The following is a 177,010-nucleotide window of genomic DNA, read 5'->3' as shown; positions in this document are numbered from 1 at the left end:
TCACCCGTTCGCCACTAATCCACTTATTTTCATTCCGAAGAAATCAAATGAGTTTCATCGTTCGACTTGCATGTGTTATGCACGCCGCCAGCGTTTATCCTGAGCCAGGATCAAACTCTCATGAAAAAATATTTTTACTACTTTTTTGTAGTTTTTATTTCTTATGAAAGTCATTTTAATCATGACTCTTTCATTTACACTGATTTTCATCAATGCGTGATTTTTGTTTTTGAAATCAACTTGGTTTAAATTGTTTAATTTATGGTTGATTATATTTTTTTATAATCATTGATATTATGTTTTGGGATATCTTTTTGATATCCGGTTCCTTGCGGTTCTTTGGGAACCGACTTTTATAGTCTACTACTATTTTGTTTGCTTGTCAAATCTTTTTTGTGTTTTTTTACAAAAGTTTTACTTAGCTTACAAATTTTTGTAGTGACTTATTTAATGATACGCTTTATTTTCTATTATGTCAAATGTTTTTTATGCTCTTTCTAATATAAATTGAGCTGTTTTTATACCATCAATTGCTGATGATACTATTCCTCCAGAGTAGCCACTTCCCTCACCGATTACATATAAGTTATTTATTCCCAAGGATTTGTTGTTTTCGTCTCTAAGCATTCTTATTGGGGATGATGATCTGGTTTCTGCTGCTGATAAAATTGCATCATCATCGTTAAATCCTTTGATTTTTTCTCCCATTGATTCTATTGCTTCTATTATCATTTCTTCAATTTCTCTCGGATATATTCCTCTTAAATTTGCTAATGTATATGGACTTTGTACTGATGGCTTAATTTGACCTAGTTTTTCTGTTGAGGTATCTTTCTTGTAATCAGCAAATCTTTGGACTGGGACTTTTCCATTTCCTAATTTGTAGGTCCTCTTTTCTATTTCTCTTTGAAATTTCATTCCGTCTAAGACCTTAGAACCATAGGTTTTTCCATCTATTGTAACAATTATTGCGGAGTTTGAATTTTCGCCATCCCTATCGTGGTAGCTCATGCCATTTACACAAAGCTTTTCTTCTTCGCTGCTTGCGTTTACTACATATCCACCTGGACACATACAAAATGTATAGGCTGATAAGTTTTTTTCTTTATTATTGTAGCTTAAGTTGTAGGAAGCTTGTGGGAGTAATTTCCCTTGATTATCGGTTTCTTTTCCATTATATTGGGCCATGTTTATCGTTTGTCTTTTGTGTTCAATTCTTAGTCCAACGGCAAAGTTTTTATTTTCCATTTGGATTTTTTGACTAAGCATTTCAAATGTATCTCTAGCTGAATTTCCTAGAGCAAGAACATAAGCTCCGCTTTGTTTACCTTTCCCATTAATAATAATATTTTCTACTTCATTTGATTTTATCTTTATGTCATCAAGTCTATTGGAAAAGTAAAATTCACCACCATTTTTTATTATTTCTTTTCTCATATTTATTATTACATCTCTTAGCAGATCAGTTCCTATATGAGCCTTATTGTCGATTAATATTTCATCTGGTGCGCCATTTTTGTGGAAAGTTTCTAGGACATATCTAACTCTTGGATCTTTGGATCTTGCTGTAAGTTTGCCATCTGAATAGGTCCCAGCTCCTCCTTCTCCAAATTGAATGTTACTTTCTGTGTTTAATTTTCCACCATTTTTGAAATTTTCGATAGTTTTTATCCTATCTTTTATTTCCTCTCCTCTTTCGTAAAGTTTGACTTTTACCTTGTTTTGCGCTAAAACATAAGCACAAAATAGTCCAGCAGGTCCAGTGCCAACGATACTTACTTCTTTTGGAGGATTTTTAATCTTTATTTCTAAATCCTTGACCTCGTATATTTCAGCATTTTTTATTTTCTTTACTTCTTTTTCTGAAAGCTTTAAATCAACCAAAACCTGGAAATTATATTTGATACCTTTTCTTGAATCGATGGATTTTCTATAAATTTCATAGGAAAAATCATCTCGTTTTATAAGTTTTTCTATTTTTTTCTTCAGTTTTTTGGGATCATCACTTTCTTGTATTATGTTTCTTATTATTATCATAATTCCTCATTAAAAAAGACCTCGCAAGGTCTTTAAATTTTAAATTGTTCTTTTATTATTGATAAATTTTCTCTTATTTCATCACTTAGATCATCAAAGCTAAGAAGCTCTTCTATGTCTTTTTGAGCTTGTTTAAGATTTCCTGATACCAAATTTATTTGTATTTTGTTATAGCTAAGCCTTGGATCAGACGGGTATAATTTTAAGCCTTTATCTATTACTTCTAGGGCTTGATGAAGTTCTTCGTTTAGATACAAAGAAATTGCATAATCATTATAAAGTTCTCTAAAATTTGCCCCTAGATCTATTGCATTTTCAAAAGCCATTATAGAGTTTTCATATTGACCAAGGTTTTGGTAGGAAACTCCCAGATAATAGTAGGCATCTGCTCTTTTTTCATTTGATAAAAGATGAGTAAGAGTTGTAATTGCATCATCATATCTGCTTTTGCCTATTAAATACAAGGCTTCTTCTATTTGAGCATTATCTTCAATTTCGCTTATTTTTTCTCTTATTTCGTCAATCGCTTCTATGGAGTCAGTTTTTTGCAAAGCTTTGTTATAATAACTTTTAGCTTTAATGTATCTTCCTAGATTTGCATAAATATTTCCTAATTCATAATAGGCTGGAGCAAAATTTTCATTTCTTTTTACAATATCTTCAAGAATTTTTATCGACTGTTTTATAAATTCGTCTTTGCAATCTTCACTTATTTCAAATGCTAGCGGCCAAAGATTTCTAGCATAAAGATAAGAATTATATGAATCTATAGGATTTAATAAAAATCCACCTCTTAAAAGAAGTATTGCTTTTGTCCTATCTTTTGCTTGTAGAGCTTGATTAGTAGTATAATTGGCTAAATCTTCGATATAATTGTCTAAAATCAACTTGTATTTGTCATTGTAGATAAAATCAGGATCTATGGCTAAATTTATGATCATTCCATCAAAAAAATTTTGCGCTTTAATCTCTTCTTCCATAGCTCCCGATAAAATACCTTCTTTTACTTCGTCGATATAAACAGGCAATGAAACGCCTTTTAACATTTGGAAATTTGACGAATCTTTAAGTTCTAAATAAGCCAAATTTTTGGAAAATTTTTTAAAATAATTATCTAAAGTCATCTTATGATCTCATAAACTTTCTTTGACGATATGGGTGATCGTTTAGATATTTAAACATATGACCTCTAACAACATAGAAAAACAACTGAATAATTGCAAACAATAAGATATATGCTGCTTTTTCCAAACCAAAAGCTAGTTGAAAAGTAAAATTATAGGAGAAATAAACTTCTATAATAATAAATATTAGCGAAAATAAACCATAAGGAATTATATTATCACATACAAACTTAGCTGATGATCTTATTGCATCAAATCCTGCTCTACTATTGATATAAACTTCTTCTAGCATAGCTGAAAATAAAATTTCAAAACCAACTAGCAATAACATATATAGGCTAAAGGAAAATCCACTTTGGAAAGTTCCAATTAGCATTTGCAAAAGATAGGTATAAAAAACCGTTCTTAAAATTGGATTTAAGAAATTGTTTAAGGAACTTCCAATAGATTTTTTTCCGGAATTTCCATAGACAACTATGGATCTAAGTGCTTGAGCTACAAAGCAAAGCATGGCTGCGTCTATAAAATAATTTAAAAGACCGCCAGCCATTGATCTAGAAAACATACCTGTGAATCGATAATTTTGATAAAAGGCCCTAATCAAAATAACAATAAATGCTATATAAACTTTATTTAACTTAGCAAAGCTTTCTTTTAAAGCTTTGCCAGTTACTTCAAAAAAGTCCTTAAATCTATCATTCATTACATTTTCTCAACAGTCTTTATTCCAAGTAGAGCCAATCCTTCTTTTATAACTATGGCTGCTGCATAGGTTAATGCTAATCTTTCATTTTGCAATTGTTCATCTTCAACATTTATTTGATAAGCATTGTAAAATTTGTTGAAGTTTTTGGCAATATCCATGATTGCTCTTGAAACCATTGATGGTTCATATTTATCGTGAGCTTTTATCAAAGCATCTTCAAAAGATCCGATTGATTTTATTAAAGCCATTTCTTCTTGCGAGTTTAATTTAGAGAAATTCATTTTCCCAAATTCTTCTTTGCCTGATTTTTTCAAAACAGATTTTGCACGAGCATATGTGTATTGTACATAAGGTCCTGTTTCACCGTTGAAATTTAGTAGGTTATCCCAGTTAAATACATAATCTTTAATTCTATTGTTATATAATTCTTGGAATTTCACAGCACCAATTCCAACTATTTGAGCTGTTTTATCTATATCGTCAATATCTGCATTACGTTCAATCATGATATCTTTGGTCTTTTCAATTGCTTTGTTTAAAACATCTTCTAGGAAGATAACATGGCCTCTACGTGTTGAAAGTGTTCTATCTTTCATTGAAACCAAGCCAAATGGTATATGGATACAATTTTCCCAGTATTCATGACCCATTTTCTTTAGAATTTTTCTAAGTTGTTGGAAGTGTAGATTTTGTTGACTTGCAACTACATATAAATTCTTATAGAAACCATATTCTATGTCACGATTTTCTGCTGTTGCTATATCTCTTGTAATATAAGCGCTTGAACCATTAGATTTTAGTATTATTGCTGGTGGAAGTTCTTCATCAGAAAGATCCATTATTTGAGCTCCTTCGCTATCAATCAATAAATTCTTATCTTTAAGTTCTTTAATTACTCTTGGTTCTGCCTTTGCGTTGTAGCTTTCACCGTGATAATTGTCAAATTTTATATCAAGTATTTCATATACTCTATCAAATTCTTTTAAGGATAAGTCTTTAAACCATTGCCAAAGTTCTACCGCTTCTTCTTGACCTTCTTCAAGATTTCTAAATTCAGCACGAGCGGCATCCATCATAGAAGGATCATCTTCAGCTTCAGTATTGTATCTTACATATAATTTTAATAATTCATTTATTGGATCAGCATCAATTGCCTTTTTGTCTCCCCATAGTTTATAAGCTGCAATCATTACACCAAATTGTGTTCCATAGTCTCCTATATAGTTAATGCCAATTGTGTTGTAACCAAGGGCTTTATAAATATTTCTAATAGCATCTCCAATTACAGTTGATCTTATATGACCAATGTGAAATGGCTTTGCAATGTTTGGTGCAGAGAAATCTATTGTAACATTTTTGCCTGTTCCAATTTGTTTTTTACCATAATTTTCTTTTTCTTCTAAAACTTCATTTAGTATTTGGTTTTGGATAAAACTTTTGTCAGCAAAAAAGTTTATATAAGCATTTAAAACTTCGATTTTTTCGATAGTTTCAATTTCACCAATTTCTTCTTTTAGTTCACTTGCTATTTGTGCTGGATTTTTTCTTTTAATTTTTGCAAGTGAAAAGCATGGGAAAGAATAATCTCCCATGTCATCTTGAGGCGGAATTTCAATTAAATTATAAATTTCATCATAAGATAAGCCAATATTTAAGCTCTCTAATTTTTTTGCAATTAATTCTTTTTGATCTTTCATAAATTTATCTCCTTTTATTTAAGACTAACTATGGTAACGCCAAAGCCACCTTCTTTATCATTTCCCGTTCTGTATGATTTTATAGACCTACTATTTTTTAGATAATCGGTTACTCCACTTCTAAGGGCACCTGTGCCCATGCCGTGGATGATTTTCACTTCATCTAGGCCAGTTAACATAGCATCGTCAAGATATTTATCTACATTTATTAAAGCTTCTTCAAGTCTTTGTCCCCTTAAATCTAGCGTAGGAGAAAAGTTTGCTACTTTCTTTGCATTATACACTTTTTTGACATTTTTTCTAGTTGGATCGGGCCTTGAAATTCTTGTTAAATTTTTAATGTTTGCATCCATTTTTAGTATGCCCATTTGAACTTTTATATTTCCCTTATTGTCTGGTAAACTTATGACTTCTGCTTTTTCATCAAGGCCAGCTATTATTACTATATCTCCTATCTTTAGCTCATCTGGAGCTTTATTAGATTTTTTCATTTTTAAAGACTTATCTTTTCTTTCTATGATATTATCTTTATATCTATTTCTAATATTATTTAAAGTTCTGTCTATATCTGAAGTGTTTGCATTTTTGGATTTTTTGGCTTCTTTTAGCATTTCTTGAGATTCTTTATTTGCTTTTTCTAAAATCTCATTTGCCCTATCTTCTGCTTTTCTGATTATTTCTTCTTTTTGTTTTTCAATTTCTTCTGATTTTTCTTTTAGTTTTAGCCTTGTTTGTTGAATTTGTTCTTTGTAAATGTCAATCTCTCTATTTTTTTCTTCTAGAGAGCTTTTGTCTTTTTCGATTCTTTCAAGCATTTTGTTGACATTTTTTGTATCTTCCGTAAGAAGACTTTGTGCGTTTTTTAAGATTTTTTCATCTAAGCCAAGTCTTTTTGAAATTTCAAAGGCATTTGACTTTCCAGGAGTTCCTATCACTAGTTTAAAAGTTGGGGAAAGAGTATTTACATCAAATTCTACTGATGCGTTCATAACTCCTTTAGTTTCCACAGCGTAATATTTTAGCTCGCTATAATGGGTTGTTGCAAAAGTCATAATTTCATCTTCTCTTAATCTTTCCAAAATAGAAATGGCTAGAGCTGCTCCTTCTGTAGGATCAGTTCCAGATCCGATTTCATCAAGGAGGACTAATGAATTTTTACTAACTTTTTTTAGGATATGAACAATATTTGTAAGAGATGCCGAAAAAGTTGAAAGACTCATTTCTATTGATTGAGTATCTCCTATATCCACAAATATATCGTCAAAAATATTTACCAAAGATTCTTCTTCTGCAGGAATAAAAAAACCCGATTGTGCCATAAGAGTAATTAGTCCAACTGTTTTTAGGGAAACTGTTTTGCCCCCAGTATTAGGTCCTGTAATAATTAAAGTGTGATAGTCTCCTCCAATTGCCACATCAATCGGTACAACTTTTCCCTTTAGTAAAGGGTGGCGAGCTCCTTTTAGATTGATGATTTTTTTATCATTTATATTAGGTCTTGTATGTTCATTTTGCAAGGCGTATTTTACTTTAGCGGATAGGAAATCAATTCTTGATAGGATTTTTTGATTTTCCAAAATTTCTAGGTCAAAACCTTCTACAAATCTTGAAAGTCTATCTAAAATTCTCCTAATTTCATCTTCTTCTTTTAATTCTAAATCTCTAAGATTATTATTAAGTTCAACTATTGCCTGAGGTTCTACAAATAAGGTGTTTCCGCTTGATGATTTGTCGTGAATAATTCCACCGATTATGGATTTCTTGTTGGTTTTTACTGGAACAACATATCTGCCATCTCTCATTGATACAACTTTATCTTGTAAAACATCATCATATCTTTGGTTAGTGATATAAGAATTAAGCTTTGCCTTTATTTCAGCTTCTTTTTTATCTTTTTGGCGTCTAATGTTTTTTAAATCCACTGAAGCGTTGTCGGCAATCTCATCTTCGCTTAAAATAGACCTTTCTATTTCATTTCTGATAAAATCATTAGTTGAAATTCTGTAAAAAAGATCTTTTATATATGGCTCTTCAATATTTTTTCCATATTCTTTTAGATACTCGCAAGCTCTTAATAAATCGCCTACCCTTAGTAATTCATAAGTTTCTAAGATTCCTTTTTTCCTTACATAAGTTATAAGATCCGTAAAATCATAAAGACCAAATATATCGATATTGCCAAATCTACTAATAACTTTTAACATTTGGCTAGTATATTCTAATTCATTGTAAATTTCTCTAAAATCCGTCATTGGTTTTAGCTTTAATATTTTTTCTTTTACTATTTGTGAACGAGCTTCGTTGGATAGACTTTGTAAAATTTTAGAATATTCAAGCACTTCTAAAGTTCTATCATCCATTAAATAACTCCTTTCTCATAAGAGTTTTTTATCCTTGTATTTTCTATATTTAAAATATCCTCATCACTGATAACAGAATATAAAAATGACACTTCTTTAGCAAATTTATCCCTCTTGTAATTTTGAATTTCCTTTGGATAAATTTTGGAATAATTACCATAGCGTATGACTTTTAGATAATGATCATCGAAAGATTTCATGTAAGCATTGTTAAATTTGCAGCTTTCACAGCCCTTTAGTCGGCATTTTTTTATAAGAGAAAATGGACAATGTCTCATAGTCATAAGCTCAATTCTCCCATAAACAAGAGCTTCGACTGGAAAATTTTTGCTATTTTTATTGATATTTGTAAGATCATTTTCAACACTTGAACAAATTCTTTGGGCAAATTTCCCATAAAAATCAAAGCTATAAGAATTAAAAACGTTTAAGTATCTTCCAATTCTAATTTCTATATTATTTTCTCTAAAGTCTTTTATGAAATTTAGATCTCTATAATTGTTGAAAATTACACCTTTTATCTTATTTTCTCTGATGTGCTCAATAAGTTTATCAATTTCATAATCTTCATGTGAATCCAAAATTAAATATATGTTATTCCCCTGGTATTTTTTATCGTAGGTTCTTAGATATATATTATCGAAATCTTTTAACAATTCTGGAGAAATATCGTTGGTTAGTAATTCAATATTTCTCTCTCTTTTACCAGTATTTACTTTTTTTATATCTGGCAAGGAAATTTTTACAGCATTTCTTTTATAATCTTTTAAAATCTCATTTTCTAAGAGTTTTATGGCGGATCTGCGACATTGGTTGATTTCTTTTTTTCTTATAAAAATATTTTCATCAATGTCTATTGCAATCTTTGTTGGACTAAATATTTCATCGGTAAATTTCTCTAGGTTTTCTTTTATATCTTCCTTATTTACGGCGATTTTTTCTGCTTTTTCAACTTTGATATCGCCTTTGTAACTTACGCTTATATCCTTATAAGTTAAAGTAATTTGTGGATATTCTCCAATATTTGCTTTAAAATAAAGGCTTACTGGCAAATTTCTATAAGAATTTAAGTCATCCTTTAAAGTATTTGACAATTTTTTCGAGTTTAATAGTAAGACATTTGATCCAACTAGGGCATCCTTATATTTTTCAAGGAAAATTTTTTCATTTTTCTCATAAGTTTTTGTGGTTGTAAAGGGTAGTTTTTTTCCTTTATCGGTTGTGATTTCTAAGATATCTTCTTTTTCTAGGGAAGAATTACTGATAAAATATTTTTCCCCTTTATCGCTTTGAACTTTGCCAATTATTCTATGCTTATTACTATCTTTCAAGCTTATATAATCATTTTTTTGGTCAAAAATAAAACCTTGTGTAAATTGTCTGTTTGAAGAATCAGATAATTCATCTTCATCATAAAAATCTTCATCTATTTTTGATCTATAATTTTTTACCACACTATGGACATATTCAGGTGTTTTCATTCTGCCTTCAATTTTTATAGAATCTACTTCTAATTCTATAAGCTCATCTAACTTATCGATAGTGTTTAGATCTTTCATATTCAAATAGTAATCATAAGGAAATTTTTTCCCGTCTGAAATCAGCTGGTATTTTTGCCTACATGGACCAGCGCATCTTCCCCTATTAGCAGAACGTCCTCCAAAGTATGAACTCATTAGGCATTCTCCTGAATATGCAACGCACAAAGAACCATGAACAAAAACTTCAATTTCTATGGGAAGACTTTTAATTTTCTTAATTTCTTCTATGGGACATTCACGAGCAATTACAATTCTGTCAAAGCCAATAGAAGAAAGATATTTTGCGCCATAATAATCTCTGACAGCCATCTGTGTTGAAGCGTGTAATTTTAGATTTGGAAATTTGTCTTTTATTATAGAAAAAAGTCCAATATCTTGAATTATAAGTCCATCCACACCATATTTATAAAGTTTTTCAATATTAGAAATGACTTTTCTCATTTCCATATCTTTTATCAAAGTGTTAATGGTAATATAAATTTTTTTACCAAAAAGATGGATGTAATCAATTATTTCTTCTATATTTTCTATGGTAAAATTTTCTGCATAAGCTCTAGCAGAAAAATCATCAAGTCCAAGATAAAAACTATCGGCATTAGCGGCAATCGCCCCATAAAGCATGGACAAATTGCCAACTGGTGCCAAAATTTCAGGTTTTTTCATTAAAGAGATTCCTTGAATTTTTCGTTTTCGGCTTTTAAGCTTATCAATTCATTCTGGAGTCGTTTTATTTCAGATCTTAATTTATCGAGATTTTTGTCTGCTTGATCAAAAGAATTAATTTCTCTTTTTAGGTTGTCAACCTTGTCTTTAAGTTCTAAATTTTCTTTATTAAGGTCGTTAATTTTTATGAGCAAATCATTATTTTTATCTATAACGTTTTTGTAGTCGTCTTTTAGCTTTGGATAATTTTCTCTAGCTTCTTTAGTTTCTTCTTCAAAGTTTTTTTGATCCTCATGAAGTTTGTAAAGATCATTTGCTATATTTAAAGATGCTAAGACCAATTCTCTTTCGTGGCTTAAACGATCAGATTTGACTTCTTCTATCTTTTTTTCTACAAATTTTGCTATCTTTTTAATTTGCTCTTCATTTTCCTCTGTTAATAGGGTGTAGCTTATACCATCTATTTTTACTATAATTTTATTTACGGACATTTTTGCTCCTAACTACGTAAAATAACATCAGACTTAGAAAGATTTTCTAAAATTTCTTCTTCTATATCCTTTATATCTTCTTCTTTTAAGGTTTTCTCATTTGACCTATAAGTTACTTTATAAGCAACGGATTTTTTGTCTTTTTCAATTTGATCTCCAGTATAAATATCAAATAATTCTATTTGAGAGATCAAATCACTGCCCTTGTTTTTGAAAGTTTCTTCGATAAATTCAACTTCCATATCTCTATTTGTTACAAATGCATAATCACGGCTTATAGCTGGATATTTTGGAAGAGGCTTATACTTTCTATCTGTAATCCTCTTATCTCCTATCATTGAAAGATTTACTTCAAGGATTAAACAACCCTTATTTATTCCGTAGGTATCTCTTAAATCGTAAGAAATTTCTCCAATAAGGCCGATTTTTTCACCATCAAAATAAATATCAGCACATCTTCCTTTGTGAAAACTCTTTAAGGTTTCATTTTTCTTATAGGAAAATCCTTCAAATCCTACATTTTTCATAACTTCTTCGAAGTAATCTTTCATATCGTAGAAATCATAAGCTCCAAAAAGTCCCACGGTTAATGTATCATTTTCTTTTGGCAATTTTTCTTTTGTTTTTTCAAAAGTTTTACCCAATTCAAATAATCTTAGATCTTTTGCACCTCTGTTGATATTTTTGCTAATTACATCTAGCATATTTGGTATTTGGGTGGTTCTCATTACGGAAAAATCTTCGCCCAAAGGATTTATTAAGCTTATATAATCTCTTATTTTGGAATTTTCATCCACTTGCATTTTATCAAATTCTTTTGGAGAAATAAATGAATAAGTTGTTATCTCCATGAATTTTTGGCCCTTTAGTTCATTTTTAAGATCATCGCGCAATAAACGAGCCTTGCAGCGAATTCCTCTTTGTAGGGTTGATTTTAATGGTTTTGATTCAATTTTTCCCATGCCATAAAGTCTTACAACTTCTTCTATTAGGTCTGCTTCTATATCAATATCCAATCTAAAATATGGAACTTTTGCCAAAATTTTATCTTCATCGATTTTTTCTACCTCAAATTCCAAAAGTTCTAGATTTTTAATTGCTTGATCCATTGTAAAGTCTACACCAGTTAGGGCGTTAAGTCTTGATATTCTAAGTTCTACTTCTTTTTCTTTGCTTTTCTTATCACCCTCATCAAAAGATCCACCGATAATTTCGCCGATTTTAAGATCTTCAATTAGTTTCATAGCTCGCCTTGACGCAAAATCTGCCATTTCTATGGCAATGCCTTTTTCAAATCTGCTTGATGCTTCACTACGAAGTCCTAATTTCTTTGAACTTTCTCTGATATTTGTGGAGTTGAAATTTGCAGCTTCTAATAAAATATTTTTACTTTCATTAGTTACTTCTGTATCAAATCCACCCATGATTCCAGCTAAGCCAATTACCTTGTCTTCATCAGCAATAACTAGCATCGAAGAATCAAGTTTTCTTTCTTCTCCATCTAAGGTTTTTAAGATTTCACCATCTTTTGCATCTCTTACGATGATTTTTTTGCCAGCAAGCTTGTCCAAATCGTAAGCGTGAAGTGGTTGACCAGTTTCAAGCATTACAAAATTTGTAATATCTACGATGTTATTTATTGGGCGCATGCCTGCTAAGATTAGATAATTTTGTAACCACTGTGGAGATTTGCCAATTTTCACATCTTTTACGACTCTTCCTGTAAATCTATTGCATGATTTGCTTAATATTTCTACACCATTGGCAAATTCTTTTATATCTTCATCATTATTTTGGTAATTAATTTCTGGAAGGCTTATTTTTTCTCCAAAACTTGCCGCACTTTCTCTTGCCATGCCTATAATTGAAAGACAATCTGGTCTATTTGGAGTTATTTCATATTCTATAACTGGAGAATTTGAAGATAAAACTTCACTAACAGAACTTCCCAATTTGTAATCATCATCAATTATAATTACCCCATCTCTAAATTCTTTAGGAATTACGCTATCGTCATAGCCAAGTTCCCCATAACTTGTTAGCATGCCAGATGAATTTATTCCAAAAAAATCATGATCGCCAATATGATTTCCATTATCTAGAGTCGTTCCGCTTTTTATTACAAAAACTTTATCGCCTTCATTTGTGTTTTTTGCTGCAGTTATTATTGTTGTCGGATTTTCTTCCCCTATATCAATGGTTAAAACTTTTAGCCTGTCTGCATTTGGATGTTTTTCTTGTTTAATAATTTTTCCTAAAACAACGCCTTTTAAATCGCTAGTTTTTCTTGTAACTTCTTCAACGTGACTTCCAGTTTCAGAAAGTCTATCTGTAATTGTCTTTATATCTTCGTTAATTTTTACATATTCATTTTGCCAAATTAAAGGTACTAACATAATTTCTCCTAAAATTGTTCTAAAAATCTCTTGTCATTATCATAGAGTAATCTGATATCATCAAGTCCATATTTAACCATGGCTATCCTATCTACCCCAAGTCCAAAGGCAAAGCCAGTGTATTTTTCGCTATCGATACCACAAGCTTCCAAAACGTTTGGATGAACCATTCCTCCACCTAAAAGTTCCATTGACCAACCAGTGTTTCCACAAGCAGGACAGCCCTTGCCTTTACAAATAGGACAAGTTGCATCTACTTCCAAGGATGGTTCTGTAAATGGAAAATGATGAGGACGATATCTTAATTTTATGTCATCTCCAAACATTTCTTTGATAAAAGTTTCAAGAGTAGCTTTAAGATTTGCCATTGAAACATTTTCATCTACAACTAGACATTCCAATTGGTGAAACATTGGTGAATGTGTTGCATCAACTTCGTCGTTTCTAAAAACTCTTCCTGCTGATACCATTTTTATTGGAAGTTTGCCCTCATTCATTACTCTAATTTGCATTGAAGAAGTATGTGGTCTTAGGAGAACATCATCTGTAATATAAAATGTATCTGAAGTTGATCTTGCAGGATGATCTGCAGGTGAATTTAAGTCATCAAAGACGTTTTTTACTGTATCAATTTCTGGTCCTTCAACTACATCAAAGCCCATATTTTGAAAAATTGCTTCCAAGTCTTCTAAGGTTTGATTGATAAGAGCAAGATGCCCACTAGTTTTTCTATCAAAATGTGCTGTGACATCAATTTTTTCTTCTTCTATTTTTTCTTCAAGAAGTTTTTCTCTTATGGCCTTTGTCTTTTCTTCCAAAGCTTCTTCTATTTTTACGCTAGTTTGGTTGATTAATTTTCCTGCTTGTGGCTTTTCTTCTTTTGGCAATTTTGCTATATTTTTCTTTAGATCTGTTATTAATCCTTTTTTTCCAAGGTATTTTACTCTAAGTTTTTCCAGCTCTTCAAGACTAAGACTTAAATCTATTTCATGGATTGCCTTAGCAATGAGTTCTTTTAAGTTTTCTTCCATAATTTCCTCCTAAAATTTTGTATAAAAAAATTCCATCCTAAAAGGACAGAATATAGTAACATTTAATCTGCGGTACCACCTTAATTGATTTTAAATAAAATCCGCTCATTGGTCTTTTAACGCAGACTAGACGTTTCAGCTACTTAATTTCACATCTTGCTTCATCGATGAATTATTTGACCGTTACTTAAAAGGCTCTCATCAACCCTTCTTTCTGTATAAGGATAGCCAAACTTTTTTTCGAATCATTAGCTTAACTTATTCATTATTATGCTTGCAGCTATTGCCGCATTTAAAGATTCAATTTTCCCTTGCATAGGAATCTTTACAAAAATATCGGTAAGATTTCTTACTTCATCAGATAAGCCATTTGCTTCATTTCCAATAGCTAAAATCAAATCTTCATCACTTTTAAATTCATTAATATCATACCCACTCATATCAGCAGATACAATCTTATATTTTTCTTTTAAATTTTTGATATCGTCTATATTTTTGTAGACGAAATTTAATCTAAATATAGAGCCCATTGAGGCTCTTAAAGTTTTTTCATTGTATATATCACAAGTATTAGCAAGTAAAATTATATCAGAAAATCCAAAAGCTTCTGCCGATCTTATTATGGTTCCCATATTTCCAGGATCGTTAATTTGATCTAACATTAGGACTTTTTTACCTTTTATATCTTTTTGCCTTGGTTTTTTGACTACTGCTGCAAAACCATCAGGATTTACAAGATTTGTTAATTTATTAAAAAGATTGTTTGAAAAAACTATTTTTTCTAAATTACTTTCGTAACCCTTATTGTCTTCGCTTAAAAAAATAAAATCAACATCAGCAGAAGAGATTGCCTCTTCTACTAATTTTTTTGATTCTATGATAAAGGAATTTTCCTTATCCCTAAACTTTTTGCTTTTTAGCTTTGATATATACTTATATTTTTGATTATCACTTGAAGTTATAATCATCTAGATTTATTAAGCGTTTTTGTTAGCTAATTCTACTAATTTGCTAAATTCTGCTGGATTTTCAACTGCAATTTCTGCAAGCATTTTTCTATTGATGTCGATGTTTGCTTTTTTAAGGTTGCCCATAAGTTTAGAATAGCTTGTTCCGTTTATTCTAGCAGCAGCATTGATTCTTGCAATCCAAAGTTTTCTAAAATCTCTCTTTCTATGTTTACGACCGATGTAAGCATAGCTTAGTGATTTCATTACAGCTTGGTTAGCTGTTTTGAATAGAAGGCTCTTGGATCCGTAATATCCTTTAGCTTGTTTTAATACTTTCTTATGTCTTTTTTTAGCGTTTATTCCTCTTTTTACTCTTGCCATTTTTTCTTAACCTCCTATTACATTCCAAGTAATTTTTTAACATTTGATAAATTAGCACTAGATACTGTAGTAGCTTTTCTTAATCTTCTTTTTCTAGCTGGTGATTTTTGAGCTGTCTTGTGGCTTTTGTAAGCTTTCATTCTCATTATTTTTCCACTTCCAGTAACTTTAAATCTTTTAGCAGCTGCTCTTCTTGTTTTATTTTTGTTAGCCATTTTTTACTCCTTATTTTCATTTGGTTCTAAAAACATTACTAGAGATCTACCTTCCATTTTAGGTTTTTGTGCAACTACACCTACATCACCTATAATTTGGGTAAATTTATCCATCAATTCATAACCTGGTTCTTTACGTCCAAGCTCACGACCTCTAAATCTAATAGAAACTTTTACTTTATCCCCGTTGTTTAAGAATTTTATTGATTGGTTTGCTTTAGTTTGCAAATCATTATCTTCAATATTTAAAGAAAATCTCGTCTCTTTTAGTTGAGCGTTTTTTTGTTTTTTCTTATTTTCTTTTTCTTTTTTCTCTTGATCATATTTAAACTTACCATAGTCCATAATCCTGGTAACAGGTGGTTTTGCATTAGGGCTCATCAAAACTAAATCTAAGCGTTTTTCATCAGCTCTATCTAAAGCATCATTTAAAGAAGTGATGCCAATCTGGTTACCATTTTCATCTATTAACCTAACTTGGTCAGCTCTAATTTCATCATTTATTCTTAAATCTTTTATAGTTATACCTCCATGTATAATTTCATAAAAAAAGCGGGCACAAAGTACCCGTTCAAATTTTAAATAAAAATTTATTAACCTACAAATCTTAATCGGCAGGTGAGTATTGGGTACTTCTTTGTTGTCTACGTCATATATATTACTATTATAGCTTTAACTTGTCAAGTAAAATCTTGTTGAAATTTGAATTATAAGATTTTTAAGCTTATTTTTATTTAAAATCTCTAATCAAGCTTAAATATACCAAATCCATATAAACCAGGACCAGTATTTGCTCCAAGTGTTGGAGAAATTTGAACTTTAAAACATTCCTTAGCACCAGCAATAATATCTGATAATTTTTCTTCTAATTTCCCGATTCCTTCCTGATAGCCACCATGACCTAAAAACATATAATAATCTTTAACATTTTCAATTTCATTTTCTGCAAATTTTCTAAGCTCATTAAGAACCTTTTTTTCACCACGAGCTATCTTTACTAGTTTAAAGGCTGATTCTAGAGGATTTACACTTATTATTGGTTTAACTGAAAGTGCATCTCCAATCTTTCCAAAAGTTTTTGGAACTCTTCCACCTTCAACAATGTATTTAAAAGAATCTATTGTAAAATATACAAAAGAACTATCTTTTTTCTCATTTAATTTATCAATTATTTCCTCAAAAGAAAATCCTTTTTTTATTAAATTATCAGCATATACGGCAAAAAATCCTTCTGCCATAGTAAGATTTCCACTATCAAAAACATAAGTTTCTAAGCCCTCAATCTTATTTGTATTTAACAAGCTGTAGGTACTGGAAAATTTCGAACCTATTGAAATTGCAAGGACTTTTTCATAACCATCTGCTTTGATTTTTTCATATAAATTCGTTACGTCTCCTGGAGATGCTGCTGATGTTTTTGGTAAAGAATTATTTTCTCTTACCCATTTATAGAATTCATCTGAAGATATGTCAACTCTATCTTTTAGGTATTCTCCATCCAAATTTACGTATAAGGATAGGGTGTATATATTAAGTCTTTTTGCTATTTCATTACTTATATCACTTGCACTATCTACAAGTATCGCAATTTTTTCCATAAAACCCCCCTCTCGGAACAGACCCATTAGTTATAATATTATACCATAAAATCATAAAAAATTTACAAAATTTATTTATATTTAATAGATTTATTAGCTTATTATGTCTAAAAATTTTTTCTCTTTTATTTTACTTTGATTAGGAAATTATAAAATAGTAGTATAATTACAAAATAGGAAGTGATTATATGAAAAAATTAAAAACTAATGCTATGAGAGCCTTAGACAAATTAAAAATAAACTATGAGCATATTGACTATGAATTTCAAGGAGATTTCGTTTCATCAGTCGATTTATCCGAAAAAACACACACTGATATTTCAACAATTTTTAAAACTTTAGCGACCGTTGCAAATAATGGCGAGATTTATATTTTTGTAATACCAGGGGCTGAAAGTATAGATTTTAAAAAAGCAAGTGTTGCTGTTGGAGTGAAAAGTCTTGAAATGCTACCGCTTAAAGATTTAAAATCAAAAGTCGGTTATGAAAGAGGAGCAACAACTTCTCTTGCTATGAAAAAAGATTATCCAGTTGTAATTGATGATTCTGCTTTAAAAATGGATTTTATTAAAGTATCTGCTGGCAAAGTTGGCCACAGTCTAAAAATTAAAGCCCAAGACTTAGCCAAGGCTAATGGTGCAAAATTTTTTGATGTTATACAATGACTTTAAAAATAGAAAAAAATAAAGACTATGTAAAAATAATTTTTCCTAATGATTTGGAAAATAAGAGATTAAGGCTTCTAGTTACTTTTTCTCCCATACTAATAGCTTCTTTTGATAATGGTTGCTATGAGCTTGAATTTCTAAAAAATTCAATTGAAAAGTCAAAATATCCCTATGGACTTTATCCAAATTTTTTCCAGGGTCTTTCCATTGATGAATACAGAAAATCTTATGATAAATACAATCCAGTTGAGGATATTTTTTTAAATAAGGAAAATAATATAGAATTTTTAATTAATCCTATGGAAAATCAATATTTAGATGCCTTGGTGAGTATAATAGAAAATGTAATTATTGATCCAAAGGCAAATTACTACTATACGGATTATTTTAAAGAAATAAGAAATGATATCGTTATAAATGGCCGAAGATCAATTCTTGCCAACGGAATACAAGGATTTTATCTTTCAAAATATGTAGTGGTTTGGATGATCGACATTATTAATTTTATCAAAGAAAATAATCCAAAGGCATATGAAGATTTAAAAACAATCGAATTTCTAGCAAATAATTTAAAAACTCCAAGAATTTCATCTACAAAATTTAACCCTTAAGCTAAATTTTAACTTAAGGGTTAATTTTTTGTGTATTTTATTATTCTCTTTCTACTACTACAGCAGTTCCCATACCGCCGCCTATGCAAAGTGTTGCAATTCCTTTTTTGGAATCTCTTTTTTGCATTTCATATAATAATGTGGTTAGTATTCTTGCACCAGATGCTCCAACTGGGTGACCAAGTGCTATTGCTCCACCGTTTACGTTTACTATATCTGTGTTAAGTCCTAGTTCTTTGATTACTGAAAGAGCTTGTGCTGCAAATGCTTCGTTTGCTTCTATTAGATCTATATCTTCTAGTTTTAATTCAGCTTTTTCTAAGGCTTTTCTTACTGTTGGTATTGGGCCTGTTCCCATGATTGCAGGATCAACACCTTCTGTTGCGTAAGAGATGATTGTTGCTAGAGGTTTTACGCCTAATTCTTTTGCTTTTTCTTCGCTCATTACTACTATAGCTGCTGAACCATCATTAAGTCCAGATGCGTTTGCTGCTGTTACTGTACCACCATCTTTTTTAAATGCTGGTTTAAGTTTTGATATTCCTTCAGCTGTAACGCCTTCTCTGATGTGTTCATCAGTATCTACTACAGTTACATTGCCTTTTCTATCTTTGATTTCTACCGCTACGATTTCATCTTTGAATTTGCCCTCAGCTCTTGCTTTTTCTGCTCTATTTTGGCTCATAGCTGCAAGTTCATCTTGTTCTTGTCTAGAAAGGTTGAATTTTTCTGCAATATTTTCTGCAGTAATTCCCATGTGGTAATCGTTAAATGCATCCCAAAGACCATCTTTGATCATTTCATCAACAGCCTTTTTATCTCCCATTCTTGCTCCCCATCTTTCATTTTGTAATAAGTATGGAGCATTAGACATTGATTCTGTACCGCCTGCTACTACTACATCAGCATCACCAGCTTTAATCATTTGAGCTGCAAGTGAAACTGTTCTAAGTCCAGAACCGCAAACTATATTTACTGTCATTGCTGGTTTTTCTTTAGGGATGCCAGCTCCCATAGAAATTTGTCTAGCAACGTTTTGTCCTAAGCCAGCTTGAAGTACACAACCAAATACTGTTTCGTCTACATCTTCAGCTTTGATTCCTGCTCTTTTGATAGCTTCTTTAACAGTTATAACGCCTAAATCTTTGGCAGATAATGATTTTAATGATCCTCCATAAGATCCTACTGGAGTTCTTACTGCACTTGCTATTACTACTTTTCTTGTCATTTGATATCCTTTCTTTTATTTATTTTTATTTACTATAATCGTAGAAACCTTTACCAGTTTTTCTTCCAAGTTCGCCTGCTGCTACTTTTTGTCTTAATAAAACTGGAGCTGCGTATTTATCTGAACCTATTGTATCTTTTAGATAGTCCATGATGTTTAAAACTATATCTAGACCTATTAAATCTGCAAGGGCAAGAGGTCCCATTGGGTGGTTTGCACCAAGTTTCATTGCTGTATCAATACCTTCAGGGCTTGCAAGTCCTTCTTGTAGACAATAGATACCTTCAGATATCATTGGAATTAGAATTCTATTTACTACGAATCCAGGAGCTTCATTTACTTCTACTGGTGTTTTGCCTATTTCTTCTGTGATTTCTATAACTTTTTTAACTGTTTCTTCGCTTGTTGTGATTCCTTTGATAACTTCTACAAGTTTCATAACTGTAGCTGGGTTAAAGAAATGCATTCCTATTACTTTATCAGGTCTATGTGTTGCTGCTGCTATTTCTGTGATAGAAATTGAAGATGTGTTTGAAGCAAGAATTGTATCTTCTTTACAAATTTGACATAATTCTTCAAAGATAGATTTTTTGATTTTTGGATTTTCGCTTGCTGCTTCAACTACTAAATCACAATCTGCTACATCTTTTACATCTGTTGTAAATTTGATTCTTCCAAGGTATTCATCTTTTTGTTCAGCTGTTATTCTTTCTTTTGCAACTGATTTGTCTAAAGATTTTGTTATAGTTTTTTTGCCTTTTTCGATAAATTCATCAGAAATATCTCTTACTACTACTTCATATTTTTTGCTCATTATTTCAGCAATTCCAGCACCCATTGTACCTGCACCGATTACACCAATTTTCATGAATATCTCCTTATTTATTTTCAAATTCGCATTTTTCTTTGTTGATAAAAGCTTTTGTTCCATTTTTCATATCTTCTGTTGAAAATGTTAATCCAAAAGCCAATTCTTCGATTCTTAAAGCAGAATCTATATCAACTTGAGCTCCTGTATTGATTGCTTCTTTTGCAAGTTTTACAGCTATTGGAGCTTTGCTAGCTATAGCTTTGGCTAAGCTATTTACTCTTTCTTCTAATTCTTCTACTTCTACAACATCTTGTACTAAACCAATTTCTAAAGCCTTATCAGCTTTTATATTTTCTGCTGATAGTATTAGATATTTTGCCCATCCTTGACCTACTAGTCTTTGAAGTCTTTGGCTTCCACCAAAGCCTGGCATAATTCCAAGACCAACTTCTGGTTGACCAAATAAAGCTTTTTTGGATGCGATTCTTATATCACAAGCCATTGCAAGTTCACAGCCACCACCTAGAGCAAAGCCATTTACTGCTGCTATTACAGGCATTGGAAGTTTTTCGATTTTTCTAAATACTCCTATGCCCTTTTTGCCAAATTTGTTAGCTTCTATTGGACTTAACTCGCTCATTTCTTTAATGTCAGCGCCTGCTACAAAGCTTCTGCCTGCACCTGTAATTATTAAGCATCTTAGATCCTTATCTTTTTTGATTTCTTCTAAAAGAAGGTCTAATTCATCTAAAACTTCAGAATTTAGTGCATTTAAAGCTTCTGGTCTGTTAATGGTTAGTTTACCAATGTTTTCGTTAACTTCATAGCTTATAGTTTTATAGCTCATATTTTCCTCCATTAATCTAATACCCAATTTATCAAAAATTATGAAAATGTTTTTAGACAAGGAGCATTATAAAATTATTTATAATGCTCTCCTTGTTTATTAATATTTTTTAGCTTTTGCAGCTTTTATTTTTTTGATTAATTCTGGAACAACTTCGTTGATATCGCCAATTATTCCAACATCTGCTACGTTAAAGATGTTTGCATCTGGGTTTTTGTTAATTGCTACTATTAGATCTGATTCTTCCATACCAGCTAAGTGTTGGATAGCTCCAGAAATTCCCAAGGCAATATATAAATTTGGTCTTACAGTTTTACCAGTTTGACCTACTTGACGGTCTTTTTCAAGCCATCCTGAATCAACTACAGCTCTTGATGAAGAAACTTCACCTTCTAAAACTTCTGCTAGGTCATAAGCAAGTTTCATATTTTCTGCTGAACCGATACCGCGGCCTACTGAGATTAGTACATCTGCATCTTCAATTTTGATTTTTTTCTTATCAGCAACTTTTTCTTCGATTATATCGACATTGATATCTTTATCTTCAAATGTTATATCATATTTTTTAACTTCACCAGTTCTAGTTTTGTCATCTTCTTGTTTTGGCATAACGCCTGGTCTTACTGTTGACATTTGAGGACGAGCTTCTGGAGATTGAATTGTAGCTAGTAGATTACCACCAAAGGTTGGACGAGTCATGTTTAGTAGACCAGTTTCTTCGTCTATTTCTAGTTTTGTACAGTCTGCTGTTAGTCCACAACCAATTCTTGCTGAAACTCTTGGAGCTAGGTCACGGCCTATTGATGATGCACCAAATAAAACGATTTGAGGTTTTAAATCTTTGATTATTGTGCTCATTGTTTTTACATATGGCTCTGTTATATATTTTTCAAGAATTTTATCTTCTACATAATAAACCTTGTCAGCACCGTGTTCAATTAAATCTCTTGTTAATCCTTCTACCTTGCTGCCTGCTATTACTGCTATTACTTCTTCATTTAATTTATCTGCTAATTCGCGCGCTTTACCGATTAGTTCTAATGACACGCTTTGTAGGTTGCCATCTCTTTGTTCGCAAACTACCAATACATTTTTATATTCGCTCATTAAAAACTCCTTAAATCAAAAATTCTTCGGCTAACTTATCAACTATGATAGTAGCGCCATCTTGTGCATTTACATCAAATACTTTACCAGCTTGTTTAGCTCCCTTGGTAAATGATTTTTTAACTCTTGTTGGAGAACCTTGTAAACCTATATTAGTTCTGTCAACTTCTATATCATCAACAGTCCAAGTTTTTACTAAATCTTCTCTGTTAACATCATAAATTCTTGATACTCTCATATATCTTGGGCTGTTCATTTCGCCTAAAGTTGTGATTAGTACTGGGAATTTTGCTTTTATGATTTGATATCTATCTTCAAATTGTCTTTGAACTGTTATGCTATCTTCTGTTATTTCTTTTACATCTTCTACATAAGAAATAGATGGAATTCCAAGGTGTTCTGCTGTTTGTGGTCCTACTTGAGCTGTATCTCCATCGATTGCTTGACGACCTGCTATTATCAAATCGTAATCTAAAGAGTTTATTGCTGCTGCAAGTGCTGTTGATGTTGCCCATGTATCAGCTCCACCAAAAGCTCTATCAGTTAACAATATTACATCATCTGCACCCATAGCGTAAGCTTCTTTTAGAGCTTCTGCAGCTTGTGGAGGTCCCATTGATAAAACGGTTATGTGTGCTCCGTTTTCTTCTTTTATCTTTAATGCCTCTTCAATACCAGCTTTGTCATCAGGATTTATGATTGAAGGAAGACCTTCTCTCATAATTCTTCCTGTTTCTTGATCAATTTTTACTTCATTGGTATCTGGTACTTGTTTAATTAAAACTATAATATTCACTTTAAACTCCTATTATCTAAATAAGCTTCCACTTATTACCATTCTTTGAACTTCTGATGTTCCTTCGTAAATTTCTGTGATCTTTGCATCACGCATCATACGTTCTACTGGGTAATCTCTAGTATAACCATATCCACCATAAAGTTGTACGCATTTTGTTGTTACATTCATAGCAGTTTCTGCTGCAAATAATTTAGCATGAGCTGCGCTTACTGAGTAAGGTCTGCCACAATCTTTGTCATTTGCTGCTTTGTAAACTAATAGTCTTGCTGCTTCAATTTGGTTTGCTAGGTTAGCAAGTTGGAATTGTGTATTTTGGAATTTTGCCAAAGGTCTACCGAATTGTTCTCTTTCCTTAACATATTCGATTGTCTTATCTAATGCACCTTGAGCTATACCAAGAGCTTGTGCAGCAACTCCTATACGTCCACCATCAAGTGTTGTCATGGCAATTTTAAAGCCCTTACCTTCTTTACCAAGTAAGTTTTCTGCAGGAATTTTACAATCTTCAAATATAAGTTCGCAAGTTAGTGAACCGTGGATTCCCATTTTTTTCTCAGGTAAACCAACTGTAAATCCTGGAGTATCTTTTTCAACTATAAATGCTGAAATTCCGTGAGTTCCTTTTGATTTATCGGTCATTGCTATGATTATAAAAGTATCAGCCAATGTAGCGTTAGTTATAAATATCTTTGAACCATTAAGTATATAATTTTTTCCATCTTCTGTTAAGTGAGCTGTGGTTTGTTGCATTGAAGCATCGGTACCAGCCATTGGTTCAGTCAAAGCAAAAGCTCCAATGTGTTCTCCTGAAGCTAATTTCTTAAGATATTTTTCTTTTTGTTCTTCTGTTCCATAAGTTTCGATCGGCCAAGCACAAAGAGATGTGTGAGCTGAAATTATTACACCAGAAGATGCGCAAGCCTTTGAAATTTCTTCAACTGCCATTACATATCCTAAATAATCTCCGCCTTCTCCACCATTTTCTTTAGAAATTGGAATTCCAAATAAGCCTGCATCGCGCATTTTTGGAATATTTTCAAATGGCGGTCTTTCTTCTTCATCAATAGTTGCTGCAAGAGGTTCAACTTCACGAGTTGCAAAGTCTCTATACATATCTCTTAGCATTTTGTGAGTATTGTCTACACTAAAATCCATACTATCTCCTTACATAAAATCTTTTCATCTTTACGACTTTCACATCTATTATATTGCAAAATCGCGACTTTGTCAAAAATTTATTTATCTTTTTTAGTTCTATATTGTTAATATATTTACAATAATAGATAATTATTAGTAATTATTGTCAATTTAATTTATTTTATTAAATCCATTTCGCGAGAGTTTCTAAATGCTTAAATAATATAAATTTTGAAAATTTGAAAACAAAAATTATAAATAAAAAAGGCTTCTTGTTAAGCATTAATAATGTTTAGCAAAAAGCCCTTATTTTTAGTTATTGGTGAAGTAATCTTCTACTTGGTCGAATTTTATTGTTTCTTGATCTGATTTTGACAAATCCTTTATTGTGATTTCCTTATTATTTGCTTCTTCTTCTCCGATTATAAGAGCATATTTGGCATTTATTTTATCGGCGTAAGCAATTTTCTTTTTAAATTTTCCACTTTCAAAGTAAATATCTGCGTTTTTACCTGCTGCTTTTAATTTTTTTAAAAGATCTATTGCGTAAAAATTGTATTTTTCATCCATTGGAAGGATGATTATTTTTTCAGTAGTTTTCGCTTTTTTATCGACAATTCCTAGTTCTTGAAGTTGGTAAAAGAGTCTAGTTAGTCCAATTGACATTCCAACTCCCGGCAGATTTTGTTTTGAAAAATTGCTTGCCAAATTTTCATATCTTCCGCCAGAGCAAACTGAACCTATTGATTCATAGCCATTTATAAATGTTTCATAAACTGTCGATGTATAGTAATCTAGGCCACGAGTGATGCTTAAGTCGATTTTTATATTTTCTTTTGGAATATCTAGGTAGAGCATATATTGGTAAACTGTTTTTATCTCAGATAGACCTAATTTATATTTTTCATTTGCTTCGAATTTTTCAAGATCTTCCAACAATTCTAGACCTTCTAATTTATTTTCTAGAAATTCTAAAATTTGTGTGGATTTTTCTTCTCCAACTATTTCTTCAAGATAAGATTTAGTTTTTTCTAGTCCAATTTTATCTTTTTTATCTATTGTTCGTAAAATTTCAGTTGTATCTACTATTTCTAAAGATTCAAAAAATCCATTTAATAATTTTCTGTTGTTTATGTGAAAGGTAACTTCTGGTAAGTTTAGCCTGCTAAAGGCTTCAAATATTACTTTTGCAAGCATAGCATCGTTGTAGATTGATAGGTCGTTGTTGCCAATTATATCAATATCTGCCTGATAAAATTCCTTGTATCTTCCCTTTTGGTTGCGCTCTCCACGATAGACTTTTCCAATTTGATAGCGCTTAAATGGAAAATTAAGATTTGAAAAATGTTCAGATACATAACGAGCTAAGGGAACTGTTAGGTCAAATCTTAGGCTCATATCTTTTGATTCGCTTGCAATTTCAAATATTTGTTTTTGTGTTTCGCCACCGCCTTTAGCAAAAAGAATTTCGTTTTTTTCTATAAGCGGTGTGTCAATGTTTGCAAATCCAAATTCCGCAAAGGTGTTTTCTATCGTATTTTTTATTTGATCAAAGACTACTTGCTCTTCTGGTAAAAGTTCCATAATTCCAGCTATAGTAGTAGGTTTTATAATTTCCATCTAATCCTCCATACTTTAATTTATTATAACACAAAATTTTTCTAACATTATAAAGATTCACATTTCTTTTGATTTGACGACATAAATAGACCAATTACAAAGATTATCAAAAATGGCACAATCCATGGAAATCCATAATCATAAAAAGGTAAAAATGAAATAATCTTAGAAAAATTTTTAGCAAGATTTTCGTTTGCCATAGCTATGTAGGATATCAAGGATTGGATAAATGATATAATTCCTACAATAGCAAAATTCATATGTCTGTATTTCTCAGTCATCTTTGGATTACTTAAGTTAAATATTATCATAAGTATTACAATTGGATAGATAAAAGTCAAAAATGGTGATGTGTAATTAACTATCTTATCAACTCCAACCAAGGATAAAATTATGGATATTAAAGTTATTGTAATGGCAAAAGTTTTATAACTTATCTTTAAAAAATCCTTATGTAATATTTCTGCAATGGAGCTTATTAGTCCAACAGCTGTTGTAAAACAAGCCAAAACGATTATAGCAGATAGGACGTATTTGCCAAAAGAACCCAAGGTCGAATTAGAAATTTTTATTAAAAGTTCAACTCTAGAATTAATATCTTGATAAAGCAAAGAAGAGCTTGCTCCCAAATATGTAAGTGATATATAAACCAAGATCAAACTGCCAGCAGCTATTAGCGTAGCTTCCACAGTCTTTTTTACAATATTTTCCTTACAGCCCTTATCAATTAAAGATTTTATTATAATTGGAGCAAAAGCAATAGAAGCAAGAGCATCCATGGTGTTGTAACCTTCTATAGCAGAATTTGTAAAGGTATTAGCCTTACTTATATCAGATTTTATAAAAGAACCTATAGGATTTATAATGCCTGCAACAATCATAATCATAAGAACTATTAAAAGACTAGGAGTTAAGTATTTGCCGATGATATCGATAATTTTACTATCAGTTAAAATTAAAGTTAAAGCTAATCCAAAGAACAAAAGTATAAACAAAGCATAGGAAATATCAATGCCACTTGCAATAATAACCTCGCCACTAGTAGCGCCAGTTCTTGGTATTGCTCCCAATGGTCCGATTGTCAAAGCAATAATTAAGGTTATTGTATATCCTAATTTTTTGCCGGCAACTTCAGTAAAAACTTTTATATCTCCAGATTTTTTAGCCATGGAAAAAATAGCAATTGACGCAAGTCCAACTCCAGTTAAAATAAAACCAAGGCTTGCAATTAACCAATTTGAACCGTAAATTTTTCCCAAAAATGGAGGAAATATCAAATTTCCAGCGCCAAAAAATAAAGAGAAAAGAGCAAAGCCAACAACAACAACTTCCATAATTTAAACTCCTTAATAGAATAGCTAAGATAACGCTTAGCACCATAATATAGATCCAGTATCCAACAAATCGCATGATTTTGGATAAAGTAACTTAATTTTTGATTTATCTGCCTCATTTTTAATAATTTCAAAACTATTTAGCTTTTCAATATTCCCATTAAAAATTAAGGTATTATCAAAAAATCCGCAGCATCCACCGATAAATCCATAATCAAAACCATCAAGTTCAATTTTTTCTTTTTCAAGCAAAATAACTTCTATTTTATCTTTCAAAGATTTATAAATTCCAAAATCACTTGTTAAAATTTTTTCACCCAAAGGAATAATAGAACATCTGCTGTAGCCTTGTTTGACATATAAATGCTTGATATTATGAGCTTTCATATACAAAGATATATTCTTTTCAGTAAAATCATTGTGAATATAATAGCTATCAGCCATATAAATGTTGTAAATAGCATCTTCTGGATAAGATTTGCAAACGGACTCCCCTGGAATGATATTTTTATCTAACAAACGTTTTCTATATTCATATTTTACACTATTATCGATAAAAATTGTATCTTTATTCAAAATAAAAATGGATAAATCTGGATGATCTGCTATCCTCTTATCTAAATTTGGATTATCTATTGTCTTTATATAAGTTAAATTGTTTTCTTCTAAAAATTTCACAAATTCAACTCTTGATTTATGACTGATAATAAGCATAAAAACTCCTATAAAAAAAGCTCTCCAAAGGAGAGCAGGGTTGGAGGCGCCACCCAGATTTGAACTGGGGGTAAAGGTGTTGCAGACCTCTGCCTTACCACTTGGCTATGGCGCCGGATATTAAAAAAATCACCAAGTACCAATACATGGATCTGGCGATTAGTATCGCATTAAATAATTAATAGCAAAATATGCGCTCAAGAAGCTCGTGCTTCTTTCGCTTAATTCTTCGGATTCGCTTCGCTCATCTCGAAGATTTTAAATGCTTCGCATTTAAAACACTACATGTGACTTGGAGCGGATGACGAGATTCGAACTCGCGACCCTCGCCTTGGCAAGGCGATGCTCTACCACTGAGCCACATCCGCAAATACATTTGTTATTATACATTAGAAAAATAGTTTTGTAAAGTTTTTTTATAATTTATTCTTTGTTTTTTTTCGATTACTTTAATATTTTAAATCTATATTTCTTTTTTGTCAAATATTCTTTTCTTTAAGATTCTACAATTTATTATATGGTATAATATTTTTATTGTGAAATAATTTTTTGGAGGTTTTTTATGTTTCAATTTCATGATGTCACTTTTAAGGACATCATTAAAATAGATGAATTACAAATTAATCATAATGAAGTTACTTGCATTATTGGTCCTAGTGGCTCTGGGAAGTCTACCATGCTAAAGCTTATAGATAAACTCATATCCCCAAGTTCAGGTTATATAACTTATAATGGAAAAGATATTGCAAATATCGATCCTGTTTCTTACAGGCGCAGGGTTCCAATGCTCGCCCAAAATCCTCTTACTTTTAAGGGAAGTATAAGAGATAATTTATTAATTGGTAGAAAATTTCAAGATAAAGATCCAGTAAGCGATGAAATTCTAAATAAGGCTTTGGCTTCTGTAAAATTAGATAAAAGTTTATCTACCGATATGGAAAATCTTTCTGGTGGCGAATGTCAGAGGGTCTCAATTGCAAGGCTTATGCTTTTAGATTCTCAAATTTATTTACTTGATGAACCATCTTCAGCTCTTGATGATATTACTGAAGATTTTGTAATTGGTACCATGGTTGATATGGCAAAAAGAGAAGATAAAACTATCATTTATGTAACCCATTCTAGCGAAATTTCAAAAAAATATTCCGATAGGATAATAAAAATTGTAGATGGAGAAATTAGCCATGAATAATTCTGTAATAAATTTAAGTAACCAGCAATTAATTTTAACTTATATATTTACTGCCATAGCACTTTTATTGACTTCCTTAAATGGCATCAATAGGAATAAGGATATCATTAATGGAACAATAAGAATGACCATTCAGCTTTTTATAGCAGGTTTTATCCTTGTTTATGTCTTTGACAGTTCTTCTATAGTTTTGTCAACTTTGTTGATTTTACTCATGGAAAGTTTTGCTGTTTTTAATATAATTTCACCTAAGAAAGATAGGTTAAATAGTAAACTTAAAAAAACTATAGCAATTGCGCAAATTTCTGGAACAGTTTTTACCCTAATATTTTTTCTATTAGTTGTTATTAGGCCAAAACCAATTTATAATCCTCAATATCTAATTCCTCTTGGTGGAATGATTATTGGAAATTCAATGACAGGAATAAATTTGGCATTAAACGGTCTTTTAGATGCAAGTGAAAATAATAGATCCAAAATTGAGGGATCTTTAATGCTCGGAGCAAGTCCTCGTATGGCCATGGATAAATTTATACAAAAATCTTTTGACACCGCCATTACTCCAACCTTAAATTCCATCAAAAATATTGGCATAATTTCTTTGCCAGGAATGATGACAGGGCAGATTTTAGGTGGAGTTTCACCTCTAATTGCAATTAGATATCAAATAGCAATAATGACAGCAATATTGAGTTCTGTTAGTATTTGCGACTTTGTTTTCTTGCATTTAGGTTATAAAAATTTCTTTAATAAGCAAGAGCAACTTATTTGACTTTGTTAAAAAAGTGGCTAGAGTAAAATAATAATTTTACTTCAACCACTTTTTTGTGTTTTTTAATCTATAAGTTTTTTTAAATTATCATCTTTTATCTCTTCTTTTAGCCATGAAATAACAGCAAAATTGCCCTTGGTGTGTTGGTCAATTTTGTTTATCCACTTGATTTCTTCGTTGGCTTTTGATGATAATACTTTATTTGTCGAATTTGTTAGATACAAGGATGAGTTAATTACCCACCATTTGCTATTTATATTTGCTCTTTTTAGATCTTCTTCAAGCCTATAAGCTTCATAATATGGGGTTGGTTCTGCAAGTGTAACAATTATTACTTCAGTTAAGTTCTTATCTCTTAATTTTGGCAATAATTTCTTAGTTGCTTCTGGAACTTCTCCATTGGATCTTTCAATTTCTTTGTTATAGCTTTCTGTTGAATCTAATAATAAAAGAGTATGACCAGTTGGAGCTGTATCAATGATTACAATTTCATCTTCAGATTTTTCGACAATTTCTGCAAACGCTCTAAAAACAGCTATTTCTTGAGTACACGGGGATCTTAAATCTTCCATTAAGTATTCTAGATCTTCTTTGGACATAGTTTCTCTAGCCTTAGAGAGGACTTCTTCTTGATATTTTTTAAGTTCTAACTGTTCATCTATATGGCTCATGGAAATATTTTCATTTTCTTTAATTACATATCTTAGATGATCAGCAGGATCCGTTGTGCTTAAATGAACTTTTTTCCCTTTTTCTGATAAACCAAGAGCAATTGCTGCAGCAACGGTGGTTTTTCCAACGCCACCCTTGCCCATAGTAAATATTATCTTTTTATCGGTCGAATATAGGTCAGAGATAACATCTTTTAATTTTTTGATAGACTTTGCATCTAATTTTTGCTCGTCTTCTTGGTAATCATCCCTGGTAAATAAATTTCTAATTTTTTCTATACCACTTATATTGTATGATCTTAGGGCAAGGCTATATGTTTCTATGCTTTTTAGGTAATCAGACATATTTTCCATAGCTTGCTTTTGCTTTTGGTAAAGTGAATTAGAAATTTCATCATCAAAGGATGTTAATATTCCATTAATTATTAAAATTTGATTGTTAATACCAATATTTTTTAGCTCTTTTGATGCTCTTTCCGCCTCATTTATTGGGCCTATTTCAGGTCTTGTAACTAGAACTAGCCTTGTCATTTCTCCATTAGCTAAAGTATCTACAGCGGTTTTATACATCTCTTTTTTATCTTCCAAACCTGCAAGTTGACCAAGGCAAGATGCACCATGGGTGCTTTCGCTAATAAAGTTAGTCCAAGCAGAAGGTAATTGTAGCATTCTTAAAGTATGTCCTGTTGGTGCAGTATCGAAAATTATATGATCAAATTCTTTTTGCATATCAAGATCTGTTATAAATTTTGAAAACTCATTAAAGGCTGCAATTTCAACAGTACAAGATCCAGATAACTGCTCATACATATTTTCTATAGCAAAATCGGGCAATACTCCACGATAAGGAGCTATAACACTGTCCCTATATTCTGCTGCTGATTCTATTGGATCAAGATTTGCTACAAAAAGTCCCTTTATTTCTTCAATTTCTTTAGCTTTGCTAGTTAATTTTACTTTGAATATATCTTCTAAGTTTGAAGCCGGGTCAGTACTTATCAAAAGAACTTTTTTACCATTATCAGCAAGATTAGCTGCAGTAGCTGATGCTATGGAAGTTTTGCCAACTCCTCCTTTTCCTGTAAAAAATAAATACTTAGTTAGTTTGATATCGCTAGGATTAAAATTATTCATTACCTTACTCTTTCTAATACTTAACAACAAGATGACTTGCTATCAGAGTTATTTTTACTTTCTTCATTCTCGCAGTCACAAGTTTCTCCATCTTCACATTTACAAGCATCTTCTTCATCTTTTTTGGAAATTAAATCTACAGAAATCCCTGAAATTTCAGCAAATTCTTCATTTGTCAAATATCTGCCAGTCATAATAATTTCATCGTCAACAGTTGTAATTGGAAGTGCATATTTGCCTTTTTCCTTTAATTGCTCTTTAATTTTTTCATTTTTTGCAAATTTATCTGGAAAGCTTGATAAATTGTATCTATCGATATCGACCTTGTTTTTAGTCATATTATCTATAGCTACAGAAATTCTTATTAATTCTGGATCAAGTACAGGCCCACAAAGTCCCGTTGGACAACACATAGCTTTTTCATAAAGTCTTATTTTTTTCATAAAATCCTCCTAAAATTTAACTTTTACCGGCAAAAACTTAAATAGATATATATAAATGTTTCTATATGTATGACAAAAAAATTATTTAAGACAAATTTTTCCCTTCTTATGGCAAATGCAATCAGGGCTATCTTTAAATATATCTTCAATAGAGTTTTCGATTTCATTTAAAGTGTCAAGGTTTAGAGAGTAAAATACATTTTTCCCTTCTCTTCTACTAATTACAATTTGACAAGCTTCTAATTTTTTCATATCCGCTGATAAAGTCGGCTGTGTAATATCAAATTTTTCTAGAATCTGACAAGCACAAAGTTCTCCACAAGAAAGCATATCTACTATTTGTAGACGTTTTGGATCTGATAAAACTTTTAATTTTTTTGAAATATCTATATAAATATTATAATTTTTCGCCATCATAAATTACCTCTTTATTACTATATCATATACATAGAAATATTTCAATATATCTATGTATATTTTTTAGATACTTTTCCATTTTTCTACTCTTTAGAAAATAAACTATTTACTATTATTTACAAAAAAATAATGTAATATCTTTTAATCGATAATACATTATTTTTTTTAAATTCAATTTTAGTCCAATTCTAAGGCACCCGTATATAGACCGTAGTAAGTTCCTTTTTCTTTTATAAGTTGGTCGTGACTTCCTCTTTCGATAATCCTTCCATCTTCCATAACCATTATCACATCGGCATTTTGTATAGTTGAGAGTCTATGGGCTATTACAATTGATGTTGATCCTTCCATCAAATTATCCATGGCCTTGGTTACTTTGATTTCTGTTGAGGTGTCAATTGAGCTAGTGGCTTCATCCAAAATTAGCATTGGAGGATTTGCTATGGCAGCTCTTGATATTGAAATTAATTGATTTTGTCCATCTGATAATGACGAACCATCTCCATAAATTTCTGTTTGATAAGTTTCTGGTAGTCTATGGATAAAGGAATCTGCTCCAGCTAGTTTTGCAGCATCAAAAATTTCTTTTTCACTTGCACTTAGTTTTCCATATCTAATATTTTCACTAATGGTTTCTGTAAATAAATTTACATCTTGAAGTACCATGCCAAAAGCTTTCCTTAGATGATCTTTTTTGATATTTCTTATATCAATTCCGTCAATTTTTATAGAACCACTATCAATTTCATAAAATCTTGTAATTACATTTGTAATTGTGGTTTTACCAGCTCCAGTAGATCCAACAAAGGCAATTTTTTCGCCCGGATTTGCATAAAATGTTACATCTTTTAGGATCTTATCCTTGCCATTGTAGGAAAAATCTACGTGTTCAAAATCTATTCTTCCTTTTAGCTCTTTATAAATTGTTTTTCCATCTTCTTCCCATTTCCAAGCATAGCATCTATCAGCAGAGCAAGGACTTGCATTGCCATTAGCATCTACTTTTACATGGTCAAGTTCTATATATCCACTATCTTTTTCAATTGGCATATCGATAATTTCAAAGATACGACTTGCTCCTGCCATTGCAGAAAATACAGCATTTGCTTGTTGAGAAACGTTAGCTATAGGATTTTGCAATTGGCGAGCGTTAGTTAGAAATGTTGCCAAAACTCCTATTGTAAGATTGTCATTTATGGCCATAATTACGCCAACTATTGCTATTATTGCATACATAATATTTATGGAATTTACCAAAAAAGGCATAAGTTTTCCAGCATTTATCATAGCCTCTGCCATTGTAGATCTTAAATTTTCGCTTTTTTCATCAAATTCTTTTATAGAATCTTCTTCTTTGTTAAAAACTTTGATGACTTTTTGTCCTGAAAGCATTTCTTCGTCAAAGCCGTTTAGGATTGATACATTTTTTTGAGCTTCCTTAAATAATTTGCCAGTTCTTCCTACAATGTTTTTTAAGACAAAAATCATTATCACAAGACCAGCAAACATTACAATTGTAAGGATTAAAGATAATTTAATCATAACAATTATAGTTCCTATAAACATCAAAAGCGATCTTATAAGAGTTGGCAAAGTTGAGGATAAGGATTGGGATAAAATATCCGTATCGTTGGTAAATCTACTCATTATTTGCCCGTGCTGGTTAGTATCAAAAAAGTTTATTGGCATTTTTTGAATTTTTATAAAAAGATCATTTCTCAAATTTCTAATTGATCTTTCGCCAATTCTTATCATAAGTCTTGTGTAGATGAAGGTTGTTATGGTTGAAATTAGATACACCAAGGCCATATTTATTACAGCAGTTTTAAGTCCACTAATATCAGATTTTAAGATATAGTTATCTATTATTGGCTGCATCATCGAAATTCCAATAACTTGCGTAATAGCAGATACAATTACACAAACAAAGACAAGAGCTAATTGCCATTTATGAACAAAAAGATAAGAAAAAAGTTTTTTTAGAGCATTTATATCCAAATTTTTTTGATGTTTATCTTTGCTAATTTGAATTTCATCTACTTTAACATCGTCGATTTTTTTACTCATCTTCCCCTCCTTTGTGTTGAATATCGTAAGTCATCTTGTAAATTTCTGATCTTTGGTAAAGTTCATCGTGACTACCTATATCAGAAATTCTTCCATCATCCATAACCACAATTCTATCTGCATTTTCAAAAGAAGATAATCTTTGGGAGATTATAATTTGTGTCATGTTATGGTCTAAATTCTTAAAGCCTTCCAACAATTTTGCTTCAGTTTTGGTATCGACAGCTGAAGTTGAGTTATCAAGTATTAGAATTTTTGGTTTTTTTAGTAGAGACCTTGCTATTGTAAGTCTTTGTTTTTGTCCACCAGAAACTCCCGTTCCCTTTTGTCCCAAAACTGATTGATAGCCATCGGCTCTCTCTTTAATAAATTCATCTGCTTGGGCAATTTTTGCCATTGCTAAAATCTCATCAAAATCAGCATCAGAATCCCCCCATCTAATATTATCTTCAATTGTTCCGCTAAAAAGCGTGTTTTTTTGTAAAACTATCGAAACTTCATCTCTCAAAACTTTTAGGTCATAATCCTTAATATCATTGCCTCCAACTTTAAGATTTCCTTCTGTTATATCATAAAGTCTTGGGATTAGTTGGACAAGGGTAGATTTTGATGAACCAGTTGGCCCTAAAATTCCTATTACTTCGCCCGATTTGATATGAAGATTAATATCTTTTAGCTGATAAGTTTCACTTTCTTTTTCATATTTAAAACTTACATTTGTAAATTCAACAGAACCATCAGCAAGTCTAAGACCTTCGATTTTATCATCATTATCCATAGAAATTTCACGAGTTAAAACTTCCTTTACTCGTATTACAGATGGAGATGCACTCATAAGCATAGTCAATACCATAGAAAGTCCGATTAAGGAGCCTAAAAGCATCATCGCATACATATTAAAGCTTACAAGATCTCCCACGCCAAGATTGCCTTTGATGATTTCTATTCCACCAAAATATGTTAGGCCTATAAAAGTTAGGTACAAAATAGCATTGGCCGATGGAAATATAAAACTCATTAATCCTTGAGAAGAATCTGACAATCTAAACATTTCTTCGTTGGCTATGCCAAATTTTTCTATCTCATATTTTTTTCTTACAAAAGCTTTAACAACACGCATATTATTTAGATTTTCTTCTACAACTTGGTTTAACTTGTCGTATTGCTTTCTGAATTTCCTAAATTTTGGAATAGCTTTTGATGCAATTGTTATAACGATAATAACTAAAATTGGCATTATAAATAAGAAAATCATGGATAATTTTCTGCTAGTCTTAAAGGCAAGACTAAAAGAAACTATCGCCATAACTAGAGTTTTTATAACAAAACGAGTGGTCATAAAAGATGATTGAGCTATTTGTTGCATGTCGTTAGTAATTCTTGTGATGAGCGAATGTACGCCAAAAAATTCAAAATCTTCAAAAGAAAATTCTTGAATTTTTCTAAATTCTGCTTTTCTTACATTATCTGTAAGTCCAGTTGAAGTCAAACCAGCATTTTTTGAAGCTTTCATACCGGTAAACATAGCAAGAGCTGACAAGATAATTATTATAAGTCCATATTTTATGGCTTCTTTTGGATCTTTTTGATAAATTACTTTATTTAAAATAATTCCCATGACTGCTGGTATTAGCAATTCAAAAACTGTTTCTAAGACAGTCATCAGCATAGAAATATTTCTATTTTTCCTATATTTGCCCAGATAATTATTAATATAGGAAAAAGCCTTGTTAAATTCTATTAATCTGTTCATATTACCTCCTTCTTAATATTCGTTTCTAATGCTTTTATAAGTTCATTTAGGTTATTTTCAATTTCTCTTATTTTATCTTTGCCCAAATAATTATAAATTTCTCTATCAGATTTTGATAAATATGAGGAAATTTTATTGATTTCTTCCTTACCCTTATCAGTCAGAGTCATATTTTTTTGTCTTTTGTCATTTTCGTCTGAAACCATAGTCAAAAGATCTCTTTCTTTTAGGCTCATAACTATCGAATTTATAGTTTGCTTGGGAGCCTTTAGTTTTTCTACCAAATCTTTTTGACTAATGAGTCTATTTTCGTAAATATCGTATAAAATAAAAACCTCATAATGGTTTAAGCCAAATTGACCGACTCTTTCTTTATTTAAAGCTCCTAATTTTTTTAAAAGAGCAAATATATTAAAAATTTGACATGATTTATCATTCATTAATGGTCCTCCAAAATAATAACTATAATAATATAGTCTATTTACGGACTTTGTCAAGTCGAAAAATCTTTTATAAATTGTATAATATATAAGCTTAAAGGAGTACTGATGATTGAATATTTACAAAAACAAAATGTCGATAATAAATTAATTGAAAAATTAGAAAAATATAGAAAAGAAAATGGACTTTTTGATGATCCTAGAGTTATAAAACCTGAGTTTAAGTATTATGGCAAAGAAGTTTTGGAAGAATCTATTTCAGCCTTGCTTGCCGGCAAAAATATTTTGCTAACAGGTGCAAAGGCTACTGGAAAAAATGTTTTGGCAGAAAATTTATCCTATCTTTTTGCTAGACCATCATGGAATGTATCTTTTCATGTAAATACAGATTTTTCATCACTTATAGGAGCTGATACTTTCAAAGATAATCAAGTTACTTTTAGAAAAGGCCCAATTTATGAAGCAAGCACGCGTGGTGGTTTTGCAGTTTTAGATGAGATAAATATGGCAAAAAATGAGGCGATTTCTGTTCTTCACGCAAGTCTTGACCACAGAAGAATTATAGATTTGCCAGGCTATGAAAAAATAAAATTAGATCCAAATACTCGATTTATTGCAACTATGAACTATGGTTATGTAGGAACTCGCGAAGTAAACGAAGCTTTGGCATCAAGATTTATGATTATTCATATGCCAAATATAACAAAAGAAAATCTCGACAAACTTTTGGCTGATACTTTTACAAAACTAAAAGAAGAATACAGAAAAGCCTTTATAGATATGTTTATTTCTCTTCAATTTAAGAGTGAAAATAACGAAATCTCAACAAAATCTGTCGATCTTCGCGGACTAATTTCTGCTATAGAAACTATGCAAATAGGATTAAATCCTTATGATGCAATCCTTATGGGCATTGCCAACAAATCTTTTGATGAATTTGAAAGAGAAATTGTAATTGATACCATAAAAACAAAAATTCCAAGTCAAATAAAAGAGAGCATTTTCAATGACTGACCAAAGGGAAAAAATAAGAGAATTTAATATAATTTGGGATTTTTCGCACAATTATAAATTTACTCCCAAAAAAACTTATCCTATGGACGAAGTCTACAAAAATATGGTACAAGGCTTTATTATAAAGACTTTCGATCTCAAAATGCTGGATTCCTTTTTCGCATATCTAAAAAAAGATAATCCCTTTTATGAGGACTTTGTCTTTATAACAAATTTGCTAATAGAAGAAATTTCCTATAAAGAATTAGCCAAAGAAAATTTGGTAATTGAAGATTTTAAAAAAGATTATGCAAGAAAAAAACTTAGAAAATATAGCTACCACCAGCCAAATAATCTAAAAGAACAAATTGAAAAAGCTTATTATGACAAAGTTTTTGGAAAGCCGATTATTGAAGGAGCTTTGTTTAGAGAAATTTATAGAGAAATTTTTGCAATAAATACCACCGACACAAATATCCTAATAGATAAGCTAAATAAGGTTTTTAAAAGTCATTTCAAATTTGAAAGAGGCAAAAAAGACCAAGGTCTTTTTGAAGAAATGGTAAAGGAAAATAAGGCTAAAGATTTTAAGGATAGTGAAAAATCTAAGGAATTTTCTGAAGATTTGATAAGAGAGCAATTTGCCATCGGCTCAGCAGAATTTACCGGAAATATTTATCTTGCTGAAAAGAAAAAAGATTTAGATAAAAATCTCTTGTTTTTAAATTCTTCTGATGATAATTACCATTCCTCAGATCAATTTATAGAAGATTTTTTTGGTAAATCTATATTAGCCAAAGAAAAGCTTCACGCCATTGAAAAAACTGTTGCAAAAGGCATACATTCTGGCAAAAAATTATATTTTACCAAGGGAGAATACTCTGACAAAGCTAACGCCAAATTTTACAAAAAAAATCGTCAAAAGCAATATGATAAAAACAAAAACTATATAGAAAATAATTTTGCAATCAACAACAGAAATATCAACGAACTTAGCCTTGCCATCAAAAATTCTCTTTTAACTTATGAAGATTTTGTCGATGTTAGGAAAAATTATGGAGAAATTGATTCTAGTAAAGTTTGGAAAGCCCCAATTCTTAACGACTACGATGTATTTAAAAATCAAGAATTAGACAATGTAAATAAATTTAAAATCGATTTATTAATAGATTCATCAGCCAGCCAAATAAAAAGACAGGAAATTCTTGCAAATCAAGCCTACATCATAGGAAAATCAATGGATAAAGTTGGAATACCAATTAGAATCATGGGCTTTTCAAGTCTTAGAGATCATACTATTTTTAATTTGTATAGGGATTATCAGGAAAAAAATAAAAATTTAGAAATTTATAATTTCTACGCTGCAGGATCCAACAGAGATGGATTTGCTTTTAAAACTATCCATGAATTGATCAAAAAAGAAAGCGATACAAAAAATATTCTAATAATTCTTTCAGATGGCAAACCCAACGACAAGAGATCTAATATCAATACCAAAAAACTAAAGGAAAAAGACCAATATCAGGGCAAAATCGCCGTAGATGATACTGCTTTTGAGATAAGAAATCTAAAAAATGACGGGATTTCGATACTTGCAGTCTTTACTGGCGAAGATGAAGATGTCAAAAATGCAAAGCTCATCTACAACAAAGATTTTGTGAGAATAACAAAATTAGAAAACTTTTCAAAAATAGTTTCAATTTTTATAAAAAATGAGATACTCAATAATTAAAGATGCAAAAAAATGAACTGACCTCTAATTTGAAAAAGTCAATTCATTTTCTAGCATCTTTTTATTTTTCTTTATTATTTTCTCGAGCTTTTGCAGATTTGTTGTTGGAATATAAATGTTTAGTAGCTTTTCTTTTTCTAAAATATTTATGGTAAATTACATTTATCAAATCCATAACTTCGTTAATTCTTGCAAGGAGAATTATTATTGCATAAACCAAGGCTGCAAGAGCTATGGATATTAGGATTGCAAGAACGTGGACCATAATCGGAGAAAGCAGGTTATACATTATATTTGCGACAAAGGCCATGGCAAAAGTTGCAAGACTAATCTTAAAAATAGAAATTACTGTGGTTTTAAATTTAAAACTTCCAAAATTATCCCTAAATTTATAGATCATAAGTGCTGAACCAATTATGGTTGAAATAACTGTTGCGTAAGCTAAGCCGTTAATAGCGAAAAATTGTATCAAAATTACGTTTAAGGCTATATTTATAACTTGTTGAATTACTACTATTATTACTGGAGTTTTGGAATCTCCTACTGAGTAAAATCCCCTATCCACAACATCTGTCAAAGATTGGAAAATTACAAATGGTGCGTAAGAAAACATAAGACTTGCAACTGCTATCGTATCTTCTGCGCTAAAAGCTTTTCTTTGATAAACCAATTCTATTATAGGATTTGCTAAAACCATCATGCCAATAGTTGCAGGAATTACCAAAAGCATAGTTGTTACAACAGCTGATGAAATTGTTTTTTTCATCGATTCAATTTTTCCAGCTTGACCAAGTTCGGCAATTTTTGGAAATAGAGCTGTTGTTATTGAAACTGTAATAACTCCAGTAATTAATGTTAGCATGGTTTTGGCATAAAATATTTTTGCTATAGAAGCTTTGCCAAAAAAAGCTGACGCCATAGAATTATCTACAATAATAGAAATTTCTCCAGCAGCTGATGAAATTATTACAGGAATTGCAATAATCATCAAATATCTTACATATTTATTTGAAAAATCGATTATCTTTTTGTGCTTGTAACCACTCTTTCTTGCTGCTCTTGGAAAGAAAATATATTGAAGAACATTTCCCAATAAACCACCGATAATTAACAAATAATAATCACCAGTAATCCCCGTTAGGACTGTAAAAATAATTATTATGATGTTCATTATAATACCGGTTATGGCTGGATTAAAGAAATCACCCTTAATGTTTAAGTATCCCCTAAAAACTGCGGAATAAAGATAAGCATAAACTGCAAGCATCATTATTCTAGTATAATCTGTTGCAAGATCTAGCCATTGACCGCTAAGATCAAGAGAAAGAATTTTTGCAAAAGGTCTGGCGAAAATAATACCAATTATCACAGCAATCGTGCCAAATAACATCAAAATATTAAAAATATTTGAAGTAAATTCCTCAGCTTCTTTTATACCAGCTTCGTTTTTTGCTCTATTGTAAATGGGAATAAATCCTGAAATTATGCCGACAGCTATGAAATTTGCCACAACTACTGGTAGGGTATTGGCTGTTGTATATATTGATTTTAGATCTCCTGCCCCAATATATGATGCCATAACAGCTTCTCTAACAAAACCAAATATTTTGGAAATAATTGTTATAAACATCAACATAAACGTCGTTTGACCCATAAAAACCTCACTTTTTGTTTTGTCTTTTTATTATATCTATTAATTTCTCATTTACAACATTTTACAAAAAAATTATATTTTTATCAAAAATTTCAAAGGTTTTAAAATCATCTTTATTGTGGGAAACTAAAATTATAGATTTTCCCTTAAAGTCTTCTTTAAAAAGTTTAATGATTTTAGCTTTGTTAGTATCATCAATTCCTGTAAAAGGCTCATCTAAGATCAAAATCTCTCCTTTGTAAAGAAAGGCTCTTGCTAAGCTAAGCCTTCTTTGGGTTCCTCCGCTTAATTTTTTGACAACTTGTCCATAATCTTTTATAGCAAATTTTTCTAAAACATCAATAGCCAAATTTTTATCATTTGTAAGCATTTTTAGATTATCAATAGCAGAAATTTCATCTACTAATCTATTTTCCTGAAAAACTACGGATATTCTTTTATAATCATTATAAATTTCCCCAGAATCTGGTTTTACAATTCCTAATATCATATTTATTATGGTAGTTTTTCCTATGCCAGATTTGCCAAAAAATCCAAAATTTTCGCCCTGCTTTATTTTAAAAGAAAGATTTTCGATGATTTTTTTATCGTAACTTTTGCTAATATTTACAAATTCAATCATCTTTTGCCTCCAAAAAGTGTCTTAATAATTTTTCTACAAAAATTGCTATAAGAATAATTGAAATTGTCCAAGCAAATAAAGATGGCATATCCAAATAAATTTTTGAATTGTAAAGATTTTTACCTATGGAGTTATCGGTTAGGGCTATTAGTTCAGCTGAAACTCCAGCCTTAAATATTAAGCCCGATATGGTTATTAGACTTGATGATAAAAATGGTTTTATTTTAACTTTATAGATATATTTGATTCTTTTAAGCTCTCCTATTTGATATATATCAGCCATTTGCAAAAGTCTTTTGTCTATGCTTTTTAATCCAGTATAGATATTTTGAAAAATAATTGGCATAGCCATTATAAAGCCAATATAAATTGATAAGTATTTTTTGTTTATCCAAAAAAGTAGAAACAAAACTATACTTGCTATCGGCGTTGACCTAAGAATTCTAATTATTGGATTTATAAAATCGTAAAAAAAATTAACTTTGTAGGAAAAATAAGCTAGAAAAATTCCTCCTATTATTGAAATTACAAATCCAAATAAGATTTTACTTGTCGAATTAAATAGACTTATATAAAATTCTTTTTCTCTTAATAATTGTAAAAATCTATTAAATACAAGAAGAGGAGATGGTAAGAGTATCTCCTCGTTGATCAAACTAGCAAGTATTTGCCAAATTATTATCCAAATAATTGGAATTATAAATTTTTTTAACTTATTTTGTGTAATAGAAGTCATCTTCTGGTAAAGATCCACCCACTAATTTAGGATTAAAATCATATAAATCTTTTAAGTGTTTTTCCATCATAGTTTTCATTTCTTCGCCTGCTATATATTTTAAAGCAAGCTTTGGCAAAGCATTTTTTGCAACTTCTTCTGGCATTATCTCGTATTTGCCTAGTAATTTTGCTGTGCCTTCCACATCAGAATTTGCTTTTTCAATTGAAGCCTTGTAGGTTTCTAGGAATTTATCAGCATCTATATTTTCTAAATATTCACTTCTTGCTACTAATACAGCAGAAATAAGTGGTGAACCGGTTGCTTTTTCATATAAATCATTTATATCAATTGCTACTTTTGATCCTTCTAATTTCATCAATACCTTTGTAACCATTGGTTCTGGAAGCAAAGCCACTTTAGCTTCTTTTGCTATCATTTTTTGGGCAACTTCACTAGCTTCAGATAAAAATTCTATCTTAAGATCATCTTCACCATAGCCATTTGCTTTTAAAACTTCCTGTATTGCTATATCTGGAGTTGCACCTTTTGCTGATGCATATAAAGTTTCGCCACTTTTTACTAAATCATCAAGGCTATTTATGTTCATATCAGGACTTTCTACAATATACAAAACACCAAGATTATTGATAGCTAAAACTTTGATTTTGCCTTGGGTTTTGTTATAAAGAGCTGCTGCTAAATTTGGAGGAATTATTGCACTGTCAACTTCTCCAGAAACTATTTTTGGAATTACTGCATCTGGTGCTCCATCTACTGATTCGTTAAAGCTAAAAGTCCCTTCACCATTTTTGGATTCTTCTACCATATTTATGGCACCAGCACTTGTTGGACCAGCAAGCATGGCAAGGTTTACATCATATTGCTTAGCTTGTTTATCAGGCTTTTCTTCTTTTTTATCTTCAGTAGTATCGGCAGTTTCTTTTTGCTCTACTTTTTCTTCTTCTTTACTTTCTTCTTGTTTAACTTCATTATTGCTTTGGTCAGCTTTATTTGAATTTTGATTAGCACATCCTATCAAAGCTAGGGATAGCAATATTATTAATGATTTATTTTTAAATTTCATTTTTGGCTCCTTCTTTAATTATCTTATTTTTTTATTTTTTTTGAAATTTTTTATCATCTGGTCTATCAGCTTCTGGAATATTTATATTATCAGCAGGAGATTTGAAATCAGATTTTTTGGCAAAGGCTCTTACTTCTTTGGCAGTTTTTGTTTCTGATCTAACCACTCCAGGTCCACCAACACAACCACCACTACAAGCCATTCCTTCTATTAATTTTCCGTTCATTTTGCCAAATTTTGCCATTTGTGCAAGCTTAAAACACTCATGTAGGCCTTCAGCTTTTTCTATATCCAATTTGATATCTGGATTTATTTCTTTGGCTCTTTTTTCTACAGCATCGGCAACTCCACCGCTTACTGCATAAGCTCTTCCAGTTTCTGATGCATCCATCATCTTATCAGAAATTTCTATTTCTGATGGTTCTATGCCTTTTGCCAAAAACATTCCTAAAAGTTCTTCATAAGTTATTACAAAGTCAATTACTTCAGCCACTTCTTTTTCTAAAGCTTCAAGTTTTTTAGAAATACAAGGACCTATGAATACTACTTTTGATTCTGGATCGCGTTTTTTTAGCTGTAAACCTGTATAAATCATTGGAGTTGAGGATTCTGATATATATTCATTTATTTCAGGGAATTGATTTCTAACCATCATTTTCCATGAAAAACAACAGCTAGTTCCCATAAAAGGAAATTGACCAGTTGGTACTTTTTCAAGATATTCATGAGCTTCGTTCATTGTTGTTAAATCAGCTCCAAGACCAACTTCTATAACATCTCTAAAACCTAAAAGTTTTATTGCTTCTTTTATTTGTTCTGGGCTAACATTTACGCCAAATTGGCCTACAAAAGAAGGCGCCAAAATTGCATAAAGGTGTTTATCTGCTTGAATTGCCTTTATTAGTTGATATATTTCTGATTTATCTGAAATTGCACCAAAAGGACAAGTGCTTATGCATCTACCACAAGCAACACATTTTTCTTCATCTATATCTGCTCTGCCAAGTGTATCAGATTTTATAGCTTTTACTCCGCAGCTTTCAGCACAAGGTCTTTTTTGATGATTTATAGCATTATATGGACAAGCATCTACGCATTTGCCACACTTGATACATTTTTCTTGATTTATAATTGAACCTTTAGCGGTGAAAGTCACAGCATTTTTTGGACAAACATTTACGCAAGGATGTCCTATACATGCCTTACATTGATCAGTAACTGTCACCCTGTTTTCTGGACAAGCTTCGCAAGCTATTTTTATTACGCTTACCAAAGGAGGATGATAAATTCTTTGATTTACATCCATTTGATCAAGTCCATCTGTTACAGCGTCTGTTTTATCAGCAGTTCTTGCATCAAGACCTATTCCCATTCTAAGTCTTTCGCCCATTACTGCTCTTTCTCTAAAAATATTTTCCCTATATGTTGCAGATTCTCCTGGCAAGATATTATAAACTTCTAGGGCAATATCTGTTATAGGCCTATTTTCATAAGCAATTTTTGCTATATGCTCGAAAGCCATTCTTCTAATATTTAGTATGTCTATATAGGATTCTTTCATCTTTAACCTCTTTAGTTTTCCCCATCATTAGGCTTACATTCGTTAAAAATATGTTCCATCAAAACTTCAGGCTTTGCTTTTTTGTAATATGTATCGTCGATTTTTGCAAAAGGTGCAGATCTTTCTGGATTCTCACACTCTTTCATTATGTTTTTGTATTCTATGTCAATTTCTGGTGGATTCCCCAAATTTTCCATTTCAAAAGCAATTTTCAAATCTTCTTTTACCAAATTAACTGAATCGTATAAAAATTCATTCCCTGCTGCAGTGCATCTGGCACACGAACAAATTGTAACTTTCATTTTCGCCTCCTTCTCTCCTTAAATTGTATCAAAAAAAAAGCCCACTAGCAATTAAATAATTTTTTGCTAATAGGCTAAATATTACTTGTCTTTTTTTAGTGGAATCTCTATTATAAATTTACTTCCCTTATTTATTTGAGATTTTATTCTTATTTGGTAACCTAAATGCAAGCAAATATGCTTTACAATAGATAGGCCAAGACCAGTTGATTTTTGATTTCTTTTTCTGGATTTATCCACGACAAAGAATCTTTCAAAAATCCTTTCTGTATCTGCTTCTTCAATTCCAATTCCCGTATCTTCTATTATGAGATCATAGTGATTTTCTTCTAGTTTGTAATCGACTATTATTTTTCCTGCAAATTTGTTATATTTTATGGCATTTTCATAAATATTTGAAACTAGGTCATAAAATAAATATTTTGAGGTTAATATTCTAAAAGAATCTATATTATTTGTTATTTCTATATTTTTTTTGTTGCTTATGCTCTTAAATTTTTCTATTGTTGCTGTTACAACTTTTGAAATATCAACTTCTTTATAATCTTTATCAAAATCTTCTTCATCAAGCTTTGAAATTTTTAATATATCATCTATTATTTGTAAAAGCCTGTTCCCCTCATCATAAATGATATTGGCAAATTTACTTATATCTTCATCTTTTGCCAAGCCATTTCCTATAAGCTCTGCATAACCATTTATAGATGTTAAAGGACTTTTTAGCTCATGACTAACATTTGCCGAAAATTCTCTACGCATTTGTTCTGCTATCTTATCCTTGCTATTGTCAACAATTATCATAGATATAGATTTTTTTCTAGCACTTATTAATGGATCTATATAAATACGCAAATAATATCCATTTATTTTTATATCAAGATATTTACTTCTTTTTAGTATTAGTGACTCTTTTAAGGCTAAGACATATTCTCTATCATCTATAAGATCATAAAGTTTTACATTTTTATCAACAGACAAATATTTTTTTGCAGAATCATTTATTAGTTCAATATTCCCCAAATCATCAAAAAGAATAAAACCCTCTTTCATATTGCTAGTGATACTTATAAAACCAGTTAGTCTTTCGTAAAGACTTGATTTTTCTTCTTTCAAATCATCAATTCTTTGAATGTAAGGGTTAAATATATCTACAAGATCCATATATTTTTTATCATCAATATTTTCCCTAATATTATAGATTTTAAGACCATCAAAATAATTATCTATATCGCTATCAATCGTATCGTCGATATAAATAAACATTACAAATCCAAGGAATAGAAAACATAAAAATATTGGTAAAGAAAAATAAAAGCTTAAATTATAAACTCTTGTAATTGCTAATATGCCCTCGTTTTTACCTGTATAAGTAAGCCTATATGTCAAAAAACCTTGATTTGTTTTTAGTTTTTGGTATGGAGATTCTTCTTTTTTTGCCTCAAAATTATTTACAATCCTCCCCATATTTAATTTCTCAGGATTATAGTAAATATCTTTGTTTTCGTTTACATAAACTAATTTATAGATCTTTGACGTATTATTAAATTGTTCTAAAGTTGATATAAAATCAGCACTAGTTTCTCTAGGTAAAAGAAAACTCAAAGTATTTTCACAAAAATTACTTTGAGCATCTTTTTTATTTTTTACTTGAAAAAAACTGCTAATTAAAAATGAAAACAAGAGTGTTACTATCAAAAGAGTTTTCATTTTTTTACTTGCTAGATTTTTCATATTTCTCCAAATTTGTAGCCTAAATTTCTAATCGTCTTGATTAATTTTCCAGCATCTAATAATTTGCTTCTTAAAGATGCTATATGAACATCGACTGTTCTTGTCTCACCTTCGTAATCATAACCCCAGATTTTTAATAAAAAATCTTCTCTTGTTATTACATTACCGATATTATTCATTAAAAACAAGAGCATTTCAAATTCTTTGTATGTTAAATCTATCAATTCGCCGTCAACTTTTACGGTTCTTTTTTTGGTATTTAGACTTATATTGTTGTACCTAATATGGTCAGTATCTTTTTTACTTGAACGTCTTAAAATTGCCTTTACCCTTGATAAGAGTTCAAGAATTGAAAATGGCTTGGTTATATAATCATCAGCACCAGATTCTAAGCCCATTACCTTATCAAATTCATCGGTTCTTGCAGTTAATAGAATTATTGGAATATCAGAAAATTCTCTAATTTCATTTAGAATTTCAATTCCATCTTTACCAGGAAGCATTATATCAAGAATAATAAGCTCACCAGCATTTTCTCTTACAACATCAACTATATCTAGACCATCAGCAAAAGTTTTTACCTGGTAAGATTTTTCGCTTAATGCGTATTCTATAAGATTTCTAATTGACTTATCATCCTCTACTACATATATCATTTATAACCTCGTTGCCAAATCTCCAACTCTTGCCAAGCGATCTCCTAGTCTTTCAAAATATTTATACAATAAGACTTTCTCAGATAATTCAATCGCATCAATTGAGTTTTGCTTATTTAATTGTGCTATATAATTTATAGCTTCTACAAACAAATGATTGTTAATTTCATCATCTTCCATGGATTTTAAGGCCAAATCATTGTCTATAGTAACAAAACTTGTTATTGAATCTTTTGCCATTTTCTTTTGATTGGCTAAGAATCTTTTAATAAAATCTTCTTCTTTGTCATCAAGTTTATATTCTAACATAATATTGGAAGCTTGGGAAAGGTGACTTGCCATTCTCTTGTAGGTGCTGGCAAGTTTTATACTCATTTGTAAAAATCTTAAATCACTTGCAACTGGTTGTTGTAAGGCTAGTAATTCAAAGCAAAATCTTTCTATTTCGGAAGCATTCATGGTTATATCATTATCCAGATCGACAACTTCTTTAAGATTTCTATTATTATTATTTTCCAAATATAGATCAATTTTGTCATAGCATAGGATAATTAGCTCCATTAGCTCCTTATCCATATCTTTTAATGAATTTAAATCGTTATTATATCTATTTCTCATAGTATCAACCAAACCTTCCTGTAATGTAATCTTCAGTTCTTTTATCTCTTGGATCTTCAAAAATCTTTTTTGTTGCATCCATTTCAATAACTTCTCCAGTTAAGAAAAATGCAGTTTGATCAGAAATACGAGCTGCTTGTTGCATATTATGGGTTACTATAACTATGGTATAATTGCTTTTTAGACTATCCATCAAATCTTCAATTGCAGCTGTAGATATAGGATCTAGGGCGGAAGTTGGCTCATCCATTAGTATGATTTGTGGTTTTACAGAAAGAGTTCTTGCTATGCAAATTCTTTGTTGTTGACCACCTGAAAAAGATAGGGCATTTTGATCTAACTTATCTTTTACTTCATCCCAAATAGATGCTTGCTTTAGGGAAGTTTCAACAATTTCATCTAAAGTATCTTTATCCTTTATCCCATCAAGCTTTGGTCCATAAGTTAAGTTATCATAGACTGATTTTGAAAAAGGGTTTGGAGATTGAAAAACCATTCCCACATTTCTACGAAGTTTAACTACATTGACATCTTTTTTGTATATATCATTGCCGTTAATTTCTATAAGACCTTCAATTTTGCAATCATCAACAAGATCATTCATCCTATTAAAACATTTTAAAGTTGTTGATTTACCACATCCTGATGGTCCTATAAAGGCTGTTACTTGACCTTTTTTTATATCCATATTTACTTTCTTTAGTGCTTGGAAATTACCATAGTATAAATCTAAATCTTTTACTAATATTGAAGTTTCAAGATCTGAAAACTCATTTTTCCTATCTAAAGTATGGACTGATTTTTTATTGTTTTCACTTGTTTGATCAACAACGTTTGCTGTCGATGTATTCAAAGTTTTATTTTCCATTTTATCTCCTATATCATTTTCTATTTTACTAAAGACTTGGTTATTTTACTAGATATCCAGTTAATTAGAATAACAAATACCAATAGTAATACCGCTGTAGCATAAGCTTCATTTACATGAAATCCTTCTGAAGAAAGCATAAACATGTGTACAGCTAGTGTTCTTGCAGAGTTTCCTATTGTCTTTGGTATGGAAGGTTCGCTGCCCATGGTATAAATTAGGGCTGCAGATTCTCCAACAATTCTACCGGTAGATAGAAATATACCACCTAAAATTCCATCCATTGCTTCTGGTATTACAACTTTAAATATTGTTTGAATCTTAGTTGCTCCTAAAGCTAGGGAGGCGTGTGCTTGCAAAGGATTAACTGTTAATATTGCTTCTTCTGTCGTTCTAATAATAGTAGGCAAAATCATTATCGCCAAAGTTAAACAACCAGCTATTAGTGAATAATTTAAACTAAGAGTTTTTACAAAGAATAAATAACCAAATAGTCCATATACAATAGATGGTATAGAAGATAAGATCTCGGTTGCAAATCTAATTGCCTTTATAAAAATTTTATTTTTTGCATAGTTAGATAGATAAATTGCTGTAAAAATACCTATAGGCAAAGTTATTAGCAAAGTTAATATAATTGTAAACAAGGTTGATATTAATGCTGGCATTACCGAAACATTGGTAGATGTATATTTCCATTCAAAAATAGAAGGTGAAATATTCGGTATACCTTCAAATAAGATATAAATTATAATTATCCCAGCAAAAGTATATGCCAATATTGTGAAAATCCACACAAAAAATTTATAAGCTTTTGTCATAAATACTCCTAGTCTAATTATAATTTTTTATTGCTTCTATCTCTTATGATATTAAAGATAATATTAATCAATAATATAAAGAAGAATAGAACCATACCAGTTGCTATTAGGGATTGTCTGTGCATTCCTGATGCGTAGCCCATTTCAAGGACTATATTTGTTGTAAGTGTTCTAGCTCCTTGAAAGATTGAAAGAGGCATTCTTGGTTGGTTACCAACTACTAAATATACTGCCATTGTTTCACCTATAGCTCGTCCTATGGCAAGAATTATTGATGAGAAAATTCCACTTTTTGCATAAGGTACCATAACGTGATGGATGGTTTCTTCTTTTGTTGCTCCCAAGGCCAATGATCCATGATAAAAAGATTTTGGTACTTGACGAAGAGAGTTTTCTGATATATTTACCATAGTAGGTAAGATCATTATGCTAAGTAATAATGAAGCTGTAAACATATTGTATTGATCTTTAATATGCAAACCATTACTAACGATTGGTGCTAATACTACCATAGCAAAAAATCCATAAACTACTGATGGTATTGCCGCTAATAAATTTACTAATGCTTTGAGAAACTTATAACTTTTATCAGCATAATAAGCCATAAATATTGAAACAGCCAAGCCAAAAGGCAATGCTATGATGGTTGATACTACTGTTACAATAATTGATCCTACAATCATTGGCAAAATTCCAAAACTTGCAGGCTTTGCTATAGGAGCCCATTTATCTCCTGTTATAAACGGAACAAGTCCGTATTTACTTATAAAACCAAATCCTGCTCTAAAGATGAAGAATATGATCAAGGCAATAAGTACTACGGACATTGCTGCTGATATAAGGAATAAGATTTCTCCAAATCTTTCCTTAAAACTTTTCATTTTTTATTTTAATTCTCCAGTATTTTTAATTTCTCCAGCAAAGATTTGTTTTAATTGATCCATTGTTAGATCCTCGACTTTGCTTTCTTTGTTAACAACAACTGCTATACCATCTGTAGCAATTACTTCTGCTTTAAGTTGTTCTTTTTCTTCATCTTTTAATTCTCTACTTGCCATAGCAATTTGAGCTACATCATCTATACAAGCTTCAATACCTGCAGAAGAACCGTTAGATTGAATTTCTATTGTTACATCTGGATTTAGTGCTTCATAAGCTTCTTTGAATTTTTCCATTAAAGGAGTTACTGATGTAGAACCAGCTACTGTTAGTGTTCCTTTTAGTCCTTCAGTTTTGCTATATTCTTTAGCATCCTTAATTGCTATATATCCTTCATCTGTTACGATTTTTTGAGCTTCAGTAGACATGCAATATGCTAAGAAATCTTTTGCCAAATCATCAATCTTATCTTCTTTGTAAGCAAGGTTAAATGGTCTAGAAATTTTGTAATCACCTTTTACAATGTTTTCTTCTGTTGCTTCAACGCCTTCAACTTTAACAGCTTTAATTGTATCATTTAGTGAACCTAAAGAAATATAACCTATTGCTTTTGGGTCTTGAGCTACTGCTGTCATAACACCATTTGTTGAATTTTGTACTATAGCATCAACTGTTGTATGATCTTCTTTGCTTCCATCATCTTTCTTTTCTTCAAGACCAACTAATTCGATGAAAGCTCCTCTTGTTCCTGAGCCTTCTTCTCTTGATACTACTGCAAAATCATAATCTTCTGCGTTAGCTGTATCTTCTGTTTTTGCATCTTCTGTTTTTGTATCTTCTGTTTTTGCATCTTCAGCTTTAGTATCTGTTGATTCTGTTGCTGGTTTTTCTTCTTTATTTTCTGTTTTAGCATCGTTGTTACCACAAGCACTAAGAATCAATCCTAATGAAAGTGCTGCTACAATAATTTTTGAGTTTTTGATTTTCATAAAATCTCCTTATAGTTTGATTTATTTTTTTCTTTCTTATTGTAGTTTACAATTCATATATATAAATTGATTAAAGCTTTTGTAAAGTTTATGTAAAATTTTACATTTACATAATTATCTAATCTTTTTTTATTCTAGACTTAGGCATGTAGAAATTACTTATCTTCTTCCTTTTCTGGAATTAATAGATTCATGAAAAATGCAAATATAGTTGTCAAAACTACTGGTGATGAGCCTATTGCTACTTCTAAGGATTGTGGCATAAAAGTTACTCCTGCATTGTGAGCTGCTGTAACTACTTGTGTAAAACCAAAGCCTATGGCAACAGAAACTCCTACTATATAAGTATTTCTCATAGAAAGTGGTTGGCTTGTTATCATTCTAATTCCATTCATTGTTATAGCTGCAAATACAGAAATTGTAGCTCCACCTATAACTGGGAAAGGAATTGTAAGTAAAAGTGATGAAAATTTTGGTACAAGACCTGCTATTAAAATCATTATTGATGCTGATATAAAGACTTTTTTGTTAATAACTTTATTTATTGATACAATTCCTGCATTTTGTGAAAAAGTTGCAGTTGGCAAAGTTCCTATGAAAGATCCAATAATATTTGCAACAGAAAATCCAATTATTCCGCCACGTAGTTCATCGCTTGTTGCAGGTCTATTCATTCCACCTACAGTTGTTGAATTCATATCACCAATTCCCTCTATACAAGTAACTATAAAAATAATTATAAAGGCAGCTATGGCAGATCCTTCAAATCTAATGCCAAAATGTAGAGGACTGGCAATTGAAAACCATCCTGCATTTGCTACAGGGGATAAATCTACGTAGCCCATAAAAAACGCTAAAATATAACCAACTATCATTGACAATAGTACAGATGCTAGAGAAATCATACCTTTGCCAAAATGAGTAAAAATAATATTAGTCAAAAGAGTAACGGCAGCTATAAGCCAATATTGCCAAGCTCCCCAACCAGCCATGCTTAGATCTCCACCACCGCCCATGTAATTTAGGGCAACTGGATAAAGAGAAAGTCCAATTGATAAAACGACCGTTCCAGCTACAAGTGGTGGAAAATATGGCAAAACATATTTTAGAGCATAACCAAAAACTAAAGAAACAATTGAAGCAATAAGCTGAGCTCCAAGAACAATTGCTACAATATTTATAGGTCCTAAAGTTTGAAATTGCCCTGATAGAGCTATCATTGTCGGCACATAAGAAAAACTAACTCCATAAATCATAGGAAGTTTGCTGCCAACAAGCTTAATTGGCCCATACAAAATAAGTAGGGTTGTAAGTGCTGATCCTATCAAAGACATTTGAACTAACAAAATTGAATCGCTATTATCAAGTCCTGCAGCTCCTGCAAAAATAAGAGTTGGGGCAATACAGCCTGCGATCATAGCTATCAAATGCTCAAAAGCAAGTGGTAAAGATTGTTTTAAGCTGACATCTTTATCATAAGTAAATAAATTCGAATAAGACTTTTCCATTTTCTCTCCTAAAATAAAATATTAATTTCTTAATGAAATTATGATATCATTTTAATACAAGTAGGATTAATATTTTTTAATTTTATTGGGATTTTAAAAAATATTTTCTTATTTTCTATGCTTTCTCTTCAAAAGCTTGACATAAGCTATTATAAAATTATAATTTATTAGTAAAATAAAAGTTAAAGAGGTTATATGACAAGAATTAAAATTCCAAAAGGATATGAATCTGATAAGGATTTATATACTACACAATTATTGATAAAAGAAATAAAAGATTATTTTCAAATAAATTTAGCAAACAATTTAAACTTAAAGAGAGTTTCTGCTCCCTTGTTTGTTTCCCACAATTCTGGACTAAATGATAATTTAAATGGCTATGAAGGTCCGGTTATTTTTGATCTGCCAAACGCCAATAACCAAGAGTTAGAAATAGTCCATTCTCTTGCAAAATGGAAACGCTATGCCCTTAAAAATTACAATTTTAAGATGCACGAAGGTTTATATACAGATATGAACGCCATTAGAAGATGTGAAATTCCCGATAATACCCACTCATTTTATGTTGATCAATGGGACTGGGAATTAATCATTGACGAAAGTGATAGAAATGAGGAGTTTCTAAAAAAAATAGTTAATATTATTTATAGAACGCTAAAATCTTTAGATGAGTATTTATCGACCCTAGTTCCTACTAGAAGAAAACTATTAAAAGATCAAATTACTTTTATTACAAGCGAAGAACTCTTACAAAGATATCCAGACAAAACTCCAGAAGAAAGAGAAAGGCTTGCCGTTAAGGAATTTGGAGCAATCTTCCTTATGCAAATTGGAACAACTTTAAGTAACGGAGAAAAACACGATAATAGAGCTCCAGATTATGACGATTGGCTTTTAAATGGAGATATTATCGTCTATGATGAAGTTTTAGATGACCAATTAGAATTATCCTCCATGGGCATTAGAGTAAATCCTAGTAGGCTAAATGAACAGCTAAAACTTTCTGGGAATTTGGAAAGATTAAAATACGATTACCACAGAATGCTATTAGACGGCGAACTTCCACTTACAATTGGTGGAGGAATTGGTCAATCAAGAATTTGTATGTTTTTCTTGCAAAAAGCTCATATAGGCGAAGTTCAAGTTTCCTATTGGCCAGATGAAGATAGGAAATTATTGTCAAATAAGGGTATATATTTGTTGTAAAATAAAATGGCTGAGCATTTCATTATCAGTGCTTGGCCATTTTTAACATTAATTTTATTTACTCAAAATTTTGTATTTCTTCTATAAATATATCACCATACTGGATTAATTTTTTATCTCCAACTCCTTTTACTCTTAGAAATTCTTCCTTATTTTTTGGCTTTATTGTCGCCATTTCTTTTAGTGAAGCGTCAGAAAAAATGATAAAAGGTGGGATATTTCTTTTTCTTGAAAGATCTAACCTCACTTTTTTTAGATGGATAAAAAGTTTGTCGTCGTAGATTTTATCCATATTATTATTTTTTGCTTTTTCTTCTTTTTGCCTATCTTCTTTTACGTTATTTATATAAATCTTAGCCCCATCAAATAAAATATCCTTGGATTTTTCTGTAAGTTTTAGTATTGGATAAGTCATCCCTGAAACTTTTATAAATCCATCAGCTACCAAAACTCCTATTAGATCTTTGATATATTTGTCAGAACTTTCTTTCATAAGTCCAAAAGTAGAAATAGCTTTTAAATTTTTATCTCTTGAATTTTTGTTATTTTTTCCTCTTAGACAGTCAATAATGGTATTTTGTCCATATCTTTGGTCAAGTCTATATATAGTGGATAAAATTTTTTGGCTATCGATACTTGCATCGATTTTTTCGACATCTCCCAAGCAATTTGAGCAATTATTACAAGTTTTAGGGGCTTTCTCGCCAAAATATTCCAAAATAAAAGATCTTAGACAAGAAGTTGTATTGACATAATTTATAATAATTTGCAATTTTTCCAGCTGATATTTTTTAAATTTTGCATTATTTGTTTGATTTATGAGAAATTTATTTAAAATTATATCTTGAGAATTATAAAGCAAAATACAATCGCTAGCTTCCCCATCTCTACCTGCTCTACCTGCTTCTTGGTAGTAGGATTCTATATCTTTTGGCATATTAAAATGGATTACATATCTAACATTACTCTTATCAATGCCCATGCCAAAGGCGTTGGTTGCAACAATTATCTTTTTTCTTTCAAAAATAAAGTCATCTTGGCTTTTGTTCCTGGTTTTTTCACTTAAACCTGCATGGTATTTGCTTACATCAAAACCCAAATTTTTTATAAATTTATAAAGGCTATCTACTTTTTTTCTTGTTGCTGCATAAATTATCCCAGAATCATCTTTGTGATTTTCTAAATATTCTTTGATAAAGCTTAATTTATCCTTGGGTTTTTTTACCAGAAATCTTAGATTTTCCCTATCAAAGCCTGTAACTTTTACAAAAGGATCTGCTAATTTTAGATTGTTGATAATGTCATCTCTAACTTCTTTTGTCGCAGTTGCAGTAAAGGCAGCTTTGGGAATATTTGGCAAATATTCGTAAATTTCTGGTATTAATTTATAAGAAGGCCTAAAATCATGACCCCATTGGCTTATGCAATGAGCTTCATCTACTGCCAAAAAGGAAATTTTTATTTTTTTGATAAATTCTCTGAAAAATTCATTTTCTAATCTTTCTGGAGAAATATATAAAATTTTAATTTGTCCATTTTCTAATTCTTTTAGGCTATTTACATATTGGTCAAAAGATTGGCTGGAATTTATATAGCTTGCCCTAATCCCATCTTGACAAAGGGAGTCAACCTGATCTTTCATTAGCGAAATTAAGGGTGAAATTACAAGTGCAGTCCCTTTCATCATAAGTGCCGGCAATTGATAGCAAATAGATTTGCCTCCTCCAGTTGGCAAAACTCCCAAGACATCTCTTTTTGCCAAAATATTTTCTATTATTTCCTCTTGACCAGACCTAAAAGAGTCAAAGCCAAAGTATTTTTTTAAATTTTCTTTTAATAAGTTTTTTTCCATAGTGCTAAAAAAAATAATTAACTTCCTTAGAAGCTAATTATTTCTTCTCCATTTTAATTTGTGCCTTGATTATTTGAAGGTGTCAAAGAGTCATTAGAATCTTGATTTTCTTCATCGTCTTCGACATTTATATAATCGTATTTTGATTCTTCTTTTTTCTTTGGTTTGTTGGTAATATATTCTTCTTTTTCCAAGATTGCTCCCTCGCCTTTGTTAAAGACAATATTTCCCACCTTGGTTTTTAGAGCAATATCTTTTTCAACTTTATTATCCTTAGTAAACCCATCTTTTATATTTCTATAAGAAACATTGCCAAAGATAAAATTACCTATATCCAAACTTGCTTTTACATTGTAATTATCAAGGCTATCAGTTGATTTTATTATAATATTGCCAGTTTGAGTGGAAAAATCGGATCTTGGCCCAAGTTTTCCATCTTCTATAATTATATCTCCAACATTTGTGGCAAGTTTTGTATTTAACAATTCTGTTTTAACAAGGCTAATATCGCCTGCTTGGTTAGATACATTGCCGCCAAAAAACGAATTTTCAAAACTAATATTGCCACTTTTTACATTCAAATCCAAATCTCTAACTTCAAGATCGGTTATTTTTACATCTCCAGCTCCAATATTTGCTTTGATTTCATCAATTGCCTTATCAGATGGTAAGAAAATACGAACTATTTGAGTTTTGTTTTTCATATTAAGTTCTTTGCCGACGATATTGCTTTTAAGTTTTAATTCTCCCTTTTCATAAGAAACATCAAGAGTGTATTGGTTTTCATCTCCTCTGTAAAGGTGAGTGTATTCCACATAAGGATTTGTTGTTGATTTTTGTATTCTTAAATCGGCAGTTTTTAGATCGATATTAATTTTTTTAATCTGACTTAAATCAACTCTCATAATATTTGAACCATTATAAGAATTTTCATCTATTATTTTGCTTGTTGCAGGATTATTGTTTTTTGCTGCTTCATGCTTATTAAAATAAAATAGTCCAACTATTGCGATAATTGCGACAATCACAAGTATTGCAATATTTTTCTTTTTTCTTCCGCTAAAAAATTTTTTATAATTTTTTGCTTGAACTCTTATTTTTTCTTCGTCATTATTTTCTAAATTTTCATCTATTATTTCTTTATTTTTATTATCTTCCATAACTTACCTCTGGGCTTTTCTGGCTTGATATTCCATAATCATTAAAAAACTTGTTAGGGAAAAAATCCAAATTATATATCTTTCATTAATTTTATCATTTGTGATAAAAACTTTGTATATATAAGTATAAATTTGGCTTATTTTTCTCTTAAATATGTATTTTTCTAATAAAAATCCTATTGATGCGATATTAAAAAATGCAAGTCCTAAATAAAATATAGTTTTTGCAAGCTTTAACTTTTCTTTTCTAATATAAATTGATAAAAGAAATATTACAAGACTTACAAAACCAGTCAAAATAAGAATATTTGACCCCTTAGAGAAAAAATATAAGGAAATCGCCGAAAACATTAGCAAAATCGCCTTCATTTCGCTTAGTAAATTGCCCTTATTTTCACTGGTCTCACTCATAATTTATACTCCAAAGATAAAGTCCATTTGGACTTAAAGTAGGATTTGCTCTTTTTTTGTTTGTCGGCAGAAAATATTCCTTAAATTCATCAAGGCTAATCCTTGATCTTCCAAGCTCTATTAGGCTTCCTGCCATTATCCTCACTTGATTGTGTAAAAAACTATTGGCCCTAAAATAAAATATTAATTTCGATCCTTCTTCTTCTAAATAGCAATCATCGATAGTTCTTATTGTATTTATTTCTAAATCCTTATCAACTCTCATAAAAGCCTTAAAATCGTGTTCTCCTTTTATAATTTCAAGACCATCTTTAATTTTTTCTAAATCAAGTTTGTAGGTTATTTGCTCCATATAATTTCTATATACTGGGTGCATAATTTTATCCCTACATATAACATACTTGTAAGTCTTATCTTTTGCAGAAAATCTTGCATGAAAATTTAAATCAACTTCTTTAGCAGAAATTGCAAGTATATCATCTGGTAGATAGGGATCTAAATGAAAATTAAAAGAAGATGGATTTATCTTACTTGCAGTTAGAAAATTTACATATTGGCAAAAAGCGTGAACTCCTTTGTCAGTTCTTCCAGCTGCTATTATTCTATTGTTTTCACCTGTTACCTTATGGATTGCTTTTTTTAGTTCGTCTTCTACATTTCTATGGTCATTTTGTGATTGATAGCCGTGAAAATTGCTCCCATCATAGGCTATTTCTAGCAAAATATTTTTTATCATATATATCTTAAAATAATAATTACAAGACAAAATCCTAAAAACAAGAATAAAGTCAAATAATCAGTTTTTTCCATAAATATTTCATTAAGCTTAGTTCTTTCTTCACCAATTCTATAAAGTCTTGCTTCCATGGCAGTTGCCAATTCATCAGATCTGTTAAAAGAATTTAGAAACAAAGGAACCAAAAGAGGAACCATAGATACTGCCCTATTTATTATATTTCCAGATTCAAAATCAGCGCCTCTTGCCATTTGCGCCATTTTGATTTTGTTAGCTTCATCAAAAAGAGTTGGTATAAATCTTAAAGATATAGAAATCATCATAGCTAGCTCTCCTGCTGGAAAGCCAAAGCGTTTCAAAGGCGAAAATAATTTTTCCAAACCATAAGTTAACTCCATTGGACTTGTCGTATAGGTTAAGATCGATGTGGAAATTATAATTAGAATAAGTCTTAGCATAGTAAAAGCAGTTCTATATATCCCCTCATCTGTGATATTTAATGGCCCAACTTTTAATAAAACATTTCCTGGTGTTGTAAATAAATTTATTACAGCGGTAATTACTATAATAAAAATCAAAGGTTTTAAAGATTTTACTACACTTTTTATAGGAATTTTTCCAATGTGAACCATCAGGCCTACAAGTATTACGAATGGAATGAAGTTTATTAAATTATCTACAAAAAATATTGTTATAATAAAGGCGAATACGCCTATAATTTTTACCCTGGGATCTAATCTATGAATAAAGGTATCATAGGGTAAATATTGACCAATGCTAATTTTATTCATTTTTAACTCCCAAATATCTGGACAATTCTTCTACTGCATCGTCGATTGTGTAAATATCATCTGCTATTTCATGACCCTTTTTTTTATAAGCTCTCATAAATTTTGCAATTTGTGGTATATCTAAGCCAATTTTTTCAAGATCTACTTTATTGAAGGTATCGTAGGTTGAATTATCGCTATAAAGTTCTCCCTTGTTTAAAACAATTACCCTGTCCACGTAATTTGCCACATCTTCCATAGAGTGGCTAACCAAGACTATGGTAAGTTCTGGGTCATTGTTGTAAATATTCATAATTTCAGCAAATATTTCCTTACGTCCAACCGGATCAAGACCTGCTGTTAGTTCATCTAGGACAAGAACTTTTGGATTCATAGAAATAATTCCTGCAAGAGCTACCCTTCTTTGTTGACCGCCAGAAATTTCAAATGGAGAAATATCCTTATACTTCTCATAGTTAAGACCAACTTTATTCATGGCAAGTTCAACTCTTTTTTGAATTTCATCTTCCGAAAGTTTCATATTTTTAGGACCAAAGCCTATGTCTTTTTCTATTGTTTCCTCAAATAGTTGATGTTCTGGATATTGAAATACAAGGCCTACCTTAAATCTTATATCGCGTCTTTTTTCCTTATCTTTGGTGGATATACCATCAACAATAACCTCGCCATTTGTTGGAATTAATAGTCCATTTAGTAGTTGGACTAGGGTTGATTTTCCAGATCCTGTTTGACCTATCAAGCCTATGATTTCATGGCTTTTTATATTTAGATTGATATTTTTTAGAGCGTAAACTTCTCCAGGAGAGCCTTGATTATAAATATAATCTACATTTTTAATTTCTATATTCATATGCTTTGCAAAAACTCCTCAATATTAAGAGGTAGATGTTTAAAATCTACCCCTCTTAGTCTTAATTCATAAGCAACTTCTGTAACTTGAGGAACTGACAAACCCAAATCTTTCATGCGTTTTACTTGACTAAATACTTCTTTGGCACTTCCCTCTAAGGCTTTTTTGCCCTTATCTAAAACTATTATCTTATCTGCGATTATCGCTTCTTCCATATAATGAGTTATATAAATTATTGTTTTACCATAATTCTTATTTAGATCTTCTACTAATTTTATAACATCTTTTCGACCTTGTGGGTCAAGCATTGCCGTCGGTTCGTCAAAAACTATATAGTCAGATAGCATGGCTATTACTCCAGCTATTGAAACTCTTTGTTTTTGTCCGCCGGAAAGTGTGGCTGGACTTCTTTTTTTATAATCTATCATTCCAACTTGTTTAAGTGCACTGTCTACACGATTTCTAAGCTCTGGATTAGGAATTTTTAGATTTTCAACTCCAAAAGCAACTTCTTCTTCAACAGTTGTCGCAACCATCTGGTTATCAGGATTTTGAAAAACCATGGAACATTTTTTTCTTACATCCCATATCTTGTCGTGATCTTTGGCATTAATCCCATCAACGTAAATATCTCCAGATGTTGGTACAATTTGAGCGTTGATTAATTTTCCCAAAGTTGATTTTCCTGATCCATTGTGGCCTAAGATTGCCACAAATTCACCCTTATTTATATCTATATTTAATCCATCAAGGGCAAATTTTTTATTTTCTTCATCACTTGATGGATATGCATAAGTTAAATTTTCTATCTTAATCATTTTTTCCCTTAATAAAGCATAGCTGGAGAATAATTTGTTGATGATTCATATACCACAACTGGTGTCATAAAATCTGCATTTTGAAAAATAAATTTCGCAACACTAGGTGGAAGATTCAAACATCCGTGAGAACCACTGTAGGTATAAATATTTCCTCCAAAAGCTCCTCTCCAAGGTGCATCGTGGAAGCCTTCTCCGTCCCAACCAATTGGCATCCAATAGTTTACTGGGGTTTCGTATTTGCTTTCTCTATCAAAATTTATTCCCTTTAGAGTAACTTTGTGGTTTTTCTCCAAAATTGCACCCACGCCTTTGTTTGTAGCCCAATTTCCTTTAGGAATGCCTGAAACAATGTTAGATTCTAAGATAACTTGACCATTTTTGTAAAACCACAAATATTGACGAGATAAGTCTACTTCTATATAGGTATCTCCTATATCTCCACCGGTAGATGTACGAGTTAATCCAGCCTTACTATAAACAGGCTCAATTTCTCCACTTTCTCTTTTATTTACTTGTTGGTAAATTTTATCAATCATAGCTTCAATATTTAATTTAAAACCATAAACTCCAGGTCCTACGGTAATTTGGCCAATTCCTGTGGCATTAAAAGTTCTATTTTTGCCATAGGTATTAGTTTGATCTGCTAAATATTTCACATATTCTAAAACTTTATCGTAGTTAAGTTCATAACCATTATCGGTAAAATCCATCACATCAATTAATGAATTGCCTGCCAATTTCAAATCAAAGCCATTGAAATTAAATTTTATAGTCATATTTACTAATTTTTCTATATCAGCTAAAATATCTTTTATTTTTTTGGAATTAGATCTAATTTTTGGGGCATAGTAAAAGCTATCATCTAGAGTAATATCTTTTTTGCCAGTATTAATCCCGTCAATAATGGCCTTTTCTAATTTATCCTTATAGATTTTATTACCCTCTACCTCTTTTTTTATTTCATAGGTCTTATCTTTGATTTCAAGCTTGGCATTTTCTGGTTCTGTGATTCCATTCATTAAAGAAGAATCTTTGATGATTTTATCAAGTTTTTCACTATTATAAAAACTTTTAATTTCAAAATCAAATACTTCTTTTCTGCCAATTATATAAGACATTGGCCAATAAAATGGATTTTGATCTAATTTTGCATTTTTTGGTAATTCAATCTTATAATCTATATCTTCTGGTTTTATTTGTAAAGACCTATCATCTCTACCTTTGATATTTAAGTGAAAGTCATTAGGTACATTTCCCAAGGCACTAGCTTTAGATGCATAGGAAATGTCTCTACCATTTAAAAAGGTATTTGGTAAAGCTATGTTGGTAAATATAGCTGCTCCTATTAAATATATAGCTAATAATAAAACTATTATCAGTGTAACTATTCTTATTGTGTTTTTATTCTTACTGTCATTAGAAGAAGTCAAGTTTGCCTCCAAATTATTTTACTTTAGGTTTTTCACCAAAATATTGGTAAAAATCAACCTTTTGTCCACCATTGTACAATTTACGTTTTTTTGATAATTTTCTTTTAAATGTTTTGTCGAATTTTTCATCGCTAGTTATGAAATATAAAGACCAAGTCTTTAAATTACTAAACTCATCGTTGATTTTCTGATAAATTTCCTTTGTATCCATCAAAGATAGTCTTTCCCCATAGGGAGGATTTGAAATCATAATTCCATAATCATCTTTTAGGGCTACATTTTTTATGTCTCTTGTTATAAAAGAAATATCCTCGCCAACACCTGCATTAATAGCATTTTGCTTAGCTAGGCTTATGGCTTTTCCAGAAATATCAGAACCCAAGATATTTAATTTTGCCTTATAATCAATAGCTTCTAAGGCTTCTTTTTTGGCTTCTTTCATAAATTTCGGATCGATAAATTTGAAATTTTCAAAATCAAAAGACCTATCCAAGCCACTTGCTATATTTCTAGCCTTTCTTGCAGCTTCTATAAGTATAGTTCCTGATCCACAAAATCCATCAAATAAAAATCTATCAGCCTTGTAAAAAGACAAATCAACAAGCCCTGCCGCTAAGTTCTCACGAAGAGGAGCTTTTACTGTACCTTCTCTGTAGCCTCTTTTGTGAAGACCATCTCCAGAAGTATCAATTGCAAGGCTTACCATATCCTTATCTATCATAATTTCAAATAAAACTCTAGGTCCACTTTTCTTGAAAAGATTAATCTTATATTTTCTTTTTAAGGATTCTACAATGGCTTTTTCTGTTACAGATTGAATTGTTCTTATGGAAAAAAGCTTGGATTTATAGCTTCTCGCATTTACTATAAAATTATCATCCTTATCTAAGAAATCAGCAAAATCTATTGCCTTTACATTTTCAAAGAGCTCATCAAAATCTAAAGCCTTAAAAGATTTTATTTGCAAAAAAACTCTATCAGCTTCCCTTAGATACAAATTAAGTTTGCAAACATCCTCCAAAGCTGCATTAAGAATTATCTTTCCATCTTCAACAATAAAATCATCATAGCCCATATCCTTTAGTTGCCATTTAACCAAAGATTCTAGGCCAAAACTTGTTGTAATAATAAATTTAGTCATAAGTATATTATAACAGTAAATTCAAATATTTCACCCGAATTTACTAATCTTTTTGATATTTAAAATAATTTTACAAAAGAGATTAAAATTAGTTTTTATTTGCTTCTCTAAGTGCAATTTTTAAATAAATTCCATCTACACCAGGATTTTCTTTTAAATATTCTTCCATAGTTCCATCTTTAAGATTTATGCCAGAAAGACTTTTATTATCTGTTGTAAGATAAGTAAATAAAAGTTGTTCCTTATCATAGTCTAAAGAAAAATCTTCAGCCCAATTAATGGTGGATGCTGTTTTAGGATTTACAGAGCTTGTATAAAGGCAATCACAAATTTTGATATCTCTTCCAGTTTTTATCTTATAAATATCTAGTTTCCTGTTTGTAAAATCAAAATTCAATATGTCAGAATTTGAAATATCTAGATTAATAATAAATAAATTTTCGACTTTTCCATCCTTAAAAGCATTTAAACTTAATTCTAATATGCTGTCTTTTTGTAGATTATTGATCTTGTAGGTAACTGGAGTCTGGGAAAAAACAACTTCTTCATCTTCTAAATTTTCATCGCCCATTCTTAACTTACAGATGTTGTTATCTTCTAAAGAATCTTCTTTTTCTTCAATTTTTGTAAATTTCACAGCTTGATCATCACAAGATGATAAGGAAAAGATAAAAACTAAAACAAAAAATAATTTTGATATTTTTTCTATTTTATTTGATAAATTTTTACTAAGAAACATGGCAAATTCTCCTTTTTTTCTTATTATAAATCTTTTATTATTAGATTTACAAGAGCTTTAAGGCACTTGCTTTTAGAATTTGAGATTAGTTAGATATAAATCTAAGTGTTTGCTATTGCATTTAGATGGCTATCATTATATAATGAAATTACTAAAGTACATATCTAATTAAATTTTATATGGTTAGATGATTGTCTAAGAAAGGATTGATTTATGGAAAAAAATATTTTTTATTTGAATTATAAAGCAAGTTTCATTAGCGAAGCTGGTTTTCTTATTTATAATTATATAAATTTTCTAAGCGCTAGCAAAAATTCTTCAATAAACTGGCAAGATTCTTGGGTTAAAACTTCTGGAAACGAAAATATCCTTGTAAGAATCGAGGAAAGATTATCTGATTTTCCCAAATATATGAATTTTCTAAGAGAAGTTAGGACCGAGTCAGTCGGAATAATCAAGGAATTTTTTGACGATAAAAACAAAGATATTATGGATCTTTTTTCAATTTATGAAAAAAATGATAAATCTAACTTAGCTTTACTCACAATTGTTTTTATGAATTTAGATGAGGAAAAAGACGATGAATTTTCTTATGATTCTTTTAAGAAAGCCTATGATTTATTTTTTTATAAACTCATAGACATAGATTTTTTTGACCTAAACGAAAAGGATGTAAATTCTTATGAAAAGATCAAAAATCAGGTGAAAGATTTAGATATCATGGCCTATATAGCAAAGGCAAAATATTCCGATAAGGACATGATGATGCTGATTAGAGCTTATAAAAATACTTTTGACCTTTATCAAAGACTTTTGCCTCTTGTAAATAAATTAGGAAAAATTATTGCAAGTAAATTTTATCTAATCAAGGAAATTTTTGATCAAAATCTAAAAGATTTTGAGGAGACTTCTTATAAAAGAGCTTTTGAATTTGCAAAGCAAGTTGGTTTTGAAGATTGTTTGAATATTTCACAGGAAATTGAGATTTCAATTCTTCTTTTATTGCCATTTTCATGTACATTCACCTTTTGGGATTCAGATGATATGCTGCCATTTATGAAATTTGGAATTCTAATGAGTATGTATGAAAACCAAGATGAGAAGAACAAACTTACTAATATTAGCAATGAGCTAAAAATAATCTCAGATCAGACGAGGATAGATATTTTAGATTTGCTTAATAAATCAGATTATTATGCTAAAGAACTTTCAGATAAACTTTATATAACCCCTGCAACTTTGTCCTACCATATAAACCAACTACACGCAGCAGGACTTTTGAGAGTTTATAAAAAAGGGCGCAGGTATTACTACCAGCTTAAAAAATCAGGTTTTGATAAAATAATAGAAAATTTAAGAGAATTTTCCAAAAATATCAAGGAGGAAAATCATGAATACGACCAATAAGTACAATTTGGGAGAATATTTGACAAATGAAGATACGATAAAAAATTATCTTCGTAAGGACAAATTATCAATTATAGAACTTTTAAAATACGCCTATGCTCCCTTTAAAGACGACCTTAAAATAAAATTATCTCTAATAATTTATCCAATTTTTAATGGGATTGTACCAGTTTTGCAAGCTTTTATTATGTATTATTTGGTAGATTTGATAGAAAATAATACCAGCCTTAAATCCATGCTTTTAACGATTTTAGCCTATGGACTTATAGTTTTCATCTCATCTATGATTTCAAATCAAATAGAATATAAAACTTACGCCAAATATATGGGAGTTAGGCTTGAATTTTTTGAAAAAGCAGCTTCTAAGATTATGGATATGGATTATTCTCTTGGAGAAAATTCGATTTTTATGGCTGAATTTACCAGAGGTTTTGAATCTTTTTCTAATAATGTCACAGGACTTGAGGGCATATATCACGATATGTATCCGCTCTTATCAAGCCTTTTGTCATTTATAATCATTTCTGCGATTATGGCAAAACTTTCTCCTCTAATTTTAGCCTTTGCCCTTGTTTCAATAGTTTTACAACTAATAATTAGAAATTACACGACTTCTTATAGACACGACCGTGAGGGCGAGCGTAACAAAGTTTCTAGGAAAATTGATTCATATTATTCCAAAGCTTCTGATTTTTCTTTTGCTAAAGATATAAGACTTTTTTCTTTTAAAGATACTTTTATAGAAGGTTTTAAGCCTTTAATTAGGGATATTTATGAGATTTGTGGGAAATATGTAAGGCCAGAAATTTATTTTTCTCCAGTTCTTGCAATTTTGCTTGTAGGAATTGAAGCTTTGACTTTTTATTTTCTAGGTCAAAGAATTTTTAATCAGACCATAAGCCTTAAAAACTTAACCTTAATGATAACTTCACTTACTGTTTATGCTGGAGTATTAAATTCATTGGTTGTAAATATCGCCAAAACTAAATCCAATCTCTTATATGTGGCTGATGGCTTTGACATGATTAGAGCCGACCTAAAAAGTACCACTGGCGATAAAAAAATATCTGGACCAGTTTCAATAGAATTTGATAATGTGTCTTTTTCCTATCCCCTATCAGATAAAAAAGTTTTGGAAAATTTATCTTTTAAGATTAAACCAGGCGAAAAAATTGCCATTGTTGGAGTAAATGGAGCTGGCAAATCTACCATAGTTTCACTAATTCTTGGTCTTTATAAGCCAAGCTTTGGAAAAATTTATATAAATGGAATCGATAGCGAAGAGCTTGATCTTAAAGAAAGATTTGCAGCTTTTGCTACAGTTTTGCAAGATGTTGAGCCTCTAGCTGTTACAATTGCAGAAAATGTGGCAGCAAGTTCTACAAATATCGACAGAGATAGGGTCATCAAAGCCTTAGATGAAGCAGGACTTTCTTATAAACTTGACCAACTTCCAAAAGGAATTGATACGCCGATGACAAAAAATATAGATGATTCTGGAACGCTTTTTTCTGGCGGAGAAAATCAAAAACTTGCCATAGCTCGTGCCTTATACAAGGAGAATTCCAGCGCTCTTATAATGGATGAGCCAACAGCAAGCCTTGATGCTCTAGCAGAAGAGAAAATTTATAAGCAAATAGAAGAAATTTCTACTGACAAAACTTTGGTTTTTATCTCTCACAGACTCGCATCAACAAGATTTTGTGATCAAATTTTGCTCTTAGATGGTGGAAAAATCAAAGAATTTGGCAGCCACGAGGAACTTCTAGCTAAAAATGGCCTATATAAAGAAATGTTTGATAGTCAGAAAAAATATTATAAGGAGGAAAAAGATGAAAAATAAATACAAATCCATGATGCTTTTACTAAAGCTCATAGCAAAAAACGATCCCTTATATATTGTTCTTATCATATTAAATGCGATAATACCAGCAATAAACACCATAGTTAATGTATTTGTTCCTATGATATTTATTAACCAACTAACCAATCCAAGGGAATTTTCTTATTTTGTAAAATTAATTCTTATAATAGTTTTGGCAAAATTTATCCTTACAACTCTTAGTAGAATATTTTCTATGAAAGAATTTGTAAGACGCATGGCAATCAATAATTCAATTTCCTTTGAAATTGGCAAAAAAGCCATGGATTTAACCTATCAAAATATTGAAAACCCTAATGTTCTTGACCTAAAAGAAAGAGCCAATGCTGCCTTGAATTTTGGATCCTTGCACCAATTATTAGCATGCCTATCAGAAATAATCAAAGGCTTTACTACAATTCTTGCAACAGCCATAATTATAATAAACTTTTCTCCTTATTTGGTAGCTTTTTCCATGATAATATCGATACTAATAATCCTAGTCGACAAAAAAATGTCATCATATACTCAAGAATTTGACCAAGGAAATGTTGCTGTAAACAGAAGATTTTCATATTATTTCTCCCTAATGGCAGGTAAGCCACAGCAAAAAGATATAAGAGTTTTTGACTTAGGAGGCTTAATTTACGACAAGACCCAATCTTATCTTGACAAGATGATGGCAAGATATCATGAAAAATTTTCCTACGAAACTAATATGAATGCCATAAAAATTTTCCTAGAATCCATAATAAGATTAGTTTCCTACGCTTATGTGGCAATGAGAACTCTATCAGCTAATTATGGAAGCCAAATCACTTTTGGAGAATTTTCAGTGATAATTTCTGCTAACGAAAATTTTATGAAATCTTTTCAGGAAATATTTTCTGAAACAGCTGGTTTTCTAATAAGTCTTAAAAATCTAGAACCTCTATATGAATTTATGATCTTAGATATTGAAGATGAAAAAAGCCTAAAAATAGCAGAAGATTTCCAATCTTTGGAATTTAGAAATGTTTCCTTTGCCTATCCGGGAAATGATAGACTAATATTAGATGATATTTCTTTTAAAATAAATAAGGGAGAAAAAATTTCAATTGTAGGTGTGAATAACGCTGGAAAAACAACCATGGTAAAATTGATACTAAGATTTTTTGAAATCAACAAGGGAGAAATCCTCTATAACGGCAAAAATATCAAAGAGTACAAAAAATCTTCTCTATATGATAAAATTTCAGCAGTCCTTCAAGATTTTTCAATTATGCCTTTTACAATAAAAGAAAATATAATCGCCAATAAAGATTACCAAAAAGAAAAAATGGATAAGATTTTAGAAGATCTTGATTTAAAAGAAAGAATTCAAAGCTTAAATTCTGGAATTGACACTTATTTGGACAAAGATATTTTCGAGGATGCGACAGATTTTTCTCTTGGTCAAAAGCAAAAACTTGCCATCGGCAGATGTCTTTACCAAAATCCAGATTTGATAATCCTTGATGAACCAACTGCAAGCTTAGACCCACTTTCAGAAGCTAAGATTTATGAGCATTTTAACCAAATGACAAAAGGGAAAACTGCCATATTTATTTCTCACAGAATGAGTTCTTCAAGATTTACCGACAAAGTTTTGGTAGTTGACGACGCAAAAATAATGGCCTTTGATAGCCATGAAAATCTTATGAAATATGATAATATCTACCGAAGATTGTATCAAGCTCAAGCAAAATATTACCAATAAATTATAAAAAGCTAATCCAATTTAAGGATTAGCTTTTTTATATTCCAAGATATGCTGCTTTTACGTCTGGATCAGTTCTTAGATCTTTCGCAGATCCTTCTTTTACAATTTTTCCTGTTTCTAAAACATAACCTCTATCTGCTATTTCTAGGGCAAGGTTGGCGTTTTGTTCTACCAAAAGTATTGTTCTTTTTTGCTTTTTTAATATTTCAATAGTTTTAAATATTTTATCAACAAATATAGGAGATAGTCCCATTGAAGGTTCATCTAATAGCAACACTTCAGGCCTTAGCATCAAGGCTCTGCCCATAGCTAACATTTGCTGTTCTCCACCAGAAAGAGTTCCTGCTTTTTGCTTTTTTCTTTCTTTTAATACTGGAAAAAGTTCGAAAATTTTATCCATTTCAATTTTGTCATCTTCGCTACTAGCATTTACTGATATCGCCCCTAATTTTAAATTATCTTCAACCGAAATCCCTTGAAAAATTCTCCTGCCTTCTGGGACTTGAGCTATGCCCATTCTCGTTCTTTTGAAAGCTTTTTGTTTTAGAATAGAATTATTTTTAAAAATGATATCGCCTGCTTTTATTGGCAATAGTCCAGAAATTGCTTGCAAAGTTGTGGTTTTTCCAGCTCCATTTGCTCCAATAAGAGAAACGACTTCGCCTTTTTCAACTTCCAAAGAAATTCCCTTTAGAGCGTGAATATTTCCATAATAAACGTTTAAATCTTCTACTTTTAATAAACTCATAGACTAATTCCTTTCACTACCTAGATATGCTCTAATAACTTCTTGATTGTTTATAACATCGCTAGGTTTGCCCTTTGCTAAAATTTCTCCATGGTTAAGGACTATTAATTCTTCGGATATTCCAAGAACTAAATTCATATCATGCTCTATCAACAAAATTCCTATATTGGTTTTATCTCTTATCATTTTAATTGATTCCATCAAATCTTTTGTTTCTGTATCATTCATACCTGCAGCCGGCTCATCTAAAAGCAAAAGTTTAGGACGAGTTGCCATAGCTCTTGCTATTTCAAGTTTTCTTTGTGCTCCATAAGGAAGAGATCCTGCAAAGGCCCTGAAATATTTTTCTAGATCAAAAATCTCAAGGATTTCTCTCGCTTTTTTACTGGCTGATTTTTCCTCGCTCCAATATTTAGGAAGTCTAAACATTCCAGTTAAAACTCCATAATCCATATATTGGTTCATGGCAAGTTTTACATTATCAAGAACTGTAAGATTGTCAAAAAGTCTGATATTTTGAAAAGTTCTCGCAATTCCTTCCTTAGAAAGCTTATCAGGTCTTAGACCGTTGATTTTTTTATCTTCAAGAAATATCTCTCCTTCAGTTGGGGTATAAACTCCTGAAAGCATATTAAATAAGGTGGTTTTTCCTGCTCCATTTGGTCCTATTAAGCCAAGAAGCTCTCCTTTTTTCATGGTAAAGTTAATATCATTTACAGCCTTTAGTCCTCCAAAGGAAATGCCCACATTTTTTACTGTTAATAAATTTTCAGTCATTTTCCACATCTCCTTTTTCGTACTTATCCATCTTTAAAAATTTTCTTATAGAAAATTCTTTTCTACCAAGCAAACCTTGTGGCCTAAAAATCATTACAAGTATAAGGATTACAGCATATATTACCATTCTCCATTCAGCCAAAGGTCTTAGAATTTCCGGCAAAATCGTAAGTCCAACTGATGAAATCATAGCTCCTGTTATTGAGCCAATTCCACCAAGAACTACCATTACCAAATAATCAAAGCTTTTGTTGTAGTTAAAAATATTTGCAGCTATAACACCTATACTTTGTGCATACAAAGCTCCAGCAATGCCTGCAAAAACTGCAGATAAGGTAAAGGCAAAAGTCTTATATTTTGTTATGTTTATTCCGCAAGCTTCAGCTGCCAATTCATTATCTCTAATTGACAAAACAGCTCTACCATGTCTACTGTCAGCGTAGGTAAAAATCATTGCAATTGTTAAAACTGTTACAAAGAAAAATATAGCAAAGCTTTTTATTGTTGGTATTCCTGCCATACCCTGAGCTCCACCAGTTATATCGACATTTTCAATTACAACTCTAATAATTTCTCCAAAGGCCAAAGTTACAATTGCTAGATAATCTCCTCTTAATCTTAAAATTGGAAGTCCAATCAAAACCCCGAAAATTCCAGATGCAAGGGCTGCTAGAACTAAGCTAATTAAAAATCCTAAAAATCCATTCATATTTGTGCTTTTCAAAAAAATTCCAGCTGTGTAAGCTCCAATTGCCATAAAACCTGCGTGTCCTAAGTTAACTTGCCCCAAAACACCAACGGTAAGGTTAAGGCTTGTTGCCATTATTATATTGATGCAAATTAAAATAAGAATGCTTTCCCAATATCTGCTTATTATTTTTCCTCTTATCAAAACTTCTAATATCAAAAATAAGGCTAAGACTAGAAGAGTTGAGATTATATACGAAAGTCTTTTTTCTCTTGACATATCAAACTTTCTCCTTATCCATCTTACCAAGTAGGCCATTAGGTTGGATCAATAAAACCAAAATTAAAACCATAAATACAATTGCATCAGCATAGGCACTTGATAAATAAGCCCTTGTTAAAACTTCTATCATTCCAAGAATAAGTCCACCAATAACCGCTCCAGGAATTGAACCTATTCCGCCAAGAACTGCTGCAGTAAAGGCTTTAATTCCAAGCATGGAACCCATAAAAGGTTGAATTTGCGGATAACTTGATACATAAAGAAGTGAAGCAATTCCTGCAAGAGCAGAACCAATGGCAAAAGTCATAGACATAACTTTGTTTACATTAATTCCAACAAGCTCGCTTGCTCCATAATCTTCACTAACAGCAATCATTGACTTGCCTTCTTTGGTATTATTTATAAACAAATGCAAAATGTAAGTTAAAACAATCGTTGAAACTATAGTAATTATAGTTGCAAATGATAAGTGAACTGATCCAAAATCCAATGATTTATTATCAAAAATTGCTGGAATTGGTCTTGCAGAAGATGTGAAAATTTTTACAAATAGATTTTGCAAAAACAAACTCACTCCTATTGTCGTTATTAGCAAAGAAACTGGAGAAGAATTTCTCAAAGGTCTGTAGGCAACTCTTTCTATAGTAACTCCAAGCAGAGTACAAACTATTACAGCTGGTATAAAGCTAAGCCACAAAGGTAGGCCAAGGCTTATAGCCATAGCTTGTATAAAAATTGATATTACATAGGAACCAACCATAATAATATCTCCGTGTGCAAAATTAACTAATTTGGCTATACCATAAACCATAGTATAGCCTAGAGCAACTAGGGCGTAAATACTACCTAGCTGCAAGCCATTAAACAATTGACTTATAAAATCCATATTTTCTCCTATCTTGGATTTACAATAGAATCAAATCTATATTCTCCATTTTCTATCCTCATTATTGAGGCAGCTTTTTGAGGGTTGTTATTTTCATCAAAACTAAATTTGCCAGTTATACCGTCAAAATTTAGTTCTTTTAGTGCTTTTATCCTATCTTCATTAGAATCGCTAGATGCTTTTTCAAAAGCTTCTTTTATCATATAAACTGTGTCATAGCCAAGTGCAGAAAAAGCTGTAGGATCTTCTTTATAGAATTCCTTATAATTTTTTACAAATTCAGATACTTTTTTATCTTTATCTTCTATTGAGAAATGGTTGGTAAAATATGATTTTTCTATCACATCCATACTTGATTTATCCATTGTTTTGATAATTCCATCCCAACCATCGCCACCCAAAAAGTAAGAAGTAATTCCGGCATCTCTTGCTTGAGGGGTTATAAGTGCTAATTTCTCATAATATTCTGGCAAAAGCAAAACATCGGCCTTAACTTTGGCAATTGATGTCAATTGAGCTTTAAAATCTGTGTCATTATCCCCATAATTTTCCTTAGCCAAAACTTCTATTCCAAGTTCTTTGGCCTTATCTTCAAAAGCTTGGGCAATTCCTGTTGAATAATCTGATGAAGTATTAACTAAAATTGCTGCAGTTTTTGCTTTTAGGGTATCTTTGGCAAAAATCGCCAATAAATTTCCTTGATAAGGATTGGTAAAGCAAGCTCTAAAGACATTTGCTTTTCCAGCTGTTATGCTTTCTTCTGTTCCCGTTGGAGTTATAACTGGAATTCCATCTTTTTGAGAAGCTTCTGCTATGGCATTTGACGGAGTTGAAGTATTAGTCCCAATAACAGCGCTAACTCCATCTTCAACTAATTTGTTATAACTTGTTACAGAATCGGTAATTTCTCCCTTGTCATCCATAGATTCGAGGTTAATTTCTTTGCCCCCAATTCCACCATTTTTATTAATTTCATCAATTGCCATTTGTATTCCATTAAGGGTCGAAGTCCCATAATTTGAGTATTGGCCTGTAAGTGGAAATGTTGAGCCGATTTTAATTGTCGAATCGTCTTCTGATTTTTGATTCTCTCCATTGGCACAAGCTGTAAAAATTGTAAATGCTGCAAGTACGATTGATAAAAGTTTCATTTTGTTTTTCATTTTTTTCCTCCAAATTTGGTAGAAAAAACCCTCCGTCTTTCCTACCATAGGTAGAAGAGACGAAGGGTATTATTATACATATTTAAAACCATCTCCGCGGTACCACTCTTCTTCATCATTTGATGCTCTCTAATCAATTTAATGAATAACTCTGTAACGGGAGTTCCCGAAAACGCCTACTACTATTTCAACGCTTGGCTTGGTGGCTAGTTTCTAAGAGTCTATTTAGTATCTTCCAGCTTACGATACCTCTCTGTAAAATAAATTTCTTATACTTGCTCCACTTCATTGCTTTGTTTGTATTATAGTATCATAAATAGGCTTTGTCAATGATTTTTTTATAATAATACCTAAATTTGTATTTTTATTATTAGAATCAGCAAGATTTGCTTACTTTTTGCTTTCTACTTCTGAGTCGAATTTATATTTTCCATCTTCTATTTTTATAATTTTTGCTGTCTTAATTGGGTTGTTGTTTTCATCAAAAGTAAAAGATCCAGTGATTCCTTCAAACTTGATAGCTTTTAAGGTTTTTACAAGTTCATCCCATTTGCTAGTTTTGGCTTCTTCTACGGCTTGTTTATACAAGTAAACAGTGTCATAACCTTCAGCTGCAAAAGTTGTAGGGTCATCTTTGTATTTTTTCTTGTAAGCTTTGATGAAATTTTGGTTTTTCTCAGATGGATCATCTAATGAAAATTGATTAGAAAAATATGATCCTTCTATGTCTTTATAAGATGATTTATCCATTACAGAAAGCACTCCATCCCAACCATCAGCACCTATAAGAGTTGATTCAATACCTGCATCTCTAACTTGTGAAGCTATTAGAGCTACTTTTTCATAATAATCAGGTATTAATAAAACATCTGGGTTAGAAGATTTTATTTTTGTAAGTTGAGCCTTGAAATCTGTGTCGTTATCTCCATAAGCTTCATCAGCTACAATTTCCATACCATCTTCTTCTGCTTTTTGCTTAAACACATCGGCAATTCCCATAGAATAATCCGAAGATTGATTTTTTAGGATAGCAACTTTAGTTGCCTTCAAATTGTTTTTTGCAAGATTTGCTAAAACTTCCCCTTGGAAAGGATCTGTAAAGCAAGTTCTAAATACATTATCTTTACCCTCTGTTATATTTGCTTGAGTCCCAGTTGGAGTTATATAAACAACTTCATCTTTTGCTGCAGATTCCGCCATAGCTAGAGCAGGCTTTGATGGAACGCCACCTAAAATAGCATTGGCTCCATCTTCCATAAGTTTGTTATAATTTGTAACAGCTTCTGTTATCTCTCCCTTATCGTCAAGACCTGTCCATTCTATTTTTTTGCCGTCAATTCCGCCTGCTTCGTTGATTTCATCGATGGCAAGTTTTATTCCATTTTCTGTAGTTATACCATAAATTGACAAAGGACCTGTTAGTGGACCAGAATTTCCTAATTTTATTACATCTGATTCTTCTTTTGCCTTATCATTTGTATCATTACCACAAGCTGTAAAAGTAAACATTGCCGCAAAGGCTAGAGCCAATAACTTTCTTTTTAACATTTTTATTTCCTCCTAAATGTATTAATATTGGCAGAAAAAAACCTCCGTCTCTTCTGCCTATTGGCTAAAGAGACGAAGGGTAAATTTAATAATAATATACCATCCGCGGTACCACTCTTTTTCATCGTTTGATGCACTTAGATCAAGTTAATGATTAACTCTGTAACGGGAGTACCCGAAAGCGTCTACATATCGACGTTTGGCTTGGTGGGGATATTCATTGAATTTATTTTAGTATCTTTCACCAACTGATACCTCTCTATAAAAAATAATAATCAATTACTCTTCCACTTCATCGCTTTTAATTGATAATAGTATTATAACCACTAATAATGTAAATGTCAAATAATTTTACAAAATAATTTATAAATATTTATATTTCAAGTAAAAAATAAAAGCTAAACTTGATAAATTAGATCTTTCAGGAATTAATAATAAAAAATTAAAGCATAAAAAATCCTAGCATTTAAGCTAGGAAATTATTTATTAATAATTGAATTAATAGCAGCTTGGACAGCCTTATATCTATCCTCATTTGTATGAGATGCCAAACAAGTTATTAAATATTTCTCACCATTTTTCTCATACAAGGCAATTAGATTATAGGATGAAGCCATAGTTCCAGTTTTGACACCCTTGATATCTTCATTGTAAAATGCTGATTTTTTATCCAAAAATTCATTAGTATTTTTCCAAGTAATATCCCCTTGGTCAGTTTTTATGGTAAAAGAACTTTCTCCCATACATTCTTTGACAAAATCATAATCAATAAGTTTAAGAGTCACTCTATTAATATCATCTAAATTGGTATCAGCTTGAGTTGAAAATCCACTCGGATCAAACAAATGTGTTTTACTATAACCCTCATTTGCTAAATATTGGCTGAGATTTTTTACAAAATAATCTACATATTCTTTTTCACTATAGCCATCTCCCAGGTCATTTTTGCCAATATTATATGCCAAAGCATAAGCAGCATCGTTGCCAGATGGGACAAGCATAGCTTGCATTATTTGCTTAGTTGTGTATTTGCCAACTTTTAAATCAGCTAAAGATGAGTCACTAGGAACAAGGTCTAAGATATCTTGATTAACTTCAATAGTATCATCCAGTTTTACCTTAGTCATAGCATAATCAATGGCAAAAAGTTTAGACAAACTTGCAACAGTAGGCAATTGTCCAGCACCTTCATAAAATAAATATTTGTCCTTATTTATGTCATAAACCGAAAATGAAAGAGCATCTTCAGGAATTTTTAGCTCCTTAGTGTCAAGTGCAAAATCAATTCTATCATAAAATTTTCTAAAAGTTCTAGATTTAAAAATTCTATTCTTATATAGGCCTAAAATAGCAAGCAATAAAACTAAAACAATAGCCCCAATAATAAAAATAACTTTTCCTTTATTTTTAACTTTTTTCATTTTGAATCCACCTATTTATATAATTATTACTATATAATTATACAATGTTAAAATAGGTTTGCAATATATTAAAATAATTATACAAAAAATTAATTAAATTGATTTTGAACTTTCTCTAGTAAACATTTGTATAATTCAATTATATGTGATTTTTAACTATCAAAATTAAAATAGTTAAAGTAGAATAAAACCCGCGTGTGCGGGTATTACATAACTTTCTTATCCCAAGACCCAGAATAAATAGGATCACTCCCGCGTGTGCGGGTATTACGTGAGTTTTACTCTTTCGATTGAGCCTGTGTTGGGATCACCCCCGCGTGTGCGGGTATTACGCAATTAAAACGTGATAGTGAGGGTGAAAATCAGGATCACCCCCGCGTGTGCGGGTATTACAAGGTATGGAGTGGATATTTATCGCTCTGAATGGGATCACCCCCGCGTGTGCGGGTATTACTGATAATAATTTCAATCTTGCTGAATATATGCAGGATCACCCCCGCGTGTGCGGGTATTACTGATTAGTAGTTTTATCAGCCTAAAAACAAAAGGGATCACCCCCGCGTGTGCGGGTATTACTGGATTATATGATCTAAATGATAAAAATATATAGGATCACCCCCGCGTGTGCGGGTATTACCTGAAGCTTTAAACACTTGATTGTCAAAGGCTAGGATCACCCCCGCGTGTGCGGGTATTACTCAAAATATTGTTTGCTTTCGCATGAATGGCGAGGATCACCCCCGCGTGTGCGGGTATTACATTTTGACGATTTGAATCATAGAGTGGATAGGAGGATCACCCCCGCGTGTGCGGGTATTACGTAGAGCATTCTTGATCTCACCTTTCATACTCAGGATCACCCCCGCGTGTGCGGGTATTACTTTAGTGCATCGGTACGTCTTAAGTGTTTGATAGGATCACCCCCGCGTGTGCGGGTATTACGATAAGTTCTATACGAGTCTTACCAGTTCCATAGGATCACCCCCGCGTGTGCGGGTATTACAGTAAAAAATCCCTCTTATTAGCTTATTTTACGACCTGCTTGTTCTAATTTTTATTCACTTTATGAATTTAATTTACTTGCCAATTCATCTATTTTACTTAAAAGCTTTTGTATTATTTTTGCATCTGCTAAGGCTCTATGTGGTACTTTTTCATCTATCCCATATTCTTTTAAGACCGTTTCTAATTTATAATTATTTAGAAAGATTTTTTCATTTTTTACATATTTCATTAGATCATAAGTTTTGTTTGGTATTTTATTTTTTGATTGGCGTTTTAATGCTTCGTTAATGAATTTAAGGTCAAAGTTTATATTATAGCCAAGTATTGGGTAATTTCCGACAAATTCTACTAGCTTATTTATAGCTTCTGATTCTTCTTTTCCATTTTTTAGTTGATCTTCATCTATTCCTGTCAAATTTTTTATTGTTTGTGATAATTTTATATCTTGTTTTACAAAACAGCTATATTGCTTAGTTTCTTTGGAAACTCTGATTGCAGCTATTTCTATTATTCGATCATTAATTGGGTTAAGACCGCTTGTTTCTAGGTCAATTATAACATAAGGCTTTGTGTTTTCTTTTGTTAGTTTAGAATTAGTACTATATTTCTTTGCTTTTCTAATTTTAGAAGCTTTGGAAAACCCGTGCTTAGTTTCTAATTTCTCACTAGAAATCTTTTTTGGGCTTAGTACTAGTGGGATCCCATCAAAATTTATTGGTATTTTTGAACAATTGTGAGTTTGGAAATTGTATCCTATCTCATTTCTATATGCATAGCTCATGGTTGCTTCGCCTATTCCAACACTATCAACGACACGCTCCCGAAGTTTCTCCCTGATTTTGCTGTTGAAATTTCCAATGTATACACCAGTTGATATTTCTTGCATCCATTTTGTCAAATCTCCTCTTAGGGAGGGAGGGCAATTTTTCAAAGTTATTACTGTAAGTGGCATTTTTTACTCTCTATAACTTATTCCATATTTTGCATTTTCATTTTTATCATCCCAGAGTTCTATTATATCCAAAGAAATTTCCTCATCTTCAGACATATCCATTAGATATTGTAAGTCTTTGACAATTTGTTGCATTATTTTCCCATCGACCAACTTATCTCGCAATTTTAATCTTGCAAGTTTTCCAATTTCATCTTCTTTTTCTTCTTTTGCAGCTAATTCAAATGCTAGTGGTATGGTTAAATCTGCCTTATACAAATCTGCTATATCATATACGAAAGATTTGTCATGACCCGTATGGACAAAGCCAAGTCCAGGACTCATTCCTAGGGCAACTATTATGCTATGACAAAGTCCATATAAGCAAACATTTGCTGAGGATAGTGCTTTGTTGACATCATTTGATGCATCAAAATCATCAACTTTATAATCTCTACCATCCCATTGGACTTGGTATTTTTTGGATAGGTCTCGATAAATTTTTCTAATCCTTGATCCTTCTCTACCACGAAGTTGTTGCATGGTTAGTTTTCTTACATCTTCATTTATAAATCGCATAGCGTACATTTTTCTTGCAACTTTAAGCCTAGTTCTAGTATTTGAAACTAGTTTTGCTTGTTTTTCTAGTAATTTTGTTGAGTGGGCAAGACTTCTGCCATTTGCGTAATATCTTACTCCTCTTTCTCCTACCCAAATAACTGTTGTTCCAACATCTCCCAAAATTTCCATAGCTCTATGACTTATTTCTGTACCTGGTCCTAGCATAAGAACTCCTATTATTGAGCAAGGAATATTTACCATTCCTCGATAGTCGCTAACAGTTATTGCACTATCAATTCTGTTGATTTTTGAATGTTCTACATATATAAAACTTACTCTATCGGAAATTCTTGGAAGTTCATTTAATTGGGTCTTTTTTGCTCCTGATATTTTTTTCATTTTATTGGTATTATGGTCAAAAATCCACAACCATAAGCTTTTTTCTTGCCGATTCCATTTACAAGCCCTTGCTTAAATTTTTCTAAATCGGTGATTTTCAAAATTCCCTCGTAAGTTGCACTTAAAATGGTTTGCTCGGATTTTTTCTTATCATTTTCATCGCCATGCATAAAAAATTCTTCATCTCTTTTTGTTATGGAAAATTCATCATCTTTTACAGCAAAGCCATTTTTTAATGCTTTTTCAAGGAAAAATGAATTGAGTTCATCCAAGGCAACTGGTAAGATTCTGCCACGTTTTTTGTATTTATTTCTATCAGAATGAGATTTTACTGTATTAAGTTTTATTCTAAATCTTGCTCTAGTACCTTCTTCTAAAGAGTCTAGAAATTGGTCATAATCTTTGCTAGTAGCAGAATTTTTAAGTCCATATTTTTCAAGCTTTTCATAGTCAGGTTTTTTTTCGCTAAGAATCAAAAGAAAATATTTTTGATCAACTTTATCTATTCTCCATAATTTTCTTGCGCGTTTATCCTTAGTTTTTTCTCTCTCATTTGGAAAAGAGTCTTCAATCCAGCCATGATAGCAGCCAAGGTGTTTTAAATCTCTCATTTTTTTGCGATTATTTATATCTATTTCTACTTTTGATAAATACATTTTTCGCCCCTATATACTTTCAAAAAAGTCCAGTGATTTTTCTTCACCACTTGCCATTTCTATGTTTTTTCTAACTTCAAATCTTGGTGCAAATTTACGTTCTTTTTGAGAGAAAGAAATCACTCTGTCATTTCTTTTGCTAGCTTGTTTTTCAGTAATTAAATTTTTATCTGCGTAAATATCTGCTCGGTAATTTTTGTGTTTATTTTTATACCAAGCTGCTGCCTGCCATTCTAAGTTTTCTAAAGCTTTGATTGGATCTTCATCACTTGTTTTGATTATAAAATCAGCTGGAATTGGACAAGAACGTCTACCCATGAAAACTTGAAAATACGGATATTTTAGACCATTAAGGATTTCATCAATCCAAATATCATCTTCATTAGAAATTGCCACAACAAAAACAGCATCTTCCATGTAATAACGCTTAGTTACATAAGTTCTATCAATATTGCCATTAGCCTTATAACTTCTTGCAATATGATAATCTTTTTGCAAAATTCCTTCTTGGTCTATGCGGACTGCAAAGTCCAAATCATTTAACTTTTGAATTTTTTCATTTTCATCTCGCCTATATCCAAGGCTTGCAGCTATTATCCCTATTACTGCAGATTTTGACGGATAATAATCGCTAGTTCTAGTTTCAAAACGCGATGAAGTGCCCCATGATTGCATGGGACCTTTAAGTCTTAATAATATAGTTTTCAAAACTATCACCTAATCTTCTAAATTTTTATTAAGTTCTGTTTCTAAGTCAGCTATTAATTCCTTTAAATTTTCTTCTGCCTTTCCGATTTCATTTACTCTTTGGTCATTTACTAGTAAATATCCTGTAAATATTGGTTTATCAAGAATTTTATCGTATTTTGTATATTCAGAAAAAAGTCTTTCAATAGATTTTTCTACATAACCATTTTCTGATTTGATTGGCTCTTCAAAGGCACTTACCATATTTAAAGGTCTATCAGTTCTTAAACTTACAACTACAGCTTGAGGTAGGGTTTGGTTGGCAAAAGTGTTAATTTTCCCAGTAGGCATTGATTTTACAAAAGCTTCTAGGAAAAGTTTTGTTGCATTTATAGTTCCTTCCTTGTCAGATAGCTGCCTATAAAAATCATGAATTGCAATATTGGCATAACGGTAGAGAGTTGACGAATTATATTCAACTGTGCCGAGCATACCTGCACCTTGATTATCTTCTGGAGCTAGGTCATCAACAGCAGTAAAGAAATCAAATTCACTTTGGATGGCGTGAGTTGAGATTGCATGAGCCACTTGAGATGAAGCATCTTCATTTAGTGAAGGATCATCAGCAACCATTCGTCCAAACAAAGCTATATCAATAGAGCAATCTTCATTTAAAATATCTTGCAAAATTTTTCTATCAGTAATTTGGTCAATGCTTGCCTTTGCAAGTTTGTTCGCTTGCTTATCGCTTATAAAAAACAGTGCCTTTGCTTTTTGGTCTTTGGTTGAAATTTTAGCAGCATTTAAGGTTTTTTCAGCCATATCCATAGCATTTTCTAAAGATATTGATTCATCTTTTTCAATTATTTTATTGGCAATGTACTTTACAATTTCAAGAGAACGAATTCCAACATTCCCTATATCTCCATTATCGTTAAAATATTTTCTCATAGCTCTTTTAAAGCTTTGAGAGCTAACTCTTGCTCTTGTAACTCCACCATATTGAGCAGTCTTTGGACTTCCTGTGTCGTCCCTATTGATATTTGCTGGTGGCATAGTTTGGATAGCGTGAATGTCTAGAAATAGTCTTTGGTTAATTGTTTTTTGCATTTTGATTTTCTCCTTCATTTTTTCTATATTTGTAATATGATCTTGACCATTTAATCTTTACTCCGTCTTTTTGATTTTTTAAAAACCAATACAAGTCGTCAGCAAGACTTGCATAATCGACCTTGACATCTGATTTTGCTTTCAAAAGCTTTATCATTTGTCTAAGGTGGTTGGTAAGTTCACTAAAATTGCTAGATGTAATCATGGCATTGAATCTTCTATCGATAGCTTTACTATCTTCATCCCTCAATGATCTTAAAGCATGACCTAGATTTTCTCTACTTTCTCCATCCTTGTAATCAAGTTTTAATACCGAATCAATTTTTCCTTGTTGATGAAGAGCATACATCTGAACAGCTGTAACAATCGCTCTTTCATAATCATTTAACTGTTTCTTATCTCCCAAAAAATCCTCAGAAATATTCTGAAAAACAAAGCTTAATACTTCAATATTTGCTAAGGAATCTTTGTTAATCGAATTTCTAATATTGGCTAAGATTGCTCTTGTACTTGGCTTATCTCTTGAATTATCAAGAATTCTTAAAATCCTCGACGTTTCATTGTAAAGCTTTATTTTGGAATTTTCCATCGATATCTCCTTTTAAATTTTTATTAATTCGTACCATAAAACCATTAAATGCCGTTGCTATATTTTTTATAGAATCATTTTCAACAATTCCCATAAAATCTCTAAGTCCAGCGTTTTCTACGATTTTATAAGCTTCATTAATTACAAGTTTTTTTAATTCTTTCTCCCAAATTTCTATCTTTTCATCTTTATTATCCTCATAATCAATGCTTACAAGCCAGTCTCTAAAAGCTTTATCTAATTCAAAATACATTGATTCTATATAATTTGATACATAGTCAGAAGATTCTATATTTCTAATTTTTTTTATGTCAATTACAAATGACCTAAAAATTTTGTCAACTACTTCTTTTGTTTTATCTATTGTTTGATTAATTCTTACAACCCATCCATAATCCTTTAAATCATTGATAATATCTGCTTCAATAGATAAGCTATCAACCACTTCATTTGTAGGAAGCCATGAGGTTGCATTACCATCATCTTCCATGCTTATTGCATTTATCTTTACAAGCTCATCTTCTAGATAGTCTTCAATGTGATTTAGCCATTCGATTATGCCAGGCTTTCTTTTTCCTATATTTAAATTACCTTCATTTGCATCTTCAGTTTTTGTTATCAAACCAAATGATCTCCATAAAGACTTTTGTATCTGGTGCTTTCTCGGGGTGAATTTTTCTTTATATGGACCTGCATTGTTGTATCTGTACACTGTCATCGGCTCCAAGAAATTATCTTCGTGCGAAATATCCGGTAATTTTACAATTCCCATAGCAAATGGATTTTTAGGATTATGATCATTTATATAAATAGCCCTGCTCCAATTTGTATAAAGCTCTGATATATTATCAATAATTGGCGATTTGAAATATTTATCTACTATTTCCAAAGGGCTATATTCCCAGCAAGGTTTTTGAATATTTGTGTTGTATTGAGTATCTACACTATTAACCAGCAGTAAATTTAAAAGCAAAGTTTTATATAAATTATCTGAAGAGAGATAAACTCCTCCTAAGTCAAAAAGCCAACCTTTAGAAGCTCTATATTTTTCTTTGCCAAATATAACCTTATCTGATAGACTTGTGTAAGACTGAAAAGTTATAAGCCATCTTGTTAGCTCATAGTAATCTAGGATATCTTTATTATTATCTTTGTCATATTTGGGTGAAAAAATTGCAACTTTGTTCCCACTTTCAGATATAAGTCTATTTATATTCTTTCCAGAAATCATGCTAGGATTAGCTTTACTAATCTTTGAAACATTAATTTCATCTTTCGTCACCTGATAAAAAGGATATTTACCATCAAAAAGATAAAATCTATCGTGCCAAGTTTCTAAATATTTTTCTACTCTTTCTGGAAATTCGCCTACTTGCCATAGATTTTTCCAAGTATCCATAAGCAAATCTTCATAATCTTCCTCATCTTCATCGTGAATTTTTTCTATCTGCTGCATTTTCTCATTTAATTTGATCATTTCATATGGATTGCCACTTGAATCATATCTCGAAAAAACCGTGTGAAGAATGGCTAGTAAAAACCTCATTACTGCAAAATCTTGAGTCGGCATCTCTCCAGCAAGGTCTAAGTAAGTGTGGGCATTTTTAAAAAATTCTTTTAGTCCAACAAGCTTAGTATTTCCCTTATAGTCAGTTACAACCGATATCCAAGGCTCATCTATTAAATTAAATTCGCTCATTTTCTCCCTCCTTTTTTACTATTAATCCAAATTTTTTATCGTAGCTTAATATTTTATCCAAAATTCTAAATTCATTGTTTTCATCAAAAATTATACCAAGAGAATTTTTTAGCCAGCTTTGCTCGTCCCAACTGGACAAATTTGCTAGATAATAATCCTCAAGCTCTTCTATTATCTTATCAATTATATACCCACCATTACTGTAATATACTGAATTTGGTAGTTTTATAGTTCTTTTTGCAATTTCCATGGCAGTTTTATTGTCATTTGGATCTAAAAGTCCTGGTCTATCAAAAAATTCATAGCCCCCTTGACAAGTCTTTAGAGCAATAACTTCAATAGAATCATTACTATCACGCACATAAGCGGAGGCTCTAACATCTGACGATTCGGCAATTTTGTTAGAGTTTTTTAGAAAATCCGAAAGATTTTTGCTTTCATCTATCTTTTTTAAAGGTTTTGTAAGTCTATAAACTTCTGCCTCAGATTCTTTTCTTAAAATTTCTATAAAATTTTTATTTTTATAATCCTCATATGTTTTTTTAAAATCTCCTTCTAAATCCAAATCCTCATCGGAATAAACAAGCTGGACTAAGTGGGAAATGTCATTTGGCAAATTAATTTTATCTGGCAGAAAATATTCGCTCCTAAATAAAATATATTCCGAATAGACAAAACTACTTCCCTTATCAAAATCATAGCCTCCGCAATTTAAGACATAAACTATTGGATTTTTAAGATTTTCTGGCCTTTTGGTTTTCTCATGTCTGTAAAGCCTTCCCATTCTTTGAAGAATTAAGTCCATTGGGGCAAGATCTGTAATTAAGATATCGAAATCTATATCAAGAGATTGCTCAATAACTTGGGTACCAATTACAATTTTAAAACTTGGCCTCTTGCCATTTTTACCTATAGTTTCTATCAGATTTTTTTCTTTTTGATATCTGTCAGTTGCTATAAAAGACGAGTGCAAGATTTCTACATTTTCCGCTTTAAATTCTTCTATACATTTTTTGGCAAAATCTTGAGCCTTTCTAACTGTATTTACTATAACTCCTACAATACCTCCATTTGGAACAAGTTCTTTTATCAGGCCAACTATATCTTGGCTTTGATCTTTTGCTTTCTTAATAATTTGATAATTCGTGCCTTCTTCTTTCTTAAAATCAGCAAATTGTTTGATAGTCTTTCCATCATTGTAGGTTAGAAGTGGGTAAGACTCATTGGTTTCAAAGCCCTCTGGCTTTACTAATCTCCTATAACCTAGATCTGCGCCAATCATATAGGCTTCTAAAAGTGCATTTCTTTTAGAAATTGGAAGGGTTGCAGAAAGAATTACAACCGGTACCTTGTAAGCACCCAACCATCTTATGGCTTGGCTTAAATAAACGTTCATGTAAGAATCGTACGCATGTGCTTCATCTATAACTACCACCTTATTTGCTAAGCCCAAATGCCTTAGCATCAAATGTTTTTGCTTTAAGGCTGCAAGTAAAATTTGGTCGACAGTTCCCACAGTGAAATCATCAAGAATAGATACTTTTCTTCCGGAAAACCACTCATTTACAGAAACTACATCTTCTCCATGGATATTCCTACTCTTAGGAAGCTTTGAAAACTCATCATTTAACTCTGCCTTGCCATGGATTAGCCTAAGAGATTTTTCCCCTTCTATATGATTAAGCCAATCTTTAACACGTAAGAAAATACCATTTGAGCTAGCTTGAGTAGGCAAGGCAAAAAACATACCAGTGCGATTGGTCTTTTGGGCAAGTTCTTCAACTGCAACAAGAGCCGTCTCTGTTTTTCCCATGCCCATAGGAGCTTCTATAATAATAATCCCCGGTTCATTAATTTTTGAAATCTCTTCGGAAATCTTTTTTTGTGCATCTCTTGGATTGTTTATGAAATCAAATCTTTTTTGGTAAATATCGTCAAAATAAGGATCTGCTTGCCAAGCTCTTGTCCTTTGATAAAGCCATTTTTTAAAACCTTCTTCAACTCGACTAGAATCTGTTTCAAATTGATCTATGGGAATTAAAGGAAAATAACTTTCGTTACTAACAATCCAGTCTGCCATAATTAAAAGCCCAGACAAAATAACTTGGCCAGGCTGAGAAATTAAGGGCAAATCTTCTGCTTTAGAAAAATCAGAAGCTGAAATTGCCCAATCAAAAATATTTTTTTGTAAATTTTGCCAAAATATGGCTATATCAGAATTAATATTATCTACTTGGTAAAGACTAGATGAAAAATAAGAAGATTCTTTAGACTCACTATCAGAGATAGGTTTACCATGGTGGGCACCAACTATGTTTGCTAGACAAAAATTCACACCAAAATTTGACAAAAAATATTGCCCACTAATATTGTGGCCTATATTTTCCTTGTGATTTATGGCATAAGTATCAAGATCTTTAAAACCTGCGTTTTTAAGATTATCTAAAATTAAATTATCAAGTTCAAAATCGCCATCAAATGATTTTTTGACTTGAAAAATTGGCGTTGCTTTTCCAATATCATGACTTGCCCCCAAAAACTTGCATAGGTTTTTGACAAGTTCATCCTTATCTTCTATATCGCTTATGACAGATTCCATCAAAAAATCCTTAACTCCATCAGAAAGCCAGTGATCATACAAAAGTCCACATACTAAACTACAATCTTGTAAATGCATCATTAAAGGCAACCACATAGGAGCATTGTTAACTCTATTTTTCTTAGCCCACAAATATTTTTCCATAAGCAAAAATCCTTTCTCCTACCATTATATAATAAAATAAAAACTTATGGAAACGTTTTTATAGGGCTTTGGTTTTTCCACTATGATATTTTTATACCTAAATTTTTTTTAAAAAAAATGAACCTCCATATCCAGCTACTAATGCCAGATATGAAGGTTCATATCATTTTTAAAATTTGGAAAAGTCAATGATTTTAGACTTTCTCAATAATATATTATTTTTTACTTACTATCTTACTCTAACTGTCAATGTTGTTTTATTAGTACCATTAGATGCACTTATTTTTACCTTTTGACCTTTAACTAAATTTGAATTTAATTGTATTTTATCTCTTTGTGCTTGTTGAGTGTAAGTCATGGTTAATGCTTTGCTCTTATCAGGGTTTATAACTTCTATTTTTAGTACTGTCCCAGGATCAGCTTTAACAAAGATATAATTCTTGCCACTAATTGGTCTATCTGCATTTATTACAAGACTTTGAGTTTTTGGCTGGAGATTTTGTGTGACTATGTTTTTGTTGCCAAACTTATCTACTGCAGTTACTTTATATTCTTTTTCTTTTGCTAGTTGATCTTTAATAGTTTCTGGAAGACTTGCACTTGCTAATTTTGAATCTTTATCGTAGTAGCCAGAATCTTTATCTTCTAAGGCATAAAGTCTTAGTATACCTGAATCGTCACTAGCCTTAGCTGCTATTTTTACCTTGTAAGTGTAGATATCTTGAGCTAAAGAAACTCCAGATTTTCCAAAAGTCGGAGCTTCTTTATCAATTTTAACTGGATTATTTGAATATGCTGGATTCCTTCCTGGTTCTGTTATTGCAAAATAATATACTCCATCATGGACAATGTTACTGTTTTTAACATCAACTGTTAATTTGTTATTTTCTGTTGACACTGGCACGTCAACTTTTACAAAATCCTCGCCAACTTTTTTGACAAGTTCAACAGTTGAACCATCAGGTAGAGTTTTTCCTTCTGGTAAAGTTCCTTCGATATATTGCTTATCGGTATCTTCGTCATACTTTTGAATCGGGTCAGATCTTAGTCTTTCTGGTTCAATAAGCAATGGTACATGGTCAACGTGATTTTCTGCCACTAAAACTTGATTTCCCAGATCATTTGTTCTGTAGATGTCATAGGTAACTTCTACGTTAGGTCCGGGATCGTCATTTAAAATATCTTCTGTTGCATTTGCAACTTCTGTCGGAGTTCCAGATATGGTAAATCCATTTGTAGTGTCCCCTGTTATTGATAATCCATCTATTGAAATTTCTTGGTTATTTTTATAAGATTTAAATTTAACACTTTTCAACTTATAGACATAATCATTTTCTTTTTGGTCTTTTTTCGGTATTGGTATAACTTTTTGGCTATAAGCTACACCTACTTCACCTTTAGCAAGCGGTGAATCTGTTACTGTGATGTAGCGTTCTCTTGTTCCTTCAATATTTCCTGACTTATCTGGTAATACTGTCTTAAAGTTTGACGTATACACTCCAGGAGTTTTAGTTGCCTTGCCTGTAATATCACCATTTGTAGCATCAATCTTAATATCTTCAGGCAATCCTGTTGCAGAATAACTTGCACCTGCCATTTCTGGGTCTTTAGCTTTTGGATTTTCAATCTTAACATCATCGTAAAGAGAAACAAACAAATGATTTACTTCTACAGTAAAGGAGTCTGCGGCTATTGGTTGTGCTTCTAAAGAGTCATCTGGTTTAACTCTATAAAGTTTTGCTGTATATTCGGTTGTTTTAGTGATAGTAAGTTTGCTCGTATCCAGTGGTGCCGAATCTATCGTGCCTATACCACTTGGTGTTTGTGCCTTTCCTCTTCCTACTTCTTTCCCATCTGGGTCATACCATACTATTTGAAATCTATCAGTTGTGTATTGATAAGGAAGTCCTGTTGTTTTTGTTTGCGCAACATCTCCAGGAATAGCTGTATTTATCCCTGAGTCATAGTTAGTAATATAAAAGTTTATTTTTGATGATCCTAAGCCAAAGTCTGCTCTAATTTTATTTGCAGCTTGTGCTGTTGTGACACCAAAAGCAGTTTGAGCCCACCCATTATGAAAACCCCAGTTACCTGTAAGTCCACTAATACCTGTAAACCAGTTGTTATTAAAAGGTGTCATAACACGTAAGTCTTCTGTACCTACTGCAGAAATAAACATCCAATCGATGTTAATATGTTTTGCGTTTCTTGGCAGAGCTGCTAGGGCAAATGATCCATCTGTCGCATTATCTGCAACTGTACCTATTCGATCTTTTAGATTTTGAGACCAATCTGAAGGAGGCGAGTAATTTGCTGCATCTTTATTTCTCGCAGGTCCCCAAGTTCCATTGAATTGAATTTTGTAATCACCGTTGGCATCAGTTTCAGAAGATTTTGTGGTTACAGTTTCAGCTATCCAATTTTCTGGATCTTTCTTTACTTGTTCTTGTATCCAATCTTGAAGCTGTCTTTCTAATGCATAAGTCCATCCATTACCACGAATATCATCAGGACTTGATAAGCTCATCATTATTGCTGTTTGAGGACTATATATTTGTTTCATAGCATAATCTGATAGATAAGAAGCTTTGATTTGAACTCCTGGTGCTGGAGATGATGGTGTTGCTACAATACCCCACTGGACACCGCCAGATGGAGATTCATAGTCCCATGTCACTTTACCCCATATATATCCTCCATTTACAGTATCTGATGATACAGTAGCTGAGTCTTTGTGCATAAAAGCCTTCGGTTTTTCCATGAAGAGAATTTTCATGTCACTAATGGTATTAGGTACTACATCAATCGTTGCTCCTCCTTGAGATATCCAAGCATTGTCTGATGGAAATACGACGTTTTCTCCTGTAATATATTGAAGTTGATGGCTATTTTTAATGCTGTCAGGAAGTTCATTTTCGTCAATCCAGAATCTGTACTTTTCATTACCTCCTGAAACAGTTGTGTCTGCATCAAATTTAATAATCTTTCCATCTGCAGCAACGTAAGGCTTACATCCTATATTAAGTCTACCGTTGGCATCTGATACTGCGTAATATACCGGCGATGCGTAACCACCATCTTCAAACCATTGAAAATAAGCTTTTACGCCTGCTATTGGTTTGAATTGTTGATCTGTTGCAGTGGAAAGTGGCAAATTAAGGTCTCCACCAACTTGTACGCCTACAAAAGCGTGGATTGCATTCTTTGCATCATTACCAACATTTGATTCTTCTGGTTCTGCGGCATCTCTTGTTGAAATGGGTACGCCTAGCGGGCTCATTTCAAAGTCATTATCTGCAAAAACCTTTGCAGGAATCATTCCTAAAATCAATGTTAATGACAAAAATATTGCCCGAAATCGTTTTAGCATGGTATGTTTTTTCATGATTTTTCCCTTCTTTTCTCGCCTTAAACATATGGCTTTGCCTGTTTTATCGATTATCATTTTCCTTAGTTTTAAATAAAATCATCTGTCATTTTTATAAGCTTTTACTATTCTTATAAAAAAAGGTCAGCCCAAAAGGACAGACCCAACAATTCAAAAATTAAGCTAGATTTTATAAAGTTTTCAACTTCTAAAATAATAATTTTTGCCTAAAGTTTCTAATTTATTGGATTCTAGTTTATTTCAAGTCTTATTTTTGGTAGTCTTAAAAAAATATACACGTATCCACTCTATATTATTATAATATTTACTGAAAAATTAATCAAGACTAATAATACAAAGCCAATTATTAGTATTTTGAATCTTCAAGGCCTTGGATCTTTATTTTTATATAAAGTAGTAAACTTTTAAATTTCTTCTACTTATATTCTCGAGATTATTTATATTTCCCAAAAAATTTCCAAGCAAAAAGACCCAAGTCTTAGCTTGAGTCTTTTGATTTCAGATTATTATAGATTAATTTTCTTCTTTTTTCTTGCTAACAAACATTCCAGTAGTTGCTGCTAGTAATGTTACTACTACTCCACTAATAGATGATACGGATGTTCTTGGATTTCCTTTCATCTTCTTTGTTTTTGAAGAACTTACTTTATTGTTATCTTTCTTTATTTGATAAATAAGCTTATCAGAAGGTATTGTGTGTTTTTTACCATTTTCATAGATTAGGGTTGCATTTCCTTTTTTGTCAACTACAACATCTACTACATCTGGATTTACCTTTTTAATCTTATCAATAATCTTTTTCTTTTCTTCATCAGTTAGATGATTTTTGTCCTTAACACCAGTTTTATCAGGAATTACCACTTTATTTCCATTTTCTGGTTCATTTCCTGGTTTATCGCCCGGTTTTTCACCTGGTTTTTCTCCTGGTTTTCCTGGTTCTTCGCCTGGCTTCTCACCTGGTTTTTCGCCTGGCTTTTCGCCTGGCTTCTCACCTGGTTTTTCGCCTGGTTTTTCGCCTGGTTTTTCGCCTGGTTTGTCGCCCGGTTTTTCGCCTGGTTTGTCGCCTGGTTTTGGTTCCGGTTTATCGCCTGGTGTTCCTGGCTCTTCGCCACCTGGGTTTCCTGGTTCTTCGCCACCTGGGTTTGGTGTCGGCTTATCTGGATCTGGTGTCGGTTTGTCTGGATTCGGTTTCGGATCTGGATTCGGTGTTGGATCTGGATCTGGTTTCGGATCTGGATTCGGTGTTGGATCTGGATCTGGTTTAGGATCTGGATTCGGTGTTGGATCTGGATTCGGTGTTGGATCTGGATCTGGTTTCGGATCTGGATTTGGTTTCGGATCTGGATTCGGTTTCGGATCTGGATTCGGTTTCGGATCTGGATCTGGTGTTGGTTTTTGTTGATAAGTGTTAGTTACTGTTAGGCCATCTTCGCTATAACTTGCGGTATAGTCTGTTGGTACATTTTCTTCTTTAACGTAGTAAACAAATTCTCTGCCACTTGGATCGTGTTTAGCAAGGTCTTTAAATTCTTTACTTTGCTTATCATCACCCATTTCGGTTGTTATAAACTGGTCTACTTTTTGCTCATATTCATTTCCACTTAAATCATGACCTTTTCTCCAAAGCTCAATTGTAGTGGCAGGTTTCTTACCGCCTTTCCAAACTTTATTGATAGTTACATCAACAACTTGTCCACTTGGTTGGTTAGGATTTTGTGGATCAGCTGGCTTAATATTTTTGTTAGTAACTATAATAGTTCCATTCGGACTATTCTTTGTCAAGGTTTCCTTATCTTTTGAATAATAAGCTGTATAACCTTTAGAATCAATTTCTTCAACCTTATATTCACCATAAGCTAGGTTTTCTAAAGTCTTTGTTTCATTTGCAGCTAGTTCAAATTCTTCGCTTTCGTAACCATAAGGTCCTGTTACTTTAAATTTAAATTTCAATGGGTCAGATGCTTTAGGTGCACGCATCATTGACATTGAGGCCTTAGCTGTTGCTGGTTCATTTTCAAGGACTTTCTTGATGGTCAACTTGCCTACAAAATGCTTAGCTGGATTAGCTGTTTCACCTTGTCCTGGTACTGTCTTTAGCTTGTTGGTAATGGTTTTATTACCCTTGTCATCAGTTTCTAGGCTTCCAAGAATCCAGTTGTCATTTTTGGCATCAAGATCTTTGAATGATTCTTTTGCAAAATAAGTGTAAGCATTACCGTTACTATCTTTTTCTGGAAGATTTTCCCATTTGGCACTTGTATTAGTCTTTGTAATTTCTATTACATCTTTACCTGATACTTTTTCTTCAGCTCCGTCAGCAACTTTTCTATAAAGAGTGAAATTCATTGTAGGAACTTCAGTCATATCTTCTGGCCAAATCTTTTCAACTTCTAAGCTTGTTCCATTTGTAGGTCTAAAGACTGCTATATATAAAGCTGCTAGTTTTTCACTAGGTATGAAATTAGCTTCTTTACTAACTTCCTTACCATTTTCATCTGTCCAATTAACAAATTCATAGCCATCTTTAGCTGTTGCTGTTGAACCTTTTAGATTTTCACTAGTGATATCTTCACTTGCTAGGCTTACTGTTCCCATACTTTCATCATTTGATTTGTACCTAATTTTTGTCGTGCAAAGTTTATCATAGTTTGCAGCATAGGTCATATCTTTATTTATCTCTAAATCATCAGAGAAATCTGGGTTCCAGTTTGGAGTTTTAACTACAAATCCGTCATTAGCTTTGATAGTAGGAGCTTTTATATCTCTCATAGTCTTGTTAGCATTTGGATTTACATAATAAACTGTTTGGCCTTCTAGACTTCCATTTACATTTGAAACAAATTTAACAGTTACATAACCATCTGGTTTTTCGTTTAGACTTCCATCATCCTTTGTTCCTGGAATAATATCATCTAGTTTAACGAAATTAAATGTGTAATCCTCATCTTTTGTGTAAGTCTTACTTGAAATTTCTTTATCCCAAGTACCACCTTTTGCTGTATAACCAACATTTGGATTTTTAGTAATAGCTTCTGCTTGGCTTGTTAAGTCAACTTTTACATTTGGATTTACATAGTAAACTGTTGTGCCTGATAGTGAACCGTTGGTATCAGCTTTAAATGTTACTGTAATATATCCTTTTGGTTTATCAGAGCCATCTTTATTTTCTTGAGGGATTACATTCTCAAGTGGAGCATATTGAGCTGTGATAGTTGTATTTTCATCTGTAAATGTTCTAGTTAATTTACTGTCCCAAGCTTGTTCTCCGTCTTTTTGTTTCCAACCAACATTTGGAGTGACTGTTGGTGCAGGTACTGTTACTTCTTTGTTTGGTTTTACATAGTAAACAGTCTTTCCATCTAATTCACCATTAGCTCCCTTATCAAAGGTTACTGTTAGGTAGCCTGCTGGCTTGTCAGATCCGTCAGTCTTTTCTTGTGGGATTACATCGCCAAGTTCGTTATAAAGAGCAGTGATTTTATCGCCGTCTTTATATTGGATAGCTTTGTTTATACTTGTGTCCCAACCTGCTGAAATATATCCAGTGTTTGGTTTTATAGTTGGAGCTTTATCCTCAAGTACTACTGCCTTATTAGGATTTACATAGAAAATAGTATTTCCTTCTAATTCTCCATTAGCACCCTTGTCGAATGTGACTGTGATGTAGCCTTCTGGTTTTTCGTTTTCTCCACCTTGTGGATTCTCCTTAGGAATTACATCGTCAATTGTTTCATATTGCGCAATAACTGTTTTGTTATCTTTTATTTCAAAATCATCTTTAGTGTCCCATCCAGTAAATTTATAGCCAACTTCTGCTTTTACTTCTGGTTTAACTATTAATTTGTCGCCTAAAGTTTTTGTTGGGTCTGCTTTTGGATTTACATAGTAAACAGTTTGTCCTTTTATTTCTTTTCCATGCTCACCCTTATCAAAAGTTACTGTTACATAACCTTCAGGTTTAGCATTTTGATCTCCTTTGTCATCGGTTGATGGGATAATGTCATCAAGCTTTTTAAAGTTTCCTTTAACTGTAGTGTCTTGTTCGTATTTCTTTGCCTTACTTGTATCTTGGTCCCACTTTTCAAAGACGTAGCCTGTGTCTGCCGCTGTCTTTGGTTGAGGAACTGTTACTTCTTTAGCAGGATTTACATAGTAAACTTTAACTTCGCCATCTGCAATCTTGCCGCCTGTGGCTGGGTCAATTACAAATTCGACTTTCTTGTATCCAGCTGGTTGTTTATTTTCTGTGCCATCTGAATTTGTTTTCGGAATGACTTCATCTAATTCGTTGAATGAACCTGTGATTGTTGTGTCTTTATCATAGACTGTTGGAGTAGTCGCATCCTTATCCCAAGCACCAAATTCATAACCTGTGTTGGCTTCTGTAGCTGGTGGATTAATTGTTACATATTCATTTGGGTTTACATAGAATTTAGCAACCCCAGTAATTGAACCTTTGTCTTCATCACCAGTTTTTACAACAAATGTAACTTCCTTATAGCCTTTTGGCTTTTCATTTGTATTACCCTTGTCATCTTTTTCCGGAATAACATTATCAAGCTTTGTAGCCTTTGCTGTTACTACTATATCAGCAGCTTCAATTACAAGGCTGTCTTCCTTATCCCACTTATCGAACTTGTAACCAGTTTGTGCTTCGTATGCTGGTTTTACAAGTTCTGCATTTCCAAGTGTAATGCCTGCATTTTTCTTTACGTAATATGCTTTTTGCTCAGTTAATTTTAATCCTGGGTCTGCTGCGAAAGTTACTCTTACATAGCCCTCTGGTCTTACCATTGGATCAGATACGCTTGGATCGTAAGGAATTATGTTCTTTGTTTCCTCATAAGTTGCAGTGATTACTGTTAAATCTGCAGTAAACTTTTGTGCAGTGCTTGGAGTATAAGCTGCTCCATCTGCATTTGCTCCCATCTTCCATTCTTTAAATGTATAGGTAGCCTTAGCTTCAGGATTTGCAATTGGAATTGTTACATCTCTTTTAGGATTTACATAGAAAATCTTTTCTGTTGTGTCTTTTGCCTTATCTGTTGGTACGAATTTTACCTCAACATAGCCGTCTGGTTTTTCATTTGGATTACCAGATCCATCTTTTGCCGGAATGACATCAGGAAGTTTTTCGTAGTAAATCTTAATAGTAGCCTTGTTATCCATAGCGTATTTTCCATTTGCTGGATTTAGTTCAATCCTGTTAAACTTATAACCTATAAGCTTAGGTGCTGTATCTTTAGTAAATACATCAGATGCAATCGCTTCGTCTAATTTGCCTTCTTTTTCTGTTGGATATTCTACTCCGTCGATCTTAAAGTCATCAGCAATAGGCTTACCATCTAGGTCAAGGTATTTAACAAGAGCGCTAGCTTGTTCATAGTGGGCGTAGAACACTTCTGGTGCATAACCGTTATCAGGGTCTGCGTCCCAATCCCAGCCTTTGAATTGAATTTCGTAATTATCGGCAACTGCTGAGCCTTTATCTGCCTTGTCTTGCCATTCTTTAAAATCAAATCCATCTTTTGTTGGATTGCTGTATGCTTTGTCAAATTCATCCTTGACTTCTTTAAAGGTTACTTTTTCAACAGTAGCGTTGTTTCCGTCAAAGTATACATAGACAGTTTTTTTATCTTTAGGATCTGATTCAAATTTACCTTCATTAGCATCAAATATAACTGGGAAGTAAACATTTTTATTTGTCGGTTCTTCTGTTGTTACTTTTTTAAAGTAAGAGTACTTAACAATATCTAGATTATCAGGATCTTTTGCATCCTTATAATATTTACCCTTTATTGAATCTCTACTACTATAGATATATCCCTTAAAATCAGGTCCTGTGGTCGCAAAGTCAATATCTTGAGCCTCTCCACCAAGACCACCAGATTTTTCTGTAGGATAGTCTTGTCCGGCTATCTTATATTTCGCGTCGATTTCATTGCCGTTTTGGTCAACATAGACAATCTTTATTATTCCAGTTCCATATTGGGCAGTAATTGTGGAATCCTCTTTGTAAATCTGTCTACTTCCAAATGTATAGTCAGTGCCAGCGCCACTAGCACTATCTTCCTTTATTGTCCACTTAGAAAACTTATTGTCACCAGCTCCCACTGGATCTTTTCCTGGAACTATAACTTTGGCTTTAGGATTTACATAATAGTAGGTCTTATCTGGGTTTTGCGCCTTATCTGTCGGGTCAATGGTTACCTTTACATAATCAGCAGGTATATGTGGGTATTTGTTACCATCGTCAGTTCCCTTATAGATATTTTTTAAGACCTTGATAGGTATATCTATCTCACGTGTGGTACCGTCATCGTATGTGATCTTTGCTTTTACTGTTTCAGTTCTTGAGACTTCGTCTGTCCTATTTTCTTTGACCTTTTCATAAATAAATTTCTTTAGGTCATCGCTATCTTTATCATATTCGGTGCCCTTATCATCTACTATAGAGAATTTTACATCATTAGGTAGTGGTACAAAATCTCCATTAGCATCTTTAACCTTAACTTGGGCCTTTAAATCATCAAACGTAGGAACAAAGTCATTTGTAATTATTGGGGGTCTATTATTTCTAAATCTTATTAGTGACTCACTTGTTACAAGTTCTTCAGCTTGAATGTCTTCGTCGGACCAAATTGCATAGAAGGTCTTTGCAGCTTTAAGGTTTGCATAGTCGCTATCAGTTGCAGGAGTCGTTCCATTAGCATCAGTAGCCCAGCCCTTAAAAGCCTTGCCTGGTTTTGTTGGAGTTTCTGCCTTTTCAATTAAAGTGCCATCATATTCAACTTCTTTTACTATCTTTGTTTCAGTATCAGGAGCTGTAAAATTAGCAAACTTTCCACCATTAGCATCAAAGGTCACAGGGATAATCTCGGTCATGGTAAGTTTTCCGCCGTTGATTACATCGTAAGTGAAGTCGTATTTGAATTTATGGTCGCCTGACTTAACAGTCTTAACTCCATTGTTTTCTTCAAAAGTTAATCCTGCAGTGTTAGTTTTAACTTCCACTGTTTGAGGAGTTGTTTCAAGTTCAGAAGAATTGAAAGACCATGGTCCATTGTCTTCATCTTCATCAAAGTTTTCTACAAAACTCTCTCTTAATATTGTTCTTGTCGTATCGTTTTTAGGAAAATTAAAAGTATTGTCTGTCTCATCATCTGCCTTAAAATATCCTTCAATTTGAGGTCTGTTAGATTCTTCTAAGCTTGTGTGCCATTCAGATACAAATTTTGTAGAAGCTACTTGTTGAATATTAATATCTAGGAAAGATATGGTTGCAACTTGTTTTTCCCCTTCTTGTCTCCATTGAGATTTAGGTGTACCATTAGACTCTTGGATAATAAGTTGTATTTCTTTACTATAATTTCTTTCTATTTGGACATTATAGGTATATGGTTTTCCTTCTACATCATATAAAGGTAGGTAGGTCGGTTTTCCATCACTACCTTGCCAAGTATAGGTTCCTTCTTTATCTACTAATAGGGTATATGTTACACCTGTCATAACATTCCCATTTGTTTGGGTAAACAAAAGCTTAACCTTTTGATCTTTGCCTAGGACCTTATCCCAATCAAAGGGACTACCATCAATTCCTCTTGTTGTAAGTTCTCCCTTTACATTTGCCCAATACTTTGGTTTGTCTGGATCAGCTGGTTGCTGACCATTGATGTATGGGGATTTGGTAGAGAAGAGGGTTGCCTCTCCTCCTTTTTTCCCAAATTTCTTTTGTTTTTTTTCTTTTCCTAGCTTTGCTAGGTCTGCAGGGTCTATTTTTGGATAATCCTTTGCCGTTAACTCTCCAATCTTTATTAGATTCGCGTTGGAAGGATTATTCTCTTTAGCGTATGCTGTGCCAAATACAAAAATTTGTATGACAAAGATAAGTGCTAAAATCCCTGACAATAGTTTTTTCTTCATTATTGTTAACTTACTCCTTTCTGTTAATCAATGAGGTCTTCCGTTGAGTCTGTTATTCTAGATGAACTTTCTTGCCAATATCTGATTACATCTCCAGATTGTAAAGGCTCACTTAGATTAAATACTTCAAATTTTCGTCTAAACTTAGAATTGGTTACTGTTTCGATAACTTCGCCATCTCTTATAAGCTCTAATTTGCCTATTGAATCAGCAGACATTTGTTTAATGTAGATTCTCTTATCTCCTGCAAAAGGTTTTTTAATCAAAAGTTTAATTTCTTCTGCATTTTCATCACTAATAATTGTATCTTCACTAAATGCTTGTTTTACCCATATGAATTTTTCTGCTTTAGGATCTGTATCATCTGGATCAAGAGTTTCTTCTACTAGTGTTACTTTTTGCCAGCCATTAAATATTGCATCAATGGTCTTTTCCAATACAACTGGTGTTGGTATCCTTACTTCTGTATTCTTTTTGACATAGTATTTATCATTGTTTGGAATGTATAACTTATCATCATCAGATACTTTGAAGGTTACTAGTACCATTTCTTCAGGTTTTTCATTTTCAATCTGTGTTTCGTCTGTTACTTCTGGGTCTACTGGTATAACATCAGCGATCGGTTCATATTGGGCTATGAATGTTATATCTTTGCCCTTTAGTTCAAGTGTTTGATCCCAGCCTTTTTTGTCCTCAACAGCCTTGTAGTATTTTGCTGGACTTATAGTTGGAACTTTTAGTCCTTTCTTAACTGCATCTTCAAAGCTTAAATTTTTGGCAACTTTGTAAGTTGTTTGTCCCTCAAGATCTCCATGTTTGCCTTTGTTAAAGGTAACTTTAATAAATTGAGCTTCAACAGGGTCGCCCTCGTTTATCTCTTGAACTGGGTCTTGCCAGATTGCTATTAATGTTTTATCTTCTGTTATTGGACTTGTTAGGTCAAAGTAAGCTTCTTCATTTTCTTTGCCTTTTTCTTTCCAACCCATAAAGACTTTTCCATCCTTTGTTGGTGGTGTAAATTCTTTTAATTTACCTTGGTGAACAACTTCTTGACTATCAACATCGCTTCCGCCCTTTGAGTCGAAAGTTACTTTATGTTTGGATGTTGTCCATTGAGCTGTTGCTGTTCTTGCTTTTTCAAGTTTAACTTGATCGCCTGGTTGGTAAATTTTCTCATCATCATCTAGCTTCCAGCCTGCAAATTTTGCGTTTGGTTTTTTAAGATTTCCAGGTGCTGCTAGTCTGACTGTTTTACCATGGTTTACTGTTACAGATTCTGGTAAATCTCCAGTAACATCTTCTCCACCTTTTTCGTAGGTTAAGGTTACTTGACCAGCTTGGAACATGGCTACATGAACTTTTTCATCTGTGATTGGATTTTCTTCATCGATGTTTTCTTGCCATTTATCAAATACATAGTTTTTCGCAGGAAGTGTTTCTGGAACTTTTAGTTCTTTTTCGCTAGCTTTCTGATCTTTTTCTAAAACTTTTAGCTTAATGCCAGCTTTTGGATTTACATAGTAAATTATTACATCTTTATTTCCTTCAAGCTTGCCCTTATTTGCATCTTCTGTTTTGAATGTAACCTTAACATAACCTTTTGGTATTTCTTGGTTAGGGTCATCGGTTTTTTCTACTATGTCAGCAGATTTTTTAAAGTTAAATGTAAATTCAGTTTCTTTAGCGGTGAATTTTGCTTTTAGTTTTTTACTTTCGCTTGTATCCCAATCTCCGTTGATAAATCCAATATTTGGAGTTTTTGTAATACTATCAGCAGATTTACTCATATCTACTTCAACTTCTGGTGATACATAGTAAACTAGGTTGCCTGATAGGCTTCCACCTGTGCCTGCCTTGAAGATTACTTTTACATAATTTTCAAGAGCACCATCTGGTCTCTTACCAGGTTTTTCTTCTGGAATTATGTTCTCGTGAACTTCTACTGGTACTTCTAACGGTTTTTCCTTTGTTCCAACTTTTGAACCGTCAGTGTATTCAACTATTACTTTTGCCTTACTCTCTCCTGGGTTATTTACATCTGGATTTTCAACTATCGTCACTGTCTTAATAGTTTTTCCTTCTGGAGGAGTAATCTTTTCTTTGATTTCATCTTTTGTTGGAGTTTTTCCTTGTGGGGTGTGAACTTTGTCAGTTGTTGGTAGTAATTCTTTGATTGTTTCAGCTTTTATAGAATACTTTGCAATGATTGTTGTATCTTTTACAAATTTTCCTTCTATCTTATTATCCCAAGTTCTGTCTTTTCCTTCACTTTCCCACTTAGAGAAATTCATAGTGTATTTTGTAGTATCAGTTGTTATTGTTTTACCAGTTGGATTTTTTACATCTATAGTAACTTCCTTAGTAGGATTAACCCAGAATGTCTTTTCGAAGGCTGTTATATCTGTTGCCTTATCTGTTGTTTTAACTATAACTTTTACGAAAGTATCTGGAACTGGTGGTTTTTTATTTGGATCGGTTTGTTCTACTACATCTTTAGCGTCAACTGGTTTAATGACTGTCTCTTCTGTAAATTTATGACGTTTTCCAAAGTCGTAGTTGCCATTTTCCTTACCGTCATCATTTTGTTTTACTATATCAGCTGTCCAATTTATAAAACTTGATGAGCCATCAGCTTTAACTTCTGGAATACTTACCCAAGCTTTTGGATTTACATAGTAAACCTTGTTGTCCTTGGAGTTCATATCTCCAGTAGGAGCTACTGTTACTTTTACATATTCTCCAGTAATGTCTTTTAAATCGCTTGATTCAGCATCTTTTAGGAATAGTGGTTTTGCTGTTCCTGTAAGGGCTTCGTAAACATTCTTGTAAATTTTTACTGGTATTTCAAGTTCTTGAGCTTCTGTTCCATCTTTGAATGTAGCTTTTGCCTTGATATTTACTGTGCGAACAAGTTCGTCTTTGTCAGCTTTGTTTTGTTCATTTACTAGTTTAAATACATCTTCATCTGTTGTTAATTCTTTTCCATCTTCGTCAAAGAATTTTATTTCAGTTCCATCTGGTAGTGGTTTTTCTTGGTCTTTTTCTTTCCAAACAAGTTGTTTCTTTAAGTCCTCAATCTTTGGAGCAAAGTCGTTTGTCCATTTACCATTAGGATCTTTGTAGGCTTCTGTTCTTACTAGTCCACTTGCGCTTAATCCTGACCAATCAAAGTAAGCTGTGAATGTGTAAGCTTCATTAATAATTGTATTATCATTTAATAAAGCTCTATTGTCCCATTTAGTAAATTTCTTACCATTTTCTGGCCTGATGTAATATTTGTCAGCTTCTTTGCTTTCGCCTTCCTTTAGTTCTTTAGGAACTGGAAGTAGGTCAGATTTTAGTCCCTTAATTACATCATAATAAAGTTCTGTAACTTTCTTTCCATCTTTGTCGGTAAATGCTCCACCCTTGTCTGCCTTGTAAGTTACTCTTACATATCCATCTGGTACCGGGTCATCTTTATTCGGTACGTCGATTACTCTTACGTCTTTATAATAGAAGGTAATTTCATCTTTGCCTGTACCGTTGATGCCTAATAATTCGTTTGTGTCTTCGTTAACATCAAAGAAAAGTTGTTGTTGTGGGGCACTTGTTAGCACCCAACCTGGTATAGGTCGGTAGTTTCTTGCGTCATAATGACGGTTACCATTTTTAACTAATTCTTGGTCTATTATTTTACCATCTTTTTCGTTTGTGCTTCCTTTAAACCTTTCATCTATATAGTTGACCTTGTATTCTCTCTTTCTAAAAGGTCTGTAGAAGAATTTAAAGACATTGTCTTTGACCTTTGGATTATCTTCCAATTGGTTGGTTTCTGGATTTAAAATCTTTTCAGGCTCTACTTTAAATGTTTGGAAGAAAGAGTTATTTAGATTGTTAACTCGTTTGTTATAGTCATCGTATTCTTTCTTTAAGTCGCCTGTTAATTTTTCCTTAAGTTCACCATGTGGAGCAAGTAAATACTTTTCGTCTTGTCTATATCCAGTTGTTGCAACTAGGTATCCAGAACGCTTATCTTCAAGGGTATCTTTCTTTGGATTAGGTCTAACTTTTTCATCTAATTTGTAATCATCGTCTAAGAAATAATGTTCTACTTTAACATCCACTCTTTCGTTTGGAACCCAAATTGCCTTTAGATAGATTGGGCTTACTACATCGTTACCGAAGGAATAAAGTTCTGGAACCTTATAGGTTTCTCTATAAGAGTTGTCGATTTCATCGGTGTAGTCGCCTTTTGCATTTTTCTTGAAGCGAATGACTTCCCAGCCCATAAAGTCGTAGCCTTTTCTTGTAGGCTTCTTAGGTTCTACAAGTTTTTGTCTTTGAATAACGGTAAAGACTTGCTTGTCGCCGTCATTGGCTTCTTTTTTCGCATAGGTGTTTATTTCTTCTTGACCTATGTCGCCTTCTTGTATCTTTTTGCGGCTTGTAGTTAAGCCTTCTTCCTTTATATTTCTTAAAGATCCACCGTTTGGATCGAAAGTTACCTTCCACTTGTAGTCTGGTTCGCCCCACTTAGCATAGAGGTTGACTGGGTGGTTAGGCATGATTTCGCCAGGGTTTTCCCAAATAAGCTTAGTGCCGGCAGGGTCTAGTGCCCAGCCCTTAAATACCATTTGGTCTGAAAGATTGTCCGGTCTTTTAACCTTTAACTTGCCATCAGTATCTGTAAATACTAAGTCTGTAAGCTTTAATTCTTTTAACTTTTCCGGATCATCCAATATGTTAGCAGGATTTTCTTTTTTATATTCTTCGTTGCCAGCTAAATCAGGGCTTAGAGCCTTTAGAGGAAATTCGTAGAAGGTATCCAATTGGTTGGTTGAGTTAAATTCATTGTCACCTTTAATCTTTGATGGGTCGTAGTTAAACCTTAGTGGGTACTTGTTACGAGTGTATTCAAATTTAAGGTAGCCGTTATTATCAAATCCGTCCCAGCCGTCAGGATCGCCCCATTCATCGCCATTATTAAAGAAGGCCTTAATAAATTGCATCTGACCTACAGGACGTGTTCCATACATATCTGTATAAGTCTTAGCAGGGAATGGAGTTACTGCTGCACGCTCTTCGTTTTTAGCATCTATGCCCTCTGAATTAAGATATTCCGGTGTTTCATTAGCTCTCTTACCAGTAAAGCCTTGAACCTTTGGGTATTTAGGCGCATAAGTGTCAGAATTTGTATCTGCCTTATACCTATATAGGTCGTAGCGAATAATTGTTTCGTCATCCTTAAAGCCGTCCATCCAAAAGTCCATGTGGTGTGGCATAGAGTCTTTATCTTGTTTTATACCAAAGGAGAGAATTTTATAATCGTACCAATTTAAGTTTATGCTTGTTCCATCACCCTTATCTATATTTTTCACATAGCCGCCCTTAGTATCGTAGCTTGCCATGTCCAGGAATTCATCGGCATTTAATCTATAAGGAGGTGTGTCTAAGTGAGTAGGCCAATATGGATTAGCATAGTTTGGTCCCCAGCCGAAGGATTGCATGCCTTCGCTAAAGCCTTTGGTTTGCATGGCGTCGTTTGGCCAGTCTAGCATTAGCTGGTTAAACCTTGCCTTGTAATGGTAAAGATTACCAGGACCGCCCTTCTTCACTATCTCGCCTTGATCTTCATCATATCCCCAAATTTCAGGGTAGAAGGTGTTTTCAGAACCTAGGGCATTAGACTTAGTGAAGTAGAGGTCATAGACTTGTCTGTCGTAGTAGATATTGTAGACAGTCTTACCTGTTGCATCAACAGACTTAACTAGGTTTACATTTTTAGGGTCCTTGTTTTGATCGGCCGTTAAGGCTTGGTTGTAGACATAGAACTTGTTTAGATAAAGATCTTTCCCACGATTAAATCTTGCGCCGGCCCATATCTTATTTAGACGAGCATGGTCTAAGTCAGTAAAGACAATGTCTTTTACAGGTTCATTATCTAGATCTGGTCTAGAACCTGTGGCTTGGTCTTTATATACACGAGTGCCTATAAAGTCGTACTTATCTGCTAGAGAAGCACCATCTGCATGGTCTGCCTTTTCTGCCCAGAATTGTACAGCGTAGCCTGCCTTGTCCTTGTCCTTCCATACTGCTGTGAAAGTAACATTGCTTGCCGGCATTTTTATTTTTGCATCTAGATTTAAAATAGCCTTGCCAGTACTATCTTTTATGATTTCGTCTGCTTTAAATTTACTACCATCTTGAGATTCTAATTCTACAGATGGCTTCCAGCCTTGAAACTCTCCGCCTACTTTTGTAGGAATATCTGCATCTACAATACTAGGCATCACTTGTTCATAATAAAGTGTACGAGCTGGAACGGATGTGCCACCTGCAGTATCAAAGTTTACATCGTAGTGAGCACGGTTATAGCGGTATTCCAATATGAAGTCTTCAGCATTTTCCGGAACCTGCATAGTTATGGATCCAGCTTCAGGAATAAAGCCCTTTCTATCTTTTTCTTCCAAAGGTGTTACTTCCATGGTTGAACCAGTGTTACCACTTTGTATAGTGATGCGTTCTCCTTCTTTCCCAATGCTTCCATCTGGATTTGCATATTGGGTGAAATCGTCTAATTTTTGGAAAACGTGTTTAACTTTGATTTTATTTGTTTTAGCCTTATATTTGAAATCACGATTATTTTCATATATAAATCCGTTTTTCTCATTGCCAGTTTTTTCACCACTTTTTGCTTCTTTTACAATATCATCATAATTATTTGTAAAAGACTCATCGTCAGGTTTTTCATAACCTGAAAAATCTGGTAGTTTTATTTCTTTGTTTACCTTATCTTTTTCTGCTTGTGTAGCAGCCTCACCTACACTTGCAATATAAGGTTGATAGTTTATTCTATATCTTTCTCCATTTTGTACCTTATAATCTGTACGTAAGGTGTAAATATCAGGCTGTTTAGGATTTTTGATTAAATTCGCTGCGCTCTGACCTTCTTTTAGTTTTGCAGGTTTTACAGGATCCAATTTGTTTATGATTTCTGACTTATCTTTAGTAAGGTCATTATAATTAACCTGTGCAAAAATCTCAATTGGAGTTGAAAAAACCATCATTAGAACTAGATTCCATACTAACAGTTTTTTAAAAAAGTTCTTCATTTTGCCCTCCATAATTTAGTTTTTTTATATTTATAATTAGTAAAGTTTTGAAATGTTAACTAGTACCATATGAAATATCTTTAGTAGAAGTTTTTCTGAGATTCTAATTAAAAAAATTTACTTATATAATGCTAAATAAAACACTTATATATGTTGTTGAAATTTGTATATTATCCTATAAAATTTCAAATTACATTTTCTTTACAAAGCATATACATATGTAATTTTTTATAAATATATTTAAGTTATTATCAAGAAAACTTTGTAATTACAAGAATAGATCAAAAATTATACTTTAAGTACAGTTTGCTTTTCTCTCCTTTCTTTTTTATTAGATTTGATCATTTCTTATATAATTTCTAATTTTTTCTCTTATGGATTTTATTGTCCGAAAAGATTTATAAGCTATGAAAATCCGACTAAAAGGGTCGAATATCAAGTCAGAGTCTTCCTTAGCTTTAAAATCAAAATTTTTTCTTAAATTTTCAAACTTACTTCCTTATTATCTTTACAAATTCTTATTAATTCATTATAGTTTTAAAAAAATATACAAGTATCCACTTTATATAAATATTATAGTATTCTTTGACATATTAATCAATATCTTTATAGAAAATCAAATAATGGTTTCTAGTATTATCAACGAATTTTAGATTTTTGTAATAGAAAAAAAGGTCATGAAATAGACCTTTTTTATTTTAAATTATAAATGCTCCTTTTTTATCGATTTCTAGTGCCATGACCTTGTAAGAATTTGATAGATTTTCTAATTTTTCTCTTATTTCTTTTTCAGAAGACTGATCTTTTGATTTTAAAATTACCATAATTGTCGAGCCGGCGCCACTTAGATAGTGGCCTAAAGCTTTTGATTCTTCGATAATTTTTTCAATTTTTTCTATTTCTGGAATGAGTTTGTATCTGTAAGGCTGGTGGATCTTATCTTTTAGGGCGATTTTTAAATTTTCTTCATCGCCAGAAATTAATGATAAGATCAACATTGAAACTCTTGAGATGTTGAAAACTGCATCTTCCTTGCAGTATTTTGTAGGAAGTGCGCTTCTTGCATCTTTTGTTTGAAGTTTAAATTCTGGAATTATTGCCAAAAATTTAAAATTATTTGAAATTTCAAATTTTTCCACATAAACTTTATCATCTTCAAGTATTGAAGCATTTGCTCCTCCAAATATTGCTGGAGATACATTATCTGGGTGGCCTTCTATTTTACTTGCGAGTTTTAGGATTTCTTTTTTGTTTAAATCTCTTTTCATTAGAGAAAAGGCTGCAATTATTCCCATTACTATGCAAGCTGCAGAAGACCCAAGTCCTCGTGATTGGGGGATATTGGTATCAAGGTCAATTTCTATTGGAATTATCTTTTCTTTGTAGTAATCAAAGGCGTATTTGTAAGCCTTATAGATTAAATTTTCTTTTAGATTGTCTTTAAATCTATCTTCGTCAGTTGTTAAGTTGATTTCACAAGTATTATATAATCCTAAAGTAAGACCAAGTGTATCAAAGCCTGGCCCAAGATTTGCTGAACTTGCTGGCACAGAAATTCGCTTGCCACGTTTTGCAAATTTTAAGACTTCTGTTTCTATTTCATTTTTTGAAATTTTATTATTATGAATAATTTTTTTATCTTTTAATTTTTTTATTTCACTTGGGATTTTTACTTTGGTTTTTTCGTAAAGTTTCTTTATATTTTCAAATTCGTCAGCTGAAATCTCTTCACCAAGGGCTTTTAGTACTGAAGATGAAAACTTGTATGGACTTGCTGTTGATAAAATTACAGTTTTTTCTAGACCTAATTTATCTACGATATTTTTTGCGACCGCTGTGTGGGGATCGATCAAATAGCCTTCTTCTTTATAAACTTTTCCTATGGTTTTTTTTGTTTCTTCATCATTGGCATAGCCACAAAAAAATTCGTCAAAATCGCCATCAAAGGAAAAGATATTCGAATTTTTTAGCTCTCTCATCTTTTCTTTAACAAGATCATCGGTAGATTTATGATAAATTAATCTTTCTAAGTTAGATGAAACCAGTATATCCATTGACGGAGAAATTGTCTTTTTAAGCGCTCTATTGGCATCGTAAGTTCCGCTTGTAAAAAAGTCTGTTAGAACATTATTTGCATTTGATGCAATTACAAGTTTTTTTATTGGAAGACCCATCTTTTTTGCGTAATAGCCAGCCAAAATATCTCCAAAATTACCCGTTGGTACACAATAACTTATCTTTTCTCCACTAGAAATTTTCTTATTTTTGAGTAAATCGGCATAGGAATAAAAATAATAAACTATTTGTGGCAGCAATCTTCCGATATTTATTGAATTTGCAGAAGAAAGATAGATATTTTCTTTTTTTAGTTCTTCTTTGATTTTTTTATCATTAAATATTTTTTTTACGGCTCTTTGAGCATCGTCAAAATTTCCATCAATAGAAATAACTTTGGAATTTAGCGAAGCTGTTGTATCCATCTGCATTTTTTGAATTGAGCTTACACCTTCTGTTGGATAAATAACCAAGATGTCTATTCCCTCAGTATTATAAAATCCTTCAAGAGCAGCCTTTCCGGTATCGCCAGATGTAGCTGTCAAAATTAGAGTCTTTTCCTTAATTCCTAGAGTTCTTTTGGAATATGACAATAAATTTGGTAGAAGGCAAAGGGCAAAATCCTTAAAAGCAGAGGTTTTTCCATGGAAAAGTTCAAGATAGTAATCTTTGTGATAGGAAACTTTTACGATCTCATCCTCAAAACTTCTGTATGATTTTTCTATAAGCTCTAAAAGCTCATCTTTTTCAAAATCTGTAAGATAAAGTGATAAAATCTCAAGAGCAAGGTCGGTATAAGATAAATCCAAGTGCTTCATTATGTCAAATTCCGGGAAAAACTCAGGTATAAATAGTCCTCCATCATCAGAAATTCCTTTAATAATGGCTACTTTTGAGGAGATTTTTAAATTTGAATTTCTTGTCGACGAAAATTTCATATTTCCCCCTCTATTTCTGCAATAAAAACCTCGTCAATATCTAAAAGAGCAGATTTTAGCTTATCAAGACTAGTTTTTTTTGTAATTATATGGTGGTCACCAGCTAAAATTTCATCTTGATCGATTAAGTTTTCTAATTTTGAAGAAATCTTCCCAGTTCTTAGATAGTATTTCCCAAGACAATTATTTTCGACCTTGTAGGAATTTCTCCAATCATAAAATGTTTTTATTTCTCTAGCTGAAAAAATTCTTAAAAGGTCACGGATAATTGCATCGGCAGTTTCTAATTTCCCTGCTCCTGGTCCCTTTAACTCATAGGAAGAAAAATTTTCTCCCCAAACTTTTATAGCATTTGATCCTTTGAAAGTCTTTGCAAAAAAATTGTCCTTTAAGAAAGTTGGAATCACTGAAATATTTATCTTTCCACCATCCAACTTTGACTTTGCAAGTAGTCTAATTGAATAACCCATTTTCTTTGCATAATCCAAATCGGATTTTTTTATAGTTGAAATTCCAAATGTCAAAATGTCTTCTTCGTTGATTTTTGTATTATATAATAAGGAAGATAAAATTCTAATCTTTCTCATGGCATCAAATCCACCAACATCGGCTGTAGGATCTGCTTCTGCATAGCCCAGATCTTGGGCTTTTTTTAAAACTAAATCGTAGGATAAGCCTTCTTTTTCCATCATTGATAGAATATAATTGCTAGTTCCATTTAATATGCCACAAATTTTATTTATATCATTAAAGAAAACTTCTTCCATCATTGGGTGAATTATTGGAATTGCAGCAGCAACTGAAGCTTCATAAGAAAAATAAACATTATTTGCTCTTGCAAGTTCGTTTAATTTTTCAAAATATTTTGAAACAACAGCCTTATTTGCACTAATTATGTTTTTTCCAGCTTTCATCAGACTAAGGATTCTCTCATAAGTTTCTTCAAGGCTTGAAGTAACGTCAATTACTGTGTCCACTACTGAATTTAAAATTTCCTTGAAATTATCTGTAAAAATTAAATCTTTATTAAGCGGAGATCTCTTTTTGGATTTATCTTTTATTAAAATTCTATCAATTTCTATGTCAAAATTGTTTTTTAAGAGGGATTTTCTTTTTTTATAAAGGATTTCTTCTACACCGCTTCCTACAGTGCCAAAGCCCATTATTGCAATTTTCAAATTAATCCTCCAAGACTTTCTTAGCAATCTGCACTGCGTTAGTTGCAGCTCCCTTTCTTATATTATCGGCACAACACCAAAGATTTATGCCATTTTCAACTGTAAAATCACGTCTAATTCTGCCAACGAAAACTTCATTTTTGCCAGCTGAATTAATGGCCATTGGATAGATTTCATTTGCTATATCATCTTGGAGAACCATGCCAGGATATTCTGAAATGGCTTTTTTTACATCAGAAATTTCAAAAGGTTTTTCCACTTCAACGTTAATTGATATTGAGTGAGAATATTTTACTGGAACACGAACTGTCGTTGCAGTTACTAAAATTGAATCGTCATGAAGAATTTTCTTTGTTTCATTAATCATCTTCATTTCTTCTTTTGTGTAGCCATTTTCCAAAAATACATCTATTTGTGGGATGCAGTTGTTGATAATTGGATATTTGTAGGCAAGTAAAGTTCCATTTTCCAAGTCAGATATTCCCTTTAGGCCAGATCCTGATACAGATTGATAGGTTGAAAAAATGACTCTTTTTATTTTGTATTTGTCGTGAATTGCTTTAAGTGGTAAGACAGATTGGATTGTTGAGCAATTTGGATTTGCGATTATTCCCTTGTTATTTTTTATATCTTCTGGATTTATTTCAGGAACTACTAATGGAACGTCTTTATCCATCCTAAAAAAAGAGCTGTTGTCGATAACTGTTGCCCCAGCCTTTACAGCAAGAGGCGCAAATTTCTCACTTACAGAACCACCTGCCGCAAATAGGGCAATTTTTATATTTTTCTCCAAAAAAGAATCTTCTTTTAATTCTTCAACAATATATTCTTTACCACAATAATTTATTTTTTCGCCGTCTGATTTTTTTGAGCTAAATAAAAATAAATTATCAACCGGGAAATTTTCCTCACTTAAAACCTTTAGCATCATGCTACCAACAAGACCAGTAGCACCAACTACTGCAACATTAACTTTCATCCTTAATCCTCCTTGTAAAATTCTTGGTAAATAGAACGTATTGCCTTTTCAAAATCTTTAGTTTCAACACCGATAATAATATTAATCTCGCTAGATCCTTGGCTTATCATCTTGATATTTACACCTTCCCTCGCAAGAGCGGTAAAAGTTCTTGAAGAAACACCCTTTTCATTTATCATGCCACGACCAACAACAGCGATAAGAGAAATATCTCTTTGCCAAGAAATATTGTCAACATTTAAGTAAATTTTAAGCTCTTCAAGCACCTTGTTTAACTTTGGCGTGATATACGAATCAGAAACGATTACAGAAACAGAGTCGATGCTTGATGGCATATGCTCGATTGAAATATCGTTAGACTCAAAAACTGTGGTTAGTTTTCTAAAAAAGTCCTTTTCAGCATTCATATTTATTTTTTCAATATTTATAACTGTAAAACCTTTTTTGCCAGAAATTCCAGTAAGAATATTTTTATTTTTACTATCACACTTAGATAAAATTAAAGTTCCTTCTTCATTAGGTGCATTGGTGTTTTTAATATTAATTGGAATATTTTTCTCCCTTAGAGGAAATATCGCCTCCTCGTGAAGAACCTTAGCTCCCATATAGGAAAGCTCGCGCAGTTCGTTGTAGGTAATAATTCCCATTGGAGCAGGATTTTTTACGATCTTTGGATCTGCAACCAAAAAACCAGACACATCGGTAAAGTTCTCATACATTTCGACATTGACAGCAGAAGCAATAACAGAACCTGTAATATCAGAACCACCACGTGAAAAAGTCTTTATCTTCCCATCTTCACAAGCTCCGTAAAAACCAGGTACAACTGCCCTTTCGTGTTTGGATAAAATATTTCTAATATTTTCCTGCGATTTGGCAAGGTCTAAAGATCCATCAGCAAAAACTATCAAATCCTTTGCGTCAACAAAATCATATCCCAGATAGCAAGCCAGAACTTTGGCGCTCATAAACTCCCCACGACTTATAACAAAATCATAGCTTTCACCATTTTCGATTTCTTTTTTAATCTCAGCAAGGATGCTGTCAATATCAATATCCAAAACAAGATCATCAACAATATTTTTATAAACATTCTCGATGATCTTGTAAACTTCGTTAAAATTTAAATCATGGTCACTTAGCTCGTGACACATAGCCAAAAGGTCAGTAATCTTGTGCTTGTTTTGGCCACCTTTTCCGGGCGCAGAAACTACGATGTACTTTCTGGCCTCATCGTCAAGTATAATATCCCTAACTTTATTAAGTTGAATAGAATCAGCAAGTGAACTACCACCAAATTTTGCAACTTTCATTTCTTCTCCTTTATAATATGTAAATTTTGCCTAGGCAAATGGATTTTTATATTCACTTTAACGTAGTATTGTAAATGTAATTTTATTGACTATACAGTATTTAATCTTATATGTCAATTATTGAATAACTTTGATAAATCAATAAATAAAGTAAGCTTCATCGAAAAATTCATTACTACTAGCAAATAAAAACCAATGCTCTTTTCAAGTCTAAGTATTAAAATTTAATAAATAAATTCCATGGACAAGTTAACCAATCCATGGAAAAATATTCGTTAATAATTTTTATCAAAACAATTTCTAAAAAACTTCACTTATTTGCTAGTTTTAAGTCCTTTAAGCTTGTTATATTGACCTGCACACTCTTAAGTATATCTAGGCTGCTTTTTTGAGCTTTCTCGCTAGTTGCCCTACAGAGATCTTCGATTACTATCACTTCTGTATCCAAAAGTGCATTTTTAATCATTACAGCATTAGAGATCACACAAATATCTGTACAAATCCCAACCATATAGATATTGTCAATTTTTTCTCTTTTATTTAAATCGCAAAGATAATTAACAAGATCATAAGATCCAAATGATGGCTTATCTATAACCTTATTTCCCCTAGTATCTATCCTAATCTCCCAGCCAAAAGTTCCCTTAACGCAATGCTTTATATTTAAATGCTTGCCCTCAAGAGTTTCTAAATAATTTTCATCGTGAGTATCTCTAGTAAAAATAACCTCTCCATTAAAATCTTCCACCAATTTATCAATAGGCTTAACTATCTCATAATTAGTTTCATTGCCCAATGCTCCATCTATAAAATCATTTTGTAAATCAACCACTATTAGTACGTCCATATTTCCTCCTTTATAATTATTTTTGTATACTTTAATAACTTTGCTATAACTTCAATATATCTATCTTATCTGATATAAGTTTTAATTTCCCGTAAGATAGGTCAACATTATTATATTTTACTTTTTGATTAATTCACTAACTTTCCAGTAGCCATTCTTAGCAGTATCCACATAATCTATTATTTTTTTATCTATAAGAACTTTTAAATCTCTTTTTATAGTTCTATCGGTTACATTAAATAAATCCTAGCAGATGCATCCTCATTTATATAATCATCTCCTTCTTAAAATTTCGAAATTTAACTTCTTTAAATAAATTTATATTAATATTTATCATTTCTCTATCCATTAATTTCTTCTCCCTAATCTATAAACTTCAATTAAAAAAGCGACTGAACTATTAATTCAATCGCTAAATGTCTTATATATTAAACTTGTCATTATAACTTTTCTCTAGAAAATGAATTGTGTTTATAGAATTTTTTCTTCAAAATTTCTGCAACTAGGGCATAAATGATTGATATACAAAGCATGGAAATAAATGCCTTTAGTGGAAGTGCAATCAAACCTAGATAGGAATTAATAGGGCTGTATATTATTGAAATCAAACACAAACTTACAAGTACAATGGATATTATTAAATTCTTACTTGGTTTGCTTTTTATAACTGGTCTTGCAGTTCTAACTATTAGCATAACAACCATTGCAGAGATTACGGATTCTAACATCCAGCCAGTTTGAAAAAATTTCTCATCGGCTTTAAAAATAACCATCAAAACAAGAAATGTTATATAGTCAAAAAGAGAAGATGTTATTCCAAATACTATCATAAATTTTTTGATAAATTTCATATCCCATTTTACAGGAGTCTTTAACCAATCTTCATCTACCGAGTCAGATGCAATTTGTAAAGAAGGAAAGTCTGTAAATAAATTTGTAAGAAGAATTTGTTTTGGCAATAGTGGCAAAAATTTTAAAAAAAGACTTGCTCCTGCCATTGAAAACATATTTCCAAAATTTGCACTTGTTGCAACAAATATATATTTCAAAGTATTTATAAAAGTTCTTCTACCCTCTTTTATTCCAGATAATAATACTTTTAAACTATTTTGCAAAAGAACAATGGAGGCTGCATCCTTGGCTGTATCAGCTGCCGTATTTACTGATATTCCTACATCTGCTTGCTTTATTGCCGGTGCATCGTTTATACCATCACCCATATAGCCTACAATTTCCCCAGCTTCTTTATAGGCTCTGATTATTTTTTCTTTTTGGTTTGGACTTATTTCAGCAAAAATATCAATATCTAAAACTTTTTTATTTAGTTGACTTATGGAATATGAGTCTAAATCTTGGCCAAGCAAAATTTTTTCTGGGTTAAGCCCTATTTGACTTCCAATGTTTTTGGCAATTTCTTGATTATCGCCTGTTATCATTTTTAGAGAAACTCCTAAATTATTCATTTGATTTATAACATCCTTGACATCGTCTTTTAATGGATCAATAAATAATAGGAATCCTTTGAAAATCATGTCTTCAGCCTTTTCTTTTTCAAAATCAGAATCATCACTTAAAACTTTATAAGAAAGACCTAAGACCCTATAACCCTGACTTGAAAACTTTTCAAATAAATCAAATATTTGACTTTTAATTTCATTGATATTTCCAATAGAAGCATCAGATTTTTCATAAGAACTACATATATCGACAATGTTTTCAAAGGCACCCTTTGTAATCATCAAATTTTTATTTGAAAAATCAGAGTCCGACTTTACCATTATGCTCAAAAGTTTATTTTCAAAGGAGTAGGGAATTTCAAAAAGCTTTTTATAAGAAGAAAAATCAAATTTGCTTGAACTTAGAATAGCTTCATCAATTGGATTTGAATATCCTTCTTGGAAGAATGAATTAATAGCTGCAAATTTATTTAAAGTCTCAGATTTTTCGCCATTAAAATTTAATGTTAAATCAAGTTTGACTTTTCCCTTTGTTATTGTGCCAGTTTTGTCAGAACACATAATTGTCATAGAACCAAAATTTTCTATAGAATTTAATTTTTTTACTATTACGCCCTGTTCGGACATTCTCTTAGCCCCTTTTGACAAATTCACGCTAATTATAGCAGGTAACATTTGAGGAGTTAAGCCAACAGAAAGAGCTAATGCAAACATAAATGATTCTAAAAAAGATTTATTTAAAATAATATTAAAAATAAATATTAAACCAATTAAAACAGTTGTAACATGTAAGATTAAATTTCCAAAATCCTTTATGCCTTTTTCAAAATCTGTATCGGTGTCCTTTTGGCTAAGAGATGAAGTGATTTTACCAAACTCAGAATCCTTTGCCAGATTAACTACGATTGCTTTTCCAGAGCCGCTAATAACATGAGTACCCATCCAAAGAGAATTTTTTCTTTCAGATAAATTAGCCTTGGCAGATATTTTTCCTACTATCTTTTCAACAGGAAATGTTTCACCTGTTAAACTTGACTCATCAGTAGAAAGAGAATTATCCTCAATAAGCAAACAATCAGCAGGTATCATGTCTCCTGTTTTTACATTGATAATATCACCAATCGTCAAATTTGCATTGTCCATCTCTTGGAAAGTGCCATCTCTTAAAACTGAAGACTTAACACTTACAGAAGAAAGGAGTTTTTTTACAGAGTCATTTGCCTTGCTTTCATGAAGATAACTCAAAATAGAAGAAAGAAAGATTATTACCAAAATAATGACGCCATCAGAATAATCATTTAAAAAGATAGATAGGACAGCTGCAAAGATAAGTATCATAGTTATTGGACTTTTGAATTGAGACAAGAAAACCATAAATTTAGATGTTGATTTCTTTTCGTAAAAAATATTCTTCCCATAATTTGCAATTCTATCGCAAGCTACTTTATTTGTAAGACCAGCTTCACTAGAATTTAATTGTTTTAAAACATCATCTTTATCATATGACCAAAAATCTTTCATACCTGCCTCCTAGTTATTCCAATATATATCAAGAAAGATTAAAAAACAATAGAAAATATAAAAATCCTATAGAAAAATAAGGCTTTTTCATTATTTTCTCTCGGATCTATTTTATATAGGAGCATAAGTTATTCTATGTGATTTTGAAAAAAAATATAAAAAATAAACAAAATAAAAAAAACATGAGGGCTTTTAAAAACGAGTACATATAGCAATTTTTACCACAAATAATTCCCATTCTTCTTTTCCAAATGTACGATATATCCCAAACCATTCAAAATACTAGATTCTATTTTTTAGAGTATCACCAAATCCATCTAATTATAGGATGTTTTTAAATTTTTAGTCCCGTACCAGTCCCGGTACCGGAGAATTATAATTTGTAGATCTGTAATTATTAAATCTATCATATAGATTTTTTGGTTTGGAATCATTTTCTATTTTTTTTAAAAAATTGTCCCATTTTCCTTTAATATTGAGACAGGTTCAAAATCATTGTTTTTCAATAGTAATTTTTCGTATTTTTTATATAAAGATATTTATTTCTTGCTTATATTAAATGCATTAGGCTCAAACGTAAATATTTAATCATGTAAATGTCGACCGAAAATTGATCCAGAGTAATTATCGAAAAGTGGTCAACAAACAGTAGACTAATTGACCACTTTTTTAATTTATTCTTGAACGCATTTAAAATTAAATGGATTCAGATGTATTTTCCTATAGGCTTATGTGCTCTTCCATATTGTTTTTTATTTTTTTAAAAATATCCAAATGAATTTCGTGAGTAAAATTTTCTATTAAAATTTCATAGCTATCATCAAAAAATTTTTTTATGCTTTTTTTAACACTTATATCTGCCATTGTGTATATGATAAAAATTCCTTGTAAAATCGCTTTGGTAACCAATGGATCACCTGCTGAATAGGAAATTATCTGGCTGAAACCAAGATATAGTTCATCCTCCACAGAATAACTTTGATAAATTATTTTTACATCTTCGTCCTCTTTCATGATTATAAAATGATTGCCTGCAGATAATAGTTTCCCTAGCAATGATGACATTTTATTTATACACATTATTGCAGTATTTGGATCATTTGTGCCAGGGCTTAGGGCCATATTCGCGATTTCGGTTAAGTTTACAATTCCACGGTGATAATCTTCTTCTCTATTATTGTAAGCATTTATTATAAACAATGGACTTAATTTTTCTTTTAATTCTTTTTTATCATTATCATCTAACTCGCATTGGAATATATTTAATTCCCCTACGCTTTCTCCTTTGGTTGTGTATTCACCAATTCTCTTGTTTATAGCAAGTTCTGCTTTTATGCCATTAAGCTCTTTAAAAATCTCATCTGCTTTTATTTCAAATAAATAACCTGAACTCTCAGCTAAAATTGATAACTTTGTAGATTCGTCGCCTTCTTCATAATGCTTAGCTTTTTTTCTTAGTTCTACCTCTTTATCAATAAGTTTCTCGCAATCATTAAAAATATTTTCTATAATATTTGATACTTTTAGATTATCAAGAACCTGTCTTGAGAAAGCGATAAAACTTAGCATCGCAATTATGGAATAAGCAATTCCAAGACTTCCAGCGACAACATGTTGGTCTGGAGCAATATCTTGCAATAATAGGATACTGATTACTGAATAGAAAAAACCACTGACAAATATACCATATAAACCAAGAACTCCGGTCCTATCTATGAAACTCTGAAGCATCCTAGGTGATATGCTACTGCTATATTTATTAAGTACAGTGACAATAATTGTAAAACAAAAAGTACTTATAGTCAAAAATATTCCAGATATATTAGAAAGGAAATTAACAGAAACTTCAACAGACAACAACAATTGTTTTGGTATATAGGATTTCATAGTAGGGTATTTTAGATCAAAAATCCATGTAATTAAAAGTAATGATATGGTTAGTAATATGAATTTTGACATCTTTAAAAGATTTTTTTGATTGAAAAACCATAATTTAATTTTAGAAAACATATTTTCTCCTTCTTATAATTATTCTCTTACAGCAAATATAAAATCCGCAATTCCTTTTGTTTCTATAACTTGGTTTATTTTAAAATAATCTTACCTAAGTTTTTCATAAAATTTTAATTGTAAATCATTTATTACATTATATCACTTATTAACATCTTCTTATAGGTCTAAAAATTATTGGAAAGTTTATTAATTTTGCACAAAAAAATCGCAAGTTTTTAGCTTACGATTTTTTTTAATTATTTTGTATTGTGTTAAGGAATTTTTTTCGTTTCTTTGTGCTATTTTCCGAGTAAAACTCCCACACAGGGGATAATCCTCTCAGAAACTCTTTTCGAGTTTCTTCGCTTAGTTCTCTGGATTCGCTTGAAGCTCCGCTTCTTCGCTTATCTCAGAGATGAAAAATGCTTAGCATTTTCCACCCAATATGGTGGGACTATTCCCATTCTTCTTTTCCAAATGTACTATATATCCCAAACCGTCCAAAATACTAGATTCTATTTTTTAATGTACCACCAAATCCACCTAATTATAGGGCGTTTTCAAATTTTTAGTCCCGTCCCAGTCCCAGTACCGTACAAAAACTAATAATATTTATGAAGGTAACATAGGATACGCATCACTTGCCAACTCTTTCTTATAACTTATTATTTATTCTTATTTATTAAATAAATAACACAAAGAAGGCTCTATTAAAATAAAATATTGCAGAAATTTCCCTCATTAATCAAAAGTCACCGGTAAAAATTCTGACATGAAAATTTTCTCAGTGACATTTTTGTTGCATTTTAAGTTATCTTTTATATTTTGTGTTGTAGCCTTCATTCTCTTTTGGTCTAAAGGCGTTAGGATAGGCTTGATCTGTTGCAACATCGAGAGATACTTTTTTAAGAAGTTTGTAGACATCGTAGGGATCTTTTATGGAAATAAATTTATCTGCGTCAGTCTTAAAGCTGTAAGATGAATTACCACCTTCGCCATTATACATTAGGATAATTGTGCCACGTCTCTTGATGTTTTCCATAAAATTTACATCTACTTTCAAGTTTGTAAGCTCTCTGTGCTCATAATTATTTACATCTCTTCCAAAAATCCCCTGGCTGATGTAAACTCTCTTGTCTGTAATTGCATATTCTATAGTCCCATAATTGAAAACCCTGTAAATCGGCATTAAAATTGCAAACCATACAGGAAAAAGATGAATTATAAAGAAAATTATAAAAAATCCATGCATAAAGCTAAATTCTCTAAAAAAATTAGAAATAAAAAAGAAGTCAAAAATCCCCCAAATTAATGCAATTAAATAAATGCTTGGATTGCCTACAATATAAAGAAAGGCATTGGGCTTTCCTCGCCACAATATATTTTCATTGTCGTCAATAATTTTTTCAATCATAATTTCCTCCATTGCTTTCTCTTTATAAAGATAAAGCATTCTTACCTAATATTTTATCACAAATATACTTGTGATAAAATATTTGAATGGCTGAATCTCCTCTCATATCTGTAAATTTTTCTTTACATTTTTTTAATTAAAATTTTAAAGATCTATAAAATTTAGTAACATAATTTTTGCTAATACCAAGCAACTATATATTCATCTTTGTAATTATTAGTTTCAAGAAATTCTTCAAGTTTAAACATAGCTTTTTCTGCATATACATAACCACCATAATCTTTATCAGGATCACAAAGGGACAATTCTTCTTCAATATACGGCTCTTCACCATTTTCAATTTGCATATTATTTATGCTATCCCTCATATCATTAAGTTCTGATCCAAGTATTTTTCGATAGAAATCCTTTTGTGAGTTTTCTTTAAGAAAAACCTTACCTTCTTTTAATTCTGTCACGATTTTCCCTGGAAATTCAGTTTTCCCTTCCGGATAATATTGATAAACAACTTCCTCATTTGAAAATGAAATCTTCTTTAAAATAACCATTGCATACCTCTTTTTATATTATAATCAAAACTACCAGCTGAGCTGGTAGTTTTGATTTGCCCATTTATATATTGATTATGAAATGATCTTAATACTTTATTATTTGTTCATTAGTTCGGACATAAAAATACCCCCATAATATAGCAAAGTATTCAATAGAAAAATTATGAAGTTATAATATTAAATTTTATTAAGGTTTATATAGCAAGACTTATTTTCCAATGAATCAATTGCCAGAGCGATCTCGTTTAGCATGGCTATAAGCAGAGATTTATCATTTACTGACAATTGACTACCGATACTTTTATCTGACATATCTATGCCGACAACGCCATAGACTGCACTATTTTTTCTAATGGCAAAATATAAGCCATTAGCATTAGTTAGAGTATTTGTGCCTGCACCAGCACTATCATTATTTAAAAATACCCATTTTGCTACAGTTTTCTCGGAGTCTTGCAAATATATTTCTTTCATATTTGCGACGTTTTTTGGGTTATAAATTATTGGCGACAAAAGCGAGCTTTTGAAAACAGGATAAAATATTATTACCTTGTTTAGGAGCTTATGTAGTTGATAGCAGGTTTCATACATTACTTCATCATAGTTTTTGCTTAGCTGCAATCTCTGGCTTGTTTTAAGCAGAACCTCTAAGCTGTGTGACTGCTGAGTTGTTAGTATATTTTCCTTTTTTAGTCTATTTTGCATTAGGCTAATGAAAAAAGAAACTATGATCATTATTATAAATATCATCAGATACTCTTTTGAGTAAATCCTCAAAGAATAATAGGGTGGTATAAATATAAAATCTATAATAAATATATTTAGCAAGAGAGCAAGCATATTGTATATAGGGTGTTTTGTTGTGTATCCAACTATGCAGGATGATAGAGTATAAAGCAAAACTATGTTAGTTGTATTAAAATCAAAAATAAATAAGGCATAAGATAGTACAGTTGTAGCTAACAGTATGAGCAAAGTTACTATCAGATCTTCTCTATCAAAATGCACAAATTCATCTAGCCTTATATTTTTTTTCTTATACTCACTGTTGGCATCAGGGATTATGAATATATCAAGATTTGGAGCATCCTTAGTAATCTCATCAATTATAGTTGTTTTATTCAAAAATGATATTTTCTTTGAGGATCTTCCCAAGACAAGCTTTGATACTCCACTAAGTTTTGCATATTGGCTAATTTGAAATGATATATCATCACCATAAGAAGAAACGATATTAGCTTTTAGATGTTTAGCCAAGTCTATATTTTTTTGTAAGTTATTTTTTTCTGTATTAGAAAAATTTTTGCTTTCAGATGTTTCTACATATAGGGCACTAAACTCTGCATGGAAAGAGTTAGCCATCCTATAAGCAGTTCTGATTACTTTTTGGTTAGTAGGTGATGGGCCAAGACACACTAGTATATGTTCTTTTAAAAATGGTTTATTTTTTTTGTCAGTATATAAATTTATTTTATCAGCATATCTTCTTAAAGCTATTTCCCTAAGCGAGATAAGATTATCTATAGTAAAAAAATTATCTAGGGCTTTTTTAGACTGGGAATAATTATATATTTTTCCTTGCTTTAATCTTTCAATTAATTGTTCTACTTCAATATCTATTATTTTTATATGGTCAGCATTATCAAAAACATAATCAGGTATACGTTCATTGACTTTTATATTAGTAATTGATTCTACTATATCATGAAGGCTCTCTAGGTGTTGGACATTTAATGTTGTGTATACATCAATGCCTGCTCTAAGTAATTCCTCTACATCTTGGTATCTTTTTTTATGTCTACTGCCTGGTGCATTGGTATGGGCAAGCTCATCTACTAATATGATGTCAGGTTTTCTATCTAGGACCTTATCTATATCCAGTTCATTAAAAATATGATCTTTATAGTTTATTTTTTTATAGTCTATTATATCTAGACCATTCATTAATGCTAGAGTATCTTTTCTATCATGAAGTTCTACATAACCAACAACCACATCTATGCCTTCTAGGTACTTTTCGTGGGCAACTTCTAGCATATTGTATGTCTTGCCGACACCTGCACAGTATCCGAAGAAGATTGTCAATTCACCTTTTTTTTCCATAAAATTATCCTTCTTTATTTATTTCTGATTTTATTTTACTATATATATTAAAAAAAAAGGCAAAATCAGTGAATTTTAATACAATTTTAATGTCTATGGTGTATATTTTAAAACTATTTTAAGGTAAAAGTTGGTATATTACACATATAGTTAGAGAATAGGAGGAGTGATTAATGTTAGACCTTATTATGATAGCTATAATTATCATTTCATTTTTAATATTAAAATTATTTGTCCATTGGATAGATAAAAAAATTACAAGTAATTAATTATTGTGGAGGTTTATATGTTACTATTATTAATTGTTATTTTAGGGGTTTTATGCTATTTGTTTTATGCACTGATTAACCCTGAGAAATTTTAAATATAGTTTTGGGAGATAAGTATGAAGGAAATTATGAATTTAACTAAATGTGATTTTAATAATTGTTTGAATGATTTTTGTTCCTTAATAAAATTAAAAATTGATTTGGGAAACCTTGACGAATGTTTAGAATTGGTAAAAGATAAAATGAAAGAATATCCACATAGTCCAGTTCCTCACAATTTGTTAGGTATTTTGATGGAAATAAGAGGAAACCATGAATTGGCTATGAAACACTTCAGGGCTGCTTGGGCATTAGACCCTTGCTATGAACCTGCTAGTAAAAATTTGGAAAATTTAGCAATATATGGCACAAATAAAAAAATATATATTTTCGTAAGAAAATTGTGTAAGTAGGAGAGATTATGTTACAAATATTATTAACATTACTAATATTCTTAGTCATTATATTTCCATGTGGAAATTACTTATATAAAATGACTAACAATAAAAAAACATTCGCTGATCCTCTATTTGATAAAGTGGATTCAGGAATTTTTAAAATTTTAAAGATTGAAAAAAGTGATATGGACTGGAAAGAATATGCATTGTCATTGATTCTTTTAAATGCGTGTTTGGTTCTACTTTCATATCTAGTTCTTAGAATTCAATCTATAGGGATATTTAATCCAAATAAAATAGGCTCTATGGAGGAAACTTTAGCTTTTAATACAATTATTTCTTTTATGACTAATACTAACTTGCAACACTATGCTGGTGAATCAGGCTTGTCATATTTTTCTCAAATGTTTGTGATTATTATGATGATGTTCACTTCAGCAGCTAGTGGATATGCAGCTTGCGTAGCAATGATAAGAGGAATACTTGGAGAGAAGATGGGAAACTTCTTTGTAGATTTTATAAAAATCATAACAAGATTTTTATTACCAGCATCTATTTTTGTTGGATTATTATTGGTGTCTCAAGGAGTTATCCAAAACTTTAATTCTAATATTTTAATTAAAACTATTGAGGGCAAAAACCAAGAACTTGGTGCTGGTCCTGTAGCTGCTTTGGAAGCAATTAAACATTTGGGTACTAATGGTGGAGGATTTTTCGGCGCCAACTCATCAACTCCTTTTGAAAACCCTAATATTATTTCAAATATTATAGAATTAATTTCTATGATGTTATTGCCAGGATCATGTGTTTTCATTTTTGGAAAGATGGCACATGATAAGTTTATTAAAAAATCAGCAAGTGAAAATGAACAAATTAAAGCTATGGCTAAGAAAGTTTGGCTGGGCAAAGAAGGCCAGTCAATATTTATTGCCATGTCCATATTATTTGTAATAGGCTTGGGTATTTGCTATCATAATGAGCTTAATGGTGTAAACGGGGCAAGTCTTTCTGGAATATCTCACAATATGGGAAATATAGAAGGAAAAGAGATGCGTTTTGGCATTGCCCAATCTTCATTATTTACAACAGTTACAACGTCATTTACTACTGGAACTGTTAACAATATGCATGATACACTTACACCTTTGGGTGGCCTAGTTCCTTTGCTTCACATGATGTTAAATGTTGTATTTGGTGGAGCAGGTGTAGGACTTATGAATATGTTAATCTATGCTATCTTAGCAGTATTTATATGCGGTCTTATGATTGGTAAGACACCGGAATATCTAGGTAAAAAAATTGAAGGTAATGAGATGAAACTTGCAGCTTTATCAATTATCATTCACCCACTTTTGATTCTAGGTTTTTCTGCACTAGCAGTTAGTATAAATCCTGGACTTGAGGGTATTACTAATCCAGGATTCCACGGACTAAGTCAAATACTATACGAATATTCTTCATCAGCAGCGAATAATGGCTCTGGTTTTGAAGGTTTGGCTGACAATACAATCTTTTGGAATATAACTTGTGGATTAGTAATGTTTTTTGGAAGATATTTAGCTATTATTATCCAGCTAGCAATAGCAGGAAATCTTTCTAAAAAAATAGATATCAATGAAACTGCTGGAACATTAAAAACTAATAACTTAACTTTTTCAATTATTTTAGTAATAATTGTTTATATATTTGCAGCACTAACATTTTTGCCAGTACTAGCTTTAGGACCAATAGCAGAATGGTTGGTACTATAGGAGGAAATATGGTTAATAAGAAAACAAAATTTGTAAGTAAAGATATAATGAAGACTTCTATTAAAGGGGCATTCTTAAAATTAAATCCTAAGTATATGATAAAAAACCCTGTAATGTTTGTAGTAGAAATTGGATTTATAATTTGTCTATTACTTGCTTTTTTCCCAAATTTGATAAATGATGGAAGCGACAATGCAAGTAAATACAATATGCTTGTTTCCATTATTTTGTTTATAACTTTACTATTTGCAAATTTCGCCGAATCCGTAGCTGAAGGTAGGGGAAAGGCACAAGCAGAGACATTGAAAAAAACAAAAAAGGATACTAAGGCTAGAAAAATTTTAGATGATGGAAAAGAAATTGAAATCTCTAGTAATGACCTAAAAAAAGGAGACGTAGTTTTAGTAAAAGTAGGCGAAATAATCCCTAATGACGGTGAAATAATTGAAGGTATAGCAAGTATTGATGAATCTGCAATCACTGGTGAATCCGCACCAGTAACTAAAGAAAGTGGAGGAGATTTTTCTTCAGTGACTGGAGGTACACTTGTTGTATCAGACTGGATTAAAGTTCGTATAAGCTCAGATCCTGGTGAATCATTTTTGGATAAGATGATATCTCTTGTTGAAGGAGCCTCTAGACAAAAAACACCAAATGAGATTGCTCTAAATACCTTGTTGGTTTCCTTAACTATTATATTTTTGATAGTTATCATAACTCTATATCCAATAGCTAACTATTCTAATGTAAAAATTTCAGTTTCTACATTGATAGCTTTAATGGTTTGCCTAATCCCTACTACAATTGGTGCATTACTTAGCGCAATCGGTATAGCTGGTATGGATAGGGTTACTAGATTCAATGTCATAGCAATGTCAGGCAAGGCTGTAGAAGCTTGTGGTGATGTTGATACAATGATTCTAGACAAAACAGGAACAATAACCTTTGGAAATAGGTTAGCTAGTGATTTTATAAATGTCGATGGAATCGACAAATCAGATTTAATAGAATATGCCATGATATCATCACTAAAAGATGACACCCCTGAAGGTAAATCTACAGTCGAACTTGCAAAAAAATTGGGTTCTAAAGTTAATCCAGCAGATTACGAAGATGCGTCTTTTGTAGAATTTACTGCAGCAAGCAAGATGAGTGGGATCGATTTAAAAAACGGTGTCATGATACGCAAGGGATCTGGGAAAGCGATAATAAAGTTTATTACTGAAAGAGGTGGAGATGTACCAAGCGACCTACAAGCAAAAGTAGAAAGTATTTCAAAATTAGGAGGTACTCCACTAGTCGTTTGTGTAGATAATGTAATTTATGGAATTATCTATTTGAAAGATACGGTTAAGCCAGGACTTAGACAAAGGTTTGAAAGACTTAGAAAAATAGGGATAAAGACCATAATGTGTACTGGAGATAACTCTCTTACTGCAGCTACAATTGCAGCAGAAGCTGGTGTTGACGGCTATATAGCAGAATGTAAACCTGAGGATAAGATAGAAGCCATAAAGAAAGAACAAGCCCTAGGTAAAATTGTAGCCATGACAGGAGATGGAACCAACGATGCTCCAGCCTTGGCTCAAGCTGATGTTGGTATTGCTATGAACAGTGGTACAAGTTCAGCAAAAGAAGCAGCAAACATGGTTGATTTGGATTCAGATCCAACCAAAATATTGGAAGTTATAGAGATTGGTAAACAGCTACTTATAACAAGAGGTTCTTTGACAACATTTTCTATTGCTAATGATATTGCCAAATATTTTGCTATAATTCCAGCTATATTTACTCTTGCTATACCTCAAATGAAAGTATTGAACATTATGGGATTGAATAGTCCATCAAGTGCTATTATTTCAGCACTAATATTTAATGCAATTATTATTCCTTGTCTAATTCCTTTGGCAATGAAGGGTGTTAAATATGAACCGATGTCAGCTTCAAAAATGTTAGGAAAGAATATGTTGATTTACGGACTTGGTGGTGTAATTTGTCCTTTTATTGGTATAAAACTAATAGATATATTAATTTTTCCTTTACTTGGAATGTTAGGAATTTAAGGAGTTTAAGGAGTTATAATGAGAACTATTAAAAAATATAAACAAGTTTTTTTTGTTACAATATTTGCATTTATAGTCTGTGGTATTATATATCCACTTTTAATGACGGTACTTGCACAAATTATCTTTCCAAAACAAGCTAATGGAAGTTTAATAAAGATGGGAGATGAAGTAGTTGGCTCAGAATTAATAGGTCAAGATTTTACTGATCCAAAATTATTTCATGGCAGACCATCAGCTGTTAACTACAATGTCTATGAAGATGGAGACAAGTATGATGGATTAGCTTCTGGTAGTAAAAACTTAGCAGTAAGTAACCCTAACCTAAAGAAAAGAATTAACGAAGATATAGATAAGTTTATTAAAGAAAATCCTACTGTATCAAAAGAAGATATCCCTGAAGACATCATAAGCCAATCAGGCTCAGGTCTCGATCCACACATTTCTGTCAAAGCAGCTCAATTACAAGTTGATAGAGTAGCAAAAAATACAAATATCTCCAAAGAAAACTTAGAACAACTGATAAAACAAAATACTAGTGAAAAAGCTTTGGGAATCTTTGGCGAACAAACTGTAAATGTATTGAAACTAAACATAGACTTAGTAAGTGAAATGAAAAAATAATGTTGTAATATAAGGCCTCAGGTAATCATAACTTGAGGCCTAGAATGATTTGACCAATATTTTGCTATAAAGAAGGTAAGTATATATGAATGAAAATATAAAAATATTAATTGTAGAAGATGACAGAGCTGTGAGAAACTTGATATCAACAACATTGCAGATAAATGATTATGAATATGACCTAGCGATTGATGGTAAAAATGCTCTACAGCTAATGACTTCAAATAAATATGACATAGTTTTTATTGACTTGGGTTTGCCTGACATTGATGGAATAGAAATAATAAAAAAATTCAGAGATTTTTCGACTACTCCAATTATAGTAATTAGCGCTAGGACCAATGATGAAGATAAAATAGAAGCCTTGGACGCAGGGGCAGATGATTTTTTGACCAAGCCATTTAATGTTGATGAACTTCTTGCAAGAGTTAGGTCAACCTTAAGAAGAATAAACTATGCTGAAAATAATAGTGTTGAAGACAAAATTTCATTTGAAAATGGAGATATAAGAATAGATTATCCTTCGAGAAGCGTATTTATTAAAGGTGAAGAAATACATTTAATGCCAATAGAATATAGTTTATTATGTTTATTAGCAGAAAATGTTGGCAAGGTTCTCACACATCAATACATCCTAAAAAACATTTGGGTCAATTACCTAGCATCTGATCTCTCTTCTTTGAGAGTGTATATGACCTCTCTTAGAAAAAAGATAGAAAAATTAACTGACGATAAGTATATCCAAACTCATGTTGGAGTTGGCTACAAGATGATTAGAATCAATAAATCGGGGGAAGATTAAATAAATGGATTTAATTGATAGAGATTTGATATTAGTATGTATATCTGAATCCCAATCTAATAGTCAGGTAATAAAAGAAGCCAATGAGATAGCTCAAAATGAAAAAGCTAAACTAATTGCTCTATATGTATCTGATAGAGATAAGTTTCAGGAAAAAAAGGACAATGACTACCTACAAGACAATTTAAGTCTAGCGGAAAACATGGGGGCCATGGTTGAGATTATATATGATGACGATATAGCAAGCCAAATAGTAAACTTTGCAAAACTATATAAAGTAAAAAAAATTGTAATAGGAAAAAACCGAAATGATTTTAAGCTATTATCTTTAAATACCAGCATATATGATCAAGTGGTAAAAAAATCTGACAGAATAGATATTTACGCTGTTCCAATAAATGATAAGGTCAAAATTTATGGATTTAAAGAAAACAAAAATATATCAAAAGATTTGTTAATTGCTTTTATAATACTAGCAATCAGCACTCTAATAGGTTATATATTTTATGATTTTGGCTACAGTGATGCAAATATAATAATGATCTATATACTAGGTGTATTTTTTATTGCCCTTGTAACTTATGATGAATTAGTGAGTTTTATTTCATCTGTAATATGCGTATTAGCCTTTAATTATTGTTTTACTAAGCCAACTTTAAGTTTATCAGTATCTAATCCTGAATATATTATTACTTTTTTAGTCTTATTAATAGTATCATTTTTGACAAGTAAGCTAGCAAGCCAGATAAGAAAAAATGCAAAGAACTCATCAAATATGACATATATAACAAAGCTTTTGTTAGAAACAAATCAACTTTTACAGACTAAAATATCCAAACACGAAATCATAAAAACAGGCTGTAATCAATTATCAAACCTACTAAATAGAAATATAGTTTATTACGATATAGTAGATGGGGAAATTCAGGATCCGCTAATTTTCAAGGATGATTTTAGGGATGCTGATAAAGAATTTCTCAAAGAATTAGAAATAGTAAAGTGGGTATTTGCCAAAAACAAAAGTGCAGGTGCTGGCACAGAATATTTGCCAGATGCCAAGTACTTATATTATGCAATCAGATTTAATACAAGTGTGTATGGGGTTATAGGTATACATTTGGGTAAAGATAGGCTAGATTCCGTAGAAAATAAAATTTTACTAGCAATCCTTGGAGATATGTCTTTGGCTTTAGAGAAAGAAAAAATTTTAAAAGATAAAAACGAAGCCAATTTGAGAATAAAAGATGAGCAATTGAAAACAAATCTTTTAAGATCAATCTCCCATGACTTAAGAACGCCCCTAACAACTATTTATGGAAATTCTGATATACTACTTAATAATTCGGAAAACTTAACAGAAACAATGAAATTAGGGCTATATAGAGATATTTATGATGATTCACAGTGGCTACTGAATCTTATAGAAAATTTACTTTCAGTAACTAGAGTTGAAGAAGGTAAAAGCAAACTAAAAATAGAGCCACAAATGGTTGAAGAAGTCATAGAAGAGGCCCTAAAGCATGTAAGCAGAGATAAAAAAAATCACAATATAACTGTTGATATAGATGATGACTACCTAATGGCTGATATGGATGTGAGGTTAATAATACAAGTCATCATAAACCTTGTAGATAATGCTATAAAATATACTTTTGAAGGGTCAAGTATCAATATAAGAGCCTACCAAGATGCAAACAAAGTCATAATCCAAGTGGCAGATAATGGAAAAGGAATTGAAGATACCGATAAGAAAAGAATATTCCAAAAATTCTATTCGGCTAATAACAAAATCATCGATAGCAAGAGGAGTATAGGTCTAGGCTTATATCTTTGTAGGATTATAGTTAAGGCCCATGGTGGCGAAATAAGTGTAACGGATAATATACCAAGTGGATCTGTATTTACTATAGATTTGAAAGCTAGCCAATAAACGATAAACTATGTTTTATACTTTGTACAAATATAAAAGAATTATAATATGATACAATTAAAAAGAGCTACCAAATTAAATAAGGTGACCCGGGTCTGTAAACAATTTTGTGTATCAACCTTAATCCTGATAAAAAGGTTTATAATAAATCGTGTTGGTAGAAGTAGATGAAACTTCTGTCAGCACGATTTTTTTGTAAAAAAAGAAGACATATTTAATCATTTACCCTATAATTAAATCAGCTACAAATTAAAAAGGAGATTAAATATGTCTAACAATTATTTTATTACAAATTTACTGAATATCAAAGATAAGAACCTTAATTTTTCTAATGGAATATATCACAAAGTTATTAAAGGTGTAACATATACAATTTTAACAGCTAAATTAGAATATTCTGAACAAGTTTGTTCTAATTGTGGCTCTAACCATAATCTAATTAAGTACGGATTTAAATCATCTATTGTAAGGTGCTCTAGGGCAGGTGAACATCCTGTTTTAATTGATTTGAAGAAGCAGAAGATGTACTGCAAGGATTGCAATAAGTATTTTTTACTTGAGTCTAAGATAGTTGATAAACATTGTAATATTTCTAATCAAGTAAAAAAACACATATTTGCTGATTTAACTAAGAAGATTTCAATTAAAGATATTGCCAGAGATAACAGCATTTCCACTACTAGTGTTGCTAGATTTTTAGCTAGATTTGATAATTATTTTAATGTAGATTTTAGAACACTTCCTAAACATCTATGTTTTGATGAGTTTAAATCAACCAAAGATGCTAAAGGTGCTATGAGTTTTATTTATTGTGATGCTGATAATCATAAGATAGTTGATATTGTTGAGAATAGACAACTGCCTTTTCTAAAAAGATATTTTTCTTCTTTTCCTAAATCTGTTAGAAATCAAGTTGAGACTATTTGTATTGATATGCATAGTCCCTATATTTCTTTAATTAAGGAGTTATTTGTAAATGCTAAGATTATTATTGATAGACTCCATATTGTTGGTCTTTTTTCTAGATCTTTTAATCAGATTAGAGTTGATACTATGAAGACTTTTTCTACTTATTCTTCAGATTACAAGAAGCTTAAGAAATATTGGAAGCTATTTCTAAAACCTTATAGGTTGCTTAGTTCGACAGTCCTTTCTAAGAAAATACATTTCTCTGGTAGGTATATTTCTCAGTTAGATGTTGTTAATGAAAGTATTTCAATTGATAAAGTTTTAGAAGACTCTTATACCTGCTATCAGATTATTAGGCAAGATATTGAAAATCGAGATTTTGAGTCTTTTAAAAAGCATTTGATTTATTTTAGGGATAGGGTTGGTTTTAGGATGCAGGTATCTATTGATACTTGCCTTGAATATATTGATTATCTTAAGAATTCATTTAATTTTGAGTACTCTAATGGTGCTATTGAGGATATAAACAATTATATTAAGGTTTTAAAGAGAGTGGCGTTTGGTTACAGGAATTTTGCGAATTTTAGAACTAGAATACTTATTTCAAGGAATTTATTTGCTAGTTAAAAATCGGAGATAGAAATTTCTATCCCCGATAAAGAATGTAGTTGATTTTTAATTACCAACACGATTTGACAAAGAGCCATTTTTTGTCCAAATGTAAACCACTTGGAATAATTATTCAATTTATTCTTTTTTACAAATGTTCCCAGTTTAATCCCAGTTACAGTTTTTTATCTTCTGCAACCGTTGATTTTACAAAGCTTTTAATTTTTTTGCCGTCCTCTCAGAAACTTTCAGTTTCTTCGCTTAGTTTTTCGGACTCAGCTATACTTCGTCTCGAAAATGACCGATGCAAAAGCATCGGTCACCCAGTACGGTGGGACTATTCCCATTCAGCGAATCAGAAAATCTAACGCTCCTATTCGTCGCGTCGGCTTTTCTTCCCTGCAGAAGGGTTTCCATCCATTTATACTGCGGTGCTTCGCACCTTGATAAATGGTGGAAAACGTAAAAAATATTGCTCGCAATATTTTTTACTCCCATTCTTCTTTTCCAAACGTCCAATATATCCCAAACTATTCAAAATACTAGATCCTATTTTTTAGAGTATCACTAAATCCATCTAATTATAGGACGTTTTCAAATTTTTAGTCCCGTCCCAGTCCCAGTACCGGAGAAAAAAGCCTATAATAATTTTACTTAGAAAGTTTTTTAATATCTAATTGGTTTAATTTCTCTAAAGGTATAAGTTGTGTCTTCGCAAAATTTCTAAGTTAAATCATTCTGTCTTTTTGCTCTAATTTTTTTAATTAAATTTTAATTATAGCTTTCCATATTTGCAAGAACTAGTAATTCATTAAGACTTACATAATCTCTCATTTTTTCTTTTAAGTCAGGATTTTCTTATTCTATATCGCAATCATACATTGCTTCTACTAATGTTATAACTAATAATACATAGCCTCCCAGAGCCTTAATATACTTGTAAACCCAACTGTTTCAGATAATTAAAAACTATTACTTCAAGCGGACTATTAATTTTTCTCTCTAAGAATATGCCATAAAATTTTATCTTCGAAGCCACAACTTTCATACAATTTATCTGGTTTAGTTTTATTATCTACTCTTCCTGAAACTGTGACAAAGCTTGCCTTCTTCATGAGTCTTCGAAGTAGTTCGTAAACAATAGCTTTTCCTAATCCTTGTCCTCTATATTGTTCAGATACTTGAATCCAATCTAAATATCCTTCTTTGATTTTATTATCAAATTCAGCAATACCTGTAGCTGCTATAACATCGTGTTTCTTATCATATAAGCAGATCCATAGTTCTTCATCATAAACTGGCTTCTCTTTATAAGATTCCAGTTCACTAACTGTTAATCCCTCTTCCTCATAGCATGAATTTATATGATTTACAAAGTCAGCAGTGCTAGCTTTAGCAAATATAAAGTCATCAGAAATAAACTGTTTGCCTACATAATTTAAATAATGTACTAACTTAAAATAGACTTCATCAGTGTATGTTTCCAATAAGCCAGGGTTAAATTCGTTTTCATTTAGGACTTTAATATTAGCAGGAGTTTTAAAGTTACATGCCTTCCAAAATGATAAAGCAGAGGCAACCGTTGGATTCTCTAAATATTCTTTTTTATCCATTTTAACACCTCAATAATATATTATAAAACAATATCAATTTATTATGCTTCTACTTACAATTTCGACATTCAAACCGACATTTTTTATTGTCTATTTGGTCAATTACTTCTTGATTAAAAGGTATAGTGCATCTAATGTAATTATTTTCAATTTCAAAAACATCTTTCCCATATTTTTCTACAATGGTTGGAATCCCATGTCCAGTGTGTTCAGTTAGTCCCATATTTAGAAATATCCTCATCAATGTTGCGTTTCTAGGCTTACTTATTCCATCAAAAAATTGCTCTTTTGTAATTCCATTAGGAAGTCCACCATGTGATAATATATCAAGCCTATCATTAAACATTGAAATCTGTGGCTCAGTGATTGTCCAATCGTTATGAACTAAAGCATTTAGAATCGCCTCATTTACACAGTCAAAATCAAATAAATAGGTGTCTTTTCTTGGTCTTACTGTAGTATCAGAAATACATATATTTTCAGCCTGCAATCTGTTTTTTATTTTACCATAAGTCGTTAATATACATCCATAACCATAATCGCTTCTTTCAGATATAGAAGCTTTATTATGTCCTTGGAATTTCACAAAAATAAATGGAATGTTATTTTTATCTGATAATAGTTCTGTCAATAAATTATATTCTCCGGCTTCATTCCTTAAATTTAAATTCGTTTCAAAAGGTATATATTTCGGCAGTGAATCTATATTAAGAATTCGCAATATGCTTGAACAGTGGCAGGAAATGAAAGAAAAATGCGAGAATAACGAAATCACAAAAAAAGCATTGGAAGATTGGAAGGTAAATTATCCCGACAGTCTAAAAAAAGATTATGTTCCTTTTGAAGAAAGTAATCTCAAACGCTTTCATAACTCGATGTTAGTCAAAGTTCCACCGGAAATAAAATAGGCACAGAAAAAGCACATCACTGAAAGATTCTATGATCTTAAAGTCATGTGCTTTCACTATATAATTTTTTGAATGAGCCAGACAAATTGCGATTAGTATTTTATCGCCATTCTTGGCGAAGAATCCTCATCATAATAAAGTCACTGTACTCGTTGTTATAGTAGTATCCTTGCTCTTGAATACCTTCTTGCTTAAATCCGATTTTTCTATAGAAATTCAATGCATTGGTATTCATCCCTACCACACCAATTGCCACTCGGTTCATTTCATAGTGATCAAAAGCAAGGTTCAGCATAAGTCTAATAGCTTCTGTTCCATATCCTCTCTGTTGCATTTTAGGGTCAGGGATGATAATCGAAAGATCAGTACAGTTCCAGGTAGGCCACATTCGTAACAATCCCGTTTCACCTATTATATTCCCCTCTAAATCTGTAATCGTATACCATACTGAGTCTTTCTGTTTATGACCAATTGTAATCCTCTCTTTCTCAGCTTCTTCATCAGTAAGTTTTGTAAAGCCACATTGGAACATGACTAATGGCTGATTGTACCAGTAGGTAAAGAATTTCACATCTTCGATTTTTTGCTCACGCAATATAATATTGTTACCCTTAATTTCATTAATCATATTATTTCATATACCTCCAAATACTTCATTACACACATAGCTTCTAATTTACCTATCCCGATAGACAGGGATTTACCTCTACAAACGATATATCATCAGTCCATCGATAATACCACACTTTTGAAATCCATATTTTTCAGCTATCCGAATACTACTTTTTTGTTCAGGTACACATTCAATCACTACCTGTTTACCTGAGTTTCTAGCTTTTGTCATCATACCTGATGTCAAGCATGATGCAATCCCTAACCCCCAAAAGGAAGGTTCTAAAACCTATCCAATCTCTACACTCTCTGAATCATAATCATGATAAATCACATATCCGATGAAGTCGTTATCTTTTTCAACTGCGTATATCAATGGTGTCTCAGAAAGACCGGATCGAAATAGGAATTGCTCGACCTGCTCTTTTGTGTAGGGTGCTTCGAGATATTGCATTGCTTTCGAATTCGACAAAAGTTTGTAAAGCAGTTCCAAATCGCTGACTGTCATTTTTCTAATTCTTATATTCATTCGTACTCCACAACTTCTAATCTACCATTCTCTATTTTCCACAAAAGCCTCCCACCAAAACGATGGAAGGCTTTCTAAAATTTTTTACCTACCTTATTGCCCTTCAGTCAATAAGTATCGATCGTAAAACTCGCTTAATTCAACAACTCCCTTTTGAATCTATTTTTTCTCACTTTTTGTATCAAAACAGTATCATTTAGAGAAATTCGCTATATCAAAATCGCTAAAACCTTGTGTTTTCAACGGTTTTATAACAGTAACATATTTGCTTCCGTTCTATCAAATTTCGCTGGAAAATTTGATGAGATTTGAAGTGGCGAATTTTTTGACGACGCAGGTGTGCTTAGTGCACATCGAGGAGGCAAATAAATTCAAGCCGCTTCAAAGGTCGCAAATTTAACGCGAAATTTTTATTCCCATTCAATAGTTCCAGGTGGTTTGCTTGTTATGTCGTAGACTACTCTGCCTACTCCTCTTACTTCGTTTATCATTCTGCTTGATAGGGTTTGTAGGAGTTCGTATGGGAGGTTTGCTGCTTCTACTGTCATTGCGTCTGTGGATTCTACTGCTCTTATGGCTATGACGTTGTCGTAGCTTCTTGCATCTCCTTTTACTCCAACTGTTTTGATTGGGGTCCGTACTGTGAAATATTGCCAAATGTCTTCGTTTAGTCCGAAGTTTTTGATTTCATCTCTTAATATCTTGTCTGTTTCTCTTACGATTTTTAGTTTTTCTTCTGTGATATCGCCCATTACTCTTATGGCTAATCCTGGTCCTGGGAATGGTTGGCGCCATACCATATCATGTGACACTCCGATTGCTTCGCCTAGGGCTCTTACTTCATCTTTGAAAAGACTTCTTAGTGGTTCTACCAGTCCTTCAAATAGCATATTTTCTGGAAGTCCTCCAACATTGTGGTGGCTTTTTATTACGCTTGCCTTATCTTTGCCGGATTCGATTACATCTGGGTAAATTGTTCCTTGGACAAGATATTTTGCCTTGCCAAATTCTTTGGCTTCTCTTTCAAAGACTTCTACAAAGTGGTTGCCTATGATTTTTCTTTTTGTTTCTGGATCTTCTACACCTTTTAGTAGGTCCAAAAATTCTTTGCTTGCGTCGACTTTTTTGACGTTTAGGCCAAGGTTTTTGTAGGTTTCCATTACTTCGTCTGCTTCGTCTTTACGCAAAAGTCCATGGTCTACAAATATGCATTGGAGATTGTCCCCTATGGCTTTTGATACTATGGTTGCTGCTACTGTTGAATCTACTCCACCAGATAAACCACATATCATTTTTTCATTTTTGTATTTTTCTTTTATTTCTTCTATGATTTGTGTTGCAAAGTCTTCCATTTTCCAGCTTTGTTCTGCTTTACAAATGTCTATTACGAAATTTTTAAGCATGGTTTTGCCATATTCTGAGTGGACTACTTCTGGGTGAAATTGCACTGCATATATGGATTTTTCTGTATTTTCCATGCCTGCAACTGGACAGTTTAAAGTCCATGCGGTTTTTTTAAATCCGTCTGCAATTTTACTGATTCTATCTTTGTGGTTCATCCATATTGTTGATTCTTGTGGCACATCTTTAAATAGGGCAGATTTATTGTCAACTAACAAAGGAGTTTTACCATATTCTGCATTTGTTGGAGTTTCTATTTTACCCTTAAATTCATGGTTGATATATTGTAGACCATAGCAAATTCCAAGTATTGGAACATTTAAATCAAATAATTTTTCATCTGCTTTTAGACTGTTTTTATCATTTACTGATTGAGGACCGCCTGTTAAAATTATTCCTGCTAATCCTTCTAAGTTTAGACTATTGATTTCTACATCGCATGGGTGAAGTTCTGCATAAACTCCAAGCTCGCGGACTCTTCTTACTATTAGCTGGTCGTATTGACCGCCAAAGTTTAGAACGATAATTTTATTTAAGCTCATTTGTTCTCCATTTTTTATTCTTCCCCAAATTGGGTTTTGTAGTAGGCTTCTATTTCTGTTGCTGTTTGCTCAATTGTATTGTTACTTACATCTATTACCATGCAATCTAAATCTCTGTAGACTTCTCTAGCATAGGCAAGTTCAGCTTTGATTCTGGAATCTTCATAATATACTGAATTTCCGATCAAACCAAGCTCTTTGGTTCTAACTTCTCTTATTCCTGCAAGTTTTTCCGGATCTATTATTAGTCCGATAATCCTTCTTGGATCTACTTCAAATAATTCTTGAGGTAGCCTTGCTTCTGGAACTAGAGGGAGGTTACTAACTTTGAAATTTTTGGTTGCTAAGATCATAGTTGTTGGAGTTTTACTTGTTCTACTTACTCCAAGTAAGACTATGTCGCTTTTTAAAAATCCCCTAGGATCCTTGCCGTCATCGTATTGGATGGCAAATTCTATTGCTTCTATCATGTTGAAATAGTCTTTTGATAAGGCTCTTGTAAGCCCTACTTGTCTAAGGGCTTTTTGTCCTGTGACTTTTTCAAAAGTTTCTATTCCATATTCCAAGATGTCAATAACTTCTATGCCTGTTTTTTGAGCCTTTTCTATTAGATAGTTTGCAAGATTTAAATCTGCAATTGTTTGGACTATAATTGAATATTCGGGGATTTGTTTTAAAACTTCATCAATTTCTTCTTTGTTAATGATATCAGGTCTTCTAATAACTTTATATTGAAGTTTTGGAAATTGTGTTGTTATTGACTTTAAATAAGTGTTTGCAGTTTCCCCTGTTGAATCGCTAATTATTACTATTGAAAGACAATCTTGCATACCATCTCTCCTATCTAACTATTTCTTTTATATCAAATACTCTTTTGATTCTTTTTGCCAAAGTATTTAATAGAGCTAGTCTTGTTGATTTTAGTTCTTGATTTTCAACATTTATCATTGTATTGTCCAAATATTTGTTGCCAATTTCAGAAGTCTTGCCAATAAGTTTTAGTTCATTTTTGTAATCTTCCATATAATTTAGAGGATTTTCTGGTAAATTTATCACTTCTTGGTAAAATTCTCTTTCCAAGTCTGTTTCTAATAAATCTTCATTTATTTGTTCATCTAAAGAATCTTTTGTCAAATTAATTATTCTAGTAAAGTATGACAAGCTTTCTTCATCTTCTTTTATGAATTGATCAAGAGCTATAACTTTTTGATAAATATTCAAAATATTTGTTTCATCGCCATTTATAACAGAATTTACAATATCATATCTATATCCATTATCAATAAGCATATTTTTTAGTCTTTCTTTGATAAAGTCTATGATTTTGTTCATTGTCGCATCATAATCAAATGGCAAAGCATTTTCTTCTGTGTAGACAATTAAAGAATCATTTATCAAATCTTTTAGATCGACATCTATATTATTTGTCAAAATTATATTTATAAGTCCCAAGGCTTGACGTCTTAGACCAAATGGATCTTGGCTACCTGTTACATATTTTTCTATAATATAAAGACCAACTATTGTATCAATCTTATCAGCAATTGATAGAACAATTCCAATAATAGATTTCGGCAAAGCTCCGTTTGATGAAGTTGGCATATATTGCTCTTCAATTGCAGTTGCTACCCTATCTTCTTCCTTGGAATTTTGGGCATAAATTTTTCCCATTGTTCCTTGAAGTTCGGTAAATTCTATTACCATTTTGGAAACCAAATCTGTCTTTGATAGGTAAGCTGCTCTTTTTAAGGATTCTTTAATATCTTCACCAAGATTAAGTTCTGATACAAATTTATCGCAAAGATCAACCAATCTTTGAGTTTTTTGATACATGGTTCCAAGGCCTTCAAAGAATGTTAGAGTTTTAAGATCTTCTACATAAGCTTCTAGAGGCTTTTTGTTATCTTGTTCATAGAAAAATTTTGCATCTTCTAATCTTGCTACCAAAACTTTTTTGTTGCCGTCAACAACATTTTCGCTATGGTTGTCATCGCCATTTCTAACCACTATAAAATAAGGCATAAGTTTGCCATTCTCATCCAAAATCGGAAAATATCTTTGATGATCTTTCATAGGAGTTGTTATTACTTCTTTTGGCAAAGATAGGTATTTTTGGTCAATGTCACCGATTAGAACTGTTGGATATTCAACGATATTAATAATCTCATCCAAAAGCTCGTCATCTTTCATATATTCTCCGCCTTTTTCCATATCGTGTTTGTTTAGGCCACGGAGAATTATATCGCGTCTTTCTTTATAAGATAAAATTACATAATTTTCTCTTAAAAGTTTTTCATACTTTTCAATTTTATCGACTACTATATGATCGCTTCCTAAAGACCTGTGACCTTTTGTGATGTTTGAAACTCTAATGCCTTCAGCATCAAATTTTAAAATTTCATCGTCTAATAAGGATAGGAAATATCTTATTGGTCTTGCCCATCTGATGGATTTGCCACCCCAACGCATGGATCTTGGGAAGGATATAGATTTTACAAGTTCATAAACATTATCTCTTAAAACATCAGCAACTGATTTACTTTCTTCTTTGCTTTCTACAAAAACATAGTCTGAACCGTTGAAATCTTTTATGATTACATCTGCTACTTCTTTATTTTGACCCTTTAAGAATCCTTGCAAAGCTCTACTTGGATTGCCATTTTCATCAAAAGCTATGGCCTTGCTTGGACCTTTAACGCTAATAATTTCATCATTTGTTGATGAATTGATATTTTCGATAAATATAGCAAATCTACGAGGTGTTGATTCTACATTAACACTATCATAAGTAAGTTTATTGTCAGCCAAAAGTTTCTCAAATTTTTCTTTTAGCTGGACTTTTGTTTTATAAACATAGGATGAAGGAATTTCTTCTACGCCTATTTCTAATAAATATCTACTCATTTTTATCCTTTCTTAGAAGTGGAAATCCCAACTCTTCTCTTTTTTCTATATATTTTTCAGCTACTCTGCTTGAAACATCTCTAACTCTTTTGATATAGTGGCTTCTTTCAGAAACTGAAATTGCTCCTTTGGCATCAAGTGTGTTAAAGGTGTGGCTTGTTTTTAAAACGTTGTCGTATGCTGGATAAATCAAATCCAAATCTATAAGTCTATTAGCTTCTTTTTCGTAAATTTCAAATAAATGCATCAAAACATCATTATCTGCATCTTCAAATGAATATTTAGAATTTTCATATTCTGCTAACTTAAATACATCACCGTAGGTTAAATCTTTTGACCATTTGATATCATAAACATTATCTACATCTTGAAGGTACATACAAATTCTTTCAAGACCAATGGTTATTTCTCCACTTTCAATATCACAATTTATACCACCAACTTGTTGGAAATATGTAAATTGTGTAATTTCCATACCATCAAGCCAAACTTCCCAGCCAAGTCCCCAGGCACCTAAAGTTGGAGATTCCCAGTTGTCTTCGACAAAACGAATGTCGTGTTCCTTTGGATTAATTCCAATAGTTTCCAAGCAATCTAGATATAAATCTTGGATATTATCTGGAGATGGCTTTAGCAAAACTTGTAATTGATGATGTTGGTAAAGTCTGTTTGGGTTTTCTCCGTAACGACCATCTGCAGGTCGTCTTGAAGGTTCAACATAAACAACTTTCCAAGGTTCAGGACCAAGAGCTCTAAGAAATGTTCGAGGATTCATAGTTCCTGCACCCTTTTCAACATCGTAAGGGTACATTATTGAACAACCTGCCTCTTTCCAGAATTGTTCGAGTTTTTGTATTAGATCTTCTAAGTACATCATATTAATTCCTTTCGTTAGAATTTTTATACACCCAATCTATTGATGAAAATCGAGAAATTTCAAGCTTATCGAGTATATAATCTATAATTATGATAACAATTTTATTATAGTTTGTTGGTTTATTAATTTTATATAGGTCGGATGAAGCCGTATATAAAAGTTTTTTTAGGTAGATAAATTCTTCCTTACTAAGAAAAATTATATCATATATATCGTATTTATCATCAGTACAAATTAGTGATGATTGGCTTTGTGAAAAATAAATGTCAGTATCCTTAATTTTTTTGCCACAAAGGCCACAAGTTGATAAGTTTGGTTTAAAGCCTGAAAAAGATATGTATTTTAGCAAAAAAGCTAGAAATATATTGATTTGGTTTTCATCTGCTTCTTCAAAGGCTTGAAATGTATTATCCAAAAGTTTATAGACAAGATCTACTTGACTATGGTCAATTGTTCTAAGTAATAAGTCACATATGGCTGATTTATAAAGAATTAGGTCAAAATTTTTATTCGATTTGCTATAAGCATTTACTAAAGAAATCTCCTTAGCTCCATAAAATTCTTTGCCCGATTTGTATAAATTAAGATTTACTTTGGCAAATCTTTGACTTATGCTGGTCGACTTAGTTTTTTTCTTAAAAGCTCCTTTTACTATTATTGAAATTTTGCCCTCTTCTTTGGTAAAAACTTCTAAGATTTTACTGGTTTCCTTATAATCAAATTCTCTTAGAATAAAGCCAGTTAGATCTGACAAATCATTTGTAGCCAAATCTATCCACCAATTTTTCTTTTTTACGCCAATCTTTTTCAACTTTCACCCAAAGTTTGAGATTTACTTTGGAAGATAAAAAAGTTTCAATTTCTTTTCGAGCTTCAGTACCTATTTTTTTGACCATGGATCCTGCTTTTCCAATTACTATTTCTTTGTGAGAATTTCTTTCTACTATAATTGTTGCATTAATATCGATTAGTTTTTTATTTTCTCTTTTTTTGAAATCATCTATACGAACAGCAATTCCATGAGGAACTTCCTCGGATAGATTGTTTAAGGCTTTTTCTCTTATTATCTCTGAAACTATAAAACGTTCGGATTTGTCAGTTATCATATCCCTGTCATAATAAGCTGGCCCTTCATCAAGCATTTCTTTTATCGTTTCTATGTAAGAATCCACATTAGAATCGTTTAGGGCAGAAATTCCTATAATTTTATCAAAGATAGCAAGATTTTCATAATTATTTTTGATTTGCTCAATTTCTTCATCTTCCAATAAGTCGATTTTATTAATTAGCAAAATCTTTGGAAGATTGATTGTTTCCAGCATTTCAATAATTTGACTATCTAATTTTCCAATTTCTAAAGAATTATCGACTACAAATGTTATGATATCAGCTTCTTTGATGCTTTCTTCGCTAAATTGAAATAGTTTTTCTTGTAGCTTATTTTTGGGATTTTGGATCCCCGGCGTATCTATAAAAATAATTTGACTTTCGCTGTCGTTGTATATTATTTGTATTTTATCTCTTGTTGTTTGAGCTTTATTGGAAATTATGGAGATCTTTTCCTTTAGAATTTTCTCCATCAAAGTTGATTTCCCAACATTTGCTCTGCCAACTACTGCTATAAATCCTGACTTCATTAATTTTCTAAATCCTTTTTTGAAAAACTATGTGGTAACAAATCTTCTATTGTGTAAATTTTATAATCATCTGTGGAATTTGCTATTACAATTTTTGTGTCAGTATCGGCAAATTCTCTAATAAATTGCCTACAAACTCCGCACGGAAAAGTATCTTTGCTATCTCCATTAATTATTATGTAAGAAAATTCTCTTTCACCGTTACTAATTGCCGAAGCTAAAGCAGACCTTTCCGCACAAATTGTAGGTGAATAGGCTGCATTTTCAATATTTACACCCTTAAAAATTTTCCCGCTTTTTGTTTTTACAAGAGCAGATACCCTAAAATTTGAATAAGGTGAATATGAATTTTTTTTATTTTCGATAGTTTCTTCTATCAATTTTTCTATTTCTTTCATGAAAATATCCCAAATATGGCCATTGCCATGGAAATACCAAGGATAGCCCCTCTTATTATTTCTGGCATTGAATGGATGTTTGCTTCATATCTACTTTCTGCAACTATTAAAGCTAGACTTGTAAACAATAACCTAAGCAAAGGATTATCTGTAAGGAAAATTCCAATTGTCCCAATGCCAAAAGCAAGAGAAGTGTGGCCACTTACAAATCCTCCCTTAAAGGCTGTCCCATGACCTTTGTAAAAAACTCCCTTTAGGAAAATTGTTACAACTATTACAAGTGAAAGGGTGATCAATGCCAAATGCGATGGTCTTCTTGTAATTCTAAGTAAAACCGAATTGTAAAAGTCTATAAATTTATCAAAAAATATCAAATAAGCTACAAAAAGTGCATTTAAGGCTGCTATAAAAGTTGATGCTGCCGCCAAATCTTTTGAAGCTTTGGCAAAGGAAGAATATTTCCCGCCACTGGCTAAATTTACAGCTTGCTCTATTGAGGTATTAAGTAGCTCAAAAGCTAAAACAAAGCAAACTGCAAATACTAAGCTTATCATTTCTATTCTTGATAGGTTGAAAAATAAAGATGCAACAAGAAGAATTGCCAAAGCCAAAAGATGAAATTTCATATTTTTTTCGTGATTTATTGCCCAAACCAAGCCCTCATAGGCATAATCAAAACCCTTGAGAAATTTTTGCCCATGGCTAAGTTCTTCTTTTTCAAAATGTCTCTTATTTAAAATTTCATCTTTCTTTTTTTTATCTAAATTTTCTTTTCTTATTTCTTCTAAAACTTCATCTTTTATTTCTTCTTTTAGGATATCTCTTTCTGATTTATCACTCATTTAAAGACTCCTAACTTTCTCATAACTTCTTTTTCCTTGCCACGCATTATTTTCTTATCATCTTCATCTATATGGTCATAGCCTAGAAGATGTAGCATAGAATGGCAAGTTAAATACATAATTTCCCTATCAAGGCTGTGGTCGTATTCTTTGGCTTGATCTTTTGCTATATCCATGCAAATTACAATATCACCAAGCATAGAATCGACTCCTTCTATCAAAAACTCTTCATTCATAGGAAAAGATAGGACATCAGTTGGCCTATCTACTTTCCTATATTCTCTATTTAATTTATGAATCTCATCCTTATCCACAAAAGTAATAGATACTTCATAAGCCATAGAAAGTCCATCGTTATCAAGAACTGCCTTTACTACATCATAAAGTTTGTCATTCATATCTATATTTTCATTTGTATTGTTGGTAATCAAAAGATTCATTGCTTTTCCCTTTATTTTTCTAAATCTTTGAGATTCTCTTTAGCTTTTCTTTCTTCAGCCTTTCTTGCATCTTCATTGTCATAAGCATCGATAATTTTTTGGACTAAAGGATGTCTTACCACATCTATGGAAGTGAAATTTTGAAATTCTATGCCCTTAATGTTCTTTAGAATTTTTTCAGCTATTTTTAAGCCACTAATCCTTCCTTTTGGCAAGTCTATTTGAGTTTTATCTCCTGTAATAATTGCCTTTGATCCATAACCTAGACGTGTTAGGAACATTTTCATTTGCTCATTGGTAGTGTTTTGTGCTTCATCCAAAATTACAAAAGCATTATCTAAGGTTCTTCCTCTCATATAAGCAAGGGGAGCAATTTCTATCAATCCTTTTTCTACCAAATTTTGATAGGCTTCAAAGCCTAATATCTCAAAAAGTCCATCGTAAAGTGGCCTTAGATATGGATCTACCTTATCTTGCAAATCACCAGGCAAAAACCCCAGACTTTCTCCAGCTTCAACTGCAGGTCGAGTCAAAATTATCCTATTAACTTCTCCTTGCTTAAAACTTCTTACAGCCATTGCAACTGCCAAATAAGTTTTGCCAGTTCCCGCAGGGCCAATTGCAAAAACAACGTCATTATTTTTTATTTTTTCTATATAGTTTTGCTGACCCAATGTTTTTGCTTTTATTGGCTTGCCAGAAGCAGTTGTGATTATAGAATCGTTTAAAGCTTCTTTTATGATTTCTTTGTTATCACGTTCTAGCATATCTGCGAAGTATTTTATCTTTTGAAAATCGAGATCCTTATTAGCTTTAATCTCATTAATTAGTTCAATAATTAATTCTTTGGTAAATTCTATATTAAGCCCTTCACCGATAATTTTTAGCTGGTTGTCTTCTAGTTTGATTTTCGTGTTAAATCTTTCTTCTATATATTTTTTATTTTTATCAAAATTTCCAAACAAGGTCACAATATCATTTGGATTATTTATTTCTATAATTTTATTAATAACTATCCCTCCGATTGTCTTTGTGCCTTTATTATACCTTTTTTAGCGATTTTTTCTTTTTGCCAATGGAGCTTGTAAAATTTCAGAAAAAATAATTGCTTTTTTTAATTCTTTTTTGTTTTTAATTATTTTTTCTTTCTTATTTTTGATTTTTTCTTCTTTTTCTCTTTGTTTTCTTTCTTGGTCTTTTTGGAGTTTTTCTCTAGCTTTTTTCTCTTGAAGTCTTCTTCTTAGGTCAGGATTAACATGGTCTTCGCTATCTATGAGAGTTTTGCCATGAATACTTCCCCTGCTACTTTGCTTTCCCTCGTGACTTTCTCTTGAGATATCAATTTGACTATAATTATTGCTTGGCTTTTGATTTTTGTTTGCAAAATCTTTTAGGGCAAAAGTTTTGTTTCTAGGAAAAATTTCCTTTAATTTTGCATTTGTGCCAAATTTTCTATAGACCTTATTTTTTGATGGTTTTTTATAAGTTTTTTTAACATCATCAAGGCCATTAAGCTCATCTTCTAAATATTTGCTAAGTTCTTCTAACCACTTGTCAAAACCGTTGTCACTATTAAACATCTAAATCACCAGTATCTAAATTAGATAGAGATTGGCGCATTTTTGTATCTGCATTTATGTTTTTCATGTTGTAATAATCCATGATACCAAGGTTGCCATCTTGGAAAGCTTTTGCAATTGCTTCAGGGATTTTTGCTTCAGCTTCTACTACTTTGGCTCTATTTTCTTGTTCAAGGGCTATAGCTTGAGCACGACGCTCTTCTGCCTTAGCTTGAGCTATGTTTTTGTCAGCTTCTGCTTGATCTCTTTGTAATTCTGCTCCGACGTTTCTTCCAACGTCCACATCTGCTATATCGATTGATAAAATTTCAAAAGCTGTTCCAGAATCCAATCCTTTTAATAAAACTGTTTGAGAAATATTATCTGGATTTTCCAAAACTTCGGCATGGCTTGCTGATGAACCAACAGTTGTTACGATTCCTTCACCAACACGAGCTATTATGGTTTCTTCTCCAGCTCCACCTACTAGTCTATCGATATTTGCCCTAACTGTAACTTTGGCGATTACCTTTACTTCGATACCATTTTTAGCAACTGCTGCTATTACTGGTGTATTTATTACTTTTGGTGTTACTGAAACTTGAACTGCCTCAAATACATTACGTCCAGCAAGGTCTATTGCTGCTGCTTGTTCAAATGAAAGTTCAATATTGGCTCTTTCTGCCGCAATTAGTGCATCTACAACTTGGTTAATGTTACCACCTGCTAGATAATGGCTTTCCAAATCTTCTGTTTTAAGTGGAATGCCTGCTTGGTGACTTTTTATAAGTGCATTTACTATTAGATTTGGATTAAGTCTTCTAAAACGCATAGCAACAAGGCTTGCCATGGAAATATTTACTCCAGAAAATCTTGCTGTAATCCAAAGTCCTACTGGAACCATGGTAAAAAAAACAATTAGTACAATTACAACTACTGCTGGTGTTATAAAATGATCAAACATTATATCTTCTCCTTTACTATAATGTGCCCGTCTTTTACGGCTACAACTTCTACTTCTTTTTCTTTTTCTATAAAATCGCTATTACTTTTTGCATCATAAGTGACATCATCTATCAAAACTCGACCTGTTGGTCTAAGTATGGATTTGCTTAGACCAAATTTGCCAATAAGGTCAGAATGATCTTTCTTGCTATTATATCCACGCTTGCTAGAATTTTCGTTTTTCAAAATGAAATTATCAAAAAGATTATTAGAAAATCCTAATTTTACATAAATGGTAACAGTTAAAACTATTGCAAGAGCAGCTAGTATCAAAACTACAATTCCAGTTCCAGAGTTTTCGTAAGAATCTAAAACTGAATAAATCGTAAGAATTGTTCCAATTATTCCTATAATACCAAAACTTGGTATGAAAATCTCAATTGAAAGCAAACTTATTCCCATAATAAAGGTTAAGATAGTCATATTATCAGCCATATTTACCTTTGAATTTTGATAGTAGAAAAATCCAAATAGGATTACTGTCAAGATTCCAAAAAGAATTTTTTTGTTAGTAAACAAAACTGAAATTAAGGAAATAACTGCAAGTATAAAACTTAATGCAATTGTTATATCATTTGTAAGCATCTTTACCACCTTTCTTTTCTACATTTTTATTATCATACAAAATCATAAAAAAATCAATAAATCGAAGTACTTTAGCTTTTTATTTAGAAAAAGGCTAGCAAAAGCTAGCCTTCAATAAGTTCCTTTAATCTTCCAGTTAATTTATAATCAACTTTTTTTAGTTGTTCGATATTTTTTACCCCAAGTAAAACCATTATAATTTTCATCTTATGATTGATTTCTTTGAGGAAATTTTCGCAAGCATCATAGCCACCACGAAGCAAATAATTTAAAACTTCTCCAGTCATGGCAGTCATGTCAGCTCCAATGACTATTGATTTTACAATGTCTATGGCTGTTTTCATGCCACCTGATGCTATGATAAAAGTATCATCTGAAAGTGATCTTATATCTATTATTGATTTTGCAGTAGGAATTCCCCAAGTGTAAAAATCCGAAAAATCCATATCAAAATTTCTCAAATCTTCAATTTCTATGAAGTTTGTCCCACCTTGTCCTGCTATATCAATATATTTTACATTTTTTTCAATTAATCTTTTTGCAACTTTTTTTGAAATTCCACAGCCTGTTTCTTTGACAATTATTGGGCAGTCAAATTTTTCTACTAATTCTTCGATTATGGATAGAGGATCATGGTAACTATTGTCCCCTTCTTTCATCACCATTTCTTGAGCTAAGTTTAAATGTATTTGCATAGCATGAGCATCTATAAGGTCTTTGGCAAATACAAAATCTTCATAGTTTCTTTCAAAGCCTAAATTTCCAATCCTTAGTAAATCTTTTTTATCTTTGATTAACTCAAATGATTCTCTTGACTCTTTTTCTGTAAGAGCGATTGATTCACTGCCACAAGCCATTGGTATCGATAGTTCTTGGCAAATTGAAGAAAGGTCTTCATTTATTGCAGCAGATGATGAACCACCGCCAGTTATGGCATCAACCATTAGTGGCATAGAAATTTTTCTGCCAAGAAAATTAATAGAAGTATCTACCTCATCTAGGCAAATATCAGAAATTGCATTGTGTTCTATATAAACATCTTCTAGCAAAGTGCTGGTAGAAGAACTTGTTCTTAGGTAATTTTCTATATGCTCATCTTTTCTTTGACTGTTTATGCTACTCATCGCTTCCTTCTTCTTCGCCAGTGTCCACATTTTCTTCTGGGTTTTCTACGGTCTTACTACTAGGATTTTCAACTCTTTCTTCTTGCTCATAATTTTCAGTTGTTGAAGTATTTTCCGTTGGTGTATATTCACTTGGAGTGCTTTCTTCGTAATAGTTGTTATTATAGTTTTGATTATTGTTGTATTCGTATTTATAAGTAGGCAAGCTTTGAGTTTTTGGTAGAACTTGATTTGTGTTTACTGGATTTTGATCTTTTATAATTCCACCACTCTTAGACTGATCTTTAATTTCACCAAAACTACCATATTCTTCATAAAAACCAGAATCTTCTTTTTGCCAATTTTTAAGTTTGAAATTTTTATAATTTTCATCGACTATGGACCAAGTTTTCTCATAATCAGGTATCCAATAGCTAACTCCACCTATATTTTTCTCCATGCCAGGAACTGTATGGGTTTGCATTTTATCTGATGAAAATTTATTCATATGTCCTGCCAAATCCATCATTGCATCCATAGGTAGATTAGTTTTTACATATTTTAGGTAATTACTTATAAAAGTCATAATGTTTATATCTTTGAATTTTTTTACCATTTCATCGATCATGGCTTTTACAAAGGCTTGTTGGGTATTTACCCTACCTATATCGCCATTGTTATAGATATTTCTCGTTCTTAGATACCACATAACTTCGTTGCCGTCTAAGTGGTTTAAGCCTGGTTTAATCTTTACTTTCCCCTTGTTAATTTCAATTCCTTCTGGAACTTCATAATCCACTCCACCTAGGGCATCTACAATATTCATTAGTGCTTGGTAATTGATTTGTACATAATAATCTATATCAAGACCCAAAAATGTCCTTAGGGTTTGCATGGTTAGCTCAATTCCTCCAAAGGCGTGAGCGTGATTTACCTTATCAAATTTTTCTCTTATTTTCACCCTGCTGTCACGAGGAATAGAAAGTAGGTGCATATCGCCAGTTTTGCTGTTGGCAGATATTAACATTATCGTATCAGTTCTAGTAAAATCTGTATTTACCTGATCATCGGAGTTTTTGTCAACTCCAACTAGAAGGATTAAATATTCTCCTTCTTCCTTGCTGATTGCATTATCATTATAATTTTTGTCATCTCCAAAGTTTAAATCTCTTTGAGATGCATAAAGTCTATCAAGTATAAATTTCGACCCAAAAAATGATAGAAATATCACCAATAGACTCACTAAAAATCTTTTCTTTCCCATAATTCTCTCTTTCTTGTATAGAAAGATTATACCATCAATATAAATTTTTAAAATAAAAATAAAAGCTAATGACTTTTAAAATTCTTAAATTTCGAATTTCAAATCATTAGCTTTTTGTTTTTATTTTGCAATTTCTTTCATATTTTCTCTAGCTTGGCTCATCATAAGTTTGACCCTATTGATTTGGTTGACTTCGCTTGCTCCTGGATCGTAGTCGATTGCCACTATATTTGCTTGCGGATATTTTTCTCTGATTTTTTTCATAACACCCTTGCCCGTTATGTGATTTGGCAAACAACCAAAAGGTTGGATACAAACAATATTTGCTGCATCAGCGTGAATTAATTCTATCATTTCTCCAGCAAGTAACCATCCTTCACCAGCTTGGTTGCCGAGACTTGTGATCTCATCTGCATATTTTGTAATCTGATCGATATAAACTGGCTCGTCAAATCTTTTTGAATCTCTAAGAGCAGCTCTAATTGGTTTTCTATATTTTTCTATTATTGAAATTCCAATCTTTCCTATAGAAGCTGAAATCTTACTTTTGCCATATAATTTTGCCTTTAGCTCAGAATTTTTCATGCAATACATAAAGAAATCTGTCAAATCTGGCAAGATTACCTCTGCTCCCTCAGCTTCGAGAACATCTTGTAGGTTGTTGTTGGCTTCTGGCAAGAATTTTACCAAAATTTCTCCAACTATGCCTGCTTTTGGAAGTCTTATATCTTTTACAGGAATATTGTCAAATTCATCGACAATCTCTTTTACTACATTTTTGTAAGCCTTATCTGACATAGTTGGAACTTCTTTTTCAAGCCTACATAACCATTTTTCTTTTATTTGATTGGTCATGCCCTTTACCTCTTCGTAAGGTCTTGTAGCATTGGTTACTCTATTTATCAAATCTCCCAATAAAATTGCACGTAAAGCCTTGCTTAGCATCGGTAGGGTTGATGGCTTTCTTATGTCAAATCCTGCATTGGTTTCAATTCCTTGAGCTGATAAAGCTATTACTGGAATGTTTGGATAGCCTGCATCTCTTAGACCTTTTCTAATATAGCCCACATAGTTACTTGCTCTGCAAGCTCCTCCTGTTTGGGTCATTAATAGGGCGAGTTTGTCTGTGTCGTATCTGCCGGAATTTACAGCTTCCATAAATTGTCCAACTACAGTTATTGAAGGATAGCAAGAGTCGTTATTTACATATTTTAGACCTTGGTCTAAAACTTTTTCGTTAACTTCGGTTAAAAATTCAACATTTATTCCATATTGCTGAAAGACTTTTTCCAAAATTCTAAAGTGTTCTCTTGCCATTTGTGGAGCAAGAATTGTGTATCCTGCTTCTGCCATTTCTTTGGTGAATTCTGGAGTTTGGTAATTTAATCTTGATAAGTCTTCTTTAAATTCAATATTTTCTATTTTCTTTTGATTTAGGGCTTGTAGTAAGGATCTAATCCTAATTTTTATTGCTCCAAGATTTGAAACCTCATCAATTTTTAGCAAAGTATAAATTTTACCATGGGCTTCTAATATGTCTTGGACTTGATCAGTTGTAACTGCATCTAGGCCGCAACCAAAGGAATTTAGTTGTATAAGCTGTAAGTTTTCATTGTTAGCAACATATTCTGCCGCACGATATAATCTTGCATGGTAAGACCACTGGTCTAAAACTCTCACATTTGCATCTATATCTGAAATGTTATAGGCAATAGCATCTTCTGAAATTACTGGAATTTTCATAGATTCTATCAGATCTGGGATTCCGTGGTGGATTTCTGGGTCAATATGATATGGTCTACCTGCCAAAACTATGGCATTGAGTTTGTTTTTGTTTACATAATCTATTATTGCCTTGCCACGAATTCTGATTTTATCGTGATAATCTTGCAATTCCTGCCAAGCAGCAGCTACTGCATTTTTTATTTCTTTTTTGCTTAAGACAAAGCCATTGTTTGAAAAGCCTTCAAATTCTTCTATCAACCTATCTCTTATGATTTTTTCGCTTTCAAGAGATAGGTAGGGATTCATATATTTTTTGCCGTGTAAACTTTCCACGTTATTATTTATTACATCTGGATAGCCTGAAACTACTGGGCAATTCATGTGGTTTTGTGCCTTGTCAAATTGTTTGTATTCGTAGAAAATTGCAGGATAAAATATCAAATCCAAATCATCACGACTTGCCAAATCTTCTATGTGACCGTGGGCAAGTTTTGCTGGATAGCAAGCTGTTTCTGATGAAATTGATGAAATGCCTTTCTCATACATTTTCCTATCGGATTTGCCTGATAAAACAAGGTCAAAACCCAAAGATGTGAAGAATTTATGCCAGAAAGGATAATCTTCATAGATGTTTAAAACTCTTGGCATTCCAACTTTGCCCATGCGAGCAGCATCTCCCAGACTTTTCCTATTAAAGAGCAAATCGTATTTGTACTTGTACATATTTAGATCTGCCATGGTTTCTTCTTTTTTGACTCCTGCTCCTCTTTCACAACGGTTACCTGTGATGTAACGACTTCCATCTGGGAAAATATTTATTATCAAAGAGCAGTTGTTGGTACAAAGTCCGCAACGAGCGTTTTTTTGCTGGTAGGTGAATTTTTCAAGTTCATTAATATCTGCAAGGCTTGATTGGCCAGAAGATTTTTCAAAGGCTATAAGTGCCATGCCCATAGCACCCATAAGACCTGCAATTTCCGGCCTTGTTGTGGATCTGCCAGTTATTTTTTCAAAAGCTCTTAATATTGCATCTCCGTAGAAAGTTCCACCTTGAACTACTATATTTTCACCCAAAGATTTTGGATCACGAACTTTTATTACCTTTTGGATGGCATTTTTTATTACCGAATAGCAAAGACCTGCTGCTATATCTGAAACTTCTGAACCTTCTTTTTGAGCTTGTTTGACCTTTGAGTTCATAAAAACTGTACAACGGCTGCCAAGATCTGCTGGCTCTTTGGAAAATAAAGCTTTTTCTTGAAATTCTTTAGCGCTCATGCCAACACTTGCTGCAAAGGTTGAAAGAAATGACCCACAGCCAGAAGAACAAGCTTCATTTAGCTGGATTGAGTCAATAATTCCATCTCTAATGTGCATAGCCTTCATATCTTGGCCACCAATATCAAGGATAAAATCAACATGAGGATTGAAAAATTTGGCGGCAGTGTAATGGGCTATGGTTTCAACTTCTCCATTATCAACATGTAGGGCATTTTTTATAAAATCTTCCCCATAACCACAAATTCCAGATGATGCTATATAAGCCTTAGGATTTTTCTTTATATAGGCATCTTTTAGCATATTTATGACTACTTCAAGTGGCCTACCTAGATTCATCCTGTAATCTTCATAAATAATGTGCTTATCTTCTGTAAGCCATACCATTTTTGAAGTTGTTGATCCTGCATCAATTCCTATATAAATCGGTCCTTGGTAATTGTGGATATCTTCACGAATAACTTGTTTAGTTTTGTGATCTTCTACAAATTTTTCGTAATCTTCTTCCTTTTCAAATAAAGGCTCAAGTTTTTTGGTCATCTCCAAATCTTCTGGAGGATCTTTTTCCAATTCTTTTATCAAATCAGCATATAGTACGTAATCATCATTTTCTGCTGAAAGGATTGCAGCTCCTTTTGCTACATATAATTGCGCATCTTCTGGTGTTGTAAAAGTGTTGCCATCAGTGCCTAAAGTTTCGATAAAACGCTCACGTAAAGATTCTAAAAAGTGCAAAGGTCCACCCAAAAATGTCACATTGCCACGTATGGGTCTGCCACAAGCAAGATTTGATATAGTTTGGTTTACAACTGATTGGAAAACCGAAATTGCTATATCTTCACGACTTGCCCCTTGGTTCATTAGAGCTTGAATATCAGTTTTGGCAAAAACTCCGCAACGAGAAGCTATTGGATATATTTTTTTGTAATTTTGTGATAATTTGTTTAATCCAGACGCGTCAGTTGCAAGTAAAGCTGCCATTTGATCGATAAAAGCACCGGTTCCACCAGCACAAATAGAGTTCATTCTTTGCTCAACTGAGCCAGATAAATAGGTTATTTTGGAATCTTCTCCACCTAATTCTATAACCACATCGGTTTGAGGGATAAATTTTCTAATGGCTGCAGTTTCTGCTATTACTTCTTGAACAAAATTTATGCCCATATATTTTTCAAGAAACATCCCCCCAGAACCCGTTACATTTATCGTAATAAAATCATCTTTAAATTCCCCGTAAGCTTCTGTAAGAACAGCTTTCACAGTTTCTTTAACATCTGATTTATGTCTTCTATATACTTGATAGAGGGTGTTAAAATTCTCATCGGTTATTACAATTTTAACAGTTGTCGACCCTACATCAAGTCCCATATGTAAATTCATAGTAAGCCTTTCTAACTATAAAATAATTTCTTAATTTTTAACTAATATTAACATTTTACCACTTTTTAAAATTTAATCACAAGTAAAATACTAGGAATTAGTAACCAAAAAAGAGTCCAAGTAATTTTTGCTTAGACTCAAATTTTTTGATTAATTATGGTTAAATTTTTTATTCTCTAGCTCTCATTTCCTTAACCAAATTTGAAATTATCTTAAAATGAGGATCTTTAGAATCTCTTGCAAGGTCAAATAGCGCCATTTCTGTATTATAAATCACAGCTCCCATTTTGCTTAAAGTTTTTATTGCTAGATTTTTTTGCTCTTCTTTAAAAGAAGCTACTGCATCTTCTATTAGAAATACATTTAGACCCAAATCAAGCAAAGTTCTTACGCTTTGGTAAACACAAACATGACCCTCAGCTCCTGCAATTACAACATTTTTGATTTTATTTTTTTCAATAAATTCCAATACTTCACAAGTTGCTGCATCAAAAAGAGTTTTTGGATAAATTTTATCATCATCTAAGACATCTACCAATCTTTGATCAGATCTACCAAGTCCTTTTGGATATTGTTCAGTTGCAAGAATTGGCATTTGGTATTCTTTGAAAGCTTTTATCAAGACTAAGGTATTTAAAACTGTAAGCTCTCCATTTTCCATCACATTCATAAGCTTTGGTTGCTCATCTATTACCAATAAAAGTGTCCTATTTTTTTTATCGTAAATTTTACCTTCTTTATCAAATGAATTTATATAATATTTGCTTTTTAATTTTCTTTCCATAAATCCCCCTGGCTAAAATTTCCTTCTTTCATGATCTTATCAATGGTTGACAAAACAGCCCCCTTATTTTTTGACCAAGTAGGATAGGCAATATTTTCCCTTATCCCATCTCCAGTAAGTCTATTAATTACAATTTTTGGATTAAGATGTCTAAGCATTTTTACAACTATATTGGCATATTCATCTTTGGTCATATCATAAGAAATATTATTATCTTCGTAATATTTTTTAAGATAGGTGTTTTTTTCTATATAAAGATTGTGGATTTTTATTCCCCAAAATCCCCTATAGTTGATGTATTCAATATCATTTAGGTAATCTTTGATATTTTCATTTGGCAAACCGACAATAACATGGGCTATAATATCTATACCCCATTGATTTAACTTTTGAACACCATTATCGAAACTTTGATGGCCATATCCTCTGTTTATGAATTTCAAAGTTTTATCATTTACACTTTGCATACCAAGCTCAACATTAAGGTCTGTAAGCTCATTTAATTCTACAAGCAAGGAAATCACATCGTCATCTAAACAATCGGCACGAGTTGCTATGGATAGGCCCACAATATCATCATCGTCAATTGCCTTAAAGAAAATTTCTCGCATTTTCCTAACATCGCCATAAGTATTGGTGAAATTTTGAAAATAGGCAATATAAGCCTCATCTCTTGATTTTTTGGATAATTTTTTCTTTTGATAGGCAATTTGAGCCTTTATATCCAGCAAATCCCCCTTGGTCCATTCGCCAGAACCCGAATCTGAACAATAAATACAGCCCAAACTAGACAAAGTTCCATCACGATTAGGACAAGTAAAGCCTCCATCAATTGGAAGCTTTATAATTTTTTTATTAAATTTTCTCTTATAATAGCTATCAAGATCATTGTAGCGTTTGTTATTTATTTGCATAATTGTTCACATTGATTTTATTCATTAAAATTTTTCTTATATAATTTCTTCAAATACAAAATACTTATTAATTTGGATATCATAAATAATTAATAATGTATTTAATCCCTTTTTTATTAATAATGATTTTAAATTATGTTTTAAATTTAATTTTCTTATTCTTTTATCGGTAATCGACTTATAGGTATTTGTTATTACTTCCAGGCATTCCGACGGTTGGAAAACATTGTATTTCTTTGTATCTAATATAGTATCAGCTACAAATTTTTTCCCACAAGTAATTACCATAGCTCTGTGTCCATCTCCATGAAAACTTGGTCCAGAGCTTTGAATTTGCTCCAATTTTGTTTCATTTGGTAAATCTACTTGCCATCGAATTTCAAGCGCTCTTAATTCACTAAACAAAAAGTTTATTTTGTTAGCTAAGATTAGGAAAATAAATACAAAAACTAGCAATAAGCATATTTTAGAAATTGATTTTTTCAATGAATACTCCCATTTGGAAAGTCCATTAGACTTTTCTTATGCGAAAAAACTACTTTATATTTGCTTGTTTATATTCCATATCCAAATCTTCTGATACTGGTTCAAAGCTTATATAACCATCATAGGTATTGATTGCTGAGATTATTTCTGGGAATTTTTCGCAAGCTTGTTTTAGTCCCATATCTCCAATTGCTCTTGCGTATTTGGTTGTAGCATTGCTTAGGGCGTAGGTACTTGTTGTTGCTACTGCTCCTGGGATATTTGCCACTGCATAATGGATTACATCGTGAGCTACAAAGGTTGGGTCGCTGTGGGTTGTTGGATGATCTTTGGTTAGATCTGTTGATCCACCTTGGTCTATTGCAACATCGACTATTACTGAACCTTTTTTCATTTTTTTGACGTAATTTTCTTTTATTAGTTGTGGAGTTCTACGTCCTGGGATTAGGACTGTTGATATTACTAAATCAGCATGTTCTACTGCTTCTTCGATGTTTAGTGGATTTGAGTAAAGTGTTTCTACTTTGTCTGGGAATATGTTTGTTATAGCTGTAAGTGCGTCTATGTTTACATCAAGGACTGTTACTCTTGCTCCCATACCAATTGCTATTCTTGTTGCAGCTGTTCCTACTGTTCCTGCTCCTACTATTACAACATTTGCAGGTCTAACTCCTGGTACACCTTGAAGTAAGATTCCCCTTCCACCTTCTGGAATTGTTAAAAATCTTGCACCTTCTTGAACTGCCATACGTCCTGCAATTTCACTCATAGGGCGTAATAGTGGCAATTTGTTATCTAATTGCAAAGTTTCATAAGCAATGCTTATTACTTTTCTTTTTACTAATTCTTCTGCCAAAGCTTTATTGCCAGCTAAATGAAAATATGTATAAACTATAAGACCTTCTCTAAGATATTGATATTCTTCTTCTAGTGGCTCTTTTACCTTGTAGATAAATTCTGATTTTTCCCAAACTTCTTTAGAAGAATCTAAAACTTTTGCTCCAGCATCGATATATTCTTGATCTGTTATTCCAGAACCTAATCCTGCACCTTTTTCTATATAAATAGTATTATGTTTGGCTAATTCTTTTACGGCACCTGGCACAACAGCAACTCTGTACTCGTTATCTTTTATTTCTTTTGGTATTCCAATTATCATATTTGTCTCCTTATAAATATAATCTTTTTTGTATTATATTCCAAAGTTTAAAAATTTTCCAGAAAGGTTATAATAATTATATGATTAAACTTATAAGTATTGATGTGGATGGTACTTTGGTTACTCCACTTAAAAGATTAACAAAAGAAAATATTAGGGCAATCGATACTGCTCGTGACTTGGGAGTCCACATTGCAATTGCTTCAGGCAGACCTTATTCTGGTGTAAAATCATTAGTAAAAAAATTGGGCCTTGTTGAAGAAGGAAATTTTTCTGTTTGTCAAAATGGATCTTATGTTTTTGATAACAAGACTCACGAAGTTATAGCTGGAACTTATCAAAATCCAAAAGATTTAAAGATTGTAGATGATTTGGTCAAAGATTTTGATGTACAAATTTCTGCTATGAATCACGATAGTTTTTACACCAGACACAAAAGGGCAAACATCTACACAAAAGCCGATGCAATAATAGCTCAACTAGCTCTAGAAGTTAAATCTTATGATGATTTTCCTCCGGATAAAACTTTTGGAAGGATTTTAATTATGGGTAGCAAATCTGCTATTGATAAATTAAATGCCAATATGCCAAAAAAATTATTGACAGATTATTATTCTGTTCGAACTGCTCCATGGTTAATTGAGGTCATGAATCCAAAGACCAACAAGGGTTTTGCAGTTAGTGCTATGGCAAAAAAATTAAATATTTCTCAAGATGAAATAATGAGTATAGGTAATGAAAGAAATGATATTCCAATGCTAGAGCAAGCAGGTTTTGCCGTTGCTATGGAAAATTCTGTTGATGAACTGAAAAAACATGCGGATTTTATTACAAAATCTAATTTGAGATCTGGCGTAGGCTATGCCATCAATAGGCTCATTGACAATAATTTGGAGAAATTTCAATAAAACTACTATAATAATTAAAAAAATCGTCCGCAAATCAAAGGACTTCTTAGAAAGTTTTCCTTTGACTATTATGGACGATTTTTCTTTTTTATTATTTGGAGATTTTCCCTTTTTCTTTGTTTTTTTCGTAAGAATTAAGCTCATCTAATTTTGAAATTTCGTAAAGAACTTTTTTCCTTTCGCCTTCAAGTCTTCTAATTATAGTTTCTAAAGATCTTTTGGCTTTTCTTAGGTCAAATTCTTTCAATCTCATATTTGTCCTAATTGCTATATCGCTAAATTTGCCATTTGCTTGAGAAAATTCGCTCATTTTGCTTGGCAAAATCAATTTGTCAGCCAAAAATTCGTCAAATAACAACAAGTCGCTATGAAAATCCAACAAGGCCTGTTGGCAACGATCAATATTGGAATTTACTAAATTAACCTTGTTTGACCTAATCAAATTTCCAAAAAAATTGCCTCTTAGCAATGAATTTGCAGAAAAATTATATTTTTTCCCTATCTTTTTCTCTGAAACTTCAAGATCTCTAAAAACATCTTTTGCCTTTAAAATTAGAGATTCTATTTCCTTAAGTCTTAATTTATAATTGTTTTTATCGTTAAAAATTGCCATATCCTTCTCCTAAATCTAACTTTACATTTGTATATATACCCAAATTTTAGTTTGTTTATAAATTACTTGTAAAGTACAATATTTCTAGTACGAGGAGGAATTATGGCAAAAGTTTTACTTTATAATATTAAAAATGATTATGATATAGATAAATTTGAAAAAATTGCATATGATAGAGGAATTGAGATAATAAGAGTTGGAAAATCTGATATTGACCAAGTTGTGGGTTTTCTTCTTTCAATGGAAGATTTTGAAATGAAAGATGAGAGCCTTGCTTTTGATGAAAACTTGGACTTTCCTTTTATTTTGTTTGCAGACTTTGATAAAAGCGGACTTTTTGATCTTTTAGATACCATGCGTGAAAATAATCTTGCAATCCAACATAAGGCAAGCGAAACTGCCAACAATGTAAATTGGACTTTAAGAGAGCTGCTTATAGAAAATGATAAGGAAGGCAAGATGATGGGTCTTATCAACAATATCAACAAGCTTTTGGAAAAGGCTAAAGGTCTAAAAGAAATTCATGGAGAAGATCCTAAGCTAAAAAATTTGGTCATTGAGATAAATACTTATTTTAACGACCAAACCTTATTTGACTTTGAAGTTGCAAAAAAGTATTATTTGAAATTACTAGATGAGATTTTAAGAATAGAAGAAAAAACAAAGTAAGAGCTAGATATTCTAGCTTTTTTTAATAAAAGATTTTATAAGAGAATTATTGAAATATTAGCAAAAATAGGGCGAAAAAAATTTACAATTTTATAGACAAGTTTGTAACAATGCTTTATAATTTATTTTATACTAGGAGAAATTTATGGATAAAAAATACAAAAAATCAATAGATCTGGAAAATTTCATCTTTGTTATTTTATTTTTCGGATTTTTTATACCAATTGGAAAAGTCATGGGCTTTGCCAATATGCTACAAACTTTGATGAATAGTTCTTATGATTTGTTAATAAATACCTGCCTATACATAATGGCAATTTCTGTTTTAACCGGATCTTTGGCAGCAATCTTTTCTGAATTTGGCTTTATAGCTCTAATTGACTTAATTTTGTCAAAAATTATGAAACCACTTTACAATTTGCCAGGGGCTGCCTCTCTTGGAATTTTAAATTGCTATTTATCTGATAATCCTTCGATCTTAACCCTTGCCCATGAGGATAATTTTAAAGTTTTATTTAAAAAATACCAGTTGCCTTCACTTACAAATCTTGGTACATCTTTTGGCATGGGATTAATTGTAACTACAACTTTAGGAGCTTTGCCTATTGAAAATTCAGGCAAAGCTGCCCTTATTGGCAATTTGGGAGCTGTAGTTGGTTCTATTTTTAGCGTAAGAATTATGCAAACTTTTACCAAGAAATTTTACGGAACTTCTGAAATGGTGATGATTGATTCAATTAAAGATTTGCCAAAAAATTGTAGAATAATTAGAAATGGTTCTATCGGAGAAAGATTTATTGAAGCCCTACTTGATGGTGGTAAGTCCGGTCTAAATATGGGAGCATCAATAATTCCTGGTGTAATTGGAATTTGTACGGTCATAATGCTTATAACAAATACTCCTGGTCCAAAGGGCCTTTACACCGGGGCTTATAATGAAGGCGTGCCTATTTTGCCATGGATTGGAGATAAATTATCCTTTATCCTCAAACCTCTATTTGGTTTTACCAATAACGAATCCATCGCAGTTCCAATAACTGCTCTAGGATCTGCTGGAGCTGCTATGGGACTTGTAAGAAATCTTGCAACAAATAATCTTTTAACTGCAAATGACTTGGCAGTTTTTACATCAATTTGTATGTGCTGGTCAGGATATTTGTCAACTCATGTGGCAATGATGGATGCCATTGGAGCAAAGGAACTAACTGCCCAAGCAATATTCTCCCACACAATAGGAGGACTAATTGCAGGAATCTCAGCTCATATATTTTTTATGATTTTGATATGAAAATTAAAAGTAAAAATTTGTATATTGATATTTCAAATTCAAATGAAAATAAAAGCTGCTAATCTTTTTAAAAGACTAGCAGCTTTTAATTTTCTATCCCACAAGCAAGCTTTGCTAATTTATCGGCTTGGTCATTGTATTTATCGTTGGAATGGCCCTTTACTTTTATAAAATTTATTTTAATTTTCTCTCTTGCTTGGTCTATGAATTTTTTGTAAGATTTGGTAAGGTCGTTGTTTGTTTTCCACAATCCATCCGCCCAACTTGCTATTCCTTGGTAGTCGTGGTAGATAATTATTTGCTCTTTTTTATCCTCGATTGCTTTTGAGATTGCAAGCTCGCTTGCTTTTACTTCCCCAGCCACATTTCTATGAATGCTAAAGGAGTCATCAAAAGCTTTGTTTAGTTCAATTTCCTTACCTTCTACTAGATAAACAACTCCTGCTCCATAAACTTTGCTCTTTGGATTGTAAGATCCGTCAACATAGGCTACGGCGGAATTTTCGCTTATTTCTAATTCTTTTTCTAAATCATCCATGAAATTTTTTGCTTCATCTAAAGTCTTAAATGATTTGTAAATTGCACCACTATAGCCTTTAACTTCTTTTAAACACAAATCCCAGGACTCGTAGATCCCAGGATTTCTGCCTTTTTTTACTGCATAATATTTCATAAACTATCTTTATTTGCCCAATAGGTTACTTGACCAGGGCCGACTGTAAATACGCCGTTACCCTCATCATCTATTATTACATCTTCGTTCTTGCCAGAAAGATCGACATAAGTTGCACCTTTTTCGCTTTCTCCAACGTGCATTTGCTTTTCTGCCATGTCTTTGATGGAAATTAAAACTGCCAAAGGCTTATGATTCTCATCACCTCGTCTTACCCAACCAATTACTGCTGGATCGTCAAAGTAATTATCTTCTTCTCCGTAGTTGTATTTTTTTCTAACTTTCATCATATTATTTAGCAAATCATATTTTGGCTCGGTTTTTACATCACCATTTAGTCCATAGTAATCACCAGCAAAAATACATGGATAACCATCTTTTCTAAATAAAATCATAGCGTAGGCGATTTCTTTAAACCAGTCCTCAACCCAAGAATCAAGCGATTGACCTGGTTGGCTGTCGTGATTGTCGACAAAAGTTACAGCACAGGCAGGAAAATCAGCAACAATTGTGTTGTCGAAAATTTTTCTCATATCGTAATTGCCCATGGATTTGCTGGCTTCTTGCATGTGAAAATGTAAAGGCACGTCAAATAAATCTACATTGTAATCGGTAGTTTCAAGATATTTGCCTATTTCTTCTTTGTCATATTGCCAAAATTCTCCAAACAAATAGAAATTTTCTCTACCATTTTCCTTGATTATATGATTTGATAGGTCAGAAATAAAATTTGCAGAAATGTGTTTTAGGGCATCGTAGCGAAAACCATCGACATTAGTTTCATCTATAAACCAATCTACCCATTTGAAAATTTCTTCTCTTACTTCTGGATGTTCGTGGTCTATATCGCAATTCATTAAATAGTCAAAATTTCCCTTTTCATTTGAAACATCTTCATCCCAATATTTGCCATCGCCAAGTATCCTAAATATTGCAGAAGTGTCAGTTTTTACATCATAATCCACTCCTGTGAAATGGTAATAATGCCAAATCATATCGGAATATTTTTTATTTCTTCCCTTAAAATCAAAACCCGTCCAAGCTTCTATATCCATTGGCTCAGAAACGTCTTTTTCTCTGTTATTTTGATCAACCATGATAGCTTTAAATTCTTCTTTGAAATCGGCGTTGCCCTTGTGGTTTAGAACAACATCTGCATAGCATTTTATGCCTGCTTCTTGTAGGGCTTTTAAAGCTTTTAATAGTTCTTCTTTTGTTCCATATTTAGTTCTTATAGTGCCTTTTTGATCAAATTCTCCCAGATCCCATAGGTCGTAGATTCCATAACCTACGTCCATATCGGATCCGCCCTTGGTCATAGGTGGTAACCAAAGACCATCGATTCCATTTTCTTTTAGTTTTTTGGCATCTTCTGCTAATTTGTTATAAAAATTACCAGAGCCATCTGTGTCCCACTCAAAGGACTGCATCATTATTTCATTTGCCATATTTCCCTACTTACATATTTCTATAGATTTGCTAGCGCCAATTCTATTTGCGCCAGCTTCAACCATTTCCATGGCTTCCTTTTTGTTGTGGATACCTCCACTTGCCTTAACGCCGATATTTTCACCAACAGTTTTTCTCATCAATGAAATATCACTTGCTTTTGCTCCTCCCGTTGAAAATCCAGTTGAAGTTTTTACAAAATCTGCACCAGCTTTAACTGCAAGCTCGCAAGCCTTAATTTTTTCTTCATCTGTCAAAAGACAAGTTTCAATTATTACTTTTAAAACATTCTCCCCACAAGCTTCCTTACAAGCTTTTATATCGTTTAGAACATAATCGTAATCTTTTTCTTTTAGGCGACCTATTTCTATTACCATATCAATTTCACTTGCTCCATCTTCTATGGCAGTTTTTGCCTCGAAGGCTTTAGCTTTGGTAGACATGGCTCCAAGTGGGAAGCCTACAACAGCTGCAATTTTAATATCTTTGTTATAATCTTTTATAAATTTTACAAAAGAAGTATTTACACAGACGCTGTAAAAATCATTTGCCATCGCCTCATCTACAAGATTTTTTATATCCTCTTTTGTAGCTTCAGGCTTTAGGTTTGTGTGATCTATTAATCTATTTAATTTCATTTTTACTCCTTGGCATAGCTTATCATTGCTAAGGTTATATCATCTTTTTGTTCGCCGTAGGAGAATTTTTTTATTTCTCCATAAATTTTATCCAAATCTTTATGCTTACAAAATGAATTTTTTAATCTTTCAAGTCCAAATTCTTTTTTCTCTACACTTTCAGCTTCAACAGCTCCATCGGTAAAAAACAAAATTTTAGCCTCGTTAGTTAATGAAATGCTTATTTCATTATATTTATCTGGCTCTATAATATTTGAAATCATCCTACCAGTGGCATGAAGATATTGAAATTTGCCAAATTTGTCAACCATCATTGGTGGGCAATTGTGACCTGCATTGGAAAATGTAAGATAATGATTTTTTAGATCAAATATTCCCAACCAAGCAGTAAAATATTGAGAAGTGTAAATATCTAAATCTGTAAATTTTTTTCTAAGTTTTAGTAAGGCTTCAGAAGGAGAATAATTAGGATTTTTTTCAAAAATTGAACTTACGGAAACTTTTACAAACATAGTAAGAATTGAAGCTTTTACTCCATGACCCATAACATCTGCTATATAAAAAGCATATTTATCATCGTCAATTTTTATAATATCGTAAAGATCTCCAGATACATTTGTAGTCGGTAGATATATGCTTTTTAGATTGAGATTTGCATATTTTTTATCTTTTGGTAAGATTGAGGATTGGATTTTCCTTACAAATCTAACATCGTCAAGCATATTCCTATTAGCATCAAAAAGATCGATCTTCATATTGGTTTCTCGGGTGATGTCCCTAAAAACTTCCACTACGCCAGAATAATCCCCATCTATAACAATAGGTGAAGCCTTGATGCTATAGTATCTATCATCTATCAACTTTTCTTCTATTACAGTAGTATTTCTTATGGAGTCATTTTCGCTAGCTAGATTTAAGGGTATATTTTCATCAAGATAAATGCTTAAGCTTTCAGATTTTTTCCTAGCAAGGTCTAGCGAATTGTTGACAAAAATTGTCTTTGCTTGCAAATCGACAATCCTCACCCAATCATCCATAGAATTTAACACTGCAAAATTTTTATTATTAATTTTATCAATCAGTGTCTTTTCCATACCCTTACCTCGTTTTTATAAAAGTATAATTCTTATATTTAACTATATCATTTTATATGCCCTTTGGCAAATAATTTCACAAGGGATAAAGCTTGTAATTTCAAGCATTTAGGCCATTGACTAAATTCTATAGGAAAATAAAAAGAAGTCCTAAGAAATAAAGCTTATCATTAAGCCTATTTCCTAGGACTTAGCATTATATTATCTATTTAAATTCAAATCTACTAGTATTATCAAGGCTTGCTCCATCTACATATTTCTGATCAACTCCAAAGAAATATGTTAATACGAATCCACCTATATATCCAGCAATAAGGCCAGCTAGATAACCTAGCCATCTATTTTGGTAAATAAGTGGGATTAGTGCAATACCTGATGGTCCTATAGCTGTTGAGCCAATTGATCCTATAGCTCCTATGACAGCTCCACCGATACCACCACCGAGACAAGCTGTGATGAAAGCCTTGCCCATTGGTAGGGTTAGAGCATATATAAGTGGTTCGCCAATTCCTAAAAATCCTACAGGAAGTCCACCTTTGGCGATATTTGTAATTTGTTTGTTATTTCTACATTTTACAAGTATTGCAAGTGCAGCTCCTACTTGTCCAGCACCAGCCATTGCAAGTATTGGCAATAAATATGTCGCACCTTGTTGTTCAATCATTGCTACATGTATTGGTGTTAGGATTTGGTGAAGGCCAAGCATTACCATAGGTAAGAACAAGGCACCTAAGATAAATCCTGATACTGCCCCACCGATATTGATTACTCCGTTAATAAAACCAATTAGTCCATTTGATATGAGTCCAGCAAATGGCATGATGATAAACATCGTTAGAAGTCCTACTGCTAATAGTGATAGCATTGGAACTAAAATAATATCTAGGGAGTCTGGTATTATTTTGTGAAGGGCATTTTCAATCTTTGATAATAGGAAAACTGAAATTAGTACACCTATTACTCCACCTTGTCCTGCTGCAAGAGGTGTTCCCAAGAAAATATTACTTATAGGCATATCTGGATTCATACCTGTAAGGTAAACCATACCTCCAACAACGCCTCCAAGTCCCTCATTTGACCCAAAGACTTTTGCTGTGTTAATTCCTATAAAAATATTTAGGTAAGCATAAAGACCATTTTTCATGATATTTAAAATCTGAATAAGGTTATTTACACCATCACCTGTTAGTGTTCCAGCTGTTGCCATGTTTGACAAAACTGATGCTATACCACCTATAAGTCCAGCACCAACAAAGGCTGGTATTAGTGGAACAAATATTGAAGCTATGGTAGATGTAAACTTCTTAAAGCCACTTTGCTTTTGTTTTGCCTTGTAGGCTTCTTTGTTTTCTCTAGTTCTTCTTTCTAGGCTTTCTTTATCAGTTTCTGTTGCTAATTCTTCAGATAATTTTGCATTTGACATTTCTGCCATTGCCTTAGCAACTTTTTCACTTTTTCCTGGTCCCAATACTACTTGTATTTGGTCTCCTTCAACTAGGCCCATTACGCCCTCGCGAGATTTGATGGCACCGTAGTTTACCTTGCTAGAATCCTTGACTTTTACTCTAACTCTTGTCATACAATTGATAACTTCTATGAGGTTAGCGCTACCTCCAAAGTCATCGACTAATAATTTTGCTAATGTATTATTATCCATTACAAATCCTCTCTTATAAATCCTTTATTATTTTCAAGAATTTTTATAGACTCTTCATAGTCTACATTCTTTGTAGCCATTATTATTGCAGCTTTTACATTGTTATTAGCTTGGCTTAGTATCTTTTTTGACGATTCATAATCATATCCACTAATTTCGCTAATAATTTTTGTTGCCCTATCTACTAGCTTCTCGTTAGTTGGTTTTAAGTCGACCATAAGATTGTCATAAACTTTTCCAATTTTAATCATGGCAGTAGTCGTAATCATATTTAGAACCATCTTTGTTGCTGTACCAGCTTTCATACGAGTTGATCCGCTCAATACTTCTGCACCGGTTTCTACTTCTATTGGATAGTCAGAATATTCAGAAATCTTAGCATCCTTGTTGCAGGCTATAGAACCAGTCTTTGCTCCAATTTCTTTGGCGTATTCTACTGCTCCAATAGAATATGGGGTCCTCCCACTAGCAGCAATACCAATTACAAAATCCTTATTAGTTAAATTTGCCTTTTGTAAATCTACTTTTGCAGCTTCTTTGGAATCTTCTGCATTTTCTATAGGGTTTCTTAGAGCGTCATCGCCCCCTGCTATAAGACCTGTTACCATATTGGGATCTACTGAAAATGTAGGAACTGTTTCAGATGCATCCAAAACTCCTAACCTACCACTTGTACCAGCTCCCAAGTAAAATAATCTACCACCTTCGGAAAATGTATTGATAAGTTCATCTACCAAAGCTTCAATTTGATCCATGGCATCTTTTACCCTATAGGCTATTTTCTGATCTTCTGTATTGATAATTTCCAAAATTTCTCTAGTTGATTTTAAATCCAAATCATAACTTATAGGATTCCTATCTTCTGTCGAATTCAACAATATCACCTCCTTTTATCAAATCTAAAATACCTATATAAGACTCATCAACCCTGCCAATAAGGTTTCTATCTTCACATATGCCTAAGTCTTTTCTTACAATTTCAATCTCTCCTGCATATCTTCCTGACAAATTGTTCAAAATAACAAGGTATCCCCTCTTGATTTGCCTTGGCTGGTCTGGACTGACATCCTTTTTCTCTCTTTCGTTTCTAATAATATAGTCACTTATATCATTCCTAACTTTTATTTTTGATAAATAATCATAATCATTTTCCCAAATAATAGGTAGGCTTATAATTCCATCATTTATAAATTTAACTATGCAATTTTTGCTATAATTATCTACATCTTCAGCCAATATAATTTCATCCATTTTATATTTTCTTTTATGTTTTACTAAAGTCAGATAGTGGTTTATATACCTATCGTCTTCTAGTGTAGGTAGGCCTTCAAAAACTGGCCCACGAAGTTCTGTGTTTCCTTGGATAAAGCTTGCAACTCTTATGCCAAAAGATTTATAAGTTCATTTTGATTTAGGAAATATTCTTGGGATAGACCAGAAAAAACTAGCGGATAGTAATTATGAATTGCTATCATATTTGCCATATTTGCACCTGCTCTTGCCAAGTCTTCCAAAAACTTGTAATTAACAGTAGAGGCGTTTATGGCTATTTGACTCTTCTTTGAAAGACTGGCAATCTCTCTTAGATTAAATCCAAAATCTAGCCTAATAATCAAATCCATATCTAGTAAATCTGGGTGGTCCTTTAGGGTTTGATTGTTGATATCTACACAAATTTCAAGATTTTTAGCTCTAGATTTTAAATCCAAAAACCTCTCATAAGTTTGATCACTTGCTGAATAATGCAAGGATGTAAATAACAAATCAAAGCCATTAAACTTCTCTATTTGTTTTTCAAAATCACTTTCTTTTTCAAAGTATAAAGAATATCCTAACATTTACTTATCCTTTAGTTTGTTCGTCAGTAGTTTTGATGTTCTCATATTTTCATTAACTTTTTCTGTGTTTGCAGCAACATAGCCATAATAAAGAATATCTGTTATTATCTGTGATGATAGTCGCGAAGAAATAGCACCATATCTCATTTCTCTTTCTATTTCTGGAATAAGCAAAAGTTCATTGGAATTATTAGCCAAAGCACTATTTTGAGTCTTGCTAATGCTTATAACTTTTGCCCCTACTTTTTTGGCATATTCTGATGCAATCAAAATTTCCTTAGTTAGGCCAGAATAACTAATGCCTATCAGCAAATCGTCCTTATCTATATTGCTAACTAGGGCAAGATTGGTATGGGCATCTACTTGATAGAAGACCTTTTTACCAGATCTTTGTAATTTGTAGGAAAAATCCTCACATATTAGTCCAGAACTTCCTACTCCAGCAAGATAGATATTATTAGCCTTGTTAATATCTGCTATAGCCCTATTTATAGCTTCAGTATTAATTAGAGCATATGTTTTTTCCACAGTAGCTAAAACATTATTCTTACTTTTTGAGATAATATTTTCTATGCTTTCGTTTTTTGATATGACCTCATCCAATAAGAATTCATTTTTTTCTTCAAGCGATTTTGCAACATCGATTTTAAAATCTATATATCCCTTGTAGCCTATCTTTTTGATAAATCTTATTATAGCTGATTGACTAGTTTTGATAATCTCTGCAAGTTGTAAGGTATTATAATTTACTATTTGCTCGGGATTATCTATTATATATTCACCTATTTTTTTATCAGATGGAGTAAATTCATCCCATCTTTCTTTTATTTTTATTAAATAATCCATAGCACTCCTATAAAGAAAAGCTTTTCTTAGGTTAATTATAACCCTATGAATAATAATTTCAAGCCTTAGAATGTATTTATGAATAATTATTTTATATACTCAATTACCTCTAGTAAAGAATCTACTTGCCTATCTGCTGTAAAAGTTCTTTCAAAAGATTTGTCGTGGATTATGAGATAGTCTATGCCACTTGCCTTTGCAGCCAAGTATCCATTGTGGGAATCCTCAAGTATTAAGGCACGACTTTTATCAACATTGGCTATTTGCGCCGTCTTTTCAAATATTTCTGGATTAGGTTTGCTGTTTTCAAAATCTTCCCCAGATACTACAAAGTCAAAATAGTCTTTTATATTTTCTTTTTCTATTAAATATAGGATTTTTTCTCTATCAGATGATGATGCTATACAGGCTCTTATGCCACTTGCTTTTAGAAAGTCTAATAGCTCAACAAGTCCTTCTTTTTTTATTGAATCCTCGTAGTTTTTTAATCCTTCTTTTCTATAAGCATTAATTTCGTCACGCAAACTCTTAGCTTTATCATAGTCTCCTAAAATTTTGGCAAACTCATCTCTAACATTGTCTTCATTCATTCCGGCAATTCTGTTGCGAGTTGCTATATCAAAGCGAAAATTGTACTTATTCTCAAAGGCTTTCCAAGATTGGTAATAGAAAATCTCAGTATCAAACATCAACCCATCCATATCAAATATTATCAAATCATATTTCATATCAACCCTCCTTTATGTCTATTATTTACCCAATGTAAATTTTCACAATATCTCTACATATTTTTTAAAAGAGAAAAACTCACAATACTGTATAATACTGTGAGTTTTCCCCTAAATATATTATTTACTATTTTGTTGGATCCTATAGAATTAGTATCCTAGTATACTTTCATATTCCTTTAGAACAAGTTTTGATTGTTCCTGTAAATCTACAGATTCTTTGAGCAAACTTTCAAGTTGGCCTCTTACATCTTTTACTGTATTCGGTGTATATTTTAGTAAAATTCTTATAGCTTGAGCATAGATTTCATTCTCATTTAGGGCAAGTTTTAGTTTGTAGTAAGAATCTTCTAAATCTAATCTGTGATAGAAACCTTCACTAACGTACTTATAACCTTTTGCTACGTATATTAAATCACTTGATGAATCTTCTGACTCTTCCTTGCTGTGAGGAGGTTTTGCTGGATTGATTGGATTTTCACTTTCATTTTCTTTTGATGGTTTTTGCTTGCGAGAAGTATTTAAAGCTACCGCCTCATTGTATATATCGTAAATCTCAGCATTAGTCTTTGCCTTATCCATTCTTTCTTTGAATGATTCTTTTTCTGCATAGCTTAGTTTAGACAAGGTCAAAAGATTATTTAAGAACATATCTTTGTAATCTTTATTTACAGACGAGTCTTCAGGCTTCTTGTCTCGTGAGTTATTTAAATCAATAGCTTGGTTATAGATATCATAGATTTCACCATTGGTTTTTGCTTTTTCTATTCTCTCTTTGAATGCTTCCTTTTCCTCATCTGTTAATTTTGATAGGCTTAGAAGGTTTTCTAAGAACATGTCCTTGTAATCCTCATCTATTGTTGGTGTCTCTGGATCTTGAGGATTTTCTGGTTCTTGAGGGTTTTCTGAGGCTTTTTTAGCTTCTTCTAATATACCAGTTATAGCGCCTTTTGTTGGTGCCTTGTCTATTTGCTCTTTGAATGATTCTTTTTCTTTTTCTGTTAGTTTGTCTCCGTAATCATCTATTTCTTTTTTTGCATTTTCTTTATCTTTTGCAAAGTTTTCTTCTCTTTCTTTCTTTTCTCTGTCGTATTCTGCATCTTGGTTTGCTGAGTATGCTTTGTTATATGCTTTGTTTACTTCAGCTTCACTTGTTGCATTTGCTATTTCTTCTTTTGCTGCTGCTTTTTCTGCTTCTGTTAGGTCGGATAGACCATCTATTTTGTCGCTATATTTCTTTTTATAGTCTTCAAATTCCTTAGCTTTGTCTGCTTCTGTTGAACCATTGCCTGGATTTTCTTCACCTGGTGTTGGTGAATTTTCTAAAGCTTTTATTTGTTCTTGAATGGCTGCAATTTTTTTATCCAATTCAAGCATTTGTGCATCACATTCTTCTATTACCTTTCTGTCTTTCTGATCCCATATTTCATATTGTTTTAATTTTTCCTCAGGTAATTCGGATACCTTTCTATTATCTTCTCTCCAATTAATAGCATTTTTAGATTGAGCTTTTTTTCTATCTATCTCATTTTTTTCATTTTTTAGTTGTGTAATTTGAGCTTTAAGCTCTTCTATTGTTGGTTGACTTTCTGAAGCATAGGCAACATTTATATTGCTATTAGCTAGGTATGCTCCACTAAAAACTAAACCTGCTGATAATGCTACAGCTAATACTTTATTATTTTTCATATTGTTCTCCTATTATAAAATTTAATATATTAATTTCACTATTACTGTATGCCGATAATATAAGTTTACAACGGAAATATGTAAGGTTTGTGTTAAGTTTTTGTAATGATTTTGAAATTTTTATATTTTGAATAAGTTTCATTAAAAGTTTGTTAGTATTAATTTTTTTTTATTATTAAACAATGATTATAATAATTATTTACTTGCATTGCTGTAAATCATAATACATCTTCTCAGTGTCAAATATAAGTCCATCCATATCAAAAATTATAAATTCATAGTTCATATTATCTCCTCATAATAACTTTACGCTAAAATCGGCAAAATAAAAAGCACCTTTGTTTTACAAAGATGCTAGCTCTCTACTTTAAAATTGGCATTTTAGATTTGACATATTTTGACGCACAATTTCTTGGCATATAAGGCCGAGCTTGCGGTCTTATATGTAACAGAGATTTAATATTTTATTTTCAATAGATTATTAAACTAACTCTAAAATAGCCATTTCAGAGCCGTCACCTCTTCTTGGTCCTAGTTTAAGTACTCTTGTGTATCCACCATTTCTTTCGGCATATTCTGGTGCGATTTCATCAAATAGTTTTTGTACTGTTGATGGTTTATATATATAGCTTGCTGCTTGACGTCTGGTGTGAAGAGTGTTTTTTTTGCCAAGTGTAATCATTTTTTCAGCTACTTTTTGTGTTTCTTTAGCACGAGTAACAGTAGTTTGTATTCTACCATTATCGAATAAAGATGTCACTTGGTTGCGAATTAATGCTTGTCTATGGTCACTTCTTCTGCCAAGTTTTCTTTTATTAGCCATTCTTACCTCCTATTCATCTCTTAGTTTTAGTCCCATTTCATGGACTTTATCTTTTACTTCTTCTAACGATTTTCTGCCAAAGTTTTTGATAGTCTTTAGTTCAGCTTCTGATTTGTCAACTATATCGCTAACTGTGTCAAATCCTGCTCTTTTTAAACAGTTAAATGAACGTAGAGATAAGTCCAACTCTTCTATAGTTTTGTTTAATGCTGAATCATTTACTTGTTCAATAACTTCTTCATCGATTTCTTCAACTGCTTCTTGCTCATCTTCAAATGAAACATTTGGTAGATCTCTGAAATAATTGAAGTCATCTATTAATATCTCAGCTCCTTGGCTAAGAGCTTCTTGAGGAGTTATTGTTCCATTAGTCCAAACTTCTATTATAAGTTTGTCATAATCAGTAATCTCCCCTACTCTAGTATTTTCAACTAAGTAGTTTACTTTCTCAACTGGAGTAAATGATGAATCTATTGCGATTGTTCCTATAGGATCAGATTCAGATTTGTTAAATTCTGCTACTCTATATCCCTTACCATTTGTAACTTCCATAGAAATAAATAACTTAGCTTTATCATTTACTGTTGCAATGTAATGCTCTGGATTTGCAATTTCAATTGATGAATCTTTGCTAATATCTTTTGCAGTTACAATCTTAGGTCCTTCGATTTCTAAAAACAAAGTAACATCTTCATCACTATGGTTTTTTATATCTAGTCCTTTTAGATTTAGTATGATTTCAGGAACGTCTTCTACTACTCCATCAATAACTGAAAATTCATGAAGTACGCCTTCTATTAGAATTTTAGAGACGCTAGAACCAGGTAAAGATGATAATAAAACCCTTCTCATGCTGTTTCCGATGGTTGTACCATAGCCTCGCTCAAGTGGATATAAGGCAAATTTACCATAATTGTCTTTTTCGTCTATATCCAATATTTCTATTTTAGTATCTAATTTTTCGATCATGGTAACTCCTAAAGTCTCAACTTTAATTATTATTATTTAGAGTAGAACTCTACGATCATACGTTCTTCTACTGGAATATCTATTTCTTCTCTTGTAGGATATCTATTGATTGTGACTTTTAAGTTTTCTAAATCAGAACTCATCCAATCAACAACTCCAAATGTAGCGTTTACTTCTCTGATTGTTTTAAATAAGCTTTTGCTTCTTGATTTTTCGCGTACTTCTATAACATCTCCTTCTTTTACTAAGTATGAAGGAATGTCTACTCTTATGCCATTTACTAGTAAATGTCCATGAGTTACTATTTGTCTTGCTTCACGACGTGTTCTTGCAAGACCTGATCTAAATGCTATATTATCAAGTCTTCTCTCGCAAAGGATTATAAGTTGTTCACCTGTTTGTCCTTTGATCTTTGTAGCTTTTTCATAGTATCCTCTAAATTGCTTTTCAGATACTCCATAGATAAATTTAGCTTTTTGTTTTTCTCTTTGTTGCATACCATAGTCGCTCATTTTTCCACGTCTTTGTGGTAATGTTCTTTTGCTTTCGCCTGTATATCCTAGGTATGCTGGAGAAATTCCTAAAGCTCTTGCTCTTTTATATACTGGATCTTTTGATACTGCCATGATTTCTCCTTACTACACTCTTCTTCTTTTTGGTGGTCTACATCCGTTGTGTGGAATTGGTGTTACATCTTTGATCATTGTAACTTCAAGTCCTGCTGCTTGTAAGCTTCTGATTGCAGACTCACGTCCTGAACCTGGTCCTTTTACATATACTTCTACTGTTTTAAGTCCAAAGTCCATTGCTTTTTTTGCAGCTACTTCTGCAGCTTCTTGTGCAGCAAATGGTGTAGATTTTCTACTTCCTCTGAATCCTAATTGTCCAGCAGATGCCCAAGATAAGGCATTACCTTGCATATCTGTAAGGGTGACCATTGTATTGTTGAATGTTGAGTTAATGTGAGCTTGGCCACGTTCAACATTTTTCTTAACTCTTCTTTTTCTAGAAGTTTTGCTTTTTTGAGCCATTTATTCTCCTTAACCCTTTCTTCCTTTTCTTGTTCTAGCGTTGTTTTTTGTGTTTTGTCCTCTTACTGGAAGACCTGCTTTGTGTCTTAGACCTCTATAGCAGTTGATTTCGCGAAGCGCTCTGATATTCATAGAAGTTTCACGACGTAAATCACCTTCTATGGTGTATTTGTTTAGTTGTTCACGAATTTTTCCTAATTCTTCTTCAGTAAGGTCTTTCATTTTTGTGTCAGGGTTGATTCCTGTGTTTTTAAGTATTTCGTTTGCAGTTGCACGACCTATACCGTAAATATAGGTAAGGCCAATTTCTGCTCTTTTTTCTCTAGGTAAATCTATACCAGCTATTCTTGGCATTTAACCCTCCTAACCTTGTCTTTGTTTGTGTTTTGGATTGCTGCAAATTACCATAACTTTACCATTTCTTTTGATAATTTTGCATTTGTCACACATTTTTTTTACTGATGCTCTAACTTTCATTTATTTCTCCTTGATTTTCTAGTTGACTTACTCAATTATTGAATTTCTTTTTGAAGAAAGTTTGCTTTCTAATATGGATTTGCTTGTTCTATCGCAACTTCGCTTATCTCAGAGATGAAAAACACTCCCTTTTGAAGTTTTTTTCTCTACTTATAAGCGTTTCTTCCTCTCGCTAGCCACTACGTGCCTAGCTCGCTTAGTTTTTCGGGCTCTCTTGATGCTTCGCATCTGCGTTTGTCTCGAAAATGAGATTTTATTCTAAAATCTCACCCATGAGCGTGGGACTACTTCCTTCTCCAAGTTATTCTTCCTTGTGTTAGGTCATATGGAGATAGTTCTACTGTTACGGTATCTCCTTCTAAAATTCTTATACTATTCATACGAAGTTTGCCTGAGATATGGGCTTGTATTTCGTGACCATTGTCTAGTTCTACTTTAAATATTGCATTTGGTAGAGCTTCTCTTACAACTCCTGTGACTTCTATAGCATCTTTTTTTGACATATGTTAAACCTCCTTTGGCTCTGAAACATGTCTTATAAAATTTAATTTTTGCCTTATTTTTTAATAAGACATATTTTAGAAACTACTAAGAGATTCATTTCTGTAATCTTTTTGTCTCATAAATTAGTTTATTTCCCCTAATTTATTTTCAAATTCTTTATAAACTTCATCTGGTTTTTTGGTTCCGTCAATACTCTTTAATATACCTTTTTTGCTGTAATAATCAATGAGTACAGAGGTTTGATTGTTATATACTTCAATTCTATTTTTTACAGTTTCTATGCTGTCATCTACTCTTTGGATAAGCTCACTTCCACATTTATCGCATATTCCTTCTTTTTTAGGAGGATTGTTTACTAGGTGGTAGGTTGCTCCACATTCTGGACAAGTTCTTCTTCCTGTTAGTCTTTGGATTAGAATTTCATCACTTACATCAAAGTAAATTACCATATCTATTTTTTGATTTCTTTCTTTCATTCCATCATCCAAGGCTTGGCCTTGGCTTATTGTTCTTGGAAATCCATCAAATAGTATGATTTTTTCGTCATTTTCTTTTGTTTCTAGTGAATCAAATTTATCCCATAACAAGTCGATTGTTACTTGATCTGGTACTAATTCACCTTTGTCCATGTATTCTTTCGCTTTTAATCCTAGTGGAGTTTTGTTAGATAGGTTGTATCTAAATAAATCTCCTGTTGATATTTGAACTGCATTTTTGTTTTCTAAAATTTTGTTTGAAAGTGTGCCCTTGCCAGCTCCTGGAGGGCCTAACAATATAATATTCATTTTTTACCTATTTAAAAACCCTTTGTATTGCTTCATTGTCATCATTGCTTCTATTTGTTTTACAGTTTCAATTATTACTCCTACTACGATGATTACTGATGAACCACCGAATGATATTGTTAATCCCAATAGTTTTGAAGAAATTGCAGGGATTATTGTTAGTAGGGCAAGTGCAATTGATCCTATAAATGTTATTCTTGTAGCAACTTTTGCCAAATAATCACTGGTAGGTTTTCCAGGTCTAATTCCAGGAATAAATCCACCGTTTTGTTGAAGTTGCTTTGCGTATTCTACAGTGTTAAATTGTATTTGATTATAAAAATAAGCAAATATTAAAATTAAGGCTGATTGAATTAGCAAGTAAACAGCAAATCCAATTGTGGTGTTTTGGAAAAAGTTTGTTATTCCAGATTGTCCACCTTTGCCAAAAAATAGTGATACTGTTGATGGTATTGCTAATACTGCTGATGCAAAGATTATCGGCATTACTCCACCCATATTTACTTTTA

At 32.0% G+C, this 177,010-nt stretch carries 146 protein-coding genes, 2 tRNA genes, 1 rRNA gene, 3 pseudogenes, 1 CRISPR repeat array and 2 other annotated features (1 of these 155 cut by a window edge); of the genes and pseudogenes, 22 read left to right on the top strand and 130 right to left on the bottom strand.

Going from position 1 to position 177,010, the window contains the following annotated elements; translation table 11 throughout:
- The 15 genes from CS884_RS10475 to CS884_RS10405 form a co-directional block, all read right to left on the bottom strand.
- Positions 1–126, bottom strand: a 16S ribosomal RNA gene (locus CS884_RS10475); the annotation flags it as partial.
- 360 nt (positions 127–486) lie between these two features.
- Positions 487–2,037, bottom strand: a complete 1,551-nt coding sequence (locus CS884_RS10470; RefSeq protein WP_099321753.1) for an NAD(P)/FAD-dependent oxidoreductase — start codon at positions 2,035–2,037, stop codon at positions 487–489.
- 32 nt (positions 2,038–2,069) lie between these two features.
- A complete protein-coding gene (locus CS884_RS10465) occupies positions 2,070–3,161 on the bottom strand; it encodes a tetratricopeptide repeat protein (protein ID WP_099321752.1) in 1,092 nt (363 codons plus the stop codon).
- A 1-nt stretch (position 3,162) separates the two neighbouring features.
- The gene (locus CS884_RS10460; RefSeq protein ID WP_099321751.1) at positions 3,163–3,864 is read right to left on the bottom strand and encodes a hypothetical protein; all 702 of its coding nucleotides are present in this window, start codon (positions 3,862–3,864) and stop codon (positions 3,163–3,165) included.
- On the bottom strand, positions 3,864–5,564 hold the full coding sequence (argS, locus tag CS884_RS10455; protein ID WP_099321750.1) for an arginine--tRNA ligase: 1,701 nt from the start codon (positions 5,562–5,564) through the stop codon (positions 3,864–3,866). The genes CS884_RS10460 and argS overlap by 1 nt, the downstream gene beginning before the upstream one ends.
- 14 nt (positions 5,565–5,578) lie before the next feature.
- Positions 5,579–7,924, bottom strand: a complete 2,346-nt coding sequence (locus CS884_RS10450; protein ID WP_099321749.1) for an endonuclease MutS2 — start codon at positions 7,922–7,924, stop codon at positions 5,579–5,581.
- Positions 7,924–10,128: a U32 family peptidase gene (locus CS884_RS10445; RefSeq protein ID WP_099321748.1), complete on the bottom strand. Its 2,205-nt coding sequence runs from the start codon at positions 10,126–10,128 to the stop codon at positions 7,924–7,926. The genes CS884_RS10450 and CS884_RS10445 overlap by 1 nt, the downstream gene beginning before the upstream one ends.
- The gene (zapA, locus tag CS884_RS10440) at positions 10,128–10,619 is read right to left on the bottom strand and encodes a cell division protein ZapA (RefSeq protein WP_099321747.1); all 492 of its coding nucleotides are present in this window, start codon (positions 10,617–10,619) and stop codon (positions 10,128–10,130) included. The genes CS884_RS10445 and zapA overlap by 1 nt, the downstream gene beginning before the upstream one ends.
- Before the next feature lie 8 nt (positions 10,620–10,627).
- Positions 10,628–13,015 (bottom strand): phenylalanine--tRNA ligase subunit beta, encoded by a 2,388-nt coding sequence (gene pheT / locus CS884_RS10435; protein WP_099321746.1) that lies wholly within the window; start codon positions 13,013–13,015, stop codon positions 10,628–10,630.
- An 8-nt stretch (positions 13,016–13,023) separates the two neighbouring features.
- Positions 13,024–14,046 (bottom strand): phenylalanine--tRNA ligase subunit alpha, encoded by a 1,023-nt coding sequence (pheS, locus tag CS884_RS10430; RefSeq protein WP_099321745.1) that lies wholly within the window; start codon positions 14,044–14,046, stop codon positions 13,024–13,026.
- Between the two features lie 248 nt (positions 14,047–14,294).
- Positions 14,295–15,014 carry an RNA methyltransferase gene (locus CS884_RS10425; protein WP_099321744.1) on the bottom strand — a complete coding sequence of 240 codons (720 nt, stop codon included), beginning with the start codon at positions 15,012–15,014 and terminating at the stop codon, positions 14,295–14,297.
- Between the two features lie 9 nt (positions 15,015–15,023).
- A complete protein-coding gene (gene rplT / locus CS884_RS10420) occupies positions 15,024–15,377 on the bottom strand; it encodes a 50S ribosomal protein L20 (RefSeq protein WP_099321743.1) in 354 nt (117 codons plus the stop codon).
- A 17-nt stretch (positions 15,378–15,394) separates the two neighbouring features.
- Positions 15,395–15,592 carry a 50S ribosomal protein L35 gene (rpmI, locus tag CS884_RS10415; protein WP_099321742.1) on the bottom strand — a complete coding sequence of 66 codons (198 nt, stop codon included), beginning with the start codon at positions 15,590–15,592 and terminating at the stop codon, positions 15,395–15,397.
- A 3-nt stretch (positions 15,593–15,595) separates the two neighbouring features.
- The gene (infC, locus tag CS884_RS10410) at positions 15,596–16,129 is read right to left on the bottom strand and encodes a translation initiation factor IF-3 (RefSeq protein WP_180753332.1); all 534 of its coding nucleotides are present in this window, start codon (positions 16,127–16,129) and stop codon (positions 15,596–15,598) included.
- Between the two features lie 206 nt (positions 16,130–16,335).
- Positions 16,336–17,190: a DegV family protein gene (locus CS884_RS10405; protein ID WP_099321740.1), complete on the bottom strand. Its 855-nt coding sequence runs from the start codon at positions 17,188–17,190 to the stop codon at positions 16,336–16,338.
- 188 nt (positions 17,191–17,378) lie between these two features.
- Between CS884_RS10405 and CS884_RS10400 the strand changes: the two genes are divergently transcribed.
- Complete coding sequence (locus CS884_RS10400; protein WP_099321739.1) at positions 17,379–17,855, top strand: aminoacyl-tRNA deacylase; 477 nt, start codon at positions 17,379–17,381, stop codon at positions 17,853–17,855.
- Positions 17,852–18,469, top strand: coding sequence for a hypothetical protein (locus CS884_RS10395; protein WP_099321738.1), 618 nt, complete (start codon positions 17,852–17,854; stop codon positions 18,467–18,469). The genes CS884_RS10400 and CS884_RS10395 overlap by 4 nt, the downstream gene beginning before the upstream one ends.
- Before the next feature lie 40 nt (positions 18,470–18,509).
- Here CS884_RS10395 and CS884_RS10390 read toward each other — a convergent pair whose 3' ends face one another.
- From CS884_RS10390 to CS884_RS10340, 11 genes are all read right to left on the bottom strand, one after another.
- Entirely contained in the window at positions 18,510–19,697 is a 1,188-nt protein-coding gene (locus CS884_RS10390; protein ID WP_099321737.1) for an acetyl-CoA C-acetyltransferase, read from the bottom strand.
- Positions 19,698–19,722: 25 nt separating this feature from the next.
- On the bottom strand, positions 19,723–20,565 hold the full coding sequence (locus tag CS884_RS10385; protein ID WP_099321789.1) for a 3-hydroxyacyl-CoA dehydrogenase family protein: 843 nt from the start codon (positions 20,563–20,565) through the stop codon (positions 19,723–19,725).
- 10 nt (positions 20,566–20,575) lie between these two features.
- Positions 20,576–21,355, bottom strand: coding sequence for an enoyl-CoA hydratase-related protein (locus CS884_RS10380; protein ID WP_099321736.1), 780 nt, complete (start codon positions 21,353–21,355; stop codon positions 20,576–20,578).
- 99 nt (positions 21,356–21,454) lie between these two features.
- Positions 21,455–22,462, bottom strand: a complete 1,008-nt coding sequence (locus CS884_RS10375) for an electron transfer flavoprotein subunit alpha/FixB family protein (protein ID WP_099321735.1) — start codon at positions 22,460–22,462, stop codon at positions 21,455–21,457.
- Positions 22,463–22,472: 10 nt separating this feature from the next.
- Positions 22,473–23,258, bottom strand: a complete 786-nt coding sequence (locus CS884_RS10370; RefSeq protein ID WP_099321734.1) for an electron transfer flavoprotein subunit beta/FixA family protein — start codon at positions 23,256–23,258, stop codon at positions 22,473–22,475.
- A gap of 12 nt (positions 23,259–23,270) precedes the next feature.
- On the bottom strand, positions 23,271–24,416 hold the full coding sequence (locus CS884_RS10365) for an acyl-CoA dehydrogenase (RefSeq protein ID WP_099321733.1): 1,146 nt from the start codon (positions 24,414–24,416) through the stop codon (positions 23,271–23,273).
- Between the two features lie 294 nt (positions 24,417–24,710).
- Positions 24,711–26,018 carry a histidine--tRNA ligase gene (hisS, locus tag CS884_RS10360; protein WP_099321732.1) on the bottom strand — a complete coding sequence of 436 codons (1,308 nt, stop codon included), beginning with the start codon at positions 26,016–26,018 and terminating at the stop codon, positions 24,711–24,713.
- A 47-nt stretch (positions 26,019–26,065) separates the two neighbouring features.
- A complete protein-coding gene (gene brnQ / locus CS884_RS10355; protein WP_099321731.1) occupies positions 26,066–27,352 on the bottom strand; it encodes a branched-chain amino acid transport system II carrier protein in 1,287 nt (428 codons plus the stop codon).
- 36 nt (positions 27,353–27,388) lie between these two features.
- Positions 27,389–28,066, bottom strand: a complete 678-nt coding sequence (locus CS884_RS10350; protein WP_099321730.1) for a DUF6873 family GME fold protein — start codon at positions 28,064–28,066, stop codon at positions 27,389–27,391.
- 41 nt (positions 28,067–28,107) lie between these two features.
- A tRNA-Cys gene (locus CS884_RS10345) sits at positions 28,108–28,181 on the bottom strand.
- Between the two features lie 178 nt (positions 28,182–28,359).
- Positions 28,360–28,434: transfer RNA gene (locus tag CS884_RS10340), tRNA-Gly, on the bottom strand.
- A gap of 194 nt (positions 28,435–28,628) precedes the next feature.
- On the opposite strand from CS884_RS10340, the gene CS884_RS10335 reads away from it, so the two are divergent.
- Together CS884_RS10335 and fetB are read left to right on the top strand one after the other, a co-directional pair.
- Positions 28,629–29,258, top strand: a complete 630-nt coding sequence (locus CS884_RS10335) for an ATP-binding cassette domain-containing protein (RefSeq protein WP_099321729.1) — start codon at positions 28,629–28,631, stop codon at positions 29,256–29,258.
- Entirely contained in the window at positions 29,251–30,030 is a 780-nt protein-coding gene (gene fetB, locus CS884_RS10330; protein ID WP_099321728.1) for an iron export ABC transporter permease subunit FetB, read from the top strand. Before CS884_RS10335 ends, fetB begins: the two co-directional genes overlap by 8 nt.
- A 62-nt stretch (positions 30,031–30,092) precedes the next feature.
- Here fetB and arsA read toward each other — a convergent pair whose 3' ends face one another.
- From arsA to CS884_RS10300, 6 genes are all read right to left on the bottom strand, one after another.
- Positions 30,093–31,835, bottom strand: coding sequence for an arsenical pump-driving ATPase (arsA, locus tag CS884_RS10325; protein WP_099321727.1), 1,743 nt, complete (start codon positions 31,833–31,835; stop codon positions 30,093–30,095).
- A 20-nt stretch (positions 31,836–31,855) separates the two neighbouring features.
- Entirely contained in the window at positions 31,856–32,278 is a 423-nt protein-coding gene (arsD, locus tag CS884_RS10320) for an arsenite efflux transporter metallochaperone ArsD (protein ID WP_099321726.1), read from the bottom strand.
- An 81-nt stretch (positions 32,279–32,359) separates the two neighbouring features.
- The gene (locus CS884_RS10315; RefSeq protein ID WP_257875785.1) at positions 32,360–32,695 is read right to left on the bottom strand and encodes a metalloregulator ArsR/SmtB family transcription factor; all 336 of its coding nucleotides are present in this window, start codon (positions 32,693–32,695) and stop codon (positions 32,360–32,362) included.
- A 177-nt stretch (positions 32,696–32,872) separates the two neighbouring features.
- Positions 32,873–34,762 carry an ABC transporter ATP-binding protein gene (locus CS884_RS10310; protein ID WP_099321725.1) on the bottom strand — a complete coding sequence of 630 codons (1,890 nt, stop codon included), beginning with the start codon at positions 34,760–34,762 and terminating at the stop codon, positions 32,873–32,875.
- Positions 34,755–36,515 (bottom strand): ABC transporter ATP-binding protein, encoded by a 1,761-nt coding sequence (locus CS884_RS10305; RefSeq protein WP_099321724.1) that lies wholly within the window; start codon positions 36,513–36,515, stop codon positions 34,755–34,757. The genes CS884_RS10310 and CS884_RS10305 overlap by 8 nt, the downstream gene beginning before the upstream one ends.
- Positions 36,512–36,955, bottom strand: coding sequence for a MarR family winged helix-turn-helix transcriptional regulator (locus CS884_RS10300; RefSeq protein WP_099321723.1), 444 nt, complete (start codon positions 36,953–36,955; stop codon positions 36,512–36,514). Before CS884_RS10300 ends, CS884_RS10305 begins: the two co-directional genes overlap by 4 nt.
- A gap of 108 nt (positions 36,956–37,063) precedes the next feature.
- Here CS884_RS10300 and CS884_RS10295 point away from each other — a divergent pair, with 108 nt between their 5' ends.
- Both CS884_RS10295 and CS884_RS10290 read left to right on the top strand, forming a co-directional pair.
- Positions 37,064–37,969: an AAA family ATPase gene (locus CS884_RS10295; protein WP_099321722.1), complete on the top strand. Its 906-nt coding sequence runs from the start codon at positions 37,064–37,066 to the stop codon at positions 37,967–37,969.
- The gene (locus tag CS884_RS10290; RefSeq protein WP_099321721.1) at positions 37,962–39,680 is read left to right on the top strand and encodes a hypothetical protein; all 1,719 of its coding nucleotides are present in this window, start codon (positions 37,962–37,964) and stop codon (positions 39,678–39,680) included. Before CS884_RS10295 ends, CS884_RS10290 begins: the two co-directional genes overlap by 8 nt.
- A 61-nt stretch (positions 39,681–39,741) precedes the next feature.
- Here CS884_RS10290 and murJ read toward each other — a convergent pair whose 3' ends face one another.
- From murJ to CS884_RS10220, 14 genes are all read right to left on the bottom strand, one after another.
- The gene (gene murJ, locus CS884_RS10285; protein ID WP_099321720.1) at positions 39,742–41,334 is read right to left on the bottom strand and encodes a murein biosynthesis integral membrane protein MurJ; all 1,593 of its coding nucleotides are present in this window, start codon (positions 41,332–41,334) and stop codon (positions 39,742–39,744) included.
- 61 nt (positions 41,335–41,395) lie between these two features.
- Positions 41,396–41,956 (bottom strand): ATP-binding cassette domain-containing protein, encoded by a 561-nt coding sequence (locus CS884_RS10280; protein ID WP_099321719.1) that lies wholly within the window; start codon positions 41,954–41,956, stop codon positions 41,396–41,398.
- Positions 41,949–42,692 carry an ABC transporter permease gene (locus CS884_RS10275; RefSeq protein ID WP_099321718.1) on the bottom strand — a complete coding sequence of 248 codons (744 nt, stop codon included), beginning with the start codon at positions 42,690–42,692 and terminating at the stop codon, positions 41,949–41,951. The genes CS884_RS10280 and CS884_RS10275 overlap by 8 nt, the downstream gene beginning before the upstream one ends.
- Positions 42,670–43,758, bottom strand: coding sequence for an ABC transporter substrate-binding protein (locus tag CS884_RS10270; protein WP_180753329.1), 1,089 nt, complete (start codon positions 43,756–43,758; stop codon positions 42,670–42,672). The genes CS884_RS10275 and CS884_RS10270 overlap by 23 nt, the downstream gene beginning before the upstream one ends.
- Before the next feature lie 31 nt (positions 43,759–43,789).
- Complete coding sequence (locus CS884_RS10265; RefSeq protein WP_099321716.1) at positions 43,790–45,319, bottom strand: 4Fe-4S dicluster domain-containing protein; 1,530 nt, start codon at positions 45,317–45,319, stop codon at positions 43,790–43,792.
- An 11-nt stretch (positions 45,320–45,330) separates the two neighbouring features.
- Positions 45,331–45,621, bottom strand: a complete 291-nt coding sequence (locus tag CS884_RS10260) for a hypothetical protein (protein WP_099321715.1) — start codon at positions 45,619–45,621, stop codon at positions 45,331–45,333.
- A gap of 81 nt (positions 45,622–45,702) precedes the next feature.
- Positions 45,703–47,352 (bottom strand): cell wall metabolism sensor histidine kinase WalK, encoded by a 1,650-nt coding sequence (locus CS884_RS10255; protein ID WP_099321714.1) that lies wholly within the window; start codon positions 47,350–47,352, stop codon positions 45,703–45,705.
- Positions 47,349–48,008 carry a response regulator transcription factor gene (locus tag CS884_RS10250; protein ID WP_099321713.1) on the bottom strand — a complete coding sequence of 220 codons (660 nt, stop codon included), beginning with the start codon at positions 48,006–48,008 and terminating at the stop codon, positions 47,349–47,351. The genes CS884_RS10255 and CS884_RS10250 overlap by 4 nt, the downstream gene beginning before the upstream one ends.
- Positions 48,009–48,626 carry a PhoU domain-containing protein gene (locus CS884_RS10245; RefSeq protein WP_099321712.1) on the bottom strand — a complete coding sequence of 206 codons (618 nt, stop codon included), beginning with the start codon at positions 48,624–48,626 and terminating at the stop codon, positions 48,009–48,011.
- Between the two features lie 4 nt (positions 48,627–48,630).
- Positions 48,631–49,494: a phosphate ABC transporter ATP-binding protein PstB gene (pstB, locus tag CS884_RS10240; RefSeq protein ID WP_099321711.1), complete on the bottom strand. Its 864-nt coding sequence runs from the start codon at positions 49,492–49,494 to the stop codon at positions 48,631–48,633.
- 20 nt (positions 49,495–49,514) lie between these two features.
- The gene (pstA, locus tag CS884_RS10235; protein WP_099321710.1) at positions 49,515–50,315 is read right to left on the bottom strand and encodes a phosphate ABC transporter permease PstA; all 801 of its coding nucleotides are present in this window, start codon (positions 50,313–50,315) and stop codon (positions 49,515–49,517) included.
- 17 nt (positions 50,316–50,332) lie between these two features.
- Complete coding sequence (gene pstC / locus CS884_RS10230) at positions 50,333–51,196, bottom strand: phosphate ABC transporter permease subunit PstC (protein WP_099321709.1); 864 nt, start codon at positions 51,194–51,196, stop codon at positions 50,333–50,335.
- Between the two features lie 3 nt (positions 51,197–51,199).
- On the bottom strand, positions 51,200–52,183 hold the full coding sequence (locus tag CS884_RS10225; RefSeq protein WP_099321708.1) for a substrate-binding domain-containing protein: 984 nt from the start codon (positions 52,181–52,183) through the stop codon (positions 51,200–51,202).
- A gap of 155 nt (positions 52,184–52,338) precedes the next feature.
- Positions 52,339–53,691 (bottom strand): uracil-xanthine permease family protein, encoded by a 1,353-nt coding sequence (locus CS884_RS10220; RefSeq protein WP_099321707.1) that lies wholly within the window; start codon positions 53,689–53,691, stop codon positions 52,339–52,341.
- Between the two features lie 195 nt (positions 53,692–53,886).
- Between CS884_RS10220 and asnA the strand changes: the two genes are divergently transcribed.
- On the top strand, positions 53,887–54,897 hold the full coding sequence (gene asnA / locus CS884_RS10215) for an aspartate--ammonia ligase (protein ID WP_099321706.1): 1,011 nt from the start codon (positions 53,887–53,889) through the stop codon (positions 54,895–54,897).
- A 58-nt stretch (positions 54,898–54,955) separates the two neighbouring features.
- On the opposite strand, the gene recQ is transcribed toward asnA, so the two are convergent.
- The 10 genes from recQ to CS884_RS10165 form a co-directional block, all read right to left on the bottom strand.
- Positions 54,956–56,749 carry a DNA helicase RecQ gene (gene recQ / locus CS884_RS10210; RefSeq protein WP_099321705.1) on the bottom strand — a complete coding sequence of 598 codons (1,794 nt, stop codon included), beginning with the start codon at positions 56,747–56,749 and terminating at the stop codon, positions 54,956–54,958.
- 53 nt (positions 56,750–56,802) lie between these two features.
- Entirely contained in the window at positions 56,803–57,909 is a 1,107-nt protein-coding gene (locus tag CS884_RS10205) for a DUF4097 family beta strand repeat-containing protein (protein ID WP_099321704.1), read from the bottom strand.
- A 3-nt stretch (positions 57,910–57,912) separates the two neighbouring features.
- Positions 57,913–58,320 carry a hypothetical protein gene (locus tag CS884_RS10200; RefSeq protein ID WP_099321703.1) on the bottom strand — a complete coding sequence of 136 codons (408 nt, stop codon included), beginning with the start codon at positions 58,318–58,320 and terminating at the stop codon, positions 57,913–57,915.
- Positions 58,313–59,056, bottom strand: coding sequence for a tRNA pseudouridine(38-40) synthase TruA (gene truA / locus CS884_RS10195; RefSeq protein ID WP_099321702.1), 744 nt, complete (start codon positions 59,054–59,056; stop codon positions 58,313–58,315). The genes CS884_RS10200 and truA overlap by 8 nt, the downstream gene beginning before the upstream one ends.
- Positions 59,053–59,847, bottom strand: coding sequence for an energy-coupling factor transporter transmembrane protein EcfT (locus tag CS884_RS10190; RefSeq protein WP_099321701.1), 795 nt, complete (start codon positions 59,845–59,847; stop codon positions 59,053–59,055). The genes truA and CS884_RS10190 overlap by 4 nt, the downstream gene beginning before the upstream one ends.
- Positions 59,840–60,697: an energy-coupling factor transporter ATPase gene (locus tag CS884_RS10185; RefSeq protein ID WP_099321700.1), complete on the bottom strand. Its 858-nt coding sequence runs from the start codon at positions 60,695–60,697 to the stop codon at positions 59,840–59,842. The genes CS884_RS10190 and CS884_RS10185 overlap by 8 nt, the downstream gene beginning before the upstream one ends.
- Positions 60,694–61,515, bottom strand: a complete 822-nt coding sequence (locus tag CS884_RS10180) for an energy-coupling factor transporter ATPase (RefSeq protein WP_099321699.1) — start codon at positions 61,513–61,515, stop codon at positions 60,694–60,696. The genes CS884_RS10185 and CS884_RS10180 overlap by 4 nt, the downstream gene beginning before the upstream one ends.
- An 8-nt stretch (positions 61,516–61,523) precedes the next feature.
- Positions 61,524–62,948, bottom strand: a complete 1,425-nt coding sequence (locus tag CS884_RS10175) for a L,D-transpeptidase family protein (RefSeq protein ID WP_099321698.1) — start codon at positions 62,946–62,948, stop codon at positions 61,524–61,526.
- 13 nt (positions 62,949–62,961) lie between these two features.
- Positions 62,962–64,089 (bottom strand): class I SAM-dependent RNA methyltransferase, encoded by a 1,128-nt coding sequence (locus CS884_RS10170; RefSeq protein ID WP_099321697.1) that lies wholly within the window; start codon positions 64,087–64,089, stop codon positions 62,962–62,964.
- Positions 64,090–64,177: 88 nt separating this feature from the next.
- Positions 64,178–64,828 (bottom strand): hypothetical protein, encoded by a 651-nt coding sequence (locus tag CS884_RS10165; RefSeq protein ID WP_099321696.1) that lies wholly within the window; start codon positions 64,826–64,828, stop codon positions 64,178–64,180.
- A gap of 213 nt (positions 64,829–65,041) precedes the next feature.
- On the opposite strand from CS884_RS10165, the gene CS884_RS10160 reads away from it, so the two are divergent.
- Genes CS884_RS10160 through CS884_RS10150 form a run of 3 tightly spaced genes read left to right on the top strand, consistent with a single transcriptional unit; the run spans position 65,042 to position 69,834 of the window.
- Entirely contained in the window at positions 65,042–66,235 is a 1,194-nt protein-coding gene (locus CS884_RS10160) for a helix-turn-helix transcriptional regulator (protein WP_099321695.1), read from the top strand.
- Positions 66,219–68,078: an ABC transporter ATP-binding protein gene (locus CS884_RS10155; RefSeq protein WP_099321694.1), complete on the top strand. Its 1,860-nt coding sequence runs from the start codon at positions 66,219–66,221 to the stop codon at positions 68,076–68,078. Before CS884_RS10160 ends, CS884_RS10155 begins: the two co-directional genes overlap by 17 nt.
- Positions 68,068–69,834 carry an ABC transporter ATP-binding protein gene (locus CS884_RS10150; protein WP_099321693.1) on the top strand — a complete coding sequence of 589 codons (1,767 nt, stop codon included), beginning with the start codon at positions 68,068–68,070 and terminating at the stop codon, positions 69,832–69,834. The genes CS884_RS10155 and CS884_RS10150 overlap by 11 nt, the downstream gene beginning before the upstream one ends.
- 37 nt (positions 69,835–69,871) lie before the next feature.
- Here CS884_RS10150 and CS884_RS10145 read toward each other — a convergent pair whose 3' ends face one another.
- The 28 genes from CS884_RS10145 to CS884_RS09990 form a co-directional block, all read right to left on the bottom strand.
- Positions 69,872–70,585, bottom strand: a complete 714-nt coding sequence (locus CS884_RS10145; RefSeq protein ID WP_099321692.1) for an ABC transporter ATP-binding protein — start codon at positions 70,583–70,585, stop codon at positions 69,872–69,874.
- 3 nt (positions 70,586–70,588) lie between these two features.
- Positions 70,589–71,362 (bottom strand): ABC transporter ATP-binding protein, encoded by a 774-nt coding sequence (locus tag CS884_RS10140; RefSeq protein ID WP_099321691.1) that lies wholly within the window; start codon positions 71,360–71,362, stop codon positions 70,589–70,591.
- Entirely contained in the window at positions 71,355–72,329 is a 975-nt protein-coding gene (locus CS884_RS10135) for a branched-chain amino acid ABC transporter permease (protein ID WP_099321690.1), read from the bottom strand. Before CS884_RS10135 ends, CS884_RS10140 begins: the two co-directional genes overlap by 8 nt.
- A 1-nt stretch (position 72,330) precedes the next feature.
- Positions 72,331–73,218 carry a branched-chain amino acid ABC transporter permease gene (locus CS884_RS10130; RefSeq protein ID WP_099321689.1) on the bottom strand — a complete coding sequence of 296 codons (888 nt, stop codon included), beginning with the start codon at positions 73,216–73,218 and terminating at the stop codon, positions 72,331–72,333.
- 8 nt (positions 73,219–73,226) lie between these two features.
- Positions 73,227–74,381 (bottom strand): ABC transporter substrate-binding protein, encoded by a 1,155-nt coding sequence (locus CS884_RS10125; RefSeq protein ID WP_099321688.1) that lies wholly within the window; start codon positions 74,379–74,381, stop codon positions 73,227–73,229.
- A 52-nt stretch (positions 74,382–74,433) separates the two neighbouring features.
- Positions 74,434–74,679, bottom strand: a binding site (T-box leader).
- A gap of 92 nt (positions 74,680–74,771) precedes the next feature.
- Positions 74,772–75,929 (bottom strand): ABC transporter substrate-binding protein, encoded by a 1,158-nt coding sequence (locus CS884_RS10120; protein WP_099321687.1) that lies wholly within the window; start codon positions 75,927–75,929, stop codon positions 74,772–74,774.
- Between the two features lie 65 nt (positions 75,930–75,994).
- Positions 75,995–76,234, bottom strand: a binding site (T-box leader).
- Between the two features lie 174 nt (positions 76,235–76,408).
- Positions 76,409–77,350, bottom strand: coding sequence for a serine hydrolase (locus CS884_RS10115; RefSeq protein WP_099321686.1), 942 nt, complete (start codon positions 77,348–77,350; stop codon positions 76,409–76,411).
- Between the two features lie 181 nt (positions 77,351–77,531).
- A CRISPR array of direct repeats spans positions 77,532–78,353; the repeat unit is 28 nt; unit sequence GGATCACCCCCGCGTGTGCGGGTATTAC.
- Between the two features lie 60 nt (positions 78,354–78,413).
- The gene (gene cas2e, locus CS884_RS10110; protein ID WP_099321685.1) at positions 78,414–79,307 is read right to left on the bottom strand and encodes a type I-E CRISPR-associated endoribonuclease Cas2e; all 894 of its coding nucleotides are present in this window, start codon (positions 79,305–79,307) and stop codon (positions 78,414–78,416) included.
- Positions 79,308–79,310: 3 nt separating this feature from the next.
- On the bottom strand, positions 79,311–80,246 hold the full coding sequence (gene cas1e / locus CS884_RS10105) for a type I-E CRISPR-associated endonuclease Cas1e (RefSeq protein ID WP_099321787.1): 936 nt from the start codon (positions 80,244–80,246) through the stop codon (positions 79,311–79,313).
- Complete coding sequence (gene cas6e, locus CS884_RS10100) at positions 80,243–80,902, bottom strand: type I-E CRISPR-associated protein Cas6/Cse3/CasE (protein ID WP_099321684.1); 660 nt, start codon at positions 80,900–80,902, stop codon at positions 80,243–80,245. Before cas6e ends, cas1e begins: the two co-directional genes overlap by 4 nt.
- A gap of 9 nt (positions 80,903–80,911) precedes the next feature.
- Entirely contained in the window at positions 80,912–81,619 is a 708-nt protein-coding gene (gene cas5e / locus CS884_RS10095) for a type I-E CRISPR-associated protein Cas5/CasD (protein WP_257875784.1), read from the bottom strand.
- Entirely contained in the window at positions 81,620–82,699 is a 1,080-nt protein-coding gene (gene cas7e / locus CS884_RS10090; RefSeq protein WP_099321683.1) for a type I-E CRISPR-associated protein Cas7/Cse4/CasC, read from the bottom strand. It abuts the gene before it with no gap.
- Complete coding sequence (gene casB, locus CS884_RS10085) at positions 82,683–83,288, bottom strand: type I-E CRISPR-associated protein Cse2/CasB (RefSeq protein ID WP_099321682.1); 606 nt, start codon at positions 83,286–83,288, stop codon at positions 82,683–82,685. Before casB ends, cas7e begins: the two co-directional genes overlap by 17 nt.
- On the bottom strand, positions 83,257–84,987 hold the full coding sequence (locus CS884_RS10080; protein WP_099321681.1) for a type I-E CRISPR-associated protein Cse1/CasA: 1,731 nt from the start codon (positions 84,985–84,987) through the stop codon (positions 83,257–83,259). The genes casB and CS884_RS10080 overlap by 32 nt, the downstream gene beginning before the upstream one ends.
- Entirely contained in the window at positions 84,974–87,730 is a 2,757-nt protein-coding gene (locus CS884_RS10075) for a CRISPR-associated helicase/endonuclease Cas3 (RefSeq protein WP_099321680.1), read from the bottom strand. The genes CS884_RS10080 and CS884_RS10075 overlap by 14 nt, the downstream gene beginning before the upstream one ends.
- A 229-nt stretch (positions 87,731–87,959) precedes the next feature.
- Positions 87,960–91,175 (bottom strand): hypothetical protein, encoded by a 3,216-nt coding sequence (locus CS884_RS10070; protein ID WP_143434424.1) that lies wholly within the window; start codon positions 91,173–91,175, stop codon positions 87,960–87,962.
- 456 nt (positions 91,176–91,631) lie between these two features.
- A complete protein-coding gene (locus tag CS884_RS10685) occupies positions 91,632–99,041 on the bottom strand; it encodes an InlB B-repeat-containing protein (RefSeq protein WP_180753328.1) in 7,410 nt (2,469 codons plus the stop codon).
- Between the two features lie 23 nt (positions 99,042–99,064).
- Positions 99,065–106,135 (bottom strand): InlB B-repeat-containing protein, encoded by a 7,071-nt coding sequence (locus CS884_RS10045; protein WP_099321678.1) that lies wholly within the window; start codon positions 106,133–106,135, stop codon positions 99,065–99,067.
- Positions 106,136–106,833: 698 nt separating this feature from the next.
- Positions 106,834–109,128, bottom strand: coding sequence for a homoserine kinase (gene thrB / locus CS884_RS10040; RefSeq protein WP_099321677.1), 2,295 nt, complete (start codon positions 109,126–109,128; stop codon positions 106,834–106,836).
- Entirely contained in the window at positions 109,125–110,306 is a 1,182-nt protein-coding gene (locus CS884_RS10035; protein ID WP_099321676.1) for a homoserine dehydrogenase, read from the bottom strand. Before CS884_RS10035 ends, thrB begins: the two co-directional genes overlap by 4 nt.
- A 1-nt stretch (position 110,307) precedes the next feature.
- Positions 110,308–111,285, bottom strand: a complete 978-nt coding sequence (locus CS884_RS10030; protein WP_099321675.1) for an aspartate-semialdehyde dehydrogenase — start codon at positions 111,283–111,285, stop codon at positions 110,308–110,310.
- A gap of 2 nt (positions 111,286–111,287) precedes the next feature.
- Positions 111,288–112,598, bottom strand: coding sequence for an aspartate kinase (locus CS884_RS10025; protein WP_099321674.1), 1,311 nt, complete (start codon positions 112,596–112,598; stop codon positions 111,288–111,290).
- Between the two features lie 310 nt (positions 112,599–112,908).
- Positions 112,909–113,445 carry a cysteine hydrolase family protein gene (locus tag CS884_RS10020; RefSeq protein WP_099321673.1) on the bottom strand — a complete coding sequence of 179 codons (537 nt, stop codon included), beginning with the start codon at positions 113,443–113,445 and terminating at the stop codon, positions 112,909–112,911.
- A gap of 440 nt (positions 113,446–113,885) precedes the next feature.
- Entirely contained in the window at positions 113,886–116,423 is a 2,538-nt protein-coding gene (gene mgtA / locus CS884_RS10010; protein WP_099321672.1) for a magnesium-translocating P-type ATPase, read from the bottom strand.
- A 720-nt stretch (positions 116,424–117,143) separates the two neighbouring features.
- The gene (locus CS884_RS10005; protein ID WP_099321671.1) at positions 117,144–118,433 is read right to left on the bottom strand and encodes a DUF2254 domain-containing protein; all 1,290 of its coding nucleotides are present in this window, start codon (positions 118,431–118,433) and stop codon (positions 117,144–117,146) included.
- A 793-nt stretch (positions 118,434–119,226) separates the two neighbouring features.
- Entirely contained in the window at positions 119,227–119,829 is a 603-nt protein-coding gene (locus tag CS884_RS10000) for a PH domain-containing protein (protein WP_099321670.1), read from the bottom strand.
- A gap of 179 nt (positions 119,830–120,008) precedes the next feature.
- Complete coding sequence (locus CS884_RS09995; RefSeq protein WP_099321669.1) at positions 120,009–120,377, bottom strand: hypothetical protein; 369 nt, start codon at positions 120,375–120,377, stop codon at positions 120,009–120,011.
- Positions 120,378–120,557: 180 nt separating this feature from the next.
- Positions 120,558–122,483 (bottom strand): DUF4118 domain-containing protein, encoded by a 1,926-nt coding sequence (locus CS884_RS09990; RefSeq protein WP_099321668.1) that lies wholly within the window; start codon positions 122,481–122,483, stop codon positions 120,558–120,560.
- Positions 122,484–122,769: 286 nt separating this feature from the next.
- On the opposite strand from CS884_RS09990, the gene kdpF reads away from it, so the two are divergent.
- From kdpF to CS884_RS09950, 8 genes are all read left to right on the top strand, one after another.
- Positions 122,770–122,847 (top strand): K(+)-transporting ATPase subunit F, encoded by a 78-nt coding sequence (kdpF, locus tag CS884_RS10920; RefSeq protein WP_099321785.1) that lies wholly within the window; start codon positions 122,770–122,772, stop codon positions 122,845–122,847.
- 21 nt (positions 122,848–122,868) lie between these two features.
- A complete protein-coding gene (locus tag CS884_RS09980) occupies positions 122,869–123,204 on the top strand; it encodes a hypothetical protein (RefSeq protein ID WP_099321667.1) in 336 nt (111 codons plus the stop codon).
- Between the two features lie 8 nt (positions 123,205–123,212).
- Positions 123,213–124,940 (top strand): potassium-transporting ATPase subunit KdpA, encoded by a 1,728-nt coding sequence (locus tag CS884_RS09975; protein ID WP_099321666.1) that lies wholly within the window; start codon positions 123,213–123,215, stop codon positions 124,938–124,940.
- Between the two features lie 8 nt (positions 124,941–124,948).
- Positions 124,949–127,003, top strand: coding sequence for a potassium-transporting ATPase subunit KdpB (gene kdpB / locus CS884_RS09970; RefSeq protein WP_099321665.1), 2,055 nt, complete (start codon positions 124,949–124,951; stop codon positions 127,001–127,003).
- Between the two features lie 18 nt (positions 127,004–127,021).
- On the top strand, positions 127,022–127,627 hold the full coding sequence (gene kdpC, locus CS884_RS09965) for a potassium-transporting ATPase subunit KdpC (RefSeq protein WP_099321664.1): 606 nt from the start codon (positions 127,022–127,024) through the stop codon (positions 127,625–127,627).
- Positions 127,628–127,712: 85 nt separating this feature from the next.
- Positions 127,713–128,429, top strand: a complete 717-nt coding sequence (locus CS884_RS09960; protein WP_099321663.1) for a response regulator transcription factor — start codon at positions 127,713–127,715, stop codon at positions 128,427–128,429.
- A gap of 4 nt (positions 128,430–128,433) precedes the next feature.
- Positions 128,434–130,359, top strand: a complete 1,926-nt coding sequence (locus tag CS884_RS09955; RefSeq protein WP_099321662.1) for a DUF4118 domain-containing protein — start codon at positions 128,434–128,436, stop codon at positions 130,357–130,359.
- Between the two features lie 267 nt (positions 130,360–130,626).
- Positions 130,627–131,895 (top strand): ISL3 family transposase, encoded by a 1,269-nt coding sequence (locus CS884_RS09950; protein WP_099321661.1) that lies wholly within the window; start codon positions 130,627–130,629, stop codon positions 131,893–131,895.
- Between the two features lie 632 nt (positions 131,896–132,527).
- Here CS884_RS09950 and CS884_RS10865 read toward each other — a convergent pair.
- From CS884_RS10865 to CS884_RS10860, 3 genes and pseudogenes are all read right to left on the bottom strand, one after another.
- Positions 132,528–132,735, bottom strand: a pseudogene (locus CS884_RS10865) (KilA-N domain-containing protein); the annotation flags it as partial.
- A gap of 131 nt (positions 132,736–132,866) precedes the next feature.
- On the bottom strand, positions 132,867–133,490 hold the full coding sequence (locus CS884_RS09940; RefSeq protein WP_099321660.1) for a GNAT family N-acetyltransferase: 624 nt from the start codon (positions 133,488–133,490) through the stop codon (positions 132,867–132,869).
- A gap of 49 nt (positions 133,491–133,539) precedes the next feature.
- Complete coding sequence (locus tag CS884_RS10860; RefSeq protein ID WP_257875783.1) at positions 133,540–134,121, bottom strand: ATP-binding protein; 582 nt, start codon at positions 134,119–134,121, stop codon at positions 133,540–133,542.
- Between the two features lie 91 nt (positions 134,122–134,212).
- Here CS884_RS10860 and CS884_RS09930 point away from each other — a divergent pair, with 91 nt between their 5' ends.
- Entirely contained in the window at positions 134,213–134,398 is a 186-nt protein-coding gene (locus CS884_RS09930; RefSeq protein WP_099321659.1) for a carbamoyl-phosphate synthase large subunit, read from the top strand.
- A gap of 100 nt (positions 134,399–134,498) precedes the next feature.
- Here the strand turns inward: CS884_RS09930 and CS884_RS09925 are convergent, their stop codons facing one another.
- From CS884_RS09925 to ald, 22 genes and pseudogenes are all read right to left on the bottom strand, one after another.
- Positions 134,499–135,026: a GNAT family N-acetyltransferase gene (locus CS884_RS09925; protein WP_099321658.1), complete on the bottom strand. Its 528-nt coding sequence runs from the start codon at positions 135,024–135,026 to the stop codon at positions 134,499–134,501.
- 78 nt (positions 135,027–135,104) lie between these two features.
- A pseudogene (locus tag CS884_RS10915) lies at positions 135,105–135,539 on the bottom strand (GNAT family N-acetyltransferase).
- Between the two features lie 410 nt (positions 135,540–135,949).
- Positions 135,950–137,482 carry a glutamine-hydrolyzing GMP synthase gene (gene guaA, locus CS884_RS09915; RefSeq protein ID WP_099321657.1) on the bottom strand — a complete coding sequence of 511 codons (1,533 nt, stop codon included), beginning with the start codon at positions 137,480–137,482 and terminating at the stop codon, positions 135,950–135,952.
- A gap of 14 nt (positions 137,483–137,496) precedes the next feature.
- A complete protein-coding gene (locus CS884_RS09910; protein WP_099321656.1) occupies positions 137,497–138,312 on the bottom strand; it encodes a pyruvate, water dikinase regulatory protein in 816 nt (271 codons plus the stop codon).
- A gap of 10 nt (positions 138,313–138,322) precedes the next feature.
- A complete protein-coding gene (gene glyS, locus CS884_RS09905; RefSeq protein ID WP_099321655.1) occupies positions 138,323–140,386 on the bottom strand; it encodes a glycine--tRNA ligase subunit beta in 2,064 nt (687 codons plus the stop codon).
- A complete protein-coding gene (gene glyQ / locus CS884_RS09900; protein ID WP_099321784.1) occupies positions 140,379–141,260 on the bottom strand; it encodes a glycine--tRNA ligase subunit alpha in 882 nt (293 codons plus the stop codon). Before glyQ ends, glyS begins: the two co-directional genes overlap by 8 nt.
- A 4-nt stretch (positions 141,261–141,264) precedes the next feature.
- Positions 141,265–142,074, bottom strand: a complete 810-nt coding sequence (recO, locus tag CS884_RS09895) for a DNA repair protein RecO (protein ID WP_308216805.1) — start codon at positions 142,072–142,074, stop codon at positions 141,265–141,267.
- Complete coding sequence (gene era / locus CS884_RS09890; RefSeq protein WP_099321654.1) at positions 142,019–142,900, bottom strand: GTPase Era; 882 nt, start codon at positions 142,898–142,900, stop codon at positions 142,019–142,021. The genes recO and era overlap by 56 nt, the downstream gene beginning before the upstream one ends.
- The gene (gene cdd, locus CS884_RS09885) at positions 142,900–143,298 is read right to left on the bottom strand and encodes a cytidine deaminase (protein WP_099321653.1); all 399 of its coding nucleotides are present in this window, start codon (positions 143,296–143,298) and stop codon (positions 142,900–142,902) included. Before cdd ends, era begins: the two co-directional genes overlap by 1 nt.
- Positions 143,295–144,140 (bottom strand): diacylglycerol kinase, encoded by an 846-nt coding sequence (locus CS884_RS09880; protein ID WP_099321652.1) that lies wholly within the window; start codon positions 144,138–144,140, stop codon positions 143,295–143,297. Before CS884_RS09880 ends, cdd begins: the two co-directional genes overlap by 4 nt.
- Positions 144,137–144,580, bottom strand: a complete 444-nt coding sequence (ybeY, locus tag CS884_RS09875; protein ID WP_099321651.1) for an rRNA maturation RNase YbeY — start codon at positions 144,578–144,580, stop codon at positions 144,137–144,139. Before ybeY ends, CS884_RS09880 begins: the two co-directional genes overlap by 4 nt.
- Positions 144,581–144,591: 11 nt before the next feature.
- Positions 144,592–145,554 (bottom strand): PhoH family protein, encoded by a 963-nt coding sequence (locus CS884_RS09870; protein WP_374220162.1) that lies wholly within the window; start codon positions 145,552–145,554, stop codon positions 144,592–144,594.
- A 78-nt stretch (positions 145,555–145,632) separates the two neighbouring features.
- Positions 145,633–146,160, bottom strand: coding sequence for a hypothetical protein (locus tag CS884_RS09865; protein ID WP_099321649.1), 528 nt, complete (start codon positions 146,158–146,160; stop codon positions 145,633–145,635).
- Complete coding sequence (gene floA / locus CS884_RS09860; RefSeq protein WP_099321648.1) at positions 146,153–147,103, bottom strand: flotillin-like protein FloA; 951 nt, start codon at positions 147,101–147,103, stop codon at positions 146,153–146,155. Before floA ends, CS884_RS09865 begins: the two co-directional genes overlap by 8 nt.
- Positions 147,103–147,729 (bottom strand): NfeD family protein, encoded by a 627-nt coding sequence (locus tag CS884_RS09855; RefSeq protein WP_099321647.1) that lies wholly within the window; start codon positions 147,727–147,729, stop codon positions 147,103–147,105. Before CS884_RS09855 ends, floA begins: the two co-directional genes overlap by 1 nt.
- 104 nt (positions 147,730–147,833) lie before the next feature.
- Positions 147,834–148,853, bottom strand: a complete 1,020-nt coding sequence (gene fni / locus CS884_RS09850) for a type 2 isopentenyl-diphosphate Delta-isomerase (protein WP_099321646.1) — start codon at positions 148,851–148,853, stop codon at positions 147,834–147,836.
- Positions 148,846–150,096, bottom strand: coding sequence for an LCP family protein (locus CS884_RS09845; RefSeq protein ID WP_099321645.1), 1,251 nt, complete (start codon positions 150,094–150,096; stop codon positions 148,846–148,848). Before CS884_RS09845 ends, fni begins: the two co-directional genes overlap by 8 nt.
- Before the next feature lie 120 nt (positions 150,097–150,216).
- Positions 150,217–154,479 carry a 2-hydroxyacyl-CoA dehydratase gene (locus CS884_RS09840; RefSeq protein ID WP_099321644.1) on the bottom strand — a complete coding sequence of 1,421 codons (4,263 nt, stop codon included), beginning with the start codon at positions 154,477–154,479 and terminating at the stop codon, positions 150,217–150,219.
- 169 nt (positions 154,480–154,648) lie between these two features.
- Positions 154,649–155,263 (bottom strand): isochorismatase family protein, encoded by a 615-nt coding sequence (locus CS884_RS09835; protein ID WP_099321643.1) that lies wholly within the window; start codon positions 155,261–155,263, stop codon positions 154,649–154,651.
- Entirely contained in the window at positions 155,248–156,177 is a 930-nt protein-coding gene (locus tag CS884_RS09830; RefSeq protein ID WP_099321642.1) for a TIGR01212 family radical SAM protein, read from the bottom strand. The genes CS884_RS09835 and CS884_RS09830 overlap by 16 nt, the downstream gene beginning before the upstream one ends.
- Positions 156,178–156,213: 36 nt before the next feature.
- Complete coding sequence (locus tag CS884_RS09825) at positions 156,214–156,663, bottom strand: hypothetical protein (RefSeq protein ID WP_099321641.1); 450 nt, start codon at positions 156,661–156,663, stop codon at positions 156,214–156,216.
- A gap of 49 nt (positions 156,664–156,712) precedes the next feature.
- Positions 156,713–157,822: an alanine dehydrogenase gene (ald, locus tag CS884_RS09820; RefSeq protein WP_099321640.1), complete on the bottom strand. Its 1,110-nt coding sequence runs from the start codon at positions 157,820–157,822 to the stop codon at positions 156,713–156,715.
- A gap of 80 nt (positions 157,823–157,902) precedes the next feature.
- On the opposite strand from ald, the gene CS884_RS09815 reads away from it, so the two are divergent.
- Positions 157,903–158,730: a Cof-type HAD-IIB family hydrolase gene (locus CS884_RS09815; RefSeq protein ID WP_099321639.1), complete on the top strand. Its 828-nt coding sequence runs from the start codon at positions 157,903–157,905 to the stop codon at positions 158,728–158,730.
- Positions 158,731–158,821: 91 nt separating this feature from the next.
- Here CS884_RS09815 and CS884_RS09810 read toward each other — a convergent pair whose 3' ends face one another.
- The gene (locus tag CS884_RS09810) at positions 158,822–159,343 is read right to left on the bottom strand and encodes a hypothetical protein (protein ID WP_099321638.1); all 522 of its coding nucleotides are present in this window, start codon (positions 159,341–159,343) and stop codon (positions 158,822–158,824) included.
- Positions 159,344–159,445: 102 nt separating this feature from the next.
- Between CS884_RS09810 and CS884_RS09805 the strand changes: the two genes are divergently transcribed.
- Both CS884_RS09805 and CS884_RS09800 read left to right on the top strand, forming a co-directional pair.
- On the top strand, positions 159,446–160,012 hold the full coding sequence (locus CS884_RS09805) for a DUF3783 domain-containing protein (RefSeq protein ID WP_099321637.1): 567 nt from the start codon (positions 159,446–159,448) through the stop codon (positions 160,010–160,012).
- Positions 160,013–160,157: 145 nt separating this feature from the next.
- Positions 160,158–161,300, top strand: a complete 1,143-nt coding sequence (locus CS884_RS09800; RefSeq protein WP_099321636.1) for a hypothetical protein — start codon at positions 160,158–160,160, stop codon at positions 161,298–161,300.
- 85 nt (positions 161,301–161,385) lie between these two features.
- Here CS884_RS09800 and CS884_RS09795 read toward each other — a convergent pair whose 3' ends face one another.
- From CS884_RS09795 to secY, 20 genes and pseudogenes are all read right to left on the bottom strand, one after another.
- A complete protein-coding gene (locus CS884_RS09795) occupies positions 161,386–161,973 on the bottom strand; it encodes a viroplasmin family protein (protein WP_099321635.1) in 588 nt (195 codons plus the stop codon).
- Complete coding sequence (locus CS884_RS09790; protein WP_099321634.1) at positions 161,970–163,421, bottom strand: alpha-amylase; 1,452 nt, start codon at positions 163,419–163,421, stop codon at positions 161,970–161,972. Before CS884_RS09790 ends, CS884_RS09795 begins: the two co-directional genes overlap by 4 nt.
- Positions 163,422–163,427: 6 nt before the next feature.
- Positions 163,428–164,060 (bottom strand): deoxyribose-phosphate aldolase, encoded by a 633-nt coding sequence (gene deoC / locus CS884_RS09785; protein WP_099321633.1) that lies wholly within the window; start codon positions 164,058–164,060, stop codon positions 163,428–163,430.
- Between the two features lie 2 nt (positions 164,061–164,062).
- Positions 164,063–165,154, bottom strand: coding sequence for a PP2C family protein-serine/threonine phosphatase (locus tag CS884_RS09780; protein ID WP_099321632.1), 1,092 nt, complete (start codon positions 165,152–165,154; stop codon positions 164,063–164,065).
- 205 nt (positions 165,155–165,359) lie between these two features.
- Entirely contained in the window at positions 165,360–166,811 is a 1,452-nt protein-coding gene (locus CS884_RS09775; protein ID WP_099321631.1) for a PTS transporter subunit EIIC, read from the bottom strand.
- Positions 166,811–167,695 (bottom strand): N-acetylmuramic acid 6-phosphate etherase, encoded by an 885-nt coding sequence (murQ, locus tag CS884_RS09770; protein WP_257875782.1) that lies wholly within the window; start codon positions 167,693–167,695, stop codon positions 166,811–166,813. Before murQ ends, CS884_RS09775 begins: the two co-directional genes overlap by 1 nt.
- Positions 167,667–168,062, bottom strand: a complete 396-nt coding sequence (locus tag CS884_RS09765; protein WP_219350589.1) for a phospho-sugar glycosidase domain-containing protein — start codon at positions 168,060–168,062, stop codon at positions 167,667–167,669. The genes murQ and CS884_RS09765 overlap by 29 nt, the downstream gene beginning before the upstream one ends.
- A gap of 33 nt (positions 168,063–168,095) precedes the next feature.
- A pseudogene (locus CS884_RS09760) lies at positions 168,096–168,649 on the bottom strand (MupG family TIM beta-alpha barrel fold protein); the annotation flags it as partial.
- Positions 168,650–169,495: a MurR/RpiR family transcriptional regulator gene (locus CS884_RS09755; RefSeq protein ID WP_099321628.1), complete on the bottom strand. Its 846-nt coding sequence runs from the start codon at positions 169,493–169,495 to the stop codon at positions 168,650–168,652.
- 86 nt (positions 169,496–169,581) lie between these two features.
- Positions 169,582–170,223 (bottom strand): HAD family phosphatase, encoded by a 642-nt coding sequence (locus tag CS884_RS09750; protein ID WP_099321627.1) that lies wholly within the window; start codon positions 170,221–170,223, stop codon positions 169,582–169,584.
- A gap of 150 nt (positions 170,224–170,373) precedes the next feature.
- Entirely contained in the window at positions 170,374–171,912 is a 1,539-nt protein-coding gene (locus tag CS884_RS09745) for a GA module-containing protein (RefSeq protein ID WP_099321626.1), read from the bottom strand.
- A gap of 481 nt (positions 171,913–172,393) precedes the next feature.
- Entirely contained in the window at positions 172,394–172,735 is a 342-nt protein-coding gene (gene rplQ / locus CS884_RS09740; RefSeq protein WP_099321625.1) for a 50S ribosomal protein L17, read from the bottom strand.
- Between the two features lie 9 nt (positions 172,736–172,744).
- Complete coding sequence (locus CS884_RS09735) at positions 172,745–173,704, bottom strand: DNA-directed RNA polymerase subunit alpha (RefSeq protein ID WP_099321624.1); 960 nt, start codon at positions 173,702–173,704, stop codon at positions 172,745–172,747.
- Between the two features lie 32 nt (positions 173,705–173,736).
- Positions 173,737–174,330 (bottom strand): 30S ribosomal protein S4, encoded by a 594-nt coding sequence (gene rpsD / locus CS884_RS09730; RefSeq protein ID WP_099321623.1) that lies wholly within the window; start codon positions 174,328–174,330, stop codon positions 173,737–173,739.
- 12 nt (positions 174,331–174,342) lie between these two features.
- Entirely contained in the window at positions 174,343–174,735 is a 393-nt protein-coding gene (gene rpsK, locus CS884_RS09725; protein ID WP_099321622.1) for a 30S ribosomal protein S11, read from the bottom strand.
- Between the two features lie 9 nt (positions 174,736–174,744).
- The gene (gene rpsM, locus CS884_RS09720; RefSeq protein ID WP_099321621.1) at positions 174,745–175,089 is read right to left on the bottom strand and encodes a 30S ribosomal protein S13; all 345 of its coding nucleotides are present in this window, start codon (positions 175,087–175,089) and stop codon (positions 174,745–174,747) included.
- Positions 175,090–175,098: 9 nt separating this feature from the next.
- A complete protein-coding gene (gene rpmJ / locus CS884_RS09715) occupies positions 175,099–175,212 on the bottom strand; it encodes a 50S ribosomal protein L36 (RefSeq protein ID WP_099321620.1) in 114 nt (37 codons plus the stop codon).
- 284 nt (positions 175,213–175,496) lie between these two features.
- The gene (gene infA / locus CS884_RS09710; RefSeq protein WP_099321619.1) at positions 175,497–175,715 is read right to left on the bottom strand and encodes a translation initiation factor IF-1; all 219 of its coding nucleotides are present in this window, start codon (positions 175,713–175,715) and stop codon (positions 175,497–175,499) included.
- A gap of 123 nt (positions 175,716–175,838) precedes the next feature.
- Positions 175,839–176,501, bottom strand: a complete 663-nt coding sequence (locus CS884_RS09705) for an adenylate kinase (RefSeq protein ID WP_099321618.1) — start codon at positions 176,499–176,501, stop codon at positions 175,839–175,841.
- A gap of 3 nt (positions 176,502–176,504) precedes the next feature.
- Positions 176,505–177,010: the end of a preprotein translocase subunit SecY gene (gene secY / locus CS884_RS09700; protein ID WP_099321617.1), read on the bottom strand. 769 nt of this gene lie beyond the right edge of the window; only the last 506 of its 1,275 coding nucleotides appear in the window; the start codon falls outside the window, past its right edge; its stop codon occupies positions 176,505–176,507.

Origin of the sequence: Anaerococcus sp. Marseille-P3625 (assembly GCF_900232825.1) — a bacterium.
In the GTDB taxonomy this organism is placed as follows: Bacteria; Bacillota; Clostridia; order Tissierellales; family Peptoniphilaceae; genus Anaerococcus.
Note: the sequence above shows the minus strand (reverse complement) of the source record. Positions and strands in the feature narration are given on the sequence as shown.

Excerpts from the sequence above, each read along its gene's own strand:
- rplQ (WP_099321625.1), bottom strand. The coding sequence starts at position 172,735 with ATGGCTAATAAAAGAAAACTTGGCAGAAGAAGTGACCATAGACAAGCA.
- pheT (WP_099321746.1), bottom strand. The coding sequence starts at position 13,015 with ATGTTAGTACCTTTAATTTGGCAAAATGAATATGTAAAAATTAACGAA.
- CS884_RS09775 (WP_099321631.1), bottom strand. The coding sequence starts at position 166,811 with ATGGATAATAATACATTAGCAAAATTATTAGTCGATGACTTTGGAGGT.
- glyS (WP_099321655.1), bottom strand. The coding sequence starts at position 140,386 with ATGAGTAGATATTTATTAGAAATAGGCGTAGAAGAAATTCCTTCATCC.
- CS884_RS10185 (WP_099321700.1), bottom strand. The coding sequence starts at position 60,697 with ATGAATATAGAAATTAAAAATGTAGATTATATTTATAATCAAGGCTCT.
- CS884_RS09800 (WP_099321636.1), top strand. The coding sequence starts at position 160,158 with ATGGATAAAAAATACAAAAAATCAATAGATCTGGAAAATTTCATCTTT.
- CS884_RS10205 (WP_099321704.1), bottom strand. The coding sequence starts at position 57,909 with ATGGAAGATAATAAAAATAAAGAAATAATAGATGAAAATTTAGAAAAT.
- CS884_RS10155 (WP_099321694.1), top strand. The coding sequence starts at position 66,219 with ATGAATACGACCAATAAGTACAATTTGGGAGAATATTTGACAAATGAA.
- CS884_RS10300 (WP_099321723.1), bottom strand. The coding sequence starts at position 36,955 with ATGAATGATAAATCATGTCAAATTTTTAATATATTTGCTCTTTTAAAA.
- CS884_RS10145 (WP_099321692.1), bottom strand. The coding sequence starts at position 70,585 with ATGAGTTTATTAAAAGTAGAAGATTTAAACGTTTATTATGGAAATATT.
- CS884_RS10390 (WP_099321737.1), bottom strand. The coding sequence starts at position 19,697 with ATGACAAGAAAAGTAGTAATAGCAAGTGCAGTAAGAACTCCAGTAGGA.
- CS884_RS10685 (WP_180753328.1), bottom strand. The coding sequence starts at position 99,041 with ATGAAGAAAAAACTATTGTCAGGGATTTTAGCACTTATCTTTGTCATA.
- CS884_RS10000 (WP_099321670.1), bottom strand. The coding sequence starts at position 119,829 with ATGATTGAAAAAATTATTGACGACAATGAAAATATATTGTGGCGAGGA.
- CS884_RS09780 (WP_099321632.1), bottom strand. The coding sequence starts at position 165,154 with ATGGAAAAGACACTGATTGATAAAATTAATAATAAAAATTTTGCAGTG.
- floA (WP_099321648.1), bottom strand. The coding sequence starts at position 147,103 with ATGTTTGATCATTTTATAACACCAGCAGTAGTTGTAATTGTACTAATT.
- CS884_RS09810 (WP_099321638.1), bottom strand. The coding sequence starts at position 159,343 with ATGGCAATTTTTAACGATAAAAACAATTATAAATTAAGACTTAAGGAA.
- cas2e (WP_099321685.1), bottom strand. The coding sequence starts at position 79,307 with ATGCCACTTACAGTAATAACTTTGAAAAATTGCCCTCCCTCCCTAAGA.
- CS884_RS10150 (WP_099321693.1), top strand. The coding sequence starts at position 68,068 with ATGAAAAATAAATACAAATCCATGATGCTTTTACTAAAGCTCATAGCA.
- CS884_RS10460 (WP_099321751.1), bottom strand. The coding sequence starts at position 3,864 with ATGAATGATAGATTTAAGGACTTTTTTGAAGTAACTGGCAAAGCTTTA.
- ald (WP_099321640.1), bottom strand. The coding sequence starts at position 157,822 with ATGATAATTGGAATACCAAAAGAAATAAAAGATAACGAGTACAGAGTT.
- CS884_RS10005 (WP_099321671.1), bottom strand. The coding sequence starts at position 118,433 with ATGTTTTCTAAAATTAAATTATGGTTTTTCAATCAAAAAAATCTTTTA.
- guaA (WP_099321657.1), bottom strand. The coding sequence starts at position 137,482 with ATGAGCTTAAATAAAATTATCGTTCTAAACTTTGGCGGTCAATACGAC.
- fetB (WP_099321728.1), top strand. The coding sequence starts at position 29,251 with ATGAATAATTCTGTAATAAATTTAAGTAACCAGCAATTAATTTTAACT.
- kdpC (WP_099321664.1), top strand. The coding sequence starts at position 127,022 with ATGAGAACTATTAAAAAATATAAACAAGTTTTTTTTGTTACAATATTT.
- deoC (WP_099321633.1), bottom strand. The coding sequence starts at position 164,060 with ATGAAATTAAATAGATTAATAGATCACACAAACCTAAAGCCTGAAGCT.
- fni (WP_099321646.1), bottom strand. The coding sequence starts at position 148,853 with ATGAGTAGCATAAACAGTCAAAGAAAAGATGAGCATATAGAAAATTAC.
- pstC (WP_099321709.1), bottom strand. The coding sequence starts at position 51,196 with ATGAAAAGTTTTAAGGAAAGATTTGGAGAAATCTTATTCCTTATATCA.
- CS884_RS10335 (WP_099321729.1), top strand. The coding sequence starts at position 28,629 with ATGTTTCAATTTCATGATGTCACTTTTAAGGACATCATTAAAATAGAT.
- CS884_RS09830 (WP_099321642.1), bottom strand. The coding sequence starts at position 156,177 with ATGCAAATAAATAACAAACGCTACAATGATCTTGATAGCTATTATAAG.
- CS884_RS09790 (WP_099321634.1), bottom strand. The coding sequence starts at position 163,421 with ATGGCAAATGAAATAATGATGCAGTCCTTTGAGTGGGACACAGATGGC.
- CS884_RS10465 (WP_099321752.1), bottom strand. The coding sequence starts at position 3,161 with ATGACTTTAGATAATTATTTTAAAAAATTTTCCAAAAATTTGGCTTAT.
- CS884_RS10260 (WP_099321715.1), bottom strand. The coding sequence starts at position 45,621 with ATGAAAGTTACAATTTGTTCGTGTGCCAGATGCACTGCAGCAGGGAAT.
- rpsK (WP_099321622.1), bottom strand. The coding sequence starts at position 174,735 with ATGGCTCAAAAAAGCAAAACTTCTAGAAAAAGAAGAGTTAAGAAAAAT.
- CS884_RS09755 (WP_099321628.1), bottom strand. The coding sequence starts at position 169,495 with ATGGATTATTTAATAAAAATAAAAGAAAGATGGGATGAATTTACTCCA.
- CS884_RS10030 (WP_099321675.1), bottom strand. The coding sequence starts at position 111,285 with ATGAAAGTTAATGTTGCAGTAGTTGGTGCTACTGGTCTTGTTGGTAGC.
- CS884_RS09750 (WP_099321627.1), bottom strand. The coding sequence starts at position 170,223 with ATGAAATATGATTTGATAATATTTGATATGGATGGGTTGATGTTTGAT.
- CS884_RS10275 (WP_099321718.1), bottom strand. The coding sequence starts at position 42,692 with ATGACTTCTATTACACAAAATAAGTTAAAAAAATTTATAATTCCAATT.
- CS884_RS10315 (WP_257875785.1), bottom strand. The coding sequence starts at position 32,695 with ATGATGGCGAAAAATTATAATATTTATATAGATATTTCAAAAAAATTA.
- CS884_RS09995 (WP_099321669.1), bottom strand. The coding sequence starts at position 120,377 with ATGGTTATTTTAAAGAAGATTTCATTTTCAAATGAGGAAGTTGTTTAT.
- arsD (WP_099321726.1), bottom strand. The coding sequence starts at position 32,278 with ATGAAAAAAATAAGACTTTATGAAAAAGCTATGTGTTGTCCAACGGGA.
- rpsD (WP_099321623.1), bottom strand. The coding sequence starts at position 174,330 with ATGGCAGTATCAAAAGATCCAGTATATAAAAGAGCAAGAGCTTTAGGA.
- hisS (WP_099321732.1), bottom strand. The coding sequence starts at position 26,018 with ATGGAAATTATAAAACCTACTACTATAGCTGGAATTATGGAACTTTTA.
- CS884_RS09975 (WP_099321666.1), top strand. The coding sequence starts at position 123,213 with ATGTTACAAATATTATTAACATTACTAATATTCTTAGTCATTATATTT.
- murJ (WP_099321720.1), bottom strand. The coding sequence starts at position 41,334 with ATGGGTCAAACGACGTTTATGTTGATGTTTATAACAATTATTTCCAAA.
- CS884_RS09865 (WP_099321649.1), bottom strand. The coding sequence starts at position 146,160 with ATGTTTAATAGTGACAACGGTTTTGACAAGTGGTTAGAAGAACTTAGC.
- CS884_RS09910 (WP_099321656.1), bottom strand. The coding sequence starts at position 138,312 with ATGCAAGATTGTCTTTCAATAGTAATAATTAGCGATTCAACAGGGGAA.
- truA (WP_099321702.1), bottom strand. The coding sequence starts at position 59,056 with ATGATAAAAAATATTTTGCTAGAAATAGCCTATGATGGGAGCAATTTT.
- CS884_RS10115 (WP_099321686.1), bottom strand. The coding sequence starts at position 77,350 with ATGAAAAAAGTTAAAAATAAAGGAAAAGTTATTTTTATTATTGGGGCT.
- CS884_RS10180 (WP_099321699.1), bottom strand. The coding sequence starts at position 61,515 with ATGATTAAGATAGAAAATTTAACTTATGCATATCCATCAAGTGATGAA.
- CS884_RS09765 (WP_219350589.1), bottom strand. The coding sequence starts at position 168,062 with ATGGATGAAATTATATTGGCTGAAGATGTAGATAATTATAGCAAAAAT.
- CS884_RS10200 (WP_099321703.1), bottom strand. The coding sequence starts at position 58,320 with ATGAGTGAGACCAGTGAAAATAAGGGCAATTTACTAAGCGAAATGAAG.
- CS884_RS09950 (WP_099321661.1), top strand. The coding sequence starts at position 130,627 with ATGTCTAACAATTATTTTATTACAAATTTACTGAATATCAAAGATAAG.
- ybeY (WP_099321651.1), bottom strand. The coding sequence starts at position 144,580 with ATGAATCTTTTGATTACCAACAATACAAATGAAAATATAGATATGAAT.
- argS (WP_099321750.1), bottom strand. The coding sequence starts at position 5,564 with ATGAAAGATCAAAAAGAATTAATTGCAAAAAAATTAGAGAGCTTAAAT.
- era (WP_099321654.1), bottom strand. The coding sequence starts at position 142,900 with ATGAAGTCAGGATTTATAGCAGTAGTTGGCAGAGCAAATGTTGGGAAA.
- CS884_RS09960 (WP_099321663.1), top strand. The coding sequence starts at position 127,713 with ATGAATGAAAATATAAAAATATTAATTGTAGAAGATGACAGAGCTGTG.
- CS884_RS09880 (WP_099321652.1), bottom strand. The coding sequence starts at position 144,140 with ATGAGTGATAAATCAGAAAGAGATATCCTAAAAGAAGAAATAAAAGAT.
- CS884_RS10025 (WP_099321674.1), bottom strand. The coding sequence starts at position 112,598 with ATGAAAGTTGCAAAATTTGGTGGTAGTTCACTTGCTGATTCTATTCAA.
- CS884_RS10070 (WP_143434424.1), bottom strand. The coding sequence starts at position 91,175 with ATGATAATCGATAAAACAGGCAAAGCCATATGTTTAAGGCGAGAAAAG.
- casB (WP_099321682.1), bottom strand. The coding sequence starts at position 83,288 with ATGGAAAATTCCAAAATAAAGCTTTACAATGAAACGTCGAGGATTTTA.
- CS884_RS10425 (WP_099321744.1), bottom strand. The coding sequence starts at position 15,014 with ATGATTATAACTTCAAGTGATAATCAAAAATATAAGTATATATCAAAG.
- CS884_RS10385 (WP_099321789.1), bottom strand. The coding sequence starts at position 20,565 with ATGAAAATTGGTGTAATCGGTGCAGGTACAATGGGTGCTGGAATTGCT.
- CS884_RS10140 (WP_099321691.1), bottom strand. The coding sequence starts at position 71,362 with ATGACTGAAAATTTATTAACAGTAAAAAATGTGGGCATTTCCTTTGGA.
- CS884_RS09845 (WP_099321645.1), bottom strand. The coding sequence starts at position 150,096 with ATGGGAAAGAAAAGATTTTTAGTGAGTCTATTGGTGATATTTCTATCA.
- CS884_RS10375 (WP_099321735.1), bottom strand. The coding sequence starts at position 22,462 with ATGAGCGAATATAAAAATGTATTGGTAGTTTGCGAACAAAGAGATGGC.
- CS884_RS10160 (WP_099321695.1), top strand. The coding sequence starts at position 65,042 with ATGGAAAAAAATATTTTTTATTTGAATTATAAAGCAAGTTTCATTAGC.
- CS884_RS10125 (WP_099321688.1), bottom strand. The coding sequence starts at position 74,381 with ATGAAAAACAAAATGAAACTTTTATCAATCGTACTTGCAGCATTTACA.
- CS884_RS10290 (WP_099321721.1), top strand. The coding sequence starts at position 37,962 with ATGACTGACCAAAGGGAAAAAATAAGAGAATTTAATATAATTTGGGAT.
- CS884_RS10470 (WP_099321753.1), bottom strand. The coding sequence starts at position 2,037 with ATGATAATAATAAGAAACATAATACAAGAAAGTGATGATCCCAAAAAA.
- infA (WP_099321619.1), bottom strand. The coding sequence starts at position 175,715 with ATGTCAAAAAAAGATGCTATAGAAGTCACAGGAGTTGTAAGAGAAGCT.
- rplT (WP_099321743.1), bottom strand. The coding sequence starts at position 15,377 with ATGGCAAGAGTAAAAAGAGGAATAAACGCTAAAAAAAGACATAAGAAA.
- brnQ (WP_099321731.1), bottom strand. The coding sequence starts at position 27,352 with ATGGAAGTTGTTGTTGTTGGCTTTGCTCTTTTCTCTTTATTTTTTGGC.
- CS884_RS10170 (WP_099321697.1), bottom strand. The coding sequence starts at position 64,089 with ATGACTAAATTTATTATTACAACAAGTTTTGGCCTAGAATCTTTGGTT.
- CS884_RS10265 (WP_099321716.1), bottom strand. The coding sequence starts at position 45,319 with ATGAAAGAATCCTATATAGACATACTAAATATTAGAAGAATGGCTTTC.
- CS884_RS10135 (WP_099321690.1), bottom strand. The coding sequence starts at position 72,329 with ATGTCAAGAGAAAAAAGACTTTCGTATATAATCTCAACTCTTCTAGTC.
- CS884_RS09990 (WP_099321668.1), bottom strand. The coding sequence starts at position 122,483 with ATGGAAAAAAAAGGTGAATTGACAATCTTCTTCGGATACTGTGCAGGT.
- CS884_RS10080 (WP_099321681.1), bottom strand. The coding sequence starts at position 84,987 with ATGAGCGAATTTAATTTAATAGATGAGCCTTGGATATCGGTTGTAACT.
- mgtA (WP_099321672.1), bottom strand. The coding sequence starts at position 116,423 with ATGAAAGATTTTTGGTCATATGATAAAGATGATGTTTTAAAACAATTA.
- CS884_RS10165 (WP_099321696.1), bottom strand. The coding sequence starts at position 64,828 with ATGTTTCTTAGTAAAAATTTATCAAATAAAATAGAAAAAATATCAAAA.
- CS884_RS10250 (WP_099321713.1), bottom strand. The coding sequence starts at position 48,008 with ATGATATATGTAGTAGAGGATGATAAGTCAATTAGAAATCTTATAGAA.
- pheS (WP_099321745.1), bottom strand. The coding sequence starts at position 14,046 with ATGGAAGAAAACTTAAAAGAACTCATTGCTAAGGCAATCCATGAAATA.
- CS884_RS10280 (WP_099321719.1), bottom strand. The coding sequence starts at position 41,956 with ATGATTGAATTTGTAAATATTAGCAAAAGTTACGATAAAAAAATCATC.
- CS884_RS10405 (WP_099321740.1), bottom strand. The coding sequence starts at position 17,190 with ATGGAAAAAATTGCGATACTTGTAGATAGTGCAAGTGATATAAGTAAT.
- CS884_RS10445 (WP_099321748.1), bottom strand. The coding sequence starts at position 10,128 with ATGAAAAAACCTGAAATTTTGGCACCAGTTGGCAATTTGTCCATGCTT.
- rpmI (WP_099321742.1), bottom strand. The coding sequence starts at position 15,592 with ATGGCTAACAAAAATAAAACAAGAAGAGCAGCTGCTAAAAGATTTAAA.
- kdpB (WP_099321665.1), top strand. The coding sequence starts at position 124,949 with ATGGTTAATAAGAAAACAAAATTTGTAAGTAAAGATATAATGAAGACT.
- cas6e (WP_099321684.1), bottom strand. The coding sequence starts at position 80,902 with ATGTATTTATCAAAAGTAGAAATAGATATAAATAATCGCAAAAAAATG.
- CS884_RS10130 (WP_099321689.1), bottom strand. The coding sequence starts at position 73,218 with ATGGATTTTATAAGTCAATTGTTTAATGGCTTGCAGCTAGGTAGTATT.
- CS884_RS09980 (WP_099321667.1), top strand. The coding sequence starts at position 122,869 with ATGAAGGAAATTATGAATTTAACTAAATGTGATTTTAATAATTGTTTG.
- thrB (WP_099321677.1), bottom strand. The coding sequence starts at position 109,128 with ATGAAATTTTCGTCGACAAGAAATTCAAATTTAAAAATCTCCTCAAAA.
- rpsM (WP_099321621.1), bottom strand. The coding sequence starts at position 175,089 with ATGCCAAGAATAGCTGGTATAGATTTACCTAGAGAAAAAAGAGCAGAA.
- CS884_RS09805 (WP_099321637.1), top strand. The coding sequence starts at position 159,446 with ATGGCAAAAGTTTTACTTTATAATATTAAAAATGATTATGATATAGAT.
- asnA (WP_099321706.1), top strand. The coding sequence starts at position 53,887 with ATGACAAGAATTAAAATTCCAAAAGGATATGAATCTGATAAGGATTTA.
- cdd (WP_099321653.1), bottom strand. The coding sequence starts at position 143,298 with ATGAAAGAAATAGAAAAATTGATAGAAGAAACTATCGAAAATAAAAAA.
- CS884_RS10365 (WP_099321733.1), bottom strand. The coding sequence starts at position 24,416 with ATGGATTTTAGTGTAGACAATACTCACAAAATGCTAAGAGATATGTAT.
- CS884_RS10270 (WP_180753329.1), bottom strand. The coding sequence starts at position 43,758 with ATGAAATTTAAAAATAAATCATTAATAATATTGCTATCCCTAGCTTTG.
- kdpF (WP_099321785.1), top strand. The coding sequence starts at position 122,770 with ATGTTACTATTATTAATTGTTATTTTAGGGGTTTTATGCTATTTGTTT.
- CS884_RS10350 (WP_099321730.1), bottom strand. The coding sequence starts at position 28,066 with ATGCTTATTATCAGTCATAAATCAAGAGTTGAATTTGTGAAATTTTTA.
- CS884_RS10450 (WP_099321749.1), bottom strand. The coding sequence starts at position 7,924 with ATGGATGATAGAACTTTAGAAGTGCTTGAATATTCTAAAATTTTACAA.
- CS884_RS09840 (WP_099321644.1), bottom strand. The coding sequence starts at position 154,479 with ATGAATTTACATATGGGACTTGATGTAGGGTCGACAACTGTTAAAATT.
- CS884_RS09815 (WP_099321639.1), top strand. The coding sequence starts at position 157,903 with ATGATTAAACTTATAAGTATTGATGTGGATGGTACTTTGGTTACTCCA.
- CS884_RS09735 (WP_099321624.1), bottom strand. The coding sequence starts at position 173,704 with ATGATCGAAAAATTAGATACTAAAATAGAAATATTGGATATAGACGAA.
- CS884_RS09955 (WP_099321662.1), top strand. The coding sequence starts at position 128,434 with ATGGATTTAATTGATAGAGATTTGATATTAGTATGTATATCTGAATCC.
- cas7e (WP_099321683.1), bottom strand. The coding sequence starts at position 82,699 with ATGCAAAAAACAATTAACCAAAGACTATTTCTAGACATTCACGCTATC.
- CS884_RS10190 (WP_099321701.1), bottom strand. The coding sequence starts at position 59,847 with ATGAATAAAATTAGCATTGGTCAATATTTACCCTATGATACCTTTATT.
- CS884_RS09855 (WP_099321647.1), bottom strand. The coding sequence starts at position 147,729 with ATGCTTACAAATGATATAACAATTGCATTAAGTTTTATACTTGCAGTT.
- cas1e (WP_099321787.1), bottom strand. The coding sequence starts at position 80,246 with ATGAAAAAAATATCAGGAGCAAAAAAGACCCAATTAAATGAACTTCCA.
- CS884_RS10220 (WP_099321707.1), bottom strand. The coding sequence starts at position 53,691 with ATGGAAAAGTCTTATTCGAATTTATTTACTTATGATAAAGATGTCAGC.
- CS884_RS10400 (WP_099321739.1), top strand. The coding sequence starts at position 17,379 with ATGAAAAAATTAAAAACTAATGCTATGAGAGCCTTAGACAAATTAAAA.
- CS884_RS10255 (WP_099321714.1), bottom strand. The coding sequence starts at position 47,352 with ATGAAAAATCTAGCAAGTAAAAAAATGAAAACTCTTTTGATAGTAACA.
- recQ (WP_099321705.1), bottom strand. The coding sequence starts at position 56,749 with ATGGAAAAAAACTTATTAAAAGAAAATTTAAAAAAATACTTTGGCTTT.
- CS884_RS10245 (WP_099321712.1), bottom strand. The coding sequence starts at position 48,626 with ATGAGAAATAGATATAATAACGATTTAAATTCATTAAAAGATATGGAT.
- CS884_RS10305 (WP_099321724.1), bottom strand. The coding sequence starts at position 36,515 with ATGAACAGATTAATAGAATTTAACAAGGCTTTTTCCTATATTAATAAT.
- CS884_RS10120 (WP_099321687.1), bottom strand. The coding sequence starts at position 75,929 with ATGTTAAAAAGAAAGTTATTGGCTCTAGCCTTTGCGGCAATGTTTACT.
- CS884_RS09930 (WP_099321659.1), top strand. The coding sequence starts at position 134,213 with ATGCTTGAACAGTGGCAGGAAATGAAAGAAAAATGCGAGAATAACGAA.
- glyQ (WP_099321784.1), bottom strand. The coding sequence starts at position 141,260 with ATGTACTTAGAAGATCTAATACAAAAACTCGAACAATTCTGGAAAGAG.
- CS884_RS09705 (WP_099321618.1), bottom strand. The coding sequence starts at position 176,501 with ATGAATATTATATTGTTAGGCCCTCCAGGAGCTGGCAAGGGCACACTT.
- CS884_RS10310 (WP_099321725.1), bottom strand. The coding sequence starts at position 34,762 with ATGAGTAAAAAAATCGACGATGTTAAAGTAGATGAAATTCAAATTAGC.
- pstB (WP_099321711.1), bottom strand. The coding sequence starts at position 49,494 with ATGGAAAATAAAACTTTGAATACATCGACAGCAAACGTTGTTGATCAA.
- CS884_RS10225 (WP_099321708.1), bottom strand. The coding sequence starts at position 52,183 with ATGAAAATCAAAAACTCAAAAATTATTGTAGCAGCACTTTCATTAGGA.
- CS884_RS10395 (WP_099321738.1), top strand. The coding sequence starts at position 17,852 with ATGACTTTAAAAATAGAAAAAAATAAAGACTATGTAAAAATAATTTTT.
- CS884_RS09745 (WP_099321626.1), bottom strand. The coding sequence starts at position 171,912 with ATGAAAAATAATAAAGTATTAGCTGTAGCATTATCAGCAGGTTTAGTT.
- pstA (WP_099321710.1), bottom strand. The coding sequence starts at position 50,315 with ATGACAAAAGCTTATAAATTTTTTGTGTGGATTTTCACAATATTGGCA.
- arsA (WP_099321727.1), bottom strand. The coding sequence starts at position 31,835 with ATGAATAATTTTAATCCTAGCGATATCAAACTAACTAAGTATTTATTT.
- CS884_RS10020 (WP_099321673.1), bottom strand. The coding sequence starts at position 113,445 with ATGGACGTACTAATAGTGGTTGATTTACAAAATGATTTTATAGATGGA.
- CS884_RS10380 (WP_099321736.1), bottom strand. The coding sequence starts at position 21,355 with ATGAGCTATAAAACTATAAGCTATGAAGTTAACGAAAACATTGGTAAA.
- CS884_RS10075 (WP_099321680.1), bottom strand. The coding sequence starts at position 87,730 with ATGGAAAAATATTTGTGGGCTAAGAAAAATAGAGTTAACAATGCTCCT.
- rpmJ (WP_099321620.1), bottom strand. The coding sequence starts at position 175,212 with ATGAAAGTTAGAGCATCAGTAAAAAAAATGTGTGACAAATGCAAAATT.
- CS884_RS09940 (WP_099321660.1), bottom strand. The coding sequence starts at position 133,490 with ATGGATAAAAAAGAATATTTAGAGAATCCAACGGTTGCCTCTGCTTTA.
- CS884_RS10045 (WP_099321678.1), bottom strand. The coding sequence starts at position 106,135 with ATGAAGAACTTTTTTAAAAAACTGTTAGTATGGAATCTAGTTCTAATG.
- CS884_RS09925 (WP_099321658.1), bottom strand. The coding sequence starts at position 135,026 with ATGATTAATGAAATTAAGGGTAACAATATTATATTGCGTGAGCAAAAA.
- CS884_RS09835 (WP_099321643.1), bottom strand. The coding sequence starts at position 155,263 with ATGGAAAGAAAATTAAAAAGCAAATATTATATAAATTCATTTGATAAA.
- CS884_RS10295 (WP_099321722.1), top strand. The coding sequence starts at position 37,064 with ATGATTGAATATTTACAAAAACAAAATGTCGATAATAAATTAATTGAA.
- zapA (WP_099321747.1), bottom strand. The coding sequence starts at position 10,619 with ATGTCCGTAAATAAAATTATAGTAAAAATAGATGGTATAAGCTACACC.
- CS884_RS09795 (WP_099321635.1), bottom strand. The coding sequence starts at position 161,973 with ATGAAATATTATGCAGTAAAAAAAGGCAGAAATCCTGGGATCTACGAG.